Consider the following 230,686-nt stretch of genomic DNA (forward strand, 5'->3'; position numbering starts at 1 on the left):
CTGCTGCACTTAAATAGACGGTGTTCACATCACTGTTTTTCATATCGGCCGATACACTTATCGAGAAAAGCGGATTCCCACCTACTGGGGCCATCTCTACGAGGTACCGATATAAATCATCAAAATCACCTATTGCATCTACGTTTCGAAGAAACGGCTTGATGGGTTCAATACCGATCCGATCCCTTGCGTCAAAGTCGATATAACTCCGGTACAGATCCGCTATTTTCTGACCGTCTGAGCCATTCGGATAACGCTGTTCCAAGGATTCCTGTAGAATTTTCAACGTAGCTTCATTGGTATTTTCAGCCAGTTGATTGAAACTCCCCCAGCGAGACTGGTCGGATGGGATCTCCACCGTTTTCATCCAATTCCCATTCACGTAATTATAAAAATCATCCTGCGGGCGCACCGAGGTGTCCATAAAATCCGGATTGATGGCATGAGGCTGTTGGGCTGAGGCTGCTGCGGAGGCAACTATTAATGCCACCATTGTCAAATGCTTCTTGTTCATGTGTTAATAATTTGCTTTAAGGCCACATGGAACCTGCACGTTCATCGCCTTTAACCGAAGTCGCTGACATGGCAGGTTTCATGTGCTATTATTTATAAAAAAAAGCAAAATTAGGAAATAATTGTCGTATCTTCGCATCCACAAGATTTAATCCCATGAAACTGGCATACAGCATCCAAATAGTCCCGTTCTATCGGGATCGGGCTTGAGGCCATCGGCAGCAAGGCCATTGGCATTTCCCTTTTTCAGGTTTTTCCTGAAACAATCCATTATTTTTTTACGTCTTAATTTTAATCATTACCTTTCTGTGGAGTAATGTGTTTACTGACCCGGGAAGGCAAAAAAACGAATCATTGATACCATGGTACCTACGTGGAAACGAACATTCGCCATCATCTGGAGTGGGCAATTTATATCTTTATTAACTAGTTCGGCAGTCAATTTTGCCATCATCATCTGGCTCAGTTTAGAGACCGGATCTGCTGAAGTCCTGGCTTTTGCAGCGATTGCTGCTTTTCTTCCCCAAACACTCATCGGACCGTTTGCTGGTGTCTTCATTGATCGATGGGACCGCAAGCGGACCATGATGGCCGCCGATGGATTCATCGCTCTTTGCACATTGATCCTATCCGTGCTTTTCTATTTGGGATATTCCGAATTGCTATTTGTTTATATCCTCCTCGCACTGCGGTCAGTAGGCTCCGCATTTCATATGCCCGCGATGCAGGCCTCCGTGCCCCTATTGGCACCGGAATCCGAACTGCTCCGCATCGGAGGCGTTAACCAGGTCATTCAGTCCGTTTCGAGCATCGGGGGGCCGGCACTGGGCGCTTTCGCCATTGGCTTGATGGACATCGGATACGTGTTGCTATTGGATATTGGCGGGGCGATCATGGCGATCACCTCACTCTTGTTGGTGCATATTCCCAATCCTGAAAAGGCTGAAACAGGACAACGAACAGGAATAAAAGAGGTGTTACACGACCTGAAGCTGGGCATCGCAGCTGTGACCTCAAATCGAGGAATATCCTGGCTCTTTGGATTTTCCATTCTAGCTACATTCTGTATCATGCCGGTTGCCGTATTATTTCCATTGTTGACATTACAGCATTTTGAAGGAGGAAAATTCGAAATGAGTATCATCGAAGTAGTCTGGGGTATTGGTATGCTGGTTGGCGGTGGCGTGCTGGGGATATTCAAACCCACATTGAATAAAATCATTATCATCAACACCATGCATCTGCTGCTGGGTATCAGTCTGGCAGCGTCTGGCTTATTGCCACCTTCCGGATTCATTCTTTTTGTGGTACTCACCATCCTGGGCGGTGTAGCTGCCTCTATCTACAATGCGTCGTTCACGACCGTCTTGCAGGAACAGATAAATCCCGCTATGCTCGGGCGGGTATTTTCCATGTATTTCAGCATCGCGCTGCTTCCATCGATGATTGGGCTGTTGAGCACGGGATTCTTGGCTGATACAATCGGCATTAGTCTCACATTTGTCATACTGGGCAGTATGATCGGTGTCATCGGCATTGTCTCCTTTTTTGTACCCGAGTTGATGAAGCTGGGTTTAAAAACGAGCGAACAGCCGGTACCCGAGGAACAGGAAATGGATACGTAGCCAAAGCCATCGTGGCAGTATTACGGTACGATAAACACTGGTGCTCCGGTCAATTTAATGGTACCGGACACAGTGGTTTGCTTATTTTCCCAATCGAACTGTGTAGCGGTCTTGATCTGGAACGATGCCGGAAAATTGTATTCAGCCGTTGCCGTTTCCGATGTGCCACTGGTTTTCGCCCATAGCACATAGCGATAGTCTTTACCTTCAACGGAATAAAAGGCCCCACCGCCGATATGCGAAGGCAACTGCAATTCCGCCGTTGCGGCGGGGTCATACTGCCTAGTGGCCAAGAGATGGCTTACTGTGCGCCACGCTATCCCCCCGGGTGTGATGGTTGCATTGTAAGGACCGGATGTGAGCTGTTGGTAGAGCCCCATCGCTTGATAAGGGTCGGTGACCTGTGCCAACGGTTTACTTTCAGTAGGACCAAAAATGTATAATCCACTGATACCTGCCTGCTGTGCAACGATTGCTGCCTTGATTAAAAAGTTACGTTGCACCTCATCACCGCCAACGTAACCGTCGATGGATTTGCGGGGAATATTGACTTCGGTGACAATGAAGGTCTTTCCCGCCTTGGACGTGCCATCATAGGCATATTTATTCAGCACATCCTGAAACTGATTCTTGTGGTCGACCACCGCTGCCGCCGCCGCATCCGAATTGCGGTTATCGCCCAAGTAATACATCGGATACACATGGTAACTTAAACCGTCGAACCATTCGCCCCCCTTCTTGGAATAATCGGCGTTTACTTTACCGCCATCGGGATTATCGGTATTGCGCAATATGGCATCCAGGAAACCGGGATAGCCCAAACCGCCGACACAGACCACCCCCGTTTCATCCAGGTGTTTGACAATCTCGTAGGTGATCCGGAGCATCCGCACATACGATTGGATGGGTGCGGCAAAATTGGGTAGGTCGCAGGGGTTGGGATCCGACTGAGTCCAAGTCTGGGTAGCCGACCAGTTGTTGGTATAATCCGGTTCATTCCAGACCTCCCAATACTTTACATAAGGGCTGTATGTCTTTACGACATTATATACGTAGCTAGCATAGTAATTATCCGGATTCACTTTTCCGGGCGATAACCATATCGGTTCATACAGCTTGGCAAAGGTCTGTGACTGGACCCCATTGCAGTATCGGGTCTGATCCCGGTGTGCATCCGTAGGTCCATTGAGAAAAATCGTGTGATTTTTGCCGCCAAGTTGCCGGTATTTTTCAAAAGCATCTACCCGGATGTCATAGCCCCATTGCTCCACAAAATAATCATACATCGCAGGGCGCAAGCTGTTTACACCTGCACCCGGAATATCTTTTGCCGGATTTCCCATCAGCAGTTCAGCCAGTTGTTCATCAGACCAGCCTGAATAAGCCCCCATGTTGGATCCATACAGGAATAACCCATTTAAGCCTGTCGGTGCAGGACCGCCCAACCCCACGGAACCGTCATCCGGGCCGTCTATCGGGTCAATACCCGACTTTTCTTTTGAACACGAACAAAGCAGCAACGCAACCAGCACCACACATAGCGCCCCGGCTTCACGATACGAATAAAATAACTTAACCAACATTCAATGATAAGTAGTGGACATTGTTCTTCAAAGCAAAATTATTCGTCAAAACTTATACCAAAAAATAATCCGTGGTGGCGCTATTTTCCCTTTGCAGCCAGTAGAATTTACGCAGTGTTTGTAAATTTGATTCGAACCAATGTGAATTGCATATGAAAAGCCTGGTTGTATTTCTGGTTACCTGCTGCTTAGTTGGCAAGACCACGGCTCAATCCATAACTCCCGACTCCCTGCTGGAACTCAAAAGCCTATTGGAGTCTCACTTTTCTGAAACAACTATCCGCGATATAGCTGTTGATTTTGAGCTTAAACGCGATTCTGTTAGCCGTGACTACAAGCTGACCGGTAGCATCCTGGAGCTGGTCGAATTCGCACCGATGGAGGCCCTTCAGCGAAAAATCAGCAAATTATACTCGTCAACCGACATTACAGCGTACACAGGCACCGTCCATTTTGACCGATATACAGATCGTGCAATTGTAGATGTCCATCCCCTCACCGAAGACAGGATTTTTTATAGCGTGCCTAGTATGCCGAATCCAACCGGTGGTATAGAAGCTTTTTCCCGGCGTTTTCATGATTTCCTAAGAAGTCAGCAGGAAAAGGGACTGATTCATACCGATGCCGTTGCAAGCTTATCAAAATTCAGATTTATCGTGGAGCGGGACGGTTCGCTGATGTCGTTGGACACAGGTATCATCGAAGCATTATTTAATGCTTTTGTGCAGCAGGATTAGCATCTTCCCCACCTACTGTCCGGTATGGAACAAATTTCCAGTTAGGAAAATGAAGTTTTACGTATTTTTTTGTACTTTTCGGCAGGAAATTGCGGTTTGTATTTATGACTGTTGTAGTCTTCGTTTCCGCTAAACATCATGTTTGAAAACGCAATAACTTTGCCTTTAAGGTTATCTGGAATGAAATATATTTTTTTAGGTTTGGCAATCGTTCTTGAAGTGGTCGGCACATCATTCTTGAATGCGTCGAATGGGTTTTCGAGAATAACACCTACCTTAGTATCCATCGTTTCCTATGTGATTTGCTTTTACTTCCTGTCATTGGCAATCAAACAGATTCCTTTGGGGATTGCTTACGCCATTTGGTGTGGATTGGGTATCGGACTTACGGCAATAGTTTCCGTGGTCGTTTTCAAGCAAAAACTGGATTTGGCAGCGGTGATGGGAATGGCATTGATCGGCGCTGGAGTAGTGGTCATGAGCTTGTTTTCAAAAAGCAGTGTCCATTGATTTTTTGCTCAGTTAATCATCAACCAAGAAATCGACGACCAAAAAGTGTTGGCGCATTCCGCTCGGGCATTATTATGGATGTTATAGAAGAGAATGCCGAACGGCTGGATGCGATTTACAACCCGAAGCGGGAGTTGCCGGAAAAGTAAAAGACGCGTTACCAAAATAGCGTAACAAATCGGCATAAAAATCGTCGAACTCATATGGGAAAACTAACCGTAATAACATGCCTATTATCATTTGTTGGAATGGTTGCCTTTGGCCAAGATTTCGACAAAAACAAACTGGACGCCTATTTCGATACGCTTGCGAAGAACGATCGGTTCATGGGCAGTGTTGCTATCTCAAAAAATGGCGAAGTGATCTACACGAAATCGGTGGGATACCTCGAAGTAGGCAAACCCAAAGCAGCGGACGAAAACACCAAATACCGGATAGGATCGATCAGCAAACCATTTACGGCTACGTTAATCATGAAAGCGGTGGCAGAAAACAAACTGCGTCTGGACCAAACGATTGAGCGTTACTTCCCGTCGGTAGAAAATGCTGCAGAAATAACCGTAAGCCAGTTGCTTAATCACCGCAGCGGTATCGCGAACTTCACAAACAGCCCCGACTACCTGGAGTGGCATACACAACCCAAATCAGAACAGGAACTGGTGGCCATCATTGCTGCAGGCGGTAGTGACTTCGAGCCGGATACCAAAGCCAACTATAGTAATTCCAACTACGTATTGCTGACCTACCTATTGGAAAGAGTTTTTGAGCAATCATATGCATCACTGTTGCAAGAGTACATTGCCCAGCCGGTTGGCTTACCAAACACGTTCGTAGGCGCCGCAATCAACCCGGAAAACAATGAAGCGCGGTCTTACAAAGCCGCAAATGGGTGGGTTGTGGAAGCCGAAACCGACATGTCGATACCGCTTGGCGCCGGAGCCATCGTAGCTACACCGACAGACATCATCCGGTTTGGTGAAGCGCTGCTTACCGGTAAAATCATACCTGAAGAAAGTGTAACACTGATGGAAACCATCAAAGACGGTTACGGTATGGGCTTGTTTCAAATGCCGTTTCACGAAAAGCAAGCCTTTGGGCACTCGGGCGGTATTGACGGGTTTCGTTCCACTTGGGGGTATTTTCCGGATGAGTATGTTTCATTTGCCCTGACGTCCAATGGTGCGGCAATGAACACAAACGATGTAGCCATCGCCGTACTGAGCGCTGTCTTCAATAAACCTTATGACATACCGGTATTCAGCAACTACCAACTGCAAGAAGACGAGGTACAGCAGTACCTGGGCGTATATGCTTCCACGCAATTACCCATCAAGATAACCATCACCAATGAAGGGAATACATTACTGGCACAAGCAACCGGACAGCCTTCTTTTCGATTGGAGGCCACTGCAAAAGATAAATTTAAATTCGATCCAGCCGGCGTGGTCATTGAATTCGATCCGGCAAAGGATTTACTAATCCTTAAGCAAAACGGTGGTGAGTTTACGTTTACCAAGGAGTAGATTTGCTTTTTCAACTTTTTATCGGCAACTTAGCAACCAATTGTAAACAGACGACGCCACACGTCAATACTAAATTACCGTATCCAATAAAAATTATCGCGGTATTACTTTTTTGCTGTGCCCATGAAAAACCTAGCGCTAACCGTATTAAACTTAGCTGAGAGACGCTTTCTCTCAAAAGCAACCACCAGTTATGAGCCCAACTTGCATGACCGTGCCTCGCTGTTGAAACGCACGGACCAGAGACAGGGCTGCAAGTATGGCTCGCTGATCTCCCATGGTATCGGGCGGCTACTCTGCTATCACCAATACCGCGTTTCTGAACCCGTGACCTTCTATTCCTTTCCAATAGAGCGCGTCATCACGTTGCGTATTCAGGCCGCAGGCCAGGCCAACCTAAATTATACCAAACAAGCCACCGTTAAGCAGCTGTGCCGGGAAGACGAATGCCAGTTGTTTTGGCAGGGATCCGAATTATTGAAAAGCATCTTTTACCCGATGATCACCACCAGCTCGAACTACACTACCGACCATCGGTATTGGAAAGCCTATCCAATAGCCCGAAAGTCAAAAGGCTGATCAAACTCTCCCAGCATAGTAAACGAGGCCCGCTTGATTTTCATATGGTGCAGATCAACGACGAAATTGAGGCGCACGTCGCTAATCTCATGGAAGAAATTCAGGAGGGAACGCCGAGCGTAAAACGATTCCATTACCTTGCTGACTGCCTCTTGTTAGCATGCCTTGGTGAAGATACACAGGCGTTGGAGTGGAATGAGGACGCTTTGGAAGCACCCGAAAACACCGGCATTACGGAAGAAGAAAAACAGCTGACAGCAGCGATCGATTCACTGAGCGGACCGGCATTGCATAAAGAATTCCACGAATGCCTACGGTTACATCGTGAGCGGACTGATTTTCTGCAACGTGAGTTAGCATTGGTCGAGTCGACAAGCGCACAATATGACGAAATCTGTAAGGAATCAGTGGCCCATCTCAGTTCCGTTTATATTAAATTAGCGCAGTTTTTCGCCACCCAATACAAAACCGGTCATTGGGGGGCAACGGCACAAAAAAAGTTGAAGCGTGCTATTATTGCATCCTGTAAAGATGCGTTTGAACTGAAGAAGCCAAGCGCCGAAGAATTGGATTTCTATTATCAATGGGCCCCCGCCCCCAACCCCGCCGTCCATATGGGCATGAAGGAATTTGGCACGTTTTTGTCGAATAACATGCCCGATCAACTACGGGATGCCATGAACCTGGCGCAGCTGCCCGATACGCCAGAAGGTCGCAGAATTTTCACCGAGCGTCTAAAAGAATACCCCGATTTTCAATCCGTTAACGAGGCATCGGAACGGGATAAACACCCTGCTGTAGTGGCGCTGTACCATCATCTAATGGAAGCACTAGCCGATCGGATAGCAATTACCGAAGACGGGCGCTTAACGCGTGATGATGCAATCAGACTGCTCGACAACGCCTATGATGACGACGACCTATTTGCGCTCTTCATGGTCGAAATCAAGTGCTTTGCCAATGATCCGAAATACCTTGAACAGCAGGACGATCAAAAAATGCGATGGTTCGTGGTGTCACTCCGTCGGGAGACACAGCGATTGGAAGATGAAATCAAGCAGCTGCCGAACGTATGGGGATATTGTAACGTCGAACTTTTTCGGTCACTGCATGAAGACGACCATGCGTTTAAAAAGAAAGCAGTCGAAGACGCTAGCATTGTTGAAGAAACCGCAAAAAGATTGGCGGCTGTGTATAACCAATTGTACGCAAGACCAACGGCGAAGCGGGTGATGGCTCGCGCCGACCAAGTGCTAGCAGCTGCCCGATAGCGCTCGAAAAAAACGGATGTACCGTCACGCCGATACATCCGCTCTTGTCAACTCCGCATCGGCTATTACCGACGCCTGAGCCACTGCAGCATCCAGGTCACCACGAAGCTGACGACCGCACCGATCACAGCGAGTATGGCCGTCTTCAGTACGTCATGCAAGCCCAGCTGAGCAAGCATGCTTAGCAGCGTGCCGCCACCGGTACCGATGCCGAGCTGAATGTTATTCGCTTTCATCACCGTCCTCCCTTTTTTGGTTCGCTGCAGTCACGGCGTCGAGTATCCCCAAGGCCAGCGCCATATACTTGGCCACTGCAACCACCTTTGGCGGCAATTTCAGCGGCGAAGCGATGATGAGCTGGCTGGCCATTGCCAGCCCCCCTTTGATCCTGTCGTATAATGTCGGCTTCTCCGCTTCGGGAAGCTCAACGGTTTCTTTAATTGTTTTCATTTTTTGTATTTGTAATCAATTTTTTGTAAATAACTTGCAAACTCAATAGAACGGTAACGCTCGCTTCACTCACGCCACTAGTTTCCTTATGGGATGGGGGCGCTGTTTAGCAAGCCCAACGGAACTGCAACGCTCGCTCTGCTCACGCCACTAGGTTCCTTGTGGACTTGGTAAGCAGCTGGGGTGTTGGAAAAAACCCTTACCCCTGCCCCCATTCGGTTTACAACCAGCGCAGACACGACCTAGGATGGGGGTGCTGTTAGCAACCCAACGAAACTGTAACGCTCGCTCCGCTCACGCCACTAGGTTTCTTATGGGCTTACTAAGCAGCTGGTTGAGTTGGGAAGCCCGGATCCAGTCGTGGAGCACTGGTTGTAAACCACTATCCTGTCATTCCCTTTATCCATTTCCGCCACGAGTAAGCCATACACGTACTTATAGGCCACAGCCGAATGCAGCACCTGGTAATCGCCATTCAGCAGTTGCCAGTACGACCCCGTGAGCGGACAGCCCGCAGTCTGCGTGTGGTAGTTGCCGATGTGGATGAACACCAAATCGAAATCGGGGATGCCCGTAATCTCCACCATGCCACGGTGCACCTTCGGGTATTTCACCCCGTATTGCGCATTCATACCCGCCCACGGGTTGAGCCGCAGTCCATATTCCCCTTCGGGGATGCAGGTCAGTCCCCGTATCTTCTCCTCGCGGATGGAGTCTTCCAGCAGGTAGCAGACGAAAAGGCTACCGATGTAGAGGTGGCTGAGGGTACTGTGCTTCCCCTGCGCCACCCGAACAATTTTAGTTATTTTTAGTTCATTCATAATCAAATTATTAAATCCAACCAACTCCCCAATGGGTTTATGACCGGTGCAGACTAAAACCCATATCAACCCTCCCCAAAAACTGGCTGTTCGAAAACCGCTTTAGGTCGCGGTCAGCCACACAGACGTAGATCAATGAGGTGCTATCCACCGGAAGCTCCGAAAGATCGAGCGTGGCCAATCCATCGCTACGCACCGCCTTGCCAACCGTTACCGACCGTTCCTGCAGGTTATAACAGGCAACCATGACGCAGTCGTCGGCATGGCCACTGAACGGTGAAACGAAAGGCAACCACGTCACCGTGATCTCCGATCCGGTCTGTTCAAGTACCGCGTCTGGCAGTTGCATCAGCGTGCCGCGGCTCAGCCTTACGGCAGCCGGGTTGACCGTGATGTCCGGAAATTCGCCTTCCATCGCATAGTTGAGCAGGTGGGATGCTGCGGCATTCATGGCCGTGGTTTTGGAGCGCGTGCCATGTGCCCCGGCAAATCCCATATAGATCATCTCCTTGAGGGGCTTCAGGAAGCCCATGGCCAAGCTCAGTTTACCCCTTGCCTCCTGTTGCTTGGGCGACGGCGCCTTGTCCGATCTGCGGGGGCGGCTACGGATGTAAAAGCCATGCGGTCCCTTGCAGCCAACCACATCGCCCACCGTACCCGAAAACATCAATAAATCCAGTAATCTTGCCATTGCTCGTTCTTCATTTTAAGGAACCGGGGCGTCTCGCCCCGGTTCGCGGTTTAACCAAAAAAGCCGGTAGGAACTACGTCAATACCACCGTCCCACCATACACCGTATCGGAGATCTGCGTACCATCACGGCTTACGCAAAACAGCCACACCTCGGCTTGGTGGCCCACCGTATCATCGTCCACCGCGATGACCGCCTGACCGACCGAACGCTGTACCACCTCATCCGAGGTGTAGAATATCGCCAGCTCGGGATCGTACAGGAGTACGTACACATCATCGTCCGCCTTACCGTCAAAGACGGTCACAGACGGCCGCCAATTGACAGTCACGTCGTTTTCGCCGGCCACCAGGGTTACACCCCGCGGCTTCAACAGGCCACCATTGCTAAACCGCAGCTTGCTGTAGTCGATGGTGAAATCGGGGTATTCGCCCGTTACGGCCGGTAAGTTTTCCCCCATCGCAAGGTTGAAGAGTGTAGACCCGCCCGTATACGCCTTGGCGAAACCGATTTCAAACAGTCCTTTCAACGGGAGGAGAAACCTACCCATCAGCCCAAACCGCTGTTGCTGCGCCAACTGCGCCTCGGTAAACGGTTTGGTGCGCTTCTTGGGCAGGCCGCGCATGTAGTGGATATCGCGCCAGCTGCTCCCGATGATGCTGCCTACCTTTCCGGAAAAAGTGCCTATTGCACCGTTAAGAAATTTTGCCATTGTATTTTATTTTATGTTTAACTTCCATTCAGTGCCGGCGTCCTGTCCAGAGACAGCCCAACGCCGACGACACAAACGTAAACAGCTTTCAGGCAAATAAACAAATTCAAATAACTGATAGTCAGTACTATGACAGGAATTCCAATGATTCTGTCAGGATGCTGCCGGGAAGATGACAGGTGCCGTACACGGTCGGCGCACCGGATGGCATCGGCTTATCGCAGGGGTGGTGTTGGAGACCGCTTCGGGTCTGATTGGGTGAAGCAATTGAACCCCAACTGGACTTGGTCTGCCCGCCAATTGGCGCCGCCAAACCAAATCCAGTTCCAGTACACACCCCGCCCGGTCGCAATCCAGAGCGAAGTCCGAAGCGGGTTACAAGCGCGGGGCGAGCCGCAGCGAAGCGCTACCGATTTACGGCTGTAGCCCGAGGTAATACCGCCGGCACCGCTCGATGTCACTGTGGCGGAATAGCCGCGTTCCCTTATCTCCGTAAGAATCAATGGGCAGCTTTCCTTTGCCGGTAAGTCGATATAGGGTTCGGTCTACTACACCGATCCGGTCGGCCGCATAGCTGGCATCGTACAATGGATCGGGTTCAGGCGTATTACATGCAACTGGGGGATGTTGGCATACCATGTCGAATACCTGATCCAGTTTTTCCAAGGGGAAACGCTCAGCAATAAAGGCTAATTTCCGATCAATAGAAGCCAGGTAAGCTTCGCAGCGTTCTAGTTGCTTTAACATAACAGTAGATGTTTAGGCCACACAACTGCATGCCCGGCAGCTGCCTACCCTGGCCAGGTGGCCGACCGTAAGGTCTTCCAGACAGCCCCGGCCTTCGGGACAAAGCAGCCGCACCAAATGAGATGGCGGGTTATCAATTGCATGCTAAGATAGCCCGTTGCCAACGCTTTACAAAATTACCGCTTGGCCATTATCGCCGTTGATCTTTTCCCCTTCTTGCCCATTTCAGTAACCCTATGAACAACTTGCCGAATATACCATAAGCGGTATATGTCGCGTTCCAACGCTCCTTCGGAATCAACATATACACATCCACCTCCAAGCTTTCAGCGATGCGGTAGATGCGGTAAATTGACGGATTGGTTTCGTTTAGCTCGATTTTGGACAGCGCCTTCTGTGTGATTCCCGCCTTGAGCGCGATTCCATCCTGTACATAGTTTTTCTTTTTACGGATGTACCTGATCCGTTCGCCGAGTGTAGGGAGGTTATACACATCTTCCATGATACATGCAAATTTTCTGACTACAAATTCAGAACCCACGGTTCTCAAAAAACCACTAATTCAGTACCGCGAGTACTCATATAACTAACTGAATAATAAATATTTAAATAAAAACAACTGACCTTTGTAAGGTCGTCAATGGAGGCGACTTTCGAATTTAAGATCATGAAAAAGCAAACACAACAAACTGAGCAGACCTTACGCATCCCCGCAGGGACCATGCTTATCGGCAACGCCGAAAAAGAATCGATGCATGGTGGGGCCCGCCGCCCGAATGCCGGCGCGTGGAAGGCCGGGCAGGCATTAATCGGCATGCAGTTCTTTGGAGTAATCGGACTTGGCTTCTTCTTTCTGTAAACCATCTCATCCACCAAAGTGGTTCCATAATTCGCTGACTATTTCCGGACGTATAAGTACGGCGGTTATCGCACCGGCTGCACAGCCGAGAAGGTGCACCAGGTGGTTTGTCTGCAATTTCATCAACCATGCCACCGCGCACCCGGCCGGTATGGCAAAGGCAAAATGGTAAGCCTTCATCCACGGCATCCCGGGAGAAGTATCCAGCGGAAAGTAAATGTAGAAAAACACGGTCATCGCAAATGCAAACCCGGATAGGCCAACGGCTGACGCGGCGGGTTGCTTGCGCAAACGTACCCCTTCCATCAGGTTGCAAAAAGATACGGTGCCTACCACCAAAAAGCACAAAGCACCGCTCGCAACGGGGAATCCAAAGTCGTCTACCAGCATATACTCCACCTCGGTCATGAAAAAAACGCAAACACCGATGTTGAATAACAAATGCAGCCATCCGCCATGAATGAACGCGGATGTGACCAACGTCCACGGCCTTTTACCGGCAAACACCTGGCCCGGCTGGAAAACGTTGGCATAATAAAATGAGCGATGGAAAAAACCGGCTACGCTGGTCATAAACACCAGCGCCAAAAATAAGTAGCTAACGATAGCCTCGTTAAACTGCGGAATCATAATTTTCGTGTTAAAGTTATAATTGATGCTGAAAATCAGCGGCTTGTTTCAAACAAATATACGAACCTAATTTTTAACTACCAAACCCATAGGCATGAAACCTATTCAACAACAGGGCGAACACGACTGTGGGGCGGCCTGCCTGGCGGCTATTGCCACCCATTACGGTTGTGCCATTTCACTGGCGGAGGTACGGCTGCTGCTACCGCCCGGGCAAGCCGCCATCGCCGATATCGAGCACGCTGCGGCTACCCTGGGTTTCGAACATGCGGCTATACGCGCTGCGGACGAGCACCTTGCAGAAGCACAGCTTCCATGCATGGCACTACTTACGGACCAAGGCGCACTACCGCATTATGTGGTGATATGCCACGTGAGTGCCCGGTGGGTCCGTGTGATGGATCCCGCTACAGGGAAGTTTTGCCGCTACACCCGCAGTTCCTTCAATATCATGTGGGAAAAGGCATTGATCTTGCTGATGCCCAAAGCCGCCTTTGGCCATCAGGAGGGCCAGCCACCGTTGCTCAGGCAGGTTTGGTTACTGCTTTATCCCCACCGCAGGGCGGTTGGAGCTGCCATTATAGCCACCGCTTGCTACGCGATGCTCTCCTACGCAAGCGCTTTTTTTGTCGCCGCAATAACCGATCACGTGTTACCCCAAGCGGCTGGGGGCTTGCTGCTGGCACTTGGCGTAGTCATGCTGGCTAATCTATGCCTCCAACAATCGGCCAGAACATGGCAGTCACTGTTGCTATTGCGCATCAGTCGCAAGCTCGACGCGCGTCTTATCGGCGGCTTTTGCCGCCATCTCTTGCGTCTTCCATTAGTGGTTTTCGACCGTTACCGAACTGGCGAACTCCTTACGCGTGTTGGCAACGCGGTGCGGCTCCGCGAGTTTGCGTGCAATCTAGCAATCCAATGTGCCACGCCCTTATTTACTGTTGTCCTTCTGCTGCCCCTACTGCTAAGCAGTCATTACCAGCTGGCACTACTCTTTGCGGGCGCTATGGTATGTTACCTTGTTGGCCATTTACTCGCCAGCCGGTTGAACCGGCGTGGCCAGTACCGGCTCATTGCCGCACAGGCCGGTTTTGAAGCCGAGCTCACGCATACCCTGCACACCGTTGGCACACACCGCCTCGCCGGCACGGAAGCCCTTGCCGCCACCAAATTGGAGAGCCGGTTAGCCAAGGTATTGCACGCAGATTATCACTCGGGATTGAACCGGATTTTCTCAGAAACCGCCGCAGATACCATCGCACAAGGCACCACGTTGGCGCTGCTGTGGATAGGTGGTGCATTGGTACTTGAGGGCGCCCTAACGCTGGGCGAGGTGCTGGCGGTATATGCACTCAGTGGCTATTTCCATCGGGCTGCTTACCAACTGGCGCACCTCAGCCAAACCTGGCACGATGCCCGCGTGGCCAACGAACACCTGCAAGACCTGCAGACCATACCACCGGCCGAAGCGCATCACGCCACGCTGCTCCAGCCCGACCGTATCGGCGACATCCACTTCCAACGCGTTTGCTTTGCCTATCACCGCGGGCTTCCGGTGTTCGAGGCACTGGATTGCCATTTTCCCGCCGGCCGCATCACCGTGGTTACCGGCGAGAGCGGCTCGGGCAAAAGCACCCTGGTGCACCTGCTTACCAAGCGCTATCCAACGAGCAGCGGCACCATCCGGTTGGGGCGCCACGCGCTGCACCTCATCGGCCTGGAAACCATCCAGCGGCGCATGGGCATTGTGGCCCAACACCTCGACTTTACGGCCGGCACCATCGCCGAAAATGTCTGTGCCCCCGCCATGCCCGATGCTGATCGGTTGGCTGCGTTGTTTGACGATCTCGGATTGACGGGTTTCATCAACGCCCTGCCGCTGGGATGGGACACACCGATTGGCGAACGGGGTGCCACACTTTCCGGCGGCGAACGCCAGCGCATCGCCATTGCCCGGGCGCTTTACAAGCAGCCGCAAGTACTCGTGCTCGACGAAGGCACCGCCTCGCTCGACGCCGAAGCCGAAGCCGCAGTGCACCGGTGCCTGGCAGCGTGCCGCCAACAGGGCATCACCATTATTTTCATCAGCCATCGTCCGCGTTCGCTCGCCATCGCCGACCACCACATCCACCTTACCCCAATACATGAAAGACAGCCCCAACTCCCTATCCATTAACCCGCCGGGCCCGTGCCTGACCTCCCGTGATGCCCCGGGGGCGATGCGCGGGCCGGCATAAACACCCCCCGCCGTGCAACCCGCCATACAGATCGCCGATGGAGCCAACCTCGCCGATCACGGCAAGGCAACAGCTGAAGCATTGGCACACTGCCGCTACAGGCTACCCGGTGCCCACCACGGTGTATGGCAGCATCCGCATTGGCAAGTGGTGGAGCAAGCTTATGACCTGCCCGATGTTTACGTCAGCTATATTGAAGTAAAAGCACATTTGGCGGATACGTCCATCCCCATCCGTTGCCCCCGGCACGACCTTTATTGGCTGTACCTGCTGCGGGGTACGTTGGAGATTGCCACACGCAAGGCAGGGAAACCCCTGGTATACACAACGGAAAACCACTACCGGGTGAGCTACCTCCCCGCAGGCCGGTATGCGTGCCGCTTCCGCGAAGGCACGCACCGTATATTTTACGTGGTGCACAAACCGCAGGCCTTGTTCCGCGAAGAAAGCCCGGAGCTGGGTATGGAGGCCACGGTCATCCACGCCGTGAAAGCCCGGCTTGCCGCACATGCCACCAGCCCCCAACTTTCCATGCAGGACGGTTCAGCGGGGGCTATCGTTCGGTTTCTGCGCGCGCCGGGGGCCACGTTCCTCAAGCGCAAGCAGGCCATTATATACCTTTCGCTTGAACTGGTATTCATTGCTTACCAGGCCCTGCACGGCCGCGCCAAAGGAAAAGCCGTCGATGCGGAATGGGCCGGGCAGCTGAAAGCAACCATCGACCGATGCATTTTGCAGGGCACACCGGTCTCTGCCGACAGCGTGGCGGAGCAATTCCGGATTTCGGCCGTCTATGCGCGTAAGCTATTCAAAACGCACCACGGTGAACCAATCGGCAGCTACATCGCGCGGCAGAAACTGGAACTGGCCGTGCAATTGCTGCAGGAAGGCGACCAGCCGGCCAACGTGGCCCGGTATTTAGGATGGACGCCCGCACATTTCAGTAGGGCTTATAAAGCGCGGTTTGGCGCGTCGCCAATAGACATCTTGTAAGTTACCTACTTCTTCGAAAGTATCAAATAAATCAAGAATTCTCATATCAGATAAGTCAAGGGTGCGCCCCCAGCCCGACCTACTTTTGCTTTCATGAAGAATGAAAAAGACACCATCATTAAAGCAAGAGCCATCATCGCACGAGCCGAGACCCTCCCGCCCATTCCGGCTACCACGCCTGAGATGATCGGTCACTATCGGAAGTACCTCCAGCTCGGTCATCAGGACAGGGAACTGCTGCTGTTGTCGCCGTTCATTCCCCTCGGCCCACAGGTCACTGCCAATCCGGATGCCGATCCGTTTGTCATCCGGCTTTCCGACCCGACCCGCCCGGAAGGCCGTGTGGCCTACCTCCTGTTGCGCAACGGCGCCGTTGAATGGCGCTACCACCACGCGTGGATACGCCACGCGCGCTGCCCCATTGTACATGACCCGGTATTGATGCAATGGCTGGATGGCCTGTTTGCAGCCTTTTACCTCGATGCAGGCCTCCCCGGTTCGCTGGATGGTGCCCTTGAAATGCTCGGCCCGTGGGACCGCGTGCGTTGGGTGCAGACCAACCTCTTTGAAGGCGGCCGCCCCGAGGAAACGCTCACCGAAGAAATCGATGTGTGGGTCTACGACCTCAGCTACACAGCGCCCTTGGAGCAATTCCTTTGCTGGGTTTCCGAGGGGCTGGATAAAGACGGCGAACAGTTCCGCTACACCGCCTGTTGCGAAGGGGAAGATGCTGAGTTTTATTTTCTGCGGTACGGCAAGCGCGAGGCGATGGCCTTTCCCAACGGGCAGCCGGAGCCGCTCCGCTACCTAGCCGGGATCGTCAACGGCATCCTGCAGCCCGATTATGAGCTGCGCCGCTTCCGCGACAAGAAGCTGGGCAAAGACGGTATCCTGATGCCGCTAGCTCCGAACGATTGGGAAACGCTGACCACCGCCTATGGGCCGATGGCCATCGAGGCCCGGTTCACTCCCCTGCACGCGCCAAAAAAACAACGGCTGGTCTATCCGATGCCACGCTGATATCATGAAGCAAAAAAAGAACATATGGCTGCACCGTACACGGATCACCGGACTGATCCTGTGCACCCTGCTGGTCGCGGCGTACTGGGGGCTCTTTTTCTATAAAATCGCCGCGAATCTACCGGATTATTATTGCTCCATGATCCAGCATACGTTCCTTGGCTGGTTCCGCTACGCGCTGCTCGGCCTGCAACCGTTGCTGGCCGCTGCAACGGTTCTCTTGCTGCTGATTCCCAAGACCAACCTCATCGGGCTATTCCTTGCCTTCTTCCTATTCTCCATCCAAACCACCATGCACGGACTGGCCTGGGGCGCAGATTGGGTCTCGCCCGATGTGTTTTTACAGATGGGCACCTTGCTGTTGATCAGCTTCGGGGGGATATTCCTTTCAAAAAGCACCCCAAACACACGATATCTAACCGCTTGGCTATGAAAACGAACACAAAAGCATTCATCGTTTCCCACATCGTGGTCTTCATGACCGGTGTGGCGATTGCGGCCGCCGTGTTTCACCGGGAAGACCCGCATGCGCACCAACAACCTCCGATATTCACCTACGAAGAGTCGGATGAGGGTTGCGGCTGCCCGGATTCGCTGGGGGAGGAAAACATGGTAGAAGCCGATACCCTATGGATAAAATATAAACCCGCACAACGATAGCAGGCATGAAAATCGAACTCACATACGGCGGTCCCATCACAGGCTTGAACCTGTGGCGCTTTTTAGCCACGATGGCTGTCATGGGGCTTTGGCTGGTAGCGCTCTATGACCAGGTTTTTGAGCGTGAGGCGTTTGTAAACGGTATGCTGAAGCATGATTTCCCGGACTGGCTGGGCTATACGTTTATCGTACTTCTGCCGCTGGCCGAGGTCGCCGCGATCGCATTGCTGGTTATCCCGAAAACCAATCGTTGGGGCTTTCTCCTTTCAGCGGCCATGCTGCTCACGTTTACCGGATATATCGCAGCCGCGCTATTTGCCGGTTGGGTATCCTTTGACTGCTTTTGCAGCAAGTTCAACAGCGAATGGACGTGGATGACCCATTTCTGGTTCAACCTCGGCTTTCTACTGCTGGCCATCGCCGGCCTGTTATTATCCTTACGCATACGAAATCAAGGCAGCGGAGCCGGGGGCACCGCTGCCGAGGGCGTGTCGGCCAAAAGACGGATAGATAATTTTTTATTTCGAACAGTAAAACCTTAAAAAAATGAAAAAGGTATTCAAAGTGAATTTAGTAGCCGTAATGGCTGTGGTGATTGGATTGACGACGATGTCGTTTAAATTGGCCACTAAAGAGCAGTCCCAATGGCATCTGGTTGAATTTGACGCAACTGCTGGAAAGCATGAAATCAAAGCACAAATTGAGGCCCCGGATAGCGATTGCGAATTAAACACACCGCTTGACGAAATGTGCGCGATCGAATACGATCCCACAACCGACGGTGCAACTTATGTAGAGGACTTGCAGCCCACCACCCCACGCAACGAGGCGTGGAGAGACCTGCCGTAAGTGCCTTTTCAACCACAGCAAAGCAATAGGCAGGTGTTCTTTCGCAGACGTACCTATTTGCTTTGCTGTTTTTTTATCACCTGTCGTTCTGCGTTAGGCCGCCCAGATTGACCACATCCGGCGGCAATGGCCACACCCACCGTGGACTCGCCAGTGGCAATGTGTATGCTGTACCGTCTAATACCCTAACCAGCGACTCTTCGAGCGTTGGGTCATTACCAAACCGTTTCAAGTCGTGCCACCTTCTGCCCCGGTAGATCAGCTCTTTCCGCCGCTCGGAAAGTACCAACCGGATGAGTTCGCTCTGCGTGATATCCTCGCTAACCGGCTCGAAGAGCTGCGGCTCGAACCGTTTGGAAAGCAACCGGTTCAAATCCTCCACACTCGCTGCTATATTACCAAGCCGCGCATTGCATTCCGCACGTACCAACAAAAATTCGGGAGAGGTTAAGCCTGTAAAGAAAAACGTGTTCGAACCGGAATAATGCCCTTTAAATGTAATCCTGCCTACATTATCAAAAAAGAATACCTGTTTGCGCAAGTCATGCATATCATATGAATTGTACAGCACGCTATCTACGGTAAGCCTTGCATTTGCGAGTATCGAGGCGTTGTTCATCATAGTGAAAAATACAATCTCTTTATTCTCCCGGCCATACTGCGGAAATGGCAGGTTCAAGGAAGCGTCGATTTCACTATAGTCGATGATATCGGAAGCCAATGAAAGCGCGTTATCAGCATAGCCCAGCGCAGCCGGATAATCGCCCATCTGAAGATAAACGTTCGCCAGCATACCCATAGCCGCCGCTTTATAGGGCCGGGTATTCAACGACATGACGGGTGGCAAAAGGCGAGCAGCTATTTCCAAATCATCGATTATCTGGCCGTAGGTATCAGCCAATGACGCCCGCTTATATTGGACATTGATGTTTGAGGTTGTCCGCAGCGGTATACCCAAGTCACCCGCTGCTGTCGTTGGCTCGTATTGCCGGCAAAAAAGCTGGGCTAATAGGAAAAAGTTCATGCCCCGGAAAAAATGAGCCGCTCCGATGACCTCATCTCGAAGCGCCTTATTGGCAGGAGTCTCCGCTATCTCACTTACTCCCTCCAGCACGAAGTTGGCATACAAGACTCTTTCATAGGATCGATTCCAGTCCATCCCCGTCCCGCCCTGATAAATATCATCCGCCCATATGTAGGCATTCCTTTGTACGGGATCGGAAAGTGCATTCCATTGCTGTGCGGTTATGTAGTAGTCATCGCTTCCGATCTCGCCTATGACCGGATAGTTATAATTCATCGCCTGATTCTCGAACACCGAGCGGTAATCCTCCAGCGTGACGGGTATGACCTGTGTCTTATCGCGCTTGATGTCGAGGAAGTCCTTCATACAGGCGGTCAGCAACAAGACGGCAACCGCCATCGGTAATATTACAGGGATGCTGTTCTTAACTGTCTTCATTTTTTTCATAATTGAATTTGCAAACCAAATGATAGTTGTAGCGGATTGGGATACATCGACCTTACGTCGGGGTCCACATCATAGTCGGTATATTTCCATAGTATCCCCAAATTCCTCGCATAGCCGTAGAGCCTGATCTGGGAAAGGCCGATTCTGCGTGTGTAGTCCCGCGGCAGTGCGTATGACAAACTGATATCCTGCAACCGTATATGGTCACCCCTTTCCAGGACCGCTTCGCTCCACATATAGGCTTGGTCGCGTCTCACATTTGCACTCTCGGGCATGGAAGGCACATTGGTATACAGCTCGTCGCCTGCCTGCTGCCACCTGTCCAAGTAGTCGATATGGGTTGTCTTTGCAGCGCCAAATAAGTTTCCATAAAGGATTGTACTACGTCTGAATTTGTGGCCAGCCTTCCAAAGGATATTCGCGCTGACCGAAAATGACCGCCATGTAAACGTGTTACGCAGCGAACCGAAATAAGGCGGCATGGAAACACCGGCCCGAATCACGTCTTCTTGCGTCAAGCCATTGAAATAGGCATTGTAATCCGTGCTTAACTTATTGTCTACCATCACCTGCGGGGCTCCTGTCTCGCCATCCAACCCATACCAAGGCAGGGCATACAATTGATCAATAGGACGGCCTACGATCAATGGCATGGTCGCTACCGACCCGAAGAAATCCGTGGCCAATGGCTCGCGGGGATTCCGGTAGTTTGTTACCGTATTCCTTACCTTGCTGAACAGCACCGTGGTCTCCCATCGCAAGGCACGATCAATGTTTACCGTGTTCAATTCGATATCAACACCACTTGTGTTCAAATTGGCGTAATTCCTACGGTTCTCGAGGTTGTACGAAATCCCTGAAAGAAAAATCCCGACAGTGGGATCAAACGCGTACTCGCCGATTAAGTTAGTGGCCCGCTTTTCATACAGCTCGACACTACCGGTCACCCGCCTACCAAACAGTCCAAAATCCAGCCCAAGGTTGATGGTATTGACGCGCTCCCAGCTCAGATCAGGATTACCCACACTGCGCATTGTCCCCATAGGCAATCCGGTAATATTGTTCGAGCCCACATACCAGATGTAGGGAAGTGATGAAAGCCATCGTACCGCATTTCCATTAGAACCGTATGTAATTCTCAGCTTAGCCATATCTAGCCAATCAGCGTCAAAAAAAGTCTCGTCGTTTGCATTCCATGCCGCGCCGACTGACCACAGGGGCACACCCTTCTGGTTGAAATCCACACCGAAGATATTCGAGGCATCCCATCTTATGCTTCCCGAGAAAATGTATTTAGTATTGTACGTATAACCTAAGTTTGCATAATACGATACAAAACGGTCGATAATGTGCGTACCTGAGGTATTGCCATTTGGAATACGGCCAGATAACCGCGGGCGCACCGGAAACGGGGTATCGAAATTGAGGTTGGTCACGTGGGCGAGTATGTCATCGACATAACCGTAGAGCCGGGAAGCTCCATGGTATTCATTGCGTTCCTGCCTGATTTCAACTCCGGCCAGTCCATTAAGGTGATGGCTATCGGCCAACAGGCCATTAAAATCAAGCTGGAACCGACCATAGTGGGATGAAAAGGATCGGTTCGACCGGTCCAAGATCCCCCCAAGGGGAACCGGGCGCGAGCCATCAGTCTGCGTGAACCGGTTAATCTCATGGCGGGCCGTATAGCTTTCCTCTACATAGTGGTTTCTGGCAGCACCGACGGTACTTTGGTATTGGTAACGTGCCTCGGCACTTAATCCGCCTAGCAACTGGTAGCGTATTGCACTGTTTAACCTTGTTTCCTGGGTGGTAGACGTGTTATCACCCATACGGAGCTCATCGAGGGGTCGGTAGTGCCAATCCAGCAATCCCATTTCACTGGCCCTCTCGGCATATCCGAACCTGTTATTTTTCACGACGGGAAGCGCATTGCCTTCTTCATCAGCCAATCGCATATATACGTATGGATCCCCCATGCCCGTCGGGGTAAGCTCGCTCAGGCTTATCCCATTGGTTGTAGCACGCCCCTGCATATAATTGAACGATGTATTGATGTTGAGTTTAGGCAATGGCTCGAAATCACTTCTCGCGCTTACGGTAACCCGCTTGCTATTGTTGCCGATGAGATTCGAAGCATTGTTGTCAAACCCGGCCGAAACGTAATACCGGTGCCTTTCGGAACCGCCGTTGATGTTTATGGCATATTGCTGGTTCACACTCTGGCGGTAGAGGTGCCGCGCCGCCCCGTCACGAATGTCGTATTGCTTAAGCTCAGTGAGCCGGTTATCCGCCGTCGGCCCGTCTATAGCCCCTTCATCCCTGGCAAAGAGAATATCGATAGCAGGTGTATAGGCTGTCCAATCATTCTTTGCATACAACCCTTTATCAAAAAGGACACGCTCCAACGCTACATATTCAGCGGGAGGCAAGAATGTCCTTGAGTAGTACAGGTCCGGTTTTTCGGCGATACTGATGTTCGTATTTACGTTGATTTGGGGTCTGCGCGACAGGGAGCCGCTTTTGGTGGTGATGACTATCACACCGTTGCCAGCCCGTGCCCCCCATATTGAAGCAGCGGCAGCGTCCTTCAGTACGGTGATGTGCTCCACATCATTTGGGTTGATATTAGCGATATCGCCCTCGTAAGGAAAGTTATCCACTACGATCAGTGGCCCCGTTTCGCCGCGGATGGTACTGACCCCCCGTACCCGTAAGTCAGGGCTAACGGCAGGCTCGCCCCTTGCTGACGTGTTCGGCAGCTCATAAGCCAGCCCATTTGTCACACCTTCCAACCGGCTTATCAGGTCGGTGCTTACGCTCCGGTTAAACAGACTGTTGTCAATACTTGTAAAGGACCCCGTGGCCTTTTCCCTTGGCAATGTCTGGTAACCGGTATTTACTACCACCTCATCGATATGTTTGATGGATTCCTCCAGCAACACCTCGATGGAACCTTTGCCGGAACCGGCTATCAAGATTTCGCGACTTTCATACCCAAGGCACGCTACGCTCAATGTATCTGTATGGGGCAAGCCTGAAAACGCAAAACGGCCGGCACTATCGGATGCCGACACCATCCCCGTCGCTTTACTGGTGATCGTTGCAGCGGGTATCGGCTGCCTGGTCCGGCCGGAATAGACCGTACCATCGACCGCCCGCGTGGTTTGGGTGTAACCCGCTACGGGAAAAGCAGCGATTAACGTGATTATTGCTATTAGCGGACACTTTATTCTTTTCATGGTGATTATTGTTTGGGTTGTTGGTTATATTTAAAAACAATCATTTTTACGGTAGTTACTTTTTCTGCCAGGTCCAAGCCATATTCTTGAAGCGCTTCTCTAACGGAGCCGATATCGGTAAACTTGGCGCTTACCATCATATCCACATTTCCGGCAATTCCGGTTTCATCTACGATAGGGCGGTTGAAAGGATCGAGTCCGATTTTAGGCCTGTTATCCAGCATGGCATTCATGTAATGGATAAGGTAGCTAACCGGCGCATTTTGGAGCACTAATGCACGACTGTCAGCATCCCAACTACGTAACGTCTCACCTCCCCGGGTCGATAAACCACGATAGCCCGCTGTTTTGACAATGGCAAGCGCCGGAACTTCCCGATCTTCGGACGCTACGACCACGTTGAAGTATTTGCCAAAAAAATCATTCAGGTCCCGAAACATCCGTTCATTCACATCCTGTATATCGCTGCCCTTCGGCAACACCAGGTTATAGCAGTATGCGTTTTCCTTTTCCCACCGGCTTCTCAGGGAATCATCGTGCACCTCTTTTAATGCCCGCTGGCTGATTCGGAAACGCAACGTATCGTCTACGTCGTAGATAATGTATCGATCGTTATTGAACGGTGCCAGAGCGGAATTCTGAAGTGCCGTTTTATATAGCATTTCAACGGGGTAGTTATACGCCAATATCTCATTGGGATACGGCCTGATCACGCCGGCTACCCTGGCCTGTAGCCGTCCGGATATAACCGATTGGTAGAGCATGTTTGAGCCGTTACCGCCATTCCCATTAATGAACAGCGGCTTCATCTTATCAAACGGAACTTCGATCTTATGATTGAAAGCAACATTCTTCCCTGCCAAAACATCTCTTATCATATTGGCACGGGCATACTCAGGCCCCACGATTGCCTCTACCCTACCCGACTTAATCCATACCTGGTGCGGGATGCTTTGGTGGGGAAAGTATTTTTTCAAGTTGGCCTCTTCTATCACCGAAGGCAATGACCAGCCTTTATTTGTGATGAAAGCCTCGGCCTTTTCCTCTTCTTCATAGGTTATTGGAATCACTGCGAGACCGTCTGCAAATTGCTTTTGCAGGGTATCTAATTTATAAAGGGATGAAATACATGGTTTGCACCACGTGGCCCAAAAATCGAGGATAATCAGCTTATCTCGATAATCATTTAAGGTTATTGAATCCTTCCCGCCAGCTGGCGGGTGGTTCACCAGCTTCAATGGCAAGTGCCAAAGGTATTCGGGAATGGTGTCCCCAATCTGCAAGGGCTTGACGTCTGCAACTGCCGTAGCCGCAGGCTCCGCTTCTTGGGCGGAGACCTGCTTCACGGCATACAAACACATGATCGTTGCTACAGCCATTAGGCTGCTATATATTTTTGAAAGGGCGTACCCCTCCCCTATGCGTAAAATTGGCTTCATTTAGCATTGGTTTTTAACGGTTTAAGAAAATTTATTTCTGGAACCGACGTACCAATGCGAAAGAAATTTTCGTTTAAAGTTGCAAGTATGGAAAAAAGCGTCTACTTTTAGCTATTGCGTATAGACCGAAAATAAACACCTTCGCCAACCTGAACTAAAACGGGTTTTTCTTTCAGCATTGGGGTCGGTTCAGCTGGGCTGATGGGGTCTCTATTAAGGAACACTAGACGGGTTGCATTTTGCTTTACCCCCCCTATCCTATCCATCCGCACTGGCTGGTTCGGTTATGCGCACATTAGTCCGGCGATCGGATGATGCATTTGAAAAGTTGTTTACGGGAAAACCAAGGACGCTGATCGGGGATTAGGTCTGGGTAGTTTTGCTTAGTTTTTAACGGTCTCGTTTTCATAATCATTTGGCTATGTAAACGATATCTGCTCGGTAAAGCTTGGAGGGTAGTATTGGTTAATAAAACACCAATAGGGCGAACTCTGCTGCTTTAATGGCTGAGGGAAACCGGCAGGAAACCCTAGCAGTATAATCTACTCGAGATTTCTCTGCTTTACCTCCAAAAAAGACCTATGCAAAGTTCGCCCTATCGGTTATATAGTATCGCAAAGATAATAATAATCCGATAGTCAATGGCGAACTCGCAGTCTTCTCGCAGGTAAAATTTGCCGGTTTTCTCAGACGAGAGACATCATTATGCAAGGATCAAAGCCCCTGCGTAATAGTCGCTTTCACAATAACTAGTACAAATATAGAAAAACATTTTGACTTGTCCGCTATAGCGGACATTATTTTTTATTTTTTATGCAATCATTAATGGCAAAAACTAAAGACGTACAACAGGAACATTTCGAAAATGACTTATTGAGCTTTATTAAGGTCAAATTTATTGAGCCAATTACCATCAATGGCCTTAAACCAACCATACGTCAATATGTAGAAATTACATCTATTGGCAAAGCGACAATCGAAAAATTAATAAAGAGTAAAGGGTATGATGTCCCAATTTCAACTATTCGCAAAATTTGCACGTACTCAAAAATAACCCTATCAGTTTTCTTTTCAATGTTTGAAGAATACCTAAAAGAAAAAGAAAGCAAGAAAAAGAAGTAGAGTTAGTTTCCCCTCCCTCCTTTTGTGATTGGTGAATAACGTGAGAGAAGTGGTGGGGGTCGGATGAGTGGTCTACTAAAAAAATATAGCATACCTAAAGTGGACTCGAAAATATTACTTGGAAAAATACTGCAGAGATTCGTTGACAGAAAAATTGCGAAAGTTAGAGGATACAATAAGTTTGGCTATGTAAAGCAAACGGACAAACAAGTCTACGTTTCTAGGGAAAATGGTGAAAACACGCCGGTATTTTTCAAGAAAATACTTACTGTTTTGGTAACGAGAACCAAAGACGGAATCATTGGTGTGAAGCACGGTCTTTATAGTGACAAATTACAAAGAAAAGTTAGCAAAAGTCGAACGGACAAGAATCAACCATACTCTAAAAAGACAACCTCAAATTGACAACTTATGTCAGACAAAATAAATAACATCTTCTATTCAGACGGCTTATTTGTCAAGTATCCATATGTTGAATTTGAACAAGAAGAATTTAACATATTGTTCAATTCAAACCGTGAGCAAAAATATACGTTAGATCTGTTTTGCCCGTTTTGCGAAAAGGAAAGTGTATTTTCTCCTATTCCTCAAGAAGATAACTATATCTATGAGCAAACGCATAGAAATAGTATGTTAGGTTCAGACCATCCCTTTAGCCTTAGAGATTCAGAACGAGGCAAAGAACACTGGCTTTCCAGATTGAATATTATCATACGAGAATTTGAGTGCAGCCGAAATAAAACAAGTCATCAGCATAATTTTGTTGTTGTTTTCAAATTTTATGATAACCACTTTTTAAAAATTGCGCAATCTCCTCCTGTTGCAGATTTGACAAATACGCAACTACGAAAATATAAGAAACTTAGTAACGATATTTTCCTTGAATTAAGTAAAGGAAGAGGATTATTTTCACATGGTATCGGAGTAGGGTCATTTGTATATTTAAGGAGGATAATAGAAAACTACATTGTAAAGCCAGAACTAAATAAGCTGGGTACTCAACATGAAATAACACCAGAAGAATTATCAAAAAAAGACTTCAAGGAAAAACTTAATTTATTAAAGGGAGAAATCTCAGACTTCTTGGTCGAAAATAAAAAAATCTATTCCATACTAAGCAAAGGCATCCATGAACTAACAGAAGATGAGTGCAAAACCAAGTACCCAGTCGTAGAAAAATGCATCGAAATGATTCTTGACGAACAAATAGAACTGAAAGAGAAGGCCAAAAAGAAAGAAGAGCTTGCTAAACAGCTTAACGAATTAAGTTAAGATTATCCGCAAATTATGCCCCATTACTAGGACACTAAATCAAAAAACACCAACTAAGAACCCGATTATTATTTCAAAGATGGAAAACATCCTAAAACTCGCAGAACGCGTCGATATCGCAATTGAAATCGGCGAAAGCTATTACCGTGAATTCAAAAGTGCATTTGAAGGATCGCCGAACTCAAAAACTCCCCGGAGAGTTCCGGAAATCAAATACGACGTTGCCAAAACACTTGTGGCGTTTGCGAATGCCGACGGTGGTGAATTATTTGTGGGAATAGAAGATAATCACAATGTGACAGGGATACCACATAATCAAAATCAAGTTAGTGAAATATTAAATGCTCCGAAAGACTGCATTCTTCCTGACACACCTATCCCTCTAAAACAAGGAGCCGTTATCGATTACAAAGGGAAAAGAGTAGTATACTTCTCTGTAAATAAAGGCGCCGATCTCGTGCATCTTACTGCAAAAGGAGAATGCTTCCAAAGAAAGGACCGAGAGTCGGCACCAACAGCTTCTGAAAAGATTACATATCAAAGAGAAGAAAAATCATCAAGAGAATATGATCGTCAGTTCGTGGATTTAGCAAAAATAACCGATTTAGATTATGAATTGTTAGAAAAAGTATCTAGTCAAATATCAAAACTTATCTCTCCCGAAAAACTCCTTCAATACCTTGACCTCGCAGAATTTGATGGATCATCATTGAAATTACGAAAAGCAGCTTTATTACTATTTGCTAAGAAATCAAATAAATGGCATCCAAGATTACAAGTCCGTATTTTCAAAGTTCGAGGAACTGAAGAAAAAACAGGCGCGGAATTCAATGTGACAGAGGTTGGGGAAGCTAATGGAAATATTTTTCAGTTAGTTGAGAGCAGTTGGGACCTACTTAGACCGCATTTAACCGACACCAAATTCTCTGACGACGCATTATTTAGAAATCAAATCATGTACCCTGAGTTAGCTTGTCGCGAAGCGTTAATAAATGCCATTACACATAGGGATTATAATGCGGAAGGCAGAGGTATTGAGGTCAAAATATTTAATGATAGGCTTGAGATCGAAAATCCGGGCGAATTGTTATCATCAATTACTATTAACGATCTAGAATCGCTATCTGGAGCACACCAGACTCGGAACACTTATGTTGCAAGAGTATTAAGAGAAACCGGTTTTATCCGAGAATTAGGAGAGGGGATACGTCGGATATTCGAGTTAATGCGCAATAATGATATGGTTGCCCCTAAAATTCGCTCACGGAACAAGACATATTCAATAACACTATTTTATAAACACGTATACACACCAGAAGAGCTGTTATGGCTAGAAGAATTTGGACATCTTACTTTAAGTAGAGAGCAAAAGACCGTAATACGGCTAGGTGTAAACGGTCGGCTTATATCAGCGAAAGAGATATTTGAAACTGTTGGAATAGTGGATGAAAAAGTTTACAGAGAATTACTGGAATCGCTCCGTACGCTACGGATCTTGGTTAACGTTTATAAAGATACTGAAGTTCAAAAATTAAGAAAAAAATATGGTGGCTCGAAAAAAGCTGTCCCAAAATTCAAAATTCAGTTGCCGGCTAGTAATTCCATTTCTGAACTCCAAGAAGAAGATCGCTCTGATTATGCGAGAATTTACGTAGGCAATATCCCTTATCAAATTAAAGAAGAGCAATTGTACATCGCGCTCGCCAAGTTTGGGGAAGTAGTGGATGTTATTATACCGAGATGGACAGGTGGGATACGCGATGGACAGACTAAAGGATTTTGTTTCGTGGAGTTTGACAAAAGGTTGTCTGCAAATAACGCCCTGAATTCTTCTTCCCCGATATTGATCGATGGTAAAAAGCTACGTCTCAAGGAGGCTGATAAGGTATTAAAGTAGGTTTAATAATTAGTTATTGATTATTCGCATCTTTATCGAAAATTCACACAAATTAAACTGTCCATGCAAACCGATGTAAGAGGCAAAATAAATGAAAAGAAACTTGCGTATAGCAATACGCTTCTTCCGCTTTTTGAGGCCATAGTCAATTCCATTCAGGCAATTGAAGAAGATAGCGCTACAAAACCTGGAATCATCGAAATCGATATTGCTCGCTCAAATCAAACGGGGCTTGAACTGGATGGGCAAGAAAAGCTACCTGACATCATTGACTTTACCATCAAAGACAATGGCGTAGGGTTCAATGAAGAAAACTATGAATCTTTTAACTATGCTCATTCTACATATAAAAAGGGAGGAAAGGGAATTGGGCGATTTTCTTGGCTAAGAGCATTTAGAAAAGCGGAGATTGAAAGTAGATTCAGGGAGGATGACCAATGGTACTTCCGGAAATTTTCCTTTGAGCCTACAAGGAAAGGAATTGAGAATCATATAAAAGAACGCGTTAATGGCAGTTTAGAAAGATACACTATTGTCAGACTAAAAGGACTTAAGGAAGATTATCGCAAATGGTGTAATTCAAAAACCGAAGACATAGCCCTTAAGATTATTGAGCATACTTTCATCTATTTTTTGGAAGATAATTGCCCCCGTATTCTGTTAAATGACTTAGGCAATCAGATTGTTGTGAATGATTTATTTCAGCTTTTTACTAATGGTCAAGTTACGGCAAAGCCATTGCCAATCCGTGGCAATCAGTTTAAGTTGAGTATCGTCAAATTATATAATAGTAAAGCGGACAATAAGATTCACTACTGCGCGCACAATCGTGAAGTAATCGCTGATAAAATCTCGGTAGACATCCCAGAGATTGATAATTTTCTGACAGATTCTGAGGGGAAAGAATTTTCGATAGCTGCTTACGTAGAAGGTGACTTTCTCGATGCCAACGTCAACGAAGAAAGAACTGTAATTCATTTTGACAAAGGTGAAGTGGAATTTCCCGACCAAACAACACAGGAAGAATTAAGAAAAGCTGTTACTCAGCTGCTGGCAACGGAGTTCGATGAACAAATAAGTGCCTTGTCCCAAATTAGATTGCAGCGCGTGAAAGAGTTTGTCGCAACACATCCACGCTACAAGCAATTACTAAAATATAAACCAGATAAGCTGAAAACAATACCGTCAACCTATAATGATGAGAGACTAGAGCTGGAGGTATTTAAAATCCAACAGGAATTGGAATTGGACGTAAAACGAGAAACCAAATCCGTACTAAAGTTCATTGAAAATGAACAAGAAATGGAGGATTTTGAAGCCAAACACAAGGAACTATATACCAAAATCATTGAGGTCGGCAATGCTAAACTATCTGAATATGTGATTCATCGAAAATTGGTATTAGACCTTTTCGATAAACTTCTGAAACATAAAGCAACGGAAAAAGCTGTCCATAGTCTCATATTCCCAATCCAAGCCCTTTCAGATGAAATCGGATTTGAAGACCATAATCTTTGGATGCTTGATGAAAGACTTTCATACCATAAGTATTTAGCCTCTGACAAGTCCTTTAAGAATATAGAACCAATAACATCGGAATCAAAAGACCGGCCGGATATTATCGTTTTTAACAAGCCTTTCGCGTTTGCAAACGATGACAAGCCATACGAATCAATCGTTATCATTGAATTTAAGCGGCCAATGAGAGACGACTACACTGATCAAGAGAACCCCATCTCGCAGATCAACAAATATGCGAGGGAAATCATTGCTGGCGAGGCGAAGGATAAATATGGTAGGGAGTTCGATTTCAGAGATAACACGCCAATATATGCATATATCATTTGTGACTTGACTAAGAAGCTTAAGGCTTTTGCGGCGGATGCGGGATACAAAAAGTTGCCAAGTGGGGATGGATATTTCTCATTTAATGACAATTATAATATGTATGTTGAAATTATGAGTTTTGATAAGGTGTTGAAGGACTCTAAGGAAAGAAATCGGGTGTTGTTTGAGAAATTGAATTTGGGCTAATAATTAATTATTATTTTAATCGATGGAGGAAATTTTCACTAATATCACTAAACTGGGCTGGGCTGCAATCGGTTCGGTGCTAACTTTGATTGCCTACATTATACTTGAAAAATTCAAATCAAAACAGTCTTTGTTTAGTTTCACGAAGACGTACAATCCGATTGGAACATCTATAAATGATAATTTTTTCGGTAATATAAAGATTATATATAATGATGAAAGGCCTGTCCAACATCTAAACTTTGTCAATTTGAAAATACAAAACAAAAGTAATAGGGATTTTGAGGATGTAATATTAAAATGCTGGGTTGACTCAGCAAGTAATATTCTAAGCGCAAATGCCTTTCATAACCAATATCTGACCACCATAGGACTTGAAGAAAATCATGAAGAGACCAGAAGACAAAAGATAGCACAAATCGATAACTACAATTTAACAATGGATCCGAACTTGCCTCAGCCACTAGTAATATCAGAGAACTATAAATATGTTCTAAAAAATTTTGTATGGCGTATACCTGCCTGGAACCGAAATGATTCCGTTGTATTTAATTTTCTCATTGAAAATACTCAAGGTAATATTCCTCTCCTAATGCACCCAATAGAAAAGAAGTCCGTGAAACTAATTGAAAGTAAGACTGCTGAGGAGATAAATTTGCAACGAGGGAAGGGCGCTTTACTTTATGGGTACTTAATTTACATTTTTAGCATATCGATCATTCTATCTCAATCCTCCATCGGCAAAAGTGATGTGATTATTTTTGGAATAATAGGCGGGCTATATTTATGGATTGGCCTTTTCCTTTACCAAATTGTGGGATATGTGAAGTCGTTTTTTAATTAAACGACTGGCCAATCTGAAAATTACTAAAATTTTCAAGACAGAAAAATGGATATGTCAAATTGGTTTGAAAATAGTCCTACAAAATCAATAACAATCTATACTATTGTAGTTGCTATTGACAGAGCTGTTGCTATGCGATCGATGTGAAAAAAAGTTTAATAAATTCCATGAATATACCCATGCTGATGTCAAAAAACTGATTATTGATGTGACTGAATCAGTTGATAAAGTCAGAGCAGATGACAGTTGGTGATTTTAACGCAATCCTACAAAAGATGAATAAATACGCTGTATTAGCGGCAACGACATCAATAATATATCGTCTGGCAAAAGTCGGGAACACCTAACTGGACCAAATTCCAAACCACTGCAGCCATTTTAAAAATCAACAATTATAAAATAACCGATGGATAAAGGAGCACATTTTTATAGATGCGATTTTCAAGCTCACAGTCCCAGAGACGTGAAGTGGAGCGGTGATAGACCTTTAACTGCTGACGAGCGAAAGGACTATGCAAGGGATTTCATAAAAAAGTGCAGGGAAATAGCTCTTCATGCAGTTGCTATAACTGATCATCATGACTTTGGATTTTATCCATACATAAAGGAAGCGGCTAACTCCGAACTTGACGACAACGGACAACCAATTTCTGATCAAGAGAAAATAATTGTTTTTCCAGGCTTAGAATTAACTCTTTCAACCCCTCCCTGTCAGGCGATATTGATTATTGATGCCGACTACCAAATTAACAATTTAAATCAAATACTTCATTTGCTTGGAATAACACCGAATTCAGCCGACGAAGCAACAACCATTGAAACACTTCCTATTACAAATACAATTGTAAATGGTTTTGAAGAACTCTATGACAAGTTAAATTCTATTGAGACTTTAAGAGGTAAATTCATTGTCCTTCCAAATCTAAGCGAGAAAGGAAGACATACCCTACTTCGCGCTGGCAATTCCGAGCACTATAAAAAAATGCCTTGTGTCGGTGGGTATGTCGACGGCTCCATTACGCAGCACGGGAATGGTAATAAAAACATTATAAGTGGTATCGCAAAAGAATGGGGCTATAAAAGCGTCGCAGCATTTCAAACCTCTGATAACAGGCAGAGAGATTTTAGCGCATTAGGAACACATTCAACTTGGGTGAAGTGGGCGACACCAACGGCCGAGGCGTTGAGGCAAGCATGTCTTGCAAAAGAATCTAGACTTAGTCAGAACCTACCCGAACTGCCGCAAATATTCATTACCAAAATTGACGTTACAAATTCAAAATTTCTAAGCTCCTTTTCTATTGAGTTTAATCAACAATATACTGCCTTAATCGGAGGTCGCGGGACCGGCAAATCTTCTATTCTTGAGTATTTACGATGGGGGCTTTGTGACCAAACGGTACTTAGCAACATTGACGAACAGTCAGACTTAGATAGAAGGAGGCAAAGCTTAATCAATAAAACATTAATTCCCTTTAACGGTGAAGTGCAAATTACATTCTCGGTAAACGGAATTATTCATTTAGTAAAACGTAATTCTGTAAATAAGAAAATCTATTTAAAAATTGGCAATAATGAATTTGAGCAAGTCAACGAAGACGAAGTAAGAAGAATTTTGCCTATTCAAGCTTACAGTCAAAAACAGTTAAGCAGTGTTGGTGTAAGAACAGAAGAACTGAAAAGGTTTATTCAACTACCAATTGCGAACCAACTAAATAATTTGAAGTTTCAATTGAATGATATTGGTAAAAAGATAAGAACATCCTATACAAATTATCTCCGTAAAAAAGGACTGCAAAATGAGATCGACGAATTCAATCTCGAAATAAAATCCTTAAATAATCAAGTAGAAAATCTTCGTTCGCAGCTAAAAGGGATTTCAGAGAGAGACCAAGTGGTCATAGCCAATAAGAAAAAATACGATTTTGAGCAAAGCCTTATAAATAAGGCAAAAAGAGAAATTTCAAGTACTGAAATCAAGCTCCGAGAATTGAATGATTTCTTAAAATTATTACCTGATAATTCCCCCCATAGTCATTCGCTCCAAAACACAAAACTCATTACAGAAATCAATGCGGCAAGAGTTAGAAAGTTTGATAAAATCAAATCGCTGGCAAAACAATTGATCGATTCGTTGAGTCAGAGCAATTTACCTGAATTGACAATGCTATTTGAGAAATGGGAAATCTTAAAGGTAAATTATGAAATCCAGTATGAGGCATCTAAAGCTAAGACTACCTCAAACCAAGTACAATTAGCTGAGATTCAAAGATTGGAAAACAGGCTTTCAGAACTGAATAAGAATCTGGAAGAAAGAACACAAGCAATTAATGAGCTGGGCGATCCCGAAAATGATTTGAACCAATTCAGAGACGAATGGTTTTCACTACATAGTCAAAAAATAACTATATTAAACGATCAATCTCAAAACTTTTCGCAATTATCAAAAGGTCTTATTAAAGCCGAGATAACCAAGAGCATAGAAGTAAAGCAAATAAAAACCGAACTTACTCAGGCGTTTCAGGGAACTCGAATTAGCGAAAATAAAATTCAATCTTTATGCGATATTATAACTAGCTCTGAAAATCCACTGGAACAATGGAAAGAGCTTGTGAACGAATTAAAAGCTCTAGCGGAAATTAAATTATCAGAGGAAAAGAAAATTGAAATTCCAGAAACCCCAGTCCTTAGTAGCTGCGATTATAACGATGGTAATAGAACGAGAATCGTGGAGATTCTGACACCTGAAGCCTGGTTAAATCTTGCGACAAAAGAAATTGAGTTTAGTCCACAATTCCAATATATCACCAATAGTCACATGGGCGATGTAATACCATTTTCAGAAGCATCTGCCGGCCAACAAGCCACAGCATTGCTAACTGTATTATTAAATCAACCTGGAACACCACTTGTTATTGATCAGCCAGAGGATGATATAGACAACCGTGCGATCAAAGATATTATTAAAAACATATGGGAAGCAAAGAAGAAACGCCAATTGATTTTCACCAGTCATAACGCAAACTTAGTCGTAAACGGTGATGCGGAATTAGTTGTCTTTTGTGACTATAGAGAGTCGCGTAGCCAAACAAGGGGAATTATTAAGGCGGAAGGTGCGATCGACTACAAAATTGTAAGGGATGAAATTACATCCGTAATGGAAGGCGGTGAGAAAGCTTTCAGACTTAGAAAAGACAAGTACGGCTTTTGATCCTGTGGTGGTGTAGATGGTGCGATCCTTTACGGGAATCCGTAATAATTCCATCGAAAAATAATAGGAATTTGTAATAAACATTAGGCATACGAAATTGAGGTCGCGCGCTTTACGAGAATTATATTTGGAAATCTATTCATTCGTGTTTACCTTTATAATCGAGCAGTTTAGCCTGGCCTAATGCTTTTTTGATTTTGATGAATGGCCGTTGATATTTAAATGTATACGGACGGTATAATATATTATCGATTCACCTTTTCACTGAACTTGGAATTCATCTACCTTGTGACGTCAAAATTCAGAAAATTTGGAAATGGTACTAACCGAAAAATTCTTAAATGAGCTTCAAAAGCGGTTAAAAATTGGAAATCGTAGAGGTGTACACCTCAACGCTTTACCGGGATCTTCAAGATACAAATTTGATTTCACTCGTCTTGCTCATATAGAGGAGGGGTTGCCGCAGCGATTTTTGGATGCATTGCTCTCGCAACAACCCCTCAAATTTCGGATTAGCTGGAAAGACAATGTTCCGGATTTAAACCTTCTTTTTGAAGAGGAACAAATTCAGCTCGCACGTATTACCAAAGCATTTGAAAACCTGATTAATCAAACGGATGCGATAGAATCTGAAAAAGGTGTAAACACATTTGGATTTGGCTTCCCTCTACTTGTACGGAGAGACAGGGCCGATAATAAGTTGACGGTTGCCCCTATCTTGATCTGGAGTTTGCGAATTAAACGCACCAAAGAATTTAACACGTGGGAGATACAACGAAATGACGACGATCCCATTTACATCAATGAAGTATTAATCAACCACCTGCAAAATGACGTTAATATAGAAATAGGCCAAATTCCAAACGATATGCTGGATGACGGCCTGATTTCTAAAGACGAATTGGTTGATATCTGTTGCCAATTGATAAGAAATATAAACACGACTTCTTCCAATGAATTGGAAGCCACGTTCCGAAAGAAGCTTGACGCAGTAGCACCGATAAATGACAAGGCACATTATGAAAAACTGCCGCTGAATGCGACGAATTCACTCATAGAATTTGGAGGTCTATTCTCGATATTTGAGGTTCAAAAACAAAACATTATCAATGATTACAATAAACTACTAGCATTAAGTGGCCAGCGCATAGAGACCGACGACTTAACGGGTAATTCGTTTCAATCGATTTCATCGATACAAACAGATCCGTCTCAGCAGGGCATTCTCAACTCGCTGGAATCTACCCGAAATGTGTTAATACAGGGTCCTCCGGGCACGGGCAAAAGCCAAACGCTGACGGCTATCTTGGTAAATGCCCTTGAAAACAACAAAAGGACCATTGTGGTATGCGAAAAGCGGACCGCGCTGGAGGTGCTGTATGAAGCGCTTGTAAAAAAAGGGCTTGGCTACAGCTGTATCCTGATACGGGATATCGTAAAAGATAGAAGGGCAGTTGTTGACTCCGTGAGGGACCGGATAGATAATTCGGAATATAAAAAATACCGGTACGACTATTCGAAGGAAAGTTTGGACGACATTGTTGAGAGGGCTACGATGTTGATTGACAACATCAACAAGAAACATCAAAAAATAGACACCAAACTGATTGGAAATCAAACTTGGAGCGATACTGTGGGCCAATTACTTAAAGAGCTCAGACGGCTGGAAGATGATATTCCATCGAACAAATTCAAAAATGCCGATTTCAACTATACAACTGAAGAACTGAAGGGATGGATTGATCTTGTTAAAAATGGTCAACGATATTACAGCAGCTTTTACCCCATCGCAGAGAAGGCATTTCTAAATCCTCAAAAACTGACCGGAGATGCTCCTTTTGTGATTGAAGAAAATCTGAAGAATGATTTTGAAAATTACGAAGCCCAGGTTCGGTATCTGGAAACGACGCTAACTGAAGTGAAAGCAGCGTATGAAAAGAAAAGGAATGCGGAAATCCAGTATCAAATAAGTGAGATAGAGACAAGAATTGAAAAACTATCGGCACTAGCAGGGTGGTTTGAGCATCTAGTGGCAACATCAAAAAGAAAATTTATCGATGCCCGCCAAAACGAATTTACTCATCAAGTATCGATGGTTCGCGCGTGTACAGATTTTTTAATGAAGCAGGATGAACGCCTATCCGGTTTAATAGTTGAATGTAAGAAAACATACGACACCAAAAGGAAATTCGTACTGAACGACCAAATTTTGAAGATTGAACGAATCCTCTCCCCTATTGACACATTAATTGAGCAAAACCGAGGCAATCAGGATTTCATTTCTGAAAAGAAACTGAATAGCATTGGTTACAAAATATTAGCACTCGTATCGTCAAAAAGAAAACAAACACTTGCTGATTATGCATCGATAAAGGCCCTTTTTGAAGACCTGGAAAGAACACTGGAAGATTGCGCAGATATAGATATGAAGATACCTACCGATGCGATTGACCAAAAAATCGCTTCCATTGAACCGCTAAGAAATTCATTAAAAGAAACTGCGGCCACGTTTTCGATTAAAACAGACAAAGAATATTCCAATTTAAAACTCAACCTGATTTCGGAACTTCAACAGGACCATCTTCTCCCCATTCAGGATGCGTTTGAAAAGAGTCGCCCGGAAAATAAAGAAATACTCGAGGGAATTTTGTTGGAATTCCATTTTTTTCTGACGAAGCTTCATGAGGTGTCTCAGAATTTGAATAGGGTAATAGAGTTAGGTAAAGATCTACCAAAAGACATAAAGCTGAGCGGACCATTGTGTAACGTAAAACCAATAGTTACAGATATACTGCATAACATCAAGCTAAAGGAGCTGAATTTTGAACAATCTTTAGAAACTGAATTTTTAGATCTTAGACTAAACGATGTTCTTAGCAAAGAAAACAATCACCTAATTCATGCGTATGCACAGATCCCATCAATGGATCCGACGCTCGCCGAAACGGTCAAAACGATTTGTAAAGATTTTGAAGAATATATATCGAAAATCAACGTAGCATTCAGAGAATTGGCAGATAACTTGCAGGCCGCCAAAGACATTAAGTTGAACATAAAATTCAATCGATCCTACTTAAATAATAAGGTCATTCTGGAAGAAATAAAGCCACGTATTGCAAAAATAGTCGACGAAATTGATAATAAAATACAAGCTGAGTTTGCGCTTATTGATTTGCTCAATACCGATCCGGCACGTGTCGGAATAGATAGTCTGATACAACTTCAACAGGGTACTGTTTCGCTCGTTGAGAAATTCAACTCGGATGCATGGCTTAAAACCTCCATCAAATTTAAAAGTTTCCAGTCAATCATTGAACAAGCAAATATTCAAATAAACGCTAAAAACGCATACTTCGATCAAGAACAGGATTATTTCTCCATCGAGTTTAAATGGTTTCAATTTTATAACGCGCTATCAGAGTTTCAACGGCTAGTTGTAGACGAGCTTAAACAAACCCGTCATTGGGAACGGGTGTTTATGATCATCTATTTGAATGCAGTACTGATAAAAAATGGCGACATAAATTTGCCAACCGATGACCAAGCACAGGTTGAACTGAATGAAGTGCTAGGGAACGTCGAAAAAGAACAATTGAAATACATTAAAGAGTTTTGGTATTCCAAACAGATCGATGCCACTAAACAATTCCAGGAAAACAACAACGGCCTCTCGGTGGAAAATCTGTATAACAAACGAAGCAGTCCACAGAATAGACGGTTGTCACTACGCCAGATCGTGCAGAAAGACGCCAATCTGTTCACCACGTTTTTTCCCATTATTCTGACCTCACCCGATGTTGCCAGCAACCTTTTTAAGGGGATGAACGGCTACTTCGACATCGTCATGTTTGACGAGGCCAGCCAGCTTCGCATTGAGGATAACCTGCCTGCGATTTTGAAAGGCAGGCAGGTAATCATTGCCGGTGATGAGCACCAAATGCCGCCGTCGAACTATTTCAGCAAGGTATTTGACGGATCGATTGAAGATGACACGGACCTGGAGGAAGAAGATGAAATAAAATATAATCAGGAAGATGGCCTTTTGAATTGTGAATCTCTGCTGGATTTTGGAGCGGAATTGAATTTTGACAAAAAACACCTTGATTTCCATTATCGGTCGCGCCATCCTTTTTTGATTGATTTTTCCAACTATGCGTTTTATAACCAGCGGTTGAAACCTCTCCCGAACAGTTTTGATTATATACCTATTAAATACATTCAGGTAGACGGAACATTTTCCGATCATGTGAATGATTCGGAAGCCGAAATGGTAATTTCGATTATCGAACATAATATACACCGGCTACCCAATGGCAAATACCCTTCTCTTGGTATCGCAACTTTTAATATTGCACAACGGGACCTGATAAAAAGTAAAATTCTACAGCGGCTGAAACTCCCGAAGTATGCAGAGTTTAATACTAAAATACAGGAGCTGGAAGAAAATGGCATGTTTGTTAAAAACCTCGAAAACATCCAAGGTGACGAACGTGATGTGATTATACTTTCCACGACCTATGGTAAGGGGCAAGCAGGTAACTTTGCCCAACGCTTTGGTCCCATTAATTACCAGAAGGGATACAGGCTGCTTAATGTGATTATAACACGTGCTAAATACAAGGTGTACTGTTGCACCTCTGTTCCTGAGGAAAATTTTCTTAATTATAAGGACTTTCTATTTTCTGAAGGGTCGAATAATAAAAGGGGGGCATTTTATGCTTATTTAGCCTATTGTAAAGCAGTAAGTGAGTCTGACCATCAGTCACGATTGGCGGTACTCACCACCCTTGCTGAGAATACAGCAAGAAGCGTGTCGCTGGATCCTCGTGATCTGAGTGAACTTGAATCACCGTTTGAAGAGGAGGTATATCAGGTATTAATCGACCATTTCGGGCCAGATAAAGTTACGCCGCAGCTGAAGTTTGGCGGTTTCAGAATTGATATTGTTTACGATCCAAAGCTTCCTGGCGTTAAAAAAATTGCCATAGAATGCGATGGGGCTACCTTTCACTCAAGCAATGAAGCATATCTCCATGACATCCACCGTCAAAAAATACTCGAAAACCATGGATTCGTATTCCATCGGATTTGGAGTACGAACTGGTGGAGAAGTCATAGACGGGAAACGGAAAGACTAATAAACTTTATCAGAGAAGTAGAGCAATCTTCATTACTTGAAGTTGAGGATGATTCGTTAACCTCACTCGCTTTTACGGATGATGTCAAAATGGTTGAGCAATATGTTGTAAAGGATATGCTCGCACAACGGGGAAAAGAAACGAAAGAATTTACCCAGGCTGCAGAACAGGAAATTCCCGTACAAGTTGATGAGTACGGAACCTCACGTGTAAAAGAGAAAAGCAAAGTTGTGGTTAAGTACTTAAATAATGGGAAAAGCTTAAAAATTAGGTTGGTGCAAACTCAACACAATAAACCTGCTGCAAAAAATGATTTCCAGGATCTTTATCACAGATCCCCTTTAGCTGTTTCCCTACAAGGCCATTCTGTGGGCGACATTGTGAAAATTGGAGAATTAGACAATTTTGTGGAAATATTGGAGATCGCTTAGGAAGGGTCGGTTTTGTAGTAAAATTTTGGCGAACGGATGTAAACTGACCAAATCATGCATTAAAACATGAAAAATCTGAGGGCTTTAAATAACTGGCTTGAAATGAAGTTGAGCGTAATGCTCAACTCGATTGCGAAAATACGCGCTATCATAATATTGCTGCTCATAATTGCGATCATTGCTTTCTACATCTTTGGGGTTCAGAATTCAAACATTCAATTATTCCCATTTGATAGCATTAGGTGGGGAGAGGTTTCCAGTTGGATATCCCTTATTATAACTGCTATTAGTATTGCATTTATCTTTTCTACATTTAAGCTTCAGCAAAAATTATCCTTTTTAGAAGACAGGAAATACCGCTTCGCTTTGCTGCCGGATCCCGAACTGATGGTGGGCAAAAATAAACCTGTAAACCAAGACTATGAAACATTTAAAAAGATTGACAACAATAATACAATAGAAGACAAATTCGCGTTACGGTTAAGACTTGGCAGCAATTTTTTTGTGAACGCACAATTATTAACTGCCGACGGAAAAACAGTATTGGCTAAAAAGTCCAAGCACAACAAACTCGATGGGACTTACTTCATTGATGCTGAGCAAAGTTTTTTTAGCGGACAACCGGTAAAGCCATTAGATAATAAACAAAAGAACGAGCCAGGAGCCTATCAACGTTTGATACTTAGGATAGAAGACCGAGACAATGTTTTTTCAGACATCCATTTTAGAATTCGATTACTTGTAAAAAAGAGCAAGAATGGAAAAGCTGAGGCAGCAATTGATAAACTCACTAAACTTCAATATCACCTTGCTGTGGGTGTAAATAAAAAATCACCTAATGCTTGAACTGCCAAGCAATTCTAATGATTGATAATGTAGATCAAACACAAAATCTTATTTCAAGTGTGTTCCTGAAGATAAGCTTCGACATTGTGTTTATGTAATCTCCCTGAAAACAGCTACCCGGTTAATTTGACATATTGGGGCTATCCTCCAGTTTCACTTCGCTTGGCTGGCAGCCGCCCTTAAAACAACACACCCTGCACGGATTTCGGGTCGTCGTTACCCAGCGGAGGCAGGCCGTCCCAGGTAAACGGCTCATACCTATGCTTGCCATCCGGGCGCTCGGGATATCCGCGGAGTGTATAGACGGGATAATACGCCAACTCATCGGTGGGGATTTCAAAGGCGAACACCGAGGCCATATCCGGTTCGGCAATGTCATCGAGCCATTGCTGCTCCAATTCGCGCGGTAAAAATAGCGGCATGCGGTGCTTATTGGGCCCATCGTTGTGGATGTATTGCATCACGGAATTAGCGGCGCGGGTCATCAGCCCGAATGACCCCACTTTCTCCACCACCCCATCCGCATCCACCGTTTCATGCCATTGGTAAAGCCCCGGAATGTAGAAAATATCCCGGTCTTTCTCGGCGATGTAGTAAGGCACCTTCTTAGACCAGCCCAAGATCTTGCGGTGCTCGTAGGTGCCCGACACGGGGATGAGGCACCGCTGGTTGCGCAGGCGGTACCAGTAGGATTTGCGGTCTTCCAACACCCGCTCGGACCGGATGTTGATCATGTTGCGCCGGCGGTCGGCCTGCTGCTTCGGATCCTGGATGTACCCCGGCAGCACGCCCCATTCCATTTCGGTGAGCGCGAGGTCGCCCGAATCCTTATCTCGGTAAATGATGGGGTAATTCGGGAACAGGATGGCCTGCACGTTCTCGTGGTAATACATGTTCATATCGAGCTGCTTGCGCTCATCGCGCAGCTTAGGGAAGGCCCGTTTGACGATTTCGATGTCTGAATGGAGTGAGATGTCCCAGCACATGGTTTATTATTTAACTGATTAAATCTGCGGCGGGCACCGTGAGGCTTCGTTCGCCGTTGGTGATGGTCGCCTGTACCCTGCCGTGTTCGAGCCAGAACGTGATATCGATGGTGTCCCTGGCCTTGAACGGGGTACGGAAACGAAGGTACGCAATTATTTTGTCGCGGTACAACTTCATCATCCGGCTTTTCCAATTGTCTTCCTTGAACTTACCCAGGAACAGGCGATAACCGGAACCTTTGGCCACCAATGGCTGAATTTTTTCCAACTGGGTGCGGGCGTCTAGCAGCTTGCCCTCGTTTGCATGCAGCTGTGAAGCGTGGGCATAAGCGCCGCCCGTATCTTGATATGCCGTAACCATGAACCCTTTGCCCGGCTCCACCAGCGGCCAATTGAACCGCTGAATGACGAAGAGGTAGGTTCCCTCCTTGAGGATTTGCCGGAATACGGCATCGGTGAACGGAACGAAGGGGTTGTACATGGGCCATTTGCATTACGGGCAAACAAATATACAAAGCATCATTCACTTCGCGGATCACTTTTAAGCGGCATCCTGCCGCAGCGGGTTACCTCCAGCGAGGGGCAGCCGAACTCGGCGACGACCTTGCCCTCGATGAGGTACAGCCCCGCGCCGCGCAGGGCATAGCGCTGCAGCGTCTGCGGGAAGTGCACGGTATCGAAGAACACCCCTTCGGCATCGAAGAAAGTGCCGAACTTCATGAAGTCGCCGCGCTTGGTCCTGACCGTCTTCTCGGCCACGAAATCGCCCACCATGCGCACCGTTTTACCCTCGTGCTGCATGAGATCGGCCGCCATGACGTCGCCGCGGTAGTCGCTCCGGGCCAGGTCAAACAGGCTGCCCGATACGGCAAAGCCGATGAGCTCCATCTCGTCGTAGTGGTCCTCCACCGGTGAGGTTTCCAGCGGGGGCAGGACGGGCTTGGTGCTGAACGACTCGAACAATGCCGGGCCGGCCGCCCGGGCCGCCCGTTTATCGGACGATAGCAATAGGTGAGCCTCCCACAGCAGCTCTTTCTTGCCTGTACCGGTGAACCGCAGCGCGCCTGTGCGGATGAGGATGACGAGCTGCTCCAGCGTGGCGCCGGTGCGCCGGGTGAAATGCTCCAGGCCGGTGTACTCGCCGTTGCGCTGCCGCTCTTCGGGGATGGTGCGGGCCAGCCGCTCCTCCAGATTGAGGAGGCAGTCGAAGCCGAGGTGGATGTCGCTGCCGCAGATGGTGGCCTGGTAGCCGCTGCGGTTCACGCACGGAAGGTGGACCTTCGCCCCTGCCCTTTTGGCCTCGTTGACGTACACCTTGCGGTTGTAGAAGCCGCCGTAGTTGTTGAGCACGGCCACCATGAACTCCCTGGGGAAATAGGTTTTGAGGTACAGGCTCTGGTAGCTCTCCACGGCGAAGCTGGCCGAGTGGGCCTTGTTGAAGCTGTAGCCGGCGAAGCTCTCCATCTGCCGCCAGATTTCGCGGCTCACCTGCTCGTCGTAGCCGCGGGCCCGGCAGTTGCTGAAGAACTTATCCTCGATTTCGATAAGGTGGTCCTTGCTGCGGTACTTGCCGCTCATCATGCGCCTTAAGACGTCGGCATCGGCCATGTCGAGCCCGCCGTAGGCGTTGGCGATTTTCATCACATCTTCCTGGTACACCATGACGCCGTAGGTTTCCTCCAGCTGCTCCCGGAACACGGGGTGCGGGTAGGTGACCGTGGCGGGGTCGTGGTGGCGGCGGATGTATTCGGCCATCATGCCGCTGCTGGCCACGCCGGGCCGGATGATGGACGAGGCGGCCACCAGCGTGAGGTAATCGTCGCACCGCAGCTTGGTGAGCAGCTGCCGCATGGCGGGGCTCTCGATGTAGAAGCAGCCGATGGTGTTGGCGCTTTTGAGCTGGGTGGCGATCTGCGGGTCGGTGAAGAACCGCTTGGGGCGGTTCGTGTCGATAACCTGCCCGGTGTTCTGCCGCACGATCTCGCGGCAGTCCTTGATGTGGCCGATGCCGCGCTGGCTGAGGATGTCGAACTTCTCGAAGCCGATATCTTCGGCCACGTACATATCGAACTGCATGGTGGGCAGCCCCTTGGGCGGGTAGTCCAGCGCCGAATAGTGGGTGAGCGGCAGCTCGGAAATAAGCACGCCGCTGGCGTGGATGGTGCGCTGGTTGGGGAAATCGGCCATGCGGTTGTATACCGACAGAATGGTGTTGGTGACCTCGTTCTTGTTGAGCAGGTGCTCGGGCTCGTTGACAAGCCTGTCGATATCGCCCTTGGGCAGGCCGTACACCTTGCCCAGCTCACGCAGGATGCTGCGGCTGCGGAACGTGCCCATGGCACCCATCAGGGCGGTGTGGCCCGACTGGTAGCGGTTGAAGATGTAGTCGTACATCTCGTCGCGCTCGTTCCAGCTGAAGTCGATATCGAAATCGGGGGGCGACTGCCGCTTGGGGTTGAGGAAGCGCTCGAAGGGCAGGTGCAGTGCGATGGGGTCGACATCGGTGATGCCCAGGCAGTAGGCCACCGCGCTATTGGCGCCGCTTCCCCGCCCCACGTAGTGGAAATCGCGGCCGCGGGCGTACCGGCAGATATCGTCCGTGATGAGGAAGTAGCTGGAAAAATTGAGCTGCTCGATGATTTCCAGCTCGCGCGCCACGCGCGCATGGGCTTCCCTGTCGTTTTTTCCGTACCGGCGGGCCAGGCCGTCGTTGGTGTACTTGTTGAGCAGCTGGCGGTCGTTGTAGCGGTTGCCGGTGAAGGTCTGCTTGTTTTTCATGGTGCGGAAGTCGAACTCGAAGCTGCACTGCCCCAGCAGCCGGTTGGTATTGCGGATGAGCTGCGGAAAATCGCGGTACAGCGCCATGAGCTGCGCACGGGGGATGAATACCTCGTCTTCCGGGGCGACCATCTGCGGCTCCAGCTGCGAATAGAGCAGGTTGTGGTCGATGGCGCGCAGCTGCCGGTGCAGCCTGTAATCGGGCGGGGCGAAGGTGACGGGCGCGAGGATGACATACCGCTCCAGGTGGGCGGCGGGCTCCATGCGGATGCGGTTGCGCTCGGGCGGACGGATGCCGATGTATTCGTTATCGCGGAGGTCTGCGGGTGGCACCGCCCCGTAGGGGTACACGACGAGGGTATCGCCCAGTTCGGGGGGGCGCGTGGGCAGCGGCCTTCCATCGCGGTTGTGCCGCGTACGGAATTCGTTGAGCGCACGGAAGCCGTCGTTGCTGCGCGCGATGCCGATGTACAGCAGCGCGTCGCCGTTGCGGAATTCCATCCCCGCCAGGGCGGTGAGCCCCGCAGCGCGGGCCTTTCTCAGGAAATCCAGCGACCCGGTGGTGGTGTTGATGTCGGTAAGCACGGCGGTGTCGTATCCGTGGTGCATCATGCCCTGGATGAGGTCATCCAGCGAGAGCGTGCCGTAGCGGAGCGAATAGTAACTATGGACGTTGAGCAGCACGGCGCCCTCCTTTCGTCGGTTTGGCCGGCATCCCATCGGGCAGGCAGATGCCCTTGACGATGGCCTCCGTGCCGTAGCGCAGCCGGATGCGGTCCATCGCCTGCATGAGGCTCACCTCTTCGAGCGTGTCGTTGAACAGGTCTACCTGGTAGGCACCGTGGATGAGGTGCGAGAACCTGACCCCGATGAGCCGGATGAGCATGCGGCGGCTGTAAAGCTTTTTGAACAGCTCGCCCACCTTGGCGGTGAGCGTGCGGTCGGAATTGGTGTACGGGATGCGCAGCTGCTGGGTGTGGGTGTCGAAATTGCTGTACCGTATCTTGAGGGTGACGCAGCCGGTGAGCTTCTTTTCGCGCCGCAGCTCGAACGCCAGGGCATCGACCATGCCGGCGAGCACCCGCCGCAGCATATCCACGTCGATGGTATCCTGCTGGAAAGTGGTCTCTTTGCTCATGGACTTCTGCTCGCGGAAGGGCACCACGGGTGCATCGTCCAGCCCGTTGGCCTTGCGCCAGATGGCGACGCCGTTTTCGCCGAGCACGCGCCGCATGGTTGGCGCTTCCATCCGCTGCACCGTGCCGATGCGGTGGATGCCCATATTGCGCAGCAGCGTATAGGACTTTTCGCCCACCATGGGGATTTTGCGGATGGACAGCGGGGCGAGGAAGGGCCGCTCGGCGCCGCCCTGCACTTCCCTTTCGCCGCAGGGCTTGGCCTCGCCGGTGGCGATCTTGCTTACCGTTTTGTTGACCGACAGGCCGAACGAGATGGGCAGCCCGGTTTCGTTGATGATGCGTTGCCGCAATTCCTGCGTCCATTTCCAGCAGCCAAAGTAGCGGTCCATGCCGGTGATATCCAGGTAGTGCTCGTCGATGCTGGCCTTTTCGACAACGGGGGTAATCTCTTCGATGATTTCGGTGACGATGCCCGAGTACCGGCTATACAGGTCGTGGTCGCCCCGCACCACCACCGCCTCGGGGCACAGCCGCAGGGCCAGCCGCATGGGCATGGCGCTGTGGACGCCGAACCGCCGGGCCTCGTAGCTGCACGAGGCCACTACCCCCCTGTCGCTGCCGCCCCCGATCAACACGGGCTTGCCCGACAGGCTGCTATTCAGCAGCCGCTCCACCGATACGAAGAACGTATCCAGATCGCAATGCACCACGTGACGCTCCATGTTGAATTTAACTAATATATTTAGTAAATACAAACCTCGGCAAGACAATCGGATTTAGCAAGCACTGCGCCGCCGCACCGTGCTAACGCGCTGGTTGATTGGCGGAAAAAATTTGCAGGGACAATCGACCACCGGTGGGCCTTTCTAATAAACTGAAATATGGAACAGCTATTTAATATATTATTTGAACACGTAGCGAATTTCGCTAAATCGCTTCTATATCTCTATTGCGTAATATTCGGCTACTTGTTCTTTTGGTTTTTCTGCGCTACAAACTGGCAAGTATTTTCTTGAGATCGATGCCTTTTCCCAGCACTGGTTTGAACAGGTCACCTTCTGATTTTACGCGTTCTACAGCGTTTGCGATGGTAAAATCCGACATCTTAAGCCCCTTCTTTACCTCCTCCCAATGTAAGGGCATGGAAACGGTAGCGCCGGGTTTCGGACGAAGCGAATAGGGCGCTGCAAGGGTTGCAGAAGGGCGGTTCTGGAGGAAATCAATGTATACTTTTCCTTTCCTTTTATCGGTCATCCGCACGATACTGGTAAAATCAAATAGGGAATCGACCTGTGCGGCAACCCATCTGGCAAATAATTGCGACTGATCGTAGGTATACTTAGCTCCTAGCGGTATATACACGTGCAAGCCGGTTGACCCCGAGGTTTTGCAATAGGAAGGTACTTTCATATCGTCCAGCAGTTCCCGGATGGCACGGGCCACTTCGATGACCTGCTCAAAGGTATTGGTCTTATCGGGGTCGAGGTCAAGCAGGCACCAGGTGGGATTATCGGGTTTGCTGACCGTACTGCTCCAGGGATTCATTTCGATGGCTGCAAGGTTTGCCATGTACAGCAGTGCCGCTTCATTATTGCAGAGCATGAAGTGCTTGCGTTTGCCTTCCGTTTTATACGGATACTTTTCTACCCACGCAGGTACCTTTCCGGTCACGTCTTTCTGGTAAAAGCTCTTGCCCTTTATTCCGTTTGGAAAACGGTTAAGCGATTGGGGCCGGTCTTTCAGGTAAGGGAGGATATATTTGGCAACCTGCCAATAATAGTTCAGCATGTCGCCTTTGGTGTACCCTTCATCCGGCCAAAGTACCTTTTTGACATTGGTGAATTTCAGCTCGTTTCCATTGACCTTTCTAACTTGCGTACTTTCCGAAGGGTTCACGAGTGTACGCTTTCCGTCGTTCACGGGCGCCTTGACGATACGGGGCGAACCCTCCTTATCGTCGACGACTTTTTGCACGGGTATTTCCTTTTCAGCCACCACGGATTTGGCATGCTTATCTTCCCGCATGGCAATGAAAGCTGGGTGCCTGAATACCCCGTCTTCTGTAACTTCGGTATAGTGAATCTCACATACCAGTTCCGGACGGAGCCACGTAGCTGTTGCATCCGGCGGGTTAGGCCTGAAGCGCGAGGGCTTATTATAGTCGGGCTTTTCCGTGAAGGGATTGGTTTTTCTTACGAGCGGCTCGAACATTTTGACCATTTCCCGCTGTTCGCTATCCTTGAATCCGGTACCGACCTTGCCGACGTAGTTGAACTTCTCCCCATCAAAAACGCCGAGCAGCAAGGAGGAGAATAGTTTGGATGAACCTTTGTTGCGTGTATATCCACCGATAACCACCTCCTGCCGTTTCTGTGCTTTAACTTTCAGCCAATCCTTTGAACGGTCACCTGGATAATAACGGCTATCGGACCGTTTGGCAATAATACCTTCAAGGTGCAGCTTGGTCGCCGCATCAAAAAATTGGATCCCTTTATCGGCAACGCTGTATCCACTGCGGATCACCCTGTCGTCCCTCGGGATCAGGGTAGCAAGCACTGCTTTCCGCTCGGACAATGGCAACGTCATCAGATTCTTGCCGTTAAACCAGAGTATGTCAAAAACATAGAAAAGCAGCTGGCCGTCGTCTTCACTTCGCCAATTCTGCAACTTATTGAAATTGGAAACGCCGTTTTCGTTCACCGCGACGATCTCGCCGTCAACGACTGCCTTTACTTTCCAGTTGCGCACAGCCTCGAACACGGGATAGAATTTATCGGCAAAGGTTTTGTCGTTGCGGGACTTCAGCGACACTGATTTCCCATTCATGAAAGCGACTGCGCGGTATCCGTCCCACTTCACCTCGTATTCCCAGCCGGGATCATCAAATGGCTCATCGACAAGCGTGGCGAGCATGGGTGATAAACTTTTGGGGAACGGCGCCTTTTTTGCTTTCTGAAGCACTGCTTCCACGTCCACTTCAGTTTGCGGGATTTCAGCCTCCGTGGGATCAATCTGCTTTTCAACCGCTTTCTTAACTCCGGCGTTTTGTGCGACTTTAACCGTTCGGGGCTTCTTCGTATTTCTTTTCGTAGCGTTACTCGCTTGGGAAGTCTCCCCACCGGCCTTGGTGACCTGTTCGAGTGTCTTCCGGGATACGACGGATTTATCCTTTAAGGTGACATCCTCATCGGCGGCATATTTATCCTTATGCTTGATCAATAGCCAGGCATTGTCTTCCTTGCCTTTCATTTTGACAAGCGCAAATTCACCTTTAAGCTTTTTGCCTTTCAGCTTGAACTTGAGCGAACCGTCCCGCCACTGCTTCATCAGCGCTTTTTCCATCGCCTTTTTGTCGCCGTCGGCATCGAGCGGCTCATACGTACCTTCGTCCCAAACAATCACTGTTCCGGCTCCGTAATTACCTTTGGGTATAATGCCCTCAAAATCCTTATAGTCATTGGGATGGTCTTCAACTTCCATCGCCAAACGCTTGTCTTCGGGATTCAGAGAAGGGCCTTTGGGTACCGCCCAGCTTTTTAGTGCACCCCGGATTTCCAGTCTAAAATCATAATGCAAGCGCGATGCTTTGTGCTTTTGCACCACGAAACGAAGCTGTTCCTCTTTGGGTTTACCGCCTTTGGGTTCTGGGGTGTTGTCAAAACTGCGCTTCTTGTTATAGGTGGAAAGTGCCATATCCTGCTCATTGCTGTTACAGTGTAAACAATGGATCGCCAGTAAAGTTCCAGTCACGTAAGTAGAAAGACTTATAACGAACGTAAATTCAGTTTTCGCCGAAGGGATTCCCCTGCCTGATCCGTTTAGCACTCATTACCGGACCACCAAGAAGGTAATTTTGGAAGTCTGACAAAAAACCTGGAAATTTTAACAGACAATCTTATATGTTCAGATTGCCAATGCTGCACAATCTTACAGGGTTTATTGGCACAGAAACCGTTCATTGTCCCTATTCCAGGCACATCAAAATTGCACCGTTTGCAGGAAAACATAGGAACAATAAATATTTCCTTTTCTAATGAAGAGTTAACTAAAATAAATACCGCATTAGCAGATATTAAAATAGTAGGCGAACGCTATCCTGTGCAAATACAGGAATTTAGCTAAAACGAAGCACATCCAACCGGTTTCCGACAGCAAAAGCAGTCATATCCTGCTCCAGCCGCTCGAAATCTTCCTGTCCGATGGTTTCCATTATTTTCCCGCCGTCCAACACATGGATAACGTCGCACGTGTCCCTGAGGGTTGAGAAGATATGCGAAGAAATCAAAACGGTCTTTTTTTCGCTTTTCAACCGTCGGATAATCTCCGTAATCAATAATGCGCTATGGATGTCCACCCCGTTGAAGGGCTCATCAAGGATAAAGAAATCGTTCTGCTGCAAAAGGATAGCCAAGAGACCGAGCTTTTTCTTCATGCCGGTAGAGTATTGCTGCGCATATCGATCGAGTGGAAGGTCGAACACATTCCGTTCGTCCAGGCCTTCATCCGGTACCCCACGCGCTTTGCAGAACAACCGTAAATACTCGCGCCCAGTGAGCTTCGACGGAAAATAGGGTTCGGTTTGCAAAAACCCAAGTCGGTCTTTCAATATCCCCCCTTCAGCAATCACCTTGCCCCCGTGTTTTTCCAGCCCTGCCAGGCAATTGAACAGGGTGGTTTTCCCCGCCCCGTTTCGCCCCACGAGGCCGTAAACTCGTCCGGTACGGAAATCCAAATCGATGCCGTTAAGCACCTCATCCCTACCAAATGATTTCGTTAATTGATAGACATCAACATTCATAGAATCAATGCGATATTATTTTTTGCGTGTCGGAAAAAATACGGTATAGAAACGAGCATTAATGGCGGAAACACGAATGACGCTACCATAAAAATACCCCGTGGAATACTGACGATCCGTGGAAAAGCTGCATACTTGGCCAAGACGGCCAGGGTAAGATAGCCATATCCGGCTACCGACATCGCCAATACCAAAAGCCAGTCATCCGGAAAAAAGCACCCGATAGCAAGCACCATTGGAAGAAGCACGACAGTGAGGTGCAGAAAAGCCGTTCTCACTTTCATACCAAGAAAGGATCGGGGTGTCAACCGGTAAACCCAAACATACAACGCGGGTTCGCTCCACGAATAATAATTGGCGCATACGAATACCACCAACAGTAACATCGCTATCCCCAGATTCCCGTTGCCTACGTAAATACCAATGATCATCAGTATATAGGCAATGAATAACATACCGACGGAGCTTCTGAAACCCACGGCAAACTCAAAAGGATGCTTCGAGAACGGTGTAGGCAGTGCGGCCATTCCATTTGTACCAATGCGGAGCGGCAATACAGCTAACGCCAGCGCCAAGAGGCCAAAAACAAACCACAATTCACCGCGGTACAGTAAAAATAGTATGAATGGCACGACCGCCAGCATATTTTCGAGCAAACGGATACGCCAATATATCAGCCGATCGAAGACCTGTTGGAGAAAACGAAGCCGTGCCGAGCTGCTTAGCTGAAGGAGTACAGCAGCGGCAATACCCACATAAATCCAGGGGGCATACGGGGTCCGTGAGAACAAACCAACCGAACCGCCTGCAAATAGCAGCGGTGCACCGACATACACCAACCAAGGATTTACCCCCCAGTCTCCGATGGTACGGTGCATTCTTTTGACCTGTACGTGAAAGAAATAAAACAAGGCAGTCATCAAGTGGCTTCTTGGGTAATCCATTTACCCACGGCAGGGGGTTGATAATTACGCATCTGATTAAGCAAATCCTGGATATCTGCACTCCACAACAGCATCTGCTGATTGATTTCTTTCAGGAACCCCTTATCAACCATGTGCCGCGCAAGCGCAATCAGTTCGTCGTAGAATCCATCCGTATTCAACAGTCCCATGGGCTTCTGATGCAATCCCAATTGGCCCCAGGTGAGCATCTCGAACAACTCTTCGAGCGTACCGAAACCACCCGGCAATGCAATAACCCCATCGCTGAGCTGATTCATCTTCGTTTTCCGTTCGTGCATCGTATCGACCAGGATGAGCTCCGTGAGGCTATCATGCGCAATTTCCTTGGTTTGCAAGAAATAAGGCAGCACGCCAATCACCCGGCCGCCATGTTGCAATGCACCGTCGGCTACTGCCCCCATAAGCCCTACCTTGGCCCCACCATACACCAAGCCAATCCCCAAATCCGCCAACGTTTTGCCCAGCAAGTAAGCCTGTTCCTCATAAATACGTTCAGTCCCCTTACTCGAACCGCAGAAAATGACTATGCTATTCATCAGCCTATACTTTTTACGCAAATTTACCAAATTGACTGATTGATTTCAAACACGTCCGAATCGGTCATCCCTGCTACCGTAAGCGTGTATCCCTCCCTCGTGTAATACATCCATCCCGATGGTTGCTTGCAGAGCAACGGGAATATCAACTCGTTGCCCAACGCGTACCGATTGATGAGCATGTTTTCAAATTTTACCGGAAGCACGATTTTCCCGCCTTTATCGGCAATGCCAAAACGTTGCCCCTGCTGTAATAGGAAATACTGGCCGCCATTCAATATGTCGATGGTATTGTATTCCGGATTGAGGATCGTATTCCCATGACGGTCTTCCAATCCCATCAATACGCCGCTCCCTTCCGGGGATTCCTTTCGTATAATCAAGTAATCACCCAGGAAAAAATCGAGGTCTAAAAAATAGGCTGACAAGGCTGGGTACTCAACCTTTGAAAGCGTAGCTCCACTACTAGCTACAAATCGATAGGTCAGCCGATCGACCTGCCTACCCCAAGCATCCGTTACCGATCGCAGCTTTGCCACGGCGGCGACACCATTCGTATTGAAGAGCGTTACGGCATCATATTGCGGTGCAATGAACTGCCGCCCCAAGCTATCCACAAAGCCGATTTTATTACCCGCCCTGATCGCCGCAATGCCGTGCTGGAATTGCAATAACAAGGGATAAGGCGTATCCGTACCTTCCGCTGCCGCATAAGGATCCGAATAGTTGGACACATCATATTTTCCATCCAGTAAGTTGGCCTTTGCAACATCGTACAACGACCCTGTCTGGCCATCCTGTGAGACCAGCAGAAGGTTTGGGGTTTCCAGGTTCCAAACATACGTCCATTCCATCCCCTGTATGGTACCGGTTTGGCTATTGAATAATTGCGCACCGAGACCAACGTTGCCATCGGCCGTTAGCAAATACCAGCCATCCCCTACGGCTTCTACATTGTTGTACTGGTCGTTTAATAAGACCTCACCCTTTTCATTCCGTATTTCCTTTGTCCGGCTACCGTAGTCACCTACTTCCGACACCACATAGTTGGATTTATCCAGTCGCTCCAAATGGTCATACGCACAGGGAAGTACTTCCTTCCTTTGTCGCCAATCGTATAGCCCCAATTTATCATTCAATTGTACCTGGAGCAGCGTTCCGGAGTCGTACCACGGGTCCCAATCGTGGTAATGCAGCGGCAAAAGTTCTTCTCCCTGTAAGCTGTAGAGTGCCTTTCTGCCTTGGCGAGTGCATTCAATGACCTCCTCCCCTTCGCTTTCATCCCTGTCTACCAATTCGATGGAATGGTATGCCGGTTTGACCAAGGCGTCCGTTTCGGTGAAGTACAAGCCGTACAAAGCCCTGTCCTTGAGTTTAAAAACAGTAATGCCTTTGCTGCCAGATGAATAGAAATAATCGTTTAAGTGCATAATTTCCGAAAACGAAGGAGGTACCAATTGACGTTTACCGGCATCCCAAAGTGATGATTTTCCGTCCTTGGTAAGCACAAAAAAATCATCGTAAACCATCACTTCATCCCACTCTGGCTGGAAAAGCACCGCTCCATCGCGGAATACACCCTTTTTGCCCGACTTTTCGATGAGTGTATAAGAACCGCTGTAACCTAGGTAGTTGTCATCATTGGGTAAATGGATGCTGTCATATTCAGCTGGTAGGCACTGCTGCCCGTTTTTATCGATGATGCCGAATTTGCCCCCCTTGGCATAGGCCAACATGCTCCCCGGCAAAAATTGATAACGCGCATCAGTTGTTAGTGGATATGTGCTACGGGTGGGGATATGGATCAATAGCTTTTGGCCATCCTTGGCGAAGGATTGTACCCACTCGTCACCACGCATGCCCCAATGTTCATGATCGTATTCAAAATCAATAAGTACCTTGCCGCGAAAATCAACGACACCCCATTTCCCCTCACTTTGGGCATACACATAAGCTGGTTTCCGGCCACAGCCACCACAGTAATCAAACTTTTCATACACCATGGGTACCACCATTTTTTTAGCGTCATAGCTATATATACCCCACCGATCGCCATCCCTCACATCGAAATGCTCGCCATCGAGGTAGCCTACTTCATCAAAAAATGGCAATAATAACCCTGCTTTCCCATAGTAAGATTCTTTGCCTTGCTGCCTCACCTTCCATGCCTCGGGAAACCGGACGTCAATATCGGCATACTCCGTGGGTAATAGCCATGCACCATTCGGGGTCAGCAACCCCGCGCTGCCATCTTTCCAGACTTTTACCACCGGCTTGGGCATAGCCTCCGGGTATTGAAGGCGGTGGGATTCGTATTCGTTTATGCTGTGCTCATTGCCCAATTTTGCGGCATCCTGCTCATCGATACTGTCAAATGCCTTTTTGCCCAGGGTATCAATGTAAAATAACTTTCCGTTGACCTGTACAGCGGCAAATCCACTTGAAAACTGGCTCGCGATTCTCTTATCCGGATTGGCAGTTGATCGCGGCACCTCCACCACTTCTTGGGCAGCGACACCCAAGCAACATAAAGCAAAGAAAAACGGCAATAAAAGTTTCATAGTTAAAATCGTCATAGCTCAACTCATTCAATAACCCAAGCGGGTTTTGGTTCTGAAGGTCAACAATTCACCTTTCTCATCCACAAACTGGTACCATTCCCCATCGAAAACCATAAAAAGGGGTACTTCTGCCCCGAACGAATTATTATCGGTATGGATTTGTTCGTAAACCGGTGGCACCAATAATGTCCCGTCCCGGTTGGCTATCCCCTGCTTTTCATTTTTGATGATGTTTACAAATGCTTTGGAACTTGATGAAAAACGAATATCATCGTAGGTGGCTTCCATAATCACCGCACCTTTTTTCGTGACCACACCCCACTTGCCGTTTTGCATTACTTTCAGTAATTCTGGTATGCCATAGATTGCCTCCATGCGCTCATACACGAGCGGCAGCACCACTTCCCCCCGACTATTGATGATACCAAGCCGTTCCTTATCGCGTGCCGAACCGATAGTCTCATCAGCCTCCAATGGGGTTTCGTAAACCATGGCCACCGCCCTGTCGTCGTAAAAGTCGCCCACAGACTCATAGTCCGAAAAGCGCTTTTCGACGCCATCCTTATCGATGAAAAGATTATCTTCGTTGCCTCGAATTTTTAATAAACCATTCCGGTAGCCTGCATCCAATATGGTATCCTTCGGTAGGAGCAGTTGTGTGACACTGTTGCTTCTGAATTCTCCCCATCCATTGTTTTCGTAGATGGTTTTCCCGGCAGCATCCACCAAGCGATTACGCCATTGCCCATCCACCATCCAGGTCTCCACAATCCGGTCGGCGGCTACCGCAACATAGCTGATGCTTTCTTCGTAAGGTCGGATAAAATGCCCCTCACCGTCGTAAAGAGCCGTTTCCGAGTTGTAACTCCCCGCTCCGATGCTGCGCCGGGCACTGACCTGATCAAACCCGTTCCACACAACGTACTCGTGGGCTACCGGTAGCATGATTTTAGCTAGCCCTGCATGATAAAGCCCAATGCGATTGTCTTTGGTTAAGGGTATGATTTGATTTTGGGCATAATCACTGCTTTGCGGATAGTAATTCATTCCTAGATACTCATCATACGCGTATTCAAATGGCAGAATCTGCTTCCCCGCCCCATTAAACAAGCCATAACGTTCTTGCTGATACACCTGGAAATAGGGTTTGCCGGCCTTGAATAGCAATTCGATGTAACGGTACTCTGCAGGGATCACCACGTTACCGCTCCAATCCAAGACACCTTGTTTACCTCCCTTGGTAACCATCATAAAATAGGGTTCGACGAAGTCGGGAACCGCACTTTGCTGTTTACCTGCCGACGAGCCACCCATTGCAGGCATTGCGATGGACACAGCATTACTACTTAGGTAATGGCCCTTGGCATCCACAAAAACGATCCGGTCGTACTCCGGACGAAGCAATACGTTCCCGTTCGCTTGGACCACGCCGTACCCTTGCCCTCTACGAGCGATGCTGTTTCCCACTACGAAGTCATCAATACCTGTAAAACCTTCCAGTACAACACGCGCTTCCTTGATATGCCATAGACCTACACCATCACCTTTTTTGAACTTCACAACATTCGGATCGCCAATTGCATCAAGATTCTCGAATTGCGCGGGCAAGACCATCTTGCCGGCTGTATCCAGTAACCCTGCTTGGCCGGCCTTCGAAAAGAAAATCAATTGCTTTCCCGGCAAACGGAAATCCCGGAGGTAATCATATTCCGGGGCGATGAGTACCCGTCCGTCACGCAACGCCAAACCCTCCTTATCGTCTTGCTGTATTTCCACGGCGCCCGGAAGCAGGTAGCTCCGCGTTGCACGTTCGTAGTGAGGCGGCTGGAGGATCTCACCATTGCGGGCGTCCAGCCAACCCCACTTGCCGCCCTGCCTGAACGCGATAGATAGGCTATCGATAATCGTGATTTCTTCGTATTGGGGTGGTGCAATTTCGTTGCCGGCTGCATCAACAACACCGTACCGGCCATCTAGCTTGGTAAGAATGAACCTATAATTATACGGAATACCTGCATACCATTGGTTATCATAGTCGGTCTGGAGCGATACCTCGTCATATTTGAAATCAGCGACCACGTTGCCCGCCGCATCGAGCACACCGTAAGCATCGCCCACTACCACTTCAAATAATCCACCGCTGCTTTCTTCGATTTCATCGACAAGTTGCAGCCCGTAGGGATGGAGGTATTGTTCTACGCCGTCTTTCCGGACTTTCAGGAAGGGTGATCGGTCGGAGAAACCTATGGCATCAAAAAGTAACGGTGGCGTTGCTTGCGAATTGTTTTGGGCAAACAAGGAATGATGAGGGGAAAAAAGAAAATAAATCAGCGTAAAAAGAATTGTTCTCATAAGTATCCGTAACAAATCATGGGGAATCCGGGGCAATAAAATCAGCCAGATACGTACACGCGGCGGCTGCAGTGGTCATAAAATCCGTATCCAAATACTCCTCACGTAGTTCCTTGAAATACCGGTTCTGCTGACTGAACACCCAGAACGGATCCGGCCGATCGCGCTGCGACGTATAGGTTGCCTGGTAATAGTCACTGATACTATCAAACAAGTAGGATTTCTGTTCGCATTTCGCGAGCATAAAGGTACATTTCGCGCGGAACTCCCGGTCTTTGCTCAACTCCCGTGCCTGTTGGTACCACTTGGCTGCCTGCCGGGCTTCATGGAAATCACCGGAATAGTAGTACGCACCCGTTAGGTAATTGTCCGCGCTTGTCCAACTGTAGCTGATCAGCTGCCAGGAATTTCCAAATGCCCCAGTTTGATACACCCCATTCGCCAACTGGAAATAATACTCGGCGGCATGCTGGGGGTCTTCCGTTATCTTCCGTTGCAGACCGGCCATCGCTTCCGCAAACTCCGCCTTGGAGAGCGCTTCGCCGCCGAACCGCTTAGGGTAATCCCGTAGTGTGGCCACAAATGGATCCGGCCACAGCGTATCTTCGTCGGCACTGTACCAATTGACCGGTGTAGGCAACGCAAACTCCGGTGAAAGGTGGGCGAAGGCTTTCGAAGCCGCGGGGTAATCGTGCATCCGCAAGTAAGCTGTTCCCAGCAAGTCCCAGAATTCATCGGATTCAAGGGCGCCCAATCGCGCTGCAAAAAGCGGTGCCCACGGGCGGTCAAGACCTTCCCGCCCCCATGTTGCCAACTGTTCCAACGTGGCGGGCTGCAATTGCTCTTGCCAAAAGGCCTGGGTTGGCCATCCCAACCGGCTATACAGTCCTTCAGCATATTCGATTTCCCGGGGAGACTCCCCTTTCCACATCAATAAGGCGGCCATGGCCGTATCTTTTTGCCGCATATAATGCGGCGCCAATACCGATTGGTAAAGGTTGGTTGCCGTGCGGTTGAACCGGAGATCGCTCGCAGCCTTCCAATAATATTCTTCGCGGCCATAACGTTGTAGCAGCAACTCGGTTTCGGCCTTGCGCTTTTGGTCCAGCCATTGTAATGCCGGTAGCATCGCCTCTTCATTCCCTACATCTGCCACCGTCAGCTGATGTACATTGACCAACAGTTCGACGATCCGGTACTGGTCGGCCAGCCGGTCGGAAAGCCGCCCCACTTTAACAGACGCCAGCAATGCTCCCGCTTCGGTAGCCTCGCCTAGCAACCACTGTACATATGCCTCGCCTACCACACCCAGCTCCGGCTCGACATAACGCCCCTCCGAGGCCAGTTTTCGCGAAAAGGCAGCAATCCATGCTGCGTGATCACGAGCTTTTGCCTTGGCGGAATCAAGCCGGTAGTAGTCCGTCCACCATCCCCCGTTGTAATAGTGTGATGCCTCGGTGAGCTGGGATTCCAATTTATTGATTTCTCGCGTAAGCAAGGTACCCACAAGCAGGCTCTTGGGCGCGAGGTCGTATACGGAGGCTATGGTCTCCCGATCGAAATCAGCGTTGTTGAACCCCCGGATTGTCCATATGGCCGCGCGTTCTTCGTCGGATTGCGCAAGGGAAAGCACCTCGTCGAACGGCACGTCGATATAGTGGAAGTTTTTGTAAGCTTGCACCCTTCGTTCGGGGCTTGCGATAAAGACCCTTGAAAACAGATAGGCCGCTTCAGCGGGTTCGCCAAGGCGCCGGGTTGCGCCAGCTTTGAGCGCAAGTGCCCATCCGTTTACTGCAGAATTATCCTTAAGGGGAGCAATGTAGTCGTTGTAAGTTTCGACACAGCGTTCGTATGATCCCGAGTAATGATACATCCGTGCAGCCTGATAGGCATACCGGAGGTAGATAAACTCATTCCGCGCAGATTCATCGGCCTTTTGAAGCGCCTTATCGGCAAGCTGACTCATCCATTCCCTAGCCATGGTATCTCTCGGTTCGGGATCCCAGGAGTACTGGTAGGTAACCGCTGCATACGGCTCCAACTCCTTGGCGAACAGGAAATAGTTCCGTGCCGGCTCATCTTTCATCAACCCCTTGAGGTAGGTGTTTTCTGCAAGGCTATCGGGCAACGGTACCTTTTCTCCAGCTAGGTAACGTAAGATAACTGAATCAGTAGCGCTGTCGGCGCCGTACATCACACGCTCCACATCGTATACCCCCACTCGTTTGCCCAGATATTCCGCCCATTCGCGGCTGTTGATCAGTGGCTCGGATTCGGGCTCACTTTCTTCATATAAAAAACTCATATTGGTAAACGAGAAAGGTACATAGCCATCACCCGCCACGTTATTATGGAAATAGGATACATAATAATCATACGGATCGGGGGCGGGACCACAAGCGATATTGATGGCGATTTCACCGAAATAGGCTGCTACGAACGCGCTAAAAACGATGCATGATCTCTTGAAGTTGTTCATCTGAAAATACCTTAAGCACTTGGTTATCCAAGTGATAAAACAATAATGTGAATTTTTCCTTCCGCTTGTGCTTGGCCAGAAAATCCGCGGCGGCAGCAAGGTCTTTCCAATGGGTTTCCTCACGGCGTATTACATCACCCTCGCGCAACCCCGCATCGGGCAGCGCCATCTTCAGGCGGTATAGCGAAGACTGTTCCTCCCGTGCAAAAACCACCGTATCCGAAAGGGTGGCTGGGTTTAACCGTTTACTGATCCCTGCGTACTCACCGTTGCGGAACACCACCGACCAGCTGAACAATGGAAGCGCTATGTCTACGGGCAACGGGTACTCCTGCAGAAAATCGGTGAGGTAAGTCTTCATCTCATGCAAATCCAGAATCGAGTTATGCTCACCGGGTTGCCGTAGGTTACCCATGTTATAACACATCAGCAATACGCGATCAGCTGGTGGGACACCGCTGCTCCGAAGATTACGAACCTGATGCAGTCGTAGTGTCGATGTCAACCGAACCGAATTGCCGAGCTGGGTACGGATGGCCTCCAAAAGGGCGAAATAATTATCCCTGGTTGTGGTTGTCCAATCACAATCGACCTGGAGTTCGTCAAATCCGCGCTTGCCGGCTTGCTTTATCTTTCCCGCTACGAACCGGCACACGTTTGACGCCAGCGTATCCAGTTGGCCGTGCGACAAGCCCTTTAGCACATGATTAACGATGTATACCACCGGCACAACAGCCAGAGAATCGGGCACGGGCTCCGCGAAGGTGATGGCAGAAACCGGAATTGCCTCCCCTTGAGGCCCTTGGTTGTCGACATCCATCACCCGGATAAACACGCTTTTCGCTCTCACATTCCGCAGGCCGGCCGCTTCTGCACTATCGAGCTTATAAACCGTCTTCCAATAATAGAACGAGGTATCCATGTGCGTAGAAGGGCCATCGCAGGCAGTGCAAAGCAGGAAAACGAAAGCAATCCCAATTAAGGCAACATAGCTGCGGTAATCCATGCGCCAAAGTTACACGATATCTGCATGTCGCCAAATACCTGATTTCAGGGGTTGTTGTGACGGCGCCTTAAATAACGCCATAACGCTTGAGCGCATTCCAGATACCGTGCTGCTCCGTCGTATCCGTCACATAGTCGGCCACTGCCTTTACGTTATTCCCTGCATTGGCCATGGCAACTCCCACACCTGCAGCACGAAGCATCTGGATATCGTTACCGCCATCGCCGAAGGCCATCGTTTGGTCTGCCGAAAAAGCAAATTTTGTAAGAAACTGCTCCATTCCAACCTGTTTGTTTATTCCCTTCGCATTAATGTCGATGAATGCTGGTGACCAGCGACTTGAATCACAATTCTTCAAGACATGGTTAACGATGTATAATTCCTTTTGCTCATCTACGAATAAGTTGAGCTGAAGCACTTCCTTGTCGAGTGCATCAGCAAAAGACTGGCTATACGGAATATTCAATTTCAGCAATTCGAAAATGGCCGTTACATCATCGGTAATGTCACAAATGAACGACCCTTCGGTAGTCATCACCCCCACCGGAAAACGGCCTGCTTCACTCAAGTGGTCGTGCAGTAGTCTAATGTCTTCCTTATCGATCGTCTGACGAAAAAAAGGGTGTCCCTGAGCGTCTACGCAAAAGCTTCCATTAAAGGTTATAAACCCATCAAATCCATGGGTATCCAAAAACCTTGCGTGCTCATATGACCTTCCTGTAGAAATAATGATTTTGATGCCTTTGCTTTTCAATAAGGCCAGGGCTTCGATCGTAGAGTCTGGCATCGACCTGCTTTCAAGCCCCAGGAGTGTGCCGTCGACATCAAAAAAAACAGCTTGGACAGTTGGTTGTGACATGCTACTAAGCTTATTATATACCCCATATCCGGGCTACCAGGAGTATGGCACACATCGAGATGGAATCGGTGATCTCCGAACGCATCACCATGCAAACAGCCTCCTGTAGCGGGATACGCCTGACTCTTAATTCTTCGGTCTCCTCCGGTTCGGCATCACCCTGCTGCAAGCCCTGTGCAAGGAAAATAAACCCCTCTTCATCGGTAACCGAATTGGAGGTGTGGATACGACCGATCCGCTGCCAGCGTTGGGCGGTTAGGCCGGTTTCCTCCTTGAGCTCACGTTTGGCAGCCTCCAATGGATCTTCATCAAGTGGTCCGCCGCCTTCCGGTATTTCCCAGGAATATTCCCCCAGTGGATAACGGTATTGGCCCACCAAATAGACAAACCCCTCTTCATCGATGGGTACGATACCAATGGCTTTATTCTTGAATTTCACTACACCGTATATGCCGGGGTTGCCGGTAGGTGTAACCACATCCCGATGCTCCACGCGTATCCACGGATTTTCGTACGCAATTTCACTACCGATGGTATCCCAGTTGTTTGCTTCCATTTTACTAGTTGATCAATGCTACTTCCCAACGCCGTGCCCATGTTTTTCCGGCTTCCAGGCATTGAATGCCTTCTTTTTCTTCCAACTGTTGATTGTGCGTTACCGCATCTGCAATACCGCACCATGGTTCGAGACAAACAAAATCTGCACCTTTGGCTGCCCATATACCAAAAAAGGGGAAATTCTCGTATCGGAAGCGGATACCGCGGTCGTTGGCGCGGTTGCCTAATGTGATCTCCCGGCTTCGCAACGTTTTCATCACGAGTGCATCACCGTAGAACAACTCATGCGTCAACGGCAACCGGTTGCCTTTTAGCTTTATGGTATTTACGTGGCTACCGATGAGGTTTCCTTCAAGCACGTGGCAATGCAACACGTCGTCTTTTGGAAATTGCAGGTAATGGTCTTCATAACGAAGGGTTCGCCCTTCTGTATGCACAGCAAATGCCGGATGCGCACCAATGGAAAAAAACAGCGGTTGGTCGGGAGACGGATTATTTACCTCATATGTACAACGTAGGGTGTGGCCTACTAACTCATAACGCAGCACGAGCTGAAAGGCAAAGGGATATGCCTCACGTGTCTCTTCTGTATCCTGCAACGTAAATACGCCCTCGGTATCGGAAAGTTGCTTACCGTCAAAACGATGATCGCGAGCGAAACCGTGTCGGGGCAAATGGTATGGCCTGCCTTTGTAAAAATAAGTATCATCCTTGAGTGCACCCACGATGGGAAACAACACCGGACTGGTCTTGGCCCAATACTGCGGATCAGCATTCCATAAGTACTCGTATCCATCCTGGATGCGTTTCAGGCTCTTGAGTTCAGCACCCCTGAAATCTAGCTGCGCCTGCAAAAATTCGTTGATTAAAACCATCGGTTTGTGCAATGTACAGGTGGCAAACTTAGATAAAGTTGCTTTGACATGCAATTATAATCGCGTTAAATAAAAAGCAACTTTAGCGGTCTCTCCATTACCGCTGAGGGACGATTTTTATAGCCGAAATTAAGGACAATTTCTAAATACAACCGGACTTCACTAACTTGCGGCGCTCAAGGACAAATCATCAGCTCGCCATGAAAAGGATAACGCTCATGCTCACAACCGCAATAACCGCGACATCACTCGCCCAGACTCAACAACCGCTCACGCCCGAACTACTGTGGCAACTGGGCAGGGTGTCCGGAGCGTCTATCACACCTGATGAACGCGACCTCATCTATGGCGTCACCTATTATAACCTGGAAAATAATAAAGGTGAAAAGAACCTATTCCGCATCCCGATATCGGGCGGTATTGCCGAACAGCTCACCACTGGTGAAGGCAACGAACAAGTGGTCCATATGGATAAATCCAATGGCGCCGTCGTTTACCTGTGCAACGGACAGCTGTGGCAATTAAAACCTGGGAACACGGAAGCACGGCAATTGACCGATGAGAAAGAAGCCTTGGAAAACGTACGTATATCGCCCGACGGCAAACATATCCTCTTCACCAGATCGGTTCCGTTAAAAAAAATGCACAGCACCGATCGTCATGCCGACCTACCGCAATCCAATGCCTATGTCTACGACGCGTTGAATTACCGCCACTGGGATTCGTGGGCCGATGGTAAATTCAGCCACGTGTTTTATGCGACTTTCGAGGATGGAAAAATCGGCGTACCGATAGACATCATGGCTGATGAACCCTATGATACTCCGCAACAGCCCTTCGGTGGCAACGAAGACGCCATATGGGGTCCGGATGGGAAGAGTATACTTTATGTCAGCAAGAAGAAATTCGGTACGGCATACGCCCAAAGCACCAATACCGACATCTACAAGTATGAATTGGCAACGGGCAACACGGTAAACCTCACGGAGGGGATGATGGGATATGACCGATCACCTTCCTATACATCGGATGGGCAACGCCTAGCTTGGTTGAGCATGGCTGAAGATGGTTACGAAGCCGATAAAAATGATGTCGTCGTGTTCGACAGGCACACCGCGCGACGGTATAACCTGACCAAAGATTGGGACGGCACCGTTGATTCCTACCTGTGGAGCCAGGATGGCCGCACAATCTGGTTTACCGCGGCAGTGAAAGGAACGGTACAGCTGTTCGAAATTACACTGCCCGCCGATCTCGGAAGCGTTGCAGCCAGCAATATCCGGCAGATCAGCCAGGGTCAGCACGACATCGCAAGCATAGCCGGACAGGCCGGTGACCAACTGGTCGTATCCTTGACGGACATGAACCATGCTGCCGAATTTTATCGCTTCGATCTCAATACCCAACAACTGGCCAAAATTACGGCGGTAAATGATAATAGCTACGCGGGTATTGCCAAAAGCAAGGTAGAGGCACGCGTGACCAAAGCGACCGACGGCAAGGATTTGTTGTCTTGGATCATTTATCCGCCTAATTTCGACCCGAATAAAAAATATCCGACGTTGCTTTATTGCCAAGGCGGTCCGCAAGGTGCCCTCTCGCAATTCTATTCATTTAGATGGAATTTCCAATTAATTGCTGCGCAGGGGTATATCGTCGTGGCACCAAACCGGCGCGGGATGCCGGGATACGGCGTGGATTGGAACGAACAAATCAGTGGTGACTGGGGTGGCCAGGCGATCCAAGACTACCTTTCTGCCATCGACGATATGGCCAAAGAACCTTACGTGGATACCGCACGGCTGGGTGCAGTTGGCGCTAGCTACGGCGGCTACTCGGTCTTTATGCTCGCAGGCCTTCATAAAAAACGGTTCAAAACGTTCGTTGCGCACGATGGATTATTCGATATGCGCAGTTGGTATGGCACAACGGAAGAGTTGTTCTTCGCCAATAAGGACTTGGGCGGGCCGTATTGGGATGGGAAAAACGAGCAAACCTATACAGATTTCAACCCCATTACGTATATAGACCGTTGGGATACCCCCATCTTCATCGTTCAGGGCGGCAAGGACTATCGGGTAGGTATCGAACAGGGACTGGAGGCATTTCAGGGGGCTCAACTACGGGGAATCAAGAGCAGGCTGTTGTACCTGCCCGACGAAAACCATTGGGTACTTGGTGCGCAGAATGCCATTGTTTGGCAGCGGGAATTTTTCAAATGGCTAAACGAAACCCTGTAAGGGTATGGCGGATACGAAGATTGTCAGCGATTTTGCTCAAAAATAATATCCAGGACATTATTCCGCTCGAAATCCGTGCTGAGGTGGAATTTTCGCTGTTCTCCATCCGCATATACCAGTAGTACCGCTGTATTTGGCGGAATCCGCCCGAGATTTTCCGCGCGGAAGACGATGCGATTCCGGCCACGCTTTAAGGAGACACCAAACCGTCTCCCCTGTCGGCTTACCTCCATTCCATCGGCGATGACAGCACCGTTGACCTCCAAGGATATGATATCGCCATCTTCTACCTGTTCGTCGCGCAATTCCAATATGACCTGTTCGGTGCCAACCTTCAGCTGCCCGATGCGCTGATTGCGTCGGCCTTTCGTGTGGACAGGCATCTTCCGAGCCGGCGTTAATGCGTTACTGTCGGTAGTATCTGATGGCTCATCGTCGGTAGGTGGTATCGAACGTACAGGCGATTGGGGTATCTTTGGCAGATACTGGAAACGCGCTACCATGACCGTTGAATAGGCATTGCTAGGATCACTAAAGTCAAACCCGTACTGTTGACCGCGATCGCCAGCAGTTCCGATAATAAAATTAGCGGTATTGGGCGGCAGATCACCATAGTTGTCTGCAAAAAAAGCCAAGTAGTTTTCGCCGGAGTCCAACGTGATACTAGCTAATGCCATCGCCTGCTCCAAAGGCAGCCTATCCGCCAGCATTTTGCCATTGTGTACGATGGTGACCGTATCCCGGTCATACCGCTCTTCGTCTTGGATGGCCAGGCTCAACACCTTTTGTTCGCTCTTTATTGGATCATACACACCATAATAAATCGTGTCGGTATCGATCATGCGCTGGGTATGCGGGTGCATCCACGGTGTATCATCGACCCGCGCAAGCACCATGTCCTCCCGATATAAAAAATCACGCAGAAAGACTTTGGTATTGGTATAGAACTCGTTATCGTAAAGTCCCCGCATGAAAATTCCAAAATTATCCAGCCAAAGCCGTTTCAGCATCAAACTTTCCTCGTCAGTATCTGTTTGTTGACGTTCCAATACGCCATTCAAGTACATCATCCACGGCCCAAGCCCAAAAGGTTCTTCTACCAGCGGATATTTATTACGGCCTATCCCCAGCTGCCCGTCATTCTTCTTGACGAGCAACAGCTCATATTCGCCCGCAAAGCTACCGTAAGTCAACTCGAGCTTTGCAGGATACAGCATTTCGGCAGTAGGCTCAGCAATGCGCAGCGTCATGTCGATGGCCGGAATATGCGGCCAGGGTTTGTAAGACATGGACCAAGTCCCAGTCCATTGCGATTGCGCCGAAACTATCCACGGCAATCCCATCAACCAAATCGTCCATAGACCGGTTAACCAGCGAGCATACCTGATTTCCATCATTCAAAGATACGGCAATCCGAAATCGTGGCCAATAGCCCTTTTCAGGTATTCTTGGGTTTGCCATCTATTTTTTTACAAAACAATGGCGTTTGAAGTTCCTGACGCAAAAAAACCTTATTAACTTGCCATTGTTAAGTATGTAGAAGGGAAGATAATGAATACCAAACGATTGGATAAAGTAGTCAAGGAATGACAACGCGAAGGACATTCATCCAGCAGGCAGCCGTTATAGCAACAGCCGGTTCGGCAATCGTCTCCCGAGAGGTACCGGCTGCAACAAATCGCAAACCCGACGGAACACCGTCAGAACAACACCAAGCCATGAGCATCTTGTCAAACACAGTAACATTCCCGCAGAACTATGGGCTGGGCGGTGTAGGCCCCGGCAACGGGTGGCACACCAATACCAATGAGCAGATCGATCAAACCCTGCAAGCTGCATGGGAGGCCGGTGTCCGCTATTACGACACTTCCCCGTTTTACGGATATGGGTTGAGCGAACGTCGTTTTGGCCATTTCCTCTTTGAAAAAGACCGGGCGGAATACCTGCTGTCTACTAAAATCGGACGGATATTCGAGGCCGATCCGACGTTCGAACCCGGATCGGCCGGACTCTGGAAAGGTCCGCTCAACTTCAAATTCCGTTACGACTATACCGCTGACGGTGTGAGGCGTTCCTTGGAAGATAGCCTGCAACGACTGGGGCTGTCGTCCATCGATATTGTATTCGTGCACGACCTATCGCCCGACAATGGGGATCTGGGCGACCGCTGGACGGAACAATTTGATGTTGCGGCGAAAGGTGCCTTCCCCACATTGACAAAAATGCGCGAAGAAGGCATCATCAAAGGCTGGGGTCTCGGCGTGAACCGACCGCAACCCATCCTGAAGACGCTGGAAGTGGCAGATCCGGATGTTATGCTGGTTGCCATCCAATACACCTTATTCGAACATGAGGACGCCCTCAAAAATCTCTTTCCCGCTATGGCGGCAAAAAAAGTGAAGGCCATTATCGGCGGGCCATTGAACGGCGGATTTGCGGCAGGGTTGGACCGTTGGAATTACGGGCCCGGTCTTCCTAAAGACATGGTGGAAAAACGCAATCGGATCAAAGCCGTAGCCGACCAGTATAACGTGAGTCTATCGACCGTTGCCCTTCAATTTGCCGTCCAACATCCGGTAGTGGCTGCGGTTATTCCCGGTGCCAGCCGACCGGAACAGGTAAAAGAAAATGTGCAATCGTTTCATACCGATGTACCCGCAGCATTGTGGAAGACACTGAAGGATGAGCAGCTTATTCACCCGGACAGTCCCGTAGGCACCTAAAAAAAGCAAGTTATGGCAACCGTTAAGATTTATGGCAAAATCATACTGGCCATTACGGCGTTCAGTACACTGACAAGCGTGGCGAGTCGCGGGCAACAACCTTATCACAGTGACAAACTCATTCCGGTTGCCGACTTGGGTAAACGCCGGGCCATTGGCGTCAGCGTGTCTTCGGACAATCGACTGTTCGTCTCCTTCCCCCACCAGGGTAAGGATTACCGGTATGGGCTCACGGAGATTGTAGACGGCCAACCCCTACCCTTTCCGGACGAAGCCTGGAATACCCATCATGGCGATTCCGCTTCCCGTTTTGTCAACGTACAGGACCTGTATGTAGATACCGAAGATAACCTGTGGGTATTGGACTCCAAGCCCGCTCCAAAGGGTTCGATATTCGGCGGCCCGAACGGTACAGCCAATCCAGCGGAAGGGGCTTTCAAGCTACTGAAAATCAACCTCGCGTCCGATCGAGTGGAGCGGATATATACGTTTGACGATCTCGACAAAAGTGCGGCCGGGCTCAATGACATGCGTATTGACACAGATAAGGGGCTAGCTTACCTCTCCGATCCGGGTCGCGCGGCGATTGTCGTGCTGGATCTGGCAGCTGGCACGACGCGCACCGTGCTTGAAGGCCGGCCTTTCACCACGGCTGATCCAGAGGTTATCCTGACCTATGACGGCAAGGAAATGCGCGACGGAAAAGGCAGTCCCTTCCGCTCGAATGTCAATGGCATTGCACTGACCAAAGACAATCGGTATTTTTATTTCAAACCCATCAATAAGCTGAATCTCTATCGCATCGAAACCCGGTATCTGGCTGATGCATCGCTAACGGATGACGAGCTGGCATCACACGTGCAAGACATGGGTGAGACCACTGTAACCCACGGCCTTATTGCCGACGAGAAGGGCAATATCTATCTGACCTCGTCGATGGATTACAGCATCAAGTACCTGTCACCCGATGGCAGGCTGCATACCCTTGTACAAGATTCACGTTTGCTTTGGCCGGATTCGTTTGGAATTGGCTCGGATGGATACCTTTACTTTTCCTGTGCCCAATTGCAGCGCGATCCGCAATGGAACGATAGCGAGGATAAGGTGGAGTACCCTTATCAAATTTATAAGGTGAAGGTGCCGTAGGTCATCCCCTCTGGCAGTTCTCCGCGCCGAAAGCGGTTAACCAGCTCATGCGCCAACCGCGTCGGTTCGGGAATCCGGTACTTTCCAATGCATTGGCGGATGATTTGCAGACTGTTTTCCATACCCAAGAGGTGACCCGGTGAAACAAATACCGGTGCGGTTTTGCTTTTGCTGCGAAATGCATAGCCAATTTGCTCGGCACCGGCCATGATGGGGCTATGATCGCCCACCAACAGACCGGGTTCGTTATATTTACCTGTCAGCAATTTCTTTGCACAACCCATACTTGGCTGGCCGGTCTCGACACCGAAATGCGTAGCTATACCCAGCCTACGCGGATGCGCAACGCCATGGCCATCCACAACCAATACATCGGGCTTTGTCGTCAATCGGCTCCAAGCTTCCTTCAATGCGGGCACTTCACGGAACGCCAGGTATCCCGGCACATAAGGAAAATGCGTTTCCGCCTTAACCAGCGACCAGCCTACAGGCTGCAATGCGGGGAACGAAAGTAAGATATACCAGCGTAGATCGTCGAACTGTATAGATTCAATGAAATATCGGCACCCCCAATGAGCTGAATAGAGACCTCCCGTTCCGATATATCTATCCGCTTTCGCAACTCCTGCTGTAAAACGGTTGCTTCCGGGATGCTTAATGTATCATAGTTATCCATAACGTCAATCGGGCAAACAAGATACCAATTATCCCGCAGACAAACATAATCGCCGGGATATCGTTAGCTTTAAGCAATGGAGAATGTTTGGTACACTTTATGCTCCTACGCATTTAAATGCATAACTTATGAATAGAAAATCGATAATTTGGATTGGTGGCTGCGCGATTGTGGCCGCATTAACCACCGGCGCGTGTCAAACCAAAAAGAAAACGTCAGCAAGTCCGGCGCCGGATACGGAACATAATAGTCGAAATTCACTGGATTGGAGCGGCGCATACCGAGGCACCCTACCTTGTGCCGATTGCCCGGGAATTGATTATACACTTACCCTGAACGAAGATAATACCTATCAATTAAAAACGCGGTATCTTGAAAAAGGCGATACCGCATTTACAGAATCGGGCAGGTTTGATTGGAATGATAGTGGAAGTCAGATTACGCTAGCCGAGCGCGGCGAAAAATTCCAGGTAGGCGAAAATCGACTGTTCCATTTGGATATGGACGGAAACCGCATCACCGGTAACTTGGCTGAACACTACATACTAAACAAAGTATCCAACGATATAATTGGACGCTATTGGAAACTGATCGAGGTAAATGGAGCGGCTGTAGCTGATGGATCTACCCAAAAAGAACCGTTTATCCGGTTAACCGGTGAAGAAAACCGGCTGGAAGCCACAGGGGGTTGCAATGGCATGGGCGGCACGTATGAATTGAAAGAACCGAACCGGATTAAATTCTCTCAACTTATCGGCACCATGATGGCCTGTGAGAACATGGAGGTGGAAAACGGGTTAAAGCGGGCATTGGAGTCGGCCGACAGCTATCATATCCACGCGGATACACTCCAATTGTTTCGCGCGAGGATGGCACCACTCGCCAAGTTCGTGACCCAGGAAAAATAACAGGATAACAGGCATAAAAAAAGAGGCGCCAAGGTGCCTCTTTTTTTATGGGAATAACGATACGTTATTTCAATTCCAGAAATTTATTGTATTCGATTTCCTTTTGCTCCAATTTCACCAATCCTTTGAGGTAATCAAATACTTTAAGCGCTTTTACTTCATCAAATAGACGGTTAGCCTGCTCTTTATCGCCAAGTAACTGTACGGCATATTGAGCGAGCTGCTGGTCGGTCGCTTCTTGTCCCGGACTGTACATTTTGATCTGCGCCGAAATACGTTCCTTGGCCAGTGCCAACACTTCTTCATATTTCACCTCCAGGCCGTTTGCCGTGATAATCCGGTTTTCGATAAGCGTCCATTTCAGATTCTTCACAAAATCAGCAAACCCTTCTTCCAACTCGTCTTCTTTGATTTCAGGATTGGTCGCTTTCAACCACCGCTTTAGGAATGTCTCCGGGAAATCAGCCTTAACGGCATCCAAGCCCTTCAGATAAAGGTCATTCTGCAGTTTCTGCGTAGCATTCTGCACGAGCATATCCTCCACCTCGGCCCTCACTTTTTCTTTAAATTCAGCTTCAGAAGTGACTACGCCTTCGCCGAACAATTTATTGTAAAAATCTTCGCTGAGTTCCGCTTCCTCAAGACGGTTTACGTTTTTGACAGCCAAGTTGAACGTGGTATTATCCAGGGCATCAACTTCCTCTTCCTTGATTCCGAGGACACGAGCAATATCACCAACCGAATTGAATGCTTTTTTTAAGTCGATCGTCACCTCGTCGTCCTTTTTCAGTCCGATAAGTGTCTTCTTTATTTTTTTGTCGTCGACCAGATCCGTGCGAACAGACGCCGTATTGACGATTCCACCATCCAGTTCCTTACCTTCACTATCCAATTGCTTCAACTCAGCATACAGCACATCACCATCCTCAGACACCTCTGGATTGGTCATCTTACCATAACTGCGGCGCAGGTTCTTGATGCGCGACTCTAACGTTTCCTCGTCGGCCTTGATGACATATTCGGTAAATTTGGTCTTTTCCGTAAAAGGAACTTCGAACTGGGGTGCTAGGCCGATCTCATATTTGAAGGAGAACGCATCATTAAAATCCCAATTGTAATCATTTTTATCGTCATCCTTTGGCAATGGTTGCCCCAGAATTTCCAACTTATTATCGCCAATATATTGATTGATGCTATCGCTAACCAATCGATTTACCTCATCAAATAAGATCGCTTTGCCATAGGTACGCTTGATGTGCGATACGGGTACCATGCCTGGGCGAAATCCGGGCAATTTAGCCTTTTTTGCTTGTTCTTTAACTGCTTTATCTACTTGGGGATTGTAGTCCTCTGCAGCGAGGTCTACGGTAATGACTGCATTGATTTCGTCGATGTTTTCGTGTGAAATATTCATACTCAATTTTAAGCGTTTATCGCATTTATACAAAAAATCCTTCCGATGTTTCGGGAGGAACCCGATATTTCGGAAGGATTCAAGTGCGGAAGAAGGGACTCGAACCCCCACGCCTTTCAGCGCCAGATCCTAAGTCTGGTGCGGCTACCAATTACGCCACTTCCGCATAGGATTTTTATTTGGACTGCAAAAATAAGGCTTATTATTTAAAACAGCAAACTTTTTTATTTTAAAAAGGTGTTATTTTCGGTGGTCAATTATTCTTTCGACCGAATACCGAAAAATGGACATACCTTCCCGGACGGGCTTTCATATCCGCAATCAATTCTTCCAGATTTTGGGAAGCCTGATTGAGATTATTATAGAGCTGCTCGTCATTCAACAACATCCCGATAGAGCCTTGTCCTTGATTGATACGATCCGTAATCGATTGGAAATCGGCCATCGCTTTGTTCGCACTGACGATGGTCTGCGCAAAATTGGCCTTGGCTACCTGGTCTGTGATACTATCGAGATTGACCAGTACATTGCCGATGCGCTCGTTATTATTCTTTAGGTTTTCAGTAATGGATTCCACATTACCCATGATGTGGCTGATGCGATTGCGCTCAGAGACCACCAAACCATCCAATTGCCGGGTAATGCCTTCCAAATTTTGAAGGGAATTGGCGATGCTGTTGATACTGCGGTTGAAATCGCGTTGAAAATCGGCGTTTATCGTGTTATTGATGGAGTTTAACACCGAATCCAACACCGCTGCGATATCCTGTGCTTTTTTCTGGATGGGCTCCACTTGCTCCATGATGTTTTTTTGTATGTCCGCGGCAAGCTGATCGCCATTTTTGGCGTATTCGGGGCTATCTCCCAATTCAAAGACGATAGCTTTGCCACCCAATAGATCCGTGCTGCTAAGCCTTGCAATGGTGTTGGCAGGAATGGCATAGTCGCGCTTCACTTTAAATTCAGTTCTGATCTGGCCATCGGATTGTAATTCCATCTTCGATACGCGGCCAATCTGATATCCGTTTACTAAAATCGGCTTGGATTCGGTCAACCCGTCTACTCGATCGTAGGTAGCGTACAATGTGATATCTCGACTGAACACATCGTTTCCACGCAGGAAACTGTATCCTATAATCAGTATCGCGATGGCCACTACGGCCAGTATACCTACTTTGGTTTCGTTTGCTATTTTCAAAATTCCTTGGTTATTTTTGCAGATTCGTTAATTCACTTCTTTAGAACTTCGTAAGTTAATCCACCAATTCAGAAGCGGACCACTATTTACCGGTCGTTAACCACTACTAAACAACTTTGGTGCCGATATTGTTTATCACGATAGTGTCACCGTTCCACTCGCTTTTTATAAGCCTTAATGGCTTCCACCAAGTTTTTCACCATTTCGGTTTGTCCGCTTTCGGACATCATATAGGTCTCCTCATTGGGATTACTCAGAAAACCGAGCTCGGTCAGCACGGCTGGCATACCTGTCCGTGCTAACACAGCCAAGCTCAACTCCTGCACCCCACGATCTACCCTACCCGACTTCACATAGTGATCCTGGATGAATGACGCCAACTGGATACTTTGTTCGCGATACTGATTTTTCATCAAGGAAAAGACGATATAACTTGCCGGATCATTGGGATCAAAGCCTTGGTAGTTCTCCTCGTAATTGTCCTCAAGCAAGATGTCGGCATTCTCCCGAATAGCGGCATCTTGTTCACCCAACCGATTAAAACCGGAAACGAACGTTTCCGTACCCCTGACTGTTTTGTCTTGGACTGTATAATATTTACCCTTGCTATTGCGGCGTCTACGTGCAGGGGTAGCATTGCAGTGAATAGAGATAAACAAGTCGGCCTTATTCTTGTTCGCAAATTCAGCACGTTTATATAAATCCACGTCAATATCCGTAGTGCGAGTATAAAGTACCTTGACACCTGGGATTTCCTTTTCAATCGCCTTACCCAATTTCAAGGTCACTTGCAAGACCACATCTTTTTCCAATGATTTTGCTCCCCGAGTGCCCGGTTTGTTACCACCATGCCCAGCGTCCAGCACAACGGTCCTTACCGTGTACACCGAGTCTTGATACATATTGGCAAGTGAAATTGTCGGAATTATGAATAGCGAAAGGAAATAAAGAATATGCGTTGAGGTATATTTGATCATATCGATGTCGTGGAGTGTATCTTTTGCTATTATATGAATAGATTCGAAAACATCAGAATCCTAACTATTTTTAATTAATTTTGCACAAAATGCTGATTTATTGCAAAAATAATATTCATTGTCAAATTTGAGGTCAGTTGCCGTTTTTTTTTCATGTATTTCACTATTCTTAACGATATTTCCGGGCGTATCGGTATATGGTCAGGAAAATTCGAAACAGGATAGCAGCCGCATCGACACGCTCAGACAGGCAACTCCTCCCTCCGACACCACCGCCAAGGTGCTCCAGGATACCTTGACGTTGGATTCGCTGGGTAACAGACCGGACACCACCCGGCAGGAGCAAACAGACGGCTTGAAGGCCGTGGTAAGCATCGTCGCAGCAGACTCCCAGGTTACGGAGGTAAAAACCAATATCATACACCTCTATAAAGAAGCAAAAGTCAAATATGAAGGTTTCGAGCTTGCCGCCGACTACATCCGTGTAAATAACAACACGAATGAGATCTTTGCTAGTGGCTTAATGGACCACAACAATAAGTATTCCGGCAGGCCGGTGGTTATCTTTCCCAATGAAACCCCCAAGGCCGTCGATTCCCTGCGCTATAACTTTGACACGGCAAACGGGATTACCTTTGGCATTTTTACGGAAGTAGAAGGCGGATATATCCAGGCCAGCAGGGTACGCAAAAATCAATACAATGAGATGTCGCTCTACCACGGCATGTACAGTACCTGCAACCTGCCGCAACCCCATACCCATTTCGGCATCCAGATCAGCAAGGGCATTGTAACGGAAAACCAAATCATTGCCGGTCCGGCCTACTTGGTGATGGAGGGTGTACCCTTGCGGTTCATCACCATTCCGTTCGGGTTTTTCCCAAAACCCAACAAACGTTCGTCGGGCTTCCTCTTCCCCACATTCGGCGAAGAATTTAATCGGGGGTTCTTTATGCGAGACATCGGATGGTACCTGGCCTTCAACGATTACTGGGACAGTGAGATCCGGGGAACCTTGTATTCAAAAGGATCCTATGAGGCCTCTATTCTCACCCGATATCGGGTAAACTATAAGTACAATGGTGGTTTCAACATCCGGTACGCCAATACTAAGAATGGTGTAGAAGGAACCGACCAGTATCGATCGACCAAAGATTTCAATGTAACGTGGAACCACACCCAATTGCAAGAGGCCAATCCGGGGACTACCTTCAGTGCAAACGTGAATTTCGGAACCAGCTCCTATGCGCAAAACACCGCCGCGGGCGCATCCTACAATTACGATGAAATCACCCGGAACTCGATGAATTCGAGTATCAGCTACGGCAAGACATTCTTGGATGGGAAGGTCAATTTCACGAGCAGCCTACGGCATTCGCAGGATATGGCCGCCAAAACGGTTTCGCTGGATCTGCCTACGTTTTCGCTTAGCGTAAGCTCATTCAATCCCTTTGATTCCAAAGACCGCATAGGCGAACAGAAGTGGTACCAACGGATCAATGTCAGCTACTCCCTTCGGGGTGATAATATCCTCAATGCCCGGGAAACCGGATTATTCAATAAAGAGACGCTAAGCCAATTCCAACATGGCTTCCAACACAGCATCCCCGTGAGCCTGTCGCTCAATGTGTTGAAATTTTTCCAGTTCAACACCAGCGTGAACTACAACGAAGGGTGGCATTTCCAGACTTACCGCCGGAGACTGGAAAACACGCCCAACGGATTCGAAGAGCTGCGCGACACGGTCAATGGGTTCACGCGATCCTATGATTATTCGATGTCTTCCGGTTTATCCACCAAGATCTACGGGATGTATCCGAAAATCGGAAAGATACAAGCGATGCGGCATGTAATCACGCCATCCTTTAACCTGAACTATCGGCCCGATTTCTCCGATCCCATGTACGGATTTTACCGGAGATTTATCGATGCGCAGGGCCGAGAAAACCTATACTCCATTTTTCAGGGCAGCCGGTACGGATCACCGGGAAGCGGTCGGTCGATGGGGATCGGCTTTTCCATCGACAACAACCTGGAAGCCAAAATACTCAGCAAAAAAGACACCACCGATGGCGGGGTAAAAAAAATACCAATCTTACAAGGATTGACCTTTAGCGGCAATTATAATTTCGTTGCCGATTCATTTAAGCTATCGAACATCAATTTTTCGGGCCGCACAGCACTATTCAATCAAAAAATCAACCTGAATTTCAACGGTACATTCGATCCGTATAGTTTTGACCGGCAAGCGGGGCGACGGGTCAACCGCTATGCCATCAAAGACGGGCAGCTTGCCCGATTAACGAATTTCGGCCTTTCTTTTGATTACAGTTTCAATCCGGATGCCAACAAAAGCCGGCAGGAAGGGCTTGACTCGCTGGATAACCAAAAAGCAAACATGACCCCCGAGCAGCAGCAACAGCTTGCCCGAATCAGTTCGGATCCGAATGCATTCGTGGATTTCAATATCCCGTGGAACCTCGCTGGCTCGTTCAGTTTCCAGTATTCCAACCCAGGCCATCAGACACGGATTACGGCCACTTTGAATATTCACGGTGATTTCAGTCTCACGCCCAAATGGAAAGTCCAATTCAATTCGGGCTACGACTTTAGGCAAAAGGAGGTTTCCATGACCCGCTTCAGTATTTACCGCGACCTGCATTGCTGGGATATGTCTTTTGGATGGGTGCCTTTCGGGCGTTTCCAAAGCTATAACGTTACCATCAGGGCCAAAGCATCTATTCTTCAGGATTTGAAACTGACCAAACGAAATGACTCCTTCGGGGGTTTCTAACGATATGCAAGCAGAAATCATTACCATCGGCGACGAAATCCTCATCGGCCAGATTATCGACACGAACTCGGCCTGGATGGCACAACAGCTGAATGCCATCGGCATACAGGTAAAGCAGATTAGCTCGGTAGCCGATTACCCGGCTGATATCATTGTAGCGCTTACCTTGGCATCTGGCAGAGCCGATATCGTCTTCGTTACCGGCGGACTAGGACCCACCAAGGACGATGTAACCAAACAAACGCTCTCCGTGTATTTCGAATGTGGCCTCCGCCGCGACCCAAAGGTGCTCGCCCATGTCGAGTCCATTTTCCAGCGCAGCAACCGGCCGATGCTCGAAATCAATCGCAAACAGGCCGACGTGCTGGATAGCAGCGAGGTGCTATTCAACGAACGGGGCACCGCTCCGGGAATGTGGGTAACACATAAAGAGAAACCCTACATCATCATGCCGGGCGTGCCATTTGAAATGAAGCATATTATGGTGGATCGGGTACTGCCGCGTCTCCGTAATTTGCCCGGCACACAGCCGTTGTGGCACCATACGATGCTAACGGCCGGTATCGGTGAGTCCTTCCTCGCCGAAAAGATTGCCGACATCGAGGCAGCCCTGCCGCCGCACATCCACCTCGCTTACCTCCCCAAACCGGGGCTGGTACGCTTACGGCTTACGGCTATGGGAGAAAGCTTAGCTGCCTTGAAAAGTGAAACCCAAGCCATCGCCAACCAGTTAGCGGAACGCATCGGTGAGCATTTCCTTGCCGATGAAGATACTTCACTCGAAGTATTGATCCGGGATTTTATGCAACGGCGCGAGCTGCTGCTGGCCACCGCAGAAAGTTGTACCGGGGGCAACATCGCACGGTTAATCACTACCTTGCCCGGCAGCAGCTCCATTTTTGAAGGCGGTGCCGTAACGTATTCCAATGCAATGAAGCGCGAACTACTCGGTGTCAAACAAAAAACGCTTACCGAGTATGGTGCGGTGAGCGAAGAAACCGCACGCGAAATGGCATTAGGTGCGCAAACCAATTTCAATGTCGACTATGCCATCGCCGTAACAGGCATTGCAGGACCCGATGGCGGCACAACCGAAAAACCCGTGGGGCTGGTTTGGATTGCCGTGGCTGGGAAAAACGAGGTCGTATCTCGCAAATTCTTATTTGGACATGACCGGGCAATCAATATTGAACGCTCTTCTGTGGCGGCCTTGTTTATGCTTTGGCAACTGCTGAACTTAGAATGGAAGGCGAATGATACGGACCGAACAGCTATTTAGTTCTGACAACAACCTTTAATTCCAAATAAAATTCTGTTGTTTTATTTTTAGTCAATTATTTATGTAACTTAGGGCCGTTTCAATCAGTAACAGGAATCATCGTTATGGCGACATACAACTTACAACTGCCCCGGATGGGCGAGAGCGTATCGGAAGCAACCGTAGTAAAATGGCTGAAACAACCCGGGGATCGCGTCGACGAGGACGAATCGATACTTGAGGTTGCCACGGACAAAGTCGATTCCGATGTACCATCGCCAGTATCAGGCATCCTGAAAGCCCAATTGTTTTCCGAAAATGCGATCGCTCAAGTGGGCGAGGTGATTGCGATCATCGAGGTTGCCGGTGAAGATGAAGAAGCCGTTGTGAATGAAATCGAACAACCGATTGAAACAGACACGGAAGAAGCATCCGGTGACGACATTCCGGGTATGGAACATCTGATAACGGAGACCGATCCGCTCCCCTCCAAAAAAACAGACACCCGCTTTTATTCCCCACTGGTAAAGAACATTGCCGCTGAAGAAGGTATCACTTCCGAAGAACTGGATACCATTCCGGGCACCGGCAGCGACGGGCGAGTCACCAAACAGGATGTATTGAACTACCTGGCAGAGAAAAAAGAAGTTACTTTTTCACACCCGCCACCAGAACGGACAGGCATGGTGAATGATCCTATTCCAGTGCCGATCTCCCCACAAGATGAGATTATTGAGATGGACCGTATGCGCCGGCTGATTGCGGACCACATGGTCAAAAGCGTGCAGACCTCACCCCATGTATGCTCATTTGTGGAAGCCGACGTCACTAATCTTGTCAATTGGCGGAATAAAGTGAAAAGTGCCTACGAAAAACGGGAAGGGGAAAAAATCACTTTCACGCCAATTTTCATCGAGGTCGTAAGCAAAGCACTCAGGGACTTCCCGATGGTCAACGTCTCGGTCAATGGAACACAGATCATAAAAAAACGCCGTATCCATATCGGAATGGCGGCGGCATTACCATCCGGAAACCTAATTGTACCGGTCATTAAAAACGCGGATCAATTGAGCCTGGTGGGTTTAAGTAAGGCCGTCAATGACCTGGCGAATCGCGCACGCACCAACAAATTAAAGCCAGATGATACGCAAGACGGCACCTTTACGCTGACCAATATCGGCGCTTTCGGCAACATCATGGGCACGCCTATCATTAACCAGCCGCAGGTAGCTATACTGGCTGTGGGCACCATCACCAAGAAACCGGCCGTCGTTGAAACGGAATATGGCGACATGATCGGCATCCGGCACATGATGTACCTCTCGTTATCTTACGACCACCGCGTGGTTGATGGTGCATTGGGAGGGCGCTTCGTTAAGCGTGTAGCCGATTATCTCGAAAATTGGGATGTGAATCGGGAGGTTTAAGTAGAACGGAATCTTGCAACCACTTTGCGGTACCTTACATAGAGCAATACCGAAGAAGTGAGCAGCCCGAGCGTAAGCCCATACCATATCCCATTCACACCGAAATTCAGCACAATGCCCAACAGGTATGCTGTGGGCAAACCGATGATCCAATAAGCCACAAAGGTGATCAAGGTCGGGATATTCACGTCGCCGACACCGCGCAATACGCCCAGGCCGACCACCTGCGTTCCGTCGAAAAGCTGGAATAGCCCCGCAATGACCAGCAGTTGAGCCGCGATGCCGATCACAACGGTATCCTTGGTGAAAATCCACGGTAAATATTGGTTCAAGAGTGCAAATAGCAGTGCCGTAACCCCCATAAATACCAATACGATATGATAGCTCGAAATGGCAAACCGCCGCAGCCTGAAAAAATTCCGTTGACCAAAGCTGTTGCCCGTCTTGATGGTAGCGGCGGCTGCAACCCCACTGGCCATCATGTACGTCATTGCCGCTAGCGTGATCGCCACCTGGTGGGCTGCCTGCTCGACAGCACCTATCGTGCCCGCTATCACCGCAGCAGCAGCAAAAGCGCCTACCTCAAACACGTATTGCATCGCCACCGGTGCACCTATTTTCAGGATAGATACGGATCGCTTGGTATCGACATACCAAATCCTAAACTGCCTCAAATAACGTTTAAAATTAACCGAACGGAAGACATACCAACTCATCACAACCGCCATCAAACAACGGTCGATCAAAGTAGCATATCCTACCCCACTCACCCCCATTGGTGACAACCCAAACATACCCTTCACGAAAACAATGGCTAACAGTACATTCAAGACATTCCCCCAGATGGTGATGCGCATAGCCTGCTTGGTGAATCCCAAACCTTCGGCAAACTGCTTAAAGGCATTGAATACCATCAGCGGCAAAATTGATAAACTGAGGATAAACAGGTAGGGTTTGGCTTCCCGAACCACGTCGGGGTCTTGATCGAGGTGATCGATCGCCGCCATTGAACCGAAGTATACCAAGCAGAACAGCAGCACTCCTGCGAGCCCATTGATCCATATGCTATTGGAGAGCAACGCACCACATTCGGCATAGTTCTTTCTTCCGTTTTCCTGCGCAATCAACGGGGTGAGGCCGTACGAAATCCCGATACCGATGACCATCACGATCATAAACACACTATGTACCAGCGACACCGCGGCGAGTGGTATCGTACCGGCAAAGTGGCCGACCACGATGCTATCCGCAGTATGCACCAACATATGCCCCAACTGCGAGATCATCACCGGCCCCGCTAATGTGAGCGTACTGAGATAATATGGCTTGTATGATTTGAATCCTTGGCGCACACTGCCCTCCATTTTCTAATAGGAGCGGCAAAGGTACAAAGATTTCACCTTTCCTATGCTTACAAAACCGCTAAACACGTAAAAACTTCCATACTCGCCGCACCCGATAAGTATGCCGGAACGGACACGACCATCCGCAACAGCTTGGTAGGCAGGTATCCGAAATATTTACGGAATGCGGCGGAAAAATGTGAAGCATATTTATAGCCCACCTCTTGCGCTACCAGCGCCACTTTCAATTGTCCATTGGTGAGCAGGACTTTAGCGCGCTCCATACGGCATGCGGTTAGGTAGCCGAATACCGTTGTTCCGTAAACCGCTTTGAAGTTCTTCTTCAGGCTAGCCTCATTCGTTCCTACAGCATGAGCCAATCCAACCAGTGAATAAGACGCTGCTAGATTGTCTTCCAGCATACTTCTGACCTTCCGGATACGTTCCAGCTCTTCCGGCCGTAGTTGGACCGACCCGTCCTCGCTACCGAATCTACCGGCCTTTTCCAAAAACAAAACAAACAATTCAGCCAGCTTTAACTGGGAATAGGCCGCCTGTAAATAGGTAGGTTTCTTTTCATGAAGTATTTGCTGGATGACCGAAATCTTCCTCATACCCAATAACATATGCTGTTCGTCCAATAGCCAGCTGCAGCTATTGGTTTGCAGAAAATTACGGAGAATCGGCTGGCTATCGGCGATCGGTAATGAAATATCGGCGAGTCCGACAACAAGCATGAATAGTTCGCATGCTTCACCACTAGGGATAACTAAGTCTTGCGAGCAACCTTCCTTTACAAAGGAACAATTGCTTTCCTCGGACGAAAACACTTTGGTCTCCCTGTGGCACCCGATATGGACACCCTGTCCTTTTGACACGAAAATTAAGCGAATCTCCGGTCTTGGCTGCGCCAAAACGCGAAAACGATAACCGGATGAATACGAGGTGCTGAATTGATAAAAGCAAAAAATACCAAAACGGCTTATCGTAACATCGCTGCCTGCTGTTGCCACCTTGTGGATAGCACCGTCGGTCAATACCTCATGCGTGAACTCGTCACGTTCCAACGAAAATTCCGCCATTTATAATTTGTATTCCGTTAGTTATAATTTACAGATTAAGCTTAACCCTATATTTGCGCCAAATATACATTATTTAGACTATATATAAATAATGATTCAGAAAAAGACATGAATCAACTGCTATCCACCGCATTGCTACTCCTTACGACATTCGTCGCTTCCGCCCAAACCGGCGAGCTTTTCGGCACCGTAACCACCTCTTCCGGACAGCCCGTAGTGGGTGCTTCGGTCATGCTGAAACCCATCAACCGGGCTACGATGACAGATGATAACGGTCAGTATACCATCCCGGATATCCCATTCGGCAAGTATGAATTGGTTGTCACTTCCTTGGAGCTAAAAACGGTAGAAATCGGGGTAACGATAAATCAGGCTCGCAAGCGCGCCAATATGGTTGCCGAACTCAACGAAGCCAGCCAATTAGAAGAAGTGTCAGTGGTTCGGAATACTGAAAAACGAAAGATGGAAGTCTCTGGTTTTGCCGTCGCCGTCGTAGAAACCAAGGAAGCCTCCCTAAGAAACCTCACTACCAATGAATTATTGGATCGTACTGTCGGTGTGCGTGTACGGCAAAATGGTGGTATCGGATCTCAGGTTGAATACAATCTGAATGGATTATCCGGCAGCGCAGTGGGTCTATTTCTAGACGGTATCGAAATCTCTACCTATGGTTCTTCCTTCAACTTAAATAATATTCCGCCTGCAATGATCGAACGCATTGAGATATACAAAGGCGTATTGCCTTCCCATTTGACCGGCGACTACGTAGGTGGCGCAATCAATGTCGTATTGAAAAAAGATGCATCGCAAAACAACATCACACTGGCCACGTCCTACGGGTCGTTCAATACGTTCCAATCGGACATTGGTGCAACATTCCGAGATAAAAAAAGCGGCTTTTCGGCAAGGGCGTCCGGTTTTCACATCTACACGGACAACAGCTTTACAACCTGGGGCAGATCGACCACTTATGTCAATCATTTACAACAAATTACGAGACCTTATCGGGCAAAACGATTCAATGACACCTACAAATCGATAGGCGGGCGTTTTGAAGCTGGCTTTACGGATGTGAGATGGGCCGATCAATTCTTTCTGGGCTACAACATTTCGGATACGTATAATGAGATTCCCCATGGCACAACTATGGCGGTGCCCTACGTAGGTCGTTTCACCGAATATCAAGCCCATGTAGTGAGCTTGAATTATAACAAAAGGGATTTGTTAATTGATGGACTGGCATTGAACATTAATGCGGTACACAGCAATCGCAGCACCTATTTGCAAGACACGGTTGGCCTGGCCTACAATTGGGACGGCACGGTCAGGGAAGTCATCGAGTTCGGAGAACGGGTGCCGCTACGAACAACCGGAGGCGGTCAACAAGGTGAAAAAACCATCACGCAAGTAGACCGCAAAATCACCAATGCACGTTCGAACCTGGGGTATACCGTTGTTCCCGGCCACCGCATATCGTTAAATCATAAATTTGAAATGACGGATAGGAATGACAGTGACCTGCTAAATCCTATAAACAGGGATCTGGTCACCGTAAGTGACTTGGTCAAAAACATCGTTTCGTTCAATTATGAAGCACAGACCCTTAACGATAAGTTAATAACCAACCTACTCGTCAAATACACCGCTAACCGGACAAACCGAAGTAAGCCAGAAATCATCACAGAGAATGGTCAAAACACGATTATCAGGCGTGACACAACTACCTTTGCCGATAACTTCGGATATGGGGCGACCCTATCCTACAACATTGTCCCCAAGCTATTCCTCATTGCTTCGGGAGAGAATGCCTACATCATGCCGAACGAAACGCACTTATATGGCGATCCGGAAATCAATATCTTGCCCAACCTGAATTTAAAGCCGGAAAGAAATGCGAACTACAACCTTGGCTTTCGTTGGGGGGCATTTGACTCCGGCAAACATAAGCTTTCATTTTACGGTAGTGCTTTCTGGCGTAACGGTTTTGACAAAATCACACAACAGGTAGTAGATGCCGACGAAATCGAAAATGAAGAAGATGCCGATATCCAGACGACCCGGTACATCAACTTGGGCAAAACCCAAGCGCGGGGTGTGGAAGGCGAAATCATATACATTTACGATAACCGGCTAAATGCCATGCTGAATTTCTCAAAATTCAATAACCTCTTCAAAGGAGGCGTCGATGGAAGCGGAGAAGCCCATGATTTCTATAACGAACAGGTGCCCAATGAACCATTCTTTACCATTAACGGAAATATCCAGTATCGACTGAACAACGTTTTTCAAAGGCAATCGATATTGAATTTGTACTACAATACCGGCTACGTCGGCCAATATTATATCGTTTGGGGCGCGCCGAAATGGTCCAAGACCCCAACGCAATTCACGCATGATATTGGAGCGAGCTATCGCTTTCCTTCGGGCAAATTAGTTGCCAGTCTTGATGTAAAAAATCTGTTTAACGCGGAAGTATATGACAATTTCATGGTCCAGAAGCCTGGAAGAGGTATATACCTCAAATTAAATTATACAATCAGTAAATTTTTATAAAAAACAATAGGATGAAAAATCAATTAACCAAAGCGATGTATGCTGCAGCCGTACTGGCTGTAACGCTAAGCAGTTGTAGTAAAAATAATGACGGTCCGGATAACGGGAAACCACCTGTTGAAGACGGCGAACGTTGGATTACGTTGACGGCCGCGTTTCCTGACGCGGGCGGTACGCCCGGCAATGGTGGTACCCTCGCCTATGCCGTATCCCATGAACAAGCGATCGATCCGAACCACGTGGTCCGTATATTTGATTCAGGCCAGGGATTTTCGTTAAAATCCCAACGTACTGCACGTGTACAAGGATCTGAAGACGGAAATTTCCTGTATAATATTCAATACACAGGCGCAGACGGCGGCGTATTCAACAAATACAGCGTGCACGGCGGAAAAGATTTCGAAGAAGTGGGTTCCGAGTTGAATACCGCTATTATCTTAGGCACTTCGCCACGCTGGACCAAAGCTGCAGAGGGGAAAGGCGTAGGCGTTTCTTTTGGCGATGCATTAGCTCCTTACACTGGAGAAGCACCTAATTTTGTCTACCAAAATCCAAAGGGAGCGGTACGTATTGCAAATATAGATCTCAACACTACTGCCATCACCAACACCGGGAGTATCGATATCGATTTAGGTGAAGAATTGGAGTCACAAGGTTATCACGTATGGCGTGCCGATGTTCCGGTATTGAATGAGGCCCAAAACAAAGTATTTATCGGACTCGGTATCCGCAGGCATGACGTCAACGGCACGGTAACTTATAATAACAATGGTGCTATAAATGGTTGGCAAACAACTACCGAACGGGATTTGGGAACGACAACCTTAGTGGTAGATTACCCTACTTTGCGGAATCCTAAATTGATTACTTCTACCGTTGCAGACACAGATAATCTCTCATACCGCACCATGACGCAATATGTAGGCACGGATGGGCATATCTACCAAGCTGCGACCAGTATGGGATCCGGGCATCAAATATTGCGTATCAGTAAATCAACAGACGAATATGATAACGCATACGACTTTGATTTAAATACGGCCTTGGGTATTGAAGATGCCGGTATCAGGGCTTTCCGCTATATCCAGGACGGTATCGGTGTCGTGTTGTACACGAGAAGTACGGTTGCAGGTGGGTATATTGCGCTAGTAGATTTGAACGCTAAAACGGCTACAAAACTGGTAACAGCCAGTGAGACAGATGAAGGATTTTCAGGTTCTCAATTTACATTTTCCCAATACCAGAATATTGGCGTACAGGGCGATTTTGCATATGTTCCGCTCACACCAACCGGTAAGGATGGCAATGTTTACGTCATTAACTGGAAAACCAAGGAAATCACCAAAGGTGCCCAATTGGTTAATCAGTCCGGCAGCCATTATTTAGGAGCTTACTAAAAAAAAGCGTCGCTATCCCCCTTGCTTGATCAAGCCAAGGAGCCAGTTAAACAAGAAATCATCCGATTTTTAAAATCGGATGATTTCTTGTTTAACTTTTAATTGAAAACTAACTAAACAAACAACCATGGCTAGAAAAGCACGCAAGAAAACGACTTGGCAAAAGGCTCGAAAATTCTTCAACGACATTCACCTTTGGGCCGGACTCATCAGTGCCATCGTGGTGATATTGGTCTGTTTCAGCGGCACGATCTACACCTACAACACCGAATTGCGCGAATGGGCATCACCGCATCTGCATTGGGTTGATGTCCCCGCGGGTGAAAACCGGATTCCCGCAGACGCTCTCCTTACGAAAATCGCAAGCGAATCCGGCGGTACCATCACAGTTATCGGTATACCCGCAGATCCCGCCCGAACCTATCAATTCTCCGCACGTATTGAAGGAGACAACAGCCGCTTTGGCACCACCTATTATGTCAATCCATATACCGGCGATATCACCGGTACCTCCAAAGAGGTAACCAAAACCGGAGAATTTATGCAAACGATGTTTAGCCTTCACCGCTGGCTATTACTGGACAAGATAGAAGAACCACTATTTGGCGAGTTACCAAATAGACAGCTGGGCAGCTATATTTCCGGCACAGCCACGATCTTGTTCACCTTGGGCGTATTGACCGGCCTGGTTATCTGGTTTCCTCAGAAATTACGGACATGGAAGCAAGGGCTCAAAATAAAGTGGAATGCCGGTTGGAAACGGATCAACCACGACCTGCATAATTCGCTGGCCTTTTATTCGTTGATTTTCTTATTCATTATGGGCATCACTGGCCCTCAATGGTCGTTTCCTTGGTACCGCACCGGCCTGCAAAAAACGCTGGGGACCTACAAGGAACAGACCGCTGAAACCCGCAACAGTCCGCGAGCGGCCAAAGCCGAGCAACGCGGAACGGAAAAATCGGGCGAAAAAAGGAATCCGGACGAAGATACACCAAAGACAGACCTGAAACTACTGCCGTTTACATCCTATTTAACTGCTGTTGATCAAGCATTGCCCTATGCGGGCGATTATCGTATCAGCTTGCCCAAAGATGCCCAAACTCCCCTCTCCATCAGCAAGAACCGCGTTGGTTTTTTCGCACCAGCAGCTAGTGACCAAGTAAAACTAGATGCCGCCACGGCAGCGGTAAAAGAAGTGGAGGTTTTCCGCGATAAGCCATTTAACGAGCGCATCGCAGGGTCCATAAAAGCGTTGCATATTGGCAATGTTTACGGTCAATTCTCTAAGCTGATTTATTTTTTGGCCTGTTTGGTGGCGACCACCTTACCCATAACCGGCACGCTTATCTGGCTGAACAAGATGAAAAGGAAACCTGCAAAACAGCAAAGGAAACCTACGCCAATGCCCACGATTTAAATGGAACTTGGCTGGGTAATGGCGTGCTTTTTTCCAATCAACTCATGGATATAACAAAATTTACTCCTACCTTAGCGGTTGAAAAATAGAGGTATTGTTATGTTGAGTACAGTATTGGCATTCCTGAACATTGGAACGAGTGAGATGATGCTCATAGTATTTGTCGCGTTGTTGCTCTTCGGCGGCAAAAAACTACCTGAGTTGGCAAGGGGACTGGGCCGCGGTATACGAGAATTCAAAGATGCTTCCGACACCATTAAGCGTGATATCAGCGACCAAATCAATAATTTTGAAAAGGATATTGAGGTAAAGGATGTTATCGTCAATGATGAACCAAAAAAACTGAACGAAAACAATCCGCCGGCACCGGCCGGCACTTATCAGCACGACCCCGGGCGCGAGCCTGATTATTATGGCACCAACGGTCCTTATTACCACGATAACCACGACAGCGCAACCGAAAATAATGCCAATACGTCTCAAGACAACGGCAATGTAGAACCCGCACCGGAAACCCCGAAACAACCGGTAAGTGACGAAAAGAATACCTAAGGGGATATGACCCACGACATCCGTATCGCTCAGGAGCTTGCTTTGTCTACGCGGCAGGTGAGCACCGCCATAGCACTCCTTGATGAAGGTGCTACAATCCCATTTATCTCACGCTACCGAAAAGAAATGACGGGCAGCCTTGATGAGGTGCAGCTCGCGCAAATCCGTGATCGGCTTTACCAGTTGCGTGAATTGGACAAGCGCCGTGAGGCTATCCTCCGATCACTAGCGGAGCTAGGAAAGCTATCGGCTGAGTTGGAGGCGCAGGTAACAGCCGCCGAAACCATGGCGATCCTCGAAGACCTGTACTTACCTTATAAGCCCAAGCGCAAAACCCGTGCGAGCATGGCGCGGGAAAAGGGGCTTGAACCGCTTGCTCAACTGGTGCTGCTGCAAGGCAACGACGACATCCGAAATGCCGCTCAGGCATTTGTGGATGTAGATAAAGGACTCCATGATTTGGAAGATGCATTGGCCGGTGCGCGTGATATCATCGCGGAAATCATTGCAGAGGATGCTGCCATCCGGGCGCAAACCCGACAGGTTTTCATGGAAAAGGGCGTATTTGCATCCCGCGTGATACCTGGTAAAGAGGAAGCTGCCTTGAAGTACAAGGACTATCATGAGTGGGCAGAACCTTTGAAAACAGCTCCTTCACACCGTGTATTGGCCATGCGACGCGGCGAGAAAGAGGAAATGCTTTATCTTGATATGGAGGTACCGGAAAGCGAGGTATTGCCATTACTAGATAATGCCTATATCAAGGGGTCGGGCGAAGCTAGTACGCAAGTGCGCATCGCCATGCTCGATGGTTATAAACGGTTACTCAAACCGGCCATGGAAACTGAAGTACGGATGCTTACCCGCCAACGTGCCGACGAGGAAGCTATACGGGTATTTGCCGAAAATGTCCGGCAGCTGCTGCTTGCTGCGCCCTTAGGTCAAAAGCGACTACTGGCCGTTGACCCCGGTTTTCGTACGGGCTGCAAAACCGTATGCCTGGATGAACAGGGTGCATTGCTCGAAAATACAACGATATTCCCGCATAATGGTGCCGGTAAGGCAGAAGAAGCCGCCAAGACGCTTCGCTTTCTTGTTGAAAAACATCAATTACAGGCCATAGCCATTGGTAACGGTACGGCAGGGCGCGAAACGGAAGAATTTGTACGGAAGCTAGCCCTTCCCGAAATCGCTATTGTGATGGTTAATGAAAGCGGTGCCTCCATTTACTCTGCTTCCGAAGTTGCACGTGCGGAGTTTCCCGATTACGACGTAACCGTACGCGGAGCGATATCCATAGGCCGGAGACTGATGGATCCGTTGGCCGAACTGGTCAAAATCGATCCCAAATCCATCGGTGTGGGCCAGTATCAGCACGATGTGGATCAGGCTAAGCTGCAAACGGCATTGGACGATACCGTAATCAGCTGTGTCAACGCCGTCGGCGTGGAACTCAACACGGCATCCAAACAGATCCTTTCGTATATATCTGGCTTAGGGCCTTCATTAGCCCAGCAAATCGTTAGCTTCCGCAACACGCACGGTGCCTTCCGGAATAGGGAATCCTTGAAAAATGTACCGCGGTTAGGTGAGAAGGCATTTGAACAAGCGGCAGGCTTCCTACGGATCCGAAACGCAGAAAACCCGCTTGATGCCAGCGCGGTGCATCCCGAACGCTATGCGTTAGTGGAGCAGATGGCGTCCGACCTGGGATGCGACGTGGCTGACCTGCTACGTGATGAGAAACTCCGCAAGCAAATTGACATAAAAAGGTACTTAAGCGATAGCGTAGGTATCCCTACGCTCCGCGATATATTGGCAGAGTTGGCAAAGCCGGGACGCGATCCGCGCGAACAATTTGAGCAGTTCTCTTTTGCCGAAGGCATCAATAGCATTTCAGACCTGCGCATAGGGATGCGTCTACCCGGCATCGTCACCAATATCACCAATTTCGGTGCTTTTGTAGACATCGGCGTACATCAGGATGGCCTTGTGCACCTGAGCCAGCTGGCCAACCGGTATGTGAAAGACCCCAATGAAGTGGTCAAAGTGCAACAAAAAGTGATGGTCAGTGTAACTGAAATCGATCAGAAGCGCAATCGCATCAGCCTTTCCATGAAAACGGAAGAAAGTCCGGCAGCGAAGAAACAGCATAGGCACGACCCATCCAAAAATCGTAAACCGTCGCGTCCAAGTAACGCCGAAAGCGACCTCACGTCTAAATTAGCCGCCCTGAAAAGCAAATTCGGATCTTAGCCAAACAAATCGCTCGACAAATAACGGTCGCCGCGGTCGCAGGCTATAAAGACGATGACACCCGTGTCCAATTGGTCTGCCAGCCGCGCAGCGCATGCCATGGCTCCCCCGCTGCTCATACCCACGAATAGCCCCTCCACCCGAGCCAACTGCCTAGTCATCTCCGTTGCCTCCGCTTGCGAAACATCCATCACACGGTCTACCTTTTTGGGATCATAGATTTTGGGCAGGTATTGTGCTGGCCAGCGGCGAATGCCGGGAATGGCCGACTCTTCCGTAGGCTGGCAACCCACAATCTGCACGGCTGGGTTTTGCTCCTTCAGAAACATCGAGTTGCCCATGATACTGCCCGTCGTTCCCATCGCACTCACGAAATGGGTGATCCGGCCCTTTGTATCCCGCCAGATTTCCGGCCCTGTGGTATGATAATGTGCGAGGTAATTGTCAGGATTGGCAAACTGATTCAAGAGGTAATAATCCGCATGCCCCCCTTTTTCTTCGGCATAATCCCGGCACACCTCAATGGATTCCAGCAAGGTCACCTTGGCGCCGAATGCTTCCATGGTAAGCGTGCGCTCACGGGTCGAGCTGGCGGGCATCACCAATTCAATATCTAAGCCAAAAATGCGCGCCATCATGGCCAACGCAATGCCTGTATTTCCACTGGTGGCTTCAATCAAACACATGCCAGGCTCAATATCACCACGATCCAGCGCACTTCGGATCATATGGAGCGCGGCCCGATCCTTTACGCTTCCCCCTGGATTGTTGCCTTCCAGTTTAGCATACAGACTAACCCGCGGGTTTGGGCAAAGCTTGCTGATTTCTACCAGTGGCGTGTTTCCCACACAATCGATTAGCGTTTGCATCTACTAATGTATTGTTTTTGAGTCCACAATTTTCACGGTCGGCTGGTGATAGACCGTCGTGTAGGGAGGGATGCTCGATGTTAGCCATACATTCCCACCAATCACGCTATCGTGGCCAATGATGGTATCACCACCCAAAATAGTCGCTCCAGCGTAGATCACCACCCGGTCTTCAATCGTCGGATGCCGCCGCGTATTCGCCAAAAATTTCTCCACACTCATCGCACCCAAGGTCACGCCTTGGTAAACTTTCACCTGATGACCTATCACCGCCGTTTCGCCGATAACAACACCGGTGCCGTGGTCTATGCAAAAGTATTCCCCGATGGCAGCGGCGGGATGGATATCAATACCGGTTTGGGAATGGCCGTATTCCGTAAGGATCCGGGGCAATAGAGGGACTTCCATTGTCAGTAATGCATGTGCAAAGCGATACAGGGCGATAGCAAAGAATCCCGGATACGTGCGGATAACCTCAAACGTGCTGGTTGCTGCCGGGTCGCCCTCATAAATTGCTGTCGCATCGGTGTGCATGACTCGATGCAATTCCGGCAATGCTCCATAAAATTGTTTCGTGATCAATCCGTTATTGCAATCTTCACAAGCCTTTGTCCGATTCAGAATATTGACCAACTCTTTTTCCGACTGTGCAAATTGCGCTTTAAGCTGCTCCATATTACGGTCGGGATGCGTCTGGCGTTCAGGAAAAAGTAAGTCCAGTAACCGCAGCGCCCAAGCTGCTATCTCACCGTTTGGCGGCACATCCGCTATTTCACGCTGCTTGTCGTGAAGGTATTTAAAAAACTCGTCGTTCATCGTTCGTTGTCGTAGTTATGCAACTAAGGAAACAAATTATTTGCACGTTGACAACAATATCGTTTAATTATTACAATATTTTAAACCGCCAAGACCAATTTACCGATAAAGTTACCCGACTCCATTCGCTCATGTGCTAGGCTGGCCTGCGCCAGCGGAAAGACTTCGTGAATGACGGGTCGTAACGCACCCTTTTTTACCAATGGCCACACGTAGCGTTCCACATCGCCGCAAAGGTCACCTTTAAATGCCGCGCTCCTGCCTCTCAACGTGCTACCCGTAAGCGTAAGCCGTCGTTGCATCAAAGCCATCATATCCAATTCGGCGAGCCTCCCTCCCACGGCGTTGATGAACACCAATCGGCCTTCGTTTGCCAATAAAGCAATGTGTTGCTCAAAATAAGGAGCTCCGATGCTATCCAAAATCACATCGATCTGTTTACCGGCCAAGCGGTGAGCAAAGTTCTCTTCCTGGTAATTCAAACAAGCTACAGCGCCCAGCCGTTCGCAAAACTTACATTTCTCACGAGAGCCAGCGGTAGCGTATACCTGGGCGCCCATTGCTTTGGCAAGTTGGATGGCTGTCGTACCGATCCCCCCACTACCACCGTGTACTAGCAGCGTTTCGCCCCGTTTCAGTTCTCCCCGTTGAAACACATTATGCCAAACTGTAAATGCCGTTTCAGGCAGGCAAGCCGCTTCCACAAAATCCAGGTTGTCCGGTATGGGCAGGCAATGTGAAGCATCAACGGCCGCATATTCAGCGTACCCACCGCCAGCCAGCAACGCACATATCCGATCGCCAGGCGCCCAGCGGGTCACCTGTTCACCGCATCCGACTACCATACCGGCCACTTCTAACCCTGGGATGTCCTGTACGACGCCATTAGGCGCCGGATATTTGCCTTTGCGCTGGAAGATATCCGGGCGGTTTATGCCTGCGGCATGTACCCTGATGAGTACTTCATTGCTCTTCAGCGTCGGAATAGGCCGTTGTTGCAACGTCAGCCCGTCGGCTGCGCCATAAGCGGTGATCACTGCAGCCTGCATCATGATTTATTACCCGGATATTTTTGCAAACGGATATTGAGCGATACCATAAAATACCTAGCCAATCTATTATTACGCATGAACAATGCATCCGATCCGATGATCTCATGCGTAACGCCCGTATTCTGATTGAACAGGTCAAACCCCTGAAATCGCAGCAATGCCATGTTGTTCGGCAGAAACGTGCATTCGACATATGCATTAAGCAATGTTGGGTTTGCATTGACAAAGCTACTGTATCCGTTGTTGAGCCGATGCGACAGGTCAAAACCAAATGCCCAGTTATCGGAAAGGTACCCCTTGCCGGCCAACCCAACCAAAAAAGAATTCGCATCGATACCATCACTGTTGCGCAATGAGTAACGGGTACGGTTGAATGTATAACTCGTATTCAATTCCGTTTCGATGATATTTTCCAACATAAACCGTATTTGTACGGCCTGTGAATAGATAAAATTCCGCCCAAAATTCTTTTGGTCATTGATATAGGATACGTTATTGACATAATCAGTAGTGCCGTTCAAATTGAGTTGGAAGCTCTCATTGATAACCGGCGTACTAAACATGTAATAACCCCTCGCATCAAAATACCCAGTGGAATTACGGAAACTGGTTTCCTGCACTGTACTGCTGGGGTTTGAACGACTGGTTACAATTTTATTCTGAATTTTATTGAGGGCTAATTGAGCTTCAAAGAATTGATTTCTGCCCATTTTGGTTTGGCGAAACCGCGTGGTAACCCGATTGATGAACTCGGCTTTGAGGTCTGCATTCCCGATAATGATGTTTTGCGAATTGGATAAGTCACGTATGGGTTGAATTTGTGAGAAATTGGGCTGGTTGTTGGTACCCAGGTATTCAACGGACAATTCGCTCTCATCGCTGATACGGAAGCGGAACCCCGCGCTGGGAATCAAATTGACATTCCGGTGCTGGGTAAGCGTGTCCGTTTCAAGCATATGCCCTTGAAGAAGTAAGGGTTGCACGGCAAAGCCTAGCGTATATTTAAATCGCTTATTTTGCTCCATCTGATAGTTCAAGCCCACCCGGTTACTCTCAAAAAAATACGAATAATCCAAACTTAAGGAGTCCACAAATAGTTCGTTTTGGGTATCCCAAACACTGCGTCGGCTATCGATAGCCGTGTAGTTATACTCATAGTTTATTTCCAGTATGCTGGATTTATCGATCGGTTCCACAAAAGAAGCCTTGAGCCGTCCAATCCGGTTCTGATTATCGCTGGTCACCTGTTGGGTCAATGTATAAGCATCACCAGGGATAGGCTGTCCCGTATTGGCATTGATACTCTCAAAATAATCATTAATGTCTTCCAATTTATCCTGCTTGTAGTACTTACCCTGCATATTGAGAACAAATTTGCGGCCGGGCTTATTAAACATACGGGAATACAAGACATCCATATCAAAGTTTGGCGTGGAAACATCCTCCGTTGCGCGGTAAACCCGTTCACTGACAATGCTCCTATTCTTGATGGTATCATTGCTATGATTACTTGAATTAACCGTACTGTAGGACAGATTTGGACTTATTTTCAGGTAGTTCCGGCTATCCAGTTGCGCTTCGATATCCCAAGCCATCAGATGGTTCATATTATCCGTGTTGACTTCCTTTTCTTCACGATTGATGATTTCATAAAAATCAAAGTGGCTTGTCAACACCGAATGGCCTATCGTGTTATTTTTACGATTGGTAAACGTGTATTTACCATATACACTTACTTTATCCGATAGGTCGTCCGAGTAACTGATCCCAGCCGAATTGGTTATATTCACACCATCTACCGGATCCATCATGCCGGTGAGATCGACGTTTCCGCGGTCTCTGGTACCCGCCCCACTTGGCGCTCCATAGCTAAATAAGCTCGTATTGGTATTGTTGAAGGACCCAAGTATGGAAAATTCCTGTCCATCGTTGAAGTTGTTTATCCCCATGCTGCCGATATAGCGCTCTTCCGTTCCCCCGCCACCAGTCACTTGGCCGAAAAGAATCTGCTTCCGGTCTTTCTTCAATACAATGTTGAGTATTTTTTCGGGCTCCGTATCTTTCACACCGGTACTGTTTGCCATATCGCCGTAATAATCGATTACCTGTACGGATTGGATAAACTCCGCTGGTAGATTGCGGGTAGCCGTAAGCACTTCTCCACCGAAAAAATTCTTACTATCCACCTGTACCCGGCTGATTATTTTTCCATGCGCGATCACCTTTCCATCACGCCGCACTTGTACGTTAGGAAGCAGTTTCAACGCCTCCTCTAGCAACGAGTTCTCCCTTATGTTGTACGCGTCCATGTTATATTGCACGGTATCTTCCTTGATCACGATGGGTTGAACGCGGTTGATTACAATCTCTTTGAGCAACGTTTGCTGGGGGGGCAGTACAGTGGGTAGCAATTGCATGGTTAATCCCGGAAAATTGGCAACGAAAGACCTATCCAATATCTTATATCCAATCATGCTGAAGCTTAGCCGGAATTCGGGGCCAATGATATTTGTAAACCCAAAGAATCCGCTTTGGTCGGTGACAGCTAATACGGTATCCAAAATGGACGTAAGCCGGACATTTACACCGACCAATGGCGTGCCTGCCGTGTCTATCACAATGCCGCTTATCTCTTTTCGTTGATGTTGAGCGACGGCCTGCAACGACACAAAAAGAAATGCAAAAACGAGGAGCTTATGTATAGCTATCGATGGCAACTTTTCCTGACGATAAATGAATCGGATGTGGGATACTTGTTATTAAATAAATAATCTCAATCTGCTTCGTTTATTAAAGAACGAAAGATAGCACTTAATCCGTATCTGTGCAAAAAAAATCGGGCTGCCCTTCCAAAAAAGACAGCCCGATTACTTCGTGCTATTCCGCCGTATTTATTCTCCGTATGTTACTTTTGGAATGTGTTTATCAATCTCCCAACGTCCGATTCCTTCTTCACCAATCACGTCAAACATCTCCAGAATCCGACGCGCCACGTATTCTTCCTCAATCTGCTCTTCGAGGAACCATTGGATGAATTGGAAGGTAACAAAATCCTTCAATTTAATACATTTATCCGCAATATTGTTGAATTGCTGCGTCACAAACATCTCCTGTTCGAGCATTTGTTCAAATACACTCCGGAATGATTCGAAGTCGGCCGGTATATTCGCAATCTCCGGTGAAATCGCTTTCCCACCGCGATCATTCACATAGTTGAACAATTTCATCATATGCTTCCGCTCCTCTTCTGATTGCTTTGAAAAGAAATCCGAGCTGAAATCGTACCCTTGGTCATCGCACCAGGATGACATCGCCAGATACACGGATGAAGAATGAGCTTCCACCTTAATTTGGGCATTCAGTATGTTTTCGATTTCTTCGTTCAACGAAGTCTTCAATCTCAATAAATCTTTCATAATGCTATGTACTATTTAGTTCCAACCAACCAGCACCTTAAGTGCCGCTGTATTTCCATACAAAAATACGGAAACTAAATGGCAAAACGCACCAACTAAAAGCAATACGAATTCAGTCTAAATTATCGGAAAATAGGATCGGCCAGACTAATTAATAACTTGCCTGATTGGGCGTTACCTTCAGACATTCATGTACTACGCTATTGAGCTCAATCATAAACTTAGCACCGTCCAATAACTCACGGAGGCTCAATACATCATTGATATCCAACACAAAACAGCGTGGAGTACGGAAAGGCATTACAATGGTGAAATCAGCTGTACGTGATGGATTGATAATCATAGCGGAAATGTCAATGGCATCAATCTTTTTCTTGAAGCCAAAAAAATCACCCACTTTAAATGCAGTCGTATCACCAGCAAACTCCAGCCAGTAGCAATTTTGCCTACTGCATTGATATACCGCACCATGATCGGTTTTATAGACTTCCTCGAAATTAGCTAAAGGACAAACCATTCTGTAAACCAAGTATTAATCGGATGCGAATATACATATTATTTATAATCAGTCCAACTAAATTTGTTTTTCGGGAAACCGGTTCACGCTGAATGAAATAAACAAGGATGAGTGCAAAAAATGTGTTAACTTTGTCTATTGCTCGATCATACAAACCTTTTAATCGAGCCTGAACTTTTAAAAATACCAATTATGAAACCTACCACCAAAGCTAAAACCGTGGCTAGCAATATCCGGCGCGTGCGGGAATACCGAAATTACACCCAGGACTATGTAGCACGAAAAATAGGGATTTCGCAAAATGCGTACAGTAAATTGGAGCTTGGATTCCATAAACTCTCTTTGGAACGACTGTTCCAGATTGCCGACATACTGGGTGTAGAGAGCGCCTCTCTTCTCCACCATGACAACGGTGGAATCGTAAAGCTAGCTGTCGATTCCACCGTTAACCATGCCGTTCATTCACTACCCTAATCAGAGCAGGCTATTCTTATCTACTTTCTCTACCTTGCTGCCGTCTTTTAACGTTTTACTGATGGCATTGAAAGGTCGTGACACCACTTCATCCCCTTCATTAAGTCCGGAAAGGATGCGGATATTTGCATCATCTTGGATTCCGGTAGTCACTTCCGTTTGTTTCACTACCCCATTTTCCAATAAAAACACATATTCTTTCATTTTGGGTGCACCAGCCACGGTCTTAGTGGTATCCGATGCGTTAGTTTCCGTGGTATCGCTGCCGCCTCCCTCGCGCGTAGTCACGGCTTGAATCGGCACCGCCAATCCCGTATCCTTACGGGTATGTATATCAACCGTGGCCGACAATCCCGGACGGAACGGCGAAGTATTCGCTAAATCGTCTCTCAGCAAATCAGCATAGGAGTCGGGCAGTATGCGGACTTTCACATTAAAGTTCGTTACTTGGTCGGTACCTGCCGTCGCTGTAGCTGCCGTTGCGGCATTTGTTGATGAGCTTGCAATCTCGGTGACGATCCCTTTAAATTTCCGCCCCTGAAATGCGTCTACTTCAATCGTCGCCTCGTTATTTACCGCTACCCGGTTGATATCGTTCTCATTGACCTCAACGACCACTTCCATAGCTTCCATATTGGCGATGCGCATGATTTCGGTACCGGCCATCTGCGCCGTTCCCACTACGCGTTCACCAAGCTCTACCGCCAATAATGACACCACCCCATCTGCCGGTGCATATATCGTGGTGCGCGCCAGGTTGTCGCCGGCCTCCTTTACCGATGCTTGCGATTGATCGATGCCGTATTTCGTTACCAGCACATTTTGTCGCTGCCCCTCCAGACTGGCCCGCGCGCTCTCGTAATCGGCCCTTATTTGATCAAACTCAGCTGCGGAAATCACTTTTTTATCAAACAATTCCTTATTCCGCTTGAAATTCGCCTCCAGATTGGCAACGTTCACTTCCTGTTGTTTCAGTTGCTGCTCGGCTACAGCCAGCGTGGCGCGCTGTGCATTCAAGGAAGCCACCGCACGGTCATAACCCGATTGCAGAATGTCTGGTCGTATGCGGCAAAGAATCTGCCCCTTGGTCACCACATCGCCCTCCTTTACGGTAAGCTCGACAATTTCACCCGACACTTCGGAACTCAACTTCACTTCCAATTCGGGATGGATCTTGCCGCTGGCGGATACCTGTTCGTTTACCGTCTTTTTTTCCACTTTATCCGTGGCCACTTTGATAATGTCACCCTGACCAATCCAACCCATTTTATTGGCGATAATGACGAGCACTAACAGGATTGCAGCGCCAATCAGCACATACTTGAGTGTATTTTTCTTCTTTGCCATAGTCTATCTATGATTTTGGTTGTTTATTCGTTCAGTTTTCAACTAGTTATTTTTCTCTTATTGGCTGATGAGAGCTCGACGTAAATAATAATTGCCCTCTGTGTCAATATTATTTACATCTCGGTTTCAAAATTTATTTCATTGCCCAGGTAGAAGTCAATCACCTTACTTCGGAATATCAAATTGTAACGCGCTTGAATATGATCAAATTCCGCCTTGTTCCTGGTGGTTTGCGCGGTGAAAAGCTCCACCGAATTGGCCAACCCTACCTCAAAGCGCTGGCTGAGTACCTCGAATGCATCATTGGCAGAGGCAAAAGCCGTTTCAGTCGAATAATAGCGTTTCTCCGCAGCACGGAGGTCTAGCACGGCCTGATTGATGATTTTATTCAAGTTATTTTTCGCCAATTGTTCATTCGTCAGGGCGTTCTGATAATTGATCTTAGCGCGGCTTACATTCACCCGAGTTTGCAAACCATTGAATATCGGGATACTGAGCGTGATACCTACAGACTGGGCAAAATTTCTACGTATTTGCTTGCCAAACCGCATGGTTGGCGTAGCGAGTTCGATATCAGGAATTGCCGAGGAATAGTTTGTTCCAAGATTCCCTCCCAAACTTAAGCTGGGGTAATAATTGCCCCTAGCTACGGCGATGTTGCGTTCAGCCATCAGCGATTGTTCTTGGGCTACTTTGATATCCGGATAAGCTGTCATTGCTTGCTGATACACCTGCTCCGCACTGTAGACTACTTCAGTATTCTCAAAATCAGCAACTTGTGGCTTAACCAACTCAATTGATACTGATGGCTGCATTTCCATCAATTGCTTTAGATCCAATATAGCTAGGTCATAAGCGTTTTCAGCGGTGGTGACATTGAGCTCATCGGTAGCCACCTGGCTTTTGGCCTGTGATAGGTCCGCCAACGTATTGTTGCCAACTTCAAAATTCGCTTGAGCAACGGCCAACTGTTCTTCTGAAAGTGCCAATTGCTGCTGGCTGGCGGTAAGCAAGTCCATATTCGTTAGGCATTCCAGGTATTTCGTGGCAACGGAAAGCGCGAGATCGTTTTTCACTTTGTCGATGTTGCTTGCATTGGCCATAAGCTGGTGTCTGTTGGCCGCTACCTGGTGTACACGAGAAAAACCCTGGAAAAGAGAAACATCCGCACTAATACCCCCGTTCACATTATTTGCCGACTCCGTAGTCAACTGCCCTACATCGGTGTTGAATGACAAACCCCAGTTTTTACTGCCCGATATTGCTCCGTTTACTGAGGGATAGAAAGTCATCCGGGACAGTAAAAGGTCTTGGTCCGACAACGCATACTGAAATTCCGCTTGCTTCACCTGCAAATTGTTTGTAATCGCCCGTTCGACGGCTTCAAGGATGGTAATTTGTTCTTGAGCCGTGGCCCGACCGATGTAGATGCCAAGGACCCCTAACGTGATCACCAAGCATTTAAAAGCTAAAACTTGTCTACTCATTTAGATTCGTTGTTATTTTTCAGCTTCTTGACCATAGAATTCTGCGACAACCCCTATATTCGCAAAAAAACGAAACCCATGTACCTCACGACAGCACCTTTGTTGTTGCAATGGCTTTATCCGTCACTCACGTGGCACGGTAACAGGTCAAAAAAGCACATTTTTCTCACCTTTGACGATGGTCCGATACCGGATGTTACACCGTTTGTAATAAATACATTAAAAAACTACGATATCCAAGCTACGTTCTTCTGTGTGGGCGAAAATATAAAAAAACATCCTGATTTGTTTGCTTGCCTATTGAAAAATGGTCACCGCATTGGCAATCATACCTACAATCATCTCAATGGATGGAAAACGCCGGACAGCATTTACCTTCAAAATATCGACCGCTGCCAGCAATTGACACAGACCAATTTATTTCGCCCCCCTTACGGCCGTGGCACGCGCTCGCAATATAAATATCTTCAGAAGAACTACGACATCATCATGTGGGATGTGCTTAGCGGTGATTTCGACACCAAAATCAGTCCTGAAAAATGCTTGCGTAACGTCATCACGCATACGCGAAACGGCTCTATCGTTGTTTTCCATGATAACGTTAAAGCCACTCCACGCATCCACTATGCGCTACCACGGGCCATCGAGCATTGGCTGGCCGAAGGATATGAGTTTGGGGTATTGTAACAGGTAATGGCCGATAGCCTATTGCACGATCGTCGAAATCTCCGACATGGCGTGCGCACTGAAATAACCCAATGCACCATCACCAAAAACAGAGGGCGGATTTGCCGGAGCGGCTGTTCCGGGATTGATGGATTGTACGGCGTTCCAGAAATCATAGGCGGCTTTATCAATGCACTGCATCTGCACAACAACTGAATCACCGCTGAACAGCTCGACATCGAAATCGGCCAAGTCTTCACTGATGTACTTTCCGTCGTTAAACTTATCGCGCGTCACATATAGCATTTCAAAAGCCCGGCCATTCACACTCCATAGGTAACGGTAGTAATTCGGCACCTCGGGTGGATCTTGGTATTTGATACTAATGAATTTCTGTTCCTCTCCAAATAGGTTTCTGACCGCCGTGCCGATGGAATCTGCAGTGACCAGATTGGGCATCGTAGACGTTGCCGTAAACTCACGCCCCGCTACGCGCACGTGCAGGTCATACCGTTCATTTTGCCTTCCCTGGAAATTTGCGGCCACGTATGATCCAGGAGTTTTCTCGACAAATCGAAAAACCCGACCACTTCCAGCTACCACCTCCACCTCCGCCCCCGATACCGGCTCAGACGCGTAATCTTTATCAAAAGCTACTGTACGGCTGATGGTCACCTGCTGTTCATTCGCCCAATTACTCACCACGCCCACGATTACCAACTGTGGATTGGCGCCGTTCAGATTGACATTAATAACATCTTCGCATGAAGACCACAATAACGTGGATAATAACAGGATAAAAAGAAAGATATGACGCATCGCTTTAAAACTTAAAATTCCATGTTACCGAAGGTATAATGCCAAATAACGCAATCCGATAAGCCTCCGTTACGTTGGGATTCGCTTCATTTTCCCTGAAATCGATGATATACGCATTCTTGCGGTTGTAGGCATTGTAGACACCAAATGTCCAACTGGATTTGAACCGTTTGAACGCCGTTGACTCCCACGTTGCCCCCAGATCAAGCCGGTGGTAATCTGGCATACGATAGCCATTCCTTTCGGTATAGTACCAAAGTGTGCGCCCATCTACAGAATACTTACCACTGGGGAATGTCACGGCATTGCCTGTACTATAAACGAATGTGGCCGAGAGGTTCCAGCGGGGCGACAGTTGATACATCCCCACAACGGATACATCATGTGTACGGTCTTGCCGCGCGGCAAACCAATTCCCACCGTTGATACCGTCAAACCGACGCTCGCTTCTCGACAACGCGTAGCTCAGCCACCCGTTCAGCTTTCCCGTCCGCTTTTTCAGGAACAGTTCAACACCGTAAGCCTGCCCGATCCCATATAGCAATTCGGCCTCGATATGCTCATTAGCCTGCAAATCCGCAGCATTGCGATAGTCGATCTGATTTTGCATGTACTTATAATACGATTCAACCGAAAACTCGTACCGATTGTCTCCGAAGTTCTGGTAATAGCCCAATGCGGTTTGGTCGGCCAGCTGTGGCTTGATATTGTTGCTGCTCATCACCCAAGCATCGGTAGGCAAACTAGATGTCGAATTTGACAATTGGTGCAGGTGCTGCGCATTGTGATTATACGAAAGTTTAAGGCTATTATTTTCCTGCAGTTGGTAGCTTAGTGATAGTCGAGGCTCAAGATTGATATAATACTGCGCTACTTCGCCGCGCCCATATACCTGGCTTGAACGCACATCGCCGTCAGCGTCGTATTCGTAGAACGTGCCGGGACCGAAAAGCAGGAAGTTGTTTACCCGGAGCCCATAGATCAGGTTCAATCGCTCGGTAGGCTTCCATTCGTGCGAGAGGTATCCCGCCAATTCCATCCCCGTCCGGTCTTCGAGCCGCAAGCTATTCACGGCTGTGTTTTCATCAGCATCGATATTAGCGGGCGAAATGCCCTGTTGAAGCAAATTGACCCCAAAGCGCCAGGTACTCTTATTTGACGCAAAAAGCTGAAAATCCTGCTTCAGGTTATAATTCTGTATGCGGGAGGCGATAACGAAATTAAACTCCTCGTTTTCGATGTTGACGTTATAATTAAAATTGCTGTATACGAAGGTGGTATTCGAAAACAAGCGGCTATTCAGCACATGGTTCCATCTTAGCGTGCCCGTTGCGTTGCCCCAGTCAAAACCAAAAAGACGGGAATAGCCCAATACGTCACGGCCGAAATACCCTGAAAGAAAGACCGTATTCCGCTCATTGAATCGATAGTTAGCTTTCGCATTCAGGTCATAGAAGTATAGCCGGCTGTTATTAATATCTTCGTCATTGGATAATTTAAGAAACAGGTCAGCATAAGTCCTACGCCCACTGACCATAAACGACCCCCGGTCTTTCACGATCGGCCCATCCACCTTCAACCGCGACGCAATAAGCCCAATACCACCTTCCGCCCCTAAGGATTTCTTATTCCCATCCAGCATGGTGATATCGAGCACAGATGCTAGTCGACCACCATACTGGGCCGGCATACCACCCTTATACAGATTTACATCCTTGATCGCGTCCGAATTGAATGTGGAGAAAAAGCCGAAGAGGTGGGACGCATTGTATACCATGGCTTCATCCAACAAAATCAGGTTCTGATCACCCGAGCCACCGCGCACGAAGAAATTGCTACTTCCCTCACCACCAGAAAGTACACCCGGAAGCAGCTGAATGGTTTTCAGCACATCCCTTTCGCCCATCAATACCGGTACGTGCTTGATTTCGCTAACGTCTACGCGGGTCATCCCCATCTGCGGGCTGCGTACATTTTCACTGGAAGACGACTGATTGATGACCACTTCATCCAACAACGCACCACTGCGCAAATCGATATCAACGATCGTATCCGCCATCAAGCTGACATCCATTTCCTGCGCGGTGTAGCCGACGTGCGAAATAACCAGCAAGTGATTCCCCTCTGGCAATGTAAGGGAATAAAAACCGTAGTTATTGGCGCGCGCACCCGCTGAGGGATCAGATTTCAACCGTACACTCGCCCCGACCAGGGTCTCTCCGGTAAGCGCATCGCGGACGTGGCCGCTTACGGTGTGGGTGGTTTGGGATACCGCATCGAGGGATAAACCGGCAAGAATCGAAATGAAAATAAAATAGAATCTGCAAAACAGCGTAAAGGACATGTCGTTATATCAAATCAAAATGGCAAGCACGTACCACCTAGTTAAACTCCATTTTAGCCCACAATATTACATGGATTATTCCAATTAATGTTCGAAATCACGATATTTCATTCCTTTATGATTAATCAGAAGACCAACACAATTACAATACACTGTTTATCAGCATATTATTAAATACAACTACTAATAAATCGCACCAGCAGACATATCAATCACGCTCGGTGGTTTACAAAATTAGTGATACAAATACCCACATTTAAAAATAAGTTCGTAGTATTGGAGGCAAACAAGCTAATAAATCAAAAAAACATCACAGAATCTTTGAAATGGAAAATCTAAAAAATTCACTATCTGTTGCTTTTGCCGTTGTATTTCTGGCCGCCTGCGGATCCGGACAAAAGACCGAAGAAGGCCAAGACTCCACCGCAGCGACAACAACGGTTGAAAACGACGGCTGGGTGTCACTATTCGATGGGCAAACCACCAATGGTTGGCATACCTACCTAAGGGACACGGCGTCTGCAGGCTGGACAGCCCAAAATGGCGAACTGCGTTTCAACCCGGAAGTACCACGTGAAGAACGTGGCGATATTGTCACTGACGGCGAATATGAAAATTACGAACTCGAGTTGGAATGGCAAATTTCATCGGGCGGTAACAGCGGCATCATCTTCAGCGTGCACGAAGACCCAAAATTCAGCGCCACTTACCAAACCGGCATTGAAATGCAAGTATTGGACAACATCGATGCCGGTGACAACAAAATTGAAAACCACCTCGCTGGCTCGTTGTATGACATGATTGGCAGCAAAGAAGTGTCGCAGCCCAAGCCAGTAGGCGAATGGAACCAGGCACGTATCTTGAAAAACAATGGTCAGATTACCCTGTGGCTCAATGGCGTGCAGACGGCCGATGTCACCATCGGAACGCCAGAATGGGAGCAGGTATTGACTGCAAGCAAATTTAAGGATTGGACCGATTTTGCCAAGTATCCCAAAGGTAAAATTGCCCTCCAGGATCACGGCAATGTGGTAGCTTACCGCAACATCCGCATCAAGGAACTTTAATCAGTGACTGGTGGTCGGAGGCTGGTTATTACGTATCACCGCCCCGACCACCGTTTACAGATCTCCAACTACCAATCACTCAAACCCGACTACATCCTTCTTCTTTTTCGATCGGAGTTTCTTGGGCACAGAAGCAATGATTTCCTTTTCGAGTACCTCAATGGCCAGCTTCTTCAGGAAATTATGGGTGGTCACCAGACTGATTTCACGCACCGGCTCAGGCGCTTTGAAATACCGTACCCTGGCCAACCGATCCTCGTCGAAATCCTCAATGCTCAGCTCAGGCAGAATGGTGCTACCCGAATTACTGTCGACCATCCGTTTCAAGGTTTCCACGCTCCCCGTATTGTATTCGAACGTGCCGTGTGGGTCCATGCTCCGTTTCCGCTGGCAAATATTCAACACCTGCCCACGCATACAATGCCCTTCGGTGAGCAGCCACAGCTTGTCGCTGAGGATATCATCAGACGTCACCTCTCGTTTTTCTACCAGTTTGCTCTGCGGAGAGATATAAGCCACAAATGGCTCGTAGAACAGTGGCCTTTCAATCAAGGCCTGATCGTACACCGGCGTGGAGAGCACCCCGCAATCCAGCAATCCTACTTTCAGTTCGCTGACGATTTTGTCCGTTGTATATTCCCAAATCTGCAATTGCAGCTTGGGAAACTTCTGCATGAAACTGCCCAATACCCGCGGTAGCAGGTAAGGGGCGATTGTGGGGATGACGCCGATGCGCAACTCGCCTTCCAATTCGCCATTTTCCAATTGCACCAGCTCATTGATCTTCCGGCTCTCGGTAAGTACTATCCGGGCCTGTTTGATGATTTCAACGCCTACCTCGGTAGGCACGATCGGCTGCCGGCTACGGTTAAAAATACGCGCCCCGATAGACTCTTCCAGCTTTTGGATTTGCATACTCAGGGTCGGTTGCGTCACGAAACATTTTTCGGCAGCAGCAACAAAGCTGCGGTAAGTATCTACCGCTATAATATATTCCAATTGTACCAGCGTCATGATATCGATAAAAGTGATGCAAAGGTACAAAAACGAAGCCATCTGTGACCAGCAAAAATGCACAATGCCGTTAACATACTGTTACCGATGACGTGTTTTTTCATTATTCGAGAACGTTTTTATTGCGCGTCGTGTTGCCCTGTTCATCGGAATGTCATCACCTCCTTGAGCGGCGCAATTACCTGTTTTTTTTGCCTACCTCGCTTATCAGCCGTTGCACACGGGAAATAAGATCGCTTACATTAAATGGCTTTTTTAGAAACTCCGATCCCACACATTCGCTTCCAACATCGTCATAAGCCGCTGACATAACGACAATGGGAATATTAGCCGTGTCCTGCGCCGAACGGAGTTTCTTGCAAATGTCCAGGCCATTTCCGTCAGGAAGCATGATATCCAATAGAAATAGGTCTGGCTTAGCTTTCCTCAATCCTGCCCAAAATCTGGCCACCCTGTCATAGCTTATTACTTCAAAACCTGCTTCTGACAAAATAAACTCGACCAATTCACGGATGTCTTGATCGTCTTCCAAAACTGCAACCTTCTTTTCCATCAAAAAACAATTCTCCGCACTTGTAGTTACTGCTATACATTATAATATACGCAACGTAGGAAGGTTTGGATTTCGATTTAGAAAAATCACACAATACTGCAGGTTACCGAATTCCGGTTGTAACGGATTTCCTCATCCTGTCCGTGAGGCCTAGATTTTGCCCGCTACCACCATTTGGTCCAACGTAGGCTGTTTGCTACCTCCTACTGGCTCGACTGTGATGGCAAACATTTCCACGTCTGCCAAAGCAATCATTTGTTGAAGGGTCTGTTGCGAATCATGCGACTCATAGACCCCTGCGCTGACAGGTTTGCCGGCCACGATACCCCACAGCTGATATTGCTTGTCCGTCGGTAACTCCGGTAAGTTGGTTGGTTTGAGGTATACCGTGTGGGACACATTATGCCAATAGACCAACGCCCGGTTATCATCGTGGCCTGGAACGCCACTGAGTACTACGGCCTTGAAAGCGGGGTCTCCGATCACATCCAGTTCTTGGTGAGCCTCCTGGATTTGCGCCATGAACGTTTCATTTTGCGCAATCAAGTCGGTTTTTTCTTGCTCCAACTGGCGTATTTGCTGCCGGAAATCAGCCATTTTAAACAAATGAAAAGCAACACTTGCAACAAATAGTAAAGAAGCCGCAATAGCAAGGACGCGGGTGATGCGATGGGTTTTTGTTTCTCCGATACCGGCGCTGAATCCCGGTGTAGCATCAACTGTTGGCGTTTCATTCATTTGGCCTTGATCGACCAACGCTTTAAAAATCTTATCTTTAGTATTAGCGGGCGGTGTTTTACCATGCAACAGGGCATAATTCATCAATGCATCTTCTGCCTCGCGCAGCGCTTGCCGCACTTCGGGGTATTGCTCAGACAGCTTTACTACCTCGGCATCTTCTGCAGGAGAAGTTAAACCAAGTACATGGTTTTCAATGATCCCTGATGATATGTATTCCTGTATATTCAACGTTAAACAAACAAATGTTTCAATTTCAATAGTGCTGCCCTTGCACGCGTCTTTACAGTTCCCAAAGGCACATTTAGCTCCTTCGCAATTTCTTCTTGTGTATATCCCTGGAAATAAGCCAAATCAATGATTGCCTTTTGTTCTATTGTAAGCTCATCGATTACTTTATTCAACCCAAGGTGATCGGTTTTAATATGATCGGTATAGTCTCCAGGGGCTAATGGTGTTGCCTCGGTCAGCGTTTCGGTCTTGCTGTTATTCTTGGACCGCGAGGATCGGATGTAGTCGATAGCTAGGTTTCTAGCGATATTGATCATCCAAGTAAATAGCCGGCCTTTACTGGCATCGTACTGTTCGATATTCCTCCATATCTTAATAAACGCTTCTTGCATCACGTCTGCCGCCTCATCCGCATCGCTGATCACCTTGCAAATCACACCATATACAGCCGCGGAATAGTTGTCATACAAATAGTTATACGCCCGTTGGCTCTTGAGTTTCAACAACTCAACCAGTTCGGATTCCGTGTATGGCAGTTTTGAGGACAAATTGCTTCTGTAGTCGTAATTCCCGGTAATGATAGCTTTTTTTTCTTGTTTCTGAAAAATAATTCCAATTTAACTGTCGGCCCTAGTGAACCCATCTGACCCGAATGCTGGCCAATATTGCATCCGAGCTGCCTTACATACGGAAAGTCCGTTCCCTCGGATTTGTGGATCGTGATTTTTATTTTTTTATCGAGCGCTAAATCCGAAGTCCTGTAGGCCTCGTATATACAGCTGCGTACCATCAAGTAGCGCTAGGTTTAATTAACTAAATGATACAATCCATGAAAAATTCGATTGAAAAAACAGACGGTCAGCTCCTGTCAGTAGATGGGGTGGCCGAAACATCGGTTAAGCGGCGGCAATTTCTCAAATACGCGGGCGCGGGAGCTGCTGCGGCAGCGTTGGTGGCTTTGGGATGCAAAAAGGATAATCCCGGCCCGGGTATGGGAGGCAACGAGTTTTATTTTGGCAGTGGTGACATTGCTATTCTGAATTACGCTTATGCATTGGAGCAACTAGAGGCTGCATTTTACACAGAAGTTGTAGCCAACCCCTACAGCAGTATTTCGGATTGGGAACGTGCGCTGATGACGGACATCAGGGATCATGAAATTGCCCACCGCGAATTTTTTAAAGCCGCGCTTGGTCAACAGGCGATTGCATCGTTGACGTTCGATTTCTCTGCCATTAATTTCTCAAGCAGAGGCAGTGTATTAGCAACGGCCAAGACATTTGAAGATCTCGGCGTATCGGCTTACAACGGTGCCGGTTGGTTGATAGCGGATGTCAACTACCTGGCATTGGCAGGCAAAATCGTATCGGTTGAGGCGAGGCATGCCGCCTTGGTTCGCGACCTGATTGAGAATGGATCGTTTGCCAATGATGAGGTGATTGACTCGAACGGACTAGACCTTTCAAATAGCCCTACGGTGGTCTTGCAAGCAGCTGCACCATTTATCAAATCACCGATAGACGTAACAGATTTACCCACTTACTAACGAAAAACACCATGAACTTATTCAGCATATTCGATGAAATCACACACGTGGATCCGGAATTCCACGAACGCATAAGTCCACGCAGAGCGGCTATCAAAAATATCGCTTCGATGGGCACCAAAGTAGCCTTTGCGGCCATGCCTTTCATGCTGGGGTCGTTATTTAAAAAGGCCTATGGCCAGGTACCCACCGATGTAACCGGCGTGCTCAATTACGCGCTTACTTTAGAGTACCTGGAGGCCGAATTCTATACGATGGGCGCAGCTGCGTCCGGCTTGGTCCCTTCGGGCCCACCGAGGGGCGCTATTACCACCATACGCGACCATGAAGTCGCACATGTGGCATTCCTAAAACAAGTGCTTGGATCGGACGCAGTTTCCAAGCCTAGTTTTGATTTTACGGCCGGAGGAACCTTTAACAACGTCTTTACCGATTATGACACGTTTCTGGCGCTTGCTCAAGCATTTGAAGATACAGGTGTAAGGGCATACAAAGGGCAGGCCGGATTATTAAAGGGCAACCAGGTTGTATTGACCGCGGCACTGCAGATCCATGCAGCTGAAGCCCGCCACGCATCACATATCCGGCAAATGAGACGCGCCCGGGGAGGTGCAGCCGGCAGCCAAAAACCGTGGATAACTGGGGCAAATGACAGTGGAATAGGTGCCGTGGTAGACCCCATATACGCTGGCGAGGACAATGTAATGCAAGCCGATGTGGATATCACCTCCTTAAATGGAGTGGGAGGCAAACTGTCCGCTGATGCGGCAACCCAGTCTTTTGACGAACCGCTGACTGCAGAAGCGGTTTTGGCCATTGCGGGATTATTTATTAAGTAAGGGACAAAAGTCCTGCTAAGAGAACAAAGTCCTGCCCCTTCGGAGCAGGACTTTTGCCATTTGGTCGCATCAAAACTCCTTTTCTCCAAACTCGCTTCTCGGAAGTGTAATCTGGCGCGTCAGCCGATTCAGATTGAACGAAAGGCTAAGCATAATCACGTCCGTTTCATAAATATAGTTGGTGGTAGTATAAAAGTCCGGCGCCCAAGTGGTAATCCGTTGCTCATTACTGGGTAAAATACCTAGCCCGATATGCTGCCATTGCACAAGCGCAGTCAATGCACCCGCCATAAATGTATGCTTTAATGACAGATTGGGCGAAAGGAAACGCGAGTCTTCTCCCTGCACCGTCGGCCTAGCAGACAAATAATTTACATTACCCTGGACACTGAATTGCTGGGTTAGCTGAAAATTAGCATTGCCGTTAATCGAATACACCCAAGCCTGATTTTCGCGGGCTTCTAGGTAATCCAAAACAACCCCGGTTGTGCGGCTATGGTACACGTTAGTACCCAAATATAGCTGCATCCATTTCGTTGGCGAATAGTTAGTACCGAGCTCGAAGCCAATGCGGTTCGCCCGATCGGCATTGGTAAAGACGCGATTCAATATAGTATCCGCAAATACACTGTTGACGCGTTGGATGGGGTTCTTAATATCCTGAAAATATGCGGTTGCAAAGAATGAGCCCTGCTTAAAATCACGTATCATCCCTAGCTCAGCCAAATAGATAAATTCCGGCAACAGGTTCGCGTCACCTTGTTCCAGCGTTTCTGAGTGCTCCCGCTCGGGAATGGGATTCAATTCAAAATTACTGGTGCGTTGCACCCTCCTGGAGATACCAGCCTTGGTTTTCCACCCATTGTCAAAACTATACAGCACGCTTGCAGAAGGAAACAAATTGTGCAAAGTCAGTTGGTAATCATCCTCACTGATGGAATTGACATCCAGATTGCGATTGGCATACTCATAACGCAATCCGCCCATATACTCCAACCGGTCGGACTTGCCTGAATACTGAGAATAGACCGAATGAATTTGATTGATTGCCTTTACCTCACCAGTAAACGCAGGCACCGTTGTAAAACCAGTCTCACCGGCCTCCTTTACGGAATACACGAATTGACCATGCTGTTTATCCAACCGGTATTGGTAACCACTTTCCCACATCCCCTGCCCTATCGGTATAGCGACGTCGACTTTTCCACGGAATCCATCTAACGGATTCCGGTAGGTGCTTACCGTATTTTGAATGGTATCGGCAGCCACGATATTTCGGTTTAGCGTCGAGCCATTCAGGCCGGCATGTTCATAAAGCGTTGAAAAACTAAGCTTGGCGCCATTTGAAAAGGTATGGCTGTAATCGAGGTTTCCCAAGAGAAAGTCGCCCTGCTTGTTTTGCAGGTTAGGATTGAAATATTGATTCCATCCAATGACGGTACCCGTACCGAGCTCGGTCGTAACGTTATCATAATGGATATCCGCCACCCGATCCTGGAACTTGTGGCCAGCGAAGAAACCGGCAGAGACTTCGTTGCGGGTGTTCGGCGTAAAGACAATGTTGAACCGCCCACCATAGTTGTATTTATCGAAGCTACGCTCACCGTACGACGGAAACGATGTTTTGTGATTATCTACTAGCGTAAAGACATCCCCGTCTCGGAGGCCGGCGTTATCATTGCGAAGGTAGTTGGCACCCAATGAAACATCCCATTTTCCACGCCGGTAATTTGCCGTAACATCAGCACCATAACGTTGCTGTCTTTCGGCATTGTCATAATCATTGGTGGATGGTAATCCGCCCTGGATATTGGTAATGACAGCGAGTCCATCACCTGCCCCTTTTTTTGTCGTCACATTGATGATACCACCCCTGCCATCGGGGTCGTACTTGGCTGAAGGCGAAGTAATCAATTCGATGTTTTCCACCTGATTGGCGGGCAGTTGGCTAAGAAAAGTTGTAGCATCGGATTGTATGGGCTTTCCGTTGACCAATACGAGGAATCCCTGAGCGCCCCGCATGGTGATCTGGCCCTGTCCGTCTACGGAAACAGCTGGCATATTGCGAATTACGTCTATTGCCGTACCCCCTTTGGCAGCATCGAATTGCTCCGCACGGTAGACCTGTTTGTCGATCTTGTTGAAGCTTTGCAGCCGCTGGCCGGTTACCTGCGCTTCATTTAAGAACCGCGGGTCCACGTTGAGCGCTATGCTGCCTATATCAACGACTTGCCTATCTGCCACCACTATCCGCAATGATTCGGCCGTCTTGTAGCCTAAAAATTGTAGACGGACGAAATAATTACCTCGCTTCACGTCATCGAATAGAAAGCGACCATCAGCATCGGAAAGTTGGCCATCGATTAAGGAAGAGTCTTTGGCTAAGCACAGGGAAACGCTGACGAAAGCCAATGGGCTTTCTGCCGCCTTATCAAATGCGATGCCGCTAATAGATCCTGTTTGTGCAGTGAGTTCTCCTGTTAATAACGCTAGAAAACCTGTAAGCAATAGGTATGATTTTTTCATTTTTTCATTGATATTGGCCAAAACCATGCAGTAGTAGACGCTGCAAAGTTAGTTGCACGGATTGGCTATATGCGGTCTATTTGAAAATATGGTGGTACAAAACAATGACAGATTTGTTAGTCCAATTGCCTGAAGACTTTGGGGGTATTTCCGCTATGACGCTTAAAATATTTAATAAAATGTGAGCTATCGGCAAATCCGAACCGCATAGCAATTTGGTTGATCGTCATATCCGTATAAAGCAACAGGCGTTTAGCCTCTCCGACCAGATGAATTGCGATAAAGGATGCCGCTGACTGGCCGACGGCCTTACGGCAGACCGTATTTAGATTCTGAGGTGTAGTATTCAGCAGCCCGGCGTAGTGGGCGACATTGTTGCACAGCATTTCGGTTTGTCCGAGCAGTGCGTCAAAACGCTGAAACATATCAGATAAACCCATATGCCCGTATGCCGTTGGGCGGGATTGCTGTAGCAGTTTGGCCAATAACGCTTTGAGTAGTCCCTCGATTACCTGGTCGCGATGCGGAAGTAATAAATTCCACTCCGTGAGTAACAAATCGAAAAGGGCCGTTAGGCTCTCCGGGGCAGAGACGGGCAAATAGGTAATCGAGCTTACTTTAGCGAGCAGTTCGTTAAGAGATTTATCGAGGCTATTATCTACGTATTGCTTTTTGATGATTAGTACGTAGCCTCTTGGTTCGCCAGTCAGCTCCCAGTGATGGACCTGTTCCTTTCTGATTACAAAAAATACCGGTGGGGTCACGTGATAGCGTTTGCCATCAATGATATGCCACCCACCTCCGTCATTGAGCAGAACAAACTCAAAATAGCTATTGTGCTTGTGGGGGAGCGTGGTCCGGATATCCTTTCGGAATTCCGCGATTTTTATGTCTTGTCGGCTGTCAATCTTATTCTTAACGCGGAGCATACGAAATAAAGCTGGCCGAAGTTACAAATCTTTACTGTGTTTGCAAATGGCACCTAAACGATATCACTTTGTCCTTCTCAGTTGTTCCTTTTTCCGAAACGATGACGGAACCATTAAAGGAACCCGTTCAATGGTGACAAAACTGGAATCAAGACCAAATCCGCGTTCTTCAGAGAGGCTGAATACCTTCAACGCACTGTAGATATCTAGCACGATACGCTCGGCAAAATTGAACTCCGATGAGTTAGATAAAATGCGCTCCAGGACAATGAACCGGAAGTCTCCATCAATGCCATGTTTGCGCAGGGTATCAAAATTGCTTTTGATATCCACCTCGCCATTGGCTACCAGGTTTTCTACGACTTCCCGAAACAACACGCTTATTCGCTGCTCATCACGGAATCCCAATCGGAAATCAATCCGGATCAGCCTCCCTGGAATCAACTGCGTGATTTCATATTCGCCTGTATAGGGTGAATCTGTCACATCAACATGTACCAACCAGTATACATCGGCCCGCTTTGGCTTCTTCTTCACAATGGAATAGATGATACTTTCTTCGATCTCAAAATCGAAATTGGCACTGGTGAGGTAGACCAACTGGGATGAATAAAGTGGGATGGATTTATCCTTGCCGATTTCTGAAATTATGGCCGTGTACTTACCGATATCAACAAAACGCGTGTGCCTATTCTTAATTTTCCGTGCCCACCACCAGCAAAGCATCAAGGAAAAGATAATCGCCGTTATCAGCAGTGTAAGCCAGCCGCCATGGGTGAATTTGGAAACATTGCCCACAAAAAAAGTCAGCTCAATGGCGAGGTATACAACAAGGAAGCTGAAGGCAAATATCTTCGGAACCCGCTTCTGTAAAAGAAAGACGGTCATCAGTACCGTGGTGACAATAAAGCTAATGTTTATTGCCAGTCCGTATGCCGCTTCCATCTTAGCGGATTCACGGAATACCAGGATGACGATAATACAACCTATCAACAATATCCAGTTTGCCGAGGGCACGTAGAGCTGTCCTTTGAGCAGATTAGGATGTACGATGCGCACTTTAGGCCATAGGTTAAGCCGCACGGCTTCAGAGACAAGCGTGAAAGCGCCGGAAATCATGGCCTGGCTGGCAATGACAGCAGCCAGGGTAGCCACCGAAATGCCATAGGGTATAAACCATTTGGGCATCACCATATAAAATGGATTACTGCCCGAGAGCAACGCACCATCGTGTTCGAGCAACCACGCCCCCTGCCCAAAATAATTGCAAAGCAGGCAGGCTTTCACAAATATCCATGAAATCCGGATGTTCTTAAGTCCACAATGACCAAGATCGGAATAAAGTGCCTCGGCCCCCGTGGTACAAAGGAAAACAGCACCGATGATCAAAAGCGAGTTGGGGTGGCTAGCGATCGTCTGGACCGCATAATGTGGACTGATGGCCATGAGGACAGCTGGATTACCGAGCAAATGCGCAAGACCCAATATCGCCAGCATGGAAAACCAGATCAACATTACCGGACCGAATAACCGGCCCACCACAGCGGTACCGAACCGCTGAAGGGAGAAAAGTGCAACGACGATGACCAGCACAATCGGCACGGTTTGCAACTGCGGATAAAAAATGTCCAATCCCTCGATTGCTGACGAAATGGTTATGGCTGGCGTAATCATGCCATCGGCCAAAAGCGCTGCCCCACCGAGCATAGCGGGGAATACGATCCATTTACCCCGCTTTCGGACAAGGGAAAAAAGGGAAAGAATACCACCCTCACCCTTATTATCAGCCCGCAATGTGATGATGACGTACTTGATGGTTGTCTGCAGCGTGAGTGTCCAAAAAATGCACGAAAGGCCACCGTATACCAGTTCGGGGTTAATACTGTCCTGCCCTATAATCGCTTTGAAGACATATAAAGGGGACGTGCCAATATCACCGTAGATAATGCCTAGCGCGATAAGAAGCCCGGCTGCGGTAAGCGGATGTTTGGCCGATTGCTGCTGCATTGTTGTCGTCGTTATTCGCTTGCAAACATACTATTTATCAATTAATATCCCATTTCTGGGAAACCGAAATACTTTTTTCGTCAACAGCAGAGTTATATCCGATAGCAAAACGCATATATACAAGTCGTAATACATGCTGCCATGTAAGGATAAATCGCGTAGTCACTAACCTCGGGAGATCAACAAGGCAGCTCAAAAAAGAATGTGCTTCCAAGTCCCGGTTCGCTGTCGACACCGATCCTTCCTCCCTGGTTCTCGATAAAATCTTTGCTGATGGCCAATCCGAGGCCGGTGCCGGCTTTATTGCTTCCAGGCACTTGGAAATACCGGTCGAAGATGCGGTCGCGATAGCGTCGTTCAATACCCTTGCCAAAGTCCTGGACGGAATATCGAAGCACTCGTTCGCTTTTCTTAACAGAGATAATCACGCGGCCGTTATCCGGCGAATAGCGGATCGCGTTGGTCATAAAATTAGTGAGCACCCATGCGGTCTTCTCCGCATCCACATCAATTATGGGTAAGTCCGCATCCACTTCGGTGACGAGCTCAATTCCCCGCTGTACAGCCTGATTACCTACAGCGCCCAATGTGTAATCGAGTATTGCCATGGGATCGCTCGGCTGCTTATTCAGTTGGATATGGCCGCTTTCGAGACGTGACATATCGACCAGTTCGCCGGTGATCCGGAGCAAACGTTCGCTGTCGTCGCGTATACTTTCGATCAACTGGCGTTGATCTTCATTGAGCCTCCCGGTTGTCTGGTGCTCCAACAGGTCGAGGCTCATCTTTATTGATGATATCGGTGTCTTCAGCTCGTGGGATACCGTCGCTATGAAATTGGTCTTTGCCGAATCGAGCTCCTTGAACGGGGTGATATTCCGTAGCAGGATGACCGAACCGATCCGCCGGGTTTCCTGTTCTCCGGTAGGGGAAATGTCGATATCGATGGTTTCCCGTTCAAAATAACTTTCCTTCCCATCGGCAAATACCTTGATGGGCTTGGTACTTTCCCGGTTATCAGGTTCTGCCGGTTTTCTGGCCAGTGTCCGTAGCAAATCATTCTCAATGGCAAGTTGCGTTATCATATTTCCAACCAATCCCTGTTTATCCAATCCGGTTACGGCCACGGCCTCGCTGTTGGCAAACAGTATCTTTCCGTGCTCGTCTATTCCGATCACGGGGTCGTGCATGTTTTCAATCAATGTATCGATGCGTTTCTTTTCCATCAGCAGCTTATCTAGCTTGCTATTGGCATACTCTTCCAATTTCTGCGCCATGGTGTTAAATGACCGGGCGAGTTCCCCGAATTCGCTGTGCCCTTCAAAATGTACGCGCTCGCCGTAACGCTGCGCGGCAATCTGCTTGATACTTTCCGTGAGTTCCCTTATCGGATTGGCTATGTTTCCCGGAAGGTTCACCAGCAGGATGAACGCGATGAGGAAACATCCCGCGCCGGTGACTGATATCCATATCGTTGCGGAATCCGCCGTTTTTCGGGCTGTTTCGCTTTTGCGCACGATGGCATCCATGTTGAGCCGCATCAGTTCGGCTATATCCGCACGTACATCGGCGTATGCGGCATTATCGTCCGGATTGCCCCTGAGCCGCTCAAAATGGTCAGCAATGCGCTGCGTGACTTCCCGCTCGCCCATTTCCGTGACATTGGCAAGCTGCTGCCTTAGATTGGTTTCAAAGCGGGAAAAGGCGGCTTTGTCTGTATGCACCTCGTCTAATGCCATCAGCATATTCCGGGAATATTCCAATGTGTTATAGTTGGCCGTGAGGATATTATTTGTATCGTCTTTCAGGCTGTTCACCGAATAGGTGCTGACCGCAGCCAGCAGGATGATCAGTGCGAAAAGCGCCCCTACGCCAATTGTGAGTTTTGTCTTTGTCTTCATGACAGGATGATTAAATCGATGTCCGTTTCTCCCATTTTTTTCAACAGCTGGTTGAAAATGCTCGTAGAGCGGATGATCCGCAGCAGGCCCATCCGGGGATTGCCGATGCACACCGTGGTGATATCCATTTTTATGGCCTGTTCGGTGATTGCTGTCGGTACGCTTTTGTGCTGCACTTGTATGACCTCGCCTCCCAATTGGGTGGCCAGCTTGAAGTTGTTGATGAGCATGCGCTGCTTATCCAATGCGATTTTATCCATGCGTTCCCGCGGTGTCTGCACATACAGCACGTACCATTGCCCGCTGTAGTATCCGGCCAACCGCGCTGTTTTGCGGATGACGGCCTTGGCCCGCCCGGCGTCGCTGCCGATGCAGGCCATGAACCGTTCATGCTTCAATGCGGTGCCTTTGTGCACCTGCGTGTCTACCTTCCTTACGACGTGGCCCGCCACTTCCTTGAGGGCCAGTTCCCGGAGCTGGAGAATATGGTCGCTTTGGAAAAAATTTGCCAGCGCCGCTTCTACCTTGTCGGCATCATAAATTTTCCCTTCCTTCAGCCGGGTTATCAGATCCTCTGCCGCCAGGTCGATGTTCACCAGCTCGTCGGCCATGGCAATGACCCTGTCGGGCACACGTTCCCTGACTTCGATGTCGGTGATCTCCTTCACTTCCTCGTTCAGGCTTTCGATGTGTTGGATATTGACCGCGCTGATGACATTGATGCCCGCCTCCAGGATTTCCAACACGTCCTGCCAGCGTTTTTCGTTTTTGCTGCCCTCGATGTTGGTGTGAGCCAGCTCGTCCACGATAACCACCTCCGGACGGAGGTTAAGGATTGCCTCGACATCAAGCTCTTCCAATTGACGGCCTTTATAAAACAGCTGGCGCCGCGGAATAACGGGCAGCCCTTCCACCAATGCCGACGTTTCCGCTCGGTTGTGTGTCTCCACGTAGGCGATTTTTACATCGATGCCGTTACGCATCAGGGTGTGGGCCTCCTGCAGCATGCGGTAGGTCTTTCCCACGCCGGCGCTCATGCCGATATAGATCTTGAATTTCCCCTGCCTCGATTTCTTGATGAGGTTGAGGAAATGTTCTGCGGATTTACGTTCGTCCATTATAGCCGATTAACCGAATACAAATATAAACATAGAAAATCGCTCCGGCACGATGCGGGAGCGATTAGCCGGGGTCAGAAGCTGATGCTCAGCGAGGTTGCCAGAACGTAATTATCCGTTGCCGCCTGGCCATCTCGGTCCGTAAAAATCCGGTCCTCGCGGCTATTGAATGTCCGGCCTTCCAACCGCCAAAGCACGTTATCCAGCACCTTGACATCCATGTTCAAAGAATAGCCAAACGTCTGGAACCCATTCGGTGTTTCCGTCGGAATAATCACTTGGTTTTTGTCCATATAGTATTCGGCACGTGCAGCGAAAGCCAGCGATCCGGTGGATGCATAGCGCGCAATCAGCACGGGCGTATACCACGTATCGTAGTCACCGCTGCCTTTTGCCTGTTGCTGCATGCCGATATCGAAGCCGGCGATCAATCCCCATTGATCGTTGAATTGGAATTGCCCGTATAGATTGTGGAAATACCGCATCCGCCGTGTACTGTCCGGATCGTCACTCCCGATAAAGGAACTGCTGTTCAGGGTGACCTTTTCGTTGGGCATCCAGGTGAGCTGATGGCCAAAACCGGGCATATTGTTCCAATCCACCCGATGTATGCGTTGCCAGCCATTGGTGACCAAGCCGCTGAGAAACCACTCGCCGTTGTCACTGGTGTAGGAAATTTTGGCGCCTGTAAGGAAATAGGGCGAATTCTCTGCCAGGATACTCCGGGTCATGTTCCAGCAGTTGGCGCCGATGGCACTTTCGAAACCGATGTGCGACCCGAAAATACCGGCGTCTACCCACAGGTTTTTGCTTTTCGAGATTTTCACTCCCGCATTGGCTTCGTAGACATTTTTGAGCACGCCCGGCTCGGCGGCAAGGTTGGCATTGGCATAGGTGCCCGCCATGAGTGCAAGTTTGCCCCGCACCGCGCCGTTATCGTAAGCAGCCTGGACAAAGCCGAAATTGAGGTTCACCTCGTTGTGCCGGTTATACGAATACAGGAAACCGGCCCGGTTGTGATCACCAGGATTGCCAAAATCATACACATAATAGGTTTCGACGTAACCGCTGATGGTAAGCGGATTACTTTCTTCATCGGATTGTGCGTTTACAAATATTGTTACTGATAATCCAAGGCAGGTTGCCAATAATTTTTTGTTCATTGTTATATGTCGTTATTCTGATAAGTTATCCAAAGCAAGGTTGAGTTTCAATACATTGATGCGTGCCGGGCCAAAAATGCCGAGCAGTGGTTTTTCGGTTTGCGATGCCACCAGTTCCGAAACAGTATCTTCGGGCAGGTTGCGTTCACGGGCCACCCGGGCCACCTGTACTTCCGCTGCCTGTATGGAAATGTGCGGATCCAGCCCGCTGCCACTGGCGGTAATGAGGTCCACTGGGATCTGTGACTTGTCTATACCCGGGTTGTGCAATAGAAATGTGTCGATGCGCGCCTGTACCGAAGCCAGGTATTCTTCGTTTGACGGTCCTTTATTGCTGCCCCCGGATCCACCTGCGTTGTAATCAACGGCAGATGGCCGGGACCAGAAATAATCGTCGCGGATGAACGAGTGGCCGATATTGGCGTAATGGTGACGCCCTTCGTGCTCGATGATCTCGCCCTTGCCCCAATTAGGCGAGAATTGTGCAATTCCCCAAACTGCCATGGGGTAGATGACGGTAAAAAACACCAGCATGACGAGCGTCAGCACCGCAGCTGGAATCAAATGCTTTTTCATGTTCTAATCGTTTTAATTATTAAATGAATACTGAAACCACGATATCGATGAGCTTGATGCCGATAAACGGAATCACAATGCCACCCAACCCATAGATAAGCAGGTTCCTGCGCAACAGCGCACTGGCACCGATGGGCTTGTAAGTCACGCCTTTCAACGCCAGCGGGATCAGCAAGGGAATGATAATCGCGTTGAAGATCACTGCCGATAGGATGGCGCTTTCCGGACTGTCCAACCCCATGATGTTCAAGCCCTGAAGAGCTGGGATCGCGCCGATGAACAGCGCCGGGATGATGGCGAAATATTTGGCCACGTCATTAGCAATGGAAAACGTGGTCAGTGTACCGCGTGTCATCAGCAATTGCTTGCCAATTTCGACCACCTCAATCAGCTTTGTGGGGTCATTGTCCAGATCCACCATATTGCCTGCTTCCTTGGCCGCCTGCGTGCCGCTGTTCATGGCCACACCCACGTCTGCCTGCGCAAGCGCCGGGGCATCATTCGTACCGTCACCCATCATGGCTACCAGTCTACCCGATGCCTGCTCTTTCTTGATGTAGTTCATCTTGTCCTCGGGTTTCGCCTCGGCAATAAAATCGTCCACACCCACTTTTTCCGCGATGTATTTCGCGGTCAGGGGATTGTCGCCGGTCACCATCACCGTTTTGATGCCCATTTTGCGGAGACGCTCGAAGCGCTCCTGAATGCCGGGCTTGATGATGTCCTGCAATTCGATTACACCGATGGCTTGATCGTTCTCTGCTACGACAAGCGGTGTTCCGCCGTTGCTGGAGATAACCCGGACGGTTTCCTTGGTTTGCTGCGGAAACTCGTTTCCGGCCTTTTCAACCAGTTGCCGGATCGCATCGGTTGCCCCTTTGCGGATGCGGATACCGTCGGCGTCGATACCCGAACTGCGGGTTTCCGCCGTGAACGGGATGAAACGCGGGCTGACCACATCATAAGCATCGGGATTTACGCCCGCCAGTTCGATGACCGATTTGCCCTCGGGTGTCTCGTCGGCCATGGAGGCCAATACTGCGGCACGCACGAGTGTTTCTTTCGCGATCCCGGGTGCGGGGTGAAAAGCTGTGGCTTTCCGGTTACCGATGGTAATGGTTCCTGTCTTATCGAGCAGCAGCACATCAATGTCACCAGCGGTTTCCACGGCCTTGCCCGACTTGGTTATCACGTTGGCCCGCAGTGCCCGGTCCATCCCGGCAATCCCGATCGCGGAAAGCAGTCCGCCAATGGTCGTGGGAATCAGGCATACGAACAGCGAGATGAATGCGGCGATCGTAATCGGCGCATTGGCGTAATCTGCAAATGGTTTCAGTGTCACGCATACGATGATGAAAACCAATGTGAAACCAGCGAGCAAAATCGTCAACGCTATTTCATTTGGGGTTTTCTGCCGGCTCGCACCCTCCACCAACGCAATCATCTTATCGAGGAAGCTCTCACCCGGCTGAGCCGTAACGCGAACCTTGATCCGATCCGACAACACTTTCGTGCCACCCGTTACCGAACTTTTGTCACCCCCTGCTTCGCGTATGACCGGGGCAGACTCACCGGTGATCGCACTTTCGTCGATCGTAGCTAACCCCTCCACAATTTCGCCGTCTGCCGGGATGATATCGCCCGCCTTGCAGATGAAGACGTCTCCCTTGCTTAGGTAAGATGAAGAAACCACCCGCCCATCTGCCAGATAAGCTGAGGTTTCTTCACGGGTGCGGCGCAGGCTTTCTGCCTGTGCCTTACCGCGTGCCTCGGCAATGGCTTCGGCGAAATTGGCGAACAGCAGCGTCAGGAACAAGACAGCGAAAACAAAAAAGTTGTAGGCCGGACTTCCCTGTGAGGTTTCCCCCAGCAGCGTCCAGCAGGTAACGACGAACATTACAGCTGTGCCGATCTCAACGGTGAACATCACCGGATTTCGGAACATCAGTTTCGGATTGAGTTTCATAAATGATTGTTTCAGGGCATCTAGGACGACACCTTTCTGGAACAACGATTGACTATTATTCATAATATACTTCTCCTTACTCAAAGATTACATGGAAAAAAACTCGGCAATAGGACCTAGCGCCAATGCGGGAAAGAATGCCAGGGCGGCCACAATGAAAATAACGGCAAAAACCATCAGGCCAAAGGTGGAGGTATCTGTTTTGAGCGTACCCTCGCCTTCCGGTATGAAACGTTTATCGGCCAACAGGCCCGCGATCGCCACTGGACCGATGATTGGCAGGAAACGTGACAATATCAACACGAATCCGGTACTGATATTCCACCACAGCGTATTATCTCCGAGCCCTTCAAAACCGCTGCCGTTGTTTGCTGACGAGGAGGTATATTCATAGAGGATTTCACTGAAGCCGTGGAAACCGGGGTTATTCAGCGTGGAAGCCCCCTGCTCCGGGAATGCCGTAGCCAAACCTGTGCCTACCAGGATCATCAACGGATGGATCAACGCAATGATCATCGCGATTTTCATCTCACGGGCTTCCACTTTCTTTCCCAGGAATTCCGGCGTACGGCCCACCATCAGGCCGCTTACAAACACGGCGAGGATAATAAAAACAAAAAAATTGAGTATCCCTACGCCAACACCGCCATAAAAGCAGTTGATCATCATGGCAAGCAGTTCGTTCATGCCAGACAGCGCCATGGAGCTGTCGTGCATGGAGTTGACTGAACCGGTTGATATAACCGTTGTCACGATGCTCCAGAATCCGGATGCCGCTGCCCCTAACCGTACTTCCTTGCCCTCCATCGCACCGAGCGTATTATCGATCCCCATTTTCCCGATGGCCGGGTTGCCGTTCACTTCCATCAGGATATTCGGGATCGCGAGCATCAAGAATCCGACGGTCATCACGCCGAAGATCATCCAGGACAGCCGCTTCCGTCGAATGAAATAGCCAAATGCAAACACCATGGCCAAGGGGATGATCAACTGGCCAACCATTTCTACCATATTTGACAAATAAGAGGGGTTTTCAAACGGGTGGGCCGAGTTGACGCCAAAAAAACCGCCGCCGTTCGTACCAACATGCTTGATCGAAACGAAAGCCGCTGCAGGCCCCCGCGATACCTCCACGGTATCGCCCTCCAGGCTGACAATGGTGTCCTTTCCCTCAAAGGTCATCGGTGTTCCATCAAATGCCAGAATGACGGCGATCAAAAAGGAAACCGGCAGCAGTATGCGCGTGCACGACTTCACGAAGAAATCGTAAAAATTACCCAGACTGGATGAGGTCTTTTCCCTGAATGCCCTGAATACGACGGCAGCGGCGGCCATCCCGGTGCCGGCACTGACAAATTGCAGGAACATTAGCCAGAACTGCCCCAGGTAACTCAGACCGGTCTCGCCGGAATAGTGCTGCAGGTTGCAGTTTACCACAAACGATATGACCGTATTGAATGCCAGATCTGCAGGCATGCTTGGGTTCCTGTCAGGGTTCAGCGGCAAACTACCCTGTGTCATGAGTATCAGCATCCCCAACAGGAACCACACCATATTGATGGTCAGCATCGCCACCATGTGCTGCTTCCAATCCATTGGTGAGCTCGGGTCTATGCGACTGGTCTTATAAAATAGTTTTTCAATGGGATTAAAGATCGGGTCGAGCCCCATTTTTTCCCCGCCGTATACTTTCGCGATGTATTTTCCAAATGGAATCGCGAGAACGATTGCGGCAGTAAACATCACGACAATCCCTATTAATTCAGTATTCATTTTCTTTTGATTTTTAATTTAGTTTGCATATCTTATTTTGTAATAGGCCAAAAGAAGCAAGGCAACCGCAAAAAGGATGATTGCAATTGCTCCAGCCTACGTTCTTGTTTAACTTTGTTCATGGCCATTAAAATTTCTCGGGTCTCAATAGTACATAAAGAATGTACGTGAAAACCGCTATCGCCAGTAGAAATAAAAGGATCATGGTTCTTCTTTTTAATTAATTTTTTACCAGCAGTAGTAGAGTCAGCTGGGTATTTTTATCCATTTCAATTTTCCAGTATTGTTTTTAGGTAGGCCTGCCTGAGTTCCTTTGGAAAAAGGGCTATGTGTGCTTTTAGCGAGCCGGGTGATTCCTGGGACGCCAGGACGGACAGGAATTCGTTTTCGATGGCATTCCGATCGTGTAGACAACCTCCCGTGTATAGTAAATTCACGACTTTTAATGCCTCCAGCGCATCGGCGCGTTCAGTAGCGTCTCCCACGACTTTCCGCAGGAATAGATCCGCGGCTTCACGGAGCGCTTTATAATCGTCGGACGGATCGGTGCCAGTCAACGCAGCGGGTATCCATTCCCGCAGCGTCCTAGTGATCTTTGTTTCGCAATCCATGAATTCAGATGTTTTGGAAAAAATTGATAGCCTTGATGAACAACGCAAAACATGCGAGCCCGGCTACCACCAGTAAAACTGTTAACATAATGCTTATTGAATAATTGTTGATGATTCTGATAGTAACTCCGACCGCGATGAATACAAGGAAAAAGTACATGAGGCAGTCGAACGGCCTGATATTCTGGTAAGCCTTTACCGTCTTCCTGAGTTCCGCAACTGACTTCTTCCTTTCCATTACACGCGTTCTTTTAAAACCCGGTTCTGCACGGCATAAACCGAGTAAAGGTTCGAAGGCATCTGTTGTTGAATACGCGTCCAATCCCAGTTGCTGCAGCGGTTGCGCAATCCGTTGAAAGATCGCACGAATACATTTGAAATCGTTTCGCGTATTGCACTGTCTGTCCTTCCATAGACCCACCCAACCAGTTTCATGCGGCGAACAATCTTATCGATCTGCCTTCCACGCGCCATGTCACGCATGTAGTTGACCACCGCCTGCATTACCCCAGCCACGTTCTCCTTTGAACGGATATGGCCGATTTCATCCCGGATTTCGGGCAACTCGCTGGCCACGATGAATGAGAGTTCTTTCCTATTGATTGTTTCCATATTATTTACTTTTTACGGAAACGCAATAGGCCAAAGAAGTTCCAAATGACCGAGTAATATTATTTTTGATTGATAATCAGTGTAATAAAATATTTTTGAAGATTTGACCCTTCCCGGATCCCTATCATTTTGAGAGGATATTTATCAGCTTGATACACATACCGGGGTCAATGCAGAAGGCCTACTTAGGTACCGATATAAAAAGGGATGGGTATAGATGACGCTTTCTGCTTGGGTATTGCCCCGGTCATTTCAGCTTGTATTCCTCCATTTTGCGGTAGAGCGTGGCAATGCCGATTTCAAGCAGCCGGGCGGCCTCGGCCTTGTTTCCTTTGGTGTGGTTGAGCACTTTTTGGATATGCAGCTTTTCGGTACCTGCCATCGAAAAAGAGGATAGTAAATTGTCTTGAGAATGGGAAATCGGATGGGTAAATTCGTACGGCAGGGTATCGGTAACAAGAGTATTTCCGTCACTCAGGATGGTACTGCGTTCAATCACGTTCTTTAATTCGCGGATATTCCCTTTCCAAGGATGTGTTTTCAATGACGCTACGTAGTCTTCGGAAAGCACACTTCTCCGCTTGTTCATTTTCAGGGCAAACACCTCGGCGAAATATTCGGCCAGCGGTTTAATGTCAGATACCCGTTCCCGCAACGCAGGCAAGGTGATTGTAAAAATAGACAAGCGGTAGTAGAGATCGCTCCTGAAGTGGCCCTGCTCAATTTCTTCCATGAGGTTTCTATTTGTTGCCGCAATCACACGGATATCAACCCGGGTGGGCACGGTATCGCCCACCATCAAGAACTCACCTGTTTCCAGTACACGAAGTAACTTCGCCTGCAGGTCGTGGGCCATCTCTCCGATTTCATCTAGAAAAACAGTACCGCCATCCGCCTCCGAAAGCAAACCCTTCTTGTCTTTCGATGCTCCGGTAAAAGCCCCTTCACGGTGACCAAAGAGCTCGCTTTCCAGCAGTTCGCGGCTGAATGCCGAACAGTTGACTGCGACAAATGGCTGTCTGCTTCGGTTTCCGGCGTGATGGATCGCCTGTGCGAACACTTCTTTCCCGGTGCCGGTCTCGCCGAGCAATAGCACAGTAGTTTCCGTTTGGGCCACCTTTTTCCCAAGGCCGATTGCTTCCAGGATTTGTTTTGATCCCCCGATGATGTTGTCAAAGGAGTACCGTTGGCCAACCCGCTGTTCCAATTGCTGTATCCGTTTGGCGAGCAGCACTTTTTCATAAGCCCGGTTGATCAGCGGAATAATCCGGTTATTATCGTCCCCCTTGGTAATGTAATCAAATGCGCCGTTTTTTATGGCCTGCACCCCATCCGGAATGTTTCCGAAAGCTGTAAGCAAGATGGTTTCCGAAAATGGTTGCAGCTGCTTGATCTCCCCGACGAATTCCACACCGCTTCCATCGGGCAACCTGACATCGCATAATACCACATCGAATTGCGCTCTCGTTAATTTCTGCCGGGCAGCTTTCAACGTACCCGCTTGATCGACCTGAAAACCTTCGCCCTGCACACCGATCACCCTGGCCAGCAGGTTCCTTAGTTTTTCTTCGTCGTCGATCAATAAAAGCCGTTTCATATACTTTTACAAAGGTAATGTAATTTCCGGAGTCCAGGTTTTCGTCAGTACCGAGAATTACGAAAAAAGCCCGGCATAGGTAAACCGGGCTTTCTCCATATTGCCGATCTAACGGCTTACTATAGTTTTATCGGAAGGTCTACAGACCTACGGTCCAACCGTTGGTCCACTCAGGCTTATCGGTGCCTGCACCGGCACCGGTAGCGTTGGAGTTTTCGGAGAATACAGCGCTCACGTCAGCAGCCGCACCAGCAGTGTTCTTACCTGAAGACAGCTTGGTGACGTTGTCAAATTTCACGCCAGTGGCTTTCAACGATCCGTCGCCTACGAATGAAATACCTTCATCGTGTTCTACATCAAAGCCAGTCCCCCAGTTACTCAACACCACATTATCGAATATACCTTTAGTTCCAACGCGCAATTTGATCGCATGGTTTTCGCCACCGGCACCATTGCCAATCAGCGTCAGGTTTTTGATTGTTGGGTTGGAAACAGGAGTAGCCAAGTGATTATTGCTGTTGTTGTCGGCCTCAATGCCCCGGTTACCATCATTGGTACGAACGCCGTACCAGTTCTCACCGTTCCCAACCCAGCCTTCTGTCCAGTCAAACAAATCATCACCGACAAATTCGGTTGAAAAGTTTGAGACCACTAGGTTTTTTGCATTTACCGTTCCGCCAAACCATTCAAAGCCATCGTCAGAGCCTTCATGGACTTGAATATTTTCGACGACAGTACCACTGCCCACGCCAAAGAAAGAAACACCGTTGAACTCCTTTTCATCATTGTAAGAATAGCCGGAATATTCAATCCGAAGGTATTTAATGGAACCCGAATTGTCACTTGCGTTAGTGCCCCCATAAGCGAGATCACCCACTTCGGATTGTGCAGTTTCACCTTTATTGATCGGAGCAGCACCGCAAAGTACCAAACCACCCCAAGCACCAGGTTTCTCTTCAGCAGCGGTAAATACGACCGGGTTGTTAGCGGTTCCCTGAACATCAATCTGCGCTCCGCGCGATATTCCGATAAAGCGAACAGCAGCAAACTGATTCGCCGGAAGTGCGGTCGCTTCAACGATTACACCGGGCTTAATGACTAATTTTGCCCCTTCTTTCACGACTAATGCGCCGGTCAACTTATACGTACCTTCCGCTAGCACCACTTCGCCACTAGTGATTTCGCCCTTCAGATCATCACGATTGACAACGAAGCCGTTATCAGGGCCTGGTTGTGGATCGTCATCGTCGCTACAAGAAGTCACAACCACCGCAACAGCCAGTGCAGTAGCTCCCATCATCCATCTAAAAGTCTTTTTCATTTCCATGTTCATTTTTTTATATAATCTGTATTCCGATACAAAAGTGTATATTAATAGTAACCTGATTATTAACTTCGTATAATCAAATTGTTAACCCGACACCTGCATTAAAGCTGGTAATTTACGCCCAGTGAAAAGAACTGTCCTTTCTTATAGGTCAGTACTGGTACGTGCCCATTCGCATTTTCTTGGGTCCTGCGGTATTCAGGATCCAGGATATTCCTTAGCAACAAATCCACACCAATCCGCCGATTAATCTTGCTCCGAATGATGAAGTCGAGCGTTCCTACACCCCGATCAACCAAGTTCCCTTTCTGTTCGATGCCAAGCGAGTAAATCTTGTCCGAAAAATAGGAGTAAGCGACTGTAGCCATAATATTACCGTCATTCCGCCAGCGCTTGGTATAGGTAAGATCAGCGTTGACCAATAGATCAGATGCGCCGGTAAAGTTAGAGCGGTTATGCGTAGGGCGAATGTCAAATCTAGTTTCCTGTCTTACCTTATCCGTATTGATATCCTGGTCGGTCTTCATGTAAGCCACATTCAAACCAGCCGAGAATAGATTCCGATCACTATTCCATTTAACTAAATCCTTCTTTGCCTCCAATTCAACACCGATTACGGTACCGACATCCCCGATGTTTACCCAAGAGATATCATTAGCAGTAGCCGCAATGCTGATTTCATTGATTGGATTTTGAACATATTTTCCAAACGCCGCTAACGAAATCAACTCAGACGACGATGGGAACATCTCCCATTTGATATCCAGATTATAGTTATCAGAAGGATATAAAAATGGATTTCCTTGTTCAGACACCGTGCCATCGTCAAATACAAATGGAGCCCTTTCTTTGAATTGAGGTAATGTGTAGGTTTTGCTGGCACCTAAACGCAGGTTCTGTTTTTCGTTCAATTCGTATTTCAGGTTCAAACTCGGCAAAATCGGATTCTTGGTCAACGTATTTTTCCCACCGTCGGGAAAGAATTGTGTTACCCAATCGACATACTGCCGGATATTTTCATAACGAACACCAACAACAGAAGTCAACCGATCCGTCAAATCGTATTCCAAACTGACATAACCAGCATGAATCTGTTGGTCGCCACTATACAACTGCGGCGATTCGCCTGCAAATCCCGTAATATTGAAATACCCACTAGCGAAGCTATTCTGATTATACAACGCATCCAAATTATTGGGGTCAACAACCACAGACCTGCCCTGTGACGTATGTTCGAAATTAAATTGAATAGACTCAAACTCACGTTTTTTGAGCCGACCTTGATAACCTAACCGGATGATACCTCCCGGCGCCTCTGTATTCCCGATTTTGTAGCTTCCGTTCAAATTGACTGCATATTCATTTTCATCCAGCCGTTGATTGAATCGGTTATTATCTGAATCCGCAAATTCTGCGATCCGATACCCTTCGCCGTCTACATATCGAAGTACATTTTCAATCCGATCGGGCATAATATAGGCAACGCGGTTTGCTGACACTCCCCAATCCACATCGATCCGGCTGCTCAATTGATGCGTACCCAACAACTGGTTGACGAAAACCCGATTTTGTGCATACGAACCTAATCGCCGTAAGCCAGTGGTACCTTCCGTGATATCACGGAAATAGCCGTTATAATTGTCATTCCACTGATCGCTGCTGTTGACAAACAAGAAATTATACGACAGCTTATGCATTGGATTAATCAGGTATTTTGCATTGAATAAGCCAGTAGTGTTGGTTTTATACCCAAAGCGCGTTTGATCGGACCACCGTATCCTTGCTCCCTGCGCACTGACGTCATTATTGACCCCCTCACGGTATTCAAATCCGTTCCCAAAACTAGCTGTCCCAAAGAAATTGAGCCGACCTGTACCGCCGACGTTGAATGACTTGCCACCCAATACACGGACATTGGCTGGGTAGGGATTGCGGGATACCGGATTTGCGCTATTGGTGAAGTTGAACCCGCCCAGCGGATTCTCGGGTATGGAATACTGCGAGAAGCCCCACCTGTCGCCGTTTGGAAGTTGTGCGAAGGCACCGGCGTGGGATATCGCATTGGTATTCAACGTAGAAGACACCGAAACCTCGAGCATACCGTTCCCTGAATAATCTTTCGAGTAGATGTCAATATTTCCGCCTCCGAAGTCGCCAAACATTTTGCTATTGTAAAGCTTATCGACAGCTACAAACTCAATGACATCGGTCGAAAATAAATCCAACGCGATATTCTTTAGTTTAGGATCATTGGAAGGCAACGGCAAACCATTGAACGAGGTCGCATTGTAGCGATCGCCCATTCCACGGATATAAACTTGCGTCCCTCCCTCCTCTTTTGAAATCCCTGACATCTTAGCCACAGCATTTGCAGCATCGCTTGCGCCGATCCGTGACAACTCCTGCGCACCGATCCGCTGGATTACCAGACTGGCTTTCTTTTGTTCAGCCAATAAGGCGATGTCAGTCCCCCGCTTACGCGTAGTGGTTACCACCACTTCATCCATCAATTCACCGGATGCTTCCAGCTTGATATCCAGTATGGTCTCGGCTCCCTCTTTTACAATGATATCGTCAACACGGATAGTTGAGTAGCCTACATAGCTTACCTGTAGCACGTGCTGCCCTGCAGGAATCGCCGTGAGCAAGAAAGTGCCATCGTCGCCCGAAATGGTGCCGTGAGTACTCCCTACAATGGTTACTGAAGCACCAATGATTAACCCATCGGTGGCAGCGTCTTTAATTTTGCCTTTGACAATCCCTTGCTGGGCATGCGCATTAACAGCGGAGCACAACATGAAAAGACTGATAAACAGTAAATAAATGTTAATTTTTCTATTTTGCATGGTCTGATAAAAATTCCATGCAATAATCCTAATTTAACATTACCTAAACGTTAGTGTTACATAAAGGAATGTTTAGTTTTATGTTAACTGAACGTTACTCAAAATAATCTGCAAAAATGGCGCAAAAAGACCACTGCCAATCTACCTGCTCCCCGACCGCTCCCCGACTGCTGCGCGTGGCTTGACTGTATGCCTGCTGTGGGCTGGCTGTCAGCCGGGTGTTTTAAGCACCGTTACAGCAAGGGGACCGCAGTTAGATAGCCAGCTGACCCGACCGTAATGCGATGCCTTTTGGTCGAAGGCAGACACAATATCAATAAAGTTGCATTAACTTGATGCATATCTAAACGGAATAGCTTAAACTTGCGGAACTGAATGGCTATCAATGCCAAGAATTTACTTAATCGCATTACCATGCAGGATTATAATACAAATACAGTTATCCGATTGAGCGGCATCAAATACCGGTATCGCGGGGGAGAATCGCTGGACTTTGCAGACCTCGAAATTCCCTCGGGCCAGCATACGCTGATGTTGGGTGATTCGGGCAGCGGCAAAACGACGTTGCTGCATATTCTTAGCGGCCTACTCCAACCCAATGAAGGGACGGTGCAAGTAGCTGGTGAAGACATCTACGCGCTATCCGCCCGGAAACTCGATGCATTTCGTGGCCAACGCATCGGGCTGATTTTTCAGGAAGCTCATTTGGTAAAAAGCCTCACGGTAAAAGAAAACCTGCAAATTGCACAAGGATTTGCTGGCGCCAAGGTAAACAATGACCGGATACTGGAAGTTTTGACGTTACTCAACCTTGGCGATAAGATTTATAGTTACCCCAGCAAATTGAGCCGTGGCCAGATGCAGCGCGCGGCCATCGCCCGTGCGGTGATCAACAGACCGGCAATACTCGTGGCTGATGAACCGACCGCATCACTTGACGACCGGAATACCGAACGTGTGTTGGACTTGTTAATCACACAAGCCGAGCAACATGGTGCAACGCTCATCATTGCTACGCATGACAAACGGGTGAAGTCACGCATTGAACATATTTACCAAGTAAGTTGATAGGAACGGTAAAACGTAAAAAAATGAAGGTATTACAAATTGCATGGAAAAATATCCGACAAAATCCAGCAACATCCATATTAGGCATATTATTAACTGCCTTTGGCACAGGTATACTATGCGTACTATTGCTCACCTCGCACCAACTGGAAGAGCAGCTCGACAATAATAGCCGCGGCATCGATTTGGTAGTGGGTGCCAAGGGAAGCCCCATCCAGCTTATCCTGAGCAGCATTTACCATATGGACAACCCGACGGGCAACATCAGCCTCGCTGAAGCTGAAAAACTGGCCGCCAACCCGATGGTCAAGCTGGCCGTTCCGTTGTCCTTAGGCGACAATTATCGCGACCACCGGATTGTTGGAACTGACAGCACGTTCCTACAGCTTTATGGTTTAGAATTGGCTGAAGGCCGGATTTGGCAAGAGGATTTCGAGGCTGTCATCGGCGCTGAAGTGGCGCAAAAGCACCGCCTACATATAGGAGACAAAATTTATGGGGCACACGGCCTCAGCAGTGAAGGCCATGCGCACGACGAACACCCCTATACCATCACCGGTATTTTCAAACCGGCACATCACATCGCAGACCGATTGGTCGTGGCTAATCTGGCCAGCGTATGGCGCATGCATGGAGATGAGGGTGACGAAGACGTTCATGAACATGGGGATGAGCATTACGATGAAAACCATAGCCACGACCTAGCCGGCGTGGAGGAGCACGAACATCACCATGGTGAGCAACACCCACAGGAGGATGGCAGCAGCGATCATCAGGACGAACCTCAATTGGTCAAAAGCATCGTGGGCGATGTCGGCACCAGTGAACGTGAAATCACCAGTATGCTTATCCAATACCGCAACCCAGCCGCCATTGGCATGTTCCCCAGGCTGGTCAACCAACAAACAGCTATGCAGGCAGCTTCCCCTGCCATGGAGAGCGCTCGGTTATTCTCGCTATTGGGGATTGGCATAGATTCCCTACAGGTACTCGCATACGTAATCATGCTGATGGCCGCATTGAGTGTATTTATCAGTTTATATAACGCACTAAAGAGTCGAAAGTATGATCTGGCCATCATGCGCACCTTAGGAGCATCTCAAGGAAAGCTGTTCGGCATAGTGATTGCGGAAGGAATATTGCTTACTTTTGTAGGTGCATTGCTGGGAATCATAATTGGTCATACTGCGCTTTACCTGATTGGAGCCAGCACGGATGGCACGGCGACACTATTGGAAACATTGGTTTTGCTACCGCAAGAAGGTTGGCTGGTGGTTATCGGTGTAGCTATCGGTTTTGTTGCGGCTGTAATTCCCGCCATAAAGGCTTATAAAACCTCGATATCGCAAACGTTGTCAGGAAATTAAACACATGATAAAACAACTAATAGTCACTGCATTCATTTCCTTGGGCTTACATCATGCAAACGCTCAGCAGGATAACCCGTTTGGTGAAGTACCAGATCACACTCCGATGATGAACGAAACATGGGAAACCATCAACAAACTGATGTACAAGGTCACCTATAAGGACAATCAAACGGTTTATACCCCACATTTTCCGGATGAGTTGAAGGCCATAGACAAAAAAACCGTTACACTACCGGGTTACTTGGTACCCATGACGGGTGGCCGGGACCACGAGACATTTATGCTCTCTGTGCTACCCATTATGCAATGCATGTTCTGTGGCCAGGGCGATGTGCCGCCCATGGTAGAAATTTTTATGAAAAAGGGCAAAAAAATACGCTTCACCGAGGAACCCATTAAAATAAAGGGAACAGTACGGCTCAATGCCAATACTCAAGAGGGCAATTCTGAAATCCAGATTTTAGATGCCGAGGCGATTTGAGAGGCTTGTTTGATATACTTCATCGGACTATCTAACCAAAAATAAGGCATATAGGAAATTTTTAGGCGGCCTGCTGCATTAAATTTGACGTTATTGATAAATCAACATTCAATCGCAAATTTATGAAGACAATCCGAAACGCTTTTGCCGCATTTTTTTTTCTCAACCCTTGCTTCGCCTGTGAGCGGGGAGACACCTTGGTCACGGAACCAAGAGCGGAAACCTTCCCAATACATGAAGAGTCGGCAGCTGATATCATAACCCCTACCCTTGGTGTAGATGGTCAATATCGGATCGAATGGAAGGGCATCACTTGGCTGGTGAAGCATGCAACCAATCGCGAAGAACCAAGAGGGCCGGGGGAGAATATCTGGAGCAGCCAAAATGTATGGGTGGATGAACAGGACAAGCTGCACTTGAAAATCACCCGGCAACCCGATGGCCGTTACCTGTGTGCTGAATTACAGAGTGAAAATGACTATCAGTATGGCACGTATACCTGGAAAGTCGACAGCGATCTAAGCGGATTACAAAAAGATGTGATCTTCGGCTTGTTCCAATACGGAGGAACCGATTACATCAATGAGATAGACTTCGAATTTACGCGCTGGAATAACCCTTCCGCCAACTGGTGCAATTATACGGTATACCGGAATCAGGTAACGACTTCCAACCCGGAGGTAAATTATGTGCACATCGACTATTCCGAACCCTTGGATGGGACGTATACCACGCATACCTATACGCGGGAACCCAATAAAATAACCTTCAAAAGTTATCACGGTCATGGCACTGCATCGTTGTTTACAAACATACCGGGTGGCACGACGGGATGGGTATTTGACGAGCCGGGCAACGTACCAACGAAGGCAATGCCGGTCTACATTCAGCTATGGACAAAATACAAAAATGTGATAAACTACGAGCTGAACAGTCCGAGTGTGGAGGTCATCGTAAACGATTTCATCTTTACCCCATAATCCAAAAACTTAGCTATATTGCATACCCAGTAAATATAGCTAGGTTTGTATATATCCGATATGAGTAGGGTCTGGTTCCGTTGCTGCCTTCTGTTGATCTGTCTGAGCAATTGCATGCTTGCCCGGGCTCAATGGGATTATTTGAAATTCAAGCAGCTGAAAACATCAGACGGCCTTTCCCAAAACACCATACAGACCATCTTCGAAGACGACTTAGGGTTCCTGTGGTTTGGCACACAGGATGGAATCAACAAATACGACAGCTATCAATTCCATATTATACGGAAAACCCCGGATAACGAACAAACCCTGTATTCCAACGACATCAAATCCATCGTTCAGGATCGCGACAAACAGCTATGGATTGCCACATCTGATTCGGAATGTCCCAACATCTTCGATCCCGTTACCCGTCGGATCAAGGGCGCGGATGTTTACCTAGCCGATAAAGCGACGGATTTGTCCAACGTTATTTCCTTCTCGACAACCCGGGAAGGCGATGTATTGCTTTGCAGCCGATTATCCGGATTATTGATTTACGATCACCAGCAAAAAAAGATTACAGCTACCGAAGTCGACTTCCCAGTCACCTGCACGGAACAGGATCCGCAAGGAAACCTGTGGGTGGGCACCTACCAGCAAGGCGTGGTCGTTACCGACCCGAAAGGCCGGATCATCCATCGGTACGAGGCACTCAACGATGGCCCCGTTACGGATATCCACATCGATCAATCGGGGCGGACCTGGGCAAGTTCAGCAACGTCAGGAATATACTACTTTGACCCAACGCAAGGTCGCTTTACCAACGCACGGCTCGATTTCGCCGGTAAACTCATCGGACAGACGAAAGTTCTGTGCATCGGCGAAGATATCGATGGGCAGATTTGGTGCGGCACCGAAAACGAAGGGCTGTATATCCTGAATCTGCCCCAACGGCGCTGTAAAATATACCGCGCAGATAAACAGGATGCCCGGAGCATTACAAGCAACTCCATCAACTGCATCCAACGGGATCGGAAAGGCAATATGTGGGTTGGAACATCCGGTGCAGGTATATCCATGGTCAATATCGATGAAATCAATATCCTGCATTTCCGGAACACCGATAATCCCCACAGCCTGAACAATAACATCATAAATTGCCTTTTTCAGGATGCAGGAGGCAATATCTGGATCGGTACAGACGGCGGTGGACTTAATCGGTTTGACAAAGCCCAAAACGCCTTTGCCAACGGGCGCGACATCCTCTTTCAACAGCCGGGTGCGGGACGCTACGTAGTTTCGATCACCGAAGGCAATGACGATGAATTGTGGGTCGGTACCTGGGGAGAGGGGATTTACCGCTACCATCGGGGGAGAAAGGGCGTAAAAAGAGTAAATACGACCAACACACCGGAGCTGAAAAGCAATAATATCAACAGTATGCTGAAAGACCGGCGCGGCCGGATCTGGATCGGCACATACGGGGGCGGGTTGACGGTGTATGACCCAGCGGAAGACCGATTCCGGCATTACGGGATGGAGAAAGACATAAACAGCAACCACATACTTTCCCTCTTTGAGTCTTCCGATGGGACGATCTGGATGGGAACCGAAGGTAGCGGCATCGGGTTATATAGTCCCGAAACCGGTTCATTCGATGTAATCACCACCGATTCAGAACTAGCCGGCAACCCGCTTTCCAACAACACTGTAAAAAGCTTTGCCGAAGACCGGCACGGTAACATCTGGGTTGGAACCTCCTACGGACTCAATAAACTGGATGATGCGCACAAACGAAATACCATCTATTTTACTTCCAATTCTGCCCTCCAAAGCGACATTGTCAATGCGATTGTGACAGATAACTACGGGCATATCTGGGCGGCGACGAATAAAGGCATCACGAAAATCGACGACCGCACGCAGGCGATGGTCAACTACATGCCCTCCAATGGCCTGCAAGGCGATGAATTCAGGCGGGCTAAGCTCGTAGACCGCGAAGGAAACCTCTATTTTGGTGGGGTCAACGGGCTCAATGTGATCAACAAATCCGGTGTTAAACCCCGGAATTATACCCCCTCTCTGGTATTTACGAATTTTCAGCTGGGCAATGTCGACGTCCCCATCAGCACGCCGCAACAACCGACCCCGTTGGCGCAGGATATCAACTACACAGAAACCATTACGCTGAATCATACGCAAAATATTTTTTCGGTCGAATTTGCTTCACTCAACTATGTGGATCCAGCCCTGAAGACCTATGCCTACAAGCTCGATGGGCTGGATAACAAATGGCTGCCATTGGGGAATAAAAATACCCTATCATTCAACAACCTCCCGCCGGGCACATATAACTTGCTTGTGAGAGGGGTAGACAACAGCGGCAGTTGGTCGGATAATGTAGCCAGTATCCGGATAGCCATTACCCCACCGTTCTGGCTGACGTGGTGGTTTAAAACCCTCGCTGTCGTTTTGGTATCAGTCGTCATTCTATCTAGCTACTACTACCGACTCCGGAGCATCCGCCGGCAAAATACCATGTTGGAACGAAAAATTGCTGAAAAAACAACCCAATTGCATAATGCCAACAGCGAATTACAGACGACCAACCAGGAAATCCGGAATCAGAATACCACACTCGCGCTAAAAAACGAAGAAATCAGCCGGCAACAGCAAAAGATCATCGAGCAAAACAGCAAACTGGAAACGGTCATCAGCGAACTGGAAACGAGTAACCAGATGAAGGACAAGTTCCTCTCCATTCTGGTGCATGATCTGAAAAATCCGCTCTCTGCACTCACAGGGCTTACCGATTTGCTGAAAGAGAATCTTCCGCACCTTTCCAGAAAGGAGATTACGGCGTATATCGAAGACCTTAGCCTTTCGTCCAATTCGCTGAGCAACCTGGTCATCAACCTGCTGGAATGGGGAAAAACCAAAACCAATAAGCTGCATTTTTCGCCGAAATCATTCAATCTATATGACCTCATCCAAAAGAACATCTATCTGTTCAATCTACAACTACAGGGCAAACACATTCAGTGCAACGTATCGGTAGACCCCGGTGTGCAGCTGTTCGCAGACTATCAGATGATCAATACCATCATCCGGAATATTTTAAGTAATTCCATTAAATATACCAACGACGGTGGACGGGTAGCCTTTGAATGCATCAACGATGAAGGGTATGTCCGCATCAAGATCCGGGACAACGGGATTGGTATGGACACCGCCCAAATCGAAAAAATCTTTCAGGATCAATCGGATTCGACCATCGGCACCAACGGTGAAACCGGTACAGGCCTAGGCTTTCAGATATGCCGGGAATTTATCAGAGCCCACAACGGTGAGCTGTCCATACAAAGTGCCAAAGGCAAGGGATCGGTATTCACCATTTCGCTGCCGAATGTGCGGGGCGACTCCGGGAATCACCAACGGGATCTCCTCGCCCCCACTCCAATGGTCGCCGAATCGCTGCACAAATTCGCCAATGTGCGCGTCCTGGTGGTCGACGATAACCAAAGCATCCGATCCCTGCTCAGGCATATGCTGGAAAATTACTTTGAAGTGGATGAAGCCCGCAACGGCCAGGAAGGACTGGACATTGCACGCAAAACGCAGCCCGACCTGATCATCACCGATCTGATCATGCCGGGCATCGATGGATTGTCATTAACGAAATCGATAAAAAGCGATCTCATGACGTCGCACATACCTATATTGTTGTTGACCGGTGAAGATCAGGAAGCCAGTCAGCTACTGGGGTATAAAGCGGGGGCAGATATTTACTTAACCAAACCCGTTCATGCCGATCTATTGCTTGCCGTGATCGGTAATTTCCTGGATCGGCCCAAACCAACCTCGAAAGAGCTGATCGATGAAAGCACACCCGAGACAGCCGATCTGGGACTATCCGAACTCGACAAAGCTTTTATGGAAGATGTACGGGATTTTGTGGTGACCCATATGACGGAATATGACCTCGATTACAAAAGCCTGTGCCGCCAATTCGGCATGAGCCGTTCCATCCTCTATGCCAAATTCAAGGCCATTACCGGCAAGGGCGTGCACGACTACATCAAATCCATCCGCCTGGCGGAAGCGGAGAAACTATTGCACGAAGGCAAAATGAATGTTAGCCAGATTGCTTACTCCGTGGGATTCAATTCCGTATCCTACTTTTCGAAGTCGTTTTCCAAGCAGATGAACGTATCGCCCAAAGCCTATCAGAAAAATCCGAAATGAACCCGACATGATCAACAAAAAGGTAATATGGCTCTTTGGTTTATCAGGGGCCGGCAAAACGACACTTTCGCGGCTGCTTGCCGAAAAGCTGGAAAAACACGGCCAGAGCGCCGTGCTGCTGGATGGCGATGAATTAAGGGCAGGATTGAATTCCGATCTGGGGTTTTCCAACGAAGACCGAGCGGAGAATATCCGGCGTGCCAGCCACATCGCCAACCTATTGGTGAAACGAAATATCGTCTGCATTGGCAGCTTTATCACCCCTCTGGACGCGCACCGGCAACTGATATCCCGGATTGTAGGCGAAGACCTGCTGCTCGTTTATCTGGATTGCCCAGCTTCCGAATGCGAACGCCGGGATGTAAAAGGCCTTTACCAACAGGCCAGAAAGCACCTCATTTCAGATTTCACGGGGGTATCTGCCTCTTTTGAGCCACCGGATACAGGAGTCTTATCCATTGACACAAGACATCACACTCCGGAAGAAAGCATGGATATTTTATGGCGTAGGCTGACCGAGTAGCAGACGAAACTGCCGTTGACCAAACGGGGTTTGTTATACACAAAGGCGCTTCCATCCGCATTGGTCATCCGTGCACCGCTGGCAACGGCAATGGCGTGTCCCGCAGCGGTATCCCACTCCATAGTAGGGCCGTGCCGGTAATAGACCTGTGCGTTGCCCTCCGCAATCAGGCAGAATTTCAACGAGCTTCCGATGCTGACCACGTTCCGGACGTTCAGGGAAGATAAAAAGGCTTCCTCTTCTACGGTTTTGTGCGATTTACTGCCTACGGCGACCGGATCGTTGCTTGCGCTCGCCTGTATACGTTCGGTTTTCCCAGCAGCTATTTTAAAGCTACCCTGGCCTTTCATACCGTAGTACAATACATCCGTTACGGGCACGTAAATCACACCAAAAACAGGTTCGTTCGCTACGATTAGTGCGATATTGACCGTAAACTCCCCGTTGCGGGAAATAAACTCTTTCGTGCCGTCCAACGGATCCACGCACCAGTAACGGTCCATCTTCTTCCGCTTTTCGTAGGAAATGTCTTTCCCTTCTTCCGATAGGATGGGGACTTCCGGATAAAGATGAGTCAGGCCGTCGCTGATAATCCGATGGGATATCCTATCCGCTAGGGTAAGGGGTGAATGATCATTTTTCTGTTGGATTTCCCATTTAGCTGTATCGGTATGATAGATCTCCAGGATAGCCTTCCCGGCCTTCCGCGCAATGTCAGCCACGGCTAGGATGTCACTTTCGCTATCCATATACACTAACTTCGGTTTCCTTGACTCGGTTAATCAGATCAAGCTGGGGCTGCCTCCTTTTTTTGTCGTCTTCAGGAGCCGTAAACCCACGCTTCAACTGCGCATTTTTTTCGTTGAAAACGGCAACGTCTTCCGACGTGAAATTTAACAGGCGGGTTGCCGGGGTAACGGGCTCGTAGCCCAATGCTACCAAACTCTCCAACGCCACCGATTCGAATATACGGATATCCTCAGCGGGCATTTCGCGCAGGAATTTATTGCAGTTCCCCTGCATGACCGGCTTCGTTAGGTTCGTCCACATGGCGCCTCCCTCGGCCGTCCGCCGGGATTCGTCCGAGGTATAGTAGTGCAGCATCGCATCCTGAAAATCGATTCCCAAAAATGCACATAATTGCCGGATGGTTTGTTCCGGGTACCGGATAAGCTGCTCATAGTTGAGCATAAAGAACCGTTCAGGAGGTACCCGATCACGCAATTTCAGACAGGCCTGCTGGTCCTTATGCCACTGATTTGCAATGTGATATGCGTGTTTTTCGCCGACGATCGCTTTCTGAAACGACAGCGCTACATCGCGCCCGTCGCGATAGAGGTAAATATATTTCAGGTTGGGCGATGCCTTTTCCAACTCGTCGGAAAAGTACATATTACCCATACTTTTGCAACACCAATATCCCGCACCGCATTGGCGGGCCAGAAATTCGTAAATATGCTTGTTCAGCTCGAAAAGATTGAATTGATCGGCCATCCGATAGATTTCATCGTGATCCAGGCGCACACCCCAGTCGACCGGATTCACGTGGATATAATCAATCACATCATCCACAAGACGCCGGTAAGAAACCGCATCCAATGTACCGTAGTAGGGCAGCAATGGCTCGAAATTAGTCAACAGGTGAGCCGGATGCGGAGAAACCAATTGCTCGGACTGGTTGAGAATCACCCGGAGCAGGTTGGAACCCGACCGTTGGGTGCCGATGATTTGTATACCTTGTATCTCCTCCATAAATCAAAAAATATAGTCGATGATAAATCCTAGCAGAATCAAATAGATCGGATTCAACCGGGTGAAAGATAATGCTGCTAATCCAGCCAACCCAAACAATACGGCGGGCCACGAAAAATGCGGCACCACCATGACCAGCTGGACACCTGCTGCTAGGATCATCCCGATTACCACCGGTCGGATGCCCTTAAACACGGCTTTGATCCCGTTTTGCTGGTAGTTGATGTACTGTGCCAGCACGATCATCAAGCTGGCCGAGGGAACAAAAATCGCCAAGGTTGCCAATACCGCCCCTAGCATACCCGCAATTTTATAACCGATAAACGTAACACTGACGAGAATAGGCCCCGGCGTAATCTGTCCGAATGCGATGGCATCCACATATTCCTTTACCGGAAGCCAATGCAGTTCGTCGACCAGTATGGATTGCATGTAGGGTATAATAACCATCCCGCCGCCGAAAAGCGTCAGGCTCATCCCGCTGAAAACCGACAGCACCTGCCAGGAGCCATAGGGTACGAAGCGATAACCTCCCAGTAAATACCCAACCAGTATGATCAACAGCAGGGAAATGATAAAAATATTCACGTGCGACCGGGAAGGGGCACGCGGCATCCGAACCGACGGAACTGACTCCTTTCGGTAGCGCAGATAACCTACTGCCGCACCCACCAGAATCAATACGATAGAGCCGGCAAAGCCACGATATAGGAGCGTCGTGGCCAATGCGCCCAGGCATAGCAACAATCCTGTCCGATCCTTGCCGATCTGCTTTTTGTACAAGGTAAACCCCGTAGACAAGACTACGGCAGCCACCGCCAGCAACACAAATAGATTTGAACCGCCCCCTCCGGGTTGGCCCGCTGACTGATAATACCAGGCCGCAATAGCGACCATCAGGATCGTGGGTGGAGCAGCAATCGCAACAAAAAACACACCCGCTCCTAACCAGCCACCTAACCGGTATCCCAGGTAGCAGACCACGTTGACGGCCATCGGCCCTGGCAAGAGTGTGGCCAAGCTCATGGCATTTAATACATCCTCACTACTGAAAATCTTTTTCTGCCCAACCAGGTAACGTTCCACCATGACCACCAGGGCCGCATGGCCACCAAATGCCACCGCTCCCACCTTGAAAATGCCCCACGAAAGCTCCAGCAGCGATGGGGCTGCCGCGTGCGTCGGGCGATGGGTCGTCAGTTGGCTGTCCATGGCGTGGTGGTGGTTAGCAAAGGTACTTCTTCGATGCGATAGGGATCGCCCCCGATACTGATTTTCCAAAGCAGGTTACCTTCGTAGTCTGACAGCACAAATAAGCGGGGGTCGGTCAAACAAGTGAGCACACTGCTTTCACCCAATAGTGCTGAATTACCTTTTACCGATGAGAAGAATGCGGGTGGGTACTTGATTTCCAGGACACGGCGATACTGTCTGTTGGTTTCATCCAGCTTAAAAGCCAGCGCCCTCGACTGTTTCCGCTTGACCCCATTATCCAGTATCATCAACTCGCCACGCCGATTTATGTGGACATAATGTTGTGCAAAAAACAGGTCATCTTCCTGCATGGTAAAATCGCCTCCCTGACCAAATTTCCATACCACGTCCCCGGTTTTCCTGTTGATTTTCCAAATCTGGTTTAAATCGCGGAATGACATCAGAAAGTGTCCGTTTCCGTCGTCATACAGTGCATTGCCGTGCACGAGATCGCTTTTGTCCTTCAAGATGGTTGGGTAATGCAGCACGTCGAGGTGGTCCAGCACCGACCACTCCCAGATCTTCTTTCCGTCGGGATCAAAGACCACGATGCCATCGGCCTTGACCGTATCGGCGGGTCCGCCACCTGCGGTACTCAGGTCAAACACTTTGTGGTCAAACGTGATGGCGTAAATATTGCCGTCTGCATCCTTGCGTACCTCGTGGTGCACCATTTTATCCATATCCCCCTGCCCTACTTTGAAATGTTTCAGGTATTCGCCTTTGAGATTTACCTCCACAATTTCATCTCCTCCCGATGAAGGGATATCTTCCGAACCGACAATACATAATACCGTACGATCGGGTGTCCAGGAAGACACTTTCACGCCCTTTGAGAAAGGTTCATACCATACCATATCCCCCAGTCCGTTCAGGATCACCGCGGCGCCAGGCTCGGTCAGGATCTGCGTCAGGAAATACCGTGATTGCATATCCTCCCGGATCGAGTCGACCAAGCTATCCAATGTAAAATAAGGAGTAGCGTGATAAATGGACTTAGTTTCAATGGAATATACGTTACTCCAGTCGGTATCGGATCCCCGCTGTGCTTTTACCTGATAGGCATATTGGCGTTGGGGCAGGAAGTTATACAGGATAACAGCATGATCGGATTCGTCGGCATACACATCAGACCACAGGGTATCCCTGCTGCCGTCCAGCCAGTACTTGATCTGCACCGACGACGATTTATTCGTCGTAACGTTAACTCGCACGCGCAAACGATTCTCAGGTAGGTAATGCAGCTCAATCTTTTCGATATTCAACGGCCGCAATGCCTGATAAAGGGATACGGTGCCGACCAGAATCAGCACCGCAATCACGATATACACGACGAGGTTTCGCCTCATTACTGTCTTACCCGTCCTTGGTTAATACTGATATCCAGCGATGTATTTGCCTGGATTTCCTGAATCGGATAGGGATACAACGCATAGTTGACCGCATCCGAATAGGTGTTCTGATCGCGAAGCAACGGCTTGACTTTTTCTTTAAACTTCAATAAGGGGTCGGCGCCGTTGGTGGCACTGCGTCCCCATCGGATCAAGTCGTCCCGACGGCGCCCTTCCATAAACAACTCCAATCCGCGTTCGTCAAAGATAAAGTCGCGCAACGTTTCTTTCGAAGAAAAGTCTGACAGCTGGATAGCCGATACGTTGCTGCGTTCCCGCACATCATCGATCAAGGAGATGGATTCGTCATTAGGGCCGTTTAGTTCATTGAGCGCTTCGGCCCGCATCAGCAGGATATCGGAATACCGGATGATGCTGACGTTGTTATATCCGGCGTAGTTATAATTGTTGACGTGGGGATATTTGAGGCCGAAGGTAAACTGCGCTTGCACCGTATCGGGCAAGCTCCCGCCTTCGCCGCCAAACTCCTTGGGTAACGTGATGATTTGTCCGTACAACGCTTTATAGGTACCCAGCAGTAACTGACGGCGCTGATCCTGCGGATTAAATTTCGCATAAAATTCACGATGGATCGGGAAGTTACCCCAACCGCGGTTGTAATCCCAGGGTACGGACTGGATACCGAAACTGTTGGAGAGAATGCCATACGATCCCGGTTCGCTCGATGATTTCATCACAAAGATAAATTCATTATCCGATCGGTTCATGTTGTCAAACAACGCAACCACACCGCCCTCGCCTGGGGCACGTAAATCATACTCACCCGCTGTGATAATCTCGCCACATTTATCGGCGGCCTTCTGCCATTCCCCCCGCCGCATATACAACCTGGCCAATAGTCCTTGGGCAGCAGCCTTTGTGGCACGACCGTTTAGTTCCGCGGGATAACTCAGCGGAAGGTGTTCTTGGGCATATTGCAGATCGATAACGATCTGCTCTTCAACAGTTGCCTGTGCCACCAACGGTGGATTCTCGTCTGCTTCGGTAAAATCAGCCGACGATTTCAGGTTCAGCGGCACATCCCCCCACAGCGATGTCGCATCGTAATAAGCCAGGGCACGTAGGAAACGGACTTCTGCCAGATGCTGCATTTTGACTTCTTCCGACTCGCCGTTGCCCGTGTAGTCGATCTTGCCGATGAGGTATTCCGACTCGTTGGCTCTTGAAATCAACCGGAAGATGCTCGCCCACACGTCGTTGATAATGGAATTACTGGCATCGTAGGTCAATTGGTCGAGCTGGATTCCTTGCCGGCTATCAGGTTTGGTCGTAACGATATCCGATGGATATTCCGTTAACTGATGCAAGTAACCAGCATAATACCCATTTCCACCGTTATCCCGGAGTGCGGCATACACACCGCGTACCCCCTGCAAACCGTTTTCCGGTTTGGTGAGCGTTGTCTCGTCAAAAACAGAATACGACTCTTCCTGCAGGCCGTTCTCACAGGAGATCGGCAAAAATGAGCAGAGCAGGAACACATATAAGGTTGGTTTTACGTAGTAGTTCATTACTGTTTGATTTGTATAGTTAAAAAGTCAACCTCAATCCAAAGATATACATTTTGGCCAGTGGATAGGCATTGAAATCAAGGCCTCTTCCAACATTCCTATTTTGCTGGTCGTTCGAAACCAGGTTCCCGATTTCGGGATCCAGTCCAGTGTACGAAGTCCAGGTATGCAGGTTCTGCGCGTTGACATAAAGCTGTAACTGCGCCACCCGGATTTTCGACAACAGGGAAGACGGAACCTGATAGGCCAGCGTTACATTCTTGACACGCAGGTAATCGGAACTCTCCACAAACCGGGAATTCACCCACCCGCCGTGGCTGGTACCGTAAAAACCGCGTTGAGGCAGCGTGCCGTTTGGATTATCCGGCGTCCACGTTTCTGCTTCGGTGGAAGCCAGTACGTTTCCGGTTGATAGCGGGTCCATCATATCCAAGCTTTGCACATTCACCAATTTACCTCCGGCCTGCCCCTGAAGCACCACCGTCAGATTAAATCCTTTATAGCCCAAGCTATTGGTCATCCCGAAAAAGGAAGTAGGCACACCCGTTCCGAGTACCACACGATCTTCCGTGTTGAGGATGCCATCTCCGTTCGCATCCACGTATTTGGGGTCACCCGCCTGGGCGTTGGGGTGTGTGGTTGTCAGTGCGGGATCGTCGGGCAACAGGATACCGTCGTACAGGTATCCGTTAATGGAACCGATGGACTCGCCCACACGGATAATGAAAGGGTCTTCAAAATTTGCAGCACCGTCGGGTTTGACAGATCCTACATAAATATCGGCATTGTTGCTGCCCAATTCGCGGACACGGTTGCGGTTGCGGGAATAGTTGATCGATGTATTCCACTCCAAGTGATCATTCCGCACGTTAACCGTCTGCAATGCAAATTCCCATCCCTTGTTGGATACTGCCCCCGCATTGCCCGTCCGGAATAAGAATCCCGTGGAGGGTGCGATGTTCCGATCCAACAACAGGTTGTCGGTATACTTGTCGTAATAGTCGGCTATCAGGACGATCCGGTCGTTAACAAAACCGATATCCACCCCGATATCCAGCGCCTTCGTGCTTTCCCATTTTAGATTCTGGTTTGAAAGCCGGGTCACGGCGATCCCGTTGACTGTCGTGAGGCCGTCTTCCGTGTATTTGGTGGAGTTGTTACTGGCATAGGTAGCCAGGGAAATACCCGGGCTGATCCGGTCATTGCCCGTCAGGCCGTAGCTGGCCCGCAGCTTGGCTTGCGAAAGCCACGTCACATCTTCGGCAAAACTTTCATTCTTCACATTCCAAGCGGCAGCTACCGAAGGAAAATAGCCCAATTTATTGGACTTGCCGAATACCGAAGATCCGTCGATGCGGTAGGTTGCTGTCAAGCTATAACGCGCATCGTAGTCATAGTCGACACGGCCGAACCAGCTGGCACGATTGGTACGGTTACGGGCCGAGTAGCTGGTAAAATTCTGCGCAGTACCCAGGTTATTATATCCCAGATTGTCGCTGGCGAAATTGGTGGCGTTGGTTCCGTATTCGAAATAGAGATACGTTTGGTAGTTATAACCGGCCAGCAGTCCGATATTGTGTTTCTCAAATGTACGGTTGTAGCGAGCGGTGGGGTTGAAGATAAGCTCTTTTGCATCAAATGACACAATAGATCCCCGACCCTTGGTAGCTGATGCATTGGGCACCGTGGACGGCGCAAAATAAAATTGCTCCGTTCTATTCAGGTCTGCTCCGAAATCCGCTTGCAGAAAGAGGTCCCGGATCGGTTCATACTTCATCGAGAAATATCCATTGGTCCGGTAGCTTGTGTTTTCGCGGTCTTCCGCCTCCACGAAGTGTAACGGGTTTTGTGCATCCAGCCGTGGGGGAACACCCGAATCAAATGTCGACGCAGGATTCGCACTCAGCACCTGTTTCAGGAATCCGTTAATGGTTGACGGTGCCAGGGGAAGATCGTTCTGGATGCCATAGTTTCCGAATACACGACCTGAAAGTGTAAATTGATCGCTCACATGATGGTCCACGTTGATACGTGCCCCAATCCGCTTGTATTTAGAATGTACGACAACCCCCTCCTGTCCCAGGTAGTCGAAACTGGTGTACACGCCGGTTTTGTTGGTTCCGCCGATGAAGCTAAGGGAATGGTCGTTCACACGGCCCACCTGGAAAACCTCGTTTTGCCAGTCGGTGCCGAGTATCCCGGATTGCAGCGAATCCAAACGCCCGGCGGAATACGGAGGTAGTTCCCCATTTGCCTCTGACATCCGGTTGCGCCGCAGCGCGAAATCATAAGAGCCCATCAAGTCATAGCGATCGATGACACGCTGGTACCCCACCGAACTGTTCACATTCAGGTTACTTTTTTTGTCGGTCCCTTTTTTCGTGGTAACCAACACCACGCCGTTTGCCCCGCGTGCACCATAGATGGACGTGGAAGCAGCATCTTTCAAGATGGTGATGGTTTCGATGTCCTCGGGTTTGATGGTCATTCCGATTCCTTCGGATGCGGGAAACCCATCGATGACGTAGAGCGGTTCACTATCCGCATTAATTGAGTTGGTGCCTCGGATGCGGATCGATAAGCCGGCACCGGGCGTACCGTTATTTTGACTGACCTGCACACCCGCAGCCCTCCCTTGCAACATATTTCCCACCGAAATGGACGATTTATTGAGGTCCTCGGCATTGAGTGACACGGCTGAACCTGCAAACAGGTTCTTATCCCGGGTGCCGTACCCTACCACGACCACTTCCTCCAGTGTTTCCTGTTCGGCTGCCAGTGTGATAGTTAGTCCGGTAACCGACGATCCACCGGTCTGATGTGTCTGACGGGCGTAGCCCACACGCGAAAACACCAGCTGACTATTTACCGGCACCACAAGCGCGAACGTACCCGCTTCCGTGGATTTGGTTAACGTTGCGCCACCCACGACGCCTATATTGACATCGCTGAGCACAGTTCCGTTTTCATCGATAACAGTTCCTGAAACGTTGATCTGTGTTTGGGCATTTGCCAACAGGGCACTTCCTCCCATCCACAAAAACAACAGTAGGCTTGTCAGTCGGATAAACTTGGGTTTACAATTTACCATAGTGTTAGTTAATTTATGTAGTACATTGGGTATTTAGGGTATTATTGGCTTCACCAACAACATACCCACAAATGTACCGCTCCAAAGATGGCTTAAAATTCCTATAGTCCTTATTTTTTGTCCATTCATCCGAATCCGTAGCCGGACTGTAGCCCAAGTTTTCAGGAATATGGTAAAAAAGATTTCAACACGGCCACTTAGCTTTGCCTTTCATATGAAAATGAATATACCGGTTATTGGATTGGTTTTTGGATTTTTTTTGTCGGCTTGTGTTGCAGGCCGACAATCTCAGCACGATCTGACGTACAACGTCGAAATCCACACGGATGCCGAGGGACAGCTGGAGCCGGTTTGCTATATCCACCTGCAGGTTTCTCCATTGCTTGATTTAAACCGAAAGAACTGGAAACTTTATTTCAACTCGTATAAGAACCCACAGATCGACAGTGCGGAAGCCGGTAAGCTTACCGTTGTTCCTGTCAATGGGGATTTGAATTACATAGCGCCAACAGCTGATTTCCATGTGGGGGACGACAGATTGGTCATCCCCATCCGACAGGCACGGCTACGGAACATCTCCGATTTTCCAACCGGGTTTTACCTGGTGTACAACGACCAACCGGATCAATATTACCCGTTCACCAACGAGAATCCGCAATACGACCACCTGGTTTTTCCCGAAAATGTATTGGCACAAGAAATTTACGAACGCAACGAACGGCTGACGCCCAAGCATACCCTTGATTTGGGAGACCAGCTATTGCCTTCTCCGAAGGCAATGAAATCCAATGGCCAGTCTTATACACTTACCGACGGTTCATTGATCATTGCCGACAATCCGTTCGCCGGGCAAGCTACCTATTTGACGAACGAATTAAAAAAATACACCCAGCTTGGCCTTCGTACCGTTAATGACCCCACCAAGGCCGGAATTAAACTGAAGTATTGGAACCTGGAAGAAGAGGCTTATCAACTGCGTATTGGAAACACGGGGATAGAAATCAGTGCAGGTACCGCTTCCGGTATGTTTTATGGGATACAGACATTAAAAAGATTGATCCTCGACCACTATCGCGACGGCAAGTGTATCCTGCCGGGCCTTGAAGTGGATGACCGCCCCCGCTTTGCCCATCGATCACTGATGCTGGACGTTGCCCGCAACTTCCTACCGAAAGAGAAGCTATTACAGGTGCTGGATCGGATGGCGGCTTATAAAATTAATACCTTGCATTTTCACTTCAACGACGATGAAGGCTGGCGTGTAGCGATTCCGGGGTTGCCGGAGTTGACTTCCTTCGGTGGATACCGCGGGCATACCGCCGACGGGATGGGATACTTGCCTCCATCACATGGCTCGGGCCCCGATTCCGCCGCTACACGCGGCAGCGGGTTTTACAGCCGGAAAGACTTTGTCGATATTTTAACCTATGCCAAGGAGCGGTTTATCACCGTAATCCCGGAGCTTGAAACACCCGGACATGCACGGGCCGCAATCAAATCGATGGAACATCGATACCGTGCCTATGCACAGACCGATAGCAATAAAGCAACGGAATACCTGCTTAGCGACCTTCGGGATTCATCGGAATACCGTACGGTACAGGGTTGGCGCGACGATGCCATCAACCCGGCGATGGAATCTACCTACCGCTTCATTGAAAAGGTGATTACCGAATTGACACTGATGTACCAAGATGCGGGATCAGAGTTAAAGATGGTCCACATGGGTGGCGACGAAGTACCGGCGGGTGTATGGGAACAATCTACGGCGGTACAACGCCTACTACGCGAAAAACCCTCATTTAAAACGGCCGACGACCTCTGGGAATACTTTTACAGTCGAGTTGGCGGGATACTGGCCAAGAAGGATATCCGCATGCAGGGATGGGAAGAAATCGGAATGAAACGCGTGAATGTAAATGGCAGAAAAAAGATGGAAATCGTTCCCCAACTGCGGAACAACGGCTACCTTTTGGATGTATGGAACAATGTGTATGGCACCGGTGCCGAAGACTTAGCCTATCGACTGGCCAACCAAGGTTTTGACGTTGTGCTTTCAAATGTAACCCACCTGTACCTCGACCTGGCATCGACCCGAAGTTTCTATGAACCCGGCATGTACTGGGGTGGCTATGTGAATCCCGAAAAAATATTTTCGGTCATCCCGGAGAATTACTACCGTACATTTCTACGTGATGACCTTGATCGGCCCATTGACACCGCTACGCTGCGCGATAAAGTGCGGCTGACCCCGGAAGGTCAACAGCATATCCAGGGTCTGCAATGTGCCTTATGGTCGGAAACACTAATCAACGGAGAAAATTTTGATTACATGCTATTCCCTAAGTTGATTGCCTTTGCTGAACGGGCATGGGCGCCGCAACCGGCGTGGGCAACGGCATCCAACGAAACGTTCGATGCGCAATATGCCGACGCATGGGGTAGATTCAACAGCGTATTATGGAACCAAGACCTACCACGATTTGACCGCTATTGGAAAAACATCCAGTATCGAATACCCACACCGGGTGTAAAAATCGTCGACGGCCGGGTTTTGGTGAACACCGAGTCGGAAGCATTGACCGTGCGTTATACCGTTAATGGCGGCACTCCCTCGATTACCGATGCGGAAGTCCAAGGTCCATTGAAGGAGAAAGGCCTATACCGGCTCAAGGTATTTCACAGGAAGACAGGCCGATCGAGCCGAATGATGGTAGTCAACAACCGGTAAAGAGGGAAATTATCGGATATTCGGATTTTAGACGCCCAGACGATTCAATAAGTTTGTTTCGATACAGGCCATCAACGCAGCTGTCTCGGTGCGTAGACGTACATTACCAAATGTAATGGGGATAAATCCCTGAGCTTGGGCCGCATCAATTTCTCCTTTGCTGAAATCTCCTTCGGGGCCGATCATTACCAATAACGGCACCGACGGTTGTAGCAAGGTACTTAGGTAAGATTTATCCCCCTCGGCACAGTGGGCAATAAACCGCTTCCCTTCAAATTTACGTCGAATAAAGTCGTCAAATTTAACAGAATGATTTATTTTCGGCAGATAAGCTTTTAACGACTGCTTCATGGCGGCAACCATTACTTTATTCAACCGTTCAAGCTTCACCTCTTTACGTTCGGAATGTTCGCAGATGATTGGGGTGATTTCGTCTATGCCCACTTCGGTCGCTTTTTCAAGAAACCACTCCAAACGATCGCTGTTTTTGGTAGGGGCAATAGCGACATGCAGGTAATAAGATCTTTTTTCATGGTCGAGATGCACATCCACAATTTCCAGTACTGTCCGCTTGGGATGTGCGTCCGTGATGACGGCAATGTAGCGTCCACCCCTTCCATCTATCAGATAAAGCTGATGTCCTTTCTCCATCCGCAATACCCGGACAGCATGCTTGCTTTCCTCCTCATTCAGGATAAAAGCCTTGTGCTGGGGTAGGATATCCGGTGTATAAAACAGTTGCAAATCAAAGGGTTTATTCGTCGTCGTCCTCGTCTGCAAGAGCAATCAGCTCCAGTTTCACAAACTCAATATTCTGCTGGGTTTTCTTCATGATGATGAAGTTATATCCATGGAACTCTTTGTGTTCTCCAACATCAGGTATCTTATCGAACAAATCGCTCACCAAGCCCGAAATCGTATCGTAGTCGTTGCTTTCCGGCAGCTCCTTAGGCAAGAACTCATTGACATCATGCACATTAGCGCTCGCATCGACCATATATTCCGTATCGGATATTTTCTCTACCACGGGCGTTTCCTCATCGTACTCATCTTGGATTTCGCCGACCAGTTCTTCCACAATATCTTCCAAGGTAACCATCCCGGCAGTACCACCGAATTCATCCAGCACGATCGCTATCTGAATGCGCTTCTGCTGGAATTCCGCCATCAAATCGTTAATCTTCTTGGTTTCGGGGATAAAATAAGGTTTGCGGATGATATTCCGAAGTACCAGTTCCTTCCCTTTCGCAATGATAGGTAGAATATCTTTGGTATGTACGATGCCGATGATTTGATCAATGTTGTCATCATAAATCGGTATCCGTGAATACCCTTCTTTCGTGATGCGCTCGATGAACTCATTTCCGGGGCAGTTCATCTCAATCGCCGAAATCTTGGTTCGTGGCACCATGATATTCTTCACGATACGTTCATTAAAATCAAATACGTTTTTTATCAGTTCGTGTTCAACGGTATCTAGCGCACCGCTCTCCCGACCCTGATCTAGCAGGTATTGCAATTCTTCAGACGAATGATGGGCCTCCCCTACATTCACCCGAAAACCCATCAGCTTTAGCAGCAGGTTGGCGAAACCGTTCAACACCCAGATAATCGGCCTGAATAATACATAGAAAAAGCGTAGGGGTAACGCGATACTCATGGTAGTACCCACAGGACGTTGGATAGCAATGGATTTCGGCGCTAATTCACCAAATACAATGTGCAACACCGTGATGATGCTGAAAGCGAGCACATGGCCCAGATTCTTTGCTAGCGTACCGGTCAATTCCACATTGAACCAACCGAAAACCCCCGTCACGATATCGGTCATCACCGCCTCACCTATCCAACCTAAACCAAGAGAGGATAGCGTAATGCCTAACTGGGTGGCGGCCAAATAGCCGTCCAAATGGCTGGTGATATGTTTTGCTACCTGGGCTACCTGGCTGCCTGTCTTGATTTTCAACTCGATTTGCGAGGCTCTCACCTTAACAATGGCAAACTCTGCAGCCACAAAAAAGCCGTTTGCAAACACCAAGAAAAATGTCCAAAAAATCTCCCAACCCATTAGGTCGTCGTTTGGTTAACAAATTCCTTTTGGTACAATTCGATGCTATCTTGTATGACCTTATATGCATACGAACGACCAAAAAGGCGCTCTATGGTAACGTTCTTGCGTTCCAACGCTTTATAGTCTTGAAAGAAACGAACAATCTCTTTCATCGTATGTGGTGGCAATTCTGATAAATCGCTGATGTAATTGACGGACATGTCGTTCTTAGCCACCGCAATGATCTTATCGTCCTGCTCGCCATTATCGATCATATGCATCACGCCAATGACCTTGGCCTCGATAATACTCATTGGGTAAACATCAACCGAACAAAGTACCAAAATGTCCAGCGGATCTTTGTCGTCGCAATAGGTTTTAGGAATAAAGCCATAATTGGCCGGATACATCACTGACGAAAACAAAACACGGTCTAACTTGATCAGCCCGCTTTCTTTGTCTATTTCGTACTTCGCTTTTGAACCTTTTGGAATCTCAATAATGGCATTAACGGACGAGGGGACATCGTCGCCCGGAGATACTTCATGCCATGGGTGGGATATGCTCATTATGGATGGAATTTACGGTTGTTTGTTTTTCGCTTCAACCTCATTTTTATTGAGGTGCAACTTTCTTCTAATCAACGCAATCAATATTGGTGAAAATGAAATAGCAATGAATCCGACGATAATATATTCAATGTAATTGACGATTTGGGGAAATTCACGCCCCAAAAAAAAACCCGACAAGGTAAGTGTCAGCACCCAGATGGCACCACCGGAAATGTTATACAATACAAACTTCCGGAAATCCAATTGCACAATACCCGCCAATATGGGGGCAAATGTACGAATTATTGGCATGAAGCGACCAATAATCAACGCCACCCCACCATATTTGTGATAAAATTCTTCGGCCATGACCACATATCGCCGCTTGAAAAGCCACGTATCCTTACGCTTGAAAAGCATTGGGCCTGTTCGCCATCCAAACCAGTATCCCGTGAAATTACCCAGTACACCCGCCACAAAAAGCCCCATACACAGCGTAAAGATATCCACGCTCAACATGCCCGATGCACAAAAAAGCCCTGCCAAAAACAAGAGGTAATCTCCGGGAAGGAAAAAACCGAAGAAAAGCCCTGTCTCCGCGAAAACGATAAATATAACAAGATAGAAGCCACCAGACCTTATCAATGCTTCAGCATCCAGCAATTGTGAAAATGAATCCCAGAACTCTTGCATAAATATCAGTTACAAACTTACACAAATTGCGCTTATGGCCAAAGCAATTTATGGACGGAAGTAAGTAACAAACCGTGATTACTTATTGGTTATTGCCAAAATCGAATTCTTTATGGCGTCTGCACTTTCCAAAAGCTCTTCCTGGTTAAGTTTAAGTTTCGGCCGACTGAAATTAATGTCGCCTACTTCATTGATTGGGACCAAGTGAATATGCGCATGGGCGACCTCCAATCCCACCACCGCTACTCCAATCCGCTCACAAGGATACACTCGCTTGATCCCTTGTGCAACTATTTTCGCAAATATCCAAAGCCCCATGTATTCTTCATCTCCGATATCAAACAGGTAATCTGTCTCTTGTTTGGGAATAACCAAAACGTGTCCCTTGGCTAAGGGATTGATATCTAAAAAAGCAAGGTAGTCATTACTTTCTGCTACTTTAAATGCCGGAATTTCACCGGATATGATTTTCGAAAATATGGTTGGCATATACTTCTTTTTTTTTAATCTACGTAAATAGTCTGTTTACAAAAATAAAAAACGGCTGTTCTTATTATAGACAGCCGTCGGACAATATTGTTTCAGCATGTGCGGTTATGGCAAACCCGCACATAACCGTCACGCTATTCTATCTGGAAATATCCAGGATTTCCAATTCCACTTGGCCAGCCGGCACCTGTATTTGGGCCTTATCGCCAATTGACTTACCCAGCAACCCTTGTGCTATGGGCGATTTAACTGATATTTTGCCCGCCTTAAGGTCCGCCTCTGTTTCGGACACCAGTTGGTAGGTCATTACGCTTCCGTTCTTTACGTTTTTGAGCTTGACGATAGACAGCGCCAGTACTTTCGATGCATCCAATGTCGATTCGTCAATGACACGTGCGTTGGACAAGCTCTCCTCCAGTTTGGCAATTTTCGCCTCGTGCAACCCTTGAGCATCTTTTGCCGCATCGTACTCCGCGTTTTCCGACAAATCACCTTTGTCACGGGCTTCTGCGATTGCTTTGGCTATCTTCGCCCTACCTTCCGTTTTGAGATACTGCAACTCATCTTTGAGTTTCTCCAATCCCTCTTTGCTGTAATACGTTACTTCTGCCATAATTATGAATTAAAAAAATAAAGTCAAAAAAAGAAGCAAGACCATACCGTCTTAGCGATATGGCCTTGCTCATTCCTACGAAGATAAGCAATGTTTTTCAATAAACCAAAAAAAGATAACGATTAAGGATTATCCACAAATTTATATCCCATTCCCCTTACTGTCTGCAGATAGGCGGGTTTATCGGCATTGAGTTCGATTTTCTTGCGCAAGCGTACAATGTGCATATCCAATGTCCGCGTATTTACATTGGAGCTATAGCCCCACACCACCTGCATCAGCTCATCCCTGCTGATAACCCGCCCCATATTTTGCAGGAAATAAAGCAGGATCCGGTTTTCCAGAATCGTTAGTTCGATCTTCTTACCGTTTCGCACCAATGAATGGATATTCGGATGATGCTCCGTTTCTCCAAATGTGTACAGGTCTGCCGCTTGCGTGTTTATAAAATACTTAATCTTATTTTCAATCATCGCGACCAAGACGTCCATACTAAACGGCTTTGTGATATAATCCGAAACCCCGAAGCTATAGGCATCGATCTTGTCTATATCCTGGGACTTGGCCGTCATCATAATGATGAGGTTTGCAAACCCGTCCTTACGTAAATTGGCACATATCTCAGCACCTTGTTTACCCGGCAGCATCCAATCCAGCAAAACAATGTCGGGCTTTTGTTCCTGTATCAGTTTTTCGGCGTCGTTGCCGTTTCCTGCCTGGATGACCGCGTAATTCTCAGACTCAAGGCGATGAGCAACCAGAAAACGCAGGTTTTCATCGTCTTCGATGATGGCTATTTTAATGTTCTTATACATATCCTGATACAATTTCTTCGTTAAGTTTAAAAATCAAAGCGAAAAGTCACAACCTAGGGCAAGTTAATCAATCTAACGGAAATACAATACTGAAAGTCGTGCCCCGACCCAATTCACTATCAACGCTGATATCTCCACCCATGAAATTCACTAATTCCTTGCAAAATGCCAGCCCGAGGCCTACACTGCCTTGTTGATTATACTGGTTCTGCACGCGATAGAACTTCTTAAAAATATGCACCAATTCTTTTTTTTCAATACCGATACCTTGATCCGAAAAATGCATGATTACTTGCTTTTTTGCTTGCGTCACCTTAATATCCAACACTTTATTGTCTGGCTTGGAATATTTGTATGCATTATCAATCAGGTTTTGAAATATGCTACCCAACAACACTGGATCGACATAAAGCGCCTTTTTCACTTCCACGATGCACTGTATCTGCAAGTCGCGGTACTTGATTTCGGAAGCCGCCAGCACCTTATTACAAAATTCGTGCAAATCGACCTCCTCTCGCTTCATTTTTATCGATTTATTTTCGATTTGTGTAAAGGAAAGCAGCGTATTCATCAGATTATTCAGCTTATCGGCCTCCTCATCCAGTATCTTGCCATAGTGTCTCCGCTCATTATCGGAAAGCTGTTTGGCACTATGGATATTATTGCCCGCTATTTTAATCACGCTCACCGGTGTCTTGAATTCATGGGTCAGATTATTGACGAAATCATATTGCAATTTAAACATGCGCTTATTTACATACAGGTTGCGGTAAATCAAATATGCAATAACCGCCAGCAGCAGGTATATCGTCATCACACCAGCCATGACGGGCAGAAATCGTCTGTTGATCTCGGACTGCAGGAACGGTCGACTTGAGCTCAGGTAAATTTTATAGTCCGCCAATGCGCCCGGCAACGGTGTCTCCGTGGTGAATAAATCCGGATCTGTATCAATGGATTCATAGACCAATGGTTGAATCGCGATATGTTGGTATAATTCGGGGACCGTATTCGTCAGTGATAGCTTATTTGGATTGATAAAGAAGGTCAAGACATCCTGCTCGTAAACGGCATTATGTATATGATGTCCATACATCAGTTCCTTATAGGTTTTCAGATCGTCCCGCCGTGGAATATTCATGTATGATATTTTTCCGGGCGTAACCGAATAAAACACCTTAAAGATGTCATCTTCGAGCAACGCCTTGGCCGTATCGACCCGTTCGATAAAGGCTGCAAATTTCACCGCCATGTTATTGAAGTCATCCGATAAGGATAGTGGTAACTGACTGTTCTGATCGGTTGCAGACGATGGATCCTCGTGGGCGCCGTGGGCACTGAATTGATAAACACCTTTGGGATATACAACCAGGTTATTGGCTGAAAACCCATAGTCGATATGCTCACTATTACTCAACGAAACGTCGTAAAACACAATCCGCTCAACAAACGGATAAGCCCGCAAAATACTATCGGCATATGCGGAAACTCCGGCCGAATCCAGATAGCCTTGGTAAAACGAGATTTCCGGAATACGATTATGGAAAAAGTTATTAAATGGATCGATGTTATATTCCAATACCTCCACTTTTCGGGATGCGAATTCATTTTCGACATAAGTCACGGTCAAGTCGCGGGCAAGGAAAGTGGCCAATACAAATGAGGCAATAACAACGACAATAAAAGCACTAACCAACAGATAGTTTACACGATAGGTGTTGCGCTGTTGTGTCATTTCAGGTATTTATCAAAAAAATCACCCAACGCCTGGTAAAACTGGATGCGGTTGTCTTCATTACGAAAATACCGGCCCTCTTCTTCGCGCAGGATATAAGTGACAGGGATTTTTCGTTTCCTGAGTTTCTGTACAAATTGGTTGGTTTCATTAACGGCACTCCAGCCATCCTTGCCACCCTGTGCAATGAATACGGGTATCTTGATGTGCTCCGAATGGAACACCGGAGACATCGTTTTGATCATATCGGGTTCTACCTCGGGATTGCCGATGATTTCATAGTACATTTGTAGGTAAGGTTTGAGGTGCGGGGGGATTTCCTTAAGGTACGTAAACAGGTTGGTAAACCCCGAATAAGAGGCTGCACATGCATATAGACCCGAATTGAAGCATGCACCATGCAGTGCTGAGTACCCACCAAATCCGGCTCCATAAATACCAATGCGCGCTGAATCAACGATACCTTCGTCAATTAACCATCGCACGCCATCCGTGATATCGTCCTGTATTTTCCCGCCCCATTCCTTAAAACCAGCCGACCAAAATTCTTTTCCATAACCGGTTGATCCTCTATAATTGACCTGGAAAACTGCAAATCCGCGATTTGCAAAAAACTGCACTTCGGGGTTGAATCCCCATTTGCTCCGGGTGCCCGGACCACCATGTGGATACACGATCACCGGTATTTTCCTACCTGCTGCTCCCCTCGGTATCGTCAGATACCCCTGTATTTGCCGACCATCGCGCGCCCGGTATGTGACCGGCTTCATCTCAGCCAACATACAGTCTTTTAAAGCAGGGCTATTGTCCGTCAACTTCACCAGCTCGTCGCTCGACAGATCAAAATAATATATGGCACCTGGATCAGTATCAGTAAACGTACTGACTATAAAACGATTACGAGCCGTATCACGATCTATTATACTCACTTCGTAACCACTCAATTTTTGATCGATTGCGTTATAAACCTGTTCTGTCTGCTTGCTCAGGAAATGGCGTTGTTGTTTCCATGTGGCATACGTAGCATATGCCATCTCACCCCGATCAGTGGAATAGCCGCCATGGTCGATATCGACATCGGGGTTGCTGTAAATCATCCGCACTTCATTGCCCGTTTCCATATCAATTTCCACCAACGCCAACTTGTCTCTATTGATATTGGATAATGCAAAAACATGACTTCGCTTGCCTTCAGAAAATCCCAATGGCATGATGGAATTCCTGAAACTGTTACTCATTACTGGTTTGAATGGCTCTTTCTCGTTGGCACGATACAGCATCGTCTCCTTAACGCTGTCACTAGCTAATGCCAAGCGTAGTTCACCATTTAAATCAGCGAACCACCTGATGATATTTCCCGGATTTTTGGCTACCATTTCCTTCTTACACGCATCTGTACGCAGCCTATAGACATCAAAGACAGAAGAATCCCGCTCATTAAGTGAAATCAAAAAACCATTGTCTATCACCTTCGTAGGCGATATCCATCGTAGCTTTACTGGCGACGGCTGCATCAGATGTCTTACGGCCAGTGTCGTGCGATCGACAGCAAATACTTGAAGGCTATCGCGCCTTTTGTCCTTAGTAAAAATCAGTTCGTCATTATTCGCCCAAAAATAGGTCTGTACACCCAGTTCACTTTCAGATGTAATACGCTGCTCGCTATATCCCTCATCCGGATGTATAATAAATATGTTCTTTTCACCCCGATATAATCCCAAATAAGCAATGTACTTACCGTTGGGCGATATTCGGAAATTTGTCTTCTCCGGCGTAGAAAAAAAATCCGCTACCGGTATAACACGCCCCTTGTGGTTATCGCAGCCGTTCAAACAGCCTGAAATAACCACTACGAAAATCAAATAGATAACACTGCGCACCATAGTAACCATATTCCCTTCACTGATCACTCAAAGGTGAAAAATTTTACCGTAAAAGGCCGTTATGCAACCTTAATTTTACATGCCTAAATATCCTGATTTAACATGGGCTATCCAACAGTTAAAACGGCAAATTTTCGATAGATTGTTTATCTTCGCGCCATGTATTTATACAATGTCACCATCATTGCTGAAAACGACATCCGAGATGCGGTAAAACAATGTATCGATGCGCAGTTTTTCGACCATCCGGATACAACGTCATCCCTTTCTTTGCTCGAAGTACTGGATTCTCCGCATGAAGGCACTACATACTGTATTCAATTACGCACCGAAAACAGCGATGACATTCTAGCGTTCCAAGCGCAGCACTGGAACGTTGTGCAGGAGTTACTCAGCCAACAACACCCGGGTAAAGTACTGTTTTTCGATAGCATGATGAAATACCTCAACAAGTAATCATATGAATTTTATTTCCACCCCTATACCAGATCTTACCGTCATCGAGCCACAAATATGGAAAGACGAGCGCGGTTTTTTCATTGAAACTTATAATGAAAAATCATTCAAAGCACATGGGATTGATGAGACCTTTGTGCAGGACAATCTTTCGTATTCCCAAAAAGGGGTATTGCGCGGTATGCACGCCCAGGCAGGGGAAAACGCCCAAGGCAAATTAGTTAGGGTATTGCGCGGCCGGGTACTGGATGTAGCTGTTGATATACGCCGGGGATCCGAAACGTACGGACAAAGCTTTTCAATTATACTTGATGAATACCAAGCGAAATCCCTGTGGATACCACCGGGCTTTCTGCACGGATTCTTAGCACTCGAAAACGACACAATATTTACTTATAAAGTGACGGGATTTTATGACAGAAGCGGTGAGGTAGGCGTACGATGGAATGACCCGGACCTGAATATCGATTGGCCCATCCGCGAGAAAGAACTGATTGTTTCCGAAAAGGACCGCCAGCTACCGCTGCTCAGCGATATGGCAAACCCCTTTTAAACGGTATTCGCCCACATCAGGATAGTTCCTCGTTGAGCTCATCCTCGTATTTGGGATCGTACTTCACTTTGGGGGTCAGGTAATGTAACAGAATAAGCCTTGAATAGCGAAAGTTGAATGGAGCAAAAATCAGGATAGCCACCATCAACACCCCCAGGTATACCCAAGGAGATTCGCTTTTGGTAAATTGGTACGTGAGCAAACCGATCACGATCACCTGTGCCATCGAGAGCCCATAGCTCACATACATCGCCGCGTAGAAATAGCCGGGCTCAATCTCAAAGCGGAATCCGCAATGGGGGCACACATCATTCATGCGTTGCCTTTTGAAGCTATAGGTATTTCCGACAAACATATGCCCCACTCTACATTTAGGGCATCTGGAAGCCATGACCGCTTTAATTTTGGATGTATGTGACGCGGCCATTGGAAAACTAATTCAGCACGATCGGATCATCGTCCACGTTCACGGTTTTTTTACCCCGATATCGCTTGTACCAAAGCAAACCTACCCCTGCGGTCGCTAAGTATGGAATTGCCAACAGAAACAATATCCCTTTATTGAGGCCCTTTCCTTGTGTATTACCGTTTTCCGTAGCGTTTTCAGCCGTTAGTGTACACATGGCACATTGCGCATCGGCACGATCAGGTATCGCTACCGTCAATGAGGCAACCACTACCATCGCCCCCATAAAGCGCTTGATCTTATTCATAGCACAAAGTTACAACTAATCTATCATATCTACTATTGATCATCGAATAGTTCAAAACGATCCCAGAAACCATCTTTGGGCAATTTAGCAATAATTTCGATGGGTTCCTTCCGGATGGGATGGATAAACGACAGCTTTTTGGCATGCAAACAAATGGATCGCCGTAGGCTCCCACGTGGATAACCATATTTATGGTCTCCTACGATAGGGCATCCCATGGATGCCAATTGGGCACGGATTTGATGGGTGCGTCCTGTCAACGGGTAAACTTCAATGAGGTAATACCCATCCAATTCCCCGAGCAAATGGTAATCTAATTCTGCATAAACCCGGCCCTGGGCAGCTTCAGCATGGGTTTTGGTGATGTTTTGTGTGCGGTCCCGCGAAAGCCAATGTGCCAATTTACCTTCGGGCTCTTGGGGTGGTTTGCGCACCACTGCCCAATAGGTCTTTTGGATTTCCCGATCCTTGAAAAGTTGCTGCATTCGCTCCAATCCCTTACTTGTCTTGGAAAACAGAATCAGCCCGCTTACCGGACGGTCAAGTCGGTGTACCACCCCGACAAAAGCACCGTTGGGCTTATTATATTTTTTTGTCAGGTATTTATTCACCATATCTTCCAGCGGCTCATCGCCACTTGGATCGGCTTGCACAAGGTAACCCGCACGTTTATTTACGGCAAGCAAGTGGTTATCTTCGTAGATGATGTCGTTGTCGGTAATAGGCATAATTCCGTATCTTCACGTTACGTTGCAAAGGTAGCGATTTATGGGGTTACCATCAAATCCACAAATTCGTTTACCGGCATTGCAGCCAATTGATCGATATCCATTGAGGCCTCCAAAATCTGCTGTTGCTGCTTTTCGGGAAATATCCGGGCTAAATTGGTCTTATATTTCTCAATTAATACAGGCATCCCCTCTTCGCGTCGCCGTTTATGGCCTATGGGGTATTCAACGACCAGTTCATCCAACGCCGTGCCGTCGGTAAACGTGATCGTAAGTGCATTTGCAATCGAACGCTTGTTGGGGTCGTGATAATCATGAGTAAATCCGGAATCTTCAACCGTTTCCATTTTAGCCCGCAAGCTATCGATACGGGAATCCGCAGCGACGTTGTCCTCGTAGTCGGCAGCTGTCAAGCGACCGAAGATCAAGGGTACAGCAATCATGTATTGGATGCAATGGTCACGGTCCGCCGGATTATGCAACGGGCCCTTTTTATCGATAATGCGAATGGCGGCTTCATGCGTGCGTATACGGATATGTCGGATATCTTCCGTTGTTTTACCCAATTGCCCGAGTTTGTGATGCAACGCCATGGCTGCTTCCACCGCCGTTTGTGAATGGAATTCGGCGGGAAAGGAGATTTTGAACAATACGTTTTCCATGACATAGGAACCATACTCCCGTTGAAATTTAAATGCGTTGCCTTTAAACAATACATCATAGAATCCCCACGTATTGGCAGTGAGTACCGATGGATATCCCATCTCACCCGTTTTAGCGATCAATGCCAAGCGCACGGCGCGGGAAGTGGCATCTCCGGCAGCCCAGGATTTGCGGCTTCCCGTATTGGGCGTATGTCGATAGGTGCGCAGGGAATGGCCATCAACAAAAGCATGGGATATCGCATTGACGAGCTCATCGCGACCAAGCCCCAATAGCTTACCGACCACTGCAGTGGAAGCTAGCTTTACCAAGATAACGTGATCGAGTCCAACCTTGTTGAACGAGTTTTCCAATGCCATTATACCCTGTATTTCATGCGCACGGATCATGGCGTCCAATACGTCGCGAACGGTTAGGGGCGGCTTGCCATTAGCCACCGCTGTACGCGATAACCAATCGGCTGTTGCCAGTATACCGCCGAGGTTGTCGGAAGGGTGGCCCCATTCTGCAGCCAGCCACGTATCATTGAAATCGAGCCAGCGGATCATCGCCCCGATGTTGAAAGCCGCATGGATAGGATCCAATTGATAAGATGTGCCGGGCACCTTGGCGCCATGTGGCACGATCGTGCCACTCACCACCGGTCCAAGTAATTTGGTGCACGCAGGGTAGGTCAAAGCCTCAAATCCGCACCCCAACGTATCCAGTAGGCAATAATGAGCGGTTTTGAACGCTAATTCACTCGTAATCCGATAATCCAGTACGTAATTTACAATATTGGTAATGACGCTGTCCGTTTCCGGACGCTCGTTTGAGCTATATGATGACATGTATCTAAATTTGTTTACGCTGTATGCCTTGTCGCCTATTGTCCATAACTTTTACAGCCTATCACTGAGCGGAACGAACGACTGCGGCTCTGGCCCGGTATAATTGGCGCTCGGCCGAATAATTTTACCGTCCTGCCGTTGTTCAATGACATGGGCACTCCAGCCTGTTACGCGGGCGATTACAAAAAGTGGTGTAAAAAAGGCAGTCGGTATCCCCATTAGGTGATAGGAAACCGCTGAAAACCAATCCAAATTGGGAAACATTTTTTTCTCCGTCCACAATAAGGTCTCCAATCGCTCAGCAATAACGAACAGGCTTTGGTCACCGGTCTCTTCCGACAGTTGTTGAGCTACCTTTTTAATGACAACGTTGCGTGGATCCGAAATGGAGTATACTGGATGGCCAAAGCCGATGATTACTTCTTTGCGCTCTAGCCGCTGCTTGATATCATCAGCGGCCTCGTCGGCATTGGCATAGCGGCTCTGGATTTCATAGGCAACCTCATTGGCACCGCCGTGCTTAGGCCCCCGCAATGCGCCGATGCTCCCCGTCACGCAAGAATAGATATCCGAACCTGTGCCTGCAATCACCCGACCGGTAAACGTAGACGCGTTGAATTCATGTTCTGCATAAAGGTTTAAGGAAATTGCCATCGCCTTTACCCACGATGCCGAAGGTACTTTACCATGTAGCAGGTGTAAAAAATGCGCACCGATAGATTCGTCATCTGTCTCCACATCGATGCGTTTGCCATGGTGGGCATAATGATACCAATACAGCAATGCGGAAGCATAAGAAGCCAACAGTTTATCGGCAATGTCACGTGCGCCTACGGGATTGTGGTCCTCCCTTTCGGGATAGATGGTACCCAAAATCGACGTATAGGTACGGAGTACATCCATGGGATGCGCTGCGGCGCGGATCTGTTCCAAGGCGTTTTTTGCAATTTGGGGTAACCCGCGTAATGTTCTTAACTTATTCTGGTAGGCCCGCAATTGCGCCTTGTTAGGTAGTCGTTCGTGTATAAGGAGGTAAGCCACTTCTTCAAAAGATGCCCCCTCTGCCAAATCGAGTATATCATATCCCCTGTAGTGCAGGTCGTTGCCACTTCGGCCTACCGTACACAACGCTGTGTTTCCTGCTGCCACGCCAGACAAGGCTACCGATTTTTTGGGTTTAAATCCCATGGATTGACTACTATCGCCCATCGTATTATCGTTTTAATTGTTAGCTAACTGCTAAGCCGGCTTCGACGGTTTAAAACCTATTTCCCGTACAGCTCATCCAGCTTATTCTCAAAATCATGGTAAGCGATACTCTCATATAACTCCGCACGGGTCTGCATTGCATCGAGCACCTGTTGCTGGGTTCCGTCTTGGCGGATATGTTGATAAGCATTCCACGCGGCCCGGTTAGCTGCCCGGAATGCCGACAGTGGATACAGCACCAATGACACGCCTGCACCCGCCAATTCGGAGACCGTCCATAGCGGTGTCATCCCAAATTCCGTAATGTTAGCTAATACCGGGCGACCCGTCGCTTCATGGAAAGCACGGTATTGTGCTAATTCAGTCACCGCTTCCGCAAAGATGAAATCAGCACCGGCTTCGACATAGGCGACCGCCCTTGCAAGCGTTGCTTCCAACCCTTCGTTCGCCAGGGCATCCGTGCGCGCGCCAATAGCAAACTGCTCATCAGTACGTGCGTCTACTGCTGCTTTCAGTCGATCAACCATTTCACCCTGGCTCACCAATTCTTTATTTGGCCGGTGGCCACAACGCTTAGCACCTACCTGGTCTTCCATATGCAAAGCCGCCGCCCCGGCCTTAATCAAGCTCTTAACCGTACGGCTCACATTAAATGCCGAGGGACCAAATCCGGTATCGACGTCAACCAACAGCGGTGTGTTACATACATTGGTTATGCGTTCGACATCAACAAGCACATCCTGCAGGTTGGTAATCCCTAAATCGGGCACGCCCAATGATCCCGCGGCAACCCCGCCCCCTGAAAGGTATATGGCCTTAAAACCTACCTGAGTGGCCAGCAATGCATGATTAGCGTTTATCGCCCCGACAATTTGCAGCGGTTGCTCAGCTTGCAAAGCGGCGCGCCACCGTGCCCCAGCCGAGGATAAGGTCCCGTTCATATTAGATTAATTTGCGAATTTGGTAAATATACGGGATACGATTGAGGTAGACAAGCTACATGATCACGTCTTTATAAACAAGGATGGTATGGTCGGGTAATTCGCCACCGCTTTAGTGAGGCTGGCTACAAAGATTTTCTGAAAGAAAGATTTATGAGGCCTGGCAAATACCAATAAGTCCAGGTTCTCAGACTTGGCTTCCCGGGTTAACGCATTGATGTCAACTTTTTCTACGGCTGTAGCCTTGCATGATACACCCCAGTCGGGATAAGCCGCTTCCACTTTCCGTTGCCATCGCTCCAATTCCTTGTCGGGCGCCTTTTCCCCTTCTTTGTAAAAATGAAGCATGGATAGGTGCGGCCGAAGGTTAAGCGCCCGCTGAAAAACCATCAATGCGTCCAACTCGTGATCATCGTAAGCCGTGAAAAAGCCTACACGCTGAAATGAAAAATCCGGCGTATCAATAGGCACCACCAATACGGGTACCGGCGACTTCTTGATTACCTCATATGTCGTGCTGCCCAAGATGCTTTCCGTGATATTCGTAGCGCCTTTTGTACCCATCACAACCAGGGAGTTCTCATTTCTTTTGAGTTTATCCACTACGATATCGATCATGAATCCCTTGAGGCACTCTCCTTCGATTTCGACCTGGGGGAATTGCTCGCTGAGGTTCTCCACCAGGGTTCTCATGGCTTCCGCTGATTCGGTTTCCGCCCATTTGATTTGCTTTACACTATTGCCCTCTTCGCCGTAACCCGCGTACAATGCGATGTATACGTGCAGCAATTGCACTTTTTGCTTCGATTCATTCGCCAATGCGCAGGCGTATTCTGCGGCTACAAAAGCGTTCTCTGAAAAATCAGTGGGGACTAATATCGTTTTCATGAATTTTTTTACTTTAAACTTGGCTTAAAACGCACTTACAAAGGCAAACTTACATAAATGAAATATAAAATACATTATTGACTATCAGGTAATCGTCACCTTATCGTTTACCTAAACAAATACACATTACCGATGTTATCCAATTAGACATAAAGTTCATTGCCAAATTAGGATGACTATGGTACGAGAGAAATTCAGGGAGTGTATCGCCGCATGTTACCGCTGTGCCGACGCGTGCGACCATTGTGCAACATCATGCTTACAGGAAGATGATATAGCGGCTATGGTCACCTGCATCCATTTAGATCGATTTTGCGCTGAAGTATGCCGTATGGCCGCTTCATTCATGGCGAAGACCAGCGGAACGGGACATGAAGGATATGTAGCTAAGCTCTGTGAGCTTTGTGCCCAAATTTGCAATGACTGCGCGGACGAATGCGAGAAACATCACCACGATCACTGCAAAGCCTGCGCCCAAGCGTGCCGGGAATGTGCCGAAGCATGTCGGAAAATGACGGTGTGAGCTGTTATCCCCAACCGGTTGTGAATCCATGCGCGTCAAGCACATCTTGCGGCACACCATCCCATACCCCGGGGCGATTCCCCACATAGCCGATGTCTTTTACTCCTATCTCGCTGGTGAAGAAGCCCGAAGCCGTAAGATTGCGCATAAGGCTAAAGAAAGCCACTCCCGGTCCCATCTCCGGTTTGGCCTTGGCTGGATAAGCGATTTCATCCACCAATTGCAGCTGCTGCTTTTCTTCGCATCTTGCAAATACATTGCTGTACCGCTGCTGGCTCTGTACATCCAACCATTTGAGTCCACCCCGCATCGGCGTCTGATAGGCCGGGATATCCTTCACCATGAATTCGATGAACACCGGCACTCCGGCATCCGAAGCGCTGCCCGAAATTCCATCTGCCGGAATAATGATATCTGCCAATACCGTTAGCGTGGCCAATTCATGCTCCGTAAAAAATTGCTCTTCCGACAGGCGCCCATTCCGTTCATGCTCTGCGTCTGTCACACCAGGGAGCTTCTCCCCCCCTGCGGCGGCTTCCTTTTTGGTGTTTGTTTTCGGGCCGCAGGAATCAAGCAACAGCGCACCGCCCGCTGCCGCTAAACCAAGTGCCTTGATAGAATCTCTTCTGTTCATATCGTAGGGATCGTCTTATTATTAGATATTCAGTTTACTGCGCTGATCGAGCATGTAATCGGCTGACCGCATCGAGAGCGCGAGAATCGTCCATGTAAGGTTCTTGTCGCCCTGCTGTACAAATGGGCCGGCGTCCACCACAAAGAGGTTCTGGCAGTCATGCGCCTGCCCCCATTTATTTAGCACCGATGTCCGCGGATCGTCGCCCATCCGCGTGGTACCGCCCTCATGTATAATTTTGCCGGGGGCTTCCAAGCCGTAGGAAGTCTCGGGTCCCGGCATCGCGGAAGTAACGATCGCCCCCATCTCGTGCAAGATTTCCCTGAATGTCTCCTGCATATGTTTTGCCTGGGCCACTTCTTCCGTGGCCCACTTATAATGGAAACGCAGCACCGGGATACCATATTTGTCTACACGCGTGGGGTCTATTTCGCAGTAGTTATCGTGCCGCGCTAGGGCTGTACCCCTACCCGCCATACCTACACTGGCTCCGTAGAACCGACGATAATCCGTTTTCAATGATGCTCCGTAGCCGCCCTGTTCGCGTTGCTGCCCATCTTGAGTAGGCACCAAATGATTGACCGCCGGCACCCAATCCGTGAACCCATAAGAAGGCATACGCATGCCTCCGCCGTATTCGATATGGTATCCGCGTGGGAAACCCAATTTTTGATTGTCTCCCCACCATGGAGAATAAATGTGCACACTGCCCACCCCGTCTTCATTATACCGTTTCCTATCCAGCAATTGCGGGAGAAACCCACCGGCACTAGCCCCAGTGGAGTCATGCAGGTATCGCCCTACCAAGCCACTGCTATTGCCAATACCGCCCGGATGCGCCGATGACCGGGAGTTGAGCATCAAGCGAGCACTCTCACAGGCACTGGCACCCAACACCACGAGCTTGCCCCGTACCGTATGCTCCTGCAGGTTCTGCGTGTCTACATAGGAGACCCCTGTAGCGCGTCCCTCATCGTCGGTGAGTACCTCACGCACCATCGCGTTGTCAATCACCGTGAGGTTTCCTGTCTTCATTGCTGGCATGACCAAGCAGGACGAAGACGAAAAATCGCCGTAAACCCGGCATGCACGACCGCACTGCCCACAATAAAAACAGGTACCACGTCCCTCCACACCCGGAAGTGCTTCGGTAAGCACCGATCCACGACCAGCAATCACCGGGACCCCGGCTTTTTCTGCACCACGCTTAATATAGAGCTCGTTGAGCCGTGGCTTCGGTGGTTTCAGAAATATACCGTCCGGCTCATTGCGGATGCCTTCCACCGTGCCATATATCCCCACCATCCGGTCTACCCGGTCATAGTAAGGTTTCACCTCTTCGTACGTGATCGGCCACTCGGTCGTCACCCCATCCGTCGGCTTGAAATCATCCGGGCCCATCCGCAACGAGATGCGCCCCCAATGGTTGGTTCGCCCCCCCAGCATCCGCGCACGGAACCACTCGAACTCGGTACCTGCCGCTCGTGTGTATGGCTCACCATCCAATTCCCATCCACCGTAAGCGGCATCGAAATCGCCGAACGGCCGGATGGTACTTGCGCCGCGCCGCGGCGACTCCCACGGCCACCGCAATTGAAGCGTGTCTTTAGCTGGATCGAAAAAAGGGCCCGCCTCCAGCATCAGCACCTTTAGCCCCGCATGGGCAAGCACATAGCCCGCCATCCCTCCGCCAGCGCCGGATCCCACCACTATTGCGTCATATACCGTGGGACTCTCCTTGATTTGATAAGAAATCATTATTATTGGTTTATACTTTTACTATGCTCAGTCGATTAGCGCGCAGCTTATTACCACCACTATCAGTTGCCAAATATAAAATTTTATTGACAACTAACCACAAAGAAATTGCTAAAACGATTATGCTATGAAAAACGGTGACGGTTTGATAGGAAGTCAAAAATTTGTTAACTTTAACGTATATGCATCAGCAATCCACGAAAGGAATTGAGCAAGTTTCGGATTTTATGGGCCAACAGTATCGTTTATTTTTGTGAGCATAAAATCAATATAACATGAATGAGCAAGAAATCATCAATTACAATCGTGTAGCCGATGCGATCGATTATATCAAACAACACTTCAGGGAGCAGCCCACCCTTGATGAAATTGCTGAACGCGTACATCTCAGCCCTTATCACTTTCAGCGCCTTTTTACGGAATGGGCAGGTACAAGCCCTAAAAAATTTCTGCAATACACGAGCGTGGAACATGCCAAACGATTGCTTAAGGAACGGCAGGCCACACTTTTCGAGACAGCAATTGAAACAGGCCTTTCTGGGCCAAGCCGGTTGCACGACCTATTTATCAGTATCGAGGGGATGACTCCCGCCGCTTACAAAAATGGTGGAAAAAGCCTCTCTATCCATTACAGCTTTGCCGAAAGTCCTTTTGGGAATCTGATCATCGCCTCTACCAACAAAGGAATCTGTCATATGGCATTTTGCGACGATCAACAAATCGCCTTGGAAAACCTGACCCGTAAATTTCCGGACGCGGCATTTAGCTGTGAGCTGGATTTAATGCAACAACATGCGCTGTTCATTTTCCGAAATGACCAAAACCGACTTCATGATATCAAACTGCACTTGAAAGGCACGGATTTCCAACTAAAAGTATGGGAGGCATTGCTAAAAATTCCAATGGGGCGGCTTTCTACCTACGGGGCCATTGCGGAAGAAATAGGGACCCCAACGGCCTCTAGAGCCGTCGGAACCGCGATCGGCAGCAATCCGGTAGCATTTTTAATTCCTTGCCACCGCGTTATCCAATCTACAGGAAATGTAGGCGGTTACCTTTGGGGCAGTACACGAAAAACGGCTATCATCGGTTGGGAAAGCGCCAAAGCGGATCACCTATACGCATTAAACTTATGATCACACATCTGGCCAACCCGGATCGTCAACTAGCGGCAGACATCAGGGCAGGTAGCATTACCTTCGCGGGAAACAAACGGATGAAAATCTTCGGCACCCTCCGCTGCGCACAAGGTAAGCGGATGAAACGGGAAAACCGGATTTTCTTCCAATCGATCGATGAAGCAATAAACGAGGGTTACAGACCATGTGGACATTGTATGAACGTCGCTTATCACAAATGGAAAATGGATTTATTCAACAATAACATAGATGAGACCCGCAACTTACTGCCCCAAGACGGGACGGTGAATTATTATGGCAATATCTTATCGCCCAAAGCAGCTGACCGGTACCTGGATTACCTGCTCGCGTCCATCCCGTGGCAGCACGATGAAGCGGTTATCTTTGGCAAGCATTACCTGACAAAAAGGAAGGTAGCTTGGTATGCCGACATGCCCTATGAATACACCTATTCCAAAGTAACAAAGCGCGCAGTGGTATGGACCGCGGAATTGCTGGAACTGAAGGCGATTGTGGAGCAAAAAACCGGGGAACGTTTCAACTCCTGCCTACTAAACCTCTATCATGATGGCAATGAGGGCATGGCGTGGCATAGCGACGGCGAAAAGGATCTCATGAAAGACGGAGCAATCGCCTCACTAAGTCTCGGTGCAGAACGGAAATTTGCCTTTCGGCATAAACAGACCAAAGAAACGATTTCGCTGATGCTACCGCACGGCAGTCTTCTTGTTATGAAAGATACGACACAGACGCATTGGCTTCACCGCCTCCCGCCAACCACTACGGTTAAGCGGCCAAGGGTGAATCTTACGTTCCGGATGATGCTCCGTTAGGAAATTCCCTTCAGGGAATCCGCTAATTTGGCAACGGCTATAGCGCGGTGACTGATGGCATTCTTCTCAATCGATGTCATTTGAGCAAAGGTTTTGTCATAACCGGATGGAGTAAATAACGGGTCATAGCCAAAGCCACCTTCGCCTTGGCGTTCAAAACCGATTTCACCTGCTACGGTTCCTTCAAAAAAGTATTCCTTTCCCCCTATACGCAGGGAAATCACCGTGCGGAAACGGGCTCTGCGGTCGGAATGACTGCCTAGCCGTTGAAGCAATAGGTCAATATTTCTTTCCATATCCCTGGTTCCCGAATAACGGGCGGAGTATACACCGGGTTCGTTACCCAAAGCCAATACTTCCAATCCTGAATCATCGGCAAAGCAGTCGTGCCCGTAGCGCTCATACAGGTAGCCGCTCTTTTGGGAGGCGTTTGCCTCAAACGTATCTCCGGTTTCGGGAATATCCTCTGCACATCCGATATCAGCCAGTGTTATAATACGGAAGCTACTTCCCACCACCGCCTGCACTTCTTCCAGCTTGTGTGCATTATTGGTTGCAAATACCAATTGAATCATAACAACAACGTTTTTATCGTGGTCCAAAAAACACGTTTCTTTTCGGCATCGGTCAGCATCTCATCAAACGAATGGGTAGGGAATACAATAATGCCCTGCTGCTCCGGCCAAACGAGGGATGCGCCAAGACTGACGACGACCTTTGGTTTGAAAAATAAGGAAAGGTCATCAACGGATGGAGCTTCCGTCAGCTTAGCCAAATTCAAAACCGCTACGTCATCCATAGTCAGTTTCAACGCGGCCAGGGTTTTGATAAATGCATCCATCGCGGTTCCCGACATCCATTCATTTTGCCGATCTTGCGTTAGAAACAAATAATTCCGCTGGTTTTGGCCACAAAAAGAAAAACGCGGCACCTGCTTTGGCTCCCCGAGAAATTCGGCTTCCCGGGCAGGTGGCTCAACCGCATTTATTGCGTTGTGTGCTACGTCGAAAATCGTCTCCGTCATCAAATAGCGCAGAGCGATTGGATCAGACGTATTTATTTTAGCTGGCAACGACGCCTCCATGTCTTTTAATTCTCAAATCAACATTACCTCAAATCCCCAAGGGTTCATTCATGTTATTGGAAGCAAGTCAGAAAGAATCAACTATTGCCCCAAAACCCATGCAAAAATCAATGGAGCCACGATAGTCGCGTCAGATTCAACAATGAATTTCGGCGTATCAATATCCAGCTTTCCCCAGGTTATTTTCTCATTGGGCACAGCCCCTGAATACGAACCATAGGAAGTCGTTGAGTCCGATATCTGGCAGAAATAACTCCAAAACGGAATGTTTTCCATCTCCATATCCTGATAAAGCATAGGCACTACGCATATTGGAAAATCACCCGCAATGCCACCGGCGATCTGGAAAAACCCCACACCTTTACCCCCGGAATTACTGATGTACCAATCCGAAAGATAGGCCATATATTCGATGCCGCTCTTCATTGTGGAAGCATTCAGCTCACCTTTGATCACATACGACGCAAAAATATTGCCCATGGTGCTGTCTTCCCAACCCGGCACCACGATGGGCAGGTTCTTCTCGGCGGCGGCCAGCATCCAGGAGTTTTTCGGATCTATTTCATAATATTGCTCCAGTACACCACTATTGAGCATCTTATACATGTATTCATGCGGAAAATACCGCTCACCTGCCGTTTCGGCATCTTTCCATATTTTGTGGATATGCTGCTGCAAGCGGCGGAACGCCTCTTCTTCAGGAATGCAGGTATCTGTGACGCGGTTGTAATGGTTCTCCAACAGGTCCCACTCATCTTGCGGGCTAAGGTCGCGGTAATTAGGCACCCGTTTGTAATGTGAATGGGCGACCAGGTTCATAATGTCTTCCTCCAGGTTTGCCCCGGTGCAACTGATAATAGATACTTTATCCTGCCGGATCATCTCAGCCAGCGAAATCCCCAATTCGGCGGTGCTCATTGCACCCGCCAGGGTAATCATCATTTTGCCTCCCGCATCTAGATGTGCTTCGTAACCCTTAGCAGCATCCACCAAAGCTGCTGCATTGAAATGCAGGTAATTCGTTTCGATAAACTGGGATATCGGACCTCTTAATTTGCTCATCGTTTTATTGTACTTGATTTTACGGATACAAAGGTAGGGTTTTCAACTCATACCTCCCATTGCTCGCACTTTTTGAGGAACGCTTCGTCTGCGTCCGCACCGATACCCGGCAACTCGGGCAGCGTTATCCGATAGCCATCGAATTGTACGCCAGCCACTACCGGATCCTCCAAATGCCCAATCATACAAGTATCCAAATCGAAGAACTGCACATTGGATGCGGAATATGCAAAATGCACCTTAGCTGACAAGGCTATGCGACTTTCAAGCATGCCGCCGATCATGCAAGGGACACCATATTTTGCGGCGACCCGCTGGATACGCATTGCTTCTGTGATACCGCTGGATTTAGCAAACTTAATATTGATGTAGTCGCAGGCGCTTTGGCCCGCCAGTCGGATAGCATCACGATGGTCGTAACAGCTTTCGTCGGCCATGATGGGAATGACGGTTTCCTTGCGTAGCTGCGGCAAGAGGTGATCATTATAGTCGCGCAGGGGCTGTTCACAAAATTGGATATTCGATGCTTCCAGTCCCCGCAACGCGCTGCAGGCCTGGCCAAAATCCCAACCTTGATTGGCGTCTATCCGTAAAGGTATCTCTTGCCCGACGGCCCCGCGGATGGCCCGTATCCTGGCAATGTCAGCCTCGGGTTCCTTGCCCAACTTAACTTTTAGCACTTCTGCACCTTGGTTTTTGAAGGCCAGCGCCTTCTTAGCCATCTCCGCCGGGCTGGCGATCCCTACGGTGATGTCCGTAACGATATCGCGCACCTCTCCTTTCAGGTAGCGATACAGCGGCAAGGCCGCATGTTTGGCGGCCAGATCGTATAGTGCCATATCAAAGGCGCTTTTAATCGTGGTATTCCGGGCAATAAACCCATCGAGTTCCGCCAACCGTGCATCGATAGCCAGCGGCTCCTTTCCTTTCCACAGCCGCGCGAACTCACGGGCCAGCACCAAGCAGGTATCCTGTGTTTCACCCACAATCATCGGGAAGGCCGAACATTCGCCAACACCATACAAGCCTCTGTCTGTGTGTATCCGAATCAACGTATTCTGTGCGTAGTCCATTGTTCCGGTAGCGATGACAAAAGGTTCCATCGGGATGCTGAAGCGGTAGATTGATGTGTGGGTTATTTTCATTTCATTCGGGTTACATCGGTCCGAAATTACTGTTTTTACACCGAAAGAGAATTAAAATCAGTGAATAAAAAAACCGCCGTCAGCCTGTGGACTGCGGCGGCAAACACTAAAACATGAATCAAACTACAATTTCTCGCCGTGTTGGCTGATATCCAGCCCAATCTCTTCCTCCTCGGGAGAAACTCTCAATTTAGTAATCAAATCGGTAATTTTGAGGATAACGAAGGCCATTACCAAGGTAAAAATCACCGCACCGATAAGTCCGATGACGTGGGCGAAAAACAACCCCGTTTCACCGAAAAACAGTCCGTCGGTCGTAACCACTCCGTTTATAGTCTTAGTCGCAAATACACCCGTCAATAACATTCCAACCATCCCGCCAACGCCATGACTTGGAAAGACATCCAACGTATCATCTACGCGTGAATGAGTGCGCCACTCGACAATTAATCTACTAATGATGGAAGCGACCACGCCAATAATCAGGGAATGGGGTACCGTAACGAATCCTGCCGCGGGAGTAATGGCCACCAAACCGACTACAACACCAATACACACGCCCATAGCCGTAGGTTTCTTGCCGCGAGCCGCATCAAAGAAAATCCACGCCAATGCCGCTGCACCCGACGCCGTGCTGGTAGTAGCCACGGCCGTTGCTGCCAACTCGGTTGCACCGAAAGCGGAGCCGGCATTGAAGCCAAACCAACCGAACCACAAAAAACCCGTTCCCAAAATGACATAAGAAATGCGCGCGGGATCATGCCCACCATTTGCATATCCCTGTTTGAGGTATAAAGCCGATGCCAACGCCGTGACCCCCGCCGACATATGCACGACAGTCCCACCGGCGAAGTCAAGCACACCCATTCCCGCAAGCAATCCGTCGGGGTGCCAAGTGGCATGGGCCAGTGGCGCATAAATGAAAACAAAAAACAAGCAAAGAAACAACACATATGAAGTAAACCGAATGCGTTCGGCGAACGCACCGGTAATCAACGCCGGCGTGATAATTGCGAACTTCAATTGGTACATGGCAAACAAAACAAAGGGAATTGTCGGCGCCCCGGGCCAATTCGGTCCACCGATGACCCCGTCGAACATAAAATAGGTAGTCGGATTACCGATAACGCCACCAACGGATTCTCCGAACACCAAACTAAAACCAAATACTACCCAGATAACGGCCACGACGGCCATGCAAATGAAACTTTGCAGCATCGTGGAAATCACATTTTTCTTCTTGACCATGCCCCCATAGAAAAATGCCAAGCCAGGCGTCATAATCAGTACCAAAGCCGTTGAGGTAAGCATCCATGCGATGTCTGCACTATCAAAATCATGATTACCCTCATTGGGAATGCCGGGATAAAACAAGGCCAACAACACAATTAAACTCAATAAAACGAACGGAATTGTAGATTTTCGTGATTTCATTTTGACTTTTTACATTAATTTTTTTCCAAAACTATGCATAATGTCAATAACATTTTAAATTTTTTAATAAAAAACATACAAAAACCAATAAAAAACCAAAAAACATACATAAAAATGCGAAATTAAACAAACAAACAACCATATAATTACCAATAATAAAAACAATAGGCACAAAACCAAAAAAAACCAACAAAACCCCAATCACCAACCAAACACTAAAGTCGCTCAATATTTTTGTCGCGATTTCCCCTTACAATGGCACAATCACCACCCATGGAGTATAACCATATTTGCTACCTTTGAACGAAACAAACATCAAACATCATGAACAAGTTATTGCTTCTGAGTGCAGCGTTTCTCACACTCTCATTCACCACAACGGAATCGACCCTCCCGACGAAACACATCCATGGAGAGGCTATTGTACCGCAAAATGACAAAGCATTCTTGCGGGACTATTACCGAGAAACGAAAAACCAACTAAAAAAGAGTATCAAGGGGTTAAGTACGGCCCAATTGCAGTACAAACCATCGGCTTCAGAATGGTCGGTAAGCCAATGTTTGGAACACATCATCAAGACGGAGAAAGCCATCTTCGGCATGACCAAGGAAGCATTGGAAAAGCCAGCGAATCCTGAGCGGAAGGATGAAGTAAAAGTTACCGATCAGCAACTCATTGATGGCATGACGGACCGCAGCGAAAAAGCAGAAGCACCAGCCATGTTGACAGGTACCGGTAGCTATCAGGATGTTGCAACAGCCCTCAAGGATTTTCAGGCACAACGCACCGAAATATTGGATTATATCGAAACCGTTCCCCTTGATGAATTGCGCAATCACATCAACGATTCACCTTTCGGACCGGTAGACTCCTACCATTCCATACTATTTATCGCAGCGCACACAGCGCGGCACACTCTTCAAATAGAAGAAGTAAAATCAAAAGATACGTTCCCGAAGGAATAATTGACAACTACAATGGATAGCGGGCAATTGCCCGCTATCCATGCACAACTGGCTATGTGGAAAACCTAAACCATGTAATCCCAATTACTTGGCGCCACAAAGGCCCTAAGTTTACCTGTTCATTAGACTTTCCCTTTAAAAAACCGTAAGTTTGTTTGGGTATTCTAACCCATGAGGTTTTTTTCTAGGGAAGCGATGTATTTAATTTTTGACACCGAAACGACCGGTCTCCCCAAGCGCTGGGATGCACCGATTAGCGATACTGACAATTGGCCGCGATGTATACAAATTGCCTGGCAATTGCATGATGCGTTTGGCAACCTCATCGAGCACCAAGACTACTTGATCAAACCGGAAGGCTTCAATATCCCATTTGACGCGGAACGGATTCACGGCATTTCTACTGAACTGGCAGACGAACAAGGCGTCGCTTTAACAGGTGTACTTCAAAAATTCAACGATGCGCTGGGCAAAGCCAAATTCGTTGTCGGCCAAAACATCGGGTTCGACATCAACATCATGGGTTGTGAATTTTACCGACTTGGCGTTGATTCTCCCCTAGCCCAAATGCCGGTACTCGACACGTGCACGGAAGTGACCGCAGAACTGATCAAGATCCCCGGTGGCCGTGGTGGCAGGTACAAGCTACCAACTCTCACGGAGTTACACCAATATCTTTTCGGCGTACCCTTCGCTGAGGCGCACAACGCCACGGCAGACGTGGAAGCAACCACCCGTTGTTTTCTCGAATTAATAAAACGGGAGGTCTTCACGCTAGCACAATTGCAGGCGGACACGGGCTACTTCATCGAATTCCGCCAGCAAAACCCCCAAACGATACAACCTGTCGGGCTTACGCACATTAATCTCAAGGCAGCATCCGATGAAATACGTAAACGCCTACAAAGCCAGCAGCAGACCGATGTGCCCGCGCAAGACCTGGAAGCCAACAAGAGGGATATGGCAAGCGTGGATTTTGTCCATTTGCATAACCACACCCAATTTTCGGTCTTACAATCCACGATATCCGTCGGAGACCTGGTAAAGGCGGCGGCGGCCCACAAAATGCCTGCCGTAGCCGTTACCGACCACGGTAATATGATGGGGGCATTTCATTTCGTAAGCAATGTGCTTAACCACAACAAAGCTGCGGAAGCTAAGAATAAAATCGCGCTTGAAAAGGGAGAACCAGCTACAGAAACGATCATCAAACCCATTGTGGGTTGCGAGTTTTACGTATGTGAAGACCATACCGATAAGTCGAGAAAAGACAATGGTTATCAGGTAGTTTTACTTGCGAAGAATAAGGCCGGCTATCATAACCTGGCGAAAATGTCCTCCATAGCCTACACCAAGGGCTTTTACTACGTACCACGTATTGACCGCACCATCCTGGAACGGTACAAGGAAAACATTATCGTGCTCTCCGGTAACCTTTACGGCGAAATCCCCAGCAAGCTGCTAAATATTGGCGAAAACCAAGCAGAAGAAGCATTGATTTGGTGGAAAAACACCTTCGGCGCCGATTTTTATATCGAATTGATGCGGCATGGACAGGAAGATGAGGAGCGCGTAAATCAAAGCCTTATCGCTTTGGCTGGCAAACACGCCGTGAAAATCGTTGCGACCAACAACACCTATTATATCAGCAGGGCTGATGCCCACGCTCACGACATCCTGCTCTGTGTAAAAGATGGCGAGAAACTCGCCACCCCCAAGGGACGTGGACGTGGCTTTCGTTTTGGGTTACCGAACGACGAATATTACTTCAAATCGGGAGAGGAAATGAAAAAAGCCTTTGCCGATCTCCCCGAGGCCATTCTCAACATTCAAGAAGTTGTAAACAAGATCGAGCCCTACTCCCTGTACCGCGATGTACTGTTGCCTAAATTTGAGATACCAGCAGAATTTCAGGTGGCGGATGACCAGACCGACGAGGGCAAACGCGGCGAAAACAAATATCTACGTCACCTTACCTATGTCGGCGCCGACAAGCGCTATCCCGAAATCACGCCCGAGATACGCGAGCGCCTGGACTTTGAACTTGCAACCATTGAACGTACTGGATATCCGGGCTATTTTCTCATCGTCCAAGATTTCATTGCCGAGGCTAGGAACCTTGGTGTCTCCGTAGGACCGGGGCGAGGTTCTGCGGCCGGGTCTGCCGTAGCTTACTGTCTTGGTATTACGAATATCGACCCCATAGCATACGACCTGCTATTCGAACGGTTTCTCAATCCAGACCGGATTTCGATGCCCGATATCGATATCGATTTCGACGACGAAGGTCGTGGCCGGGTAATGGATTACGTCATTGATAAATATGGAGCTAACCAAGTGGCCCAGATTATCACATATGGCACCATGGCTGCCAAATCGTCTATCCGTGACACGGCACGGGTACTCGACCTCCCCTTGTTTGAAGCCGATAAGATTGCCAAGCTCATTCCCAATCTGAAACTCAATAAAATCTTCACCATGGGTGCTCAAGCACTCAAAAGTGCACTCCGTGCGGATGAAATGGAAAATGTCCAGCAATTGGTTTCAATGGCCGACGGCAAAGGGCTTGAAGCCGAAACCATCCGCCAGGCACAGGTGCTCGAAGGCTCACTCCGCAATACAGGTATCCATGCCTGCGGAGTCATTATCACACCGGATGACATCACGAATTTTGTACCGGTAGCAACGGCAAAAGATTCCGAGCTGTATGTAACCCAGTTTGACAACTCCGTGGTGGAAAGCGCGGGATTGTTAAAAATGGACTTTTTGGGACTAAAAACGCTTACGCTCATTAAGGATACGGTAAAAATCGTCAAATATCGGCACAACGTCGACCTCGACCCTGATGAATTCCCGATAGATGACCAGAAGACTTACGAACTCTTCCAACGCGGCGAAACCGTCGGCATCTTCCAATATGAGTCGCCCGGCATGCAGAAATACATGAAGGAGCTGAAGCCGACCGTCTTCGGCGACTTGATTGCCATGAATGCGCTCTATCGGCCCGGTCCCATGGAATACATTCCGAGTTTCATCCGTCGTAAGCACGGCCACGAACCGATCACGTACGATATCGATGCCTGTGAGGAATACCTGAAAGAGACGTATGGCATCACCGTATACCAAGAGCAGGTGATGCTCCTTTCCCAGAAACTGGCCGGTTTTACAAAGGGAGAAGCGGATGTACTACGTAAGGCGATGGGTAAAAAGCAGCGTGACGTGCTGGATAAAATGAAACCCAAATTCGTCGAGCAAGCGGCAGCCATCGGCCATCCGGCCAAGGTGCTGGAAAAAATATGGAAGGATTGGGAGGCGTTTGCCAGCTACGCATTCAATAAGTCGCATTCGACCTGCTACGCATGGGTGGCGTATCAGACCGCTTACTTAAAAGCCCATTATCCGGCGGAATATATGGCTGCTGTGCTCTCCAATAACATGAGTGACATCAAGCAGGTGACTTTTTTCATGGAAGAGTGTAAACGCATGGGCTTGCAGGTATTGGGACCGGATGTCAATGAATCGCATTATAAATTCACAGTAAATGACAAGGGAGCCATCCGGTTTGGCATGGGGGCCGTCAAAGGAGTGGGTGCGGGAGCCGTAGATACCATTGTACAAAATCGCAAAGATAGCCCATACCTTTCGATTTTTGACTTGACACGCCGTATCGACTTGCGTGCTGCCAATAAAAAGGCATTTGAAAGCTTAGCCTACGCGGGTGGATTTGACAGCTTTATGGACACGCACCGAGCACAGTATTTCCATGCGGACGGTGATGGGGGCACGACACTTGAAAAAGCTTTAAAATATGGCACAAAACATCGGGAAAGTGAAAACTCAACACAGGTAAGCCTATTCGGGGGCAGCAGTAACATCCCAATTCCCGAACCCACACTACCTTTCTGTGCTGAATGGGGTCTGATCGAAAAACTCAAATATGAAAAGGATGTCATCGGCATCTACCTCACCAGTCATCCACTGGATAACTACCGATTTGAGATCACCCATTTTTGCCAACACCCGGTAAAAATGCTTAACCTGATCGACAAAGTGAAACAATCGGAAGTGGATGAAGAAACCCGTGATGAGTTTAACAAAATCAGGAACCGAGAACTTACAATCGGCGGTATGGTAACGGCAGCCAGCCACCGTGTTACCAAAAATGGTAAGCCTTTCGGCGTAATGGTATTGGAAGACTATTCCGATTCCTATGAAATTGCACTCTTCGGTGAAGACTACGTAAAAATGAAAGGTTACTTGCATGAAGGCTATTTCATACAAGTACGTGGCATGATCCAAGAACGCTACCGGCAAGCTGGAAATTGGGGATTCGAGGTAAAAAGCATGCAATTACTTTCCGATCTGCGGGACAAGCTGGCTAAAAGCCTAACCATCCAAGTGCCGCTACATGAGCTGAATGATGGTTTTGTAGGCCGCATCCAACAACTCGTGCACTCCAATATCGAGCAGCATGAGAACAAGACCTGCCAACTGAAGTTCGCCGTACGGGACTTTGATTCGGAGATAAGCATTGAAATGCCTTCTAAAGGACTGAAAATCAGTCCAAGCAACGACTTTATCGAGGCACTCACCAAACTAAGTGGTGTCCACTACAAGTTAAATTAATGTCAGATTGTCCGAGCCGAAGGCTTGGCAATGAATTTGTTCACTATCTTTGCAGAACCCGATGTTTCAGAATCGGAAAGTCGGAAATACGAATAGCAAATAGGCGAATAAATAAAATAAGCAAAACATCATGGCATTAGAGATCACAGACAGCAACTTTGATGAAGTTGTACTTAAATCAGACAAACCTGTATTGGTGGATTTTTGGGCAGAATGGTGCGGCCCTTGCCGCATGGTAGGTCCAATTGTGGAAGAATTGGCAAAAGAGTATGACGGTAAGGCCGTTGTTGGCAAGGTAAATGTCGATTATAACCCCGACATTTCGGTCAAGTACGGTATCCGCAATATACCTGCACTACTTTTCTTTAAAGATGGCCAAATTGTAGATAAGCAGATTGGGGCAGTGCCCAAATCAGTGTTGGCCGACAAATTGGTTAAACAACTTTAAAAACAACGATACCACTTGTACAACAAAGCCCGCGGCTTAATCGCCGTGGGCTTTGTTGTTTTATGTACCGCGCAGCATTGTTGCGAGTGAGGATGAAGTTTGCTAAACTGTACAGCTTCTTTTTTGAATGGCAGCCCATGCAGGTTTGCCCTATTTTCTGTATGTTTGTGAAGTGAATAGATTATGCTAAAACAGACTTTACAACAAAAATTATTACAAAAACTATCTCCTCAGCAAATCCAGTTTATCAAATTGCTGCAGGTACCAACCGTCTCATTGGACACCCGCATTAAGGAAGAACTGGAAGAAAATCCTGCGCTGGAAGATATCAGCCTGGCTAACATGAACGAGCCAGCGGAGGAGTATCCGGATAAAGACCCAGACGAGAGTTTTAGCGAAGATGACCAACCCGGAGAACTTGATGAGTTCAATGTGGATGATTATTTGCAAGCCGACGACGTCAACGACTACGGTTCCAGCCAAAGTAACAATGGCGACGATGAAGACGAGCGCAAAGAAATCCCCATTGCCATTCAAAACTCCTTTTTCGAAAATCTCCAGCAGCAGTTGGACCTACTTGCGCTGTCAGACAGGGATTTCCTTATTGGACAGCAAATCATCGGCAGTCTGGACGATGATGGATACCTCAGACGCCCCATCTCCTCCCTCATCGATGATCTTGCTTTTGCCCAAAACGTCATAGCCGAGGAAGATGAGGTGGAAGATCTATTACGGATCATTCAAGAATTTGACCCGGCGGGAATAGGCGCGCGCAATCTCCAGGAATGCCTGCTGATCCAACTGCGCAAAAAAGATCAGGAGAATCCCATCATCAAAAAGGCGATCGCCGTCGTGGAAAACCATCTTGAAGAGTTCACCAAAAAACATTACGACAAGCTGGAACGCTCGCTCAATATTAATTCGGAAGAGCTCAAAGGCATCGTCAACGAGATCCTCAAACTTAATCCCAAGCCCGGTGATTCGGGTGCCGTAGCGGGTAAGCAACTCCATATCATCCCCGATTTCCACATCAGCAACAATGATGGCGTGCTCCACCTAACACTCAATGCGCGAAACGCTCCCGAGCTCCGCGTAAGCCGCTCCTATCAGGAAATGTTCGATCACTATGATAAGGCCGCGCAAAAAGACAAAAAAATGAAGGAGGCCGTGCAGTTCGTCAAACAAAAGCTCGATTCGGCAAAATGGTTTATCGATGCCATCAAACAACGGCAGCAAACGTTGTTAAAAACTATGAATGCCATCATGAATTATCAATACGACTATTTTCTCACTGCCGACGAACGCCAACTTAAACCGATGATCCTTAAAGATATAGCGGATCGCATCGATATGGATATCTCTACCGTATCCCGGGTGGCCAATTCCAAATACGTGCAGACAGAATTCGGGACATTCCTGTTGAAGTCATTTTTCTCGGAAGCCATCCAAACAGACAGCGGCGAAGAGGTATCCAATAAGGAAGTGAAAAAAATATTAGAGGAGTGCATCTCCAACGAAAATAAGCGGAAACCGCTCGCAGATGAAAAACTCACCGAAATACTGAAGGAAAAGGGATATACCATCGCCCGCCGTACGGTGGCCAAATATCGGGAAGCCATGGGAATTCCCGTTGCACGGTTACGCAAGGAGTTGTAGGGTTTGAAGATTTGATGATCTATTGATGCGGTAATCGATGGATTGGTTGCCAATTTGCATATTGCTAACATATAAATCCTTAACGACTATGAACAATTCATTTCTTTTTGCAGCAGCTGCGGCTTTAGCCTTATCAGGATGCGCAGGCAGTCAAAATGGGGGTACGGACGAAACGCCCGTCACGCCCGAACTTACCCAGGTTTGGAAAACCGACACTGTATTCACCGGTTCGGAATCCACCCTGTACGACCCTTCAGCTGACGTCATTTATGTCTCCAACGGCAATACCAAAGCCGGTGAAAAAGATAACGACGGATTCATTTCCGTCGTCAATACCGACGGCACCGTACGCGATCTCAGATGGGCGGAAGGCAACCTCCATGCACCTAAGGGCATGGCCCTTATCGGCGGAAAACTATATGTAACGGACATCGACGAAGTTAAGATCATCGATGTCGCATCGGCTTCCATCGAAAAGACAATTGCTGTGGATAGCGCTGTCTTCTTGAATGATGTGGCTACAGATGGACAACAAGTGTATTTCTCGGATAGCCGGACAGGTCGCATCTACGCATTGGCAACGGACGGCAGTTACGAGACTATATCCACCACCAACACCGGCGTAAACGGACTGGAATGCCATGCTGGCCATTTATATGCGTTGGACGGTGAGGGGCTGAAAAAATTCAGCAGTGATGGCAACTACACACAAGAAACCATCAACACGCAAGTAACCGGTGGCGATGGGCTGGTGATATTAAACGATAGCACGTTTGTGGCTAGTAGGTGGCATGGCGAGATCTTTTTTATCCGTGGCAGCGAAACCACGGTATTGCTTGATACACAAGCCGAAAAATCGAATACAGCAGATATCGGGTTTGTGCCCGGCAAAAACCTTGTCATCGTCCCTACCTTCCTCAAAAATGAAGTTGCAGCGTACGAACTAGCGTATTGACGGTTACCATGTTGACACAACGCCACTTTGTCGCCAGGGGAATTTAACCCGGGGCTATGAAGTGGCGTTACTCCCCCCTTTCAAACTTGTTGGCTTTTTTACTGTTGTAATAAGTAGTACCTTTGCACGACTAAAAAAAGCGCATTATGACCAAAGTGAAAATCGGAACGGTGCAGATGAGTTGCGTGGCAGACAAGGCTTCGAACCTGAAAAAGGCTGTTGAGCAGATTCGTGTCGCAGCTGCCAAGGGGGCTCAGATTGTGTGTCTGCAGGAGTTATTTACATCGCTTTATTTCTGCGATGTAGAAGACTATGACAATTTTGAATTGGCAGAGGCCATTCCCGGCCCATCAACGGAAGCGCTGCAAACTATAGCCGCCGAACTGGGGGTAGTCATCATCGCTTCCCTATTTGAAAAGCGAACCGAGGGCCTATATCACAATACCACAGCGGTCATTGATGCTGACGGCACTTACCTTGGAAAATACCGTAAAATGCACATTCCTGATGATCCGGGCTTTTACGAAAAATTCTACTTCACTCCTGGTGACTTAGGCTATAAAGTGTTCAAAACTAAATACGCGACCATCGGTGTGCTAATCTGCTGGGATCAATGGTATCCCGAGGCCTCACGTATCACCGCATTGATGGGGGCGGAGGTCTTATTTTTCCCTACCGCTATCGGCTGGGCTACGGATCAAGATGAGGAAACCAATCAAGACCAATACAATGCGTGGCAGACCATCCAGCGTAGCCACTCGGTAGCCAACGGCATTCCCGTCGTGAGTGTAAACCGGGTAGGATTCGAGCAAGCTGGCGCCATGAAGTTTTGGGGGGGTAGCTTTATTACAAACGCACAGGGCCGATTACTTTACCTTGGCTCGCATGACGTCGAAGAAACCGAGGTTACCGAAGTGGATTTGTCGCAATCGGATTATTTCCGCAAACATTGGCCCTTCCTCCGCGATCGTAGAATTGATAGCTACCAGCCTATCACGAAAAGATTTATCGATGAGTAATTAGGAAATCACATTCCCATTTTTTTCCAAAAATCCGCTGTTTATTTGTACCAATGACGATTCCGACCCCACATGCGTTAGGTTACTATTTTCCTGCCGAATGGCACCCACATCGGGCCACCTGGTTAAGTTGGCCCCACAAAGAAGCCAGTTGGCCGGGCAGACTCAACGATGTATACCGACCCTATTGCCAGTTTATTAAGGAAGTATCTGTCGGCGAACAGGTCTGCATTAATGTGGCTGACGCGGCGATGGAAAAGTTTGCGTCCACCCATTTGATAGAAGCCGGTGTAAATCTGGCGAGGATTTCCTTTCATCACCATCCGACGGACGATGCCTGGTGCCGAGACCACGGCCCGGCGTTCCTGATCAATCCAAATGCAGCTATTAAAAAAATCATTGTGGATTGGGGTTATAATGCTTGGGGCGGAAAATACCCACCTTATGAACAGGATGATGTCATTCCTACACGCGTAGGCGGCGCACTGGATATTCCGGTCTACCATCCCAACATCGTTATGGAGGGTGGCTCGGTCGATTTCAACGGGCAGGGCACGATCTTGACCACAACGGCATGTTTGCTGAATAAAAATCGTAATCCTCACCTGAGCCAGTACCAGGTCGAGGAATATCTATATGAATATTATGGGGCATCCCAAATTCTTTGGCTTGGGGACGGTATCGTGGGTGACGACACCGACGGCCACATTGACGATATCACGCGCTTTGTGAATAGCGATACCGTAGTGACCGTAGTCGAGGAGGATCGTACAGACGAGAACTATGGCATTTTGCAAGAGAACCTTCTATTGCTCAAAAAAATGCGGCTGGTGGATGGAAAACAACTCCATATCGTTGAATTGCCAATGCCGAAACCCGTAAGCTATGAAGGGCAGCGATTACCAGCCTCTTATGCAAATTTCTATATTGCCAACGCAGCGGTAGTGGTACCTACTTACCGCGACGACAAAAATGACCAACAAGCGCTGGATACGTTAGCTAAGTGCTTCCCGGGTCGTAAAGTAGTAGGCATAGACAGTACTGACATTATTTGGGGGCTTGGCAGCTGGCATTGCCTCAGTCAACAGGAGCCTGAAATTTAGCGGGCCTCTCTAAGGATCACTATAATTTATCATAAATCACTTACGGATGAACAAGACTTTCCTTTCATGCTTAACTTCGCTTTTGATCTTAGGCACAACATTCATAGCGATGGCGCAACGTCAAAGCGATGAACGCCCAACGATTGAAAATTTTAAAGGCATTCAATTCACAGGTGATGATTCTACATTCTACATCAATTTCCGGTTCAGGATGCAGAGTCGCTTAAAATACACTTCAATCAGCGGTGAAGATTTCGGCGCGGAAAGCTTCGAGGCGCGGATTAGGAGGTTGCGTCTACGTATGGATGGTTACATCTACAACCCTAAGCTCTCCTATAGCATCCAATTAGGATTCACTCGCGGTGACCAGGATTACGATGATACGGACGTACCCAATATCGTACGCGACGCCGTGATCTTCTACAATTTTACAGATAATTTTTACGTCGCCTTCGGACAGAACAAACTCCCCGGCAACCGACAACGCGTAAACTCGTCGGGCGAGCTGCAATTTGCAGAACGGTCGCTCGTCAATGCCACCTTCAACATCGATCGCGATTTCGGCATCAAAGCTTATTACTCGCCCAAAATCGGCTCGGTGCCCGTCCACTTAAAAGGCGCCATCAGCACCGGTGAAGGACGCGTAGCCAACGTGACCGACGACGGTCTGGCCTATACCGGACGTGCTGAATTTCTACCGTTGGGTGAATTTACCAATGAGGGCGACTATTACGAGGGCGACCTCGAATATGAAGAGACACCCAAGCTATCCATCGGTGGCGGTTACAGCTTCAATGACCGTACCACCCGATCGGGCGGACAAACGGGAAAATTCCTTAGCAGCCCCCTCTCCTTAAAAACATCGTTTTACGATGCTATTTTCAAGTACAGGGGCTGGGCCTACCAGGTAGAATACATGCAACGGGATGTGGATGACCCCATCACCGCGGATCCCGAAGGGGAGCTCGCGTATGCATTCAAGGGAAAGGGCGTGAACCAACAACTCTCCTACGTGTTGAACAAGGACCTGGGCTACGAACTCGCTGGGCGTTATACCTGGATCAAGCCACATGCAGACATCCAAACCCTTGAAAAGCAAACCGAAGTCGTCGAACTCGGATTGACGAAATATTTCCGTGCACACCGGCTCAAACTCCAACTCAACGCCCATTACCAAACCAAGGACGGCATTTACCGTACCGATCACGACGGTAATGACTGGGGGGCGACCTTCCAGATCGAATTGGGGATATAATGAAATACTACATCATCGCCGGAGAGACGTCGGGTGACCTGCATGGTGCCAACCTGATCGATGCGCTGAAGAAGTTCGATACAGCAGCTGAGTTCCGTATCGTGGGTGGAGATCGTATGCAACATGCTTCCGGGCAAACTGCAGTCATCCACACCTCGCAAATGGCTTTTATGGGATTTGTGGAAGTCCTGGCCAATATCCGTACCATAAGCCGGAATCTTCGTATCGTTAAAGCAGACGTGTCCGCTTACGAACCCGACACGTTGATACTTATTGATTTCCCGGGGTTTAACCTCAAAATTGCCGAATTTGCCAAAAAGAATGGACTAAGGGTATGCTATTACATTTCGCCTAAAGTATGGGCATGGAACCAACGGCGCGTATTGAAGATCAAACAGGTGGTCGACAAGCTATTTTGCATCCTCCCCTTCGAAGTTGATTTCTATCGGGAATGGGGCATGGAAGTAGAATATGTGGGCAATCCCCTCTTGGATGCCATTGCAAAACACGCCGTTAACCCGAATTTCCTTGAGGAACATCGCCTTACCGGCAGGCCGATCATCGCGCTATTACCGGGTAGCCGCGAAATGGAAATCAGCCGGCTATTGCCCATTATGGCGAATGTGTCTCGCCTCTTCCCTGCACACCATTGCGTCATAGCCGGTGCGCCAAACTTTACCGAGGAATACTACAAACAACACCTATCCGGACTCGAACTACCCATCGTATTCGATGCCACATATGACCTCCTTAAAAACGCCGAAGCGGCCGTAGTGGCCAGCGGAACCGCTACATTGGAGGCAGCGCTGCTGCGGGTGCCCCAGGTGGTGGTATACAAAGCCAATCCGATTTCCATTGCCATAGCCCGGATGGTCATTAAGGTGCGATTCATTTCGCTCGTTAACCTGATTACCGATATGCTCGCTGTCCGTGAATTAATCCAGAAAGATTGCAATGTAGATCGCATTGCAGATGAATTGGACCTACTCATCAATAACAGCGAGTATCGCGACAATATTTTTGAGAATTATGATTTACTCATGGAAAAAATGGGGGAACCGGGTGCGTCCCAACGCACGGCAAAATCAATCACTACGTTCCTACATCAACCGACCAACTCCCTGTAAAAATCAAGGCTCTCCTTAATTAGCCCCTCCTCCACAAATACGTCGATATCGCATGCGCCGATTTTATTGAGCAACGCAAATCCGATATGATGACCCGTGTTTTTTTTATCATTTTTCATCAGGGCAATTAACTGCGCATAAATTTCCTGGCCGTATTGGTAATCGGGAAAATGCATACGGAACGTACGGATGATATCAGCCAGTGCGTCATCGTCCAACCCATTGATCCGGTGAGCTAGATAAGCTTCGCAGATCATGCCCACAGCTATGGCTTCACCATGCAGCAACGGTTTGCTGTCATTGGCCAATGAATATCCCTCGATGGCATGGCCGATTGTATGACCGAAATTCAATATTTTACGCAATCCTTTTTCAAAGGGGTCTTGAGTCACGACATCATTTTTGATGACTACCGAATGTTTGATATGTTCCAAGGATAACGCAACTGCATCCAACCCCTTCACCTTTTCATAAAATGCTTCGTCCGCAATCAGCCCATGTTTGATCACCTCCGCAAATCCCGAAACCAGCTGCCGATTATCCAGCGTTTCCAGAAATTTTGCTGCGATAAATACAGCTTTTGGCTGAGCAAAAGTACCGATGATGTTCTTCACATTATCCATATCAATCCCCGTTTTGCCTCCAACGGAAGCATCCACTTGTGATAGCAATGTGGTAGGTACCTGTACGAAATCGATTCCTCGTTTGAAAGTAGAGGCTGCAAACCCACCCATATCGGTCACGACCCCGCCTCCCAAGTTAATCATTAAGCTCTGGCGGTCCGCACCAAAGTCGAGCATCATTTTCCAAATACCCACACAGAAGTCGATATTTTTATTCTCCTCACCTGGATCTACCTCAATCACATCGTATCCCTCGAATCCAGGCATGGCGGATTGAAAAACCGGCAAACAATGTATGGCTGTATTCCGGTCAGTAAGGATCAGTATTTTTGTATAACGATTGGTGCGAATGAACGCCCCCAGCTCAGCCAATGTATCATCAAAAAACACATCGTAGCCCGTACTTGGTATGCTATATTGATTCATCAACGCTATACTATCTTGCTAACATCAATTTTAATTCAAAATCCTTCACCCGATCATAATAGGGAATATCCGAACGCCTTGCAAATTGGATAAAATTCATAATGATACTATCGCGTTGGTGCTGCGGAATGGCAGGAACGACATCGTTTCCCTGGTCATCCCATATGTTTATGCCTTTCACTCCTTTTACCGAATCGGGAAACTGCTCAACATGCATCAACACGGCTGCGTATTTCTGGATACCCTTGGAATAAGCAGCCAGCGCTGAGGGTACTTCAACGGTATCCGTTTCAATTTTTTCAACCATGATATCCGATCCTTTTTTTGAATACGTCTCAACCGGAATGACCAAGACATAGGATCTATTGTTATTCTTTTGATTTCCCTGGCAGGCGCATAGCACCGTCAATAATATAATTGCAATTTTCTTCATCCCTAACTCGTTATTATTCAATTACACGCACCTGCTTTCCACTAAACTCCACAACATCTCCCGGCCTTACTTTTAGACGTTTACGATAATCTACCTCACCATTGCACTTCACAGATCCCGATGACACTGCAGCCTGGGCCTCGCCACCGTGTTCCACCCAATTGAGTGCCTTCAGCAATTGGATTAAGGGGATATAGCCCCCGGTGATTCTATAGGTAACCATGGCGCAAATGTAAGGCATAAATACGGGCAAACCAATACCGCGATTTGACCGAATTAAGCACATATTTAACGATACCGTTCTATTATTGCAAAGTCAACAATTCAAACCACATGTTTTTAACATATTATCAATAAAAAGTATAAATAATAGGTAATTATCAATAATAATGATAAAAGATTGAAAAAAATTGAAATATTAAATGATTAATTAGTAATTTAGCAAATCGAATTTGGTTAACTAAATAGAATGACTGATATATTAAAACAACAGGAAGGGCTTTACCAATCTGATTTTGAGCACGATGCATGTGGAGTGGGGTTTGTTGCAAACCTCAAAGGGAACAAGACCCATACGCAAGTAAAGGATGCGTTAACCATGTTGGAAAATATGGAACATCGTGGTGCATGTGGTTGTGATCCGGAGAGCGGTGATGGTGCCGGTATCATGCTACAATTACCACATGAATTCCTATGGGAAGAATGCATATCACTGGGTATTCAGCTCACTGAGCCCGGTTATTACGGCACCGGCATGGCTTTTCTACCCAAAGATGCCGAAGCTAATGATATTTGCAGGCAGATCATCCAAGGTGCTACCGAGGAACGAGGCATGGATTTCTTGGGGTTCAGGCGTGTCCCCGTAAACCCTGATGGTATCGGCAGCACGGCGTTGAGCGTGGAACCAGAAATTGTACAGTTTTTTGTTTCTCGTCCCGCAGACGTTACCACTACGAAAGACTTTGAACGAAAACTCTTCGTATTGAGGCGGCTCATCGCAAAAAAAACCCGGGAAAACCAAGCGCTGACCAGCGAACTTTATATCGCCTCACTATCTTGTAAAGTCATCGTATATAAGGGTCAGCTGACCACTTACCAGGTTGGCTCATATTTTCCCGAACTTTCGGATGAGCGGGTCGTATCTGCTTTCGGCATGGTCCATTCTCGTTTTTCCACCAATACGTTCCCCTCGTGGCAACTAGCCCAGCCGTTCCGCATGCTAGCCCACAACGGCGAAATCAATACATTGACTGGAAACCTAAATTGGTTTTATGCAGGTCTCCGTTCACTATCTTCCCCTTATTTTACGGAGGAAGAAATGCAGATTTTACTCCCGGTGGTAGATGGGCATCAATCGGACTCTGCCTGTCTGGATAATGTAGCGGAGCTACTGCTGCATAGCGGACGCAGCGTAGCCCATGCCATGCTCATGATGGTGCCCGAAGCATGGGACGGAAATACCCAGATGGACCCACTTAAAAAGGCATTCTATGAATATCACGCCACGTTGATGGAACCTTGGGATGGCCCGGCTGCGCTTTGCTTCACCGACGGAACAACCATCGGAGCGATGCTGGATCGCAATGGCTTGCGGCCATTGCGTTTTGCAATTACTTCAGACGATCGCATCATTGTGGCGTCCGAAGCTGGAGCCCTCCCGGTAGACGAGCGCACCATCATCAAAAAAGGCCGGCAGCAACCCGGAAAAATCCTCCTCATCGATATGGAGAAAGGCGAGATCCTATCCGATGAACAGGTGAAGGGCGAACTTTCGGCCAGACAGCCATACGCGGATTGGCTAGACCAATACAAAATCCGAATGGAAGAACTTGCCGAACCCAGGGTTACCTTTACCTATCTTTCCAAAGAATCGGTATTCAAATATCAACAGATATTTGGCTATTCAAGGGAAGATGTGGAAAGCATCCTTACACCTATGGCAATCGATGGTAAGGAACCCGTGGGTTCCATGGGCACGGACGTTCCGCTAGCGGTGCTTTCTAATCACCCGCAGCATCTATCGAGTTACTTCAAACAATTCTTTGCACAGGTGACCAACCCACCCATTGATCCGATACGGGAACGACTGGTGATGAGTTTAGCTACTTTTATCGGCAACGCGGGAAACATCTTGGATGAAAATAAAATGCATTGCCACTGCGTCTCCTTGGATCATCCCATTTTGACCAGCAGGGAGCTGGAGAAGCTCCGCAGTATTGACACCGGCGTATTCCAAGCCAAAACGCTGCAATGTTACTTCAAAGCCAACGGAAAACCGGGCGCACTTAAGGATGGACTAGATCGTCTTTGCCGTTATGCAGAAGACGCTGTGCGTGATGGTTTTGAGGTAATCATACTGTCCGACCGAGCCATCGACTCCCAGCATGCCGCCATACCTTCCTTATTAGCGGTATCGGCCGTACACCACCACCTGATCAAAACCGGTCACCGTGGTGCAGTAGGCCTGGTAGTGGAAGGCGGCGATGTATGGGAAGTTCATCATTTTGCGTGCCTGCTGGCCTTCGGTGCAACGGCTATCAACCCTTATATGGCGCTGGCCACCATCCGGACGCTCAAAGAGCAAAAAATATTGGAGACCGACTTGACCTGGCCACAACTCGCTAAGAATTATGTGAAGGCGGTATGTGGCGGCTTGCTTAAAATCTTCTCCAAGATGGGCATATCCACCCTACAATCTTATCACGGCGCACAGATTTTCGAAGTACTGGGTATCAACAAAGATGTGGTAGACAATTACTTCTGTGGTGCTGTATCACGTATTGGCGGCCTGGATCTCGATGACATTGCTCGGGAGGTACTTAGTAAGCACCATCGGGGTTTCGTAAGCTCGCGCAACGCAAAAGATTTGCTACCTGAAGGAGGCATTTACCAGTGGAAAAGGAGGGGCGAAGCACATCTCTTCAATCCGGACACCGTACACTTACTTCAACGGGCCTGCCGCACGGACGATTACGAAACCTATAAGAAGTATGCGGCACATATTAACAACCAGAAAGAACGCATGTACACCCTGCGGGGGCTGCTCGATTTTGCCAGGCACCGCACGCCAGTCAGTATCGATGAAGTAGAACCGGCCGAAAATATCATGAAACGCTTCGCTACCGGCGCCATGTCATTTGGCTCCATATCCCATGAAGCGCATAGCACCTTGGCAATAGCCATGAATCGCATCGGTGGCAAAAGCAATACCGGCGAAGGCGGTGAAGATGAGATGCGCTACAAGCGACTACCCAATGGCGATTCGATGCGTTCTGCCATCAAACAGGTTGCCTCGGGCCGCTTTGGCGTAACCTCCCATTACCTTACCCAAGCAGATGAATTGCAAATCAAAATGGCCCAAGGTGCAAAGCCGGGTGAAGGCGGGCAGCTACCTGGCCATAAAGTGGACGACTGGATAGCCAAAGTAAGGCATTCCACACCGGGCGTTGGATTGATTTCTCCTCCCCCACACCACGATATTTACTCGATCGAAGACTTGGCCCAACTAATATTTGATCTCAAAAATGCAAACCGCGATGCGCGCATCAACGTCAAATTGGTATCGAAGGCCGGAGTAGGCACCATCGCCGCAGGCGTAGCGAAAGCTCATGCGGATGTTATCCTGATTGCCGGATACGATGGAGGAACGGGGGCCTCCCCCATCAGTTCCATCAAGCATGCCGGATTGCCGTGGGAACTGGGCTTGGCAGAATCTCATCAGACTTTGGTGCGGAATGGTTTGCGTAGCCGAGTGGTATTACAAACCGACGGCCAGCTCAAGACCGGAAGGGACATCGCCATCGCGACGCTCCTGGGTGCCGAAGAATGGGGGGTGGCAACTGCCGCGCTGGTGGCCGGCGGATGTATCATGATGCGCAAATGCCATTTGAACACCTGCCCCGTCGGCGTAGCCACACAGGATCCGGAATTGCGTAAATTATTTACGGGCAAGCCCGAAGATATCGTTAACCTATTCAGGTTCCTTGCCGAAGAGCTCCGCGAAATCATGGCCGACCTGGGCTTTCGCACCATCAATGAAATGGTAGGACGAGCACAGTTTCTCAAGAAGCGGGAGAATATTGACCATTGGAAAATAAACAAGCTCGACCTCTCCGGCATACTCCATGTTGCCCATAGCCGTGCAGGCGATAGCCTACACCAAACAGAGCAGCAAGACCATGGATTGGACATGATCCTCGATTGGGGCCTAGTAACGCAAGCTCGTAAAGCGCTGGAGAGCAAAACGCCGGTTTTCGGCACATTCAATGTAAAAAATACGGACCGGACGATCGGCACACTCCTTTCCAACGAAGTCTCCAAAATTTATGGTGGCGAAGGACTTCCCGACAATACGATCAACTACAAATTCACCGGTTCTGCCGGGCAGAGCTTCGGTGCTTTTGCGGCCAAAGGGCTGTCATTTGAACTGGAGGGCGAGGCAAACGATTATGTGGGCAAGGGCTTATCGGGTGCCCAATTGGCAATCTATCCGCATCACAGCAGCCCACGAGTACCCCACGAGCATATTATCATTGGCAACGTGGCCTTATACGGAGCGACTTCGGGCCATCTCTTTGTTTGCGGACAGGCGGGTGAGCGGTTTGCGGTGCGCAACTCCGGTGCTACGGCGGTGGTAGAAGGCGTGGGCGATCACGGTTGTGAATACATGACCGGAGGCCGCGCATTAATACTGGGCGAAACAGGCCGGAATTTCGCGGCCGGCATGAGTGGTGGCATCGCATGGGTCTATGACCATAACGGCACATTCAGGGACAACTGCAACATGGAGATGGTAGACCTCGACCCACTGGAACCCGAGGATGAAACAGCCATCATCGCCTTACTAAAACGGCACATCCATCTTACTGAAAGTAAATGTGCTACCGGTATCCTCAAAAACTGGAAAACGGAAAAGGCGTGTTTCATTAAAGTATTCCCAAGGGAGTACAAAAATGTGATGCGGTCAAAATTAGTCGAAGCATAAACAACGATATAGCAGAAAAGATGGGAAAACCAACGGGATTTAAAGAATTTGAGCGAACGCTTCCTAAGAAAGAAGCCGTAGCGAGCCGAAAAAAAACATACAACGAATTTGTACACGCTTACAGTGATGAAGAGCTGAACAAACAAGCTGCCCGGTGCATGAACTGCGGCATCCCGTTTTGCCATTCGGGCTGTCCATTGGGCAATGTCATTCCCGAATTTAACGACGCGGTGTACGACGGCAAGTGGGAAGAGGCATATCGGATATTGGTATCTACCAATAATTTCCCCGAGTTTACCGGACGGATCTGCCCCGCTCCCTGCGAATCGGCATGTGTATTGGGTATCAATCGTCCACCAGTAGCCATCGAGGAAATTGAAAAGCACATCATCGAAATCGCTTTCAAACGAGAGTTTATAAAAGCACGGCCAACACACCTAAAGACGGGAAAACGGGTGGCTGTGGTGGGGAGCGGGCCTGCCGGGCTTGCGGCGGCTGCCCAATTGATCAAGGTAGGCCATGAAGTGACAGTGTACGAACGGGACGATAAGCCGGGCGGACTGCTCCGCTATGGTATTCCTGATTTCAAATTGGAGAAATGGGTTATCGACCGCCGGATAAAATTACTAGAAGAAGAAGGAGTGCAGTTTCGTTGCAACGCCGAAGTTGGCAAAAATGTGCCCGTTACCGAACTCGAAGCTTATGATGCAGTAGTACTTGCTGGCGGATCCACTATCCCACGTAATCTTAACATCCCCGGCCGGGAGCTAAACGGTGTACATTTTGCGATGGAATTCCTGAAACAGCAAAATAAACGTGTGGGTAATTCGACCTTTGAAGAGGCCGACATCCTGGCCACGGGCAAAAACGTATTGGTAATCGGAGGCGGTGACACCGGGTCAGATTGTGTGGGCACTTCAAACCGGCACGGGGCCAAGTCTGTAACCCAATTTGAATTGATGCCTCAACCCCCGAAAGACCGTACGGAAGCCATGCCTTGGCCCACTTACCCCATGTTGCTCAAAACTACGACATCGCACGAGGAGGGCTGCGAGCGCCAATGGAGTGTCGGCACCAAAGAATTTATTGGCGATGGCGAGGGCAATCTCAAAGCCATCCGTGTGGTGGACCTGGAATGGGAACGCGACCAAATGGGGCGTCCAGTTAAATTCACCGAAGTGGCCGGATCAGCGCGCGAATTACCTTGCGAACGGGTCTTTCTGGCCATGGGCTTTTTGCACCCGCAGCATGAAGGTCTCCTCCAGCAATTGGGTGTGGAATTGGATGAACGAGGTAATGTGCGTGCCGTTGAAGGCGAATACCAAACGTCTGCAGATCGTATTTTTGTGGCCGGTGATATGCGACGTGGACAGTCGCTTGTGGTATGGGCCATATCCGAAGGCCGAGAGTGTGCCCGCAAAGTAGATGAATACCTTATGGGTTATTCTGAGTTGGAAAGCAAAGACGCCGTATTTGACTACGCTTAAGCGTAACTAAATTTCAACAAAAAAGCGCATTAACTTCTCCCCGCATTTCCCCTATGGCACGCATTACGGCAGGAAGATATCAGAACAGTGGGTATAGAAAGTCAGTATTTCTTTTGAAATCGATAACGTGCCAAAGGGTATAGAAATACAGCACAAAAAATAATTATCGCGCCGGCATAGAAGCCGGCGCTCATCTTTTCGCTTTGACCGAAAAACAACCAAGCCAATAAAATACCGTATAACGGTTCCAGGTTACTGGCTAGGGCCACACGGAAGGCACTGATCTCTTTCATAACGGAGACAGCAGCAACATAGGCAACCGATGTGCATACTGTACCCAACAGTACCAAATAAGCCCAATCGCCACTTGTTGGCTTCATGTTGTGGTCAAAGCCACCCGAAACTAGAATAAACACGGATACCCAAACCCATGCACCAAGCATTTCATAGAGGCTGATGATCGTAGCGCCGTTTTTCTTCACCAATTTCGAATTGATGGTACCAAACAACGCCGCAGCCAGTGCCGCCGCCAGCCCCAGGGTGATACCCCGGATATATGCACTTTCGAACTTAAAAATAAGGTATATACCAATAACGATAAGCAACCCCACGAACACCTCCGTCTTGGAAGTCCGCCGCTTGTAAAACAACGGCTCAATGATTGCGGTAAATAGTGTAACGGACGACAGGCACACCAACGTGACTGAAACCGTGGAAACCTTGATCGACTCAAAAAAAAGCACCCAATGCAAGCCAACAAGTCCGCCGGTAAGAAAAAACTGGATGAACGCTTTCCTACCCACAGCAAAGGGATATCCCCTAAACCAAAAATAGAGTGCTAACGATGCAGCAGCGATAAGCACGCGATACCACACCAGGTGAATGGCCGAAATGGAAATAAGATTACCCAAAATCCCGGTAAAACCCCACACCATAACAGTGAGGTGGAGAATGAGTAGGTTACGGCCAGGAGCAGGGATTCCCATTGTATTGCTTATTATTTGGGTGCCTTACGCAAAAGGTAAAAGGCAAGCAGTCCGAAAATCACGTTAGGAATGAAAACCGCAATGATTGGTGTTAATCCGCCCTTTAGCGAAAACATTGTGGCAAATTGAATGAATACGATATACGTGAAGCTTAATGCGATGCCAATTCCAAGACTTAAACCAATTCCGCCCCTTACCTTCTTTGACGAAAGCGCTACGCCCATCAATGTGAGCACGTAAGCTGCCAACGGAGTCACAAACCGTTTGTATTTCTCCAACAACAGGTCGGTCATCATCCCCGTACCTCTGGTCTCCTCCTTATCTATACGGGCATTCAACTCATTCATGTTCATTGCCGTAAAAATATTGTCATACACTTCGAAATCCCGCGGTGTCATATCCAACAGGGTATCCATGCTTGTTCCTTTGGTCATTTCCTCCTTGAGAGAGTCGATGGTTCGAATGGTATAATTTTCAATGCGCCAGTTATTTTTCACGGAATCCCATGTAATACGATCAGCCATGAGCTTTTCAGTCATCTCCCCCTCATCAAACTTTTCAAGCACGAAATTATATCCTACTTTTCGGTTATTGTCAAAATTATCGATATAGACATAACTATCATCGTCAATCTGCATGTGGGTCGAACTTTTGGTATTGTTAGTCACTGGCTTTACGTACACACGTTCAAAACCCACTTTCAATTTATTGGTACGCGGAATGATATATACGCTGAATACGAAATTGAGGACAAAAATAACCGAGGCGGCTATCATATATGGTCGTATGAACCGGTTGAAACTCATCCCCCCGCTCAAAATCGGAACGATCTCGGTTTGGTCTGCCATTTTCGCGGTGAAAAAGATTACAGCAATAAAATTGATCAGTGGCGAAAGCATATTGAGATAGAACGGCACAAACCCTGCGTAATACTCGAATACAATCTTAGAAAGGGGTGCCTTATATTTCATGAAATCATCCAGGCGCTCAGATATGTCGAAAATCACAGCCACGACTGTAAAAATAGCCATGGTAAATGCAAATGTGCTCAGGTATTTGCCGATGATATACCGATCAATCGTATTTAAATAGGATACACGCAACCACTTCATAGTTTTTCGCCCAATTGCCTGACCATCTTGTTTTTCCATGATAGAAAGTCCCCTGCCATGATGTGCGCACGGGCCTCCTTGACCAGCCACAGGTAAAAATGCAGGTTGTGCAATGATGCAATTTGCGCACCAAGAATTTCCTGCGAGCGGATGAGGTGCCTTAGGTAGGCCTTGCTGTACATCCGATCCGCCAACAGGTCGCTTTCAGTATCTATGGCAGAGAAATCCGCCTCCCATTTCTTGTTCTTGATATTGATGATCCCATTTCTGGTAAACAACATACCGTTGCGTGCATTTCGCGTCGGCATGACGCAGTCAAACATATCAATGCCCAAGGCGATATTCTCCAAGATATTAACCGGCGTACCTACCCCCATCAAGTAACGAGGTTTATCGGCTGGGAGTATATTGCACACCACTTCGGTCATGGCATACATTTCTTCTGCCGGCTCTCCCACAGAAAGCCCGCCAATTGCGTTGCCATCGCGTTCGAAGGCAGCAATTGCTTCTGCCGATTTCTCCCTTAAATCACGGTAAACCGAACCCTGCACAATAGGAAAAAGAGTTTGTTCATAGCCATATAACGGTGCCGTGCCATCAAATCGCTCACAGCAACGCTTGAGCCAGCGGTGGGTCATATCTAAAGAGCGCTTAGCGTACTGGTAATCACAAGGGTATGGCGTACATTCATCAAATGCCATCACAATATCAGCACCGATTACACGCTGAGTATCCATCACGTTCTCTGGCGTAAAAAGGTGTTTGGAACCGTCGATATGCGAGCGGAAAGTCACCCCTTCCTCCTTGATTTTGCGCACCTCGGTCAACGAATACACCTGGTAACCACCGCTGTCAGTCAATATAGGTCCTTCCCAGCCATTGAACCGGTGAAGACCACCAGCACGCTGCAACACATCCAGGCCCGGGCGAAGATACAAGTGGTACGTATTGCCAAGAATGATTTGGGCCTTAACATCATCCACCAGTTCATGCTGGTGAACCGCTTTCACTGTACCCGCGGTACCCACCGGCATGAAAATAGGAGTTTCAATAGTTCCATGCGCGGTCGTCACGATACCAGCTCGTGCCTTGGATTGCGTGTCTTTTGCCTGAAGGGTAAATTTCATCCTACTGAATATCGCGCAAAAATAGGAAAAACTAAGGGGATAAAAGTCTATATTTGGCAACTGATATGGAACTATTCAACCAAATAACCGGAAATGCATTCATCCTATTGGTGGGGGCATGTGGATTGCTTTTGGTTATCCAATTGTATTTTCTGTTAGTTGTATACAGCCGGCTCGCGTTCTACAAAAACGCGCCAAAACAAGAAAAAAACGCTACACCGCCACTATCTGTAATTATCTGTGCCCGTAATGAAGAAGAAAATCTAAGGCACAAGCTACCAAAAATCCTCACCCAGGATTATCCACAGTTCGAAGTAATCCTCGTTAACGATTTCTCAGAAGACGATACAAAATGGTTACTGACAGACTTGCGCGCGCAATACAACCACCTCAAGGTGGTAGAAATCGCCGAACATGTACGTCTCAAACACGGAAAGAAATTCGCCGTCACCTTGGGAATCAAAGGCGCTCAATACGAACACCTAGTTTTCACAGATGCAGATTGCATTCCGCAGTCCGATCAATGGCTTCGGCACATGGCCAATTCTTTTAGTGGCGGAGAGGAAATCGTATTGGGATATTCACCTTACAACAAAAAACCGGGCTTGTTGAACGCCTTGATCCGCTTCGAAACCTTTCACACGGCCATGAGCTACCTCTCCTATGCGCTGAGGGGGAAAGCTTATATGGGCGTGGGACGTAATCTCGGATATACCAAAAGTTTATTCTTCAGGGGTAAGGGGTTCGCTGCCCACATGCATATTCCTTCGGGGGATGACGATCTTTTTGTAAACCAAAATGCATCCCCGCATAATACCGTTATTTGCATCCATCCCGAAGCGCAGGTATGGAGCGAGCCCAAGACTACATTTTCGGCATATTCACGGCAGAAAACCCGACATGCAGGTGCTTCAAAAGCCTATAAGGCTTCGCATCGCCGGATGCTGGCCACCCAGCTGACAAGCGCATTTCTCTTTTATATAGTCGCCATTCCCACGGTGATCATATACCCGCAGTATTGGTATGTTATACTTGGAATTTACTTATTCCGGTTGTTGGCGCAACTTATTGTTTATTTCCCAATCATGAAGAAACTTCAGGTAAGGGGGCTGATATGGTGGCTTCCGTTTTTGGATGCTTGTTATTACAATTATATCTGTATTAACGGTTTTTTTGCGCTATTCAGAAAGGAAGTAAAATGGAAATAATCCCAAGTGTCGATATCATTTATCGCTATTTCCCAAAACTCACTGAAAAACAACGGGAGCAATTTCGGCAATTGGGTGAACTGTATCCGCATTGGAATGCGCAAATCAATGTCGTATCACGTAAGGATATCAATAGCCTATACCTCCACCATGTACTACATTCATTAGGAATCGCCAAATTTACCGACTTTGTACCCGGTACGCGGATATTGGATGTCGGCACGGGGGGCGGATTCCCCGGTATCCCGCTGGCTATTCTATTTCCGGCGGTCCATTTCCATCTGGTTGATTCCATTGGCAAGAAAATCAAGGTGGTACGCGAAGTGGCGACGACCATTGGCCTAGACAATGTAGAAGCCGATCACATCCGGGCTGAGCAATTGGACGAGAAATACGATTTTGTGGTGTCCCGTGCTGTTACCCGACTTGCCGAATTCTACCCCTGGGTAGCCAATAGGTTCTTAAAAAAAGACCGGAATGCCGTTCCCAACGGCATCCTATATTTAAAGGGTGGGGATTTACGCGGTGAGATCCAGGAAACAAGGCTTAGTGCCGAAGTGTATGCGCTCTCTGACTATTTCGAGGAAGAATTTTTCGAAACAAAACACATCGTTTATGTCCCCATTTGATAATCACTCGCCTTCGCTATTGACAAACGGGATGAGCTTTACCGTTACGAGCAGCTGACCTACATGGCGTTGGGTGTGTTCGGCGGCATGGAAAAGCAAGCCCAACAACGTGGTCGGTATCTGCTTTCTGCCCAGATAACGGGTATCGGTTAGCATGGCTTCGTCTGTTTCCGTCAATTGTATAATGGCAAGGTCCACCTGTTTTCCGAATGCCGCCACCAAATCGCCCGAACTGAGATCTGACATCCCCTGCCCCTCCCTACGGAGGTATTCAAATTGTGGGTCTGACAGTGGTTTAGCCAACGCATAAGTAAACAACCGGTCTATCACCCCTGTTATATGTTGCAAATGGAAACCTATGGACGCACTGCCGGCCGGTCGTACCCATAGCCAAGTATCATCAAATCCATCCATATACCTCACGACCTCCTCGCTCGCCTGTAATAGCGCATGCGCCACAGGTTGCAGTAGCGAAGGTACGTCTGGTATGGGGCCGCGCATCCAAACTTCTGGTTGGGGGATTTTATATTCCGGCATTCTACAAATGTAATACAGCTATTTCAATCCGACAATAAAAAACAATACCCGATAGGGTTATCTGCTATGAGTTTAAGCTTTTTTACTATATTCGCCTATCCAAATGAGCCTACTTTACCAAATAGCACTGACCAAGGTCAATGGTGTAGGGCCAGTAGCGGCACGTCACCTCATTTCCCATTTTGGGAATGCGGAGCCTATATTCTCGGCTTCCAAGAAACAATTGGTTACCATTCCGGGAATAGGCATGCGTTTGGCAGACAACATATTGGCGGCCCAGCCACTACGGGAAGCCGAAATTGAGCTCCGTTTTGTTGAAAAACACAACATCGAGGCGATTTTTTGTGAAAACAAAAAATATCCGAAGCGGCTAGCCGAGTGTCCCGATGCGCCGATCCTACTGTATTACAAAGGAAATACAGACCTCAATCCTTCACGAACGATCAGCATCGTGGGTACACGCAATGCTACCGCTTATGGTAAATCCATTTGTGCCGAGTTTATAAAAGCCCTTGTCCCCTACGAGGTCACCATTATCAGCGGCTTAGCTTACGGTATAGACAGCTACGCGCACCGAAACGCGCTGGCACAGGGGATACCTACTGTTGGTGTACTTGGGCATGGACTCGATCGTATATACCCGGCAGCAAACCGGGAGATGGCTGCGAAGATGATTGGCAGTGGTGGGCTCCTTACGGAATTTTCTTCCGGCACGAATCCGGACAAGCAAAACTTCCCTATGCGCAATCGCATCATCGCTGGTCTGGCCGATGTGACCGTCGTGGTGGAAGCCGCTGCCAAAGGCGGTGCGTTGATTACTGCCGAAATTGCGAATACTTATAATCGCGACGTATGTGCATTCCCCGGGAAATTGGACCAAGAATTTTCAGCCGGATGCAATTACCTCATTAAAACCAACCGGGCCCACCTGATCACCGGTGCCAAAGATTTGCAATACCTGATGAATTGGGAGCTTGCGCAGACGCCCGTGCAACCGAAGCAACTGGCGCTTCCCGTATCGCTTGATACTTCTGAACAACAGGCATATGCCACCATACAGACCGCTAAGCAGGTCACAATTGACGAACTATCACGGCAGCTGCAATGGCCGCAAAGCAAGCTGGCCATCATCCTGCTTCAACTGGAGATGAAAGGCATCATCGTTGCGCTTCCCGGCAAAGTATACCGGATAAAATAGACTTGCTCTAAACCAACCAGTTGAGAACGGAACGTGATTTTTATTGGTTGTTATCGCAATTTTCGCTACTTTTGCCGTGGGTAAGTCTTTTACGACCAGCTCCTCGAGAATCCCCCAGGGTGGGAACGCAGCAAGGGTATCGAGTTGTAGCGGTGCGATAAAAGTAGCTTACCCATTTTTTATTTATGCCTGTGGATCTTCCCATAGCCCTTTCGCTGCCTCCTAACGTTACCACATAACACCGATCCGCTCAACAACACTTGCATATCCACACAAGTTTATCTAAGTTTGCATCCCATAACACGATTTGCATGAGTTGGTTTAGACGTGAAAAGGCCGGGATCAGTACGGCTACCGAACACAAAAAGGAAGCACCTGACGGCCTATGGAACAAGTGCCCTTCCTGCAAAAAACCTTTACTGAATATCGAACAGATTGAAAACAAGTATGTATGCCATTATTGTAGCTACCATCTACGCATTGGCTCCGCCGCTTATTTTTCCATTTTGTTTGACGATAATCAGTTTACGGAGCTATTCGCCAATTTGCGGTCCGGCGACCCGCTCCACTTCGAAGACACGAAAAAATATACGGAGCGCCTGGAAGAAAGCTATACTAAAACAGGCTTGAATGATGCCATCCGCTGTGCGCATGGAAAAATAGAAGGACAGGACCTCGTATTAGCGTGCATGGATTTCACCTTTATCGGCGGATCCATGGGTTCGGTGGTAGGCGAAAAAATAGCTCGCTCCATTGACTATTGTTTGCAACATAAGACACCCTTTATGCTGATATCCAAATCAGGAGGTGCGCGCATGATGGAGGCCGCTTTTTCATTGATGCAAATGGCCAAAACTTCGGCGAAGCTTGCGCTCCTGAATGAGGCCAAATTGCCTTATATCTGCTTACTGACAGATCCGACGACCGGTGGCGTGACAGCGTCATACGCGATGCTGGGCGACATTAATATTGCCGAACCGGGTGCACTCATTGGCTTTGCCGGTCCGCGCGTTATTAAGGAGACCATCAAAAAAGACCTACCAAAAGGTTTCCAAACTTCAGAATTTTTGCTCGAACACGGATTCCTTGATTTTATCGTAGATCGCCGTCAACTCAAGCAGAAAATAGCGTTGTTTCTCGGAATGACCAAATAACATATCGGGCTTTTAATTTTTAACATTTTTTCACATAATAGCTTACCATATATTAGCTATTTTTTGCGCCAGTCTCCGCTAACCCATTAGTTGACCATCAAAAAAAAACGAATGGCGAAAACGAAGTACCACTACAATTCACATACGCTGAAGTATGAGAAAGTAAAAACAAGCTCCAAAATCTGGGCACTGCGCGCAGTTGGATTTCTGACAAGCTCCTTTGCATGTGCGATTCTTCTCTTGTACATTGGCTTCACCTTTATCGATTCCCCGAGGGAGAAACAACTTCAGCGCGAGGCTGATCAGATGGCGTTGCAATATCATATCATGCAAGAACGCATGAAGCAGGTCGACGCCGCACTCGAAAACATGCAACACCGTGATGACAATATTTACCGTGTTATCTTTGAGGCAGACCCGATTTCTTCCGATGTTCGGAAAGCGGGTTTCGGTGGTGTAAACCGTTACAAAAACCTAGAGCATTTCAGCAATTCGGACTTGATGATCGAAACTGCCAAAAAACTCGATTACATATCCAAAGCCTTGTATGTCCAATCGAAATCCTACGACGATTTGACCGAGATGGCCAAATCCAAAGCGGAGATGATGGCTAGTATCCCCGCTATCCAGCCCGTGGATAGTAGAAAAGCACGCGCCGGGATTTCGGGCTTCGGAATTCGGATACATCCGGTATATAAAATCCGGAAAATGCACGCTGGCATTGATTTCACTGCCCCTGCAGGCACACCTATCTACGCTACGGGCAATGGCAAGGTGGAAGCGGCGGGTATCGATGGCGGGTACGGCCGCCGGGTGGTCGTCAACCATGGGTACAGCTATAAAACACTTTACGGCCACATGAGCCGCTTTGCCGTAAAAACAGGCCAGCAGGTAAAGCGCGGCGATCTTATCGGCTACGTTGGCAATACAGGCACTTCAACAGGCCCACACCTGCACTACGAAGTACACAAAAACGGCCGGCCGATAAACCCAATTAACTTCATCTACAACGACCTCACGCCAACAGAATATGCAGCCATCCTGGAAGCCGCGTCACAGGAAAACCAATCCTTTGACTAATTGATTTGGTAAAAATTGGCGCAGATTCGCATAATAGTCAGAATGTAATTGTATCTTTGCGATAGCGAATCGCAGCTTTTCATGTCGTAATATGCCATACAAAGAGCGTGAAATAAACAAACTCTATTACACCATGGGCGAAGTGACGACCATGTTTGGCGTTAATGCGTCTCAAATACGATTTTACGAACGCGAATTCGATATCATCCAACCAAAAAAGAATAAGAAAGGAAACCGATTATTCACCCCGGAGGATATTGCGAACCTGAAAATCATCTTCAACCTCGTCAAAGACAAGGGATACACGCTGCAAGGCGCGCGGGATTACCTGCGAAACAATAAGAGCGAAGCGCGTGAAAATCAACGAGTCATCGATTCGCTCCAGCGCTTGAAGACGTTTCTGCTTGAAGTACGCGACAGCCTCTAAAAACTCCCGGGAATAGCCTCCACTTCGGACAACTGAACGAATTCCTCCACTTTCTCAACCATTTCAATGTTGCCAATAAAGATGGGTGTACGTTGGTGCAGGTCCTCTGGCTGGATTTCCAATATCCTACGGAAACCATCCGTAGCCTTGCCTCCAGCCTGCTCAATAATAAGTGCCAACGGGTTGCATTCATACATCAACCGTAACTTGCCTTGAGTGTGGGAAGACGTGGTTGGGTAGAGGAAAACACCGCCTTTAATCAAATTGCGATGCACGTCGGCCACCATCGATCCGATGTAACGTGAGGTAAACGGCCGAAGTGTAGCCCCATCCTCCACTTGACAATACTTGATGTAATCTTTTACACCTTGGGGGAATTTGATGTAATTACCTTCATTTATTGAATAAATCGTACCGATTCGAGGTATCTGCATATTGGGATGTGACAAACAGAACTCACCGATAGACGGATCGAGCGTAAAGCCATTGACACCCTTACCGGTGGTGTACACCAGCATGGTAGAAGATCCATAGATAACATAGCCGGCAGCCACTTGCTGCGTTCCCTTCTGGAGGATTTCGGAGGGCTGTACCGGCCCATTGACGGCAGTACGTCTGTAAATGGAAAAAATCGTACCGACAGACACATTCACATCGATATTTGATGATCCATCCAACGGATCGATACAAACGATATATTTGGCATTCTGCGATATTTCGGAATTGATAAAAATACAATCGTCATGTTCTTCGGAGGCCACCACGCAACATTCTCCGCCGCTCCGCAACGCGGAAATAAATTGTTCATCGGCATATACATCGAGTTTCTTCTGCCCCTCCCCTTGGACATTCGTAGTCCCGTTGTCGCCAAGGATGCCAACAAGCCCTGCTTTATTGACCTCCCTGTTAACAATTTTGGCAGCAATGCCAATGTCACGCAGAAGTCTTGACAATTCACCTTTTGCATATGGAAAATCTGCTTGCTTTTCGATGATGAATTGACCCAATGTAATCGTTTTTGTCATAATTTGAATGCAGTTAGTGTATTTTAAATAATTACTAAACCGCACAAAAATAACGAAAAAAGCAACTTAAGGAATATAAAATAAAAAACTTAGTGTAAAATAATGTTTATCTTACTGCCAATTCAATGACTTCTAAGTTCTCAATACGATTATTGTCAATGCTAAAACGCAAAAGCGTTCGCACCTTATGCCATCCTTGTTTTCCAGCTGCTCCGGGATTGAGATGAAGGCATTGTAACTTTTGATCATACATCACCTTCAGGATGTGAGAATGCCCGGAGATGAAAAGTTGAGGGGGGTGTCGCTGGATTTCCTGTTTTACCTGCAGACTGTAGCGGCCCGGATAACCGCCAATGTGGGTCATCCAGACATTTACGGCTTCACATCTGAACCGCAGGTTTTCGGGATAGCTATTGCGGATAACCGATCCGTCAATATTGCCAAAGACTCCTTTCAGTGGTTTGAATGCCGACAGGGTATCAGCTACCGCCATATCGCCGAAATCGCCAGCATGCCATATTTCGTCACATCGGTCGAAATGCGTAAATATGGCTTCATCGAGGTAGCCATGTGTATCTGAAAGTAATCCGATCCTGGTCATAACCAATCGCGAAGATAGGGATTATCAAAATGCCAGGAAAAAATCCTTCAGCAATTTTCGATATGCCGGGCTGTAGACACCTTTACCTTCATAGATTAAAAACTCGCGTTCTCCGAATTCAGGGTTACCAGTCGCTTTACCGATTGCCAATACGCACCTTATCGGCGGATGCGTCGAAAAGGAACGGATAGTTGCCGCCCCCTGCACGACCATTCCATATCCATCCTCGGCTTGCCGACCAACGTCGTTTGCCAGCGAAATAGGGAGTATCAGTTGCACCCCTCCTTTCGGAGTCAGCCATCGTGCTGAACGCTCCAGCAATTGATCAAAAAAAGATATGTCCGCGTGCCGCGCAATACGTTTACGCACGTCTTGATTTTTCAGCGAATGCAGGAAATACGGTGGATTGGACACCATGAGGTCATAATGGTATTTTGGCTCGAAGTCGCCCAACGCCACTGCATGGCAAGAAATACGGTCCGCAAAAGGCGAATTTTGGAAATTCCTGCCTGCAGTGCGAGCGGCCTCAGCATCGATTTCGATGGCATCGATGGTGGCCAATGGAAAACGCTGTGCAAGCATAAGCGCGATAACGCCGGTACCTGTACCGATGTCCAGGATACGCTTCGGGGCCTCAGCCTGAGCCATCGCGCCCAACAACACGCCATCCGTGTTGATCTTCATGGCGCAACCCGCCTGATCTACCGCAAATTGTTTGAAGCGAAATATCGACATGCACGCCAAAGTTAGCTTAATATTTGAATGTGCGGGAACCCCTGCCATTAATCTTCACTTAAGTTTGTAAAACTCGCCGATAGTTCCGAACATTGCGTAAGCACTTACGTAATCTACACACCAATGGATCTATACCAGGCACAAGGCCCCTTGATTTTGCTCCAATGGATGAGGCGCTTTCCGCTCGTATTAACGAGTCATTAACATATGATGCACCATGAAAAATTTTCGATACGGTACCGACAAGCTCACAGTGGGCACCACTATGGCACTAACCAATGGAAAACTCCATGGCACGTTATCTCCAAAAGCCAGGCATAAAATCGATCAGTCTGCCGCTTATGTAAAGAACATTGCAGCGCACAGCGAGGTGGTCTACGGGATCAACACAGGGTTTGGGCCGCTCTGCGACACCATTATTTCTGCCGAAGACACGATCAACCTGCAGCACAATCTACTTAAAAGCCATGCGGTAGGGGTTGGTCGTCCTATTCCGGAAGCCGTGGCCAAAACCATGATGATCATTAAGGCACAGGCACTGGCGCAGGGATATTCGGGTGTCCAGCTACGTACCCTCGAACGCATCATCTGGATGGCCGAGCAAAATATCATCCCCGTTGTCCCAGAACAGGGTTCGGTGGGCGCTTCTGGCGACCTTGCTCCCCTTTCTCACCTTTTCCTACCACTTATCGGAATCGGCGAAGTTTATTACAAAGGGAATATCGTATCAGCAGCGGAAGCGTTGCGGGCGCAGGGGATGTCTCCTTTGCAACTCGGGCCTAAGGAAGGTCTGGCACTGATCAATGGTACACAATTCATTGCGGCCCATGCGGTTCATGCATTGTACCGCATGCATAATGCCTTGGAAGCTGCCGATTTCATCAGTGCCATGTCACTCGAAGGCCTGATGGGTTCCTATAAACCCTTTGATGCTCGCTTACATCAAATCCGGCCATACCCGGGTAATCAGCTTGTAGCACATCGCCTATGGCAACTGCTGCACAAATCCGAAATCGCCAACTCCCATCCCGATTGCGGACGTGTACAAGACCCCTACTCGTTGCGCTGCATACCACAGGTACACGGAGCTTCCCGCACGGCCTGGCTCCACCTCAAGGAGCTTACGGAAATAGAAATCAATGCCGTCACCGACAATCCCATCGTATTGGGTCCGCATGATACCATCAGTGGGGGAAATTTCCACGGCCAGCCGTTGGCGATTGCGCTTGATTATGCCACTGTGGGCGCAGCCGAACTGGGCAATATTTCCGACCGCCGGAGCTATCTCATCATCGAAGGGCGTTATGGTCTTCCAAAACTGCTTATCCGCGATGCGGGATTGAATTCAGGATTCATGATACCGCAATATACGGCAGCTGCGCTGGTCTCCGAAAACAAAACCCTGTGCTTCCCGGCGAGCGCCGATAGCATCCCTACGTCATTGGGGCAGGAAGACCACGTCTCCATGGGCTCCATCAGCGGACGCAAGCTAAACAGGGTTATCGATAACCTCGAATATGTCCTTGCTATCGAACTCTTGTATGCTGCCCAAGCAATGGACTTCCGAAAACCACTCCGGTCATCCGAGGTGCTGCAAGCCTGTCACAAGCTGGTGAGAACCAATGTACCCTTTACTGATCGGGATCGTGTTTTTGCCTATGACATCAAAAATCTGCAGTTACTCATCAGTAGTGGCAAATTCGTACAAGAGGCCAACCGTGTCGCCGAAGCACACGACTATCACCTCAAAAAGACTGTTTATGACGACTTCAGCATTTCTTAACCAAGTTAAGCTTCGAATTTATATCCCACGCCTTTTACGGTAGAAACGTAGTTTTCGCCAATTTTTTCGCGCAACTTGCGGATATGCACATCGATGGTACGATTGGTCACTACCACCGAATCCTCCCAGATGTTTTTGAGAATAACCTCACGGGTATAGACTTTACCCGGCCGGGATGCCAATAAATAAAGCAATTCAAACTCTTTTTTGGCCAGCACAATCTTTTCACCGTTCTTGAAAACCAAAAACGCCTCCCGATCAATAACAAGGTCCAGAACTTCCAGCTTTTCATCGACGGGATCTTCACTTTGAGCATTCCGGCGGAGGATCGCATTGATACGGCTTAGCAATGCACGCGGCTTGATGGGCTTAGCGATATAATCATCTGCGCCGACATTGAATCCCGCAATCTCGGAATATTCTTCGCTACGCGCCGTAAGGAACACCATAAATGTACTTTTGAATTCCGGCATGGCCCGCATAATACGGCAGGCCTCAATTCCATCCATCTTGGGCATCATTACATCAAGAATAATCAAATCCGGCATGATCTTCTTGGCCGTGGTTACGGCCTCCTGCCCATTGGATGCAGTATGCACTTGATAACCTTCGCGTTTGAGGTTATAGGCAATCAACTCTACAATGTCCGGTTCATCGTCTACGACCAGTATCTTTTGTTTTGCGGTGCTCATGGCGTTATTTTTTGCTAAAATATGTACTTAATGACAACAAAAGGTTAAACCAAAATTAACAAATCATTAAACCGCATCATTCATTAACACAAAGAAAGTACTAATCCAACGTTTCCTTCAAAAAAGCCTCTAAGTCAGCTCCCCTTAAATTTTTGGCGATGATTATGCCTTGGGGATCCAACAGGTATGACATCGGGATAGCTTGTATGCGATACAATCCGACCACTTCACTCCCCCATTGCTGCAAATCAGAAACGTGAGTCCATTCCAACTGGTCATCCTTGATGGCCCGCATCCACGAGCCTGGATTACCATCCAGTGATACACCCAATACGGTAAACCCCTTGTCCTTATACGTATGATACTGTTTTACAATATTGGGATTCTCCTCGCGGCAAGGCACACACCAAGAAGCCCAGAAATCCACCAAGGTGTATTTGCCCCTGAAATCGGAAAGTTTGACCTGTTGATTGTTTGGCGTAAGGGATTCAAAGTCGGGCGCCGGCTGACCTATAGCCAACCTTTTCAAGCGCCCCATCTCTTCCAAAAATTCCCGCACACGCGCATTATCATCCCACCGTCCGGCAATACGATCAGCATACGCTACCAGCTCCGCTTCCGCAAGTTCGGTGTCCAACGTACTCATCGCATAGAATCCGGCTAAGTCATCATGCTGATCGGCGAAGCGCACCACCGCTTCCGTATACTCCTGCATCCGTTGGCGATACTGTTGTAAAAATTGCTGCCGCAGGGTAATCAACGCGGTATCGCCCAGCCCGGACGACTGGCGCGCAAACGATTCTTGCAGTTCCAACTGAAATCGATCCTTCTCAGCAATGTCGTTGGCGAAGCTTTTTATTTTATCTGACAGCGGTGAACCAGCTACTTCGTAAGAACTACTCGGTTGCACAAGGTCAGCATGGAACGAAATTCGATCACCTGCCTGTAGGATAACGTGATATTTGTTATTCCCCGCTTCCAAGGTGAGTAATCGGGGATGCGTAGCGGCCCGCACAAACTTGAACTTGCCTTGCTCATTGAGGTAAACGGAATCCAACTTCCGGTCACCTTCATAGAGTGCCACGGTACGTATGCTTCCTTTGTTGGCAATCTGCCCGTCAATCGTAAATTCCTGATTGCTTGCGCAAGACGAGAACAACAGGATAGTCCACCCTACAATGATTATTAATCTATTCGACATTTTCAGTAAGCTTTGTATGGCTTTGCACATATTCCTTTGCCTTAACCAGCGCCTTCTCCAGACCACCTGCGTCTTTGCCGCCTGCCGTAGCATAGAAAGGCTGTCCGCCACCACCGCCCTGTATTTCTTTCGCCAACTCCCGCACAATTGCCCCCGCATCCCATCCTCGTTGCTTCACCAGGTTGTCCGAAATGACTACAGTGAGCCCCGGCTTTCCATTAATTTCTGCAGCCAATACGAGGAAAAGGTTTTCGATGGACCCTTTCAACGCATACGCCAGTGTTTTTACTGCATCAGCTGTCGGCAACTCCACCTGTGCGAATATGGCTTTGATGCCATTGACGTCCATAGCCTTGTCTACCAATTGGCCTTTTAACTGAAGCGCTTTACCGGCCATAGTCCGCTCTACCTCCTTCTTCAAGGAAGTATTCTCTTCCAACAGCCTGTTGAGTGCCGACACAAAATCTTTGGGATTATTCAGCAATTCCCTTATATTGTTGACAATCCCCACTTGTTCCTGGATAAACTGTTCGGCCTTCTTTCCGGTAATTGCCTCTACGCGCCTTACCCCGGCAGCCACCGCGCTCTCGGAGGTGATTTTAAAAAATCCGATTTGCCCGGTTGCATGTACATGCGTACCTCCGCACAGTTCCTTAGAGAAGCCGTCGTCAAAAGTGATGACACGCACCTGATCTCCATATTTTTCACCAAATAGTGCCGTTACCCCGGCATCGATAGCCTGCTGGAACGGTACCTCGCGCGCTTCTTCCAATGGAATGTTCTCACGGACCTTGGCGTTGACGATGCGCTCGATCTGAGCCAGTTCTTCATCGCTAACTTTCGCAAAATGTGCAAAATCGAACCGCAAGTGATCCGCATTCACCAATGAACCTTTTTGGCTCACGTGGTCACCGAGCACTTGCCTGAGCGCTGCGTGCAGCAAATGGGTTGCTGAATGGTTGCCTTCGGTATCACGCCGTTTAGCCGCATCGACTTTTGCTACAAAAGTCCCTCCGATTTCCTTGGGCAGCGTTTGTGTATAATGCACAATCAATCCGTTCTCCCTTTTGGTGTCTATGATGGCTACCTGTTCGCCGTGGTGTTTTGAAATCAATACCCCGGTATCACCTACTTGCCCACCGCCTTCCGCGTAGAATGGTGTCACAGCCAACACCAGTTGATATGCGTTTTTGCCTTTCGCGCTGACTTTCCGATATTTGATGATCTCGGTTTCGCTTTCTAATCCATCATACCCCACGAAATCCACCGTTTCCGTACCCTGCAAAACGACCCAGTCATCCGTATCGACGGCTGTTGCTGCACGTGAGCGGCTTTTCTGCGTTTCCAAGGCCTGTTGAAATCCCACCATGTCTACGTTAAGGGTCTTTTCCTTTGCCAGCAACTCCGTCAGATCAATCGGAAAACCAAAGGTATCGTAGAGTTCAAATGCGAATTCTCCGGCTATCGTTTGATGTTCGGCCGCATAGGCCTCAAAGCGCTGAACTCCGGTTACGAGCGTGCGCAGGAAGGACTGCTCTTCTTCCAACACAACCTTCTGGACAAAATCCTGTTGAGCTATCAATTCATTGAAAACTCCCTTAAATTGCTCGGCCAGCAATGGCACCAGCTTATGCAAAAAAGGTTCTTTGAGCTGGAGGAATGTATAGGCATAGCGAACAGCGCGCCGCAAGATACGGCGAATTACATATCCTGCTTTATTGTTGGATGGCAGTTGGCCATCAGCGATAGCAAAGCTGATTGCCCGGATATGGTCGGCCATCACCCGCATGGCAATATCGGTTTGTTCGTCATGTCCGTACCGCACTCCAGCTTTTTCGGCGATAAAGCCAATGATGGGCTGGAACACATCCGTATCGTAATTGGAAGCCTTGCCTTGGATAACGCGTACTAACCGCTCGAAACCCATGCCAGTGTCTACGTGTTTGGCAGGCAGCGGCTTCAGCGAACCATCCTTCTGCCGGTTGAACTGCATAAAGACAAGATTCCATATTTCGATAACCTGCGGATGATCTGCATTAACCAACATGCTACCATCCACCGCATTGCGTTCGGCATCGGGGCGACAATCCACATGGATTTCCGAGCACGGGCCACACGGCCCTGTATCACCCATTTCCCAAAAATTATCCTTTTTATTGCCAAGCAGGATACGCTCTTCTGCAATGAGTCCCTTCCAAAAACCGTAGGCTTCTTCATCCTTAGGCAAACCATCCACATCATCCCCTTCGAAAACAGTCACATAAAGCCGGTCTTTATCCAATTTATAGACTTCGGTAAGCAGCTCCCAGCCCCATGCGATCGCCTCCTTTTTGAAATAGTCACCAAAACTCCAGTTGCCCAGCATCTCGAATAGCGTATGGTGATAAGTATCGATGCCCACTTCCTCCAGGTCGTTGTGCTTTCCAGACACCCGAAGACAACGTTGGGTATCTGCCACGCGCGGATATGTTGCTCGCGCATCCCCCAAAAAGATGTCTTTGAACTGATTCATACCCGCATTGGTAAACATTAATGTGGGATCATTCTTAACCACCACCGGTGCTGATGGTACAATTTGGTGGCCTTTATCTTCGAAGAAAGCCAGAAAGGCTTCGCGGATTTCCCTGCTTGTCATTGAAACAAAAATGCGTTTGATATCTCGCGCAAACTTAGTCAAATTTGCCTGCATTTGCAATTAACCCCTATGTTTACATCGTCGCAACAGCTTTACGATTATCGACTTAATATCTGTTTATAGGCAGATAAATACAAATATCTGCTCTAGGGCAGATATTTTAAAATATCTGTTTGTAGGCAGATAAATTTGCTTTATCTGATTCGGTTTAGTATTTTTGCAAGACTAATAGCTCTACCATGATAGGCGTCATAACCGGTGACATCGTAAATTCCCGAAAGGTTGCCAATCCTAATGAATGGTTGTCAAAATTAAAGATCGCCTTTGATGGAATCGGTGCTACACCCAAAACATGGGAGGTCATCCGCGGTGATAGTTTTCAGGTGGAAATCACACCGGCCGACGACACGCTTTGGAAAGCACTGTATATCAAAGCGCTTATCAAAAGCATAGCCGGATTGGATGTGCGTATGGCCATCGGAATTGGCACAAAGACCCACGATGCCCCAAAAATCAGCGAAGCGAATGGCGAGGCCTTCGTCCGATCCGGAAGACTATTTGACCAATTGAAAAAAAACACACTGGCCATAAAGTCACCTTGGCAAAACCTCGATAGGGCCATCAATATGTGCTTGGAGCTCGCATTACTGACGATGGATCGCTGGACTCCCAACTCAGCCGAGATCATGGTGCTTTCGATGGAAAACCCAGGAAAAACCCAATTTGAACTGGGTAACATCTTAAAAATCAGTCAAGGTCGCGTCAGCGAGCGACAGCAACGCGCAGGATACGAAGAAATCGTTAAAATGGAGGCCTATTTCAGGGAATTGGTGCAACAAAAAGCAAACGGATGACATTGTTTTTAACACTCCTACTCGCGCATATCATTGGGGATTTCTGGTTCCAGCCAGATAGCTGGGTAGTGGACAAGCAGCGCCATAAGCACAAATCAAGAAGGCTCTATATCCACATCCTTATCCATGCAGCGTTATTAGCCGTATTCCTGGGTTTCAATGTCGCCTATTGGGTAGGCTTTGCTGTTATCGTCGTATCCCATTACCTGATCGATTTGGCTAAGCTCTACGCAGAAGACAGCAAACACGCGCTCTATTATTTTTTAGTCGACCAAGCACTTCACGTAGCAATACTGGGTGCCGTTGCCCATCAATATGAGCCATTCAGTTTTTTATGGGCCGATGTCGTTTCAACCTCCAATTTACTTTTCGCCACTGCATTGGCGTTCGTCATCTTCGTTCCTGCTGTACTAATCAGGATGTTAATTGCCCAATGGCGGCCGGAGACCAAAGACAAACAATCCGGCGCACTATTCAAGGATGAGGAATCGCTGATCAGAGCAGGTCGGTTCATCGGGATACTGGAACGCCTATTTGTATTCCTATTCATCGTTATCGGCCACTGGGAGGCAGTTGGCTTCCTACTGGCTGCAAAATCCATCTTCAGATTTGGCGATTTGCGGCAGGGAAAAGATCGCAAACTGACCGAATATGTGTTGATTGGCACCTTGCTAAGCTTTGGTATTGCTATACTCATCGCACTAGCATATTTACAGTTGGCAACGACATTAAAGTAAAACTGGCTCGTTAATTGCATGAACGCTTTCCAAATCAAACATATTGCACAAACAAATACGAATAATGAAAATGAACCTGAGAAAAACAGGATTGCTTGCAGCAGCAGGGATCCTATCCGCCACCCAATTGGTTGCGCAGACACCCACCGTCAACGAGGTAAAACCCTTTGCACCCGAAACCGAATACCGGACATGGTCCGTGGGAGCACACATCGGTTTGTTGAATCAATCCAATCTGATCGGTTTACGTCGCAGATTTGACAAAGTAGAGCACAATTTTGGGTACGGTCTATACGTGAAAAGACAAATCCTGCCCGGTTTTGGCGTCCAAGCCGAGTATCTAGGCGGAAAAGTGGCCGGCGCTTACGAGGATAACAACAATACATTCGAAACCAAGATGCCTTGGTCCTTAGCTTTATCGGCCAACGTCACCTTAGCCAACATCAACTGGCGGCACCACCAGGGCATCATCAAGCCGTATCTGAACGTCGGGATCGGCGCACTTGGTTTTGAACCGACAGCGGAGATTAATGGATCATCGACAACCTATGAACAAACCACGGAGCTCTTCGTTCCTGGCGGGGTTGGGCTGAAGTTTGCCGTTACCAATGATATTGCCATCGATTTGGGCTACCGGCTTAATCTCGTACAATCGGCAAATTTTGACGGCGTAAGCACGGGTGGTTCCAAAGATATTTTTTCATATACCCACCTCGGCGTCGAATTTGCATTGGGAGACAAGCGCAAACCATTCTTAGGCAATAGCAATCCGGTATCCGGCATGCAAAAGGAATATCAAGCGCATTACGATGAAATACTTGCACAAAAGGCAGCTTTAGAAGCTCAAAAGGCTGAGAACGAAAAGCTGCAAGCACAAGTCGAACGGCTCTTCGCGGACCTTGCGGATGACGACGGGGACGGCGTAGCCAATCGATATGACAAATGCCCCGATACACCCGAGAAAACGAAAGTGGACGGAACCGGCTGCCCATTACCTGAACCCAAGGCCCCCGTTGTTCAAAAAATTGTCGTTACCGATGAAGATCGCCGGGTAGTAGACGAGGCCATCCAAAACCTAGAGTTCGATCTAGGAAAAGCCACCATCCGTCCAACCTCGCACGTCAGCCTCAATAAGGTTGCAGCATTGCTCATCGAGAAAAATTTCAGTCTCAAATTGGCCGGACATACCGACAATACCGGATCCATGCAAACCAACATGCGGCTTTCAAAAGAACGGGCAGAAGCGGTAAAAGCTTACTTGGTAAGCAAAGGTGCAAACCAGTCACGCATCGAAGCCACAGGTTATGGACCTACCCAGCCGATAGCAACCAATAATACGGCAGCAGGCCGTCAAGAAAACCGCAGGGTGGAATTTACGCTGTATTAAGCCAAAAATAAAGCAAAGACCAAAAAATAAAAGGCCGCGCAGCTTGTGCGCGGCCTTTTATTTTTTTCTATTTGGTTTTGAATTTCAATTAATTAACCATACCTTTGCACCGCCTTAGGCAATAGTGCCTATTGTATATAAAATATTCATGAACCCATTTATTGAATTGGGAATCCGTCATGATATTGTTAATGCCATCACAGAGTTAGGGTTTGAAAGCCCCACTCCTATCCAGGAACAAGCCGTTCCCGTATTACTTGCAGGCAGCAACGATTTTGTCGGATTAGCCCAAACTGGTACCGGCAAAACCGCAGCTTTTGGTCTGCCATTGTTAGAATTATTGGACTTTTCGCAAAAACACCCACAGGCATTGATTCTTTGCCCTACGCGTGAGCTGTGCTTGCAAATATCCAAAGACATCGAGAAGTACGCAAAAAATCTCCCTGATGCACATGTTGTGGCCGTTTACGGTGGTGCAAACATCAGTGATCAATTGCGTCAGATTCGCCGTGGCGTGCAAATTGTCGTTGCTACCCCCGGCCGTATGCTCGATATCATTGGACGTAAGGCCATCGACTTTTCTAATGTACGTTACGTGGTATTGGATGAAGCTGACGAAATGCTCAATATGGGCTTTCAGGAAGACATCAACAATATTCTGTCTACCACTCCCGAAGAGAAAAAGACCTGGTTGTTCTCAGCCACCATGCCCGCTGAAGTTCGCCGGATTGCGAAAAAATACATGACCGATCCGTTCGAACTGACCATGGGCACCAAAAACACGGGCAATGCCAACATCGAGCATCACTATTATGTGATCCGTGCCCGCGACAAGTATGCCGCGTTCAAACGGATCGTCGATTCCAATCCCGAGATTTTCGGTATCGTATTCTGCCGCACCAAAATCGAGACCCAGGAAATTGCCGAGTCGCTAATCAAAGACGGCTACAATGCAGATTCATTGCACGGCGACCTTTCACAACAACAACGTGATAAGGTAATGAAACGCTACCGCGAACGAAGCTTGCAGTTACTCATTGCTACGGACGTAGCCGCACGTGGTATCGACGTGAATGACGTGACACACGTCATCAACTATTCATTGCCCGATGAGCTCGAAAATTATACCCACCGTAGCGGCCGTACGGCTCGGGCCGGAAAAACGGGTATTTCCATTTCGCTGATCAACCTGAAAGAGCTGGGCAAGATTCGCCAGATCGAAAAGGTAATCGGCAAATCATTTGTAAAAATGGAAGTACCAAACGGTGAGGCAGTCGTTGAAAAGCAGCTCTTCGCACTCATCAACAAGGTGCATGATGTAGCTGTCAACGATAGTCACATTGATCCCTACTTGCCTAAAATCATGGAAAGTTTCGGTGATTTGAGTAAAGAAGAGATCATCAAGCGATTTGCATCATTGGAGTTCAACCGCTTTCTGGAGTATTACCAAAATGCACCTGACCTCAATGTAGACCCCAGCGAAGCACGCGGCGGTATGGATCGCAAAGGGAAATCAGACCGCTTCGGTCGCGACAGCTACAAATCGGATTATACCCGCCTGTTTATCAACCTCGGTTCAGTGGATGATTTCACCCGCGGGGATATCTTGGGCTATATTTGCAATACCACGCGGATTAGTGGCAAAGCTATCGGCAAAATCGATCTAAAGGGCGTATATACATTCTTTGAGGTTGAAAACACGTCTGTGGATAAAGTGTTCAGCGGATTCCAGAATATCGATTTTAACGGTCGTACGGTGCGTGTGGAAAATGCAGGCGAAGGACATAGTGAGGGCCGTGGAGAAAAGCGCGGTCGGTCATTCCGTAACGGCGGAGGTGAAAGCGGTGGTCGGCGTAGACGTGACGGCGGTGGCGGCTTCCGCGAATTCTCAGGAAGGCGCCGGGAAAAGAGCGGTTGGTAAATCAACAGTGCTCCCCATAAAAATAGAAAATCCTTTAGCAAAGCAATGCTAAAGGATTTTTTTATGCCTCTTCGGCTATCATCGATCGTCAATCGATATCCGTGATTGGAGAATAGTGAGGCACCAATGACTTCATAATAAACCATCCAATTAAATAAGAAACTGCACAGATGGAAAAAATAATGAAGTATCCGGATTCAATTCCTGTGAATCCCATGAATTTCATGTTGGTATCTACAGAATAATCGAACAGCATCCCCGAACCTTTGTTAATCAAGAACGCTCCAACTCCTCCCGCCATGCCGCCGATTCCTGTAATGGTGGCAATACTCGATCTCGGAAACATATCACCGATCGTCGAAAAAATATTGGCTGACCAAGCTTGGTGCGCAGCCCCAGCAATACCGATAATGATCACGGGAATCCACACCGAAATGTGTCCTAAAGGCTGCGCAAGCAATGTCAATAACGGAAAAAATGCAAAGATAAGCATCGACTTCATGCGGCCTGCGTAGGGATTCATCCCCTGCTTGTCTACAAAATAGGTAGGCAACCAGCCCCCGATGATCGATAAGAGGGTGAGCGCATACAGTACAAATATATGCCACGCACTTTCCGTCGAATCCAGGCTATATACCGAACTTAAATAGGCTGGTGTCCAAAACAGGAAAAACCACCAAACGCCATCGGTCATGAACTTACCGGCTGCGAAGGCCCATGTTTGCCTATACTTGAACGCCTGTGCAAACGACATTTTCCTTCGCACGGCGACTGATCCATCAGCTGGAATCTGGCTCCTATCGTTCTCGTCATCCTGTTGGATATATGCCAATTCAGCAGCATTTACTTTTGGATGCGCGTGCGGTTTGTTATACATAAATATCCAAAAGCCCATCCACACGAATCCCAATGCACCGATGATAATAAAAGATGCTTCCCAACCGTAAGCTGCCGCAATGAACGGAATAGTCAGCGGTGCCGCCAACGCGCCTACCGTAGCGCCTGCATTGAAGATGCTCGTAGCAAACCCACGGTCTTTTTTTGGGAAAAATTCCGCAGTTGCCTTGATCGCGGCCGGGAAGTTACCTGATTCACCGATGGCCAGCACAATCCGTGCAAAAATAAACAGGGTTACGCTTACCGACACCACGCGACTTACATCGCCTACCGTTCCGATGATTTCCTTTGCTTCTTCAAAACCAACGAACCAACGGCCCGTCAAGATCCCAGATGTAGCGATTCCGCAATACGCATGTATACATGCACCGACCGACCAAACACCAATTGACCACAAAAACCCTCGCTTGGTGTCCATCCAGTCAACTAATCTGCCCGCAAACAGCATGGAACCGGCGTAGACAATCGAAAAAACAGCAGTGATATTTCCGTAATCGTTGTTTCGCCAATGAAATTCGGGAACGATGAAATCCTTCCAGGTCAGGGATAGAACTTGCCGATCGAGATAATTAATGGTCGTTGCAAAAAATAACAAGGCACAAATACTCCATCGATAGTTACTTAACGGTTGAGATTTCATAATATAAGTATCAAAAGTGATTAGATTTATATCGCGTAAACGTTTACGCCATCCAAATATAGAAAGACTCGTCGAATTGCCGGCTTTTATCGCTAGAAATTCTGCGAAATCGTTTTCGTTACGATTGGAGGTCGGTTACGTCTTCCAACCGAAATAGGCATTGGCATTGTTATAGCAGATGTCTTGGATAACCTGACCTACCCATTCCGTATCATTCGGTAATTCGCCGTTTTCCATCTCCGTACCGAAAAGATCGCATAGCAATCTCCTGAAATACTCATGCCTGGGAAAGGATAGAAAGCTCCTGGAATCGGTGATCATCCCCAAGAACCGGCTTAGCAACCCCATGTTGGACAGCGCATTGATCTGTCTGGTCATTCCGTCTTTCTGGTCAAGAAACCACCATGCCGTTCCAAACTGGATCTTCCCGGCCACCGATCCGTCATTGAAATTCCCGACCATCGTGGCCATCAGCTCATTGTCCGCTGGGTTGAGGTTGTATAGAATGGTTTTTGCCAATTGATCCTTGCTGTCTAACTTATCCAAAAACTTGGAAAGCGCGCTGCCTTGGCGGAAATCGCCGATGGAATCCCAGCCTGTATCCGGCCCGAGCTTATGCATCATCCGCGAATTATTGTTCCTTAAGGCACCTAGGTGATATTGCTGTACCCAGCCCTTTTCGGCGTCCCATTGCGCAAAAAGAAGCAGCATCGCCGACTTGAACTGACGATGCTCCATATCCGACACGACGTTTCCGGCCAATGCCTTTTTAAAAATGCGCCCAATCTCTTCCTCGGTATAATCCACCACATATATTTCCTCTAGCCCGTGGTCGGACACCTTGCATCCCATAGCGGCAAAAAAATCGTGCCGCGTCTTGAGTGCAGCGACGAAATCGGCAAATGTCGTGACCGACCTGCCGGAAACAGCCGCCAAGGTGGCTACATACGCCGCAAAGACTGCGGGTTTACCCAGGTTCATGGCCGCATCCGGCCGGAAAGCAGGGAATACAGGAATCTCATAGCCTTCATCTTGCAATTGTTGGTGGTAACCCAAGTTATCCAACGGATCGTCCGTCGTGCAGATGACACGCACATTCATACGCTGCAACAATCCCCGTACACGGTATGCTGGCGACTGCAGCTTTTCTCGAGTTTCGTCAAATATCCGGTCGGCTGTTTCCGGAGTCAGCAGATCGGTTATCCCAAAATAACGTTGTAATTCGAGGTGCGTCCAATGGTACAATGGATTCCGCAACGTATAGGGAACTGTCTCCGCCCATTTGCGGAACTTCTCGCGGTCTGGACGATCGCCGGTGATAAAGCTTTCGTCAATACCATTCGTCCGCATGGCCCGCCATTTATAATGATCTCCATTTAGCCATACTTGGGTAATATTCTCAAATCGGGTATTCTCAGCAATCTGTTGCGGAGGCAGGTGACAGTGGTAGTCGATGATGGGCATCTTTGCCGCATAATCGTGATACAATAGCTGCGCTGTCTTTGTATTTAGTAAAAAGTGTTCGTCTAAAAATTTTTTCATTTTGTATATATGCCCTTCGGCTATCAGCGTTCGATTATCAATTCACGATAATTTAATTGCACAGCCGCTGCTGGCAACGGCTGTGCAATTGGAAAAAATGGGTCGATCTACTATTGACCGTTGAATTCCGTAAACCGATCATTGATGGCGGCAGCGTCCAATTTGCTCCCGCTATGGATTAAGACCTTATACCTAAACCGGGTGGATGCACCGCTATCCAACTTGAAATCCAGCACATCCTTACCTCCACTGAGCTCCTTTTGTCCCAGAGGATTGGCCGCAAACAGCCCATAGCCGCGGGCATGCCAATAGGTAGGATATCCTGGATTGCCGGAATGGTCGAGGATGACGAGCGATACGTCCTCCCCTTCGATGGTACCATTGAGGGTCACCCATTTTCCGCGGGTCCCCCAGACGTCATCACCCTCAATACCTTCGCTGCTCACGTAATGTCCGGTAACTCCCTCGTTATTAGCTTGGGCCACCTCGGTCACAATCCCGTTGGCATCGGTAAATTTGGCCGGTTGATCGGAGGGATGCTCAAGTTCCCGGGCCAGACGTATTCCCAGTACCCCCTCTTTGTTGTCCTTTAGCGATACATCTTTCAGTGCCGTTAATTTGATATCCAGTGCGACGGATGTGCTACTATCATCCGCTACATGAAAAGTATATCGGGTGTCTTCCCTTAGCAGGCTATCGCCTTGTGGGCTCAGCCAGAACTTCGTGACATCAAGTATGCCGGTATCACCGTTGCTTTCGGTTTCATTGACAGCTGAATGATGGATACTCCCATAACCCATCCGCTTTTCGGCCGGGATGGTCGTTGAGTTATTCCAGAAGTCAAGCCCGTTTACGTCGCCGTAATTGAACCATAATCCAATATGGTGCGGATGGTCTGTCCGCTCGTTTGCCCGGGGTTGCACAGGCCAGCCACGTGTAACAAAATGACCGCCCTTAGTACGTAAGGGGAACAAAACCGGCTTTTTCAAACTATCGGCATAGCAATACGCTGTATAAGGTTGCCCATCGAGCAGTATGTCAATGCTCTTGCTCTCAGGATGTTCTACGAATGAAAACCGGTCGGATTGTTCCCCTTCCCGCTCCTGCCCCGATTGCGATTGCCCACAGCCCATAAAGGCCGCGGATAGCGCAAGAGCTCCCATTAAAATAGTTGTCGTTTTCATTTTACGAATCTTAAGAAACCACCACTTCTTGTTTTGCGTCATCAAATGTTACCCGTTTGCCGGTTTCATAAGCGGTGCGTCCCATAATATTGGCTAAAGAGTGGTTGTATCCGGCCACGACATCTGCATTGGGCTTTTTCCGGTTCCGCACACACTCCATCCAGTTCAGCATATGCAAAGAAGTCATTGGGTCGCTACCTGTATTGGCCGATGTTTCCATTTTGGCAGCGTTCGAAAGGGTAAACGGTTCGAGCAGATTTTCTTTCATTCCCATGTCAGCTGCCGACCGCTGGCTCAGCCCGCCTTCCGCAGTCACTTCGTTCGTATCCAAGTTCAACGAACCTGCATTTGAGAAGTATAATTCCTTTACACCACCCGCCGAGTTGGTAAACCGCGACGAATACAATACCTGAAATCCCTTTGAATCGCCTTCAGGACCGTAGTCCATCACAGCCGTCAGCGTATCCGGGTTGGTGCGCCCATCGTTCCACTGATAAATCCCTCCATTGGCGACTACGCTACGCGGGTGCGGCAGGTCGGTAAACCAGTGTACTGTATCAATCTGGTGCGCCATCCATTGGCCGAAAATGCCGGATGAATACGGCCAGAACAACCGGTATTCGAGGTAGAACCGTGGATTCCAGGCCACTTTGGGGCGATTCATCAGGAACCGATCCCAGTCGGTATCTTGTTGACGGATTTCTTTGGTGAGTTCGGGCAGGCGCCAACGGCCAGGCTGGTTTACATTCCAGGTCATATCCACCATTTTGATATCCCCGAATTTACCCGACCGGATGTATTCGTTCGCTGCAATATAATTAGGGGCGCTGCGACGCTGCGATCCAACCTGCAGGATTTTGCCGGTCTCTTCCACCGCTTTCCGCACTATTTTGGCATCTTCCAATGTCTCAGCCAATGGCTTTTCTACGTACACATCTTTTCCGTGCCGTACGGCATCGGCAGCAATTAGCGCGTGTTGAAAATCCGCCGTACTGATAATGACCGCATCCACATCGGTCCGCGGAAAAAGTTCATCATTGTTCCGGTATTTCGCAAGTTCTATACCTGCCTTTTCCTTTGCATAAGCGTAGGCCTCGTCACGACGCCTGTTCCACAGGTCCGAAACCGCCACAAACTCAAAATTCTGAGCCTTTGCATGGTTCATAAAGGCAGGGAACAGCGAGCTTCTGAACCGGTTTGAAAACCCGACGATGCCCACACGTACGCGGTCATTGGCTCCAATAATCCGTGCATAGCTTTTTGCGCTGAACCCCATAGCGGATAATCCGACGACGCCGGCTCCCACCGAAGCCTGCTTGATAAATTCTCGACGAGAAGTTGTTGATTTCATCTTTATTTGATTTTATAATTGTGACTATTATGATATTAATGGTCAAAATACAGGATCGCTTAACCACACGAATACAATGATACCGCAATCTTTCAAGCCGAAGAAAGAATTCGACCGTTTTTTTTGCGCAATCGTTACCGAAACGTTTGCAGAACCTGCTAGCGCCTAAATTTCTAAATATCCTCGCGATAATTCGGATTTTGCAACAGTTGAGGAGCCTTTTGCCGTTCAGTGGTTGTGATTGGCAGCCAGTAAACCGCATTTGTCATCATATTGTTTGGCATGGCCTGATTATATTTCCATGTTGTTGTAACTGTAGCGGGCGTTTTCCTGTTATCTGTTACTTCCATAATATCGACACCATATTGTGGTAGGGTCATTGTTTCGGCCATAATTACCCACCGTCTTATGTCAAACCACCGTGATTCTTCGCCATACAGTTCAATTTTTCGTTCATGCCTTAATGCGTCTCTCAATTCCTCGTCCGTTGCCTTGGTGTTGGGGAGGAGTACGCGGTTTCTGAAAAAATTCACCCATTCTCTCGTCTCCTCATATTCACCCAACTCCCAGCACGCTTCTGCGTAACCAAGCACCACTTCGGTATACCGCATATATGGCCAAATGTTGAAATTATAATCCGTGCTACCAGTCACCCCCTGCTGTACCCATTTCATCGTCAAATAGCCAACGTAGTTGCCGTTGCCCGCTACAATCGGACCGTTACGCGTATCCAAACCATAGACAGCCGTTTCCGACCCATCCGCTTTGATCGTCACCCGCGTACGTCTATCATAAATACCTAGAGGATCCCTAAGTTTCAAACTCGATGGCCGAGGCTCTATATCATAGATGGCACTATCATACAAAACATTCGCGTAAAACCTCGCTTCACGGTTATGATAGGGATTATCGCTATCAAAACCCGTGAGCGCTGGCTTATTTTTCATATACCTGCCGGTGTTTGCGCCTTCGGCCACCTCTTCAATATAATAATGATCAAAGAAATTAGTACCGTCTTCCATTTCATACTCATCCACCATCCGTTGCAGCGGTGCATTTCTTCCATAAAGCCCGTCATACCCATTTGGTCCGTCTATCTGGTTAGTACGATGCCGTGTGCCCAAAGCCTGATCAAACATTTTAGCAAAAATAAATTCGCCGTCGGCAGGAGTAGCACTATTGCCCGTCAACGCCCTATAGTTTTGTGCTACCGTAGCCTTATCGCCGCCCGATGCCCCGAAATCGGCCAAGGTCAACGACGAACCGGAAAGTTCCATTAAAGCCTTCGCAGCATTTTTTGCAGCTGTCCATAATGCTATCCTATCGGGATTTACATAGCGAACGAGTGCATTGTCGTTACTTATATTTATACCCGAAACATCCCCGGCTGTGAGATCACTCGCGGCAAATAATAACATTCTTGCTTTAAGTGCCAAAGCGGCTTCTTTACACGCCCTACCTAATTCTTGTTCCGATTTGAGTGGTAAAAGAGCGGCGGCGGCATCACAATCTGCGACGATAAAATTAACGGTTTCTTCAAAAGTAGCCCGGGTAATTGCCGAAAAGTCATCGTTTAATTTGGCGGCTTTATCCAATAACGTTAGACCTCCGTAGCTGCGGGCCATGTTACAATAATTAAATGCTCGCAAAAACAACGCTTCTCCTTTTAAAACGTCTGTTTTCGCTTTTACATCGGCCTGTTGTGCTGAAGGATAGGTTTCCGCAATGCCATCAATTTTCTCAAGAAATTGATTGATGCGTTGTACCTGTTCGAATTGCGACCATCGATAGGGCTCCATAAAATGATTGCCAAGCGACGCGTCCGGAGACATCGTACCATCCAAGGGGGCGGTCGTGCTGGCACCTCTCCCAAATATTGCTTCATCAGTGAAGTTACTTCCTTTAACACTCTGAAAACCATGGCCAAGGCCATCATAGCAATAATTCAGATAAGAACTTGCAAGTTCAGGACTAGACCATACGATATCATCAGAATATTGATCCAAGGGGGCTTTGTCCAGAATATTTTTGTTACATGCAGTAGCAAAAAACAAGAAGGCAACTATAACATATTGTTTCATAACTTTGCTATTTATTCAGTTAAAAAGACACCCTTGCACCCAATGCCAGCACCCTCGTAGTGGGGTAAGTAGAGACCGAAGATACTTCTGGATCTGTTCCTACTGCATTTTTGTTATACAAGAAAAATAAATTTTTACCCGTAACGTATACGCTTGCTCCTTTGAGCCTTACTGATTTCAATTGATTTTCGGTAAAATTGTAGGAAAGCTCCACGCTTTTGAGTCGGGCAAAGGCCATATTGTAATAATCAAAACTGGATAAATAAGCATCCTTCCTCCAGTATTCCTCTACCCGTTCAAATGCTCTATGCATCGTTGCATCTGTGTTAGACTCCGTCCATCGATCATCTGCGTAATATTGAAAGTAATTGCCAAAGGTCCCCATATATATAAAATCGCCCTCCGTCTCCGCAATCCGTCGCCAGTTGTTTCCGACACCTTGCACCAATGCCTGCAGTTGAATATTTCCATACCGCACAGACACATTAACTCCAAAGGTTATTTCTGGATCCCCATTAAGGTTATAAACGGTCCGGTCGGCTTCCGTAATTTCGCCGTCTCCATTATAATCTGCCAATATCACATCCCCCGCTCGTGCCCCCGGAACATGTGGTGTGGAATTGACGTGTTCTGCATCACGGTATATCCCGATTGCCTTATACTGCAAAAATGCAGATGTGGGATGCCCGGTTAGCCGCTGCCAGTCATAAGAAACGGCTGGTTCATCATACTCTATAATTTTATTACGTGCAAATGAAAATATACCCGTTACCGCATAGTCAAACTTTGTCGATTTACTTCGATACCCCAATGTTGCGTCAAAGCCTTTGCTCGATACAATTCCAAAATTCTCGTCCGGTAAAGACAATCCCGTAAAATCCGGCACGGAGGCATTACGGGCCACTAGAATGTCCGTACGTTTTTGATAGAAAGCATCGATGTCGAATCTGATTTTACTATCAAGCATGAAAGATTCAAACCCTACATTGAAGACATTCGCAACTTCCCAGGTTATATTGGGATTAGGCTCCCCAACTTGATACAAGCTTGTCTGATAACCCCTCGATGGCCC

At 48.1% G+C, this 230,686-nt stretch carries 188 protein-coding genes, 1 tRNA gene and 1 other RNA gene (2 of these 190 cut by a window edge); 75 read left to right on the forward strand and 115 right to left on the reverse strand.

The features are described 5' to 3' along the window. On the reverse strand, nt 1-514 hold the 5' portion of the coding sequence (locus IEV98_RS15860) for a M13 family metallopeptidase (RefSeq protein ID WP_188506999.1). Its footprint begins 1,493 nt before the window's first position; the window shows 514 of its 2,007 coding nt (coding positions 1-514); it begins with the start codon at nt 512-514; its stop codon lies off the left edge, out of view. 361 nt (nt 515-875) lie between these two features. On the opposite strand from IEV98_RS15860, the gene IEV98_RS15865 reads away from it, so the two are divergent. Then, on the forward strand, nt 876-2,138 hold the full coding sequence (locus IEV98_RS15865; RefSeq protein ID WP_188507000.1) for an MFS transporter: 1,263 nt from the start codon (nt 876-878) through the stop codon (nt 2,136-2,138). A gap of 20 nt (nt 2,139-2,158) precedes the next feature. Here IEV98_RS15865 and IEV98_RS15870 read toward each other — a convergent pair whose 3' ends face one another. Further along, nucleotides 2,159-3,721 (reverse strand): hypothetical protein, encoded by a 1,563-nt coding sequence (locus IEV98_RS15870; protein ID WP_188507001.1) that lies wholly within the window; start codon nt 3,719-3,721, stop codon nt 2,159-2,161. Between the two features lie 152 nt (nt 3,722-3,873). Here IEV98_RS15870 and IEV98_RS15875 point away from each other — a divergent pair, with 152 nt between their 5' ends. The 5 genes from IEV98_RS15875 (at nt 3,874) to IEV98_RS15895 (ending at nt 8,341) form a co-directional block, all read left to right on the forward strand. After that, entirely contained in the window at nt 3,874-4,458 is a 585-nt protein-coding gene (locus IEV98_RS15875; RefSeq protein ID WP_188507002.1) for a hypothetical protein, read from the forward strand. A 180-nt stretch (nt 4,459-4,638) separates the two neighbouring features. After that, entirely contained in the window at nt 4,639-4,968 is a 330-nt protein-coding gene (locus tag IEV98_RS15880; RefSeq protein ID WP_188507003.1) for a DMT family transporter, read from the forward strand. 203 nt (nt 4,969-5,171) lie between these two features. After that, nucleotides 5,172-6,491, forward strand: a complete 1,320-nt coding sequence (locus tag IEV98_RS15885; RefSeq protein ID WP_188507004.1) for a serine hydrolase domain-containing protein — start codon at nt 5,172-5,174, stop codon at nt 6,489-6,491. A 123-nt stretch (nt 6,492-6,614) separates the two neighbouring features. Further along, complete coding sequence (locus IEV98_RS15890; RefSeq protein WP_188507005.1) at nt 6,615-7,070, forward strand: hypothetical protein; 456 nt, start codon at nt 6,615-6,617, stop codon at nt 7,068-7,070. 44 nt (nt 7,071-7,114) lie between these two features. Further along, on the forward strand, nt 7,115-8,341 hold the full coding sequence (locus IEV98_RS15895) for a hypothetical protein (protein ID WP_188507006.1): 1,227 nt from the start codon (nt 7,115-7,117) through the stop codon (nt 8,339-8,341). A 65-nt stretch (nt 8,342-8,406) separates the two neighbouring features. On the opposite strand, the gene IEV98_RS15900 is transcribed toward IEV98_RS15895, so the two are convergent. The 5 genes from IEV98_RS15900 to IEV98_RS15920 all read right to left on the reverse strand — a co-directional run bounded on the left by IEV98_RS15900 (nt 8,407) and on the right by IEV98_RS15920 (nt 11,015). Continuing rightward, nucleotides 8,407-8,577, reverse strand: coding sequence for a hypothetical protein (locus IEV98_RS15900; protein ID WP_188507007.1), 171 nt, complete (start codon nt 8,575-8,577; stop codon nt 8,407-8,409). Beyond that, a complete protein-coding gene (locus tag IEV98_RS15905) occupies nt 8,564-8,791 on the reverse strand; it encodes a hypothetical protein (RefSeq protein WP_188507008.1) in 228 nt (75 codons plus the stop codon). Before IEV98_RS15905 ends, IEV98_RS15900 begins: the two co-directional genes overlap by 14 nt. 311 nt (nt 8,792-9,102) lie before the next feature. Next, on the reverse strand, nt 9,103-9,612 hold the full coding sequence (locus IEV98_RS15910) for a DUF5675 family protein (RefSeq protein WP_188507009.1): 510 nt from the start codon (nt 9,610-9,612) through the stop codon (nt 9,103-9,105). Between the two features lie 37 nt (nt 9,613-9,649). Next, nucleotides 9,650-10,303 (reverse strand): DUF6266 family protein, encoded by a 654-nt coding sequence (locus IEV98_RS15915; protein WP_188507010.1) that lies wholly within the window; start codon nt 10,301-10,303, stop codon nt 9,650-9,652. 73 nt (nt 10,304-10,376) lie between these two features. Then, the gene (locus IEV98_RS15920) at nt 10,377-11,015 is read right to left on the reverse strand and encodes a DUF6266 family protein (protein ID WP_188507011.1); all 639 of its coding nucleotides are present in this window, start codon (nt 11,013-11,015) and stop codon (nt 10,377-10,379) included. A 129-nt stretch (nt 11,016-11,144) separates the two neighbouring features. Between IEV98_RS15920 and IEV98_RS15925 the strand changes: the two genes are divergently transcribed. After that, nucleotides 11,145-11,441: a hypothetical protein gene (locus IEV98_RS15925; RefSeq protein ID WP_188507012.1), complete on the forward strand. Its 297-nt coding sequence runs from the start codon at nt 11,145-11,147 to the stop codon at nt 11,439-11,441. Here the strand turns inward: IEV98_RS15925 and IEV98_RS15930 are convergent. Together IEV98_RS15930 and IEV98_RS15935 are read right to left on the reverse strand one after the other, a co-directional pair. After that, nucleotides 11,430-11,762, reverse strand: coding sequence for a helix-turn-helix domain-containing protein (locus IEV98_RS15930; protein ID WP_188507013.1), 333 nt, complete (start codon nt 11,760-11,762; stop codon nt 11,430-11,432). The two genes, IEV98_RS15925 and IEV98_RS15930, sit on opposite strands and share 12 nt — an antisense overlap. Nucleotides 11,763-11,952: 190 nt before the next feature. Then, on the reverse strand, nt 11,953-12,264 hold the full coding sequence (locus IEV98_RS15935) for a helix-turn-helix domain-containing protein (RefSeq protein WP_188507014.1): 312 nt from the start codon (nt 12,262-12,264) through the stop codon (nt 11,953-11,955). Nucleotides 12,265-12,402: 138 nt separating this feature from the next. Here IEV98_RS15935 and IEV98_RS15940 point away from each other — a divergent pair, with 138 nt between their 5' ends. Then, nucleotides 12,403-12,621 carry a hypothetical protein gene (locus IEV98_RS15940; RefSeq protein ID WP_188507015.1) on the forward strand — a complete coding sequence of 73 codons (219 nt, stop codon included), beginning with the start codon at nt 12,403-12,405 and terminating at the stop codon, nt 12,619-12,621. 6 nt (nt 12,622-12,627) lie between these two features. On the opposite strand, the gene IEV98_RS15945 is transcribed toward IEV98_RS15940, so the two are convergent. Then, on the reverse strand, nt 12,628-13,251 hold the full coding sequence (locus IEV98_RS15945) for a rhomboid family intramembrane serine protease (RefSeq protein ID WP_188507016.1): 624 nt from the start codon (nt 13,249-13,251) through the stop codon (nt 12,628-12,630). Between the two features lie 94 nt (nt 13,252-13,345). Between IEV98_RS15945 and IEV98_RS15950 the strand changes: the two genes are divergently transcribed. The 7 genes from IEV98_RS15950 to IEV98_RS15980 all read left to right on the forward strand — a co-directional run bounded on the left by IEV98_RS15950 (nt 13,346) and on the right by IEV98_RS15980 (nt 19,010). Then, nucleotides 13,346-15,427, forward strand: coding sequence for a peptidase domain-containing ABC transporter (locus IEV98_RS15950; protein ID WP_188507017.1), 2,082 nt, complete (start codon nt 13,346-13,348; stop codon nt 15,425-15,427). Between the two features lie 73 nt (nt 15,428-15,500). Next, entirely contained in the window at nt 15,501-16,481 is a 981-nt protein-coding gene (locus IEV98_RS15955; RefSeq protein ID WP_188507018.1) for a helix-turn-helix transcriptional regulator, read from the forward strand. A gap of 93 nt (nt 16,482-16,574) precedes the next feature. Continuing rightward, the gene (locus tag IEV98_RS15960; RefSeq protein WP_188507019.1) at nt 16,575-17,501 is read left to right on the forward strand and encodes a hypothetical protein; all 927 of its coding nucleotides are present in this window, start codon (nt 16,575-16,577) and stop codon (nt 17,499-17,501) included. Nucleotides 17,502-17,505: 4 nt separating this feature from the next. After that, complete coding sequence (locus IEV98_RS15965; protein ID WP_188507020.1) at nt 17,506-17,934, forward strand: hypothetical protein; 429 nt, start codon at nt 17,506-17,508, stop codon at nt 17,932-17,934. Continuing rightward, nucleotides 17,931-18,161: a hypothetical protein gene (locus IEV98_RS15970; RefSeq protein ID WP_188507021.1), complete on the forward strand. Its 231-nt coding sequence runs from the start codon at nt 17,931-17,933 to the stop codon at nt 18,159-18,161. Before IEV98_RS15965 ends, IEV98_RS15970 begins: the two co-directional genes overlap by 4 nt. Before the next feature lie 5 nt (nt 18,162-18,166). Next, entirely contained in the window at nt 18,167-18,703 is a 537-nt protein-coding gene (locus tag IEV98_RS15975; RefSeq protein WP_188507022.1) for a MauE/DoxX family redox-associated membrane protein, read from the forward strand. Nucleotides 18,704-18,707: 4 nt separating this feature from the next. After that, nucleotides 18,708-19,010, forward strand: a complete 303-nt coding sequence (locus IEV98_RS15980; RefSeq protein WP_188507023.1) for a hypothetical protein — start codon at nt 18,708-18,710, stop codon at nt 19,008-19,010. A gap of 76 nt (nt 19,011-19,086) precedes the next feature. On the opposite strand, the gene IEV98_RS15985 is transcribed toward IEV98_RS15980, so the two are convergent. From IEV98_RS15985 to IEV98_RS15995, 3 genes are read right to left on the reverse strand one after another with little or no spacing between them, the layout of a single operon-like run. Beyond that, nucleotides 19,087-20,472 carry a RagB/SusD family nutrient uptake outer membrane protein gene (locus IEV98_RS15985; RefSeq protein ID WP_188507024.1) on the reverse strand — a complete coding sequence of 462 codons (1,386 nt, stop codon included), beginning with the start codon at nt 20,470-20,472 and terminating at the stop codon, nt 19,087-19,089. Between the two features lie 5 nt (nt 20,473-20,477). Further along, nucleotides 20,478-23,723, reverse strand: coding sequence for a SusC/RagA family TonB-linked outer membrane protein (locus IEV98_RS15990; protein ID WP_188507025.1), 3,246 nt, complete (start codon nt 23,721-23,723; stop codon nt 20,478-20,480). A gap of 5 nt (nt 23,724-23,728) precedes the next feature. Beyond that, complete coding sequence (locus IEV98_RS15995; protein ID WP_188507026.1) at nt 23,729-25,162, reverse strand: redoxin domain-containing protein; 1,434 nt, start codon at nt 25,160-25,162, stop codon at nt 23,729-23,731. 825 nt (nt 25,163-25,987) lie between these two features. Between IEV98_RS15995 and IEV98_RS16000 the strand changes: the two genes are divergently transcribed. The 8 genes from IEV98_RS16000 to IEV98_RS16035 all read left to right on the forward strand — a co-directional run bounded on the left by IEV98_RS16000 (nt 25,988) and on the right by IEV98_RS16035 (nt 41,957). Next, nucleotides 25,988-26,284 carry a hypothetical protein gene (locus tag IEV98_RS16000; RefSeq protein ID WP_188507027.1) on the forward strand — a complete coding sequence of 99 codons (297 nt, stop codon included), beginning with the start codon at nt 25,988-25,990 and terminating at the stop codon, nt 26,282-26,284. Nucleotides 26,285-26,695: 411 nt separating this feature from the next. Beyond that, the gene (locus IEV98_RS16005; RefSeq protein WP_188507028.1) at nt 26,696-27,556 is read left to right on the forward strand and encodes a hypothetical protein; all 861 of its coding nucleotides are present in this window, start codon (nt 26,696-26,698) and stop codon (nt 27,554-27,556) included. A 79-nt stretch (nt 27,557-27,635) separates the two neighbouring features. Next, nucleotides 27,636-29,453: an ATP-binding protein gene (locus IEV98_RS16010; RefSeq protein WP_188507029.1), complete on the forward strand. Its 1,818-nt coding sequence runs from the start codon at nt 27,636-27,638 to the stop codon at nt 29,451-29,453. Nucleotides 29,454-29,516: 63 nt separating this feature from the next. After that, on the forward strand, nt 29,517-31,487 hold the full coding sequence (locus IEV98_RS16015) for an ATP-binding protein (protein WP_188507030.1): 1,971 nt from the start codon (nt 29,517-29,519) through the stop codon (nt 31,485-31,487). A gap of 22 nt (nt 31,488-31,509) precedes the next feature. Beyond that, nucleotides 31,510-32,331: a hypothetical protein gene (locus IEV98_RS16020; RefSeq protein ID WP_188507031.1), complete on the forward strand. Its 822-nt coding sequence runs from the start codon at nt 31,510-31,512 to the stop codon at nt 32,329-32,331. Between the two features lie 406 nt (nt 32,332-32,737). Continuing rightward, nucleotides 32,738-35,542 (forward strand): TrlF family AAA-like ATPase, encoded by a 2,805-nt coding sequence (locus IEV98_RS16025; protein ID WP_188507032.1) that lies wholly within the window; start codon nt 32,738-32,740, stop codon nt 35,540-35,542. A 316-nt stretch (nt 35,543-35,858) separates the two neighbouring features. After that, complete coding sequence (locus IEV98_RS16030) at nt 35,859-41,111, forward strand: PDDEXK-like endonuclease domain-containing protein (protein ID WP_229738805.1); 5,253 nt, start codon at nt 35,859-35,861, stop codon at nt 41,109-41,111. Between the two features lie 66 nt (nt 41,112-41,177). Continuing rightward, nucleotides 41,178-41,957, forward strand: coding sequence for a hypothetical protein (locus IEV98_RS16035; RefSeq protein ID WP_188507034.1), 780 nt, complete (start codon nt 41,178-41,180; stop codon nt 41,955-41,957). A 179-nt stretch (nt 41,958-42,136) separates the two neighbouring features. On the opposite strand, the gene IEV98_RS16040 is transcribed toward IEV98_RS16035, so the two are convergent. The 15 genes from IEV98_RS16040 to IEV98_RS16110 all read right to left on the reverse strand — a co-directional run bounded on the left by IEV98_RS16040 (nt 42,137) and on the right by IEV98_RS16110 (nt 63,849). Then, complete coding sequence (locus IEV98_RS16040) at nt 42,137-42,943, reverse strand: SOS response-associated peptidase (protein ID WP_188507035.1); 807 nt, start codon at nt 42,941-42,943, stop codon at nt 42,137-42,139. 10 nt (nt 42,944-42,953) lie between these two features. Beyond that, nucleotides 42,954-43,424: a hypothetical protein gene (locus tag IEV98_RS16045; protein ID WP_188507036.1), complete on the reverse strand. Its 471-nt coding sequence runs from the start codon at nt 43,422-43,424 to the stop codon at nt 42,954-42,956. A gap of 38 nt (nt 43,425-43,462) precedes the next feature. After that, nucleotides 43,463-46,405, reverse strand: a complete 2,943-nt coding sequence (locus IEV98_RS16050) for a DNA polymerase III subunit alpha (RefSeq protein WP_229738792.1) — start codon at nt 46,403-46,405, stop codon at nt 43,463-43,465. Then, complete coding sequence (gene dinB, locus IEV98_RS16055; RefSeq protein ID WP_188507037.1) at nt 46,386-47,582, reverse strand: DNA polymerase IV; 1,197 nt, start codon at nt 47,580-47,582, stop codon at nt 46,386-46,388. Before dinB ends, IEV98_RS16050 begins: the two co-directional genes overlap by 20 nt. Before the next feature lie 268 nt (nt 47,583-47,850). After that, on the reverse strand, nt 47,851-50,553 hold the full coding sequence (ligD, locus tag IEV98_RS16060; RefSeq protein WP_188507038.1) for a DNA ligase D: 2,703 nt from the start codon (nt 50,551-50,553) through the stop codon (nt 47,851-47,853). 421 nt (nt 50,554-50,974) lie between these two features. Further along, entirely contained in the window at nt 50,975-51,658 is a 684-nt protein-coding gene (locus tag IEV98_RS16065) for an ABC transporter ATP-binding protein (RefSeq protein ID WP_188507039.1), read from the reverse strand. Further along, complete coding sequence (locus IEV98_RS16070; RefSeq protein WP_188507040.1) at nt 51,655-52,602, reverse strand: hypothetical protein; 948 nt, start codon at nt 52,600-52,602, stop codon at nt 51,655-51,657. The genes IEV98_RS16065 and IEV98_RS16070 overlap by 4 nt, the downstream gene beginning before the upstream one ends. Continuing rightward, complete coding sequence (locus IEV98_RS16075; RefSeq protein ID WP_188507041.1) at nt 52,578-53,159, reverse strand: LOG family protein; 582 nt, start codon at nt 53,157-53,159, stop codon at nt 52,578-52,580. The genes IEV98_RS16070 and IEV98_RS16075 overlap by 25 nt, the downstream gene beginning before the upstream one ends. A 23-nt stretch (nt 53,160-53,182) precedes the next feature. After that, the gene (locus IEV98_RS16080; protein ID WP_188507042.1) at nt 53,183-55,720 is read right to left on the reverse strand and encodes a WG repeat-containing protein; all 2,538 of its coding nucleotides are present in this window, start codon (nt 55,718-55,720) and stop codon (nt 53,183-53,185) included. A gap of 27 nt (nt 55,721-55,747) precedes the next feature. Then, nucleotides 55,748-58,072, reverse strand: a complete 2,325-nt coding sequence (locus tag IEV98_RS16085; protein WP_188507043.1) for a WG repeat-containing protein — start codon at nt 58,070-58,072, stop codon at nt 55,748-55,750. 16 nt (nt 58,073-58,088) lie between these two features. Next, nucleotides 58,089-60,551 carry a hypothetical protein gene (locus IEV98_RS16090; protein WP_188507044.1) on the reverse strand — a complete coding sequence of 821 codons (2,463 nt, stop codon included), beginning with the start codon at nt 60,549-60,551 and terminating at the stop codon, nt 58,089-58,091. Then, the gene (locus IEV98_RS16095) at nt 60,517-61,557 is read right to left on the reverse strand and encodes a hypothetical protein (RefSeq protein ID WP_188507045.1); all 1,041 of its coding nucleotides are present in this window, start codon (nt 61,555-61,557) and stop codon (nt 60,517-60,519) included. Before IEV98_RS16095 ends, IEV98_RS16090 begins: the two co-directional genes overlap by 35 nt. A gap of 67 nt (nt 61,558-61,624) precedes the next feature. Continuing rightward, nucleotides 61,625-62,416, reverse strand: coding sequence for a Cof-type HAD-IIB family hydrolase (locus IEV98_RS16100; protein WP_188507046.1), 792 nt, complete (start codon nt 62,414-62,416; stop codon nt 61,625-61,627). 13 nt (nt 62,417-62,429) lie between these two features. Next, the gene (locus tag IEV98_RS16105) at nt 62,430-62,972 is read right to left on the reverse strand and encodes an NUDIX domain-containing protein (protein ID WP_188507047.1); all 543 of its coding nucleotides are present in this window, start codon (nt 62,970-62,972) and stop codon (nt 62,430-62,432) included. Nucleotides 62,973-62,976: 4 nt separating this feature from the next. Continuing rightward, the gene (locus IEV98_RS16110) at nt 62,977-63,849 is read right to left on the reverse strand and encodes an aldose 1-epimerase family protein (protein WP_188507048.1); all 873 of its coding nucleotides are present in this window, start codon (nt 63,847-63,849) and stop codon (nt 62,977-62,979) included. A gap of 200 nt (nt 63,850-64,049) precedes the next feature. On the opposite strand from IEV98_RS16110, the gene IEV98_RS16115 reads away from it, so the two are divergent. Beyond that, nucleotides 64,050-66,089 (forward strand): S9 family peptidase, encoded by a 2,040-nt coding sequence (locus IEV98_RS16115; RefSeq protein WP_188507049.1) that lies wholly within the window; start codon nt 64,050-64,052, stop codon nt 66,087-66,089. Nucleotides 66,090-66,112: 23 nt separating this feature from the next. Here the strand turns inward: IEV98_RS16115 and IEV98_RS16120 are convergent, their stop codons facing one another. Next, nucleotides 66,113-67,378 (reverse strand): hypothetical protein, encoded by a 1,266-nt coding sequence (locus IEV98_RS16120; RefSeq protein WP_188507050.1) that lies wholly within the window; start codon nt 67,376-67,378, stop codon nt 66,113-66,115. Further along, a complete protein-coding gene (locus tag IEV98_RS16125) occupies nt 67,320-67,550 on the reverse strand; it encodes a hypothetical protein (RefSeq protein ID WP_188507051.1) in 231 nt (76 codons plus the stop codon). The genes IEV98_RS16120 and IEV98_RS16125 overlap by 59 nt, the downstream gene beginning before the upstream one ends. 125 nt (nt 67,551-67,675) lie before the next feature. Between IEV98_RS16125 and IEV98_RS16130 the strand changes: the two genes are divergently transcribed. Further along, nucleotides 67,676-68,812, forward strand: a complete 1,137-nt coding sequence (locus tag IEV98_RS16130) for an aldo/keto reductase (RefSeq protein ID WP_188507052.1) — start codon at nt 67,676-67,678, stop codon at nt 68,810-68,812. A 12-nt stretch (nt 68,813-68,824) separates the two neighbouring features. Further along, nucleotides 68,825-69,958 (forward strand): L-dopachrome tautomerase-related protein, encoded by a 1,134-nt coding sequence (locus IEV98_RS16135; RefSeq protein WP_188507053.1) that lies wholly within the window; start codon nt 68,825-68,827, stop codon nt 69,956-69,958. On the opposite strand, the gene IEV98_RS16140 is transcribed toward IEV98_RS16135, so the two are convergent. After that, entirely contained in the window at nt 69,937-70,455 is a 519-nt protein-coding gene (locus IEV98_RS16140; RefSeq protein WP_229738793.1) for an endonuclease V, read from the reverse strand. The two genes, IEV98_RS16135 and IEV98_RS16140, sit on opposite strands and share 22 nt — an antisense overlap. A gap of 307 nt (nt 70,456-70,762) precedes the next feature. On the opposite strand from IEV98_RS16140, the gene IEV98_RS16145 reads away from it, so the two are divergent. After that, a complete protein-coding gene (locus IEV98_RS16145; protein WP_188507054.1) occupies nt 70,763-71,542 on the forward strand; it encodes a copper resistance protein NlpE N-terminal domain-containing protein in 780 nt (259 codons plus the stop codon). Between the two features lie 64 nt (nt 71,543-71,606). Here IEV98_RS16145 and tig read toward each other — a convergent pair whose 3' ends face one another. The 4 genes from tig to IEV98_RS16165 all read right to left on the reverse strand — a co-directional run bounded on the left by tig (nt 71,607) and on the right by IEV98_RS16165 (nt 75,056). Beyond that, nucleotides 71,607-72,956 (reverse strand): trigger factor, encoded by a 1,350-nt coding sequence (tig, locus tag IEV98_RS16150; protein ID WP_188507055.1) that lies wholly within the window; start codon nt 72,954-72,956, stop codon nt 71,607-71,609. A gap of 84 nt (nt 72,957-73,040) precedes the next feature. After that, nucleotides 73,041-73,122 (reverse strand) — tRNA-Leu (locus IEV98_RS16155). Between the two features lie 87 nt (nt 73,123-73,209). Next, nucleotides 73,210-74,154 carry an MlaD family protein gene (locus IEV98_RS16160; protein ID WP_188507056.1) on the reverse strand — a complete coding sequence of 315 codons (945 nt, stop codon included), beginning with the start codon at nt 74,152-74,154 and terminating at the stop codon, nt 73,210-73,212. A gap of 146 nt (nt 74,155-74,300) precedes the next feature. Continuing rightward, entirely contained in the window at nt 74,301-75,056 is a 756-nt protein-coding gene (locus tag IEV98_RS16165; RefSeq protein ID WP_229738794.1) for an N-acetylmuramoyl-L-alanine amidase family protein, read from the reverse strand. 193 nt (nt 75,057-75,249) lie between these two features. On the opposite strand from IEV98_RS16165, the gene IEV98_RS16170 reads away from it, so the two are divergent. From IEV98_RS16170 to IEV98_RS16180, 3 genes are all read left to right on the forward strand, one after another. Next, nucleotides 75,250-77,925 (forward strand): putative LPS assembly protein LptD, encoded by a 2,676-nt coding sequence (locus IEV98_RS16170; protein WP_229738795.1) that lies wholly within the window; start codon nt 75,250-75,252, stop codon nt 77,923-77,925. Between the two features lie 4 nt (nt 77,926-77,929). Then, the gene (locus IEV98_RS16175) at nt 77,930-79,204 is read left to right on the forward strand and encodes a competence/damage-inducible protein A (protein WP_188507058.1); all 1,275 of its coding nucleotides are present in this window, start codon (nt 77,930-77,932) and stop codon (nt 79,202-79,204) included. 104 nt (nt 79,205-79,308) lie between these two features. Beyond that, on the forward strand, nt 79,309-80,610 hold the full coding sequence (locus IEV98_RS16180; RefSeq protein WP_188507059.1) for a dihydrolipoamide acetyltransferase family protein: 1,302 nt from the start codon (nt 79,309-79,311) through the stop codon (nt 80,608-80,610). Here IEV98_RS16180 and IEV98_RS16185 read toward each other — a convergent pair. Beyond that, nucleotides 80,607-81,974, reverse strand: coding sequence for an MATE family efflux transporter (locus IEV98_RS16185; protein WP_188507060.1), 1,368 nt, complete (start codon nt 81,972-81,974; stop codon nt 80,607-80,609). The genes IEV98_RS16180 and IEV98_RS16185 overlap by 4 nt on opposite strands. Nucleotides 81,975-82,021: 47 nt before the next feature. Further along, complete coding sequence (locus tag IEV98_RS16190) at nt 82,022-83,035, reverse strand: helix-turn-helix transcriptional regulator (RefSeq protein WP_188507061.1); 1,014 nt, start codon at nt 83,033-83,035, stop codon at nt 82,022-82,024. Nucleotides 83,036-83,143: 108 nt separating this feature from the next. On the opposite strand from IEV98_RS16190, the gene IEV98_RS16195 reads away from it, so the two are divergent. The 5 genes from IEV98_RS16195 to IEV98_RS16215 all read left to right on the forward strand — a co-directional run bounded on the left by IEV98_RS16195 (nt 83,144) and on the right by IEV98_RS16215 (nt 91,213). After that, complete coding sequence (locus IEV98_RS16195) at nt 83,144-85,588, forward strand: TonB-dependent receptor (RefSeq protein WP_188507062.1); 2,445 nt, start codon at nt 83,144-83,146, stop codon at nt 85,586-85,588. Between the two features lie 11 nt (nt 85,589-85,599). Next, nucleotides 85,600-86,985 carry a DUF4374 domain-containing protein gene (locus tag IEV98_RS16200; protein ID WP_188507063.1) on the forward strand — a complete coding sequence of 462 codons (1,386 nt, stop codon included), beginning with the start codon at nt 85,600-85,602 and terminating at the stop codon, nt 86,983-86,985. A 127-nt stretch (nt 86,986-87,112) separates the two neighbouring features. Beyond that, nucleotides 87,113-88,405: a PepSY-associated TM helix domain-containing protein gene (locus tag IEV98_RS16205; RefSeq protein ID WP_188507064.1), complete on the forward strand. Its 1,293-nt coding sequence runs from the start codon at nt 87,113-87,115 to the stop codon at nt 88,403-88,405. A 99-nt stretch (nt 88,406-88,504) separates the two neighbouring features. Next, on the forward strand, nt 88,505-88,957 hold the full coding sequence (locus tag IEV98_RS24655; protein ID WP_188507065.1) for a Sec-independent protein translocase subunit TatA/TatB: 453 nt from the start codon (nt 88,505-88,507) through the stop codon (nt 88,955-88,957). A 6-nt stretch (nt 88,958-88,963) separates the two neighbouring features. After that, nucleotides 88,964-91,213 (forward strand): Tex family protein, encoded by a 2,250-nt coding sequence (locus tag IEV98_RS16215; protein WP_188507066.1) that lies wholly within the window; start codon nt 88,964-88,966, stop codon nt 91,211-91,213. Here the strand turns inward: IEV98_RS16215 and cysM are convergent. From cysM to IEV98_RS16245, 6 genes are all read right to left on the reverse strand, one after another. Continuing rightward, complete coding sequence (cysM, locus tag IEV98_RS16220; RefSeq protein ID WP_188507067.1) at nt 91,210-92,082, reverse strand: cysteine synthase CysM; 873 nt, start codon at nt 92,080-92,082, stop codon at nt 91,210-91,212. The genes IEV98_RS16215 and cysM overlap by 4 nt on opposite strands. A gap of 3 nt (nt 92,083-92,085) precedes the next feature. After that, nucleotides 92,086-92,898, reverse strand: coding sequence for a serine O-acetyltransferase (locus tag IEV98_RS16225; protein ID WP_188507068.1), 813 nt, complete (start codon nt 92,896-92,898; stop codon nt 92,086-92,088). A gap of 80 nt (nt 92,899-92,978) precedes the next feature. Continuing rightward, on the reverse strand, nt 92,979-93,950 hold the full coding sequence (locus tag IEV98_RS16230; protein ID WP_229738796.1) for an NAD(P)H-quinone oxidoreductase: 972 nt from the start codon (nt 93,948-93,950) through the stop codon (nt 92,979-92,981). After that, nucleotides 93,947-96,667: an outer membrane beta-barrel protein gene (locus IEV98_RS16235; RefSeq protein ID WP_188507069.1), complete on the reverse strand. Its 2,721-nt coding sequence runs from the start codon at nt 96,665-96,667 to the stop codon at nt 93,947-93,949. The genes IEV98_RS16230 and IEV98_RS16235 overlap by 4 nt, the downstream gene beginning before the upstream one ends. 174 nt (nt 96,668-96,841) lie before the next feature. Further along, entirely contained in the window at nt 96,842-97,366 is a 525-nt protein-coding gene (locus IEV98_RS16240) for a ferritin (protein ID WP_188507070.1), read from the reverse strand. Between the two features lie 151 nt (nt 97,367-97,517). Then, nucleotides 97,518-97,883, reverse strand: a complete 366-nt coding sequence (locus IEV98_RS16245; protein WP_188507071.1) for a hypothetical protein — start codon at nt 97,881-97,883, stop codon at nt 97,518-97,520. 192 nt (nt 97,884-98,075) lie between these two features. Here IEV98_RS16245 and IEV98_RS16250 point away from each other — a divergent pair, with 192 nt between their 5' ends. After that, on the forward strand, nt 98,076-98,357 hold the full coding sequence (locus IEV98_RS16250) for a helix-turn-helix domain-containing protein (protein WP_188507072.1): 282 nt from the start codon (nt 98,076-98,078) through the stop codon (nt 98,355-98,357). On the opposite strand, the gene IEV98_RS16255 is transcribed toward IEV98_RS16250, so the two are convergent. Together IEV98_RS16255 and IEV98_RS16260 are read right to left on the reverse strand one after the other, a co-directional pair. Further along, complete coding sequence (locus IEV98_RS16255; RefSeq protein ID WP_188507073.1) at nt 98,358-99,704, reverse strand: efflux RND transporter periplasmic adaptor subunit; 1,347 nt, start codon at nt 99,702-99,704, stop codon at nt 98,358-98,360. 113 nt (nt 99,705-99,817) lie between these two features. Continuing rightward, on the reverse strand, nt 99,818-101,191 hold the full coding sequence (locus IEV98_RS16260) for a TolC family protein (RefSeq protein ID WP_188507074.1): 1,374 nt from the start codon (nt 101,189-101,191) through the stop codon (nt 99,818-99,820). A gap of 78 nt (nt 101,192-101,269) precedes the next feature. Here IEV98_RS16260 and IEV98_RS16265 point away from each other — a divergent pair, with 78 nt between their 5' ends. Beyond that, nucleotides 101,270-101,878 carry a polysaccharide deacetylase family protein gene (locus IEV98_RS16265; protein WP_188507075.1) on the forward strand — a complete coding sequence of 203 codons (609 nt, stop codon included), beginning with the start codon at nt 101,270-101,272 and terminating at the stop codon, nt 101,876-101,878. Nucleotides 101,879-101,896: 18 nt separating this feature from the next. Here IEV98_RS16265 and IEV98_RS16270 read toward each other — a convergent pair whose 3' ends face one another. Then, a complete protein-coding gene (locus IEV98_RS16270; protein ID WP_188507076.1) occupies nt 101,897-102,676 on the reverse strand; it encodes a DUF4249 domain-containing protein in 780 nt (259 codons plus the stop codon). Nucleotides 102,677-102,680: 4 nt separating this feature from the next. Next, the gene (locus tag IEV98_RS16275; protein ID WP_188507077.1) at nt 102,681-105,020 is read right to left on the reverse strand and encodes a TonB-dependent receptor; all 2,340 of its coding nucleotides are present in this window, start codon (nt 105,018-105,020) and stop codon (nt 102,681-102,683) included. Between the two features lie 326 nt (nt 105,021-105,346). Here IEV98_RS16275 and IEV98_RS16280 point away from each other — a divergent pair, with 326 nt between their 5' ends. Continuing rightward, entirely contained in the window at nt 105,347-106,087 is a 741-nt protein-coding gene (locus IEV98_RS16280; protein WP_188507078.1) for a 3-keto-disaccharide hydrolase, read from the forward strand. Between the two features lie 75 nt (nt 106,088-106,162). Here IEV98_RS16280 and IEV98_RS16285 read toward each other — a convergent pair whose 3' ends face one another. The 4 genes from IEV98_RS16285 to IEV98_RS16300 form a co-directional block, all read right to left on the reverse strand. Then, on the reverse strand, nt 106,163-107,101 hold the full coding sequence (locus IEV98_RS16285) for a hydrogen peroxide-inducible genes activator (RefSeq protein ID WP_188507218.1): 939 nt from the start codon (nt 107,099-107,101) through the stop codon (nt 106,163-106,165). A 178-nt stretch (nt 107,102-107,279) separates the two neighbouring features. Next, on the reverse strand, nt 107,280-107,654 hold the full coding sequence (locus IEV98_RS16290) for a response regulator transcription factor (RefSeq protein ID WP_188507079.1): 375 nt from the start codon (nt 107,652-107,654) through the stop codon (nt 107,280-107,282). Between the two features lie 150 nt (nt 107,655-107,804). Further along, the gene (locus IEV98_RS16295; protein ID WP_188507080.1) at nt 107,805-108,623 is read right to left on the reverse strand and encodes an anti-sigma factor; all 819 of its coding nucleotides are present in this window, start codon (nt 108,621-108,623) and stop codon (nt 107,805-107,807) included. Between the two features lie 2 nt (nt 108,624-108,625). Beyond that, the gene (locus IEV98_RS16300; RefSeq protein ID WP_188507081.1) at nt 108,626-109,171 is read right to left on the reverse strand and encodes an RNA polymerase sigma factor; all 546 of its coding nucleotides are present in this window, start codon (nt 109,169-109,171) and stop codon (nt 108,626-108,628) included. Nucleotides 109,172-109,452: 281 nt separating this feature from the next. Here IEV98_RS16300 and IEV98_RS16305 point away from each other — a divergent pair, with 281 nt between their 5' ends. Beyond that, entirely contained in the window at nt 109,453-110,169 is a 717-nt protein-coding gene (locus tag IEV98_RS16305; RefSeq protein WP_188507082.1) for a ferritin-like domain-containing protein, read from the forward strand. 11 nt (nt 110,170-110,180) lie between these two features. After that, on the forward strand, nt 110,181-111,008 hold the full coding sequence (locus IEV98_RS16310; RefSeq protein ID WP_188507083.1) for a ferritin-like domain-containing protein: 828 nt from the start codon (nt 110,181-110,183) through the stop codon (nt 111,006-111,008). Nucleotides 111,009-111,077: 69 nt separating this feature from the next. Here the strand turns inward: IEV98_RS16310 and IEV98_RS16315 are convergent, their stop codons facing one another. The 16 genes from IEV98_RS16315 to IEV98_RS16390 form a co-directional block, all read right to left on the reverse strand. Further along, nucleotides 111,078-113,534, reverse strand: coding sequence for a TonB-dependent receptor (locus IEV98_RS16315; RefSeq protein WP_188507084.1), 2,457 nt, complete (start codon nt 113,532-113,534; stop codon nt 111,078-111,080). 116 nt (nt 113,535-113,650) lie between these two features. Next, nucleotides 113,651-114,463 carry an AraC family transcriptional regulator gene (locus IEV98_RS16320; RefSeq protein ID WP_188507085.1) on the reverse strand — a complete coding sequence of 271 codons (813 nt, stop codon included), beginning with the start codon at nt 114,461-114,463 and terminating at the stop codon, nt 113,651-113,653. Nucleotides 114,464-114,526: 63 nt separating this feature from the next. Then, complete coding sequence (locus IEV98_RS16325; protein WP_188507086.1) at nt 114,527-116,470, reverse strand: KUP/HAK/KT family potassium transporter; 1,944 nt, start codon at nt 116,468-116,470, stop codon at nt 114,527-114,529. Nucleotides 116,471-116,649: 179 nt separating this feature from the next. After that, a complete protein-coding gene (locus IEV98_RS16330) occupies nt 116,650-118,371 on the reverse strand; it encodes a sensor histidine kinase (protein ID WP_188507087.1) in 1,722 nt (573 codons plus the stop codon). Further along, on the reverse strand, nt 118,368-119,489 hold the full coding sequence (locus IEV98_RS16335; RefSeq protein WP_371870673.1) for a sensor protein KdpD: 1,122 nt from the start codon (nt 119,487-119,489) through the stop codon (nt 118,368-118,370). Before IEV98_RS16335 ends, IEV98_RS16330 begins: the two co-directional genes overlap by 4 nt. Before the next feature lie 74 nt (nt 119,490-119,563). After that, nucleotides 119,564-120,652: a porin gene (locus tag IEV98_RS16340; RefSeq protein WP_188507088.1), complete on the reverse strand. Its 1,089-nt coding sequence runs from the start codon at nt 120,650-120,652 to the stop codon at nt 119,564-119,566. A gap of 12 nt (nt 120,653-120,664) precedes the next feature. Further along, nucleotides 120,665-121,228: a K(+)-transporting ATPase subunit C gene (locus tag IEV98_RS16345; protein WP_188507089.1), complete on the reverse strand. Its 564-nt coding sequence runs from the start codon at nt 121,226-121,228 to the stop codon at nt 120,665-120,667. A gap of 19 nt (nt 121,229-121,247) precedes the next feature. Continuing rightward, the gene (kdpB, locus tag IEV98_RS16350) at nt 121,248-123,257 is read right to left on the reverse strand and encodes a potassium-transporting ATPase subunit KdpB (RefSeq protein ID WP_188507090.1); all 2,010 of its coding nucleotides are present in this window, start codon (nt 123,255-123,257) and stop codon (nt 121,248-121,250) included. Between the two features lie 24 nt (nt 123,258-123,281). Beyond that, the gene (kdpA, locus tag IEV98_RS16355) at nt 123,282-124,967 is read right to left on the reverse strand and encodes a potassium-transporting ATPase subunit KdpA (RefSeq protein WP_188507091.1); all 1,686 of its coding nucleotides are present in this window, start codon (nt 124,965-124,967) and stop codon (nt 123,282-123,284) included. A 127-nt stretch (nt 124,968-125,094) separates the two neighbouring features. Beyond that, nucleotides 125,095-125,172, reverse strand: coding sequence for a potassium-transporting ATPase subunit F (locus tag IEV98_RS24745; protein ID WP_188507220.1), 78 nt, complete (start codon nt 125,170-125,172; stop codon nt 125,095-125,097). Nucleotides 125,173-125,236: 64 nt separating this feature from the next. Next, nucleotides 125,237-125,578 (reverse strand): DUF7674 family protein, encoded by a 342-nt coding sequence (locus IEV98_RS16365; protein WP_188507092.1) that lies wholly within the window; start codon nt 125,576-125,578, stop codon nt 125,237-125,239. Nucleotides 125,579-125,582: 4 nt separating this feature from the next. Beyond that, complete coding sequence (locus IEV98_RS16370; protein WP_188507093.1) at nt 125,583-125,816, reverse strand: hypothetical protein; 234 nt, start codon at nt 125,814-125,816, stop codon at nt 125,583-125,585. Next, nucleotides 125,816-126,190 carry a DUF7674 family protein gene (locus IEV98_RS16375; RefSeq protein ID WP_188507094.1) on the reverse strand — a complete coding sequence of 125 codons (375 nt, stop codon included), beginning with the start codon at nt 126,188-126,190 and terminating at the stop codon, nt 125,816-125,818. The genes IEV98_RS16370 and IEV98_RS16375 overlap by 1 nt, the downstream gene beginning before the upstream one ends. A gap of 247 nt (nt 126,191-126,437) precedes the next feature. After that, complete coding sequence (locus IEV98_RS16380; RefSeq protein WP_188507095.1) at nt 126,438-127,787, reverse strand: sigma-54-dependent transcriptional regulator; 1,350 nt, start codon at nt 127,785-127,787, stop codon at nt 126,438-126,440. Nucleotides 127,788-127,926: 139 nt separating this feature from the next. Further along, nucleotides 127,927-129,108 carry a beta-helix domain-containing protein gene (locus tag IEV98_RS16385; protein ID WP_188507096.1) on the reverse strand — a complete coding sequence of 394 codons (1,182 nt, stop codon included), beginning with the start codon at nt 129,106-129,108 and terminating at the stop codon, nt 127,927-127,929. Nucleotides 129,109-129,215: 107 nt separating this feature from the next. Continuing rightward, a complete protein-coding gene (locus IEV98_RS16390; protein ID WP_188507097.1) occupies nt 129,216-131,960 on the reverse strand; it encodes a TonB-dependent receptor in 2,745 nt (914 codons plus the stop codon). 375 nt (nt 131,961-132,335) lie between these two features. On the opposite strand from IEV98_RS16390, the gene IEV98_RS16395 reads away from it, so the two are divergent. From IEV98_RS16395 to cysC, 6 genes are all read left to right on the forward strand, one after another. Continuing rightward, complete coding sequence (locus IEV98_RS16395) at nt 132,336-133,028, forward strand: ABC transporter ATP-binding protein (protein ID WP_229738797.1); 693 nt, start codon at nt 132,336-132,338, stop codon at nt 133,026-133,028. A 23-nt stretch (nt 133,029-133,051) separates the two neighbouring features. Then, nucleotides 133,052-134,395, forward strand: coding sequence for an ABC transporter permease (locus IEV98_RS16400; RefSeq protein ID WP_188507098.1), 1,344 nt, complete (start codon nt 133,052-133,054; stop codon nt 134,393-134,395). Nucleotides 134,396-134,399: 4 nt separating this feature from the next. Then, complete coding sequence (locus IEV98_RS16405; RefSeq protein ID WP_229738798.1) at nt 134,400-134,879, forward strand: hypothetical protein; 480 nt, start codon at nt 134,400-134,402, stop codon at nt 134,877-134,879. A gap of 122 nt (nt 134,880-135,001) precedes the next feature. Continuing rightward, nucleotides 135,002-135,859, forward strand: a complete 858-nt coding sequence (locus IEV98_RS16410; protein ID WP_188507099.1) for a glycoside hydrolase family 16 protein — start codon at nt 135,002-135,004, stop codon at nt 135,857-135,859. Between the two features lie 60 nt (nt 135,860-135,919). Beyond that, nucleotides 135,920-140,086: a hybrid sensor histidine kinase/response regulator transcription factor gene (locus tag IEV98_RS16415; RefSeq protein ID WP_188507100.1), complete on the forward strand. Its 4,167-nt coding sequence runs from the start codon at nt 135,920-135,922 to the stop codon at nt 140,084-140,086. 7 nt (nt 140,087-140,093) lie between these two features. Then, complete coding sequence (gene cysC, locus IEV98_RS16420) at nt 140,094-140,609, forward strand: adenylyl-sulfate kinase (RefSeq protein WP_188507101.1); 516 nt, start codon at nt 140,094-140,096, stop codon at nt 140,607-140,609. On the opposite strand, the gene cysQ is transcribed toward cysC, so the two are convergent. Genes cysQ through IEV98_RS16450 form a run of 6 tightly spaced genes read right to left on the reverse strand, consistent with a single transcriptional unit; the run spans nt 140,558 to nt 149,629 of the window. After that, a complete protein-coding gene (gene cysQ / locus IEV98_RS16425; protein ID WP_188507102.1) occupies nt 140,558-141,358 on the reverse strand; it encodes a 3'(2'),5'-bisphosphate nucleotidase CysQ in 801 nt (266 codons plus the stop codon). The two genes, cysC and cysQ, sit on opposite strands and share 52 nt — an antisense overlap. Next, nucleotides 141,351-142,361 (reverse strand): sulfotransferase family protein, encoded by a 1,011-nt coding sequence (locus IEV98_RS16430; RefSeq protein ID WP_188507103.1) that lies wholly within the window; start codon nt 142,359-142,361, stop codon nt 141,351-141,353. Before IEV98_RS16430 ends, cysQ begins: the two co-directional genes overlap by 8 nt. 3 nt (nt 142,362-142,364) lie before the next feature. Next, nucleotides 142,365-143,573: a chromate efflux transporter gene (gene chrA / locus IEV98_RS16435; RefSeq protein ID WP_188507104.1), complete on the reverse strand. Its 1,209-nt coding sequence runs from the start codon at nt 143,571-143,573 to the stop codon at nt 142,365-142,367. Then, nucleotides 143,558-144,964 (reverse strand): aryl-sulfate sulfotransferase, encoded by a 1,407-nt coding sequence (locus tag IEV98_RS16440; RefSeq protein WP_188507105.1) that lies wholly within the window; start codon nt 144,962-144,964, stop codon nt 143,558-143,560. The genes chrA and IEV98_RS16440 overlap by 16 nt, the downstream gene beginning before the upstream one ends. After that, a complete protein-coding gene (locus IEV98_RS16445; protein WP_188507106.1) occupies nt 144,964-146,538 on the reverse strand; it encodes a RagB/SusD family nutrient uptake outer membrane protein in 1,575 nt (524 codons plus the stop codon). The genes IEV98_RS16440 and IEV98_RS16445 overlap by 1 nt, the downstream gene beginning before the upstream one ends. Before the next feature lie 19 nt (nt 146,539-146,557). Beyond that, nucleotides 146,558-149,629, reverse strand: coding sequence for a SusC/RagA family TonB-linked outer membrane protein (locus tag IEV98_RS16450; RefSeq protein ID WP_188507107.1), 3,072 nt, complete (start codon nt 149,627-149,629; stop codon nt 146,558-146,560). Nucleotides 149,630-149,843: 214 nt separating this feature from the next. On the opposite strand from IEV98_RS16450, the gene IEV98_RS16455 reads away from it, so the two are divergent. Beyond that, nucleotides 149,844-152,360, forward strand: coding sequence for a family 20 glycosylhydrolase (locus tag IEV98_RS16455; protein WP_188507108.1), 2,517 nt, complete (start codon nt 149,844-149,846; stop codon nt 152,358-152,360). Nucleotides 152,361-152,387: 27 nt separating this feature from the next. Here IEV98_RS16455 and IEV98_RS16460 read toward each other — a convergent pair whose 3' ends face one another. The 9 genes from IEV98_RS16460 to IEV98_RS16500 all read right to left on the reverse strand — a co-directional run bounded on the left by IEV98_RS16460 (nt 152,388) and on the right by IEV98_RS16500 (nt 161,198). Next, the gene (locus tag IEV98_RS16460) at nt 152,388-153,104 is read right to left on the reverse strand and encodes a 16S rRNA (uracil(1498)-N(3))-methyltransferase (protein ID WP_188507109.1); all 717 of its coding nucleotides are present in this window, start codon (nt 153,102-153,104) and stop codon (nt 152,388-152,390) included. Nucleotides 153,105-153,114: 10 nt separating this feature from the next. Further along, nucleotides 153,115-154,428, reverse strand: coding sequence for a hemolysin family protein (locus IEV98_RS16465; protein ID WP_188507110.1), 1,314 nt, complete (start codon nt 154,426-154,428; stop codon nt 153,115-153,117). Next, a complete protein-coding gene (locus IEV98_RS16470) occupies nt 154,428-154,979 on the reverse strand; it encodes an inorganic diphosphatase (protein WP_188507111.1) in 552 nt (183 codons plus the stop codon). Before IEV98_RS16470 ends, IEV98_RS16465 begins: the two co-directional genes overlap by 1 nt. Before the next feature lie 12 nt (nt 154,980-154,991). Next, complete coding sequence (locus tag IEV98_RS16475; RefSeq protein WP_188507112.1) at nt 154,992-155,654, reverse strand: DedA family protein; 663 nt, start codon at nt 155,652-155,654, stop codon at nt 154,992-154,994. A 78-nt stretch (nt 155,655-155,732) separates the two neighbouring features. Continuing rightward, nucleotides 155,733-156,143 carry an HIT family protein gene (locus IEV98_RS16480; RefSeq protein WP_188507113.1) on the reverse strand — a complete coding sequence of 137 codons (411 nt, stop codon included), beginning with the start codon at nt 156,141-156,143 and terminating at the stop codon, nt 155,733-155,735. Between the two features lie 139 nt (nt 156,144-156,282). Further along, nucleotides 156,283-156,756, reverse strand: a complete 474-nt coding sequence (greA, locus tag IEV98_RS16485) for a transcription elongation factor GreA (RefSeq protein ID WP_188507114.1) — start codon at nt 156,754-156,756, stop codon at nt 156,283-156,285. A 122-nt stretch (nt 156,757-156,878) separates the two neighbouring features. Further along, complete coding sequence (locus IEV98_RS16490; protein ID WP_188507115.1) at nt 156,879-157,571, reverse strand: response regulator transcription factor; 693 nt, start codon at nt 157,569-157,571, stop codon at nt 156,879-156,881. A gap of 67 nt (nt 157,572-157,638) precedes the next feature. After that, the gene (locus IEV98_RS16495; protein WP_188507116.1) at nt 157,639-159,306 is read right to left on the reverse strand and encodes a sensor histidine kinase; all 1,668 of its coding nucleotides are present in this window, start codon (nt 159,304-159,306) and stop codon (nt 157,639-157,641) included. After that, a complete protein-coding gene (locus tag IEV98_RS16500) occupies nt 159,303-161,198 on the reverse strand; it encodes a S9 family peptidase (protein ID WP_188507117.1) in 1,896 nt (631 codons plus the stop codon). The genes IEV98_RS16495 and IEV98_RS16500 overlap by 4 nt, the downstream gene beginning before the upstream one ends. A gap of 150 nt (nt 161,199-161,348) precedes the next feature. Between IEV98_RS16500 and IEV98_RS16505 the strand changes: the two genes are divergently transcribed. Continuing rightward, nucleotides 161,349-161,645 carry a DUF4286 family protein gene (locus tag IEV98_RS16505; protein WP_188507118.1) on the forward strand — a complete coding sequence of 99 codons (297 nt, stop codon included), beginning with the start codon at nt 161,349-161,351 and terminating at the stop codon, nt 161,643-161,645. A gap of 4 nt (nt 161,646-161,649) precedes the next feature. Continuing rightward, the gene (gene rfbC / locus IEV98_RS16510; protein WP_188507119.1) at nt 161,650-162,198 is read left to right on the forward strand and encodes a dTDP-4-dehydrorhamnose 3,5-epimerase; all 549 of its coding nucleotides are present in this window, start codon (nt 161,650-161,652) and stop codon (nt 162,196-162,198) included. 16 nt (nt 162,199-162,214) lie between these two features. On the opposite strand, the gene IEV98_RS16515 is transcribed toward rfbC, so the two are convergent. From IEV98_RS16515 to IEV98_RS16545, 7 genes are all read right to left on the reverse strand, one after another. Further along, on the reverse strand, nt 162,215-162,514 hold the full coding sequence (locus IEV98_RS16515) for a DUF983 domain-containing protein (protein ID WP_307726863.1): 300 nt from the start codon (nt 162,512-162,514) through the stop codon (nt 162,215-162,217). A gap of 118 nt (nt 162,515-162,632) precedes the next feature. Next, on the reverse strand, nt 162,633-162,911 hold the full coding sequence (locus IEV98_RS16520) for a CAMCR motif-containing small membrane protein (protein WP_229738800.1): 279 nt from the start codon (nt 162,909-162,911) through the stop codon (nt 162,633-162,635). A gap of 32 nt (nt 162,912-162,943) precedes the next feature. Next, nucleotides 162,944-163,639 carry an RluA family pseudouridine synthase gene (locus IEV98_RS16525; protein WP_188507121.1) on the reverse strand — a complete coding sequence of 232 codons (696 nt, stop codon included), beginning with the start codon at nt 163,637-163,639 and terminating at the stop codon, nt 162,944-162,946. Nucleotides 163,640-163,677: 38 nt separating this feature from the next. Further along, nucleotides 163,678-165,132, reverse strand: a complete 1,455-nt coding sequence (locus IEV98_RS16530; protein ID WP_188507122.1) for a bifunctional 2-methylcitrate dehydratase/aconitate hydratase — start codon at nt 165,130-165,132, stop codon at nt 163,678-163,680. A 51-nt stretch (nt 165,133-165,183) separates the two neighbouring features. After that, nucleotides 165,184-166,341 carry a bifunctional 2-methylcitrate synthase/citrate synthase gene (gene prpC, locus IEV98_RS16535; protein ID WP_188507123.1) on the reverse strand — a complete coding sequence of 386 codons (1,158 nt, stop codon included), beginning with the start codon at nt 166,339-166,341 and terminating at the stop codon, nt 165,184-165,186. A 56-nt stretch (nt 166,342-166,397) separates the two neighbouring features. Beyond that, complete coding sequence (gene prpB, locus IEV98_RS16540) at nt 166,398-167,282, reverse strand: methylisocitrate lyase (RefSeq protein WP_188507124.1); 885 nt, start codon at nt 167,280-167,282, stop codon at nt 166,398-166,400. Nucleotides 167,283-167,345: 63 nt separating this feature from the next. Then, nucleotides 167,346-168,170, reverse strand: a complete 825-nt coding sequence (locus IEV98_RS16545; RefSeq protein ID WP_188507125.1) for a universal stress protein — start codon at nt 168,168-168,170, stop codon at nt 167,346-167,348. 178 nt (nt 168,171-168,348) lie between these two features. Here IEV98_RS16545 and IEV98_RS24805 point away from each other — a divergent pair, with 178 nt between their 5' ends. Next, a complete protein-coding gene (locus tag IEV98_RS24805; protein WP_188507126.1) occupies nt 168,349-168,693 on the forward strand; it encodes a four-helix bundle copper-binding protein in 345 nt (114 codons plus the stop codon). Between the two features lie 4 nt (nt 168,694-168,697). Here IEV98_RS24805 and IEV98_RS16555 read toward each other — a convergent pair whose 3' ends face one another. Both IEV98_RS16555 and IEV98_RS16560 read right to left on the reverse strand, forming a co-directional pair. Next, nucleotides 168,698-169,327, reverse strand: coding sequence for a gluconate 2-dehydrogenase subunit 3 family protein (locus IEV98_RS16555; RefSeq protein ID WP_188507127.1), 630 nt, complete (start codon nt 169,325-169,327; stop codon nt 168,698-168,700). Nucleotides 169,328-169,348: 21 nt separating this feature from the next. Beyond that, entirely contained in the window at nt 169,349-171,085 is a 1,737-nt protein-coding gene (locus IEV98_RS16560) for a GMC family oxidoreductase (protein WP_188507128.1), read from the reverse strand. A gap of 275 nt (nt 171,086-171,360) precedes the next feature. Between IEV98_RS16560 and IEV98_RS16565 the strand changes: the two genes are divergently transcribed. Both IEV98_RS16565 and IEV98_RS16570 read left to right on the forward strand, forming a co-directional pair. Next, entirely contained in the window at nt 171,361-172,221 is an 861-nt protein-coding gene (locus IEV98_RS16565; protein ID WP_188507129.1) for a methylated-DNA--[protein]-cysteine S-methyltransferase, read from the forward strand. Next, nucleotides 172,218-173,057, forward strand: coding sequence for an alpha-ketoglutarate-dependent dioxygenase AlkB (locus IEV98_RS16570; protein WP_188507130.1), 840 nt, complete (start codon nt 172,218-172,220; stop codon nt 173,055-173,057). The genes IEV98_RS16565 and IEV98_RS16570 overlap by 4 nt, the downstream gene beginning before the upstream one ends. On the opposite strand, the gene rdgB is transcribed toward IEV98_RS16570, so the two are convergent. From rdgB to IEV98_RS16595, 5 genes are all read right to left on the reverse strand, one after another. Then, nucleotides 173,054-173,632, reverse strand: a complete 579-nt coding sequence (gene rdgB, locus IEV98_RS16575; RefSeq protein ID WP_188507131.1) for an RdgB/HAM1 family non-canonical purine NTP pyrophosphatase — start codon at nt 173,630-173,632, stop codon at nt 173,054-173,056. The genes IEV98_RS16570 and rdgB overlap by 4 nt on opposite strands. Beyond that, nucleotides 173,629-174,141 carry a hypothetical protein gene (locus IEV98_RS16580; RefSeq protein ID WP_188507132.1) on the reverse strand — a complete coding sequence of 171 codons (513 nt, stop codon included), beginning with the start codon at nt 174,139-174,141 and terminating at the stop codon, nt 173,629-173,631. Before IEV98_RS16580 ends, rdgB begins: the two co-directional genes overlap by 4 nt. Before the next feature lie 81 nt (nt 174,142-174,222). Continuing rightward, a complete protein-coding gene (locus IEV98_RS16585) occupies nt 174,223-175,203 on the reverse strand; it encodes a deoxyhypusine synthase family protein (RefSeq protein ID WP_188507133.1) in 981 nt (326 codons plus the stop codon). A 47-nt stretch (nt 175,204-175,250) separates the two neighbouring features. After that, nucleotides 175,251-176,348 (reverse strand): mandelate racemase/muconate lactonizing enzyme family protein, encoded by a 1,098-nt coding sequence (locus tag IEV98_RS16590; protein ID WP_188507134.1) that lies wholly within the window; start codon nt 176,346-176,348, stop codon nt 175,251-175,253. 123 nt (nt 176,349-176,471) lie between these two features. Then, nucleotides 176,472-177,782 carry an ammonium transporter gene (locus IEV98_RS16595; protein WP_188507135.1) on the reverse strand — a complete coding sequence of 437 codons (1,311 nt, stop codon included), beginning with the start codon at nt 177,780-177,782 and terminating at the stop codon, nt 176,472-176,474. Between the two features lie 324 nt (nt 177,783-178,106). On the opposite strand from IEV98_RS16595, the gene IEV98_RS16600 reads away from it, so the two are divergent. From IEV98_RS16600 to lpxB, 9 genes are all read left to right on the forward strand, one after another. Beyond that, on the forward strand, nt 178,107-178,748 hold the full coding sequence (locus IEV98_RS16600) for a DinB family protein (protein ID WP_188507136.1): 642 nt from the start codon (nt 178,107-178,109) through the stop codon (nt 178,746-178,748). Nucleotides 178,749-178,943: 195 nt separating this feature from the next. Continuing rightward, the gene (gene dnaE, locus IEV98_RS16605) at nt 178,944-183,374 is read left to right on the forward strand and encodes a DNA polymerase III subunit alpha (protein ID WP_188507224.1); all 4,431 of its coding nucleotides are present in this window, start codon (nt 178,944-178,946) and stop codon (nt 183,372-183,374) included. A 130-nt stretch (nt 183,375-183,504) separates the two neighbouring features. Further along, nucleotides 183,505-183,822: a thioredoxin gene (gene trxA, locus IEV98_RS16610; protein WP_188507137.1), complete on the forward strand. Its 318-nt coding sequence runs from the start codon at nt 183,505-183,507 to the stop codon at nt 183,820-183,822. 183 nt (nt 183,823-184,005) lie between these two features. After that, the gene (rpoN, locus tag IEV98_RS16615; protein WP_188507138.1) at nt 184,006-185,478 is read left to right on the forward strand and encodes an RNA polymerase factor sigma-54; all 1,473 of its coding nucleotides are present in this window, start codon (nt 184,006-184,008) and stop codon (nt 185,476-185,478) included. Nucleotides 185,479-185,566: 88 nt separating this feature from the next. Next, nucleotides 185,567-186,433, forward strand: a complete 867-nt coding sequence (locus IEV98_RS16620) for a YncE family protein (RefSeq protein ID WP_229738801.1) — start codon at nt 185,567-185,569, stop codon at nt 186,431-186,433. Between the two features lie 146 nt (nt 186,434-186,579). Continuing rightward, nucleotides 186,580-187,452, forward strand: coding sequence for a carbon-nitrogen hydrolase (locus IEV98_RS16625; RefSeq protein ID WP_188507139.1), 873 nt, complete (start codon nt 186,580-186,582; stop codon nt 187,450-187,452). Between the two features lie 53 nt (nt 187,453-187,505). Next, the gene (locus tag IEV98_RS16630; protein WP_188507140.1) at nt 187,506-188,555 is read left to right on the forward strand and encodes an agmatine deiminase family protein; all 1,050 of its coding nucleotides are present in this window, start codon (nt 187,506-187,508) and stop codon (nt 188,553-188,555) included. Between the two features lie 46 nt (nt 188,556-188,601). Continuing rightward, entirely contained in the window at nt 188,602-189,810 is a 1,209-nt protein-coding gene (locus IEV98_RS16635) for a porin (protein ID WP_188507141.1), read from the forward strand. Continuing rightward, entirely contained in the window at nt 189,810-190,937 is a 1,128-nt protein-coding gene (lpxB, locus tag IEV98_RS16640) for a lipid-A-disaccharide synthase (RefSeq protein ID WP_188507142.1), read from the forward strand. The genes IEV98_RS16635 and lpxB overlap by 1 nt, the downstream gene beginning before the upstream one ends. Here lpxB and aroB read toward each other — a convergent pair. The 3 genes from aroB to IEV98_RS16655 are packed head-to-tail and all read right to left on the reverse strand — an operon-like array spanning nt 190,916 to nt 192,642. Continuing rightward, nucleotides 190,916-191,986: a 3-dehydroquinate synthase gene (gene aroB, locus IEV98_RS16645; protein WP_188507143.1), complete on the reverse strand. Its 1,071-nt coding sequence runs from the start codon at nt 191,984-191,986 to the stop codon at nt 190,916-190,918. The genes lpxB and aroB overlap by 22 nt on opposite strands. Before the next feature lie 10 nt (nt 191,987-191,996). After that, nucleotides 191,997-192,419 carry a hypothetical protein gene (locus IEV98_RS16650; protein WP_188507144.1) on the reverse strand — a complete coding sequence of 141 codons (423 nt, stop codon included), beginning with the start codon at nt 192,417-192,419 and terminating at the stop codon, nt 191,997-191,999. A gap of 13 nt (nt 192,420-192,432) precedes the next feature. Next, nucleotides 192,433-192,642: an RNA-binding S4 domain-containing protein gene (locus IEV98_RS16655; protein ID WP_188507145.1), complete on the reverse strand. Its 210-nt coding sequence runs from the start codon at nt 192,640-192,642 to the stop codon at nt 192,433-192,435. 246 nt (nt 192,643-192,888) lie between these two features. Here IEV98_RS16655 and gltB point away from each other — a divergent pair, with 246 nt between their 5' ends. After that, nucleotides 192,889-197,403 (forward strand): glutamate synthase large subunit, encoded by a 4,515-nt coding sequence (gene gltB / locus IEV98_RS16660; RefSeq protein WP_188507146.1) that lies wholly within the window; start codon nt 192,889-192,891, stop codon nt 197,401-197,403. A 20-nt stretch (nt 197,404-197,423) separates the two neighbouring features. Further along, nucleotides 197,424-198,890 carry a glutamate synthase subunit beta gene (locus IEV98_RS16665; RefSeq protein WP_188507147.1) on the forward strand — a complete coding sequence of 489 codons (1,467 nt, stop codon included), beginning with the start codon at nt 197,424-197,426 and terminating at the stop codon, nt 198,888-198,890. Between the two features lie 101 nt (nt 198,891-198,991). On the opposite strand, the gene IEV98_RS16670 is transcribed toward IEV98_RS16665, so the two are convergent. From IEV98_RS16670 to tgt, 3 genes are read right to left on the reverse strand one after another with little or no spacing between them, the layout of a single operon-like run. Then, nucleotides 198,992-199,876, reverse strand: coding sequence for a DMT family transporter (locus IEV98_RS16670; protein ID WP_188507148.1), 885 nt, complete (start codon nt 199,874-199,876; stop codon nt 198,992-198,994). Nucleotides 199,877-199,887: 11 nt separating this feature from the next. Further along, a complete protein-coding gene (locus IEV98_RS16675; RefSeq protein ID WP_188507149.1) occupies nt 199,888-200,988 on the reverse strand; it encodes an LptF/LptG family permease in 1,101 nt (366 codons plus the stop codon). Next, nucleotides 200,985-202,115, reverse strand: a complete 1,131-nt coding sequence (tgt, locus tag IEV98_RS16680) for a tRNA guanosine(34) transglycosylase Tgt (RefSeq protein ID WP_188507150.1) — start codon at nt 202,113-202,115, stop codon at nt 200,985-200,987. The genes IEV98_RS16675 and tgt overlap by 4 nt, the downstream gene beginning before the upstream one ends. A 65-nt stretch (nt 202,116-202,180) precedes the next feature. Here tgt and IEV98_RS16685 point away from each other — a divergent pair, with 65 nt between their 5' ends. Together IEV98_RS16685 and rsmG are read left to right on the forward strand one after the other, a co-directional pair. Further along, on the forward strand, nt 202,181-203,323 hold the full coding sequence (locus tag IEV98_RS16685; RefSeq protein ID WP_188507151.1) for a glycosyltransferase: 1,143 nt from the start codon (nt 202,181-202,183) through the stop codon (nt 203,321-203,323). Beyond that, nucleotides 203,314-203,952, forward strand: a complete 639-nt coding sequence (gene rsmG, locus IEV98_RS16690) for a 16S rRNA (guanine(527)-N(7))-methyltransferase RsmG (protein ID WP_188507152.1) — start codon at nt 203,314-203,316, stop codon at nt 203,950-203,952. The genes IEV98_RS16685 and rsmG overlap by 10 nt, the downstream gene beginning before the upstream one ends. A gap of 3 nt (nt 203,953-203,955) precedes the next feature. Here the strand turns inward: rsmG and IEV98_RS16695 are convergent, their stop codons facing one another. After that, a complete protein-coding gene (locus IEV98_RS16695) occupies nt 203,956-204,489 on the reverse strand; it encodes a DinB family protein (RefSeq protein WP_188507153.1) in 534 nt (177 codons plus the stop codon). 103 nt (nt 204,490-204,592) lie between these two features. Between IEV98_RS16695 and dprA the strand changes: the two genes are divergently transcribed. From dprA to IEV98_RS16720, 5 genes are all read left to right on the forward strand, one after another. Beyond that, nucleotides 204,593-205,687 carry a DNA-processing protein DprA gene (dprA, locus tag IEV98_RS16700; protein WP_188507154.1) on the forward strand — a complete coding sequence of 365 codons (1,095 nt, stop codon included), beginning with the start codon at nt 204,593-204,595 and terminating at the stop codon, nt 205,685-205,687. A gap of 78 nt (nt 205,688-205,765) precedes the next feature. Further along, nucleotides 205,766-205,863: signal recognition particle sRNA small type (ffs, locus tag IEV98_RS16705), an RNA gene on the forward strand. 135 nt (nt 205,864-205,998) lie between these two features. Next, nucleotides 205,999-206,841 carry an acetyl-CoA carboxylase, carboxyltransferase subunit beta gene (gene accD / locus IEV98_RS16710; RefSeq protein ID WP_188507155.1) on the forward strand — a complete coding sequence of 281 codons (843 nt, stop codon included), beginning with the start codon at nt 205,999-206,001 and terminating at the stop codon, nt 206,839-206,841. Between the two features lie 111 nt (nt 206,842-206,952). Then, the gene (locus tag IEV98_RS16715) at nt 206,953-207,921 is read left to right on the forward strand and encodes a M23 family metallopeptidase (protein ID WP_188507156.1); all 969 of its coding nucleotides are present in this window, start codon (nt 206,953-206,955) and stop codon (nt 207,919-207,921) included. Between the two features lie 91 nt (nt 207,922-208,012). Beyond that, on the forward strand, nt 208,013-208,348 hold the full coding sequence (locus tag IEV98_RS16720) for a MerR family transcriptional regulator (protein WP_188507157.1): 336 nt from the start codon (nt 208,013-208,015) through the stop codon (nt 208,346-208,348). On the opposite strand, the gene fbp is transcribed toward IEV98_RS16720, so the two are convergent. The 3 genes from fbp to IEV98_RS16735 all read right to left on the reverse strand — a co-directional run bounded on the left by fbp (nt 208,345) and on the right by IEV98_RS16735 (nt 210,709). Next, nucleotides 208,345-209,373: a class 1 fructose-bisphosphatase gene (gene fbp / locus IEV98_RS16725; protein ID WP_188507158.1), complete on the reverse strand. Its 1,029-nt coding sequence runs from the start codon at nt 209,371-209,373 to the stop codon at nt 208,345-208,347. The genes IEV98_RS16720 and fbp overlap by 4 nt on opposite strands. A gap of 106 nt (nt 209,374-209,479) precedes the next feature. Continuing rightward, nucleotides 209,480-209,974 carry a metallophosphoesterase family protein gene (locus IEV98_RS16730; RefSeq protein ID WP_188507159.1) on the reverse strand — a complete coding sequence of 165 codons (495 nt, stop codon included), beginning with the start codon at nt 209,972-209,974 and terminating at the stop codon, nt 209,480-209,482. A 24-nt stretch (nt 209,975-209,998) separates the two neighbouring features. Then, nucleotides 209,999-210,709, reverse strand: coding sequence for a tRNA1(Val) (adenine(37)-N6)-methyltransferase (locus tag IEV98_RS16735; protein ID WP_188507160.1), 711 nt, complete (start codon nt 210,707-210,709; stop codon nt 209,999-210,001). 217 nt (nt 210,710-210,926) lie between these two features. On the opposite strand from IEV98_RS16735, the gene hutH reads away from it, so the two are divergent. After that, nucleotides 210,927-212,492, forward strand: coding sequence for a histidine ammonia-lyase (hutH, locus tag IEV98_RS16740; protein ID WP_188507161.1), 1,566 nt, complete (start codon nt 210,927-210,929; stop codon nt 212,490-212,492). 5 nt (nt 212,493-212,497) lie between these two features. Here hutH and IEV98_RS16745 read toward each other — a convergent pair whose 3' ends face one another. The 3 genes from IEV98_RS16745 to alaS all read right to left on the reverse strand — a co-directional run bounded on the left by IEV98_RS16745 (nt 212,498) and on the right by alaS (nt 217,020). Then, complete coding sequence (locus tag IEV98_RS16745) at nt 212,498-213,184, reverse strand: response regulator transcription factor (RefSeq protein WP_188507162.1); 687 nt, start codon at nt 213,182-213,184, stop codon at nt 212,498-212,500. Nucleotides 213,185-213,284: 100 nt separating this feature from the next. Next, complete coding sequence (locus IEV98_RS16750) at nt 213,285-214,385, reverse strand: TlpA disulfide reductase family protein (protein ID WP_188507163.1); 1,101 nt, start codon at nt 214,383-214,385, stop codon at nt 213,285-213,287. Then, on the reverse strand, nt 214,375-217,020 hold the full coding sequence (gene alaS / locus IEV98_RS16755) for an alanine--tRNA ligase (protein WP_188507164.1): 2,646 nt from the start codon (nt 217,018-217,020) through the stop codon (nt 214,375-214,377). The genes IEV98_RS16750 and alaS overlap by 11 nt, the downstream gene beginning before the upstream one ends. A 239-nt stretch (nt 217,021-217,259) precedes the next feature. On the opposite strand from alaS, the gene IEV98_RS16760 reads away from it, so the two are divergent. From IEV98_RS16760 to IEV98_RS16775, 4 genes are all read left to right on the forward strand, one after another. Continuing rightward, nucleotides 217,260-217,874, forward strand: coding sequence for a transcriptional regulator (locus IEV98_RS16760; RefSeq protein WP_188507165.1), 615 nt, complete (start codon nt 217,260-217,262; stop codon nt 217,872-217,874). Continuing rightward, nucleotides 217,871-218,611, forward strand: coding sequence for a DUF3307 domain-containing protein (locus IEV98_RS16765; protein ID WP_188507166.1), 741 nt, complete (start codon nt 217,871-217,873; stop codon nt 218,609-218,611). Before IEV98_RS16760 ends, IEV98_RS16765 begins: the two co-directional genes overlap by 4 nt. Nucleotides 218,612-218,675: 64 nt before the next feature. Continuing rightward, complete coding sequence (locus tag IEV98_RS16770; protein ID WP_188507167.1) at nt 218,676-219,998, forward strand: OmpA family protein; 1,323 nt, start codon at nt 218,676-218,678, stop codon at nt 219,996-219,998. A gap of 148 nt (nt 219,999-220,146) precedes the next feature. Then, a complete protein-coding gene (locus tag IEV98_RS16775; RefSeq protein ID WP_188507168.1) occupies nt 220,147-221,919 on the forward strand; it encodes a DEAD/DEAH box helicase in 1,773 nt (590 codons plus the stop codon). Between the two features lie 88 nt (nt 221,920-222,007). Here the strand turns inward: IEV98_RS16775 and IEV98_RS16780 are convergent, their stop codons facing one another. The 6 genes from IEV98_RS16780 to IEV98_RS16805 all read right to left on the reverse strand — a co-directional run. Further along, nucleotides 222,008-223,456, reverse strand: a complete 1,449-nt coding sequence (locus IEV98_RS16780) for an MFS transporter (protein WP_188507169.1) — start codon at nt 223,454-223,456, stop codon at nt 222,008-222,010. 135 nt (nt 223,457-223,591) lie between these two features. Next, nucleotides 223,592-224,998 (reverse strand): glucuronate isomerase, encoded by a 1,407-nt coding sequence (uxaC, locus tag IEV98_RS16785; protein ID WP_188507170.1) that lies wholly within the window; start codon nt 224,996-224,998, stop codon nt 223,592-223,594. Nucleotides 224,999-225,108: 110 nt separating this feature from the next. Further along, complete coding sequence (locus tag IEV98_RS16790) at nt 225,109-226,182, reverse strand: DUF6807 domain-containing protein (RefSeq protein WP_188507171.1); 1,074 nt, start codon at nt 226,180-226,182, stop codon at nt 225,109-225,111. Between the two features lie 10 nt (nt 226,183-226,192). After that, nucleotides 226,193-227,533 (reverse strand): Gfo/Idh/MocA family protein, encoded by a 1,341-nt coding sequence (locus IEV98_RS16795; RefSeq protein WP_188507172.1) that lies wholly within the window; start codon nt 227,531-227,533, stop codon nt 226,193-226,195. Nucleotides 227,534-227,706: 173 nt separating this feature from the next. After that, nucleotides 227,707-229,614: a RagB/SusD family nutrient uptake outer membrane protein gene (locus IEV98_RS16800; protein WP_188507173.1), complete on the reverse strand. Its 1,908-nt coding sequence runs from the start codon at nt 229,612-229,614 to the stop codon at nt 227,707-227,709. A 19-nt stretch (nt 229,615-229,633) separates the two neighbouring features. After that, nucleotides 229,634-230,686 carry the 3' portion of a SusC/RagA family TonB-linked outer membrane protein gene (locus IEV98_RS16805; protein WP_188507174.1) on the reverse strand. Its footprint extends 2,049 nt past the window's final position, so the window shows 1,053 of its 3,102 coding nt (coding positions 2,050-3,102); its start codon lies off the right edge, out of view; its stop codon occupies nt 229,634-229,636.

It is taken from the genome of Parapedobacter pyrenivorans, from assembly GCF_014636865.1.
Taxonomy (GTDB): domain Bacteria; phylum Bacteroidota; class Bacteroidia; order Sphingobacteriales; family Sphingobacteriaceae; genus Parapedobacter; species Parapedobacter pyrenivorans.

What these genes read in the sequence shown, in the direction of transcription:
- IEV98_RS15865 (WP_188507000.1), top strand. Translation starts at nt 876, where the DNA reads ATGGTACCTACGTGGAAACGAACATTCGCCATCATCTGGAGTGGGCAA.
- IEV98_RS15870 (WP_188507001.1), bottom strand. Translation starts at nt 3,721, where the DNA reads ATGTTGGTTAAGTTATTTTATTCGTATCGTGAAGCCGGGGCGCTATGT.
- IEV98_RS15875 (WP_188507002.1), top strand. Translation starts at nt 3,874, where the DNA reads ATGAAAAGCCTGGTTGTATTTCTGGTTACCTGCTGCTTAGTTGGCAAG.
- IEV98_RS15880 (WP_188507003.1), top strand. Translation starts at nt 4,639, where the DNA reads ATGAAATATATTTTTTTAGGTTTGGCAATCGTTCTTGAAGTGGTCGGC.
- IEV98_RS15885 (WP_188507004.1), top strand. Translation starts at nt 5,172, where the DNA reads ATGGGAAAACTAACCGTAATAACATGCCTATTATCATTTGTTGGAATG.
- IEV98_RS15890 (WP_188507005.1), top strand. Translation starts at nt 6,615, where the DNA reads ATGAAAAACCTAGCGCTAACCGTATTAAACTTAGCTGAGAGACGCTTT.
- IEV98_RS15895 (WP_188507006.1), top strand. Translation starts at nt 7,115, where the DNA reads ATGGTGCAGATCAACGACGAAATTGAGGCGCACGTCGCTAATCTCATG.
- IEV98_RS15900 (WP_188507007.1), bottom strand. Translation starts at nt 8,577, where the DNA reads ATGAAAGCGAATAACATTCAGCTCGGCATCGGTACCGGTGGCGGCACG.
- IEV98_RS15905 (WP_188507008.1), bottom strand. Translation starts at nt 8,791, where the DNA reads ATGAAAACAATTAAAGAAACCGTTGAGCTTCCCGAAGCGGAGAAGCCG.
- IEV98_RS15910 (WP_188507009.1), bottom strand. Translation starts at nt 9,612, where the DNA reads ATGAATGAACTAAAAATAACTAAAATTGTTCGGGTGGCGCAGGGGAAG.
- IEV98_RS15915 (WP_188507010.1), bottom strand. Translation starts at nt 10,303, where the DNA reads ATGGCAAGATTACTGGATTTATTGATGTTTTCGGGTACGGTGGGCGAT.
- IEV98_RS15920 (WP_188507011.1), bottom strand. Translation starts at nt 11,015, where the DNA reads ATGGCAAAATTTCTTAACGGTGCAATAGGCACTTTTTCCGGAAAGGTA.
- IEV98_RS15925 (WP_188507012.1), top strand. Translation starts at nt 11,145, where the DNA reads ATGACAGGAATTCCAATGATTCTGTCAGGATGCTGCCGGGAAGATGAC.
- IEV98_RS15930 (WP_188507013.1), bottom strand. Translation starts at nt 11,762, where the DNA reads ATGTTAAAGCAACTAGAACGCTGCGAAGCTTACCTGGCTTCTATTGAT.
- IEV98_RS15935 (WP_188507014.1), bottom strand. Translation starts at nt 12,264, where the DNA reads ATGGAAGATGTGTATAACCTCCCTACACTCGGCGAACGGATCAGGTAC.
- IEV98_RS15940 (WP_188507015.1), top strand. Translation starts at nt 12,403, where the DNA reads ATGGAGGCGACTTTCGAATTTAAGATCATGAAAAAGCAAACACAACAA.
- IEV98_RS15945 (WP_188507016.1), bottom strand. Translation starts at nt 13,251, where the DNA reads ATGATTCCGCAGTTTAACGAGGCTATCGTTAGCTACTTATTTTTGGCG.
- IEV98_RS15950 (WP_188507017.1), top strand. Translation starts at nt 13,346, where the DNA reads ATGAAACCTATTCAACAACAGGGCGAACACGACTGTGGGGCGGCCTGC.
- IEV98_RS15960 (WP_188507019.1), top strand. Translation starts at nt 16,575, where the DNA reads ATGAAGAATGAAAAAGACACCATCATTAAAGCAAGAGCCATCATCGCA.
- IEV98_RS15965 (WP_188507020.1), top strand. Translation starts at nt 17,506, where the DNA reads ATGAAGCAAAAAAAGAACATATGGCTGCACCGTACACGGATCACCGGA.
- IEV98_RS15970 (WP_188507021.1), top strand. Translation starts at nt 17,931, where the DNA reads ATGAAAACGAACACAAAAGCATTCATCGTTTCCCACATCGTGGTCTTC.
- IEV98_RS15975 (WP_188507022.1), top strand. Translation starts at nt 18,167, where the DNA reads ATGAAAATCGAACTCACATACGGCGGTCCCATCACAGGCTTGAACCTG.
- IEV98_RS15980 (WP_188507023.1), top strand. Translation starts at nt 18,708, where the DNA reads ATGAAAAAGGTATTCAAAGTGAATTTAGTAGCCGTAATGGCTGTGGTG.
- IEV98_RS15985 (WP_188507024.1), bottom strand. Translation starts at nt 20,472, where the DNA reads ATGAAGACAGTTAAGAACAGCATCCCTGTAATATTACCGATGGCGGTT.
- IEV98_RS15990 (WP_188507025.1), bottom strand. Translation starts at nt 23,723, where the DNA reads ATGAAAAGAATAAAGTGTCCGCTAATAGCAATAATCACGTTAATCGCT.
- IEV98_RS15995 (WP_188507026.1), bottom strand. Translation starts at nt 25,162, where the DNA reads ATGAAGCCAATTTTACGCATAGGGGAGGGGTACGCCCTTTCAAAAATA.
- IEV98_RS16000 (WP_188507027.1), top strand. Translation starts at nt 25,988, where the DNA reads ATGGCAAAAACTAAAGACGTACAACAGGAACATTTCGAAAATGACTTA.
- IEV98_RS16005 (WP_188507028.1), top strand. Translation starts at nt 26,696, where the DNA reads ATGTCAGACAAAATAAATAACATCTTCTATTCAGACGGCTTATTTGTC.
- IEV98_RS16010 (WP_188507029.1), top strand. Translation starts at nt 27,636, where the DNA reads ATGGAAAACATCCTAAAACTCGCAGAACGCGTCGATATCGCAATTGAA.
- IEV98_RS16015 (WP_188507030.1), top strand. Translation starts at nt 29,517, where the DNA reads ATGCAAACCGATGTAAGAGGCAAAATAAATGAAAAGAAACTTGCGTAT.
- IEV98_RS16020 (WP_188507031.1), top strand. Translation starts at nt 31,510, where the DNA reads ATGGAGGAAATTTTCACTAATATCACTAAACTGGGCTGGGCTGCAATC.
- IEV98_RS16025 (WP_188507032.1), top strand. Translation starts at nt 32,738, where the DNA reads ATGGATAAAGGAGCACATTTTTATAGATGCGATTTTCAAGCTCACAGT.
- IEV98_RS16030 (WP_229738805.1), top strand. Translation starts at nt 35,859, where the DNA reads ATGGTACTAACCGAAAAATTCTTAAATGAGCTTCAAAAGCGGTTAAAA.
- IEV98_RS16035 (WP_188507034.1), top strand. Translation starts at nt 41,178, where the DNA reads ATGAAAAATCTGAGGGCTTTAAATAACTGGCTTGAAATGAAGTTGAGC.
- IEV98_RS16040 (WP_188507035.1), bottom strand. Translation starts at nt 42,943, where the DNA reads ATGTGCTGGGACATCTCACTCCATTCAGACATCGAAATCGTCAAACGG.
- IEV98_RS16045 (WP_188507036.1), bottom strand. Translation starts at nt 43,424, where the DNA reads ATGTACAACCCCTTCGTTCCGTTCACCGATGCCGTATTCCGGCAAATC.
- dinB (WP_188507037.1), bottom strand. Translation starts at nt 47,582, where the DNA reads ATGGAGCGTCACGTGGTGCATTGCGATCTGGATACGTTCTTCGTATCG.
- ligD (WP_188507038.1), bottom strand. Translation starts at nt 50,553, where the DNA reads ATGGCACTTTCCACCTATAACAAGAAGCGCAGTTTTGACAACACCCCA.
- IEV98_RS16065 (WP_188507039.1), bottom strand. Translation starts at nt 51,658, where the DNA reads ATGAATGTTGATGTCTATCAATTAACGAAATCATTTGGTAGGGATGAG.
- IEV98_RS16070 (WP_188507040.1), bottom strand. Translation starts at nt 52,602, where the DNA reads ATGGATTACCCAAGAAGCCACTTGATGACTGCCTTGTTTTATTTCTTT.
- IEV98_RS16075 (WP_188507041.1), bottom strand. Translation starts at nt 53,159, where the DNA reads ATGAATAGCATAGTCATTTTCTGCGGTTCGAGTAAGGGGACTGAACGT.
- IEV98_RS16080 (WP_188507042.1), bottom strand. Translation starts at nt 55,720, where the DNA reads ATGAAACTTTTATTGCCGTTTTTCTTTGCTTTATGTTGCTTGGGTGTC.
- IEV98_RS16085 (WP_188507043.1), bottom strand. Translation starts at nt 58,072, where the DNA reads ATGAGAACAATTCTTTTTACGCTGATTTATTTTCTTTTTTCCCCTCAT.
- IEV98_RS16090 (WP_188507044.1), bottom strand. Translation starts at nt 60,551, where the DNA reads ATGAACAACTTCAAGAGATCATGCATCGTTTTTAGCGCGTTCGTAGCA.
- IEV98_RS16095 (WP_188507045.1), bottom strand. Translation starts at nt 61,557, where the DNA reads ATGGATTACCGCAGCTATGTTGCCTTAATTGGGATTGCTTTCGTTTTC.
- IEV98_RS16100 (WP_188507046.1), bottom strand. Translation starts at nt 62,416, where the DNA reads ATGTCACAACCAACTGTCCAAGCTGTTTTTTTTGATGTCGACGGCACA.
- IEV98_RS16105 (WP_188507047.1), bottom strand. Translation starts at nt 62,972, where the DNA reads ATGGAAGCAAACAACTGGGATACCATCGGTAGTGAAATTGCGTACGAA.
- IEV98_RS16110 (WP_188507048.1), bottom strand. Translation starts at nt 63,849, where the DNA reads ATGGTTTTAATCAACGAATTTTTGCAGGCGCAGCTAGATTTCAGGGGT.
- IEV98_RS16115 (WP_188507049.1), top strand. Translation starts at nt 64,050, where the DNA reads ATGAAAAGGATAACGCTCATGCTCACAACCGCAATAACCGCGACATCA.
- IEV98_RS16120 (WP_188507050.1), bottom strand. Translation starts at nt 67,378, where the DNA reads ATGTCTTACAAACCCTGGCCGCATATTCCGGCCATCGACATGACGCTG.
- IEV98_RS16125 (WP_188507051.1), bottom strand. Translation starts at nt 67,550, where the DNA reads ATGGCAAACCCAAGAATACCTGAAAAGGGCTATTGGCCACGATTTCGG.
- IEV98_RS16130 (WP_188507052.1), top strand. Translation starts at nt 67,676, where the DNA reads ATGACAACGCGAAGGACATTCATCCAGCAGGCAGCCGTTATAGCAACA.
- IEV98_RS16135 (WP_188507053.1), top strand. Translation starts at nt 68,825, where the DNA reads ATGGCAACCGTTAAGATTTATGGCAAAATCATACTGGCCATTACGGCG.
- IEV98_RS16145 (WP_188507054.1), top strand. Translation starts at nt 70,763, where the DNA reads ATGAATAGAAAATCGATAATTTGGATTGGTGGCTGCGCGATTGTGGCC.
- tig (WP_188507055.1), bottom strand. Translation starts at nt 72,956, where the DNA reads ATGAATATTTCACACGAAAACATCGACGAAATCAATGCAGTCATTACC.
- IEV98_RS16165 (WP_229738794.1), bottom strand. Translation starts at nt 75,056, where the DNA reads ATGTATCAAGACTCGGTGTACACGGTAAGGACCGTTGTGCTGGACGCT.
- IEV98_RS16175 (WP_188507058.1), top strand. Translation starts at nt 77,930, where the DNA reads ATGCAAGCAGAAATCATTACCATCGGCGACGAAATCCTCATCGGCCAG.
- IEV98_RS16180 (WP_188507059.1), top strand. Translation starts at nt 79,309, where the DNA reads ATGGCGACATACAACTTACAACTGCCCCGGATGGGCGAGAGCGTATCG.
- IEV98_RS16185 (WP_188507060.1), bottom strand. Translation starts at nt 81,974, where the DNA reads ATGGAGGGCAGTGTGCGCCAAGGATTCAAATCATACAAGCCATATTAT.
- IEV98_RS16190 (WP_188507061.1), bottom strand. Translation starts at nt 83,035, where the DNA reads ATGGCGGAATTTTCGTTGGAACGTGACGAGTTCACGCATGAGGTATTG.
- IEV98_RS16195 (WP_188507062.1), top strand. Translation starts at nt 83,144, where the DNA reads ATGAATCAACTGCTATCCACCGCATTGCTACTCCTTACGACATTCGTC.
- IEV98_RS16200 (WP_188507063.1), top strand. Translation starts at nt 85,600, where the DNA reads ATGAAAAATCAATTAACCAAAGCGATGTATGCTGCAGCCGTACTGGCT.
- IEV98_RS16205 (WP_188507064.1), top strand. Translation starts at nt 87,113, where the DNA reads ATGGCTAGAAAAGCACGCAAGAAAACGACTTGGCAAAAGGCTCGAAAA.
- IEV98_RS24655 (WP_188507065.1), top strand. Translation starts at nt 88,505, where the DNA reads ATGTTGAGTACAGTATTGGCATTCCTGAACATTGGAACGAGTGAGATG.
- IEV98_RS16215 (WP_188507066.1), top strand. Translation starts at nt 88,964, where the DNA reads ATGACCCACGACATCCGTATCGCTCAGGAGCTTGCTTTGTCTACGCGG.
- cysM (WP_188507067.1), bottom strand. Translation starts at nt 92,082, where the DNA reads ATGCAAACGCTAATCGATTGTGTGGGAAACACGCCACTGGTAGAAATC.
- IEV98_RS16225 (WP_188507068.1), bottom strand. Translation starts at nt 92,898, where the DNA reads ATGAACGACGAGTTTTTTAAATACCTTCACGACAAGCAGCGTGAAATA.
- IEV98_RS16230 (WP_229738796.1), bottom strand. Translation starts at nt 93,950, where the DNA reads ATGATGCAGGCTGCAGTGATCACCGCTTATGGCGCAGCCGACGGGCTG.
- IEV98_RS16240 (WP_188507070.1), bottom strand. Translation starts at nt 97,366, where the DNA reads ATGAAAGATTTATTGAGATTGAAGACTTCGTTGAACGAAGAAATCGAA.
- IEV98_RS16245 (WP_188507071.1), bottom strand. Translation starts at nt 97,883, where the DNA reads ATGGTTTGTCCTTTAGCTAATTTCGAGGAAGTCTATAAAACCGATCAT.
- IEV98_RS16250 (WP_188507072.1), top strand. Translation starts at nt 98,076, where the DNA reads ATGAAACCTACCACCAAAGCTAAAACCGTGGCTAGCAATATCCGGCGC.
- IEV98_RS16255 (WP_188507073.1), bottom strand. Translation starts at nt 99,704, where the DNA reads ATGGCAAAGAAGAAAAATACACTCAAGTATGTGCTGATTGGCGCTGCA.
- IEV98_RS16260 (WP_188507074.1), bottom strand. Translation starts at nt 101,191, where the DNA reads ATGAGTAGACAAGTTTTAGCTTTTAAATGCTTGGTGATCACGTTAGGG.
- IEV98_RS16265 (WP_188507075.1), top strand. Translation starts at nt 101,270, where the DNA reads ATGTACCTCACGACAGCACCTTTGTTGTTGCAATGGCTTTATCCGTCA.
- IEV98_RS16270 (WP_188507076.1), bottom strand. Translation starts at nt 102,676, where the DNA reads ATGCGTCATATCTTTCTTTTTATCCTGTTATTATCCACGTTATTGTGG.
- IEV98_RS16275 (WP_188507077.1), bottom strand. Translation starts at nt 105,020, where the DNA reads ATGTCCTTTACGCTGTTTTGCAGATTCTATTTTATTTTCATTTCGATT.
- IEV98_RS16280 (WP_188507078.1), top strand. Translation starts at nt 105,347, where the DNA reads ATGGAAAATCTAAAAAATTCACTATCTGTTGCTTTTGCCGTTGTATTT.
- IEV98_RS16285 (WP_188507218.1), bottom strand. Translation starts at nt 107,101, where the DNA reads ATGACGCTGGTACAATTGGAATATATTATAGCGGTAGATACTTACCGC.
- IEV98_RS16290 (WP_188507079.1), bottom strand. Translation starts at nt 107,654, where the DNA reads ATGGAAAAGAAGGTTGCAGTTTTGGAAGACGATCAAGACATCCGTGAA.
- IEV98_RS16305 (WP_188507082.1), top strand. Translation starts at nt 109,453, where the DNA reads ATGAAAAATTCGATTGAAAAAACAGACGGTCAGCTCCTGTCAGTAGAT.
- IEV98_RS16310 (WP_188507083.1), top strand. Translation starts at nt 110,181, where the DNA reads ATGAACTTATTCAGCATATTCGATGAAATCACACACGTGGATCCGGAA.
- IEV98_RS16315 (WP_188507084.1), bottom strand. Translation starts at nt 113,534, where the DNA reads ATGAAAAAATCATACCTATTGCTTACAGGTTTTCTAGCGTTATTAACA.
- IEV98_RS16320 (WP_188507085.1), bottom strand. Translation starts at nt 114,463, where the DNA reads ATGCTCCGCGTTAAGAATAAGATTGACAGCCGACAAGACATAAAAATC.
- IEV98_RS16325 (WP_188507086.1), bottom strand. Translation starts at nt 116,470, where the DNA reads ATGCAGCAGCAATCGGCCAAACATCCGCTTACCGCAGCCGGGCTTCTT.
- IEV98_RS16330 (WP_188507087.1), bottom strand. Translation starts at nt 118,371, where the DNA reads ATGAAGACAAAGACAAAACTCACAATTGGCGTAGGGGCGCTTTTCGCA.
- IEV98_RS16335 (WP_371870673.1), bottom strand. Translation starts at nt 119,489, where the DNA reads ATGGACGAACGTAAATCCGCAGAACATTTCCTCAACCTCATCAAGAAA.
- IEV98_RS16340 (WP_188507088.1), bottom strand. Translation starts at nt 120,652, where the DNA reads ATGAACAAAAAATTATTGGCAACCTGCCTTGGATTATCAGTAACAATA.
- IEV98_RS16345 (WP_188507089.1), bottom strand. Translation starts at nt 121,228, where the DNA reads ATGAAAAAGCATTTGATTCCAGCTGCGGTGCTGACGCTCGTCATGCTG.
- kdpB (WP_188507090.1), bottom strand. Translation starts at nt 123,257, where the DNA reads ATGAATAATAGTCAATCGTTGTTCCAGAAAGGTGTCGTCCTAGATGCC.
- kdpA (WP_188507091.1), bottom strand. Translation starts at nt 124,967, where the DNA reads ATGAATACTGAATTAATAGGGATTGTCGTGATGTTTACTGCCGCAATC.
- IEV98_RS24745 (WP_188507220.1), bottom strand. Translation starts at nt 125,172, where the DNA reads ATGATCCTTTTATTTCTACTGGCGATAGCGGTTTTCACGTACATTCTT.
- IEV98_RS16365 (WP_188507092.1), bottom strand. Translation starts at nt 125,578, where the DNA reads ATGGATTGCGAAACAAAGATCACTAGGACGCTGCGGGAATGGATACCC.
- IEV98_RS16370 (WP_188507093.1), bottom strand. Translation starts at nt 125,816, where the DNA reads ATGGAAAGGAAGAAGTCAGTTGCGGAACTCAGGAAGACGGTAAAGGCT.
- IEV98_RS16375 (WP_188507094.1), bottom strand. Translation starts at nt 126,190, where the DNA reads ATGGAAACAATCAATAGGAAAGAACTCTCATTCATCGTGGCCAGCGAG.
- IEV98_RS16380 (WP_188507095.1), bottom strand. Translation starts at nt 127,787, where the DNA reads ATGAAACGGCTTTTATTGATCGACGACGAAGAAAAACTAAGGAACCTG.
- IEV98_RS16385 (WP_188507096.1), bottom strand. Translation starts at nt 129,108, where the DNA reads ATGAAAAAGACTTTTAGATGGATGATGGGAGCTACTGCACTGGCTGTT.
- IEV98_RS16390 (WP_188507097.1), bottom strand. Translation starts at nt 131,960, where the DNA reads ATGCAAAATAGAAAAATTAACATTTATTTACTGTTTATCAGTCTTTTC.
- IEV98_RS16395 (WP_229738797.1), top strand. Translation starts at nt 132,336, where the DNA reads ATGGCTATCAATGCCAAGAATTTACTTAATCGCATTACCATGCAGGAT.
- IEV98_RS16400 (WP_188507098.1), top strand. Translation starts at nt 133,052, where the DNA reads ATGAAGGTATTACAAATTGCATGGAAAAATATCCGACAAAATCCAGCA.
- IEV98_RS16405 (WP_229738798.1), top strand. Translation starts at nt 134,400, where the DNA reads ATGATAAAACAACTAATAGTCACTGCATTCATTTCCTTGGGCTTACAT.
- IEV98_RS16410 (WP_188507099.1), top strand. Translation starts at nt 135,002, where the DNA reads ATGAAGACAATCCGAAACGCTTTTGCCGCATTTTTTTTTCTCAACCCT.
- IEV98_RS16415 (WP_188507100.1), top strand. Translation starts at nt 135,920, where the DNA reads ATGAGTAGGGTCTGGTTCCGTTGCTGCCTTCTGTTGATCTGTCTGAGC.
- cysC (WP_188507101.1), top strand. Translation starts at nt 140,094, where the DNA reads ATGATCAACAAAAAGGTAATATGGCTCTTTGGTTTATCAGGGGCCGGC.
- cysQ (WP_188507102.1), bottom strand. Translation starts at nt 141,358, where the DNA reads ATGGATAGCGAAAGTGACATCCTAGCCGTGGCTGACATTGCGCGGAAG.
- IEV98_RS16430 (WP_188507103.1), bottom strand. Translation starts at nt 142,361, where the DNA reads ATGGAGGAGATACAAGGTATACAAATCATCGGCACCCAACGGTCGGGT.
- chrA (WP_188507104.1), bottom strand. Translation starts at nt 143,573, where the DNA reads ATGGACAGCCAACTGACGACCCATCGCCCGACGCACGCGGCAGCCCCA.
- IEV98_RS16440 (WP_188507105.1), bottom strand. Translation starts at nt 144,964, where the DNA reads ATGAGGCGAAACCTCGTCGTGTATATCGTGATTGCGGTGCTGATTCTG.
- IEV98_RS16445 (WP_188507106.1), bottom strand. Translation starts at nt 146,538, where the DNA reads ATGAACTACTACGTAAAACCAACCTTATATGTGTTCCTGCTCTGCTCA.
- IEV98_RS16450 (WP_188507107.1), bottom strand. Translation starts at nt 149,629, where the DNA reads ATGGTAAATTGTAAACCCAAGTTTATCCGACTGACAAGCCTACTGTTG.
- IEV98_RS16455 (WP_188507108.1), top strand. Translation starts at nt 149,844, where the DNA reads ATGAAAATGAATATACCGGTTATTGGATTGGTTTTTGGATTTTTTTTG.
- IEV98_RS16465 (WP_188507110.1), bottom strand. Translation starts at nt 154,428, where the DNA reads ATGGGTTGGGAGATTTTTTGGACATTTTTCTTGGTGTTTGCAAACGGC.
- IEV98_RS16470 (WP_188507111.1), bottom strand. Translation starts at nt 154,979, where the DNA reads ATGAGCATATCCCACCCATGGCATGAAGTATCTCCGGGCGACGATGTC.
- IEV98_RS16475 (WP_188507112.1), bottom strand. Translation starts at nt 155,654, where the DNA reads ATGCAAGAGTTCTGGGATTCATTTTCACAATTGCTGGATGCTGAAGCA.
- IEV98_RS16480 (WP_188507113.1), bottom strand. Translation starts at nt 156,143, where the DNA reads ATGCCAACCATATTTTCGAAAATCATATCCGGTGAAATTCCGGCATTT.
- greA (WP_188507114.1), bottom strand. Translation starts at nt 156,756, where the DNA reads ATGGCAGAAGTAACGTATTACAGCAAAGAGGGATTGGAGAAACTCAAA.
- IEV98_RS16490 (WP_188507115.1), bottom strand. Translation starts at nt 157,571, where the DNA reads ATGTATAAGAACATTAAAATAGCCATCATCGAAGACGATGAAAACCTG.
- IEV98_RS16495 (WP_188507116.1), bottom strand. Translation starts at nt 159,306, where the DNA reads ATGACACAACAGCGCAACACCTATCGTGTAAACTATCTGTTGGTTAGT.
- IEV98_RS16500 (WP_188507117.1), bottom strand. Translation starts at nt 161,198, where the DNA reads ATGGTTACTATGGTGCGCAGTGTTATCTATTTGATTTTCGTAGTGGTT.
- IEV98_RS16505 (WP_188507118.1), top strand. Translation starts at nt 161,349, where the DNA reads ATGTATTTATACAATGTCACCATCATTGCTGAAAACGACATCCGAGAT.
- rfbC (WP_188507119.1), top strand. Translation starts at nt 161,650, where the DNA reads ATGAATTTTATTTCCACCCCTATACCAGATCTTACCGTCATCGAGCCA.
- IEV98_RS16515 (WP_307726863.1), bottom strand. Translation starts at nt 162,514, where the DNA reads ATGAATGATGTGTGCCCCCATTGCGGATTCCGCTTTGAGATTGAGCCC.
- IEV98_RS16520 (WP_229738800.1), bottom strand. Translation starts at nt 162,911, where the DNA reads ATGAATAAGATCAAGCGCTTTATGGGGGCGATGGTAGTGGTTGCCTCA.
- IEV98_RS16525 (WP_188507121.1), bottom strand. Translation starts at nt 163,639, where the DNA reads ATGCCTATTACCGACAACGACATCATCTACGAAGATAACCACTTGCTT.
- IEV98_RS16530 (WP_188507122.1), bottom strand. Translation starts at nt 165,132, where the DNA reads ATGTCATCATATAGCTCAAACGAGCGTCCGGAAACGGACAGCGTCATT.
- prpC (WP_188507123.1), bottom strand. Translation starts at nt 166,341, where the DNA reads ATGGGCGATAGTAGTCAATCCATGGGATTTAAACCCAAAAAATCGGTA.
- prpB (WP_188507124.1), bottom strand. Translation starts at nt 167,282, where the DNA reads ATGAACGGGACCTTATCCTCGGCTGGGGCACGGTGGCGCGCCGCTTTG.
- IEV98_RS16545 (WP_188507125.1), bottom strand. Translation starts at nt 168,170, where the DNA reads ATGAAAACGATATTAGTCCCCACTGATTTTTCAGAGAACGCTTTTGTA.
- IEV98_RS24805 (WP_188507126.1), top strand. Translation starts at nt 168,349, where the DNA reads ATGGTACGAGAGAAATTCAGGGAGTGTATCGCCGCATGTTACCGCTGT.
- IEV98_RS16555 (WP_188507127.1), bottom strand. Translation starts at nt 169,327, where the DNA reads ATGAACAGAAGAGATTCTATCAAGGCACTTGGTTTAGCGGCAGCGGGC.
- IEV98_RS16560 (WP_188507128.1), bottom strand. Translation starts at nt 171,085, where the DNA reads ATGATTTCTTATCAAATCAAGGAGAGTCCCACGGTATATGACGCAATA.
- IEV98_RS16565 (WP_188507129.1), top strand. Translation starts at nt 171,361, where the DNA reads ATGAATGAGCAAGAAATCATCAATTACAATCGTGTAGCCGATGCGATC.
- IEV98_RS16570 (WP_188507130.1), top strand. Translation starts at nt 172,218, where the DNA reads ATGATCACACATCTGGCCAACCCGGATCGTCAACTAGCGGCAGACATC.
- rdgB (WP_188507131.1), bottom strand. Translation starts at nt 173,632, where the DNA reads ATGATTCAATTGGTATTTGCAACCAATAATGCACACAAGCTGGAAGAA.
- IEV98_RS16580 (WP_188507132.1), bottom strand. Translation starts at nt 174,141, where the DNA reads ATGGAGGCGTCGTTGCCAGCTAAAATAAATACGTCTGATCCAATCGCT.
- IEV98_RS16585 (WP_188507133.1), bottom strand. Translation starts at nt 175,203, where the DNA reads ATGAGCAAATTAAGAGGTCCGATATCCCAGTTTATCGAAACGAATTAC.
- IEV98_RS16590 (WP_188507134.1), bottom strand. Translation starts at nt 176,348, where the DNA reads ATGAAAATAACCCACACATCAATCTACCGCTTCAGCATCCCGATGGAA.
- IEV98_RS16595 (WP_188507135.1), bottom strand. Translation starts at nt 177,782, where the DNA reads ATGAAATCACGAAAATCTACAATTCCGTTCGTTTTATTGAGTTTAATT.
- IEV98_RS16600 (WP_188507136.1), top strand. Translation starts at nt 178,107, where the DNA reads ATGAACAAGTTATTGCTTCTGAGTGCAGCGTTTCTCACACTCTCATTC.
- dnaE (WP_188507224.1), top strand. Translation starts at nt 178,944, where the DNA reads ATGTATTTAATTTTTGACACCGAAACGACCGGTCTCCCCAAGCGCTGG.
- trxA (WP_188507137.1), top strand. Translation starts at nt 183,505, where the DNA reads ATGGCATTAGAGATCACAGACAGCAACTTTGATGAAGTTGTACTTAAA.
- rpoN (WP_188507138.1), top strand. Translation starts at nt 184,006, where the DNA reads ATGCTAAAACAGACTTTACAACAAAAATTATTACAAAAACTATCTCCT.
- IEV98_RS16620 (WP_229738801.1), top strand. Translation starts at nt 185,567, where the DNA reads ATGAACAATTCATTTCTTTTTGCAGCAGCTGCGGCTTTAGCCTTATCA.
- IEV98_RS16625 (WP_188507139.1), top strand. Translation starts at nt 186,580, where the DNA reads ATGACCAAAGTGAAAATCGGAACGGTGCAGATGAGTTGCGTGGCAGAC.
- IEV98_RS16630 (WP_188507140.1), top strand. Translation starts at nt 187,506, where the DNA reads ATGACGATTCCGACCCCACATGCGTTAGGTTACTATTTTCCTGCCGAA.
- IEV98_RS16635 (WP_188507141.1), top strand. Translation starts at nt 188,602, where the DNA reads ATGAACAAGACTTTCCTTTCATGCTTAACTTCGCTTTTGATCTTAGGC.
- lpxB (WP_188507142.1), top strand. Translation starts at nt 189,810, where the DNA reads ATGAAATACTACATCATCGCCGGAGAGACGTCGGGTGACCTGCATGGT.
- aroB (WP_188507143.1), bottom strand. Translation starts at nt 191,986, where the DNA reads ATGAATCAATATAGCATACCAAGTACGGGCTACGATGTGTTTTTTGAT.
- IEV98_RS16650 (WP_188507144.1), bottom strand. Translation starts at nt 192,419, where the DNA reads ATGAAGAAAATTGCAATTATATTATTGACGGTGCTATGCGCCTGCCAG.
- IEV98_RS16655 (WP_188507145.1), bottom strand. Translation starts at nt 192,642, where the DNA reads ATGGTTACCTATAGAATCACCGGGGGCTATATCCCCTTAATCCAATTG.
- gltB (WP_188507146.1), top strand. Translation starts at nt 192,889, where the DNA reads ATGACTGATATATTAAAACAACAGGAAGGGCTTTACCAATCTGATTTT.
- IEV98_RS16665 (WP_188507147.1), top strand. Translation starts at nt 197,424, where the DNA reads ATGGGAAAACCAACGGGATTTAAAGAATTTGAGCGAACGCTTCCTAAG.
- IEV98_RS16670 (WP_188507148.1), bottom strand. Translation starts at nt 199,876, where the DNA reads ATGGGAATCCCTGCTCCTGGCCGTAACCTACTCATTCTCCACCTCACT.
- IEV98_RS16675 (WP_188507149.1), bottom strand. Translation starts at nt 200,988, where the DNA reads ATGAAGTGGTTGCGTGTATCCTATTTAAATACGATTGATCGGTATATC.
- tgt (WP_188507150.1), bottom strand. Translation starts at nt 202,115, where the DNA reads ATGAAATTTACCCTTCAGGCAAAAGACACGCAATCCAAGGCACGAGCT.
- IEV98_RS16685 (WP_188507151.1), top strand. Translation starts at nt 202,181, where the DNA reads ATGGAACTATTCAACCAAATAACCGGAAATGCATTCATCCTATTGGTG.
- rsmG (WP_188507152.1), top strand. Translation starts at nt 203,314, where the DNA reads ATGGAAATAATCCCAAGTGTCGATATCATTTATCGCTATTTCCCAAAA.
- IEV98_RS16695 (WP_188507153.1), bottom strand. Translation starts at nt 204,489, where the DNA reads ATGCCGGAATATAAAATCCCCCAACCAGAAGTTTGGATGCGCGGCCCC.
- dprA (WP_188507154.1), top strand. Translation starts at nt 204,593, where the DNA reads ATGAGCCTACTTTACCAAATAGCACTGACCAAGGTCAATGGTGTAGGG.
- accD (WP_188507155.1), top strand. Translation starts at nt 205,999, where the DNA reads ATGAGTTGGTTTAGACGTGAAAAGGCCGGGATCAGTACGGCTACCGAA.
- IEV98_RS16715 (WP_188507156.1), top strand. Translation starts at nt 206,953, where the DNA reads ATGGCGAAAACGAAGTACCACTACAATTCACATACGCTGAAGTATGAG.
- IEV98_RS16720 (WP_188507157.1), top strand. Translation starts at nt 208,013, where the DNA reads ATGCCATACAAAGAGCGTGAAATAAACAAACTCTATTACACCATGGGC.
- fbp (WP_188507158.1), bottom strand. Translation starts at nt 209,373, where the DNA reads ATGACAAAAACGATTACATTGGGTCAATTCATCATCGAAAAGCAAGCA.
- IEV98_RS16730 (WP_188507159.1), bottom strand. Translation starts at nt 209,974, where the DNA reads ATGACCAGGATCGGATTACTTTCAGATACACATGGCTACCTCGATGAA.
- IEV98_RS16735 (WP_188507160.1), bottom strand. Translation starts at nt 210,709, where the DNA reads ATGTCGATATTTCGCTTCAAACAATTTGCGGTAGATCAGGCGGGTTGC.
- hutH (WP_188507161.1), top strand. Translation starts at nt 210,927, where the DNA reads ATGAAAAATTTTCGATACGGTACCGACAAGCTCACAGTGGGCACCACT.
- IEV98_RS16745 (WP_188507162.1), bottom strand. Translation starts at nt 213,184, where the DNA reads ATGAGCACCGCAAAACAAAAGATACTGGTCGTAGACGATGAACCGGAC.
- IEV98_RS16750 (WP_188507163.1), bottom strand. Translation starts at nt 214,385, where the DNA reads ATGTCGAATAGATTAATAATCATTGTAGGGTGGACTATCCTGTTGTTC.
- alaS (WP_188507164.1), bottom strand. Translation starts at nt 217,020, where the DNA reads ATGACAAGCAGGGAAATCCGCGAAGCCTTTCTGGCTTTCTTCGAAGAT.
- IEV98_RS16760 (WP_188507165.1), top strand. Translation starts at nt 217,260, where the DNA reads ATGATAGGCGTCATAACCGGTGACATCGTAAATTCCCGAAAGGTTGCC.
- IEV98_RS16765 (WP_188507166.1), top strand. Translation starts at nt 217,871, where the DNA reads ATGACATTGTTTTTAACACTCCTACTCGCGCATATCATTGGGGATTTC.
- IEV98_RS16770 (WP_188507167.1), top strand. Translation starts at nt 218,676, where the DNA reads ATGAAAATGAACCTGAGAAAAACAGGATTGCTTGCAGCAGCAGGGATC.
- IEV98_RS16775 (WP_188507168.1), top strand. Translation starts at nt 220,147, where the DNA reads ATGAACCCATTTATTGAATTGGGAATCCGTCATGATATTGTTAATGCC.
- IEV98_RS16780 (WP_188507169.1), bottom strand. Translation starts at nt 223,456, where the DNA reads ATGAAATCTCAACCGTTAAGTAACTATCGATGGAGTATTTGTGCCTTG.
- uxaC (WP_188507170.1), bottom strand. Translation starts at nt 224,998, where the DNA reads ATGAAAAAATTTTTAGACGAACACTTTTTACTAAATACAAAGACAGCG.
- IEV98_RS16790 (WP_188507171.1), bottom strand. Translation starts at nt 226,182, where the DNA reads ATGAAAACGACAACTATTTTAATGGGAGCTCTTGCGCTATCCGCGGCC.
- IEV98_RS16795 (WP_188507172.1), bottom strand. Translation starts at nt 227,533, where the DNA reads ATGAAATCAACAACTTCTCGTCGAGAATTTATCAAGCAGGCTTCGGTG.
- IEV98_RS16800 (WP_188507173.1), bottom strand. Translation starts at nt 229,614, where the DNA reads ATGAAACAATATGTTATAGTTGCCTTCTTGTTTTTTGCTACTGCATGT.